General features: G+C 51.1%; 165 protein-coding genes, 6 tRNA genes and 1 pseudogene (2 of these 172 only partly in view). 42 read left to right on the top strand and 130 right to left on the bottom strand.

All coding sequences use genetic code 11. From position 1 onward, the window contains the following. Positions 1-258: the 5' end (the start) of a 5'/3'-nucleotidase SurE gene (surE, locus tag ACAW87_RS01055; RefSeq protein ID WP_370721288.1), read on the bottom strand. 531 nt of this gene lie to the left of the window's left edge; 258 of the gene's 789 nt are visible here — the first part of the coding sequence; it begins with the start codon at positions 256-258; its stop codon lies beyond the left edge, outside the window. A 307-nt stretch (positions 259-565) separates the two neighbouring features. Here surE and ACAW87_RS01050 point away from each other — a divergent pair, with 307 nt between their 5' ends. Continuing rightward, positions 566-1,273, top strand: coding sequence for a sulfite oxidase-like oxidoreductase (locus ACAW87_RS01050; RefSeq protein ID WP_370721287.1), 708 nt, complete (start codon positions 566-568; stop codon positions 1,271-1,273). 51 nt (positions 1,274-1,324) lie between these two features. On the opposite strand, the gene ACAW87_RS01045 is transcribed toward ACAW87_RS01050, so the two are convergent. The 4 genes from ACAW87_RS01045 to ACAW87_RS01030 all read right to left on the bottom strand — a co-directional run bounded on the left by ACAW87_RS01045 (position 1,325) and on the right by ACAW87_RS01030 (position 3,314). Continuing rightward, a complete protein-coding gene (locus ACAW87_RS01045; protein ID WP_370721286.1) occupies positions 1,325-1,729 on the bottom strand; it encodes a hypothetical protein in 405 nt (134 codons plus the stop codon). A 374-nt stretch (positions 1,730-2,103) separates the two neighbouring features. After that, positions 2,104-2,607 carry a DUF6169 family protein gene (locus tag ACAW87_RS01040; RefSeq protein ID WP_370721285.1) on the bottom strand — a complete coding sequence of 168 codons (504 nt, stop codon included), beginning with the start codon at positions 2,605-2,607 and terminating at the stop codon, positions 2,104-2,106. Continuing rightward, complete coding sequence (locus tag ACAW87_RS01035; RefSeq protein ID WP_370721284.1) at positions 2,594-2,764, bottom strand: hypothetical protein; 171 nt, start codon at positions 2,762-2,764, stop codon at positions 2,594-2,596. The genes ACAW87_RS01040 and ACAW87_RS01035 overlap by 14 nt, the downstream gene beginning before the upstream one ends. 67 nt (positions 2,765-2,831) lie before the next feature. Beyond that, positions 2,832-3,314 (bottom strand): GAF domain-containing protein, encoded by a 483-nt coding sequence (locus ACAW87_RS01030; protein ID WP_370721283.1) that lies wholly within the window; start codon positions 3,312-3,314, stop codon positions 2,832-2,834. Positions 3,315-3,573: 259 nt separating this feature from the next. On the opposite strand from ACAW87_RS01030, the gene ACAW87_RS01025 reads away from it, so the two are divergent. Genes ACAW87_RS01025 through ACAW87_RS01015 form a run of 3 tightly spaced genes read left to right on the top strand, consistent with a single transcriptional unit; the run spans position 3,574 to position 6,407 of the window. Then, positions 3,574-5,736: a polysaccharide lyase family 8 super-sandwich domain-containing protein gene (locus ACAW87_RS01025; RefSeq protein ID WP_370721282.1), complete on the top strand. Its 2,163-nt coding sequence runs from the start codon at positions 3,574-3,576 to the stop codon at positions 5,734-5,736. Positions 5,737-5,769: 33 nt separating this feature from the next. Continuing rightward, positions 5,770-6,003, top strand: a complete 234-nt coding sequence (locus ACAW87_RS01020) for a DUF8507 family protein (RefSeq protein WP_370721281.1) — start codon at positions 5,770-5,772, stop codon at positions 6,001-6,003. Then, on the top strand, positions 6,000-6,407 hold the full coding sequence (locus ACAW87_RS01015) for a putative toxin-antitoxin system toxin component, PIN family (RefSeq protein ID WP_370721280.1): 408 nt from the start codon (positions 6,000-6,002) through the stop codon (positions 6,405-6,407). The genes ACAW87_RS01020 and ACAW87_RS01015 overlap by 4 nt, the downstream gene beginning before the upstream one ends. A 78-nt stretch (positions 6,408-6,485) precedes the next feature. Here ACAW87_RS01015 and ACAW87_RS01010 read toward each other — a convergent pair whose 3' ends face one another. The 13 genes from ACAW87_RS01010 to ACAW87_RS00950 all read right to left on the bottom strand — a co-directional run bounded on the left by ACAW87_RS01010 (position 6,486) and on the right by ACAW87_RS00950 (position 32,991). Continuing rightward, a complete protein-coding gene (locus ACAW87_RS01010) occupies positions 6,486-7,985 on the bottom strand; it encodes a DUF1501 domain-containing protein (RefSeq protein ID WP_370721279.1) in 1,500 nt (499 codons plus the stop codon). Between the two features lies 1 nt (position 7,986). Continuing rightward, positions 7,987-11,292 (bottom strand): DUF1553 domain-containing protein, encoded by a 3,306-nt coding sequence (locus tag ACAW87_RS01005; RefSeq protein WP_370721278.1) that lies wholly within the window; start codon positions 11,290-11,292, stop codon positions 7,987-7,989. Between the two features lie 16 nt (positions 11,293-11,308). After that, on the bottom strand, positions 11,309-12,784 hold the full coding sequence (locus ACAW87_RS01000) for a c-type cytochrome domain-containing protein (protein WP_370721277.1): 1,476 nt from the start codon (positions 12,782-12,784) through the stop codon (positions 11,309-11,311). Between the two features lie 30 nt (positions 12,785-12,814). Next, entirely contained in the window at positions 12,815-14,758 is a 1,944-nt protein-coding gene (locus ACAW87_RS00995) for a cellulase N-terminal Ig-like domain-containing protein (protein ID WP_370721276.1), read from the bottom strand. Beyond that, a complete protein-coding gene (locus ACAW87_RS00990; protein WP_370721275.1) occupies positions 14,755-15,864 on the bottom strand; it encodes a glycoside hydrolase family protein in 1,110 nt (369 codons plus the stop codon). The genes ACAW87_RS00995 and ACAW87_RS00990 overlap by 4 nt, the downstream gene beginning before the upstream one ends. Before the next feature lie 2 nt (positions 15,865-15,866). Then, on the bottom strand, positions 15,867-18,863 hold the full coding sequence (locus ACAW87_RS00985) for a glycosyl hydrolase (RefSeq protein ID WP_370721274.1): 2,997 nt from the start codon (positions 18,861-18,863) through the stop codon (positions 15,867-15,869). Positions 18,864-18,874: 11 nt separating this feature from the next. Then, positions 18,875-21,130, bottom strand: a complete 2,256-nt coding sequence (locus ACAW87_RS00980) for a glycoside hydrolase family 95 protein (protein WP_370721273.1) — start codon at positions 21,128-21,130, stop codon at positions 18,875-18,877. Then, positions 21,123-23,411, bottom strand: a complete 2,289-nt coding sequence (locus tag ACAW87_RS00975; protein ID WP_370721272.1) for an FAD-dependent oxidoreductase — start codon at positions 23,409-23,411, stop codon at positions 21,123-21,125. Before ACAW87_RS00975 ends, ACAW87_RS00980 begins: the two co-directional genes overlap by 8 nt. After that, complete coding sequence (locus ACAW87_RS00970) at positions 23,389-25,431, bottom strand: glycoside hydrolase family 2 protein (protein WP_370721271.1); 2,043 nt, start codon at positions 25,429-25,431, stop codon at positions 23,389-23,391. Before ACAW87_RS00970 ends, ACAW87_RS00975 begins: the two co-directional genes overlap by 23 nt. Before the next feature lie 35 nt (positions 25,432-25,466). Next, the gene (locus tag ACAW87_RS00965) at positions 25,467-27,188 is read right to left on the bottom strand and encodes a sodium:solute symporter family protein (RefSeq protein ID WP_370721270.1); all 1,722 of its coding nucleotides are present in this window, start codon (positions 27,186-27,188) and stop codon (positions 25,467-25,469) included. Then, positions 27,185-28,324: a glycoside hydrolase family protein gene (locus ACAW87_RS00960; RefSeq protein ID WP_370721269.1), complete on the bottom strand. Its 1,140-nt coding sequence runs from the start codon at positions 28,322-28,324 to the stop codon at positions 27,185-27,187. Before ACAW87_RS00960 ends, ACAW87_RS00965 begins: the two co-directional genes overlap by 4 nt. Before the next feature lie 127 nt (positions 28,325-28,451). Beyond that, entirely contained in the window at positions 28,452-29,891 is a 1,440-nt protein-coding gene (locus ACAW87_RS00955; RefSeq protein ID WP_370721268.1) for a RagB/SusD family nutrient uptake outer membrane protein, read from the bottom strand. Between the two features lie 13 nt (positions 29,892-29,904). After that, positions 29,905-32,991 carry a SusC/RagA family TonB-linked outer membrane protein gene (locus ACAW87_RS00950; protein ID WP_370721267.1) on the bottom strand — a complete coding sequence of 1,029 codons (3,087 nt, stop codon included), beginning with the start codon at positions 32,989-32,991 and terminating at the stop codon, positions 29,905-29,907. Positions 32,992-33,311: 320 nt separating this feature from the next. On the opposite strand from ACAW87_RS00950, the gene ACAW87_RS00945 reads away from it, so the two are divergent. Beyond that, a complete protein-coding gene (locus ACAW87_RS00945) occupies positions 33,312-34,334 on the top strand; it encodes a LacI family DNA-binding transcriptional regulator (protein WP_370721266.1) in 1,023 nt (340 codons plus the stop codon). A 68-nt stretch (positions 34,335-34,402) separates the two neighbouring features. On the opposite strand, the gene ACAW87_RS00940 is transcribed toward ACAW87_RS00945, so the two are convergent. The 45 genes from ACAW87_RS00940 to ACAW87_RS00725 all read right to left on the bottom strand — a co-directional run bounded on the left by ACAW87_RS00940 (position 34,403) and on the right by ACAW87_RS00725 (position 85,342). Beyond that, positions 34,403-36,877 carry a hypothetical protein gene (locus tag ACAW87_RS00940; protein WP_370721265.1) on the bottom strand — a complete coding sequence of 825 codons (2,475 nt, stop codon included), beginning with the start codon at positions 36,875-36,877 and terminating at the stop codon, positions 34,403-34,405. A gap of 97 nt (positions 36,878-36,974) precedes the next feature. Further along, on the bottom strand, positions 36,975-38,693 hold the full coding sequence (locus tag ACAW87_RS00935) for a RagB/SusD family nutrient uptake outer membrane protein (protein WP_370721264.1): 1,719 nt from the start codon (positions 38,691-38,693) through the stop codon (positions 36,975-36,977). Positions 38,694-38,718: 25 nt separating this feature from the next. After that, positions 38,719-41,802 (bottom strand): SusC/RagA family TonB-linked outer membrane protein, encoded by a 3,084-nt coding sequence (locus ACAW87_RS00930; protein ID WP_370721263.1) that lies wholly within the window; start codon positions 41,800-41,802, stop codon positions 38,719-38,721. 437 nt (positions 41,803-42,239) lie between these two features. Continuing rightward, positions 42,240-46,586: a DNA-directed RNA polymerase subunit beta' gene (gene rpoC, locus ACAW87_RS00925; protein WP_370721262.1), complete on the bottom strand. Its 4,347-nt coding sequence runs from the start codon at positions 46,584-46,586 to the stop codon at positions 42,240-42,242. A gap of 110 nt (positions 46,587-46,696) precedes the next feature. Continuing rightward, positions 46,697-50,566 (bottom strand): DNA-directed RNA polymerase subunit beta, encoded by a 3,870-nt coding sequence (gene rpoB, locus ACAW87_RS00920; RefSeq protein ID WP_370721261.1) that lies wholly within the window; start codon positions 50,564-50,566, stop codon positions 46,697-46,699. Between the two features lie 221 nt (positions 50,567-50,787). Next, a complete protein-coding gene (gene rplL / locus ACAW87_RS00915; protein ID WP_370721260.1) occupies positions 50,788-51,168 on the bottom strand; it encodes a 50S ribosomal protein L7/L12 in 381 nt (126 codons plus the stop codon). 54 nt (positions 51,169-51,222) lie between these two features. Beyond that, positions 51,223-51,753 carry a 50S ribosomal protein L10 gene (rplJ, locus tag ACAW87_RS00910; protein ID WP_085410812.1) on the bottom strand — a complete coding sequence of 177 codons (531 nt, stop codon included), beginning with the start codon at positions 51,751-51,753 and terminating at the stop codon, positions 51,223-51,225. A 3-nt stretch (positions 51,754-51,756) separates the two neighbouring features. Beyond that, positions 51,757-52,455: a 50S ribosomal protein L1 gene (gene rplA / locus ACAW87_RS00905; RefSeq protein WP_370721259.1), complete on the bottom strand. Its 699-nt coding sequence runs from the start codon at positions 52,453-52,455 to the stop codon at positions 51,757-51,759. Positions 52,456-52,485: 30 nt separating this feature from the next. Beyond that, a complete protein-coding gene (gene rplK, locus ACAW87_RS00900) occupies positions 52,486-52,929 on the bottom strand; it encodes a 50S ribosomal protein L11 (RefSeq protein WP_370721258.1) in 444 nt (147 codons plus the stop codon). Positions 52,930-53,083: 154 nt separating this feature from the next. Beyond that, positions 53,084-53,644 (bottom strand): transcription termination/antitermination protein NusG, encoded by a 561-nt coding sequence (gene nusG / locus ACAW87_RS00895; RefSeq protein ID WP_370721257.1) that lies wholly within the window; start codon positions 53,642-53,644, stop codon positions 53,084-53,086. A gap of 71 nt (positions 53,645-53,715) precedes the next feature. Further along, positions 53,716-53,907 (bottom strand): preprotein translocase subunit SecE, encoded by a 192-nt coding sequence (gene secE, locus ACAW87_RS00890; RefSeq protein WP_370721256.1) that lies wholly within the window; start codon positions 53,905-53,907, stop codon positions 53,716-53,718. Positions 53,908-53,920: 13 nt separating this feature from the next. Continuing rightward, positions 53,921-53,994: transfer RNA gene (locus ACAW87_RS00885), tRNA-Trp, on the bottom strand. Between the two features lie 190 nt (positions 53,995-54,184). Beyond that, the gene (gene tuf, locus ACAW87_RS00880; protein WP_085410817.1) at positions 54,185-55,372 is read right to left on the bottom strand and encodes an elongation factor Tu; all 1,188 of its coding nucleotides are present in this window, start codon (positions 55,370-55,372) and stop codon (positions 54,185-54,187) included. 119 nt (positions 55,373-55,491) lie between these two features. Continuing rightward, a tRNA-Thr gene (locus ACAW87_RS00875) sits at positions 55,492-55,563 on the bottom strand. An 84-nt stretch (positions 55,564-55,647) separates the two neighbouring features. Continuing rightward, a tRNA-Gly gene (locus ACAW87_RS00870) sits at positions 55,648-55,720 on the bottom strand. Between the two features lie 94 nt (positions 55,721-55,814). Further along, positions 55,815-55,900, bottom strand: a tRNA-Tyr gene (locus tag ACAW87_RS00865). A 169-nt stretch (positions 55,901-56,069) separates the two neighbouring features. Continuing rightward, on the bottom strand, positions 56,070-57,062 hold the full coding sequence (locus ACAW87_RS00860; RefSeq protein ID WP_370721255.1) for an outer membrane beta-barrel protein: 993 nt from the start codon (positions 57,060-57,062) through the stop codon (positions 56,070-56,072). After that, positions 57,062-57,889 carry a hypothetical protein gene (locus ACAW87_RS00855; RefSeq protein ID WP_370721254.1) on the bottom strand — a complete coding sequence of 276 codons (828 nt, stop codon included), beginning with the start codon at positions 57,887-57,889 and terminating at the stop codon, positions 57,062-57,064. The genes ACAW87_RS00860 and ACAW87_RS00855 overlap by 1 nt, the downstream gene beginning before the upstream one ends. Beyond that, positions 57,870-58,460, bottom strand: coding sequence for an RNA polymerase sigma factor (locus ACAW87_RS00850; protein ID WP_370721253.1), 591 nt, complete (start codon positions 58,458-58,460; stop codon positions 57,870-57,872). Before ACAW87_RS00850 ends, ACAW87_RS00855 begins: the two co-directional genes overlap by 20 nt. 104 nt (positions 58,461-58,564) lie before the next feature. Beyond that, on the bottom strand, positions 58,565-58,834 hold the full coding sequence (locus tag ACAW87_RS00845; RefSeq protein ID WP_370721852.1) for a DUF983 domain-containing protein: 270 nt from the start codon (positions 58,832-58,834) through the stop codon (positions 58,565-58,567). Positions 58,835-58,892: 58 nt separating this feature from the next. After that, positions 58,893-59,168, bottom strand: coding sequence for a CAMCR motif-containing small membrane protein (locus ACAW87_RS25775; RefSeq protein WP_502918374.1), 276 nt, complete (start codon positions 59,166-59,168; stop codon positions 58,893-58,895). 16 nt (positions 59,169-59,184) lie between these two features. Then, positions 59,185-59,730 carry a DUF420 domain-containing protein gene (locus tag ACAW87_RS00840; protein WP_370721252.1) on the bottom strand — a complete coding sequence of 182 codons (546 nt, stop codon included), beginning with the start codon at positions 59,728-59,730 and terminating at the stop codon, positions 59,185-59,187. Positions 59,731-59,733: 3 nt separating this feature from the next. Next, the gene (locus ACAW87_RS00835) at positions 59,734-60,294 is read right to left on the bottom strand and encodes an SCO family protein (protein WP_370721251.1); all 561 of its coding nucleotides are present in this window, start codon (positions 60,292-60,294) and stop codon (positions 59,734-59,736) included. A 156-nt stretch (positions 60,295-60,450) separates the two neighbouring features. Further along, positions 60,451-60,783, bottom strand: a complete 333-nt coding sequence (locus ACAW87_RS00830) for a cytochrome C oxidase subunit IV family protein (protein WP_370721250.1) — start codon at positions 60,781-60,783, stop codon at positions 60,451-60,453. Between the two features lie 20 nt (positions 60,784-60,803). Next, positions 60,804-61,586, bottom strand: coding sequence for a cytochrome c oxidase subunit 3 (locus ACAW87_RS00825; RefSeq protein ID WP_370721249.1), 783 nt, complete (start codon positions 61,584-61,586; stop codon positions 60,804-60,806). Between the two features lie 15 nt (positions 61,587-61,601). Then, on the bottom strand, positions 61,602-62,195 hold the full coding sequence (locus ACAW87_RS00820) for a cytochrome c oxidase subunit 3 (RefSeq protein WP_370721248.1): 594 nt from the start codon (positions 62,193-62,195) through the stop codon (positions 61,602-61,604). Position 62,196: 1 nt separating this feature from the next. Beyond that, positions 62,197-63,102, bottom strand: coding sequence for a heme o synthase (gene cyoE, locus ACAW87_RS00815; RefSeq protein ID WP_370721247.1), 906 nt, complete (start codon positions 63,100-63,102; stop codon positions 62,197-62,199). Continuing rightward, entirely contained in the window at positions 63,099-64,136 is a 1,038-nt protein-coding gene (locus ACAW87_RS00810; RefSeq protein WP_370721246.1) for a COX15/CtaA family protein, read from the bottom strand. Before ACAW87_RS00810 ends, cyoE begins: the two co-directional genes overlap by 4 nt. Beyond that, on the bottom strand, positions 64,111-65,997 hold the full coding sequence (locus tag ACAW87_RS00805; RefSeq protein WP_370721245.1) for a cytochrome c oxidase subunit I: 1,887 nt from the start codon (positions 65,995-65,997) through the stop codon (positions 64,111-64,113). The genes ACAW87_RS00810 and ACAW87_RS00805 overlap by 26 nt, the downstream gene beginning before the upstream one ends. Before the next feature lie 26 nt (positions 65,998-66,023). Beyond that, positions 66,024-67,136 (bottom strand): cytochrome c oxidase subunit II, encoded by a 1,113-nt coding sequence (locus tag ACAW87_RS00800; protein WP_370721244.1) that lies wholly within the window; start codon positions 67,134-67,136, stop codon positions 66,024-66,026. A gap of 22 nt (positions 67,137-67,158) precedes the next feature. Further along, complete coding sequence (locus ACAW87_RS00795; RefSeq protein ID WP_370721243.1) at positions 67,159-68,466, bottom strand: quinol:cytochrome C oxidoreductase; 1,308 nt, start codon at positions 68,464-68,466, stop codon at positions 67,159-67,161. A gap of 67 nt (positions 68,467-68,533) precedes the next feature. Continuing rightward, a complete protein-coding gene (locus ACAW87_RS00790; RefSeq protein WP_370721242.1) occupies positions 68,534-69,136 on the bottom strand; it encodes a c-type cytochrome in 603 nt (200 codons plus the stop codon). Positions 69,137-69,147: 11 nt separating this feature from the next. After that, the gene (locus ACAW87_RS00785; protein WP_370721241.1) at positions 69,148-69,678 is read right to left on the bottom strand and encodes a DUF3341 domain-containing protein; all 531 of its coding nucleotides are present in this window, start codon (positions 69,676-69,678) and stop codon (positions 69,148-69,150) included. 21 nt (positions 69,679-69,699) lie between these two features. Next, positions 69,700-71,127 (bottom strand): NrfD/PsrC family molybdoenzyme membrane anchor subunit, encoded by a 1,428-nt coding sequence (gene nrfD / locus ACAW87_RS00780; protein WP_370721240.1) that lies wholly within the window; start codon positions 71,125-71,127, stop codon positions 69,700-69,702. Between the two features lie 29 nt (positions 71,128-71,156). Then, positions 71,157-74,270, bottom strand: a complete 3,114-nt coding sequence (locus ACAW87_RS00775) for a TAT-variant-translocated molybdopterin oxidoreductase (protein WP_370721239.1) — start codon at positions 74,268-74,270, stop codon at positions 71,157-71,159. A gap of 45 nt (positions 74,271-74,315) precedes the next feature. Further along, positions 74,316-75,662 (bottom strand): c-type cytochrome, encoded by a 1,347-nt coding sequence (locus tag ACAW87_RS00770; RefSeq protein ID WP_370721238.1) that lies wholly within the window; start codon positions 75,660-75,662, stop codon positions 74,316-74,318. A 220-nt stretch (positions 75,663-75,882) separates the two neighbouring features. Beyond that, positions 75,883-75,953 (bottom strand) — tRNA-Cys (locus ACAW87_RS00765). A gap of 114 nt (positions 75,954-76,067) precedes the next feature. Continuing rightward, positions 76,068-77,852 carry a 30S ribosomal protein S1 gene (gene rpsA, locus ACAW87_RS00760; RefSeq protein WP_370721237.1) on the bottom strand — a complete coding sequence of 595 codons (1,785 nt, stop codon included), beginning with the start codon at positions 77,850-77,852 and terminating at the stop codon, positions 76,068-76,070. Positions 77,853-78,080: 228 nt separating this feature from the next. Then, the gene (locus ACAW87_RS00755; protein WP_370721236.1) at positions 78,081-78,599 is read right to left on the bottom strand and encodes an HNH endonuclease; all 519 of its coding nucleotides are present in this window, start codon (positions 78,597-78,599) and stop codon (positions 78,081-78,083) included. Positions 78,600-78,697: 98 nt separating this feature from the next. Continuing rightward, positions 78,698-79,165 (bottom strand): SsrA-binding protein SmpB, encoded by a 468-nt coding sequence (gene smpB, locus ACAW87_RS00750; RefSeq protein WP_370721235.1) that lies wholly within the window; start codon positions 79,163-79,165, stop codon positions 78,698-78,700. A gap of 488 nt (positions 79,166-79,653) precedes the next feature. After that, positions 79,654-80,256, bottom strand: a complete 603-nt coding sequence (locus ACAW87_RS00745; protein WP_370721234.1) for an OmpH/Skp family outer membrane protein — start codon at positions 80,254-80,256, stop codon at positions 79,654-79,656. Positions 80,257-80,292: 36 nt separating this feature from the next. Then, on the bottom strand, positions 80,293-80,652 hold the full coding sequence (locus ACAW87_RS00740) for a hypothetical protein (RefSeq protein WP_370721233.1): 360 nt from the start codon (positions 80,650-80,652) through the stop codon (positions 80,293-80,295). Positions 80,653-80,739: 87 nt separating this feature from the next. Beyond that, entirely contained in the window at positions 80,740-83,163 is a 2,424-nt protein-coding gene (locus ACAW87_RS00735; protein ID WP_370721232.1) for a penicillin acylase family protein, read from the bottom strand. 169 nt (positions 83,164-83,332) lie between these two features. Beyond that, entirely contained in the window at positions 83,333-84,466 is a 1,134-nt protein-coding gene (locus tag ACAW87_RS00730) for a glycosyltransferase family protein (RefSeq protein WP_370721231.1), read from the bottom strand. Positions 84,467-84,472: 6 nt separating this feature from the next. Beyond that, positions 84,473-85,342, bottom strand: a complete 870-nt coding sequence (locus tag ACAW87_RS00725; protein ID WP_370721230.1) for a UDP-2,3-diacylglucosamine diphosphatase — start codon at positions 85,340-85,342, stop codon at positions 84,473-84,475. A gap of 93 nt (positions 85,343-85,435) precedes the next feature. Here ACAW87_RS00725 and ACAW87_RS00720 point away from each other — a divergent pair, with 93 nt between their 5' ends. Further along, positions 85,436-86,068: an acetyltransferase gene (locus ACAW87_RS00720; RefSeq protein ID WP_370721229.1), complete on the top strand. Its 633-nt coding sequence runs from the start codon at positions 85,436-85,438 to the stop codon at positions 86,066-86,068. Positions 86,069-86,182: 114 nt separating this feature from the next. Here ACAW87_RS00720 and fcl read toward each other — a convergent pair whose 3' ends face one another. Beyond that, complete coding sequence (fcl, locus tag ACAW87_RS00715) at positions 86,183-87,124, bottom strand: GDP-L-fucose synthase (protein ID WP_370721228.1); 942 nt, start codon at positions 87,122-87,124, stop codon at positions 86,183-86,185. A gap of 171 nt (positions 87,125-87,295) precedes the next feature. Between fcl and ACAW87_RS00710 the strand changes: the two genes are divergently transcribed. Continuing rightward, positions 87,296-88,327, top strand: coding sequence for a toxin-antitoxin system YwqK family antitoxin (locus ACAW87_RS00710; RefSeq protein WP_370721227.1), 1,032 nt, complete (start codon positions 87,296-87,298; stop codon positions 88,325-88,327). Between the two features lie 176 nt (positions 88,328-88,503). Here the strand turns inward: ACAW87_RS00710 and ACAW87_RS00705 are convergent, their stop codons facing one another. The 3 genes from ACAW87_RS00705 to ACAW87_RS00695 form a co-directional block, all read right to left on the bottom strand. Beyond that, positions 88,504-89,397: a tetratricopeptide repeat protein gene (locus tag ACAW87_RS00705; RefSeq protein WP_370721226.1), complete on the bottom strand. Its 894-nt coding sequence runs from the start codon at positions 89,395-89,397 to the stop codon at positions 88,504-88,506. Between the two features lie 47 nt (positions 89,398-89,444). After that, positions 89,445-90,899, bottom strand: coding sequence for a DEAD/DEAH box helicase (locus ACAW87_RS00700; RefSeq protein WP_370721225.1), 1,455 nt, complete (start codon positions 90,897-90,899; stop codon positions 89,445-89,447). A 127-nt stretch (positions 90,900-91,026) separates the two neighbouring features. Next, on the bottom strand, positions 91,027-91,845 hold the full coding sequence (locus tag ACAW87_RS00695; protein ID WP_370721224.1) for a porin family protein: 819 nt from the start codon (positions 91,843-91,845) through the stop codon (positions 91,027-91,029). A 41-nt stretch (positions 91,846-91,886) separates the two neighbouring features. On the opposite strand from ACAW87_RS00695, the gene ACAW87_RS00690 reads away from it, so the two are divergent. The 4 genes from ACAW87_RS00690 (at position 91,887) to ACAW87_RS00675 (ending at position 97,170) form a co-directional block, all read left to right on the top strand. Continuing rightward, complete coding sequence (locus ACAW87_RS00690) at positions 91,887-92,894, top strand: gliding motility protein GldB-related protein (RefSeq protein WP_441656223.1); 1,008 nt, start codon at positions 91,887-91,889, stop codon at positions 92,892-92,894. 116 nt (positions 92,895-93,010) lie between these two features. After that, positions 93,011-94,828, top strand: coding sequence for an ABC transporter ATP-binding protein (locus ACAW87_RS00685; protein WP_370721222.1), 1,818 nt, complete (start codon positions 93,011-93,013; stop codon positions 94,826-94,828). A gap of 96 nt (positions 94,829-94,924) precedes the next feature. Next, positions 94,925-95,335: a Fur family transcriptional regulator gene (locus ACAW87_RS00680; RefSeq protein WP_370721221.1), complete on the top strand. Its 411-nt coding sequence runs from the start codon at positions 94,925-94,927 to the stop codon at positions 95,333-95,335. A gap of 17 nt (positions 95,336-95,352) precedes the next feature. After that, positions 95,353-97,170 (top strand): MutS family DNA mismatch repair protein, encoded by a 1,818-nt coding sequence (locus ACAW87_RS00675; protein WP_370721220.1) that lies wholly within the window; start codon positions 95,353-95,355, stop codon positions 97,168-97,170. Positions 97,171-97,261: 91 nt separating this feature from the next. On the opposite strand, the gene ACAW87_RS00670 is transcribed toward ACAW87_RS00675, so the two are convergent. Beyond that, positions 97,262-98,431, bottom strand: a complete 1,170-nt coding sequence (locus ACAW87_RS00670; RefSeq protein WP_370721219.1) for a hypothetical protein — start codon at positions 98,429-98,431, stop codon at positions 97,262-97,264. A 216-nt stretch (positions 98,432-98,647) separates the two neighbouring features. Further along, positions 98,648-100,045, bottom strand: a complete 1,398-nt coding sequence (gene lpdA / locus ACAW87_RS00665; protein ID WP_370721218.1) for a dihydrolipoyl dehydrogenase — start codon at positions 100,043-100,045, stop codon at positions 98,648-98,650. Positions 100,046-100,401: 356 nt separating this feature from the next. Here lpdA (ACAW87_RS00665) and prfB point away from each other — a divergent pair, with 356 nt between their 5' ends. Further along, on the top strand, positions 100,402-101,475 hold the full coding sequence (gene prfB / locus ACAW87_RS00660; RefSeq protein WP_370721217.1) for a peptide chain release factor 2: 1,074 nt from the start codon (positions 100,402-100,404) through the stop codon (positions 101,473-101,475). Between the two features lie 74 nt (positions 101,476-101,549). On the opposite strand, the gene ACAW87_RS00655 is transcribed toward prfB, so the two are convergent. The 4 genes from ACAW87_RS00655 to ACAW87_RS00640 all read right to left on the bottom strand — a co-directional run bounded on the left by ACAW87_RS00655 (position 101,550) and on the right by ACAW87_RS00640 (position 105,990). Next, positions 101,550-102,539: an NADPH:quinone oxidoreductase family protein gene (locus tag ACAW87_RS00655; RefSeq protein WP_370721216.1), complete on the bottom strand. Its 990-nt coding sequence runs from the start codon at positions 102,537-102,539 to the stop codon at positions 101,550-101,552. Positions 102,540-102,731: 192 nt separating this feature from the next. After that, entirely contained in the window at positions 102,732-103,883 is a 1,152-nt protein-coding gene (locus ACAW87_RS00650) for a sigma-54-dependent transcriptional regulator (RefSeq protein WP_370721215.1), read from the bottom strand. Between the two features lie 228 nt (positions 103,884-104,111). Beyond that, positions 104,112-104,759, bottom strand: a complete 648-nt coding sequence (locus ACAW87_RS00645) for a DUF4142 domain-containing protein (RefSeq protein WP_370721214.1) — start codon at positions 104,757-104,759, stop codon at positions 104,112-104,114. Positions 104,760-104,913: 154 nt separating this feature from the next. Beyond that, complete coding sequence (locus ACAW87_RS00640; protein ID WP_370721213.1) at positions 104,914-105,990, bottom strand: LuxE/PaaK family acyltransferase; 1,077 nt, start codon at positions 105,988-105,990, stop codon at positions 104,914-104,916. A gap of 20 nt (positions 105,991-106,010) precedes the next feature. Here ACAW87_RS00640 and ACAW87_RS00635 point away from each other — a divergent pair, with 20 nt between their 5' ends. Next, positions 106,011-106,556 carry a hypothetical protein gene (locus tag ACAW87_RS00635; protein WP_370721212.1) on the top strand — a complete coding sequence of 182 codons (546 nt, stop codon included), beginning with the start codon at positions 106,011-106,013 and terminating at the stop codon, positions 106,554-106,556. A gap of 119 nt (positions 106,557-106,675) precedes the next feature. Here the strand turns inward: ACAW87_RS00635 and ACAW87_RS00630 are convergent, their stop codons facing one another. Next, positions 106,676-107,950 carry a sensor histidine kinase gene (locus tag ACAW87_RS00630; protein ID WP_370721211.1) on the bottom strand — a complete coding sequence of 425 codons (1,275 nt, stop codon included), beginning with the start codon at positions 107,948-107,950 and terminating at the stop codon, positions 106,676-106,678. A 217-nt stretch (positions 107,951-108,167) separates the two neighbouring features. Between ACAW87_RS00630 and hemA the strand changes: the two genes are divergently transcribed. After that, positions 108,168-109,457 (top strand): glutamyl-tRNA reductase, encoded by a 1,290-nt coding sequence (gene hemA / locus ACAW87_RS00625; RefSeq protein ID WP_370721210.1) that lies wholly within the window; start codon positions 108,168-108,170, stop codon positions 109,455-109,457. Between the two features lie 157 nt (positions 109,458-109,614). Further along, positions 109,615-110,382: a 3-keto-disaccharide hydrolase gene (locus ACAW87_RS00620; protein WP_370721209.1), complete on the top strand. Its 768-nt coding sequence runs from the start codon at positions 109,615-109,617 to the stop codon at positions 110,380-110,382. Between the two features lie 28 nt (positions 110,383-110,410). Here the strand turns inward: ACAW87_RS00620 and ACAW87_RS00615 are convergent, their stop codons facing one another. The 3 genes from ACAW87_RS00615 to ACAW87_RS00605 form a co-directional block, all read right to left on the bottom strand. Beyond that, complete coding sequence (locus ACAW87_RS00615) at positions 110,411-111,967, bottom strand: PAS domain-containing sensor histidine kinase (protein WP_370721208.1); 1,557 nt, start codon at positions 111,965-111,967, stop codon at positions 110,411-110,413. A gap of 84 nt (positions 111,968-112,051) precedes the next feature. Then, complete coding sequence (locus tag ACAW87_RS00610; RefSeq protein WP_370721207.1) at positions 112,052-112,429, bottom strand: DUF2237 family protein; 378 nt, start codon at positions 112,427-112,429, stop codon at positions 112,052-112,054. A gap of 118 nt (positions 112,430-112,547) precedes the next feature. Beyond that, the gene (locus ACAW87_RS00605; RefSeq protein ID WP_370721206.1) at positions 112,548-115,019 is read right to left on the bottom strand and encodes an ABC transporter permease; all 2,472 of its coding nucleotides are present in this window, start codon (positions 115,017-115,019) and stop codon (positions 112,548-112,550) included. Positions 115,020-115,254: 235 nt separating this feature from the next. On the opposite strand from ACAW87_RS00605, the gene ACAW87_RS00600 reads away from it, so the two are divergent. After that, on the top strand, positions 115,255-116,001 hold the full coding sequence (locus ACAW87_RS00600; protein WP_370721205.1) for an SDR family oxidoreductase: 747 nt from the start codon (positions 115,255-115,257) through the stop codon (positions 115,999-116,001). A 92-nt stretch (positions 116,002-116,093) separates the two neighbouring features. After that, positions 116,094-116,546 (top strand): hypothetical protein, encoded by a 453-nt coding sequence (locus ACAW87_RS00595; RefSeq protein WP_370721204.1) that lies wholly within the window; start codon positions 116,094-116,096, stop codon positions 116,544-116,546. Positions 116,547-116,575: 29 nt separating this feature from the next. On the opposite strand, the gene ACAW87_RS00590 is transcribed toward ACAW87_RS00595, so the two are convergent. Next, complete coding sequence (locus ACAW87_RS00590) at positions 116,576-118,957, bottom strand: FtsX-like permease family protein (RefSeq protein WP_370721203.1); 2,382 nt, start codon at positions 118,955-118,957, stop codon at positions 116,576-116,578. Positions 118,958-119,042: 85 nt separating this feature from the next. After that, the gene (locus tag ACAW87_RS00585) at positions 119,043-121,505 is read right to left on the bottom strand and encodes an ABC transporter permease (RefSeq protein WP_370721202.1); all 2,463 of its coding nucleotides are present in this window, start codon (positions 121,503-121,505) and stop codon (positions 119,043-119,045) included. A 296-nt stretch (positions 121,506-121,801) separates the two neighbouring features. On the opposite strand from ACAW87_RS00585, the gene ACAW87_RS00580 reads away from it, so the two are divergent. From ACAW87_RS00580 to ACAW87_RS00565, 4 genes and pseudogenes are all read left to right on the top strand, one after another. Next, the gene (locus ACAW87_RS00580; RefSeq protein WP_370721201.1) at positions 121,802-122,614 is read left to right on the top strand and encodes an OstA-like protein; all 813 of its coding nucleotides are present in this window, start codon (positions 121,802-121,804) and stop codon (positions 122,612-122,614) included. A 19-nt stretch (positions 122,615-122,633) separates the two neighbouring features. Beyond that, the gene (locus ACAW87_RS00575) at positions 122,634-124,034 is read left to right on the top strand and encodes a tetratricopeptide repeat protein (RefSeq protein WP_370721200.1); all 1,401 of its coding nucleotides are present in this window, start codon (positions 122,634-122,636) and stop codon (positions 124,032-124,034) included. Positions 124,035-124,126: 92 nt separating this feature from the next. Beyond that, entirely contained in the window at positions 124,127-124,330 is a 204-nt protein-coding gene (locus ACAW87_RS00570) for a hypothetical protein (protein ID WP_370721199.1), read from the top strand. Further along, a pseudogene (locus tag ACAW87_RS00565) lies at positions 124,294-124,761 on the top strand (PIN domain-containing protein). The gene ACAW87_RS00570 and the pseudogene ACAW87_RS00565 overlap by 37 nt, the downstream one beginning before the upstream one ends. A gap of 74 nt (positions 124,762-124,835) precedes the next feature. Here ACAW87_RS00565 and ACAW87_RS00560 read toward each other — a convergent pair. The 7 genes from ACAW87_RS00560 to ACAW87_RS00530 form a co-directional block, all read right to left on the bottom strand. Then, positions 124,836-125,129, bottom strand: coding sequence for a hypothetical protein (locus tag ACAW87_RS00560; RefSeq protein WP_370721198.1), 294 nt, complete (start codon positions 125,127-125,129; stop codon positions 124,836-124,838). Positions 125,130-125,141: 12 nt separating this feature from the next. After that, positions 125,142-127,520: an ABC transporter permease gene (locus tag ACAW87_RS00555; protein WP_370721197.1), complete on the bottom strand. Its 2,379-nt coding sequence runs from the start codon at positions 127,518-127,520 to the stop codon at positions 125,142-125,144. Positions 127,521-127,600: 80 nt separating this feature from the next. After that, positions 127,601-127,966, bottom strand: coding sequence for a hypothetical protein (locus ACAW87_RS00550; RefSeq protein WP_370721196.1), 366 nt, complete (start codon positions 127,964-127,966; stop codon positions 127,601-127,603). 14 nt (positions 127,967-127,980) lie between these two features. Then, positions 127,981-130,365, bottom strand: coding sequence for an ABC transporter permease (locus tag ACAW87_RS00545; protein WP_370721195.1), 2,385 nt, complete (start codon positions 130,363-130,365; stop codon positions 127,981-127,983). Between the two features lie 77 nt (positions 130,366-130,442). Then, entirely contained in the window at positions 130,443-132,845 is a 2,403-nt protein-coding gene (locus tag ACAW87_RS00540) for an ABC transporter permease (protein ID WP_370721194.1), read from the bottom strand. Between the two features lie 78 nt (positions 132,846-132,923). Further along, positions 132,924-135,374, bottom strand: a complete 2,451-nt coding sequence (locus ACAW87_RS00535; RefSeq protein WP_370721193.1) for an ABC transporter permease — start codon at positions 135,372-135,374, stop codon at positions 132,924-132,926. Positions 135,375-135,456: 82 nt separating this feature from the next. Next, positions 135,457-137,886 (bottom strand): ABC transporter permease, encoded by a 2,430-nt coding sequence (locus tag ACAW87_RS00530; protein ID WP_370721192.1) that lies wholly within the window; start codon positions 137,884-137,886, stop codon positions 135,457-135,459. A gap of 300 nt (positions 137,887-138,186) precedes the next feature. Between ACAW87_RS00530 and ACAW87_RS00525 the strand changes: the two genes are divergently transcribed. The 3 genes from ACAW87_RS00525 to ACAW87_RS00515 all read left to right on the top strand — a co-directional run bounded on the left by ACAW87_RS00525 (position 138,187) and on the right by ACAW87_RS00515 (position 141,203). Next, complete coding sequence (locus ACAW87_RS00525; protein WP_370721191.1) at positions 138,187-139,035, top strand: alpha/beta hydrolase; 849 nt, start codon at positions 138,187-138,189, stop codon at positions 139,033-139,035. A gap of 80 nt (positions 139,036-139,115) precedes the next feature. Next, complete coding sequence (locus tag ACAW87_RS00520; protein WP_370721190.1) at positions 139,116-139,832, top strand: DUF8737 domain-containing protein; 717 nt, start codon at positions 139,116-139,118, stop codon at positions 139,830-139,832. A gap of 147 nt (positions 139,833-139,979) precedes the next feature. After that, on the top strand, positions 139,980-141,203 hold the full coding sequence (locus tag ACAW87_RS00515; RefSeq protein WP_370721189.1) for an ABC transporter permease: 1,224 nt from the start codon (positions 139,980-139,982) through the stop codon (positions 141,201-141,203). Between the two features lie 129 nt (positions 141,204-141,332). Here the strand turns inward: ACAW87_RS00515 and ACAW87_RS00510 are convergent, their stop codons facing one another. The 3 genes from ACAW87_RS00510 to ACAW87_RS00500 form a co-directional block, all read right to left on the bottom strand. Then, positions 141,333-143,714, bottom strand: a complete 2,382-nt coding sequence (locus tag ACAW87_RS00510; protein ID WP_370721188.1) for an ABC transporter permease — start codon at positions 143,712-143,714, stop codon at positions 141,333-141,335. Positions 143,715-143,795: 81 nt separating this feature from the next. Further along, positions 143,796-146,180: an ABC transporter permease gene (locus ACAW87_RS00505; RefSeq protein ID WP_370721187.1), complete on the bottom strand. Its 2,385-nt coding sequence runs from the start codon at positions 146,178-146,180 to the stop codon at positions 143,796-143,798. A gap of 77 nt (positions 146,181-146,257) precedes the next feature. Beyond that, on the bottom strand, positions 146,258-148,666 hold the full coding sequence (locus tag ACAW87_RS00500) for an FtsX-like permease family protein (protein WP_370721186.1): 2,409 nt from the start codon (positions 148,664-148,666) through the stop codon (positions 146,258-146,260). 324 nt (positions 148,667-148,990) lie between these two features. Here ACAW87_RS00500 and ypfJ point away from each other — a divergent pair, with 324 nt between their 5' ends. Beyond that, on the top strand, positions 148,991-149,851 hold the full coding sequence (gene ypfJ / locus ACAW87_RS00495; protein ID WP_370721185.1) for a KPN_02809 family neutral zinc metallopeptidase: 861 nt from the start codon (positions 148,991-148,993) through the stop codon (positions 149,849-149,851). Between the two features lie 117 nt (positions 149,852-149,968). Here ypfJ and lpdA (ACAW87_RS00490) read toward each other — a convergent pair whose 3' ends face one another. The 5 genes from lpdA (ACAW87_RS00490) to ACAW87_RS00470 form a co-directional block, all read right to left on the bottom strand. Next, positions 149,969-151,372: a dihydrolipoyl dehydrogenase gene (gene lpdA, locus ACAW87_RS00490; protein ID WP_370721184.1), complete on the bottom strand. Its 1,404-nt coding sequence runs from the start codon at positions 151,370-151,372 to the stop codon at positions 149,969-149,971. Positions 151,373-151,456: 84 nt separating this feature from the next. Continuing rightward, a complete protein-coding gene (locus tag ACAW87_RS00485) occupies positions 151,457-151,684 on the bottom strand; it encodes a DUF4177 domain-containing protein (RefSeq protein WP_370721183.1) in 228 nt (75 codons plus the stop codon). Continuing rightward, positions 151,677-151,907, bottom strand: coding sequence for a DUF4177 domain-containing protein (locus ACAW87_RS00480; protein ID WP_370721182.1), 231 nt, complete (start codon positions 151,905-151,907; stop codon positions 151,677-151,679). Before ACAW87_RS00480 ends, ACAW87_RS00485 begins: the two co-directional genes overlap by 8 nt. A gap of 120 nt (positions 151,908-152,027) precedes the next feature. Further along, positions 152,028-153,674, bottom strand: a complete 1,647-nt coding sequence (odhB, locus tag ACAW87_RS00475) for a 2-oxoglutarate dehydrogenase complex dihydrolipoyllysine-residue succinyltransferase (protein WP_370721181.1) — start codon at positions 153,672-153,674, stop codon at positions 152,028-152,030. An 8-nt stretch (positions 153,675-153,682) separates the two neighbouring features. Next, positions 153,683-156,460: a 2-oxoglutarate dehydrogenase E1 component gene (locus tag ACAW87_RS00470; protein ID WP_370721180.1), complete on the bottom strand. Its 2,778-nt coding sequence runs from the start codon at positions 156,458-156,460 to the stop codon at positions 153,683-153,685. A gap of 329 nt (positions 156,461-156,789) precedes the next feature. Between ACAW87_RS00470 and ACAW87_RS00465 the strand changes: the two genes are divergently transcribed. Genes ACAW87_RS00465 through ACAW87_RS00455 form a run of 3 tightly spaced genes read left to right on the top strand, consistent with a single transcriptional unit; the run spans position 156,790 to position 158,875 of the window. Then, positions 156,790-157,122 (top strand): PKD domain-containing protein, encoded by a 333-nt coding sequence (locus ACAW87_RS00465; protein WP_370721179.1) that lies wholly within the window; start codon positions 156,790-156,792, stop codon positions 157,120-157,122. Positions 157,123-157,145: 23 nt separating this feature from the next. Next, positions 157,146-157,985: a hypothetical protein gene (locus ACAW87_RS00460; RefSeq protein ID WP_370721178.1), complete on the top strand. Its 840-nt coding sequence runs from the start codon at positions 157,146-157,148 to the stop codon at positions 157,983-157,985. Positions 157,986-157,993: 8 nt separating this feature from the next. Next, a complete protein-coding gene (locus ACAW87_RS00455; RefSeq protein WP_370721177.1) occupies positions 157,994-158,875 on the top strand; it encodes a hypothetical protein in 882 nt (293 codons plus the stop codon). Between the two features lie 75 nt (positions 158,876-158,950). Here ACAW87_RS00455 and ACAW87_RS00450 read toward each other — a convergent pair whose 3' ends face one another. The 11 genes from ACAW87_RS00450 to ACAW87_RS00400 form a co-directional block, all read right to left on the bottom strand. Then, on the bottom strand, positions 158,951-160,267 hold the full coding sequence (locus ACAW87_RS00450) for a WG repeat-containing protein (RefSeq protein ID WP_370721176.1): 1,317 nt from the start codon (positions 160,265-160,267) through the stop codon (positions 158,951-158,953). A gap of 68 nt (positions 160,268-160,335) precedes the next feature. After that, positions 160,336-161,424 (bottom strand): glycoside hydrolase family 130 protein, encoded by a 1,089-nt coding sequence (locus ACAW87_RS00445; protein ID WP_370721175.1) that lies wholly within the window; start codon positions 161,422-161,424, stop codon positions 160,336-160,338. A gap of 119 nt (positions 161,425-161,543) precedes the next feature. Continuing rightward, positions 161,544-163,025 carry a hypothetical protein gene (locus ACAW87_RS00440; protein ID WP_370721174.1) on the bottom strand — a complete coding sequence of 494 codons (1,482 nt, stop codon included), beginning with the start codon at positions 163,023-163,025 and terminating at the stop codon, positions 161,544-161,546. A gap of 115 nt (positions 163,026-163,140) precedes the next feature. Further along, positions 163,141-166,848, bottom strand: a complete 3,708-nt coding sequence (locus ACAW87_RS00435) for a hypothetical protein (protein ID WP_370721173.1) — start codon at positions 166,846-166,848, stop codon at positions 163,141-163,143. Positions 166,849-167,016: 168 nt separating this feature from the next. Next, the gene (locus ACAW87_RS00430) at positions 167,017-167,559 is read right to left on the bottom strand and encodes an REP-associated tyrosine transposase (RefSeq protein WP_370721172.1); all 543 of its coding nucleotides are present in this window, start codon (positions 167,557-167,559) and stop codon (positions 167,017-167,019) included. 173 nt (positions 167,560-167,732) lie between these two features. Further along, on the bottom strand, positions 167,733-169,211 hold the full coding sequence (locus ACAW87_RS00425) for an FtsZ/tubulin family protein (protein ID WP_370721171.1): 1,479 nt from the start codon (positions 169,209-169,211) through the stop codon (positions 167,733-167,735). Positions 169,212-169,321: 110 nt separating this feature from the next. Continuing rightward, complete coding sequence (locus ACAW87_RS00420) at positions 169,322-169,696, bottom strand: hypothetical protein (protein ID WP_370721170.1); 375 nt, start codon at positions 169,694-169,696, stop codon at positions 169,322-169,324. Positions 169,697-169,804: 108 nt separating this feature from the next. Then, on the bottom strand, positions 169,805-171,079 hold the full coding sequence (locus ACAW87_RS00415) for a hypothetical protein (protein WP_370721169.1): 1,275 nt from the start codon (positions 171,077-171,079) through the stop codon (positions 169,805-169,807). A gap of 104 nt (positions 171,080-171,183) precedes the next feature. After that, positions 171,184-171,783 carry a hypothetical protein gene (locus ACAW87_RS00410; RefSeq protein ID WP_370721168.1) on the bottom strand — a complete coding sequence of 200 codons (600 nt, stop codon included), beginning with the start codon at positions 171,781-171,783 and terminating at the stop codon, positions 171,184-171,186. Positions 171,784-171,897: 114 nt separating this feature from the next. Beyond that, positions 171,898-173,295: an efflux RND transporter periplasmic adaptor subunit gene (locus ACAW87_RS00405; RefSeq protein ID WP_370721167.1), complete on the bottom strand. Its 1,398-nt coding sequence runs from the start codon at positions 173,293-173,295 to the stop codon at positions 171,898-171,900. Positions 173,296-173,405: 110 nt separating this feature from the next. Then, positions 173,406-174,956, bottom strand: a complete 1,551-nt coding sequence (locus ACAW87_RS00400) for a TolC family protein (RefSeq protein ID WP_370721166.1) — start codon at positions 174,954-174,956, stop codon at positions 173,406-173,408. Positions 174,957-174,997: 41 nt separating this feature from the next. Between ACAW87_RS00400 and ACAW87_RS00395 the strand changes: the two genes are divergently transcribed. Further along, positions 174,998-175,837: an aminotransferase class IV gene (locus ACAW87_RS00395; RefSeq protein ID WP_370721165.1), complete on the top strand. Its 840-nt coding sequence runs from the start codon at positions 174,998-175,000 to the stop codon at positions 175,835-175,837. Positions 175,838-175,971: 134 nt separating this feature from the next. On the opposite strand, the gene ACAW87_RS00390 is transcribed toward ACAW87_RS00395, so the two are convergent. Further along, on the bottom strand, positions 175,972-176,652 hold the full coding sequence (locus ACAW87_RS00390) for an ABC transporter ATP-binding protein (protein ID WP_370721164.1): 681 nt from the start codon (positions 176,650-176,652) through the stop codon (positions 175,972-175,974). Positions 176,653-176,743: 91 nt separating this feature from the next. Here ACAW87_RS00390 and ACAW87_RS00385 point away from each other — a divergent pair, with 91 nt between their 5' ends. Next, complete coding sequence (locus ACAW87_RS00385) at positions 176,744-177,163, top strand: hypothetical protein (RefSeq protein ID WP_370721163.1); 420 nt, start codon at positions 176,744-176,746, stop codon at positions 177,161-177,163. A gap of 135 nt (positions 177,164-177,298) precedes the next feature. Here ACAW87_RS00385 and ACAW87_RS00380 read toward each other — a convergent pair whose 3' ends face one another. Next, complete coding sequence (locus tag ACAW87_RS00380) at positions 177,299-178,363, bottom strand: DUF4097 family beta strand repeat-containing protein (protein ID WP_370721162.1); 1,065 nt, start codon at positions 178,361-178,363, stop codon at positions 177,299-177,301. A gap of 276 nt (positions 178,364-178,639) precedes the next feature. Here ACAW87_RS00380 and ACAW87_RS00375 point away from each other — a divergent pair, with 276 nt between their 5' ends. From ACAW87_RS00375 to ACAW87_RS00365, 3 genes are all read left to right on the top strand, one after another. Further along, positions 178,640-179,395, top strand: a complete 756-nt coding sequence (locus ACAW87_RS00375; RefSeq protein WP_370721161.1) for a hypothetical protein — start codon at positions 178,640-178,642, stop codon at positions 179,393-179,395. A 193-nt stretch (positions 179,396-179,588) separates the two neighbouring features. Continuing rightward, positions 179,589-179,664 (top strand) — tRNA-Gly (locus ACAW87_RS00370). 646 nt (positions 179,665-180,310) lie between these two features. Beyond that, entirely contained in the window at positions 180,311-182,821 is a 2,511-nt protein-coding gene (locus ACAW87_RS00365) for a phosphocholine-specific phospholipase C (protein WP_370721160.1), read from the top strand. A gap of 153 nt (positions 182,822-182,974) precedes the next feature. On the opposite strand, the gene ACAW87_RS00360 is transcribed toward ACAW87_RS00365, so the two are convergent. From ACAW87_RS00360 to ACAW87_RS00315, 10 genes are all read right to left on the bottom strand, one after another. Then, the gene (locus ACAW87_RS00360) at positions 182,975-185,488 is read right to left on the bottom strand and encodes a phosphocholine-specific phospholipase C (RefSeq protein ID WP_370721159.1); all 2,514 of its coding nucleotides are present in this window, start codon (positions 185,486-185,488) and stop codon (positions 182,975-182,977) included. 134 nt (positions 185,489-185,622) lie between these two features. Further along, on the bottom strand, positions 185,623-188,868 hold the full coding sequence (locus ACAW87_RS00355) for a TonB-dependent receptor (protein WP_370721158.1): 3,246 nt from the start codon (positions 188,866-188,868) through the stop codon (positions 185,623-185,625). A 153-nt stretch (positions 188,869-189,021) separates the two neighbouring features. Next, positions 189,022-189,612 (bottom strand): Crp/Fnr family transcriptional regulator, encoded by a 591-nt coding sequence (locus ACAW87_RS00350; protein ID WP_370721157.1) that lies wholly within the window; start codon positions 189,610-189,612, stop codon positions 189,022-189,024. Between the two features lie 157 nt (positions 189,613-189,769). Next, positions 189,770-190,351, bottom strand: coding sequence for a GNAT family N-acetyltransferase (locus ACAW87_RS00345; protein ID WP_370721156.1), 582 nt, complete (start codon positions 190,349-190,351; stop codon positions 189,770-189,772). A 314-nt stretch (positions 190,352-190,665) separates the two neighbouring features. Further along, positions 190,666-191,067: a ketosteroid isomerase-related protein gene (locus ACAW87_RS00340; protein WP_370721155.1), complete on the bottom strand. Its 402-nt coding sequence runs from the start codon at positions 191,065-191,067 to the stop codon at positions 190,666-190,668. A 106-nt stretch (positions 191,068-191,173) separates the two neighbouring features. After that, positions 191,174-191,476: a Dabb family protein gene (locus tag ACAW87_RS00335; RefSeq protein WP_370721154.1), complete on the bottom strand. Its 303-nt coding sequence runs from the start codon at positions 191,474-191,476 to the stop codon at positions 191,174-191,176. Between the two features lie 132 nt (positions 191,477-191,608). Next, positions 191,609-192,331 (bottom strand): RluA family pseudouridine synthase, encoded by a 723-nt coding sequence (locus ACAW87_RS00330; protein ID WP_370721153.1) that lies wholly within the window; start codon positions 192,329-192,331, stop codon positions 191,609-191,611. Positions 192,332-192,452: 121 nt separating this feature from the next. Then, complete coding sequence (locus ACAW87_RS00325) at positions 192,453-193,490, bottom strand: sensor histidine kinase (protein ID WP_370721152.1); 1,038 nt, start codon at positions 193,488-193,490, stop codon at positions 192,453-192,455. Between the two features lie 140 nt (positions 193,491-193,630). Further along, positions 193,631-194,320 (bottom strand): response regulator transcription factor, encoded by a 690-nt coding sequence (locus tag ACAW87_RS00320; RefSeq protein ID WP_370721151.1) that lies wholly within the window; start codon positions 194,318-194,320, stop codon positions 193,631-193,633. 118 nt (positions 194,321-194,438) lie between these two features. Further along, positions 194,439-195,302 carry a hypothetical protein gene (locus ACAW87_RS00315; protein ID WP_370721150.1) on the bottom strand — a complete coding sequence of 288 codons (864 nt, stop codon included), beginning with the start codon at positions 195,300-195,302 and terminating at the stop codon, positions 194,439-194,441. A 120-nt stretch (positions 195,303-195,422) separates the two neighbouring features. On the opposite strand from ACAW87_RS00315, the gene ACAW87_RS00310 reads away from it, so the two are divergent. Beyond that, positions 195,423-196,574, top strand: coding sequence for an AI-2E family transporter (locus ACAW87_RS00310; RefSeq protein WP_370721149.1), 1,152 nt, complete (start codon positions 195,423-195,425; stop codon positions 196,572-196,574). Positions 196,575-196,632: 58 nt separating this feature from the next. Here ACAW87_RS00310 and ACAW87_RS00305 read toward each other — a convergent pair whose 3' ends face one another. Both ACAW87_RS00305 and ACAW87_RS00300 read right to left on the bottom strand, forming a co-directional pair. After that, a complete protein-coding gene (locus tag ACAW87_RS00305; RefSeq protein WP_370721148.1) occupies positions 196,633-197,274 on the bottom strand; it encodes an LON peptidase substrate-binding domain-containing protein in 642 nt (213 codons plus the stop codon). A gap of 65 nt (positions 197,275-197,339) precedes the next feature. Beyond that, positions 197,340-197,816 carry a gliding motility lipoprotein GldH gene (locus ACAW87_RS00300; RefSeq protein ID WP_370721147.1) on the bottom strand — a complete coding sequence of 159 codons (477 nt, stop codon included), beginning with the start codon at positions 197,814-197,816 and terminating at the stop codon, positions 197,340-197,342. 94 nt (positions 197,817-197,910) lie between these two features. On the opposite strand from ACAW87_RS00300, the gene ACAW87_RS00295 reads away from it, so the two are divergent. The 4 genes from ACAW87_RS00295 to ACAW87_RS00280 all read left to right on the top strand — a co-directional run bounded on the left by ACAW87_RS00295 (position 197,911) and on the right by ACAW87_RS00280 (position 205,419). Further along, complete coding sequence (locus ACAW87_RS00295) at positions 197,911-198,561, top strand: DUF1345 domain-containing protein (protein WP_370721146.1); 651 nt, start codon at positions 197,911-197,913, stop codon at positions 198,559-198,561. 123 nt (positions 198,562-198,684) lie between these two features. Next, a complete protein-coding gene (locus tag ACAW87_RS00290; RefSeq protein ID WP_370721145.1) occupies positions 198,685-202,413 on the top strand; it encodes a T9SS type A sorting domain-containing protein in 3,729 nt (1,242 codons plus the stop codon). Between the two features lie 111 nt (positions 202,414-202,524). Then, positions 202,525-204,045 (top strand): DUF4301 family protein, encoded by a 1,521-nt coding sequence (locus ACAW87_RS00285; RefSeq protein WP_370721144.1) that lies wholly within the window; start codon positions 202,525-202,527, stop codon positions 204,043-204,045. A 234-nt stretch (positions 204,046-204,279) separates the two neighbouring features. Further along, positions 204,280-205,419, top strand: coding sequence for a redoxin domain-containing protein (locus ACAW87_RS00280; RefSeq protein ID WP_370721143.1), 1,140 nt, complete (start codon positions 204,280-204,282; stop codon positions 205,417-205,419). Between the two features lie 412 nt (positions 205,420-205,831). On the opposite strand, the gene ACAW87_RS00275 is transcribed toward ACAW87_RS00280, so the two are convergent. Both ACAW87_RS00275 and ACAW87_RS00270 read right to left on the bottom strand, forming a co-directional pair. Further along, positions 205,832-206,671 (bottom strand): ion transporter, encoded by an 840-nt coding sequence (locus ACAW87_RS00275; RefSeq protein ID WP_370721142.1) that lies wholly within the window; start codon positions 206,669-206,671, stop codon positions 205,832-205,834. Positions 206,672-206,755: 84 nt separating this feature from the next. Next, a complete protein-coding gene (locus ACAW87_RS00270; protein WP_370721141.1) occupies positions 206,756-207,628 on the bottom strand; it encodes a TolB-like translocation protein in 873 nt (290 codons plus the stop codon). Between the two features lie 100 nt (positions 207,629-207,728). Here ACAW87_RS00270 and ACAW87_RS00265 point away from each other — a divergent pair, with 100 nt between their 5' ends. Further along, entirely contained in the window at positions 207,729-208,760 is a 1,032-nt protein-coding gene (locus ACAW87_RS00265; RefSeq protein ID WP_370721140.1) for a WD40/YVTN/BNR-like repeat-containing protein, read from the top strand. A 136-nt stretch (positions 208,761-208,896) separates the two neighbouring features. Beyond that, positions 208,897-209,715: an RpnC/YadD family protein gene (locus ACAW87_RS00260; RefSeq protein WP_370721139.1), complete on the top strand. Its 819-nt coding sequence runs from the start codon at positions 208,897-208,899 to the stop codon at positions 209,713-209,715. Positions 209,716-210,235: 520 nt separating this feature from the next. Here the strand turns inward: ACAW87_RS00260 and ACAW87_RS00255 are convergent. The 9 genes from ACAW87_RS00255 to ACAW87_RS00215 all read right to left on the bottom strand — a co-directional run bounded on the left by ACAW87_RS00255 (position 210,236) and on the right by ACAW87_RS00215 (position 226,746). Beyond that, positions 210,236-212,740 (bottom strand): glutaminase family protein, encoded by a 2,505-nt coding sequence (locus tag ACAW87_RS00255; protein ID WP_370721138.1) that lies wholly within the window; start codon positions 212,738-212,740, stop codon positions 210,236-210,238. A gap of 263 nt (positions 212,741-213,003) precedes the next feature. Next, positions 213,004-214,527: a TolB family protein gene (locus ACAW87_RS00250; RefSeq protein WP_370721137.1), complete on the bottom strand. Its 1,524-nt coding sequence runs from the start codon at positions 214,525-214,527 to the stop codon at positions 213,004-213,006. 50 nt (positions 214,528-214,577) lie between these two features. Beyond that, on the bottom strand, positions 214,578-216,296 hold the full coding sequence (locus ACAW87_RS00245; RefSeq protein ID WP_370721136.1) for a glycosyl hydrolase: 1,719 nt from the start codon (positions 216,294-216,296) through the stop codon (positions 214,578-214,580). Positions 216,297-216,490: 194 nt separating this feature from the next. After that, a complete protein-coding gene (locus tag ACAW87_RS00240) occupies positions 216,491-217,579 on the bottom strand; it encodes an IPT/TIG domain-containing protein (protein ID WP_370721135.1) in 1,089 nt (362 codons plus the stop codon). 123 nt (positions 217,580-217,702) lie between these two features. After that, positions 217,703-219,274: a RagB/SusD family nutrient uptake outer membrane protein gene (locus ACAW87_RS00235; protein ID WP_370721134.1), complete on the bottom strand. Its 1,572-nt coding sequence runs from the start codon at positions 219,272-219,274 to the stop codon at positions 217,703-217,705. A gap of 127 nt (positions 219,275-219,401) precedes the next feature. Next, the gene (locus ACAW87_RS00230; protein WP_370721133.1) at positions 219,402-222,629 is read right to left on the bottom strand and encodes a SusC/RagA family TonB-linked outer membrane protein; all 3,228 of its coding nucleotides are present in this window, start codon (positions 222,627-222,629) and stop codon (positions 219,402-219,404) included. A gap of 91 nt (positions 222,630-222,720) precedes the next feature. After that, positions 222,721-224,478, bottom strand: a complete 1,758-nt coding sequence (locus ACAW87_RS00225; protein ID WP_370721132.1) for an ATP-binding protein — start codon at positions 224,476-224,478, stop codon at positions 222,721-222,723. A gap of 159 nt (positions 224,479-224,637) precedes the next feature. Beyond that, positions 224,638-225,285: a response regulator gene (locus ACAW87_RS00220; RefSeq protein WP_370721131.1), complete on the bottom strand. Its 648-nt coding sequence runs from the start codon at positions 225,283-225,285 to the stop codon at positions 224,638-224,640. 435 nt (positions 225,286-225,720) lie between these two features. Beyond that, on the bottom strand, positions 225,721-226,746 hold the full coding sequence (locus tag ACAW87_RS00215; RefSeq protein WP_370721130.1) for a LacI family DNA-binding transcriptional regulator: 1,026 nt from the start codon (positions 226,744-226,746) through the stop codon (positions 225,721-225,723). Positions 226,747-227,130: 384 nt separating this feature from the next. Between ACAW87_RS00215 and ACAW87_RS00210 the strand changes: the two genes are divergently transcribed. Beyond that, a complete protein-coding gene (locus ACAW87_RS00210; RefSeq protein WP_370721129.1) occupies positions 227,131-230,259 on the top strand; it encodes a SusC/RagA family TonB-linked outer membrane protein in 3,129 nt (1,042 codons plus the stop codon). Positions 230,260-230,286: 27 nt separating this feature from the next. Further along, positions 230,287-230,686: the beginning of a RagB/SusD family nutrient uptake outer membrane protein gene (locus tag ACAW87_RS00205; RefSeq protein WP_370721128.1), read on the top strand. Its footprint extends 1,346 nt past the window's final position; 400 of the gene's 1,746 nt are visible here — the first part of the coding sequence; it begins with the start codon at positions 230,287-230,289; the stop codon falls past the right edge of the window.

Here is a 230,686-nt window from a genome sequence, read left to right as displayed (position 1 = left end):
TTTCACACAGTCGGCGGGCGTACCGGAGCATTCGTAGGCGGGCAGCTCAGGAAATATAGTAGTTGGATACAGGCGCAGTGGATTGGCAATGGTGATAGCGTGTCCCATTCCCGATTGGGGGCTGTTGGGAGCTACCACTACTACATTACCCAACTCCTGCATGCACTCGACTAAAAAGGCAATTCCCGGTGCGGTGATGCCATCATCATTGGTTACCAGAATCAGCGGTACGCCACCCGGCGGTTTTTTCTCGCTCATAAGTTGTATTGTTTCGTGGGCCAAAGGTACAATGTCAGATGGCAGAACGGGCACCATACAAACAGACGCGCCTATTTCTTAACATCAGCTTGCTTTAGCTGGCGTGTAAACCTCCTGTAGGACCGAAGCTTCAGCTTCGGTAGTCTAAGTCCGTCAGTCACTACCGAAGCTGGAGCTTCGGCCTTACTGGTTTACACGCTATCTACATAGTACGACTTGCTTTTTTGACACCAACGGCTATCTAGATTAACTTGTTAAGGCGAACAAGCAACGAGCCTTATTCGTTAGAAAAGAAAGAAATTCACCCATGGAATCGAACGATAAGCTCGACCGCATTGTGGAGGCTCGCATGAAGCTGAAACGCCGGTTTGACGAAAAAATGGCCAATACCCCGTCTGTAGCGGATAGTGAAAGCGGCGCCTTTAAACCACGGGGTAAAGGGCCAACCAACCGCCACGGCATGCCACAGGTACCTATTGGGCAAACGGTTACCGCCAAATGGCCCGTGCTCGACCTCGGCTATCAACCCGTTATTCCGCTCGATAAATGGCAGTTGAACATCGATGGCGAGGTCAACCACCCCGTTCGGTTGAAGTGGGACGACCTGATGGCCTTGCCGCAGGTAGAAGATACCAGCGATTTCCACTGCGTTACTACCTGGTCGCGTCTCGACGTACCCTGGGTGGGTGTCCGTTTTATGGACCTGGCTGCTTTGGTTGACCCGAAAGGCTCGGCTACGCATGTGATGTGCTACGGCTATGATGGCTACTCGACCAATATTTCGCTGGAAGAAGCCCTGAAGCCTGATGTCTTGCTGGTACATACCGCTGACGGTCAGCCACTGACGGTCGAACACGGCGGTCCGCTCCGCATGATTACGCCGCAGCTCTATGCCTGGAAAGGCTCGAAGTGGATTAAGCGGATTGAGTTTATGAACAGCAACCGCCTCGGATTCTGGGAAGAGCGCGGCTATTCCGATACCGCCTATCCCTGGCGCAATGACCGGTATAGTTGATCAGAAGGTGAATCGACCAACTGACTAGATTTATTTGGGGAACTAGACCTACTATATCCGTTTGAGCGAGAAGGTGAAAGAGCCAAACTTCATCGTCAGAGAGTTTGCCGATAAGTCTTCGACGGTTGCAAATTCGGGTGGCGGAGGTTCAGCTATAAAAGTGACACAGTTGATGGGGCCGTAGTTGAAATACAATCTACTCTGTTTGTAAACGTACCTATTAGCCTGACTACAATATGGTCCCCAGATCACGTTATTCTGGCTGATGGAGCCGTCTGGTTTAAATTCGATCTGACTTACGTAATCAGGTGTTGCATTTGCTTTATGAACAACGTTATCGTACGATGAACGATATTCAACCAGTTCCCAACGACCCACTAACAAACGAGCTTGTGGGTCGTCGGTTTTACACCCGATTAATAGGCAAAGGGTAGAAAGGAGTAACAGGTATTTCATATTTTTTGTCTCGTCTGAAAGCTACGATCCCGTAACAATCAAAAGCGTTGGAAGTGCGTGTAATTATACGCACTTCCAACGCTTTTTTTGCTGAAGTAAATAGCAACCGCTTTGGCTTCTTGAAAGGTAACTGTTCAGGTAATGTGTTGTCAGGTCCCCGACCCAGCTAAAATAAAACTCAAACACCACAGGCGCATCACTTCTTGCTTGCTCTTCGAGCCTTGAGTAGCCTTTGATCGGGTCGGGGACCAAAAAAAACGTCAGGTCGGGGACCTGATCACACACCCACACACCCTACCTAAACAGTTACCTTGAAAGAACGTCTCGACTTCGACACCGCCTACCCCTGGCGCAACAACCAGTGTAATGAGGGGTTATTTCTCGTCTGTCCCCATCGAGAAGAACGCATCCACAGCCGCACCCAGTTGCGGGTGTCGTCGGTGGATAAACATCGACAGCAAGATAATGTCGCCGTTCTCCTCTGGGATACTTCTATCCAATTTGGCTAAATCCGTGCTCGTTTGTTTGAATGCCTTGTAATACCAAGCTGTGAACTTACGAGCACGGGCCAAATGACGTTTATCAAATGAATCGAAAACAAAAATGATCACCTTCTCGTGGTTATCGAAGAAGTGATTGAAGATAGCCATTACGGTGTAGTAGATATTAACGTCGGCAGGTATCCTGCCCATACTATTAGTTCCGGTAACGGCAATGATCATCTCGTAAGCCCGAATATTTAGCTCAGAAACATGCTCAAATAGATAGTCGGAAGGGACAAATTTGACAACATAACCGATACCTAGATTGGTTTTGAAGGAATACGCATTGCTGTCTCCACCACTAAACTCATAGAAATAGCTGTTACTTGCCTCCACTCTTAGTTGTATTTAATTCACCCAATCGATCAAACATAGCCCTGTAAGCTGGGTCATTCTTATACCGTTCGAGTACCTCACGCTGCACTTGCTCCTTCACTTCCAGCAATCGACGGAGCTTTTCTTTACCGGTCATCGGCTTTATCTGCGTTTCCATAGTCTAACTGATTTACTGGTAAATATACGCACTTCCGGGAAACTTCGTTCCGACGCAGATTAGCCGTTCACTCCGCAACAAACGCCTGAATAGGAGCTACTAAGCCTGCTAACTGGCGTTCGATATAAGCCCGTTCGTTGGGCGACCATTGGCGGGGCTGTCCGAAAACACAGGGCTGTAAAATACCCCACAGTTGCCCGTCGGCCTGTACGTGCGCGTGGATTAGGGCGCGGTGGCCAAAGGTTCGTTGCTCAAAATCGCGGTTCACTACGTCGGGAGATGCCCTGTCAACGTCTTCTACATATACCGTAGGCTGCATATCAAGCCCAGCTCTGATGAGCGGGTCTTCTTTAGGCAAGTTCGTTGTATCGGGTTGCCAATCGGGTTGAATGGTGTCGGGAATGGTTTCGTTTCTACGCCACTGAAAAGCGGTTCGCCCCCGCTGCTGATCGGGCTGACGAACGTATAGGAAACAACGGTCGACGCCCAGATAGCGACCAATTTTTTCAACAGCTTTCTGCAATGTAATCTCCGCTGTTGTCTTTGACATGGGTGTATTCATATCCTGTTAACGCTATAGATGTATTAGAGTTGTGTGCAGTACCTGCCTGATCAGGCAACGGCTTTCCGCTACGCCTTTTTCGCCTTTCCAATCAGCACAGTATCAGCCTATCCGGGACTATATTTTTTTTAGGCGATTCTGTTGAGTCCACGGAATAGTATTTCGTGTCACTTTTTCATTCAGGCAATAGAAACCAGCGCCAAGTAGCTTTCCACATAGCTAAGCCTACTCGCCTGCCATACTCTCTATGAACTCACTCTATCAGCGCCTGTCGATTCTACCGATGCTTCTGCTGCTCGCCTCTATTTGTCTGGCCCAAAATGACGTTCTGGTGATTAAAGAGCGCATTGTAGCCGATCTGATGAGCACCAAAATCAGCGACTCTGCCGTGGAAGCGATCATGGCCAGGATGAACGATGATGGCAGTTTTAAAGGAATAAACTACGAAGACCTGAGCCGAACAGCGAGCTTCCCCCACGGTGGGCATACGCGCGATCTGGTCTATATGGCCAAAGCGTATAAAAACAAGACGTCGCGGTTTTACCAGAGCAAACCCTTGAAAGAACTTATCGTTAAAGGGCTGACCTACTGGGTAAAAAACGATTTTGTAGGCGACAACTGGCACGATAACCAAATCACTACGCCCACCAACTTGGGCGATCTAATGCTGGTGATTGGCGACGAACTCCCCAAGGACCTGGTCACCGGGGCGCAACCCATGATTGGCCGGGCCAATATGGATGCATCGGGTGCGCGCCCAAGCGGCGATCGAATTGTGATTGCGGGCATCCTGGCTCAAAATCTGCTCTTCCAAAACGACTATCAGGCGTTTGACAAAATCATCAAAATTATCGAGGGGGAGCTGAAATTCTCGACCGGTGAACGGGGGTTGCAACACGACTACAGCTTTCACCACCGCGTAGACCGGGTCAACAACACCTCATCATACGGGTACGGAAAATACGCCAATGCTTATGGCGACTGGTCGTTTTACGTGGCGGGCACCAGATACGCTTTTTCTAAAGAGAAGATAAACCAGTTGGTTGATTACTACCTCGACGGCATCTACAAACAAATGGTCTACGGCATCTACGAAGACATCAGTGTGAAGAACCGAAGCATTTCGGGCAAGGCCACGTTCCACCCGCAAAGCACCCTTGAAATAGAACGGTTGCTGATCAGTACCGATTACCGGAAAGCCGAGCTGGAAGAGATTATCCGCCTCCGCAAAGGAGAAGCGAAACCCTTGGCCTCGTTCGCTAAGTTCTTCTGGCAAACCGAACATTTCGTATTCCAGCGCCCTCGCTTTTACACCACCGTTCGTATGTTTTCGACCCGAAACCGAAACATGGAAGAGCCTTATAACGGCCCCGGGAAAACGACCCACCACCGCGCCGACGGCACTAATTACCTCATGCTGAAAGGCGACGAATACCACAATATCTGGCCGGTATATGACTGGCAAAAAATAGCGGGCACTACCATTCTTCAGAAGAAACAACTCCCCAGCCCCGACCAAATTCAAAAAGAGGGATTGACCGATTTTGTGGGGGCTGTCACCGACGGCCTATACGGCGCGGTAGCTTTCGACTTCAAAAGCCCGCACGACGGCGTTAAGGCGAAGAAAGCGTGGTTTTTCTTCGATGAAGAGTACGTTTGCCTCGGCACCGGCATTGAATCGAAGCCTGATATGCCGGTGGTCACCACCATCAATCAGGTACTGATGCGGAGCGATGTACGGATGATGCAGGATGGTGAGGTAAAGAACGTACCCACGGGCAGTCAGCGCTTCGATAAGGTGAAATGGGTGCATCAGGATAAGGTCGGCTATATTTTCCCCGAGGCGACGACGGTTAACCTGTCTAATCGACCCGAAACAGGCCGTTGGTCAGATATTACCGATCAGAAAAACATCAGTAAAGAAGTGGTGACTGAGCCTGTTTTCGCATTGTGGTTCAATCACGGCAACAAGCCTGCAAACGCCTCGTATCAATACATTGTGGTGCCCGATGTATCTGAACAGCAACTGGCCGAAACCGGGAAAACGAATCGCTCGATCGAGATTTTGGCCAATACGTCTGATTTACAAGGTGTATCTCACCGGCAATCAGGACTTACGCAACTGGCTTTCTACAAGTCGGGGGCTATCGACATTGCCAAAGGCGTGAACGTACGTATGGACAGTCAGGGCATGGCTATGCTCAGGATGAAAAACGGTAAGCTGACCGCGCTGACGCTGGCCGATCCGTCCCGAAAATTGAGCCGGATTACCCTTTCACTAACAGGCAGTTACCCGTTGAAAGGCGATAACTACCAGACGCTGATCGACAAGAAGCAGAACCGAACGCTATTCATCGTAGATATGCCTCAGGGCGTCTACACCGGTAAAAGTGTCGAACTGAAGTTGTAATTTTGAGTATATACGGCTATTATAACCTACGATATGACACAGACAACAGCGACCAAACTCAACCCAGTCCAGTTGCATCTACTTCAATTGTTTTCACACGAACTGGGGCAGAACGAATTAGCTGAGATCAAATCTTTGTTAGCCGACTACTTTGTTCGGAAAGCTGATGAAGAAATGAAGCATTTACAGCAACAGAAGCCTACTGCGCAGGCCGACTTAGACGCTCTCCTTACGTCGCATCTACGCACCCCTTATCAAAAATCATGAGGGTTTTACTCGACACCAATATTTCGTTGGTAATTACCCCTTACTTCTCTATCTACCGCTGGGTTTACGACGCACTCCGTGATGGCCAATTTGAGTTGGTTGTCTCAACCGAGATTCTTGACGAATACGCCGAATTACTCGAACGGCAGTATTCAGCTGACTTCGCCGAGCGCACGTTGCTTGCGCTTGATAACTTCCCAACAGTTATCCGTGCTGAGCCAGCCTACAGATTTCGTCTGATTGAAGCTGACCCAGATGACGATAAGTTTACGGACGCAGCAATAGTCGGAAATGCCGATTTTATAGTGATCAATGATCGCCATTTTAATTGTCTGGAAACTATTCCATTTCCAAAAGTTGAGCTACTTGATTTTGCAGCTTTCTGTGACCGACTCAAGGAGTAGTCACTATATAAATTTGCCTATCAAGTAGCCATTAATCTAAAGCACATCGGGCGTATTGGTCAGAAAACAGCCCTGTAATCAACTCAGAATGCCCTTCACGATTTTGCCTTCTACGTCCGTCAGGCGGTAACGTCGGCCCTGAAATTTGTAGGTCAGTTGCTCATGATCTACGCCCATCAGGTGCAGCAACGTAGCCTGAAAATCATGAACGTGGACCGGGTCTTTCACAATGTTGTAGCTGAAATCGTCGGTCTGTCCGTAGGAAAAACCGGCTTTCACGCCCGCGCCCGCCATCCACATGGTAAAGCAGCGTGGGTGATGGTCGCGGCCGTAGTTGGTGGCGGTCAGTTTCCCCTGCGAATACACGGTACGGCCAAACTCACCGCCCCACACCACCAGCGTATCTTCCAGTAAGCCCCGGCGTTTCAGGTCCACGATGAGCCCGGCCGTGGCCTGATCGATCTGCTTACACTGGTGCGATATGGATTTGGGCAACGAGCCGTGATGGTCCCAGCCCTGATGGTATAGCTGCACAAACCGCACGTCTTTTTCCAGCAGTTTCCGGGCCAGCAGGCAATTGGCCGCATAAGAACCTTTATCGCGGCTGTCGGGTCCGTAGAGGTCGAAAACCTCGTCGGGTTCGTTGCTGGTATCCATCACCTCGGGCACCGATGTCTGCATCCGAAAGGCCATTTCGTACTGGGCAATGCGCGCGTTTACTTCAGGGTCGCCCCAGCTTTCGTTCTGGATTTGGTTAAGCTGGGTCAGGTAATCGAGCATCTGTTTCCGGTCGGCACCGTCGTAGCCTTCGGGGTTGTTCAGGAACAGCACCGGGTCTTTGCCCGAACGGAATTGCACGCCCTGGTATTCAGACGGCAGAAACCCATTGCCCCATAACCGAGCGTATAACGGCTGATCTTTAGACGCGTTTTTCGACACCAAGACAATGAAGGCAGGCAGATTCTGGTTTTCAGACCCCAAACCGTAGTTCACCCACGAGCCAATGGACGGGCGACCGGGTAACTGATGCCCCGTCTGGAAAAACGTAATGGCCGGGTCGTGGTTGATCTGCTCGGTGTACAGCGATTTGATGATGCACAACTCATCGACCACTTGCGCCGTGTAGGGCAGCAGTTCGCTCACCCAGGTCCTGGATTTGCCATGCTGCCCGAATGCATACGGCGAGGGCGCAATGGGCAGGGCCGCCTGATTGGCGCTCATGCCCGTCAGCCGCTGCCCCCTCCGAACCGAATCGGGGAGCGATTGGCCCAGCATTGTGGTCAGTTTTGGTTTATAGTCGAAGGTTTCAAACTGCGACGGGCCGCCCGCCATGAACAGGTAAACAACCCGTTTGGCTTTCGGAGCTACTCGCTGCCGGATGCCTTCGAGGGCGTCTTCGTTGAGGGGGGTACCAACGGCCCGGTTACCCAGCAGACTGCCTAGCGCCAGTGTACCAATACTCGAGGCCGTTTGGCGCAGAAAATTCCGGCGGTCGAGGTTCCGGTTCAGCTCGGTCAGGTCGGGAATGTTCAGCTTAAAAGCGGCAGGGTGCCCGTGTTCGTCGTGATGTGCTGTCATGTTACCGTTTGAATACCGTGGCATCTGAGTTGAGAATGGTGCTGGCAACTACCGCATGGGCTGCAATCAGCGCCGGATCGAGCGTTGCCTTAGGGCGGTGAAGCCCCGCCTTGAGCCAGCCTTTTACTTTAACCGGATCTGCCTTGAATTTCTCGTATTCAGCCTGTTGAAGCTTTGTTAACAAGGCAATTTCCCGCGATTGAGGCATCCGGCCGGTCAGTCGCCGGTAGGTTTGGGTAATGGCCTGCTGCACAGTAGCCTCCTGCGCCATTTGCTCGCCGAGTACGGTAGCGGCCTCTACAAACGTCGGGTCGTTGAGCGTCACCAGCGCTTGTAAGGGCGTGTTGGTTCGTTGCCGACGCACCAGGCAACTACTCCGCGCCGGAGCATCGAACGTACCCAGCGTTGGGTTCGGCACCGACCGTTTCACAATCACGTAGAGGCTTCGGCGGTAAACGGCATCGGTGGTGTCGGCTTTGTAGGTCATGCTGTTGATTTCCCAGAGGCCATCGGGTTGGTACGGCTTCACGCTTTTACCACCGATTTTTGGGTTTAGCAAGCCACTGGCCATGAGAGCATTGTCGCGGATCATTTCGGCCGAAAGTCGCGTGGCGGGTCCGCGTGCCAGCAACCGATTCTCCGGATCGCGCTCGCGAAGCTCAGGCGACGTATATGAATGCTGCCGGTAGGTGGCCGACATCACCATCAGCTTCATCAGCCGCTTCACATCCCAATTATAGTCAGTTTGAAACGTAACGGCCAGCCAGTCGAGCAGGTCGGGGTGGCTGGGCATCTCGCCCTGATTGCCGAAGTCTTCGACAGTTTTGACCAGACCCGTACCGAACAGCGTCTGCCAGTAGCGGTTCACCGCCACCCGGGCCGTCAGGGGATGATTGGCGTCGGTCAGCCATTCGGCCAGACCGAGCCGGTTTTTGGGACGGTTCGCGCCAAACGGTAAAATGGCGGTTGGAGTAGCGGGAAACACTTCTGGCCCCGGCATGTCATATTGGCCGCGTTGCAACAGAAACGTCTTTTTGGGCGTGGCCATTTCCTGCATCACCATAATTTCGGGAATAGACCGCATGGAGTCGCTGAGTACGGTCCGGCGTCGGCGTAGTTCGTCCCTGGCGGCGCTTACGGCCGCGTTTTCGGCCGACAGGTAATAGGCGTGCAGGGCGGCTCTGTCATTGGCGGTCAACTCGGCGGGGGATTTAGCGGCTACGGTTGCCCAGCTTGTTTTTCGGGAAAGTACGCCGATCTCAAACGGAGTGAGCGTACGATCATACACCACCACGTCATTGGCCTTTCCACCTTTAAAGCCCAGCCCCCGCCACCAGCCGCCGATTTGCAGAGGCGGTTCATTTTTCTGGAAGAAAATAATGTCTTTGTACAGCTGGTCGATGATCGTTTCCATGGGTAGTTCATCACCGTCGAGATAAAGTTTAAAACCGGCTGCTTTCGATGAACCGTCGTAGGTCATGGTTAGCTGCACCCAGGTTTCGCGCGGCACCGGTCGCAGGCTTTGCCGCGTGATGGCGTTAGACGGGGCCGTATGCGCCATACTGATTTCCAGCCGGTTGTTTTTCATCAACAGGTGATACCCTTTGAAATTATAAAGCCGCTCGGCATTACTCTTGTGAAAAATCACACCTTCCTTAAAGTTCTTAGAAAACCAGACCCACAGCCCTACCGAAAACGGCTCTGACTTACGGAACACGCCTACATCGGTCAGGTGCGCGTAGGCATCGCCGTTCAACAAAAGCACTTTCCCGCGCGATTTGCTGCCGACTGGTGCCGCTTCAAAAACGGGTTTATCGGGCTCGCCCGCGTCGCGCTTCATGGTTCCTTTCTGCTTCGGGTTCACCTGATTCGTCAGAGAATCTTCGAAGGTATAATAGCCCTGTAACCCCGCCTTAGGCACCGGCTGATCGGCCAGTTTCTGATACGCCTTCGAGGCTATCCACCCATCGGCCGCTGACTTCGTCCCCGATTCAACCTGGGCAAGTACCGTCTCCTGCTCCGCAATGTTCGCCTTTAGAAACCGGAGTAGTTCGTCCTGTTTTCTGGTAGGCAGCGGCAGGGCGGGCGTAGGTATGTCGTCGTTCCAGGAAATCTGCCCGGCTTCGCGTACGTTGTTGAAAAAGCCGTACAACTCGTAATAATTCTTCTGCGAAATGGGGTCGTACTTATGATCGTGGCAGCGGGCGCACCCCACCGATATGGCCATAAACGCATCGCCCAGCGTGTTAGTACGGTCCATGACGTACTCGGTCTGGAACTCCTCTTCCACAATACCGCCCTCCATGTTCTGTTGATGAAGCCGGTTGAAGGCCGTGGCAATCAGCCTGTCGCGGGTGGGTGACTCACCGTTGGGCCGGAGTACCGTATCACCTTTCATGAGGTCACCGGCCAGTTGCTGATGAATAAACGTGCTATACGGCATGTTCTGGTTGAACGCCCGGATGACCCAATCGCGATAGGGCGACATATCGCGGAGCCGGTCAACGGTGTAGCCGTGGGAGTCGGCGAAACGGGCCAGATCCAGCCAATCGGTAGCCATCTTTTCACCGTAATGGGGCGATGCCAGGAGCCTATCTACCTGTTTTTCATACGCATCGGGGCTACGGTCGGCCGCAAACGCGTCGAGTTCGGCCAGGGTTGGAGGCAGGCCGGTGAGGTCAAGCGATAACCGGCGCAGGAGTAAATCTTTGGGCGCTTCAGCCGACGGTTTCAGCCCTTCTCGTTCCAGCCTACTCACCACGAACAGATCGATTGCATTGACGGGCGAAAAAGCCGTTGGCTGACTAAGCATCGGCGGGGCTTTTCGGTCGGGTTTTACAAAGGCCCAGTGCGGCTTATACACAGCCCCGTCTTTAATCCACTTCAATAGCGTAGCTTTCTCCTGCGCCGACAGCGACAGGTGCGATTGGGGCGTAGGCATCCGATATTCAGGATCGTCGGACAGTATACGCAGGGCGGCCTCACTTTTTTGCCAGTTTCCGGGCTTAATGGCCACTTTCCCCGGATTTTCGGGCAGCGGACCATAGGCCGTCTGCGCCATATCGAGACGCAAACCGGCTTTCTGCTTGGCCTTGTCGGGACCGTGACAGGCAAAGCATTTATCCGACAAAATGGGTTTTACGTGCTGATTGTAGTCGAGCTGAGCGGGCAGCTTGTCGAAGGCCGCGGCTACATCGGTCGGCAGTTTTACCCCATCGCCGGGAGCCTTTGCAGCCTCGTTTGGCGACCACAGCCAGCCGAAAGGCAGACTGACACTGGTCAGAAAGAAAAGTACGTATCGTAGCATACCTATTCCGTTCAGTTTACAGGGTTTTGTTAGAATCGGGCCGGGTTTTGGCCAGCTGCAACGCTCCGGTTTCTATTCTCAGGTTGGGCCGGGCCTGTTGCAGCCGCCGAATCCCTTCCGGGCTCGTTTGGGTTTGCCACAGATACACGACTTTCAGATTCGGGTAGCGGGTAAGCACGTCCAGCCCTTTATCGGTCACCACCGTACCGTAGAGGTTCAACTGCTCCAGGTTCGGCAGCGACGCCAACGTGCCCAGACCCTCGTCGGTCAGGCGGGTTTGATCGAGGTTGAGCCGCGTCAGGTTTTTCAGCGAGGTCAGGTACGTTAGATCCGCATTGCTCACCGGCTGACCACTCAGACGCAGATGCACCACCTGTTGACTAATGCCTCCCAACTCGGCCAGTAGTTTTGGATCAAACGTACGTACGTTGACGAAGTTGGCCGACAGGTAGTTACCCCCTGCTGTTAGTGTCGACAGCGTTACCTGCTGCTGCTTTAGCAATGCCAGCGTGATTGGGTTGGGTACGTCAACAGGCCGGGCCAACACCGTCGATTCCAGGCTGACGGGTCGACTTTCGGTATCGACCGCTGTCAGTTGGCTCGAATCAATTCGGGGCAAAACGGGCAATGGCGGCATGAGTTCGGGGGTGATTGCCAGTTGAGCCGCTGAATTTGGCTGAATGACCTCTACCTGTTCGATGAAAGAAGCCCCCTTCTGAATCCAGTGGTAAATGGCTATGATTTGCTGGGTAGTGAGTTGCAGCTTGCCTTTGGGGGGCATATGCATATCGTCGCCTTCGGGCAGCAGCAGGTATGTAAAGAGCTTGCTTTTCTGCGCATTACCAGCCAGTAGAATCTGCCCGTTTTTGCCGCCCTGCCGGATAAATGCCTCGGTGTCGAGCCGGAGCCCTCCTTTTTTCTTAGTGGCCGAATGACAGCTGTAGCACTTGGCTTTCAGGATGGGCACCACCTGATCGCGGTATAAAAACGTGCGTCTGACAATCGGCTGACCGCTATTGTTGACCGAATCGGCTGGTTGTGAATTTGCCTGACTAGCCACAAACGACAGACTGGCCGGTGCCGTATCAGCCATTTGCTTTGTGTTGGCAAACAGATAATCGTCGCCATGGGTAAGCACCCCACCAAAATGCCCGGCAACACTGAGAAACCCAACCGTGAGCAGTGCGACCGGCCAGCGGTACCGTTTCAGCAAAAACGTGATGGTGGCCAGACCGGTGGTAGCCAGACCCGTCCACTGATGCCTGGCTACCAGATCGGCATCGTACTCGCCCGACTGAGCCAGCAGCCAACCCGCCCCACAAGCCAGCCCGGCCGACAAAGCGCCCAATCCCCAGGCTAATGATACCGCAGCGTCGACGTCAATCTTTTTCAGCCGACCGTAGCCCATCAGCCCCACCGCAAACAGCAGGATTCCGATGGGCAGATGCACCAACAGCGGATGAAAACGACCCACCAGTTCGGAGATAGGCATAACGCAGTAAAGGAACTGATTCAGCGATAGTTATGACCCTAAAAGTAAGCAAATCGTCTTACTACCCATTCCCCAATATCCGTATGATACTGTAACCTGCTTCGACCCGGCAGAGGGCAGTGTGTATTTCGCTGTAAATAGTCCCGAATCGGGTGCGGTTTCCTGCACGACCACCTTTACGGGTTCTTTGCCGTCCAGGCTTACCAGCACCCAACCCGATTCAGACTTGGTGGGGTCCAGATTCAGGGTTGCTGTCAGTTCAAGCGTAACGGTTTGACCTGCTTTCACCGTTGTCAAGGGCTTTTTACCGCTTGCATTCAGCACCTGAATTTTCTGGGTACCCAGCGGGGAAAAGGTGAGCGTAGCCATCCAGCCACGGTTAGAGATGGCCCAGCCTTCGGTGGCGTATGCGTTCTGACCAATGTGATCGCCCTGCCCCTCGGCCGATTTCTCGGCTACCGACAACGTACCTGGCCGCGGAAACTGCGCGTCGAGCGGAGTACCGTCTAGGGTACCACGAACCTTGCCGAGCATACCATATCCGTTGGGGTGGCTGCGGGGCCAACCGTGTTCTACCCCGTCCCAATAGCCGTTGATGGCCAGCCGATCGGCGCTTTTGTTGCTCAGGTGCGCGCCAACGGGGTTTATCCCAAACACGAAATTGACCTGCGACCAGCCAATATCGCGTAACTCACGGTCATCCAACAGATGCGCCACCACAAACATAGACCCGCCAAGCGCCGGGGCACCTCCCAATTCTTTGGTGCGGGGGTGTGCCCATTCGGTATCGCTGTGAACCCTGTACTGCCAGAAATTAGCGGTTTTCTGCTTCATGTGATCGCGCCAGGCCATGAGTTTCTCGCGAGTGCCTTTGGGTGCTTTGTCGGGTGCAACGAGCAGGAAAAAAGCCAGCGCCTGCGGGGTGATATGCTCGGCGTTGCGAATCCACCACATATGCCGGGGGTTATTGAAATCCCAGTTTTTGATGATGTCTTCGGCTCCTTCCTGCGCCCAGCGAAGGTACTTGTCGGGTTCGCCGTCAGCTTCCTCTTTTTCAGAGAGATACATAAACAGATTACTGAACACCGACTGCCCAAAGGCATTACCCATCTCGTTAAATTCCTGAAAGCCTTCATCGACCCACTTATTGCTCTGTGTCCAGTACCGCACCACTTTGTGCCGGTCATACGCCTGCCAACGCTTGCGGCATTCATCGCGGTATTTCAGGTACGTTGCACGGGGCAGGTGGGGCTTCAGAAAACTGTGATACCCAGCACATACCGCAGCCAGTTGGTCGAGGGTGTTCCAGTAGTCGTAATTCATGCGGGGTTGCCCTTCGTAGCCCAGCGTACCATGTCGATTAGCAACCGGGCCGTTGTAGTCGACGTGGTGGTAGGCAAACTCGCCATGCCAGAGGATGAGGTCGATCAGATCAGCCGTTTTTTTGTCGCCCAGCTCCGTCGTCCAGCGGTCGAATAAGGCGGGGTTTGAGGCATAGAATAAAGTTTCAAAGGTTGTTTCCAGACCATAGGAGCCCTGATCGCGGGAGGGGCCACCGCCATATACTTTTGCTTCATTGGAATGGACGGGATCTTCGGAACCACGCACATCCACAAAAAAATCATAGGCCAGTTTCGACGAAATGCTTTCAATCAGGTGGTCGGCAATGCGAAACGGCACCGAGGGTTCACGACCCTTGACCGAAATGACATACTCAGCCAGCCCATTTTTGGGGTTGAACGTGGAGAAGTCGCCCGCCCGATTTTTGATCGTTCCCTTGTAGACAACCGCTTTATCCGCTTGCCGGATAACCTGAAAGGGTGTACCATCAACCGCTTCGTAGCAGACAAAGCGTTTGGCTTCACCCCGGTTGTAACCAGCCTGATTAACCAGGGGTATGGCCAGCGGCTTAGCAGGTTGTGCCAGCCCTGAAACGGTCAGAAAAAGAAGCAGTAATACAGAAAAATGTTTCATTTTGAGCGTGTTAAGGGTACGAAAACATTCATTGAGTGGGTACGTTTATGGATACCCATAGCACCAAACAGCAGTTTAGGAACGCCCTTTTCGGTGTACAGGCAGGGACGTTCCAGCTTATCATCGAAAGGCTGGCCATTTTCCTTGAAAATTACTTTGTTCAATACCTTGGGGTAACGGGCCGGTTGCCAGTCGAAGCCGTTAGCAGACGTCATTAAGGCCAGTCCTCCGCTTTCACCGGTGAATTTGCCAACAACGTCGCGCACGATGGCGTAGCTTTTACCTCTGTAATGCCAGAGGTAGGGGTCTTCTGCCACCATCCACTCACTGCCCCGGTCTTTGGCCTCAAAGATGGGCGACGGATGTTTCACAAATGGACCGGTTAGCGACGGGGCAAAGGCAACGCCAAACCGGACCTTTCCGCCTTTCATCGTCCCATTTTTCTCGACCTGCTTATAGACCAGAATCACCCGCCCGGCCGCATCGACCGTAACCGCCGGGTTCGATACCATCAGTGCGTCATGCGCGGTGCTATCTGACCCAACATCGAGTACCGGCTTGTCGAATCGTTTCCACTCACCTTCAGGATCATCGGCCACGGCCACCCCAATTCGCTGGTTGTTACGGTACTCCCACCAGCCCGCATCACCCGATGAAGCGGGCTGCTTAACGGTCGCTTTACCGGTGGTGCCCATGTAAAACAGGTAAAACTTACCCTTATGCACCATCGCGGCAGGGTTATGGGTACATACGCCATCCCAGTACTGTGCCCCCCGAGCGGGCAAAATAACCTTCAGGTGCTGATATGGCCCTTCGGGTTTGTCGGCGCGGGCCAGGGCAATCTCCGAATGCGTTACCCACGCTTCATGGCCATTCGCTTTGGGCCAGCGGGCATACAGCAGGTAGTACTTGCCGTTATTACCCTTCACCATCGACCCGCACCAGATGTTGTAGTCGGGCAAGATGAAGCGATTGGCTTCCGGAACCGGTTGCACCATGGCACTAATGTCAACGCTATCCATCGATGCCAGCCACCCTTTTTTGTCCAGTGTCGGCTGCTGAGCAAAAGCCAGCTGACTGATCAGCCAAAGAAATAGGATTCGCATGGCTATAACCCTGTTTGTTGAACAGCTACCAAACGCACCGGCCCAACAAGTCCGGCAGGTTGGAGCGGGCTATCTTTCCGGTGGTAGTACCAGACCGAAAACGTTTTTCGACCCGCCGATGGCCGGGGCTTTTGCTGGATAAACCAGTCGGGGTAGGCTTTTATAGCTCGCCCCTTATCATCTCGGTCTGGCCCCCAGTCGAAATCGGCCGGGTATTGCTCATCGCCTATTAGCCGGTTAGCCCAGTTATTGGTCACCTTGATCTCCAGTTGATTTTGACCAACTGTCAACGCATCAGTAATGTCTAGCTCATAGGGTGGATACCAGAGAACGCCGAGTTTTTTTCCGTTGACACTGACCTCAGCCAGGTCGTTGAGCTCACCCAGAGCAAGAAACAGGCGCTGATTTCGAGACAGATCCGTCGACTTCACCAGCATGGTTTTCTGATAAGCCGCCGTGCCGGCGAAGTAGCGTACGGCCGTATCGGGGTGCTGGCTAAAATCGACCAGTCGGGTGAATGACCGTTGAAACGGTGTGCCTAGCTTCGGCGTAAAGGCCACCCGCCACTCCCCTTTCAGTTCCTGAGCTGGCTGACCGCCCAGGGTAATCCGGCGCGTTTTGCCCGACGAATACGTCACGTTTGCCTGGAGCGACTCTTGGCTTTGCAACATAGGGATGCCGGTTGCCGTGGCATTGACAATCCAGTGAACAGCCGTATCGGCAACCGCAACGCGAATGGGGTGATCGACGTTGGAAACGGGTTTGCGAAACACGACAAACACCGACTGCAACCCCTTCAGATAAAGCTGTACGCTGGTCCGGCCATTTTTCTGTTGCCAGACCGGCGCGTTTCGAATGCTACCATCTTCGGCTTGCCATAACTCCGGCTGTTTTCCAGCGATGCGAAACGACAGGGTTACCCGCTGGGGTACGTCTGCCTGATTGGCAACGAAATAGAGATCACTGCCTTGCTCGCGCCGATGAGCGGCATGCACCTTACTGGCATCATTGGCCGATTCAACGACAAAATCGGGTTGGATACCAAACCGGCGAATGGCTTCGGCGACTGTAGGCAGTATTGCTCCTTTCTGATCTGTGTGGGCCGGTTTATTGGCGCCCCACAACTGCTCGCCAAGGACACGTAGCGTGTCGTCGCAGGCGGGGTAATTGACCAGACTCGGTGACGTTGTGGGCCGGGCCGACACGACCGTAGCCCCCGCCATTACGAGCCGTTTTATTTTTCGGGCCACTTCGGGTAGCATTTGCCCGGTCTTCGGAAAAGCGATGAACGGATAGGTACGTCCCGAAGCCAGTACGATGTTGCCTTTTTCTACCCGAATGCTGTCGCGCAGGAAGTCGGGGATAGACAACACATCGGCAAACCCCTCCAGTTTACCCACACACAGGTAATCGGCTACCTGCTGACCTGACTGCAATAGCGCCTGACAGCGGCCTAGATACGCAAAAAACGCTTTTCCGGGTTCGGCCCAGGTTTGATGACGGCTAAAGTGCGTGCCCCACCACCCCATGCCCATACCGGGCTGGTACCGATCATCGAAAGGCTGATGGACCCAGTGATGCAGAATGAGCCGGTTGATACCGCCCACAAAGGCACCATCTGCCGACTGTTTCAGAAAGGCCGGATCTTCTGTCCACTGGCTGGTTTCCGGCCGGCCTGTAAACGCTTCGGCACCCACAAGTTGTTTACCTGTGGCATGGGCCACGGCCGGAATCGGGTTTGTGGCCTCCCAGGTTCGGTGCGTCCAGAACTCGCCCATTGGCAAATCGGCCAGGGCGGCACCTTCCAGCATATCGAACGGACCCGAATAAGGTTCAAACTGGAGGGTCAACCCCGTTTCGTTCAGCTTCTTTTTAGCAATGGCCCAGCCCTTTTCGTAAAATAACTGACTGATCACATCGCGGTAATCCCATAAAAACCGGGTGGTCTGCTCCTTGTTTTCCAGAATCTGCCGCTCGCCTTTGTCAGCTGTGCCGGTTAGCGACGGGGTGAAACAGAGCAGCCACGGAAGCGGATCATAGCCTTTTCGTCGGCGGAATTCGTCCTGCAAACCAACCGTCCAGTCCTGATGATCCGCCTCATAGCTATCGATCAGCATATGCCGGAAGGACTTGCCCAGATAAGGCCCCAGGTGATTTTTGAGTGGCTCCAGTACCTGATCCCAGTGAAAGTTCGTCTGGTCGGCATTCATTTTATCGACCTCTAGTGAATGGCCAATAAGCTCGTCAGGTACGGGGTGTGGGTTAGCCATGGTGGGTGAGTGGCCAATTCGGTAAACGGTCCATTTGCCAGCGGGGGCGCTCCACGTTAATTGCCCGTTTGCCGTCATGTTGCCCGTCAGATCAACCACATCCCGAATACCGGCATTGGCCTTTTCGGGTAGCGCCAACACCACCATATCCCGGTAATAGGTGGCCGGGGTCCGGGTGCTGCCCCAGCCGGTGAAGATGGGTTTCGGCGGCTCAGCGAGGACTACGCTTAGCTGTTGACCTCCCTCAACATTGGTTTTGCTCCAAACGAGTTTTTGCATGGCTCGCTCCTGCGTAACCCAGGGGCCACCGGTTGTTGAGTACCCAACGGTATTATGAAGGCCAATTTCCAGCCCTAGCCGACTGGCTTCTGCGGCTGCGTGTTTCAAGGCCTCCCAATAGGCCGGGCTGCGATAGGTCTGATGAGGCCACGGATTATTTTGAGTGGGCACATGCGTCTCCTGAACCGCCGACGAGAGATTAAAAATAGTTGCCCCGCCTATGCCAGCCTCTTTCATGGCTTCGAGGTCTTTGGTAATACCTACCTTCGAAAAATTTGACCCCATCCAGTGCCACCAGACATAAGGCTTTGCGGTTACGGGCGGATTCCGAAATCGGTTCTCCAGCGTTGATGGCGATTGGGCAATCGCTACGGGTAATCCGGCACAGACCAGTATGAACCGGAGCAAAACGTGAAAATGATGTTGGTTAACCTGACAGGATGATTTCATCGGTGAAAGAGTTAGTTCGTAATCACTGACAGTAGATGATTTAGGCGACTCTTTTCTTTCGCCACAAGCTGCACTTGTTTTACCAGCGTACCATACCGTACCGTATACGTACCTGTCGTGCCGGCAGTGAGCGTCGTCTGTATCAACTTCCCGGCTTTCCAGCGCATATCGACCGTGACGCCACCCCGCGCACGTAAGCCGGTTACTGAGCCGTCTTGCCAGGCAGCGGGTAAGGCCGGCAATAGATCGATTTCGCCCGTATGGCTTTGCAACAGCATTTCGGTTACACCCGCTGTATAGCCAAAATTACTGTCGATCTGAAAGGGCGGCCCCACGCCAAAAAGATTTGGGTATGAGCCACCATCGAATGAGTAATTTGTTTTTTGCAGATCACGGGCGGTTACCAACCGCTGAACGAGGGCATGGGCGCGAGTGGCATCCCGAAGTCGTGCATACAGGTTGATCTTCCAGGCGGAACTCCAGCCAACGCTTTTTTCGCCCCGCGCATTTAAGGACACCAGAGCAGCCTTAGCCCAGTCGGGTGTTGATTGAGGATGAATTTGTCGACCTGGATACACGGCAAAAAGGTGTGAAATATGCCGGTGGTGATCCTCTGGGTCATCTACATCGTTCATCCATTCCTGCAACTGGCCCCATTTGCCGATTTGGGGACCCAGCAACCGATTTCGAAGACTATCAATCAGAAGCTGGTGTTTCTTGTCCAGATTCAGTATCCGGGCCGCTTCCAGATAGTTGGTAAACAGGTCATAGACAATCTGCTGATCGTACGAAGCTCCGGGGTATTCAGCCACATCCTTTTCATTCCGACCCGGTCCGTGTTCGGGCGACCATCCATCGGGAGTGATCAGCTTTCCAGTAGGCCCAACAACCAAATGCCCCGCCCAATACTCGGTGACTTCTTTAAGTAGGGGATATGCTTTATTTTTCAGGAACGTCTTATCGCCACTAAACGCGTAGTGCTCCCAAAAATGCTGACTTAGCCAGGCACTACCCGGCCGGTGAATATGCCAGGACGATGTGCCCCCCATGCTGTTGTTGGTACTGTAGATGATCCATCCCTTATCCGTCTTCAGCATAGGATCAGTTGATTTTTTCTGAACTGCGGCCAGGTTATCGACCCAGTCGAAGAGCGGCATATGGCATTCAGGCAAATTCGTTTGTTCGGCCAGCCAGTAATTCATCTCCACGTTGATGTTGGTCGTGTACTGCGAATACCAGGGCGGTTTTACTTTGTTGTTCCACAAACCCTGCAAGTTGGCAGGTAACCCACCGGGGCGCGACGAACTGATCAGCAAATACCGCCCATACTGAAACAGCAGAGCTTCGAGGGCTGGATCTGCTTTTCCCTGCGAGTAAGCAAACAGTCGGTCTGGGGTCGGTGACTGGCTCCCTCCAGCCACCGACCCCAGTTGCAGGCTGACCCGACCAAACAACGCCTGATAATCTCGCACATGAGCCATCTTTAGCTGTTCCACCGATTTACCTGCTGCGCTGGCTAATCGGCTATTGAGCAGTTGATGAGGATGCGCGCCGACGAAGTTTTGGGCTTCATTGTTGACGAACGATGTACCGGCGACCAGTAGCACCGTAACGGCAGTAGCCTTATCGACGTTAATACCGGCGGTAGTGGCAGTAACAGTTCCTCCAGTGGCTACCACACGTACCTGCGATTCGTAGGCCATGCCATTTTCGAGTGTTCCGGTAGCGATCAGTTTACCATCCTCTACCCGGATCGGAGCCTGGTGTGCATCGGTAAGGCGAATAAGTCCGGAAAGCTGACCTGCCTTGCTGGCCGTAAAACGAAGTACCTGCACCTGATCGGGGAAACTGGCGAAAGCCGTTCGGTGGAAACGTACCCCGTTTGCTTCGTAGTCAACCGTATGTACGCCGTTTTGCAGATTCAATTCACGCCGGTAGTTACGCACACGGCCAACTGAGTCGAGGTCAACGAATAGATCGCCAAAGGGCTGATAGAAGCCGACTTTCCGGGTGGTGCCGGTTACCAGTGACTGTTCGTTGAATTGAAGGCGCTCTGACCGGATACCGCCAAACACCATCCCGCCCATTCGGCCGTTACCGATTGGCAGGGCTTCGAGCCATTGCACGGCCGGTTTCGTGTACCAGAGCGCCGTTGCTGCAGCATCTGTTCGGGTGGGTTGGCCTGTTACAGCGTGCCAGCCGGTCAGCAGGACAACCCACCACAGGCTTGCGGTTAGTTGCAATAGAATTCCGGTTCGTTTATTCATAACAGCGAATCTCCATCAGCGAAGCGGGGGCGGCTCCGTTCATGGCATTGAGGTGAAAACTCAGGCTGGTTGTGCTGACTGGCTGATCAAATTGAATTAGATGGCGGGTTTGGTGATTGTTGGCCTGTTCGTACACCCGCTGTTGCCTGTCGTTGCACACCACAAAATCACGGACACAAAATGGAATCGTTGTTTCGGGGTGGGTCATCAGCACCGATTCGAGTGGGTGATCGAAATCCGTATCGAAGCTCAGGACCACTTCACGAACTTGCTTTGGTTCGGGCCAGGTCAGCGTAAGCGTCGGCTGCGGGTCAGTGGGTTTTGCCACCCAGGCGTTGGGTACGTTGGTGGGACGCTGAAGGCCGTTTCGCACGTTCTCCGATCCAAAAACCCGAAGGCCCGGCTCGATCTGAACGGCCAGATTATGCCCTTTGGGTCGACGGTCGGGCGTCCAGAACTCAAACGCTTCTACGCCAATGTCGTCGGTAGGTTCCTGTTTGCCCCAGTTCGACACGGCCGGATTCGTCTTGTTGAATACCGACACGATACCCGACACCCGCATTTGACTACACTGAACCGATACGTGTTCATTTTTCAGGAAACAGATAAAGGCATACCCATCGTAAGGCATGGTTTCGGAGAAGGTTAGCCTGATGGGCTGTTTGCCTTTGCTCAGGCTGATTTCGCGCCGGTTAAGCGTTTGGTCAGGCGTGTGGTTTTGGGGTTTGCTGCTTACCCGCAACTCAACGGTCAGCGTCGTGTTTTGGGCGGCAACCACCCAAAACGTCAGTTGCGGAACCCGCCCCGCCGTAAGTGGCAGCATCTGCGCGGCCGAATGCCGTAGCGCAAACATAGGGCCATCGGGCGGCAGCTCAGTCAGCACCAACTCGCTTGATACTGAGAGCGTGGCCTGATGGGTCAGGTCCCGCTCGTCGTGCAGCCTGAAACCGGGAATATGCTGACCCGTTTTGAGCAAGGCTTGTTGCAGCGCCTTGAGCAGCCGTGGCTCGGCCGTAATGTCGCGGGGAAGCGATCCTTGTTGGCGGCAAAGGGCAGCGGCCATTCCCACTGCCTGACCGCCATGTGCGCTCGTGCCCATCACCCGCGACGAGCCAAAGGCCACGTGCGAAGCCGAAATAATGCGCCCGACCAAAAACAGGTTCGATACCGTCCGGCTGTAGAAACTCCGAAACGGCAGAGGGTAAATGCCTTTACTATGCCACTGATTACAGCCGGGTTTTTCCGAGAAAACACCATCAGCCGGGTGCAGGTCGATGCTCCAGCCGCCAAAGGCCACGGCATCGTGTTGGGTACGTTGCTCCACCACGTCCTGCTGAGTAAGCATATAGTCGCCCTCAAATCGGCGACTTTCGCGTTTTCCGGGAATTTGCCCCACCCATTCCAGCGTCAGATTGGCCGCTTCGGGAAAATTCCCCGAGTTTTTGATGTAGTTCCAGGCGCCATACACCACCTTCCACAGTTCCCATTTAATGTCTTCGGTGTGGTGAACAGTATCAAGCCGACCGCCATATTCCAGCCACCATAACCGACAGCCGTAGTCGCTGGTATTGAACGAACGGAAGCGCGGAATCTGAGTTATATCGCTCAGCGCATAGGCGGGCGGCACAAAGCGTACGGGCTTGCCGGTGTCTTTGGTATAGAAATACAGGGAGTGACCTAGTAACTCGCCATAATCGGCCGATGGGGCAAACTTTTCGCCAAACTCGTCGGCGGATTCGGCACCCATCCGAAAGGCTGCCCCGGCCTGAAACGCAACAATACCGTCGCCCGATGCATCGCAAAACAGCGGTGCCTCCAGCTCGTAGGTCGTGCTGTTCTGCGCGCAAAACGCCTGTACCGACTCAATACGCCCGGTAGCTTCACCGGCCATGTTTACGCTGTACACCGCCGTGTTGAGCAGCAAGGTAATGTTGGGTTCAGTAACTACTTTTTCGAGCAGGATGGTATCAAAAATTAGCGGGTTGCCTTCCGGGTTTCGGTACAGATTTTCGAGCAGGAGTTCATCGATAACGCCCCCCTCGCGCGCCCAGCGGTTGTTATTGCCCATGTGCGACGTAGCCCCCAGCACCCAGAGCCGCACTTCGCTCGATGAGTTTCCGCCCAGCACGGGCCGGTCCTGCACCAGCACCACCCGAATACCAGCCCTGGCGGCTGTGATGGCGCAGCAAACGCCCGAAAGCCCTCCGCCTATTACCAGTAAATCGGCGTCGTGCCGTACCGCCCGAAGGGGACGTTTATCAGTTGCCTGTTCGCGTATCATTCGTTAAATCAATCGTTTGAGTAAATACCGTAAAGCCCGTTGGTTTACTAATGTCAACGGGCATTGCCTTGTCGAAACCACGTACCTGAAATGTGAGATTGGCGCTCTGCCCCGGTAATAAATCGGGAATTGTCAGCATGGTCTTATCGGCTTTGAGCTGGTATTTTTTAAGCGCGTAGGACGGAAAGTCATTGCGGGCCGTAACGCGCAGGGTAATCGTATGCATGCCCGCACTACCCGTAACCAGGCTCACTTTTTCTACCGTTACGGGGGCCATACCGGTCTGATGCGCCTTGTAGAGCGGGCGTTTCGAGCGATCGCCCCGGACAAGGCCCCACGGACGTGTGCCATCGGGGTTGGTGCCGTCGTGCCTACTCAGGTAATCGTTGAACGACCACCACGACGCCCCCACCACGTAGGGCAATTGCCGGATATCTGTCAGGAATTTATCAAGGTGCGTCACCTGTCCGGCTTCACCGTCCTTCCCATCGGCCCGCGTACCATATTCGCTGATAAAAATCGGCTTATCGGGATACAGCGAATGAATGTGTTTCAGCACGTTGGCGTGATTGCCGTAGGTGTTGGTCGAGATAAAATCACAATACTGGCTGGCCTCGTCTTCCGGTTTTTTAGGCAAAATATTGAGCCGCATCGACGCGAAGGTGTAGAGCCGCGTTGGGTCGAGTTCACGGGCGTAGGCGATCATGTCTTTCGTCCACCGCTGCCCTGCCGGTTGTTCGGAGAGGTACTCGTTACCCACGCTGTAGGCTATCACACTGGGGTGATTCCAGTCGCGTTCGGCCATTTCGCGAAACTGCTGCCTGAATTTGGTGCGTATGGTGTCGTTGTCCATCTGCCGGGGCGTAAGCTGCCAGTTACCCGCTTCGCTGATGATCAGCATACCGTTACGGTCGGCCCAGTCATACACGGTTTCAGAAGGGGTGTAATGGGTAAGTCGGTGCAGTTCCATACCCGCTTCTTTCATCAGCCGCATGTCTTTTTCCACTACCCAATCGGGCTCCAGCGAACCCAGACCGGTATAATCGACCACTCGGTTTCCCCCGGCGACCTTAATCGGTTGCCCATTTAACAACAGTTGGGCGTTGCGAACCTCCACTTTCCGAATGCCGAAATGCGTTTGAACGGTGTCAGTTGCAGCCACTACCTGCACATCATACAGGATCGGCTGGTCAATACTCCAGAGTTTCACGTCAGCGGCTTTCAGCGTGGTTTCAGCTTCGAGCAAGGCTGTTTGCCCAGCGGCTACCGAACCCGGCTGTTGCTTCCAGGTTAGTACGACGGGTTTACCGTTCTGCTCGACTCGAAAGGCCAGTTTTGGCGTAACGGTCTGCCTCCCTGCGTTCCGAATCCGGGTTTTGATGCTGAGCCATGCCGTACCTTTCGCCAAATCCGGCGTGGCTTCGACTTTTACATTGTCTACGTACACCTCCGGCTCAACGGTCAGGTAAACAGGCCGGATAAGGCCGCCGTAATTGAGCCAACCGGGAAACGATTCGGGCAGGTTGTTGTCTTTCGCACCGGGTATGGTCGTCGTTTTCCAGGTGTTGTTATTCACCGAAATGGCAATGGCATTCACCGCCCCGTTGCCAGTTTTCAAGTAATCGGTAATATCGAATTGAAAGGGCGTGTAGCCGCCTTCGTGGGTGCCGACTTTCCGGTTGTTTAGCCAAACTGTGGTTTCGTAGTAGGCCGCGTCGAAGTGAAGAATAACGCGTTTACCCGCCGTTGGTTGAAACGGAAAAGTCCGGCGATACCAGGCGGTACCGGTATAAAACTGAAAACGGGGATCGACGGAGAAGCAGTGGGGCACGGTTACCTTTTCCCACCGATTCAGCGAAGCATCTTCCCGGTACCAGTTGCCTCGTTCGCCCGCATCGACGGGATCGAGGGCAAAGCGCCATTCACCATGCAGCGGAATAGCATTTGGGTCGCGAATCGTGTATTGAGCTGCCAGTGAAAGAGGGATCAGCCAGAAGAAAATAAAGAGACGATTAATCATGAGTATGGTAGTAGGTTGAGCAAACGCAGGTACGTTCAAGGAAAGGGTAGTTCAGCTTCTTTCACGGGCTTGTCTACTGGCTTTAGTTTGGTTGCGGCCCGCCACGGAATTAAGGCGGTGAGTAGTACAATTCCCGCCAACAGGGCTGTTACACCGGCTCCCTGCGTAGTCAGTAGACTCAATCCGCCCAAAATCAGGGCTGTAACGACCAGCGAGACGGCAATGACCCGCAGACCGAACTGGTTTTGACGGCTCACTTCAGCGGCTTCATCGGCCTGCTCCTCCATGGTGCTCGTGGGTTGTTCGGCGCGTTGTCTTTCGTAGGCGAGGTAGTCGGGGCTATCAGTCCGCTTGCGCGACGCCAACCACTCGGTTAGGGCAAGCAGCACGACGGGTACGCCCACGCCAATGACAATTTCTTCGGCCCGGCTAAGTTTTATGCCCGTAGCCAGCGGCAAAATGATCTTGCCCACCAGATTCAGCGAGAGCGTGATCAGAGTGATTCGCAAGGTGGTGCGACCGGTTAGCCGTTTGGAGAAAAGTGCCCAGATGGGCGGGGCCAGCAGTGGACCGCCCGTTACGGCCCCAATGGTAAGCACCACTTCGACGATACCGCCGATATACGGAACCAGTAAGGCAATGACAATCATACCGATGCCGAAGCCCCAGGAAGACAGGCGAGCAACCCGAATCAACTGTTTGTCAGTGGCATTTGGGTTCAGCAGACCCTTGTAGATATCATTGGTAAACACCGCCGAAACGACGTTCAATGTAGTATTAGCACTGGCCGAGGTCGAGAAATACATACCCGTCAGCATCAGACCGAGCAGACCCGGTGGCAACACCAGCCGACAGATTTCGAGGTAGGCGTTTTCGGTATCAAGCCCTGTCAGCGACGGGTTGATCGTTTTGTAGATCATGGGCGGCAGCATCCAGATGATGGGGCTGACCAGGTAAAGACCTGCGAACAGGAACGCCACTTTGCGAGCAGATTTGGGGCTATCGACGCTGGTGTAGCGTTGCACGAACGTCCAGTTGCCGCCGATATAGGCCACCTGATACACAAAAAAGGCGAGGATGAACCCGATCGTGTATTCGCCGTTGAGCAGGTTAAAAAAGTCGTCGGGCGCTTTGGCCGTAAACCCCGCTACGCCCCCTACCTGATCGAAAGCCAGCGGAAGCAGGATACAAACGGCGGCCGACAGCACCACAAACTGAAGAATATCGGTGACCATCACGGCCCAGAGCCCGCCCACAGACGTGTAGGCGATCATGAAAATGCCGAGTCCGATGGTGGTAGGCACCAGTGGAAGGCCCAGCGAAACGCTCACCAGCTTACCCACCGGATAGAGCACTGAGCCTTTGATGAAGACACTGACAAGGGTAAAAATGAAGATGTACGTTTTCTGTACCGTGAGCCCCAGCCGTTGCCGGATGTACTCGGCCGCAGTCAGCACGCCGGTTTTCTTCCAGCGCGGGGCCAGCCATAAACCCGTCACCAATGCCCCGGCGCACATCATCCACTGAATGGTAATGGCCACCCAGCCGTGTTTGTAGGCAATGCTGCCCCAGGCGACAAACGTACTGGCCGAGAAAAAACTCATAAACAGCGAGAGCCCCCCAATGAACCAGGGCACAGCCTCGCCACCCGCAAAAAATGATTTCAGGTTGCGGCCCGTGCGGGCAAACAGTAGCCCGATACCCAGCACAAAGGCCGAAAAAATGACGATTACCGCCGTGTCGATGGTCGTATTCACGCGTTGAGCTTAAGTTGAATGTTGTAGGATAGGTCGGAATCATCCGCGTCGTCTTTTGCCTTCACAGCCAGAAAAAGCACCGAAGGCTTCCCGTTTTCGAGCCATACCTGAGGTTGATCCAGGCGGTGCAGCCGGTCACTGACCCGCCCGTTGGCCCAACGAATATGGAAGTCGGCAACAAATGGATGAGCCGCCAGGCGCCAGTCGAGGCCATCTTCGGAGGTAAACAAAACAAGCGATTCTTTCTCCGTCGAGCCGGGACGGGCCTGTTGACTGTACACCCCCCGGTAATCTTTCACAATGGCATAGAGCCTACCGCTTTGGCTCCAGATATAGTTATCGTCGGTCGGAAACTGCATCGTTTCGTGGCCAAACACGGTGTTGGGCTGCTTCACGAACGGACCAACCGGGCTATCACCAAGGGCTACGTGCATCCTGACCTTACCGCCAAACGGCATTGGCCCGTCGGATACACCTTTGTATATCACGACGTACCTGCCATCGTTTCGGCGGGCTACGGTGGGTGAATTCGTAAGCAGGTGATCGGTGCCACCGGGAGTTGGTTCAATCAGTGGCTTGTCAAATCGTTTCCAGGGGCCCGCCGGATGATCGGCCACGGCGACTCCTGCCCGTTGATTGTTCCGGTGAATCCACCAGCCTTCTTTCGTTCCGTTACGAGGACCGTAGTTACCCGAATAGTAGAGGTAGTACTTGCCATCAAACGCCTGAATGAGCGGATTGTGCAGATTGTCGGCATCCCAGAATCCGGCCCGGCGATCAAATACCGGCCCAACCATCGTCCAGGGACCGAGCGGATCGGAACTGGTAGCCCGCACAATCTCCGAATGCGTTACCCAGGCGTTGAACCCTTCTTTACGAGGCCAGCGGGCAAAAAACCCGTGACAGACTCCATCGGCGGTGCGTACCATACCACCACCCCAGATAAACCAGTCTGGGTCGCTAAGCACCGACTGGGCTTGTACGGGTTGCATCATGGCGTTAAGGTTCAGCGTATCGGGGGAGATGGCTAAACCCATGCCCGTTTTACTTGAGCCAATTGCCCGGATGCGACCAGAACAGGCCGTTGCTGACAATAGGGCTGCTGCTGATATGAGAAAGTTGCGCCGGTCAGTCATGTTCTTAATAAGTAGCAAATCGGATAATCCTTCCTTGCTTTGAGAGAAGTCAATCTGTTGACAATGACAATGAAACGGCTCTGCACTCGGCAGAGCCGTTTACATGAATTTTAACCTATAATGAATGCTATTTCCAGGCGGGGTTCTGCTCCAGTTGTGAGTTGGTCAGAATCTCCACGTTGGGTATCGGAAAGTAGCGATGCTTATCCAGTACCGGGCGTGTTGGGTAATACGAATTCAGGACGTTAGCCACCAGCTTGAACTTGCCCGTGCGCGTGAGATCATACCAGCGGTCGGCTTCGTAACAAAGCTCCCACGACCGTTCCTGCAAAACAGCTTCGATAAACGCATCTTTACTCAGGCCGGGGGTCAAATCAGGAATGCCGGCTCGTCGACGAACAGTGTTGATGGCGGCATAGGCAACGGCTGTCGGGCCGGTTTGGCGTGCTTCGGCCTCGGCGGCAATCAGGTACACATCCGCCAAACGCAGAATAGGAAAGTTGTTTTCACCGTTTGCCCCGTTGGAGTTGGGGTCCAGAAACTTCTTCACCAGAATGCGATCTCTCAGCGATGCGTCGGACTGACCGATTAGTTTACCGGCCGAGTTGACGTAGGCAGTATCCAGCAGTTGACGGCGTTTATCAATAGGATTGAACGATCTGTAGAACGACAAGTACCCGAAAGCCGATCCGAAAGCTGTTTTCGAGAAAACCGGGGGTGAGTTGGCTGGCGCGTAAAATCCAACCAGGTCGTAGCCGATCAATCCGCTCAGGGCCGAAAACTCGGCAGCGAAAATCATTTCCGCCCGGGCCGCATCTTCCCGTAACGGGTTGTACATATCCAGCACATTGGGCATCAGGCTGTAGCGGTTCGACTGAATCAGAGACTGGGCATTTTCGGCCGCTTTGGCGTTGTTGCCTGCGTACAGATACGCTTTGGCAAGTAAACCCTGAGCGGCCCCGCTCGCGGCCCGCCCACGATCTTTGGGCATGGCCGGAAGGTCTTTTACGGCCTGTTCCAGGTCTTTGATCAGAAACGCATATACATCGGCTGCCGGACTTTTAGCACCCTCTGTACTGGCAATGTCCTTCGTACTGGTTTGCTTAATGGGTACGTCGCCATAGGTTTTGACGAGGTGGAAGTAATACAGCCCCCTCAAAAACAGGGCCTCGGCCAGAATCTGCTTTTTACGGGTTTCGTCCATCGTAACCCTGGGTACGTTCTCCAGCACCTGATTGGCGCGATTAATACCGTTGAAACAGTGCTGCCAGTATTGGCCAATCAGGTCGTTGGTAGCATCATAGGAGAAGACTGTTAACTGCTCGCGCCCAACAACGGCCCGCGGAAAACACTGGTCGGCCGAGTAGTCGGGCACCTGCGTACCTACCCGGCTATACAGATCGGTCACGGGTGTATAAGCAGCCGTCAGGGCGGCTTCGGCATCAGAGGCCGTATTGTAAAACTGATTGGGCGTAATGAATGAATAGGGCTGTTCGGCCAGCTCACAACCACTTAAAGCAGTCACCAGAGCAACCAAAAGCAGGGAAAATAAGGAGATCCGTTTCATGGTTCAGGAAGACTTAAAACGTTAGTTGAAGACCAGCGATAAACGATTTGGCAACCGGGTAGCCAATGTTATCCACGCCCAGATTCAGGTTGTTCTGCCCGGCCGTATTTACTTCAGGGTCATAGCCAGAATACTTCGTTATGGTCACGAAATTATTGGCACTCACATAGATACGACTGTTTCTAAGCCAGCTTGCCTTGCCTATTGCCGGTAGTGTGTAGCCCAGCGTTGCATTCTTGAACCGTACAAACGAACCATCTTCAATGTGAATGTCCGACTGATTGATTCGCTGCCCCTGTGAGGCTCTTTGATAGCGGTTCGATGGGTTGGTTGTTGTCCACCGATCAGCCATCGTTACGTATTGGTTGTAGCCGCCGGCACCGCCTTCCATTCGGGGTTTCGACACGTTGTATATATCGTTACCCTGTACGCCCTGAATGAACAGACTAAAATCGAATCCGTTGAACTTCAGGTTGTTGGTCAGTCCGAAATAGTAATTCGGGTTCGGGTCGCCAATAATATTCTGGTCGGCGGCAGAAATAACTCCGTCGCCATTCAAATCACGGTAGCGCACATTACCCGCTACTCTGCCGGTCGGAATATTCTCGCCGGTTTGGTAAATGCCATCGAAGAAATATCCATAGAACGAACCGAGCGGCTCACCAATCCGAAGTACACTGTTGTTGGTAAATGGCCCCACCGAGCCGCCCCCGTCACCGGGAATAATTTCGGTTCGTTTACCGTCGATCAGCGATAGCTTATTCCGGTTGGCCGACACGTTGCCGTTGATATCCCACTTGAGCGGGCCATTCAACACCGCCACGTTGAGCGACAACTCGATGCCCCGGTTTTCAACACCTCCGAAGTTGCCAAATACCGAGCCAAAGCCCGACGATAGCGGAATGGCCCGTGACAGCAACAGATCGGTTGTGTTTTTGTAGTACACATCGGCCGTGAGTTGTACCCGGTTGTTAAACAGGCCGACGTCGATACCAATATCGGTCTGCGCGCTCTTTTCCCAGCGCAGGTCGGGGTTGGCAATGTTGGCGGCCAGAATGCCGATGGTGCGGGTATTGTTGAAATTGTAGTTACCCACCGAATTCAGGCGCGACAATGAGTTGTAGAGTGGAATGTCGGCGTTACCGGTGATGCCGAAACTACCCCGCACTTTCAGGTCGCTCACTACCTGCTGCCCCTGCATGAAAGGTTCTTCGGAAACGCGCCATGCCCCCGCTACTGACGGGAAAAAGCCATATTTGTTGTTGGCCCCAAACCGGCTCGACCCATCGACCCGCCCGGTCAGCGTGAGCAGGTATTTGCTTTTGTAATTGTAGTTGATGCGCCCGGTGTACGAGTCTAATCGCCATGACTGCTTATTACTGCTGATCGAGACAATAGACGCCTGCCCCAGGTTATCATTCAGCACCAGATCGTTGGGAAACGTCTGCGCCGACGAGGCATCACTGGATAACAACTGGGTCTGTGTCGAGAACACGCCCGTTAGAGCCAGGGTATGTGCACCCAATGTTTTCTGGTAATTCAACAAACTCTCATGCAGAAATGTATTGCTGTAGGTGTTACCCTTACCGCCAATGCCCCCAACCTGCGAACCGGCCCGCACCATCCGGGTAATGTAGGAGTCGCGGTTGTCGTTGACCAGGTCGCCACCGAACGAAGCACGGTAAGTTAACCCGTTCAGAATAGTCCAGTCGGCAAAAATATTGCCCAGAAACCGGCGGGTGGTGTTTCGGTTCAATACGTTCGATGCAATGGCTATCGGGTTGTTCAGGTCCAGATACCGACCACTGAAAATGGTTGGATTACCCAATGCATCATAGGGCGCAACAGTTGGTGGTGCCATTAAGGCTGATAGCACAATACCTCCGCCAGCCCCGTCGGCCAGGGTCGACGTTACCGCCCCGTTGTTCTCCGAATAAGTATAAGTCAGGCTGGTACCAATCTTGAAATTTTTGCTGATCGAATTATCCAGATTAACCCGTACCGACCCGCGCCTGAAATTTGAACTTATGATGATACCATCCTGATCGAAGTAGTTCATCGAAATGTTGAAGAGCGATTTCTCCGTTCCGCCCGACACCGACAATTGATGGCTCTGCATGGCCCCTTTCTGAAAAATATAGGACTGCCAGTCGGTGCCGGCCCCCAACTGATCAGGATTCGGAAAAAGTGGCTGCCCGCTCACCTCGTTTTCATACTGCGCAAATTGAGTAGCACTCATCAACGGCGACGTCCGGCGAATTTGCTGCTGTCCGTAATACCCCTCGTAATTTACCCGTGTTTGGCCCGTCTTTCCACGTTTGGTGGTTATCAGCACCACTCCATTCGCTCCCCGAGTACCATAAATGGCCGTTGCCGACGCATCTTTTAGTACTTCCATCGACTCAATGTCATTGGGGTTGAGGGTCGACAGAACCGACAGCCGGTTACCATTGTCGTTGCCAAAACTGCTGCCCCCGCCAGCCAGGGGGTTGTCGCTGCCAGAAATTGGAAAACCGTCGACAACGTACAGCGGCTCACTGCTTCCGCTTATGGAACTGTTACCCCGAATACGCACGCTGATGCTGCCGCCGGGTGCTCCCGAATTTTGGGTCACCTGAACGCCGGAAGCCCGAGCCTGTAAACCCTGAACAAAGTTGGCAATGGGTGTTTGTTTGAGTTCAGCCGCCTTCACCGATGAGACGGCACCCGTCAGGTCGCTTTTCTTTACGGTGCCGTAGCCTACCACAACAATCTCGTTAAGCGACCGGTCATCAGATTTCAGGGTGATAGACAGCGTTGTCTGCGCGTTTACCGTTACCTCCTGCGACTGATAACCGATGTAGGAAATAAGCAGCACACTCGGCCGCTCAGGTACGTTCAGGGTAAATGTACCGTCGGCTTTGGTCGTGGTTCCCTGTTTCGAGTTCCTGATTATAACGTTTACCCCCGGAATACCTTCGTTGGTTTCGGCAGCAACCACTGTACCCCTGATCAGCATATCCCGATTGGCCTGAGCCTGAGCAGTTCGGTTTAGCAGCATGAATAATGGCACCAAACAAAGGCAGGCATACTGACTTAGCTTATGCGTAAAAGTGTACATACAATTTCATGGCGGTTTAGTGTATTTATACGAATAGTGCAATAATCGATTTAACGACTTCCTCGGCCTCAACTTGACCTATTTGTCAGACAACATGCGTTCAATGTTGCCAGCGAGTTAGTCAGGAGCAGATCACTTTGTTATCTGCCTAAATCCGTACAAATCTTAATCTATATAATACAATTTCATTGAGGTTATGAGTAATATACTTCGTGGGAGCGCTCCCATTTTTTGGGAACGTTCCCATTTTTTTATTCGTACCATTTGTTGGAGCGAGTTGCTATTCTTGGTTAATTACAATTCCTAAATCGACACCTTTTATGAAACGTCATCAGGTTACCATTATCGACATTGCCGAGAAACTGAGCATTTCAAAATCTACCGTATCGAGGGCACTTACCGGTCATCCAAGCGTGCGGACAGAGACGCGGCAAGCCGTGCTGGAACTAGCTCAGCAGATGGACTACCAGCGGAACATGCTGGCCATTAACCTATCGTCGAGTCAGAGCAAGACCATCGGTATCATTGTGCCGGAGTTCGTTACGTCGTTCTTTCCCATCGTGATCATGGGCGCGCAGGAGATTGCCGCTCAGGCGGGCTACTCAGTGCTGATCAGCCAGTCGAACGAAACCTACGAAACTGAAGTAGCTAACGCGAAGGTGATGTTGGCCAACCGGGTCGATGGCGTGCTGATCTCGATGACGCGCGAGACAAAGAACTTCGATCACTTTGCGGTGTTCAAGCGCAAGGGTATCCCGATGGTATTCTTCAACCGGGTCTGCCATGAAATTGAAGCACCTAAAGTAGTCGTCGATGACTATGAAGGCGCTTTCAAAGCCACCGAACACCTGATTCTGTCGGGCAAGCAGCGCATCGCTCATTTGGCCGGGCCACCGTCGCTCTACATTAGCCGCAAGCGACTGGAAGGCTATAAAGATGCCCACCGCAAACACAAACGACCGCTCATCGATGAGCTGATTATCAGCTACGATCTGAATCTGGAGAAGGTTAAGATTTACGTCAAGTACCTGCTCGACCTGCCCGAGCCGCCCGACGCGCTCTTTGCCGTTAACGACCCAACCGCTTTGGAAGCGCTGAAGGTGATCAAAGAGCAAGGGCTGACCATTCCTGAACAAATGGCTGTGGTGGGCTTCAGCAATGATTACGGGTCTGCCCTGATCGAGCCCGGCCTGACAACAGTCTCCCAGCCTACGCGGGAGATTGGGCAGGTGTCGGCCCAACTCCTGCTCGATCAGATCAACACCGATTCGTCGGTCTGGAAGCCCATCACCCGTGTCTTGAAAACGGAACTAATCATTCGGGGGTCGAGTCAACGTCTGTAAACAAAGCTGTGTCTTTCCGATCAGCAGCTAGCGCACGATCGAAAAGACACAGCTCAACCTCAGTCTATTTATTTATACTCCAGCAATGTTGTAGCCGTGCAGGCTTTATCGGTGCGGAAGCGTACCCACCGAGCCTGAAAATCGGTCGGGAAGGTATGCGTTACTGGTTTGCCAGGGGCTACGGTAATGGTTTTATAAGTCATCCACTGACCGGTACCAACGGGGTCAGCCTCTACCGTGAACGTTACGGGCGACGTAGCCTTATGCGAAAGAGTCAGGGTTCGTTTGTCATAAAAACCGATCAGATACGGGTCTGAGGGCGCATTTGCCTGTACCGGCGTGCTGAACCAGGGACCACCCCGACCCGTGGGTTTACCCAGCTTCCAAAGATCATCAATGGCACCAGCCCAGATGGCCGCCTTCTTGTCGTCGGAGACAATAATATGCTCTTTACCAACTGCCGACGCCAGATCAATACCCGTCATGACCAACAGCCCCCGATACGAGGCATAATCGTTGATTCGAAACTGGTGCGAGGCAATGGGCCTGATTTTGGCAAACCCATCGGCGTTTTCGGCAGGTAGTTCATAGAACGTACCGTGACAATTGAACAGGTCTCGTTCGGTTGCCACTTCCCGGCAAATCCGCAGAGCGCCGTCACTGGTGAGCGCTGTAAATCGCTCATTGCCTAGCGGAAAGCGCCAGCGTCGACCTTTTTCGTCAACAACCAGTAACGAAGAAGGGTCAATGGTAACTACCTGTTTGGGAATGGCAAATTTAGCCTTGATAAACGCCTGCGTCGAATCGTTGGTTTTGCGAACGAGTTTCATGGCGGCATCCAGTTCGTAATAACCCACAGTCGAAGATTGGCCGCTAGTATGCTGTTGGGCCAAAAGACCGAGTGCCCGCCGGTTGTTGCCCAGGCCATACAGCAACCCGCCTGTTGTGGCTGCCGCCTGCACCGAACTCAACCCTGCAAACATTGGGTTGGCGGTTGTGGTCCGGGTATCGTTGGCAGCATAGGCGAAGTGAGCCGAGAGCCGAGCCGCTTTGTCCGTTCTGATCCGAATCCATTCGCCAGGTACGTTAGCTGCAAACGGAATACGTACAGCCTGATTACCAGCCAGCGATGCCGTTTGCAGGGTTGTCCAGTTGCCAGTGCCGGTTTGGTCAACCTCGAACGTAAGTGTAACCGCCCCATCGCTATGGTTCTGCACCCAAGCCGACCGGTTGGCCCAGCCAGCGAACAGAAAGGGTTCCGACTGCCCACCGGCCTCAACGGCTTCATTCAGCCAAACGGCTCCCTCTGCCGTATTCGGGCCAAGCTGATCGGGAGTACTGGGCGTAGTGAACCACAGATTGGAGTTCGACTGTCCCGGTCCTTCGATTCCCCCTTTCTCTTTCCGACGGTTCAAAAATTCTTTTTGGGCCGAATCATCACAGCCAAATACCAGCCAATCGTTCCAGCGCGTGAAGTCGCCAATCACTTTCAGATAAGCCGACCGGGGCCTGATGCCAGCCGTGTTGGTCGTGGAGAACGTACCTGGAAACCGCCAGAACAAGCCGTGCATGGTCATGAGGTAATCGGGTTTGCCCGTTTCGCCCACATCCCGAATCCGGGGCCATTCGGTATTCCAGCCGTGGGCACCATCGTACGTGTGACTGGCTTTGGGAAGCCGAAAAAACGACCACTTATTCTGCCCCCGTACTGCCAGCAACACTGATTTATGATCCCATCCGGTGGCCCAGATCGGGTCGGTGGCCGGGTTTGGATTGCCATAAATGCCACCGGGGCCGGTCACTTCCACAAACTGGTTCCGGCGAACTACCGTCCAGTCCTTGCCATTCCATTCAGCCAGCACACCCGCCTCAATATCGAACTGCTTGAGCGCCAGATCGCCCGACTCCCCGTTGTTGGAATAGACCATCACGCCCTGCCCCGAATACACCCCCTTACCATGGGCACCGGGCAATAACGTACCTGCGTGGTTGTTGGCTACATCATCTTTCTTTTTTTGCTTCACGTTACCGTCCTGATACAACAGGGTTGTTTTCAGGCTTGCGGTATTTAGTCGATAAAAGCCTTCCTCCATCGTGGCCAGCAGCAGGTCTTTTTTGGGGTCGGTTAAATCACGGGCCAGTCCGGTGTAGCGGCCAGGCGCTTCAGTGTACGGAATGGTCCGTATCTGCCGCTGTGCGTCAATGGCATAGGGGCCAATAAACAACTGATTACTTTCCCGGTGAATCATCCGGTTGGCGGGTGTTCCGCCCGTACTTTCTGGCCTGATGGTCAGGTTCAGGTCCGGCGTTATTTCGTACAACTTATCCGACGACCCAAACGGCAGGTGGGGGCCGTAGGTGATCACCCAAAGCCGGTTAGCCCAGGGCACAACCGCCCCGGTACCGCACTCGCCCTCGTTGTTGTAATACGCCAGGTGCGGATAAATACCACTAAACTGAGGACGGACAGGTTGCTGCTGAGCCTTGGCCACAACAGCAACACAAAGCAAACCAAGGGTTATTCGGAGCGTTGTACTGAGCATGTTGGATTGAAAAGAAAGTTCGGGTGTTTTTTTACGTGCCTTAGTCAGTTAGAGGGGACCACTGACTGACTAAGGCACTCATTGATAGCCTGTTCAATTAATACCCATCATTTTGCTTCATGTTCGTATTAATCTGAATCTCAGCCGCCGGAATAGGCCACAGGTATTGCTGATTGGTCCAGGCCGTTGGTACAATCAGTTTAATCAGACCCGCATCGAACATGGGTTTAAAATCGGCCAAACCATCTTCGTCGATAGTCGGTGTGCTGGGAAAAAACCAGAGATTCTTATCTACTATTTTGGCTTTTAGCTCGTTGGGATCCAGCATACCATAGATGGGTCGGCTCAACACTTTTTCGGCTAACCGCCACCGTACCAGATCCATGTAGCGCAGTCCTTCGTTGACAAACTCCATACGCCGTTCAATTCGGATGGCTTTTCGCAAATCCCGCTGATTGGTCGTTGTAACGGCCGGATAGGCAGTGGTGGCTGTTGGCGCTACGGCGTACGCCCTGGCCCGAACGGCGTTGACAGCATCTAGTACCGACTTGTCAATCTCGCTCAGTTCCACTTTCGCCTCGGCATACATCAGCAGCACATCGGCGTAACGCACAATAATCTGATCGGGCTCAATCCGGTTGCCGTTTTGCAGCCACGTATCGTCGATGCCTTTCTTCCAGACCAACCCCGTAAAGGAGGCAAACTGTGCATTGGCCCGGTTGTCGTTGTTGGTCACCTGCGAATTATTGCTCAGCCTGGCTACCCGCAACGCGGTTGGATTAGGATCATAGGTAAAGCCCAGGTGCGGCGTACCAAACTCAACCAGGGTGGCCGTACAGCGGGGGTCTCTGTTTTTGAACGGATTCCGGGGGTCGAACAAGGGCGATTTGTCGATGGGCAGTCCGTCGGTACAGAGGTAGCTACACAGTAAATCCCAGGTGGGAGCAACGGCGGCAAACCCTCCGGCATTGCGCGTCAGGCGATCCAGCGCATTAGAAGACCCAATACTGACGTTCAGCGCAATGGAACGGGGTAACCCAAAAACAACTTCCCGCGAGTTTTTGGTATTCTGCAAAAACAGGCTGGCATAGGTAGGGTGCAGACTATACTCGGCCAGATCCATGCAGGCTTTGGCCGCATCAGCCGCAATCTTGAAGTCACCCATATACAGCGCCAGGCGTGCTTTCATGGCCAAAGCGGCTCCTTTGGTTGCCCGCTTCACGGCCGAAGCCGCGTAGTTTTTGGGCAGATCAGCCGCTGCTGCATCATAATCGCTATAAACGTTGGCCAGCACCGTTTTCCGGTCGGTGCGTCCTTTGGTATAGGCTTCTTCAATGGAGATAACCCCGTCGCTATACACAACATCACCAAAATAAGTGATGAGTCGGGCGTATTGAGATGCCCGGTGAAACTTCAGTTCGGCCACATAGATCGCCAGCTTGGCCGCAGGTACGTTGGCCTTGGTTACGGGGTTATCCAGGGCCAGTAAGGCACGATTGGCGCGGGCAATGGCTTTGTAACTGTTCCGCCAAAGTAATGTGGACGTACCCCATTGGCTGTTGGTAGTGCCGGCTTTAATGGGCGAGAGCGTGGTGCGGTAGAAATTATCGTCCGACAAAACTTCGTTGCCGATGCCTTCGTCCGGATTCCACCAGTCGGGTCGGTACAGATCGTTGAGGGCCAACGCGATTTCGGCTTCGGTAGAGTACCATTTTTCGGCCGAAGGCTGTGCCAGCGGATACAGGTCGAGGCTATTTTGACAGCCAGCTACAATCAGCAGGACTGAGGTCAGGGCTATATATAGATACGATTTCATACGTGTTCAGCTACGTTTGTTGAGATTAGAAATTAACCGATACGCCACCAATCAGCGTCGTGACAATACCCAGCCCCTCGGGGTCCCAACCCTTAGGGTAGTTGCTTAGGCTCCACAAGTCGGTGCCGCTCACATAAACCCGGCAGCTTTTCATCAGGGCTTTCCGGGCTAAGCGTTCCGGGATATTGTAGCCAACGGTGATGTTTTTTAAGCGCATGTAGCCGCCGTTGAATAGCCAGAAATCAGATAAAGCCCGGTTGATTCCCTTGTTGGTTTCGGTATATCGTGGATAGAGAGCGGCTGCGTTTTGCTCGGGCGTGTTATAGTTACTCCAGGTCTGACCGTCTAGTAGGTTAGGGAACCGGCCCCAGTTTCCCGCATTATAGTCGGTGAAGCCCAACATAGAGCTGTTCTGTTTGCCTACCCCCTGAATAGACATACCGAGATCCAGCCCTTTATACGCCAGACGGATAGTGCCGCCGTAGGTCCACTGTGGTAGCGATCCTCCAAGGTAAACCCGGTCATATTCGGGCGATATTCGTCCATCGGGGACACCGGCAGGCCCGCTGATATCCTGGTATTTCATGTCGCCCACTTTTACGTTGGTGCTTTGTTTGGGCGAGTTATTCACATCCTCCTGCGTTCTGAAAAGACCCAGCGACCGATAGCCGTACCATTCGTTGAACTCGCTACCCTGCCGCCTGACCTGATCACCCAGAAACTCAGTACCTCCCAGATCGCCCATCACCGATTTAAATTGAGAAACGTTACCGGCGATCGAATACCTAAAATCACCCACGCGGTCGGTCCACGACAAGTCGAGATCAATCCCTTTCGTGTTCATTTTTCCCGTGTTCTGATTCGGATTTTCAAAGCCTACGAAGATGGGAATTTGCAGCGCCAGCAACATATCGGATGTTTCTTTCTGATACACGTCGCCCACCAGCCGAAGACGATCTTTGAAGAAATTAGCGTCGAGGCCAAGGTTGACCGACGTGGTTGTTTCCCACGAAATATCTTCAATAGCGTACTGAACCTGAGCCGCCGTTTGTTGCGACGTGGCCGCCCCTGCCTGATAGAATAGCGCGTTGCCAAAGCTGATAATGCCCAGATAAGGGTAATTACCAATTCGTTCGTTACCTAACGTACCCCACGAGGCCCGCAGCTTCAGGAACGACAGCGCATCCTGGTTTTTCAGGAATTGCTCTTCGCTGATCACCCAACCTGCCGAAAACGACGGAAATACCCCCCATCGGTAGTTGGCGTTGAAGCGCGACGAACCATCTCGCCTAACGTTCGCCTGCAACAAATACTTATCGGCATATGCATAGGTCAATCGGCCAAAGTAAGAGCGGTAGGCCGTTTCGTTTGCCCCTCCACTGTTGTCCCGAAACGTGATGGGTCCCTGATCCAGGTAAGGATAGCCATCGAAGAGGTACTGATCACGGGAGGCCGACAGGCTCTCGAACTTGTTGTAGAAGTTTTCGTAGCCAGCCAAAGCCGTGATGTCGTGTTTGCCGAAGGTTCGGGCGTAATTGGCCAGCAATTGGGTGGTAAGCGATAGGTTTGTATTTCGTCCTTCTGAGAGCCGTGTGGTGGCGTTGGCTCCGTTTTCAGAAAGTGTCACCACAAACTGTGTGGGGTCAGTAGCCGAGAATGCATCTACCCGCTTGTTGAAGAACTTCTGGTTGTTGAAATCGAAAATAGGCGCGAGAATACCCGTGATTTTCAGTCCGTCAATGGGTTTTATATCAATACCAACCCGACCGCTGATCTGGTTGAAGGTGTTTTGATTTGTGCCCCCATTTTTTAGTCGGGCCCACACGTTAGCCCCTGCTTTGCCGTCGGCAATACGCCCATCGGTCCACATAGCCGGGTAAACTGGCGAAGCGATTCGGATTTCTCCCAACGGGTCGCCGTGGGTAGGGTCGGTGGTGAGCGTACGTTTGAAGTTAAAGTCAAACGTGGCACCAATGTATTTGTTGATCGTAAAGTCGTTGTTCAGGCGGGCAAAAATTCGCCTGTAGTCTTTGTTATCATAGAACCCGCCTACCTTTTCGTACCGAATCGAGGCGTTTGACTTGATGAACTTCGAGCCGGTCATCATGCTCAGGCTATGTGTTTCTCGGGGTGCACTTTGGCGCAGTGTAAGGGCCACCCAGTCGGTGTCGGGAAATCTATTCGGGTCAGCCAGATTTTTTTCGGCGTATCCATCAATCAAATCCTTTGTGAAGGTGGGGTATTGGTTGGTTCCGTTACCGGCATCGTTCCAGCGTAACTCATTCACCAGTTCCATGTACCGCACAACGCCCATCTTTTCGGGTAGCCGGGTGGGCTTATCCACTCCATTTTCATACGAATATTGAATGGAAACCTGATCGGCCTTTGCCCGTTTGGTGGTAATCAGAATCACGCCCGAAGCCGCCCGTGAACCATAAATAGAGGCAGCAGCTGCATCTTTAAGCACCGTAATATTCTCAATATCAGCCGAGTTCACCTGATTTACATCGGCAACCGGAATACCGTCGACCATCACAAGGGGGTCGGAGTTACCAATGGTCGTTACGCCCCGAATCCGGATCGTAGCTCCGCCCATGGCACCACTGCCCCCGCTACGGGTAACCACTACCCCCGACATAGCGCCCTGAAGTGTTTGAGCAACCTGCGTTTCCCGGCGTTCTTTAAACAGTTCGGGACCAAGCGATGATACGGCGCCAGTCACATCCCTTTTCTTTTGAGTACCATAGCCCACCACCACGACCTCATTCAATGAACGAGTATCAGCCTGCAAACTGACCGTAAGCTCTGTTTGTGCGTTTACTGTCACCTCCTGCGTCTGATAACCGATGTAGGAAATGAGTAGTACACTCGGTCGTTCAGGTACGTTAAGCGAAAAGCTGCCATCGGCCTGTGTTGTGGCTCCCTGCTTGGAATTTTTGATGATGACGTTCACCCCCGGAATACCTTCGTTGGTTTCCTGAGCTACTACCTTCCCTTTGATCAGCATGTTGCGGACAGACTGAGCCTCGACCGGCCTAGTTAGCAGCAGGAACAATGGCACCAACCACAGACAGGCATATGTACTTAACTTACAAGTAGATGTGTGCATACGATATTAGTTTATAATACTTGTTCGAATCGCGCAGTTCTCGATCCGCCAGCCACTGCAACTGCTTGTTGTGTTACAAACCATTGATTGGCTTTCAGACCATTTGGAAGATGCACTTTCACGCATCAACCCTAATTCTGTACAAATATTAAAGAGTATAATACCATATATTAGAATACCTAAGCTAATCATTCGATGGGAACGTTCCCATTTTTCGGGAACGTTCCCATCGAATGATTGCTATACAGCTTGTGAGTAGTTTGTCAGTAAACGGCACACGCATGGTTCCGTACCTCAGTTTCGGCTTTATGCCACTGATAGAGGGGAGGGTACCGGTAGATCTAGAAGAGGGTCGCAGCAAACCCGAACCCAACAAACGCAAAAAGGCCAACCCGTTTCCGAGTTGGCCTTTTCTATTCGCTAATAACGTACCTGAACTAGGCCGTTACTTTCTTCTTACTTCGAGAGAACTGCTCGCGCGATTCGGTGATCGTATCGAGTTCTTCCTGCGAACCAACGATCTGATTCAGGTACTTGCGAGTACCCGTACCAGCCGGAATCAGGTGACCAACGATTACGTTCTCTTTCAGGCCTTCCAGGTTGTCCTGCTTACCCCGAATCGAGGCTTCGCTCAACACCTTGGTCGTTTCCTGGAACGAAGCCGCCGAGATGAAGCTGTCAGTACCCAACGACGCCTGCGTAATACCTTGCAGGATTGGTTGAGATACGGCAGTCATGGCATCACGAACAGTTACGATCTTCATGTCACGACGTTTCAGGCTCGAATTCTCATCGCGCAAACGACGGGCCGAAATGATCTGACCAGGCTTGAGATTCTCTGAATCACCCGCGTCGGTTACCACTTTAGCGTCCATCATCTTGTCGTTTTCCTGACGGAACAACCACTTATCGACAACCTGATTTTCGAGGAAGTTGGTATCGCCTGAGTCAGTGATTTCAACTTTCTGCATCATCTGCCGAACAATCGACTCGATGTGCTTATCGTTGATTTTCACACCCTGCAAGCGGTATACTTCCTGAATCTCGTTCACGAGGTACTCCTGAACAGCCGTTGGGCCTTTGATTGATAGAATATCACTTGGCGTAATGGCTCCATCAGACAGCGGCGAACCAGCTTTCACGAAGTCATTGTCCTGTACCAGAATAAACTTGGCCAGAGGTACCATGTACTTCTTGCGAGTACCGTCTTTCGACTCGATGAAAATTTCGCGGTTACCACGTTTGATCGCACCGTAAGTAACAACGCCATCGATTTCCGATACAACCGCCGGGTTCGACGGGTTACGGGCTTCGAACAGTTCAGTTACCCGTGGCAGACCACCCGTAATATCGCGGGTTTTGCCCACGTTACGCGGAATCTTCGCCAGCGGCTGACCAGCCACAATCGACTGACCTGACTTCACAACCAGACGTGAGCCAACGGGCAGGTTGTAGCCTTTCTCGGTGGTATCGTCAAGCAGCGTTGTTGTGCCCGTTACGATGATCGACGGGTTTTTCGCCTTATCGCGCGTCTCGATGATAACCATCTCCTGGAAGCCGGTTTGCTCATCGAATTCTTCGCGGTAGGTAATAGCCTCTTCAATAGCATCGAAGGATACTTTACCAGTCAGTTCCGACAGAATGACGGCGTTGTAAGGATCCCAGACGCATAACTCGGCACCCTTCTTCACTACATCGCCCTCTTTCACCCGCAGGAAGGCACCGTATGGTACGTTGTTGCTGATGAAGACAATGTTTGGGTTAGTTGGATCTACGATCTTCACTTCACCTGAACGTCCCATCACCACCGTCTGCGGATTGCCTTCGTTATCCTGTGATGCTACCGTCCGCATTTCCTCGAACTGAACAACACCATCAAACTTAGCCCGCAACGACGCGTCTACTGCGATGTTCGAAGCCGTACCACCTACGTGGAACGTACGAAGCGTAAGCTGCGTACCCGGCTCACCAATCGACTGAGAGGCAATAACACCTACTGCTTCACCAATATCGACCATACGACCTGTTGCCAGGTTACGGCCGTAGCACTTGGCGCAAACGCCCTGCTTAGCCTCACAAGTCAATACCGAACGAATTTCTACAGCTTCAATACTCGTTTCATCAATGATGGCGGCAATTTCTTCTGTAATCAGTTCACCGTTTGCAATAAGCAACAGTGGCTCACCGTTTTCGTCTTTCTTCAGCGGATCGTAAATATCGTGTACCGAGGTACGTCCCAGGATACGCTCCGACAATGGCTCAACGATGTCCTCATTATCTTTCAACGCCGAGGTTTGAATACCGCGCAGTGTACCACAGTCAACTTCACTGATGATAACATCCTGTGCAACGTCGTGCAAACGACGAGTCAGGTAACCAGCATCAGCCGTTTTTAGGGCTGTATCGGCAAGGCCTTTACGAGCACCGTGCGTTGAGATAAAGTACTCCAATACGTCGAGGCCCTCTTTGAAGTTCGACAGAATCGGGTTTTCAATGATCTCACCGACTGAACCCTGCAGGTTTTTCTGTGGCTTAGCCATCAGACCCCGCATACCACCTAGCTGACGAATTTGCTCGCGAGAACCACGGGCTCCCGAGTGCATCATCATGTAGATAGAGTTGAAGCCCTGCTGATCCGCTTCCAGTTGCTTCATCAGCGTCTCGGTCACGCGTGAGTTCACACGTGTCCAAATGTCGATGACCTGGTTATAACGCTCGTTTTCCGTGATCAGACCCATCAGGTAGTTATCCCAAACAGCCTGTACGTCTTTCTTGGCGTCGTCAACAAGCGCCTGCTTTTCGTCAGGAATCTTGATATCGCTCAAACCGATCGACAGACCACCTTTGAAGGCTTGCTGGAAACCGAGTTCTTTGATGTTATCGAGGAATTCTGCGGTTTTGGCAACACCCGAGATCTTGAAGATAAGGGCGATGATTTGCTGCAGTTTTTTCTTGGTCAGCAGTTCGTTGATGAACCCAACTTCAGTTGGTACAAACTGGTTGAAAATTACACGACCCGCTACCGTTTCGATAATCTTCGACTCCAACTCGCCATCTTCAGTCCGTACGTTAACCCGGCACTTCACGTTAGCGTGCTTCGAGAGCTTGCCTTCGTTCACCGCGATAACCACTTCCTCTGCACCGTAGAAGGTCATGCCTTCGCCAGCAATTGGATACTCTTCGGTTGTCTTCCGACCTTTTGTTACATAATATAGGCCCAACACCATGTCTTGCGACGGTACCGTGATCGGTGCTCCGTTGGCAGGGTTCAGAATGTTGTGCGAAGCCAGCATCAGCAACGAGGCTTCCAGAACGGCTTCCTGTCCCAGAGGAACGTGAACAGCCATTTGGTCACCGTCAAAGTCAGCGTTGAAGGCCGTTGTTACCAGCGGGTGCAGCTGAATGGCTTTACCTTCGATCAACTTCGGCTGGAACGCCTGAATACCCAGACGGTGCAACGTTGGAGCCCGGTTCAGCAGTACAGGGTGACCTTTCAGTACGTTCTCCAAAATGTCCCAGATAACAGGATCTTTCCGGTCAACGATCTTCTTGGCCGACTTCACTGTTTTCACTATGCCGCGCTCGATGAGCTTACGAATAATGAACGGTTTGAACAGTTCGGCGGCCATGTCTTTTGGCAGACCACATTCGTGCATCTTCAGTTCAGGACCTACCACAATAACCGAACGACCAGAGTAGTCGACACGCTTACCAAGTAAGTTCTGACGGAAACGTCCCTGCTTACCTTTCAGCATATCAGAGAGTGATTTCAGCGCCCGGTTACCTTCTGAACGGACTGCGTTTACTTTACGCGAGTTATCGAACAGCGAGTCAACGGCTTCCTGAAGCATCCGCTTCTCGTTACGCAAAATTACCTCTGGTGCTTTGATCTCGATCAGACGCTTCAGACGGTTGTTCCGAATGATTACGCGACGATACAGATCATTAAGGTCAGACGTAGCGAAACGGCCACCATCAAGGGGTACAAGCGGACGAAGTTCGGGTGGAATCACCGGCACCATGCGAATCACCATCCACTCGGGACGGTTCTCTACACGACCATTTGCCTCACGGAACGCTTCAACCACTTTCAACCGCTTCAGGGCTTCAGCTTTACGCTGCTGCGATGTATCGGTTGCGGCTGAGTGACGCAGGCTGAACGAAAGTTCATCCAACTGCACGCGTGACAGCAACATCTCCAGCGCGTCAGCCCCCATCTTCGCGATGAATTTATTCGGGTCTTTATCGTCGAGATGCTGGTTCGTTGCAGGCAATTTGTCGATGATATCGAGGTACTCGTCTTCCGTCAAGAAATCGAGTTCGTTAATACCATCAGCAGCTTTTACGCCAGATTGAACAACAACGTACCGTTCGTAATAGATAATTTGATCCAGCTTCTTGGTCGACAGGCCAAGCAGGTAACCGATTTTGTTTGGAAGGCTACGGAAGTACCAGATGTGCGCTACAGGAACCACCAGTTCGATGTGTCCCATACGCTCACGACGTACTTTTTTCTCCGTTACTTCTACACCGCAACGATCGCAGATAATGCCTTTGTAGCGAATCCGCTTGTATTTGCCGCAGTGGCACTCCCAGTCTTTCACCGGACCGAAGATCCGCTCACAGAACAACCCGCCCATTTCAGGCTTATAGGTCCGGTAGTTGATCGTTTCGGGTTGGGTGACCTCACCGTATGAACTCTCCAGAATTGACTCGGGCGACGCCAGGCTGATCGTTACGCTCTGGAAGTCGCTGTTGAGTTTCTTGTTCTTCTTAAAAGACATCTGTTGGAGATTATATAGTTGAAATTCGTTCGAGGTTTGTCGTTTGAGGTTTGTGGTTGCTTCGCTGATTAGCAGAGCAACCACAAACCTCAAACGACAAACTTCAAACTTTACTCAAGTGTAATTTCAAGTGCCAGACCGCGTAGCTCGTGGACGAGTACGTTGAATGATTCCGGAATATTTGGCTTCGGCATGTTTTCGCCTTTCACAATAGCCTCGTATGCCTTAGCACGGCCTACCACGTCATCCGATTTAACGGTCAGGATCTCTTGCAAAATGTTTGATGCTCCGAAAGCTTCCAACGCCCACACTTCCATCTCGCCAAACCGCTGACCACCAAACTGTGCTTTACCACCCAGTGGCTGCTGCGTAATAAGCGAGTAAGGTCCGATCGAACGGGCGTGCATCTTATCGTCGACAAGGTGACCGAGTTTCAGCATGTAGATGATACCCACTGTCACTTTCTGATCAAAACGCTCGCCTGACAAACCGTTGTACAGGTACGTCCGGCCAAACTCGGGCAACCCTGCCTCCGTCAATTCATCAGACACCTGCTGCTCTGTAGCACCGTCGAAAATCGGCGTTGCGTACTTGCGGTTCAGTTTCTGACCAGCCCAGGCCAATACCGTTTCATAGATCTGACCGATGTTCATCCGGGATGGTACACCCAGTGGGTTCAGAACGATATCAACCGGCGTACCATCTTCAAGGAACGGCATGTCTTCATCACGAACGATCCGGGCTACAACCCCCTTGTTTCCGTGACGACCAGCCATTTTATCGCCTACTTTCAGCTTACGCTTTTTGGCGATATACACTTTGGCTAGTTTAACAATACCTGCCGGCAGTTCATCACCTACTTCGAGGGTGAAACGCTCCCGCTTGAAACGGCCCGAAATTTCGTTCCGACGTGCATTGTAGTTCTTGACCAGTTTCACCAGCAGCGCATTGGTTGCCTCGTCTTCTGTCCAGTTCTCCAACACCATATCGGCCATCAGGTTAACCTCTTCCGGTACCGAATAGCCACTTTCGTCGCGATACGGGTTTTTGTCCGGGAACAGGTTCTCCATAATATTCTTACGGCTGAACTTCGTGCCTTTGCTGATGATTTCATCGCCAAACCGGTGCTTTACACCCTGACTGGTTTTGCCATCGAGCAGTTCGACTAATTTGTCGATACCCCGGTTACGGAACGTAACCAGATCACGGCCGTATTTCTTCATCAGCACCTTCAACTCCTCCTTGTGCTTGCCGCGATCTTCTTTAGAAGGACGTGAGAACAATTTGGTATCGATAACAACGCCTTTCAATGAAGGTGGTGCCTTTTTAGAGGCATCCTTCACATCACCAGCCTTATCACCAAAGATGGCACGAAGCAACTTTTCTTCAGGTGTCGGATCGCTTTCTCCTTTCGGTGTAATCTTACCGATCAGGATATCGCCTTCTTTCACCTCAGTACCAACACGAACGATACCGTTCTCATCAAGGTTACGAACGGTTTCTTCTGATACGTTCGGAATCTCAGAGGTCAATTCTTCTTCACCCCGTTTTGTATCCCGTACTTCCAGTTCAAACTCTTCAATGTGGATCGATGTGAAAATATCTTCGCGCACAACACGCTCAGAGATCACGATAGCATCCTCGAAGTTATAACCCTGCCATGGCATGAAGGCAACCTTCATGTTGCGACCCAGCGCCAGTTCACCTTTCTGCGTGGCGTAGCCTTCACAAAGCACATCACCTTTCTTTACCTTCTGGTTTTTCAACACAACAGGCTTCAAGTTGATGCAGGTATCCTGGTTAGTCCGGCGGAACTTAATCAGTTTGTACGTTTTGATATCTTCATCGAACGTAACCAGACCAGTGTCCTTATCCAAGTTGTAGCGAACCACAATCTTGGTTGAGTCGACAAAATCGATTACCCCGTCCGTTTCAGCAATAACCAACGCACGTGAGTCAACGGCTACACGACCCTCTAAACCTGTACCCACAATTGGGGCCTCTGGACGCAGGAGTGGTACAGCCTGACGTTGCATGTTCGATCCCATCAGGGCCCGGTTGGCATCATCATGCTCCAGGAACGGAATCATCGACGCAGCTACCGATACAATCTGGTTAGGCGCAATATCCATGAACGACACGCTCGAGGGCTCCGAAATGGGGAAGTCACCCTCAAAACGAGCTTTCAGACGATCTACTTTGAAGTTACCTTTTGGATCAAGCGCTGAACTAGCCTGCGCGATATAGTGGGTATCTTCTTCTTCGGCTGTCAAATACATCACTGGCTTATCGGGTACCTTACCGTTTTCAACAATCCGGTATGGCGTTTCGATGAAGCCCATGCTGTTTACTTTCGCAAATACGCAAAGCGACGAGATCAGACCGATGTTTGGTCCTTCAGGCGTCTCAATAGTACATAACCGACCGTAGTGGGTATAGTGAACGTCACGTACCTCGAAACCTGCCCGTTCCCGCGACAGACCACCTGGCCCGAGTGCCGACATGCGACGCTTGTGCGTCACTTCGGCCAGCGGGTTTGTCTGGTCCATGAACTGCGATAACTGGTTTGTACCAAAGAACGAGTTAATTACTGAAGACAGCGTACGGGCGTTGATCAGATCAACAGGCTTGAAGTCTTCGTTGTCACGTACGTTCATCCGCTCTTTGATGGTCCGGGCCATACGGGCCAGGCCAACGCCAAACTGGGCATATAACTGTTCACCTACGGTACGTACCCGACGGTTACTCAAGTGGTCAATATCATCGACAACCGCTTTCGCATTGATCAAACCGATCAGGTATTTCACGATCGATACGATATCCTGAGTGGTCAGTACCTTCGTGTCTAAGGCTACGTCAAGACCCAGCTTCTTGTTTATGCGGTACCGGCCTACGTCGCCGAGATCATACCGTTTATCAGAGAAGAAAAGGCTTTGAATAACTTCACGGGCCGACTGCTCATCAGGTGCCTCAGTGTTACGAAGCTGACGATAGATTTGCTCTACGGCTTCTTTCTCTGAGTTAGAACTGTCTTTCTGAAGTGTATTGTAAATGATATTGTAATCAGCCACGTTCATGTCTTCCTTGTGCAGGATGACCGATTTCTGACCTGATTCTGTAATGGTGTCAATATCGTCAGCGCCGATCACCGAATCCCGCTCCAGCAACACTTCATTACGGCTGATAGAAACTACCTCACCGGTATCTTCATCAACGAAGTCTTCTGTCCAGGTACGTAGCACGCGTGCTGCCAACCGACGACCAATTGCTTTTTTCAAGCTGGCCGGCGTTGCATTTATCTCTTCTGATAAACCGAACAGGTCGAGAATATCTTTGTCAGAGCCAAAGCCAATTGCCCGTAACAGTGTAGTAACCGGGAATTTCTTTTTCCGGTCAATATACGCGTACATGACGTTGTTAACGTCCGTCGAGAACTCAATCCATGAGCCCTTGAACGGAATGATCCGGGCAGAATACAACTTCGTACCATTGGTATGCTTACTCATCGAGAAGAACACACCCGGCGACCGGTGTAACTGCGAAACAATGACGCGTTCGGCTCCGTTTATCACAAACGATGCTTTTGCTGTCATGTAAGGGATGTTACCCAAAAATACCTCCTGCTCAATAGTCTCGAAATCCTCGTTATCGGGATCGCTGTTCGACAAACGCAGTTTAGCTTTGAGGGGCACTGAATAGGTTAAACCCCGGTCGATACATTCATCAACCGAATATTTTGGGGGATCAACCGAATAATCGATAAATTCCAGCTTAAAATTCTCGCGGGAGTCAGAAATCGGAAAATTTTCCTGAAACACCTTGTACAGTCCTTCCTGCGAACGACTGTCTGAAGGAGTATCCAACTGGAAAAAGTCGCGGAAAGATTTCAGCTGAATATCCAGAAAATCAGGATAGTCAAGTACGGGCTGAATCGTCGCAAAGTTCTTGCGTGTGTTGGTGTTTTTAGCGTTTGTAGCCAAGGCTCTTCTGCGTTTAGTTGAGCGACTGATTCTATACTAAAACACCCTTTTACCTTACGAAATGTGGTAACGTAAATAAAAGGGCGTAAAAAAGCAACACCGTCCGGTAAAAAATAGTTTTTCCGGTACGATGTATATAGATAAAAAGTCTCCAAGCGGAAAAAGACCTGACATGCAGCCAGGCCTCTTTCCGCTTGGAGTATCGTAGAACGACAGTATCCTTACTTAACTTCTACTTCAGCACCAGCTTCTTCCAGCTGCTTACGCAGGGCTTCAGCTTCGTCTTTAGCTACACCTTCTTTAACAGGCTTAGGAGCACCGTCTACCAGTTCTTTGGCTTCTTTCAGACCCAGACCCGTCAGGTCTTTAACCAGTTTCACAACGGCCAGCTTGCTAGCACCTGCTGCTTTCAAAATAACGTCGAAAGACGTTTTCTCTACAGGAGCTGCAGCAGTTTCACCACCACCGCCACCAGCTACCATTACTGGAGCTGCAGCTGCAGGTTCGATGCCGTACTCATCTTTCAGGATAGCAGCCAGCTCGTTTACTTCTTTAACCGTCAGGTTTACAAGCTGCTCAGCGAACGCTTTCAAATCTGCCATTTTTGTATTGGAAATTAAGTTGTTACAAGATTGATTAAAAAATGATTGTCGGGCTTAGTTTTCTTCGCGCTCCGACAGCGTTTTCAAGATACCAGCCAGTTTGCCACCACCGCTTGTGAGCGCAGATACCACGTTCTTGGCAGGTGATTGCAGTAAGCCAATAATATCGCCGATAAGTTCGGTACGGCTCTTCAGGTTGATGAGCGTATCCAGTTGATCAGCACCAACAAACAAACTATAGTCAACTGAAGCACCCTTCAATTGCAGTTTCTTATTGGTTTTACGGAAATCTTTGATCAGTTGAGCAGCTGCTTTACCATTCTCTGGGTGAAACATCACGCCTGAAAATCCTTTAAGCACTTCATCAAATGATGAATAATCCGTATTCTCTACCGTTTCGAGCGCCTTCTTGATCAAGGTGTTCTTCACTACTACGTATTCGATTCCCCGTTCGAAGCAGAGACGACGTAAATCGTTTGTCTCAGCTACTGACATGCCACTGGCATCGGTAATATAGAAATACGGAATAGACTGGAACTTCTGACTCAGGTCGTCAATGATCGCGCCTTTTTCTTCTCTTGTCATTGTTTACAGTCCGGCAACGGTTGCTTTATCAATGTTAACACTAGGACTCATTGTGCTTGACATATAAATTGTCTGCACATAGGTTCCTTTCGATGAAGAAGGCTTCAGACGTACCAGCGTAGAAATTACTTCCTGTGCGTTTTCAGCCAACTTTTCAGGGCTGAATGATACTTTGCCAATGCTGGTATGAATGATACCGGTTTTGTCGACTTTAAAGTCGATTTTACCAGCTTTCACTTCCTTCACTGCTTTACCTACTTCCAGCGTAACCGTACCCGACTTAGGGTTCGGCATCAGACCACGAGGTCCTAGAACGCGACCTAGACGACCAACTTTGGCCATAACTGTCGGCATCGTGATAATCACGTCTACGTCAGTCCAGCCACCTTCGATCTTCTTGATATAATCGTCTAATCCTACATAATCTGCTCCAGCTTCTGTTGCTTCTGCTTCCTTGTCGGGAGAGCAAAGTACCAGAACCCGTACCGTTTTGCCTGTGCCGTGGGGCAGTGTTGCCACACCCCGAACCATTTGATCTGCTTTACGCGGATCAACGCCCAGACGAACGTCGATGTCTACAGAAGCGTCGAATTTAGTATATGAGATCTCTTTCAAGATTTCAGCTGCTTTCTCAAGTGAATACACTTGTGTAGCATCATACTTCGCTTGCGCTTCTTTTTGTTTCTTTGTCAACTTTGCCATGATGTCGTTAAGATGCCTAAGGCAAGTTTGCTAATTATCCCAAGGGGCTACACCTGAAACTGTGATACCCATGCTACGAGCCGTACCGGCAATCATTTTCATGGCTGATTCAACCGTGAAACAATTCAAATCCGGCATTTTCGTCTCAGCAATAGTTTTCACCTGATCCCAGCTTACCGAACCTACTTTATTCCGGTTTGGCTGTGCTGATCCACCTTTCAGTTTAGCAGCTTCCATCAGCATAATTGGTGCAGGAGGGGTCTTGATGACAAAGTCAAACGACTTGTCTTTGTAGTACGTAATCAGTACCGGCAAGACCATGCCCATCTTTTCCTGCGTACGGCCATTAAACTGCTTGCAGAATTCCATGATATTCAAACCCTTGGAACCCAGCGCAGGACCGATCGGAGGTGATGGGTTGGCTTGGCCACCCTTTACCTGCAACTTAACGTAGCCAGCTACTTCTTTTGCCATTGTTAATACTTATTTTACAAGTCATTTGCAGCAAACTCATCTTTAGATCAGTGTCATACCTGACTTAACCTTTGTTTGCTACCAGCGGACTGGTTGGGTTGCCCGGTGTCTCGATGGGAAGCATCGACCCATGGGCGTGAGCGCTAACGATTTGTTAGTTCTCTTTATCTACTTGTGCGTAACTCAGTTCAACAGGTGTACTCCGACCGAAGATCTTAACAACTACGTTAAGCTTTTTCCGATCATCGAATACTTCCTCCACTGTGCCAATGAACCCACTAAATGGACCATCAACTACTTTCACTGACTCGCCTTTCAGGTACGCTATAGTTGGCGTTGCGGCTTCCTGCGTTTCTTCTTCTACTTTACCTAAAATACGATTTACTTCAGCTTCCCGCAGCGGAACGGGAATCTTCGAATTTCCAGAACCTGTATTACCCAGGAAACCGATCACACCCGGCATTGTAGTAATAAGTGCCAAGGCGCGGGCATTAGACAAATCAGCCGATATCAGGATATAACCCGGGAAAAACGATTTCTCACGAATTCGCTTCTTACCGTTCCGCATCTCATACACCTTCTCAGACGGAATTAGTACCTGGGGAATGACCTCCATCAGTTGTTGCCGATGAATCTCGTTATCCAGATACGACTTTATTTTTTTTTCCTGCCCTGAAACGGCCCGGATAACGTACCAATTGATACCGTTGACCATACGTAATAGTTGTTTGTCTGTTTGCTTATTTGTTTGTTCAACCTGTAACAAACAAACGGCCAAACAACGAGTTAGAATGACTGGTAGAACAAATTCAGGCCGTTTTCGAACACATAGTCGATCAAGCCGACCAAAAGCGCAAAAATCAGCGAAGCGATCAGTACCAGTGATGAACTCGCCTGTAAGTCGCTAAACTTAGGCCAAGTCACATTGTGCTGAACTTCTTCCCAGGAATGCTTGAGGAAGGTGGTTACCTTTTCCATCGTTTGTTAAGATTGGCACGGGTGGAGAGATTCGAACTCCCATCAACGGTTTTGGAGACCGCTATTCTACCCTTGAACTACACCCGTGTATGTTGTCAGAAATAAGAAATTAAATTTAAGAGCCGAGACACGCATTAATAAGATTCGGAATTCTTATAGTGGATGTCTCTTGCCTAAATCTAGCCTTCCTGATTTCGGACTGCAAAGATCGCAAAAAGATCGCAAAAAACAAGTGCATCCCTACATTAGAGATGCACTTGCCTTCAAAACCAATCAATTAGTCGAGGATTTCAGTCACCTGACCGGCACCTACCGTACGACCACCTTCGCGAATAGCGAAACGGAGACCTTTCTCCATAGCGATCTTGCTGATCAGGGTTACCTCGATAGTGATGTTATCACCAGGCATTACCATCTCAACACCAGCTGGCAGAACGATTTCACCCGTTACGTCAGTGGTACGGAAGTAGAACTGAGGACGGTACTTGTTGAAGAATGGCGTGTGACGGCCACCTTCTTCTTTCGACAGTACGTATACCTCGGCTTTGAATTTAGCGTGTGGAGTTACTGAACCTGGCTTGCAAATAACCATACCACGACGGATATCAGTTTTTTCAATACCACGGAGCAGCAGACCTACGTTGTCACCAGCTTCACCACGGTCCAGAATTTTCCGGAACATTTCAACACCAGTTACAACTGATTTCAGGTTCTCAGCACCCATACCCAGGATCTCAACAGGCTCGCCTGAGTTGATCACGCCACGCTCGATACGACCGGTAGCAACTGTACCACGACCTGTAATCGAGAAAACGTCTTCCACTGGCATCAGGAACGGAAGATCCGTCATACGTGGAGGCAGGGGAATGAATGAGTCAACGGCATCCATCAATTCTTCGATGGTACCAACCCACTTGGCATCACCATTCAGACCACCCAGAGCAGAACCCTGAATAACTGGAATGTTGTCGCCATCAAATTGGTAGAAGCTCAACAGCTCGCGGATTTCCATCTCAACAAGCTCAAGCAGTTCTGGGTCATCCACCATGTCGACTTTGTTCATAAAGACAACAAGTTGGGGAACACCTACCTGACGAGCCAGCAGGATGTGCTCGCGAGTCTGTGGCATTGGGCCATCAGTTGCAGCAACTACCAGAATAGCACCGTCCATCTGAGCGGCACCCGTTACCATGTTCTTCACATAGTCGGCGTGACCTGGGCAGTCAACGTGTGCATAGTGACGGTTAGCCGTCGCGTACTCTACGTGTGAGGTGTTGATCGTGATACCACGCTCTTTTTCCTCGGGGGCATTGTCAATCGACGAGAAGTCCCGCATTGCCGCCAGACCTTTACCGGCGAGTACTTTTGTAATTGCTGCCGTCAGCGTCGTCTTGCCGTGGTCAACGTGACCAATCGTACCGATGTTGACGTGCGGTTTCGAGCGGTCAAAATTCTCCTTTGCCATGTCTAAAAACGCTTTAGTTAACTATAGTTAGTGTAAGTTGATTTGCCCTTACGCAAAAAGTGCTCTTTGCAGAGCACCTTATCAAAGCCGCCTCAACAGAGCAACATCTGGCAGCTTAGAGCCTTCTATCGGATTTGAACCGACGACCTCTTCCTTACCAAGGAAGTGCTCTACCACTGAGCTAAGAAGGCAAGTACAGTGTAAAAAAATATGAAAAAAAGTTGAGTTTGATTGTCAATGATCAAACGCAACATCTCTTTTCAGGTACGTCGTTGAGCGGGAGACGAGGTTCGAACTCGCGACCTATAGCTTGGAAGGCTATCGCTCTACCAGCTGAGCTACTCCCGCAGAAACGGTTTACCGCTTACTGTATCCGATTAATCAATGAGCTGCCGATTGGCAACTCATTGATTAATCGGATACAGTAAGCCGACAACTGTTTTGGTGGGGAGTGGAGGATTCGAACCTCCGAAGGCGTACGCCAGCAGATTTACAGTCTGATCCATTTGGCCACTCTGGAAACTCCCCAAGTCAATCTAAAAAGAACAATTTCCGCCCTGCTTCTCAGTTTGGAGTTGCAAAATTACAAGGTTTTCCCGCGTTGTCAACAGGAGAGCTAAAAATCTTTTTTCTTTCTTACAAATATGCCCTCGCAGAGTGCTCTACGAGGGCGTACTGTAATTGTGACTTTCAAAGGCTAAATCGTTATGCCAAAGCTAAGTGGATGTATCGAAGGCCCTCTTCCAGTCTGGAATGTGTTGTTGAGATTATATTTTACAAACAAATTTAATCTGGCTAAACCAACGTTACCGATAACACCATACTGAAAATTATTGAGGTAAAAACCTGCGTGGTTACGCAGCTTGTCTCCATTATCTTGCTTAATCTTAGTGTAACTATCGACCCGATAGCCTACAAATCCACCCATCCCGATGTTGAAAGCTCGCTTACGACTGCTGTTGTAAAAGGAGAATTGGGGCACCAAAGGAACTTCCACATTACAGACAGTGAGTTTACTCTTCTGTAATGGTGTAGAATATGGAGTGAACTGTATTGCCTCTGCCCCGCGCTCTGCTATTACATCTTCCTGAAACATGAAGTTATTCCAGGCGAGTTGTAAACCATAACGAACACTCAGTCTAAAACGACTTGTTCTAACTATGGCAGGGTTTTGGGTTGTGCTGATGGCAAAATAGCGCGACCCTAGTGGCCTCAATTCATACGAGTTGCCATCAAATACTTGTCCGTCAGGGCTCCCTATCCAGGTATTAAGGCCAATATGAAAATCGGTGCTGACCTTCCAGTTGTTCCGGTTAGATACAGCACGTTGGCGGGTACGTTCACGACTATATCCTGTAGTATCATCCCCATCTTTGCCCTTACCTATATTTATGGTAATGCTACTCCCGGATTTTTTCACCACAGAAATAGAGTCCCGGCGATATTCTTTTCCATTTTCTTCGTGAATAATATATACTTGACCCTCTGGTATAGAATCGAGCTTACCAACCATATCCTTTACAATTCGGTTGAGATCATATTCTGTAACTCTCTTTAATTGATCCTTAGTAGGAGCATACACGGCAATACGCCCTTTTGCGCCAAATCGAATAATTAGTGAATCAGCGGGTGAGCACGCAGCATACAGTGAGCTCAGAATAAGGCAGGTGGACAGGATCAGCGTTTTCATTATTCCAATGTGGTTTCGTTTTTAAGACTCTCTTTCACTCCGTTGAGTACCCGACCAAAACGGTTTTTCGGGTCATTTTGATAAGTAGCAGGGGCAGCTTTAGCCAATGAAACATCTCCCCTTTTCAACTGCTTCAGCTTTCCAAACAGGCTAGACAAACCATTTTGAGCATGTTCTGATCCTGAAACAAGAGCATTGGGGTCACTGTGGGCTACTTTATCTACAAACTGCGCTTCATCGATAGTCAAAATAACTGTGCGTTCAGCTCTCACTGGCTGCTTTGTCGCCACTCGATCAGCCTGAGGTACATTTGGTTGAGTTATTGATGTAGCAACAGTTTGACTATCTGCTCGTTGATACACTGGTTCATCGATCTTGTAAGCCGGCTCGTTTGTCTTTGCGATCTGCGCTATTGGCTGATGGTCTTTCTGTTGGGGTATGGCGTGAACCTCCCTGGAAGCTGAGTACGCCTTCTGCTCAATGGGTTTATTTTCTGCTTTAAATCGTGCCAACTGAGCTATGGGCTCAGGCGTTTTTTGAACTGAGTCAATAACCGATTGAGCAGGCGTTTTTCTGGAGACATCGGTCTTTTTAACAAATTTCTCCCCTTCCGGTTTCAGAGTATCGCTACTTCTGTATAAGTACCCCAACGCGATTGCTATACATGCGGCACAAGCGACCTTCCACCAAACGAATGCAGACCGCTGGACAGGCAATGGTTTTGGGGCCATTCTTTTCTGCAACTGACCAAAAACATCAGGGTTGACCGGAGTTTCTGCCTCACGTAATTTGCGGGCAAATAGGTCATCAACTGGCTGCTTTTCCATATATAGCTGCCGACTTTACGTCGGATTCAAGAGTCCTTATTTTTTGTTGCAATAATGCTCGGGCTCGCGATAGTTGCGACTTCGATGTGCCTTCGCTGATGCCGGTCAGAGTAGAGATTTCGGCGTGAGAATACCCTTCGATTGCATATAAATTAAAAACTGTGCGATACCCGTCTGGTAGTTGAGCTACCAATTTTAACAAATCATTGGCTTCTAAGTGGCCATCTGCCCATTGGTAGTCTGCCTCTTCCGGTATATTATCAAGTGGTATTTCTTGACGTAACGACTTGTTCTTCCGAAGAAACATCAATGATTCTGTAACCATTATTCGACGTATCCAACCTTCAAAACTTCCCTCATTACGGAATTGGTTAACGCGTTCAAACACGCGCATAAATGACTCTATCAGCACATCCTCTGCATCGGCCTGATTGGCAACATACCTTAAGCATACGGTCATCATACGAGTCGCATACCGTTCGTAAGTAATCTTCTGCGCACGCGCTTCTCCCTGTTGCAGAGCAACTACCAACCGGCTTTCTGACAGATAGTATGGGATAGAAAGAGTCATTTCCTACTTCATTTACAAACAAGATGCAGTCTGATCCGACCTGGTTGCATGCAAACTAAAAATCCCGGCCTTAACAGGTCGGGATTTTTAGTTTGCATGCAATGCTACAGTGTCGGATTATACTTTACACCAGCTACATAATGCAGCCATATTACCCTAGACAACCGAAAGTTTATGGATGCTATCAATATAACAGCGATCGAGATCACGAGAGAGTAGACCCAACCAGGTGGGTTATTTCCGAGATAGAATAGAGCAAACCCTAATACCAAGGCCATACCTCCCGAAAATGCATAACTCACATACATAGCACCAATAAAATAACCAGGCTCTACTTCAAAGCGCATGCCACAGTGCGGACAATATTCGTTCATTTTGCCAAACCCTACAGGAGCATACAGGGGAGTTTGGAAAATCTTGCCCTGTCTACATTTAGGACATAGCCCCGCGAACACGGCTTGAGACTTTGATACGTTGGGCATGTTCTTTTTTACTAGTGCGATACCACAAATAGCTGATTGTTACTACAATCAGGTAAGGTGCGGCTAGCAGATATAAAATTCCAAAATTCAAATCAGAGGCAACTACGCTACGACCGTTGCTAACGGTACTTTCAACGCTTGCCCGACACATAGCACACTGAGCCAGCACATCAGGCCCAAAGCACAGAAAAAGTGCTGTTATGAGTACCCATCCCCACGTCTTCATAGTACTGTTACGTTGATTAATGTGTGTAATACGGCTTGATCATCAAATAAACAATTACTCCGGTAGTACTTACATATAGCCAAATAGGTAATGCCCATCGCGTCATTTTTTTGTGTAACGCAAACTGCTTGGTCAATGCGAAATAAACGGCTCTCAACACAAACCATAACACAACTACCGACAGGGCAATATGTGAAATAAGCAAAAAGTAATATACCGGTCTAATCAAACCCTCTCCTCCAAACGAGGTTGATTCGTTCGAGATATGATAGAGAACATACCCGACCAGAAAGCAGGCACCCAGTGTAAACGCAGCCATCATTATTATTCTGTGCGCCGTGACGTTTTTCTGCCGAATGAAGTAGTAGCCTACAATTAACAACACCGATGTTAGCGAATTAATTACCCCATTTATATGCGGTAAATAAGTCGTCCACGTACCCAGATCAAATTTCTGCCGAACACCTAAAATCAATGCTACCACAACTGGAATAGCAATTGAGACAATGTTTATCAGTCTATTGGCATTCTTCTCTTTAGTGACAAGTGTAGTGGCTTCCATCAGTTATGCTTGTTTGCTGTAGATATCTAGTAACACCCGGATTTCAACAATCAGGCGTTCTACGTCTTTCTTGTCCGTTCCGTCGTAAAATCCCCGGATGATACCTTCCTTATCTACTAAAACCAACTTTTCACTATGTATAAAAGTTTCGTCAGGTTTCCCATAACTAACTCCATGGTCTACAACGGGTAAGAAGTATCCTCTTTGCGCAAGATTATAAATCTGAGCCTTATCTCCGGTTAGAAAATACCACACTCCGGCTTTTGCTCCCATTTTATCGGCATATGCTTTCAGTTGAGTAGGCTTGTCATTTTCAGGGTCAACTGAATATGACAGCAATACCACATCAGACCGCTCCTTGAATATTTCCTGAACCCGACTCAGACTTAGTTGGATTTTGGGACAAATGGTGCCGCACCGGGTAAAGAAGAAATCAGCAACGTGAATTTTGCCTTTCGTGATTTCTTGAGTGGCGACTTTACCATTTTGATCTATCAACGAAAAGCCGGGTACGTGTCTGAACAGAGTGTCTTCACGCTTATTCCCGTCTTTGTCAGTGATCATCTGCATAACCGGTTCCCCTCGGGTCGAATCAATAACCGGAATGTATCGCGGTAACGTGTAATGATTTTGCGTACATGCTCTGAGCATTATATACGCAAAAGCCGGGACCATCAATGTTATGACGAGAGTCCCGGCTTTACGGTATGAGTTCATATATTATCTCACCTGGAATATCGAGCCACCCTCGTACATTAATGCGATAAGCAGCCAGATAATAAATATGATCGGAAGCATGATTGCCCAGATAAGGCTCTTCACTTCGTGCTTTAAGTGCATGAATTCAGCCACAATGTAGAACGCCTTAACGATAGTCATTCCCACAAAGATTGCCACGCGAAGACCGTTGGCAGGCATCGTAAAAGCAATCAAAAATTCGAAAGCTGTAATGACACACAGGATGATGAACGTGCGCCATATGATTTTTGTATTGGCCGGCGGTGGAGCAACGTCAGTTCCTCCATGATTATCGGTGTATGGTGTATTTGCCATTATCGTAAAAGAGAAAGCGGTTAAACGAGATAGAAGAACGTAAATACGAAGACCCAGACTAGATCGACAAAGTGCCAGTATAAACCAACTTTTTCAACCATCTCGTAGTGTCCACGACGCTCATAAAGCCCTGTCGATGTCCGGTAAAAAATCAGGATATTCAAGATAACTCCTGAAAGAACGTGGGTACCGTGGAAGCCAGTAATAAAAAAGAACAGATCAGCAAAGGCAGGAGGTCCATACTGGTTTTCTGTCAGGTTCGCACCAAAAATAGTACGCTCGACCCACTGCCCTCCAACGAGCTCGCGAATAGTATTGCCTTCCTCAGTACCATGAATAAAGTGTGACCATTCCCACGCCTGACTGCTAAGGAAAGCAATTCCCCCCAATATTGTCCATAACATATACTTCTCTACATCCCGACGATCACGACGATGTCCTGCTTCTACCGCTAGAACCATCGTTACCGAAGAAAAGATGAGGATGAACGTCATTAAGCCAACAAAAACCAGCGGTAGTGTTGCACCATGGAAAAATGGGAAGGCATTGAACACCTGATCTGGAATAGGCCAGTAGATATTCGAGAAGTGGAAAGGAACGCCGTGTATAGCAGGGTCATAAGCTGGATAACTATAGCGAATTAAGCCATACGTAACCAGCAATGCCGAAAAGGTGAACGTATCTGATATGAGGAAGAACCACATCATCAGTTTACCATAACTGGCACTCATGGGTTCTACCCCACCCATCCAGGCTTTCTTATCAAATAGTACTGACTCGTCAGTTGTTGCTGTAGCCGCCATGCGTCCGTGAGCTGATTAATGGAAATAAAGTAAAAAGAAATACAGGTAGATCCAGAGAATATCCAGAAAATGCCAGTATGTGGTAGCCACCTGAACCTGCTCAAGTGACTTGGCATGTATACGCAATCGAAATGCTGCCAAAAGGGCAAATACCAGCACAATTAAACCTGAAATCAGGTGGAAAGCGTGCATTCCTGTAAACACATAAATGAACGAACCTGCCGGATTGCCAACAAAGTAAACGTTGTTTTGTACCAATTCGACCCATCCCTGGAATTGCATGTACAGAAATACCATTCCAAGTGCAAAAGTAATAGATATAGCTATCCTTAGCGCGTTGAAATTGTCTTTTTTAGCAGCTAAGTAGGCCCAATGCATAGTGAGACTACTCACAACTAATACAATAGTGCTATATCCAAAAATTGCGGGAACCGTAAACTCAAGCCAATTACCTTCTGCACGCCGTACCAGATAGGCACTTGTGAATGAGGCAAAAAGCATCAGGATACTAACAATAAACAACCAGAGAATGAACTTCCGTGGGTTCACGGAGAGGGTCTCTTCAGGCTCTTCTTCGAGCCATTTTATTTCTTCCGTTTCTTCTTTCATGTTAAACACGATCTAAAACAAACGCGATTTGAACAACTGGTAGGTAGGCAAACGCGGCAAACATGAGACGTTTCGCCGTGGCAATCTCAGGTTTATTTACTAAACCAATATTGAGCCACAATAACAGAAGCGCTGATACTACTGAGATACTAGCTGATACAACTCCTATATAACCCCAATAATAGGGCAATATTCCGGCAGGTATCAACCACACTGTAAAGCTCAAAATCACTAGTGCAGTTTGAGCAGAAGCAGGACGCCTCAAAGGCAGCAGTTTAAATCCTGCTTTCGCATAATCTTCGTCGAGAACCCAGGCAACTGCCCAGAAGTGCGTAAACTGCCAGATAAATTGAACAGCAAACAGCCATAATGCTTCGGCGTTGATAGTTCCCGAGTAAGCCACCCATCCAATTAAAGGAGGTAACCCACCTGGTATTGCACCTACATACACGGCTATTGACCCTACTCGTTTCAAGGGAGTGTATACAAATCCATACAGCAGAAATGAAACAAATGATATGCCCGCCGTAAGAGGGTTGAACCACAACGTTTGTATGAACAGCCCTACAAAAAGCAAAACCGCAACAAAGATGATAGCCCTTTCACGACTAATACGCCCGGTAGGTAGTGGCCTACTACCTGTCCGCTTCATAAGCCGATCAAACTGGACTTCTAACACCTGATTGACTGCGTTGGCAGCACCTGTGATCAACAAGCCACTTACAGTAAATAAAGCGATCTGAACTAACGAATACGGCTGTGAAGCTGCCATTAGATAGCCAAGTACTGCCGAAAATCCGACCAAGAGCGACAATCTCGCCTTGGTCAATGCAATATAGTCTTGCCATGAAGCCTTGTGAGGACTATTGGCAGGCTGCATTATTGGGTGCTCAACAGATGAATTCATAACGTAGTTACTGAGCCAGATCTGTTCTTCTGAATTGATGACGAATCTGGTATGCTTTTCATGAGCACACTTCTGTATGAAAACAGAATGACAACGAATTGAATTCCTAACGCAACCACAGCGAGTGTGAGATGAACAGGTTGAGCCCAGGCTGGGATAGCAAAGTAAGCCATAATCACACCTGTTAGAATTTCTAACACGAGTAGCCCTCCAGTACTGATAGCTAACTGCCTGATGAGTATGCTATTTTCGGAGCGCTTTGCAATAGGCACAATCCAAAAGAGTTGACTCACTAATACTATCAATGAGAAACTCCTGTGAACGTAGAATCGAATATCAAGTTCATCAATCCATCTGAATCGTTGCATTGCTCCGAACCGGCTAGCTACTTCGTCAACGGTTTCACGAACCTGTGTTCCCACTAAAATCTGAAGCAGCAACAGAACAGAACTTATCAACAGCCACCGGCTCGATGCTTTTGATAGTTTGAATTCCTGAAACGATAGCGATGTAACCTGTGTGCGTGCAACTACGTAAAGTAGAACACCTACAATGACTATTGCTAATAGCATGTGTAGTGTAATTAGCCATGCAGCCAGTACACTTGCTACAACCTTTGCACCAAGCCAACCTTGAAACCCAACTAAAAAAAGGGCTAAAAAACTATAGCCTACAATGGCGCGGTCACGCTGCCAGTAGGCTATAGCTGAGGCTACAAAAGTTGACAGTATGAACACCCCTATTAAAGCGCCCAGAAGTCTATTAAGATACTCAATCCACGTTTTTACAACATTGAATTCAGTATTCGCGTACCCACGATGACTGTAGATTTCCTGGTAATTAGAGGGTAATTCGGATACATCAGTGGGTGGAACCCATTGGCCAAAGCACTTTGGCCAATCTGGGCAACCCATTCCGGCGCCAGTGCTTCTAACAATGCCACCAACCAATATTAGTAGTATGACTGCACTAACTGTTAGAAGCGCCAGGCGCCGAAACGAACGCTCATTAATGAGGTTGTTTGAACTGATCATTGAAGTTTTGAGCTTCGATCGCTTGCTCCAAGGAAATCAATTCTTTCTCATGAGGAAGATTTGATTCAGTGGTTTGCGAGTAAGGTACATTCTGAGGGATAAAGTCTTCCTTCGCGCCCGGTTTGCTGTAGTCATATGGCCAGCGATATACGGCTGGAATTTCGCCCGGCCAGTTACCATGACCTGGTACAACAGGTGTTGTCCACTCAAGTGTATTCGACTTCCAAGGGTTCAATGGTGCACGCTTTCCTTTTATTAAACTGTATATAAAGTTGTAGAGGAAAATAAGCTGTGCTGAGAATGTAACGATAGCCGCAATGCTAATGAAAGCATTCATATCCTGGAATATGTTGCTGGTGAAATCATTGCTCGTAAAGCTGTAATAACGACGGGGGAAACCAGCAATACCAATATAATGCATTGGGAAAAACACACTATAGATACCGATAAACGTCAACCAGAAGTGAACGTACCCAAGTTTGTCGTTCATCATACGTCCAAACATCTTGGGGAACCAGTGGTATACACCAGCTAATAAACCAAATGCAGACGAAGCACCCATTACAAGGTGGAAGTGAGCAACAACAAAATAGGTATCGTGCAATTGAATATCAAGTGCGGCATTACCTAAAATCAGACCTGTTACACCTCCTGATATGAAGAACGATACCAGACCTATAGAGAAGAGCATAGCCGGTGTAAACCGGATATTACCGCGCCACAAGGTTGTGATGTAGTTAAACGCTTTTACCGCTGAAGGCACAGCAATAATCAACGTTAAGAACATGAAAACCGATCCTAGGAACGGGTTCATCCCTGTTACGAACATATGGTGAGCCCAAACAATGAACGCAAGGAAGGCGATACCCATCATCGAAGCAATCATGGCGCGATAACCAAAGATTGGCTTACGCGAATTGGTAGCGATGATTTCCGACGTTATACCCAAGGCAGGCAACATCACGATATACACTTCCGGGTGACCCAGGAACCAAAACAAGTGCTGGAACAGAATTGGGCTACCACCTACGTTTGGTAAAGCTTCACCGGCAACATAAATGTCAGACAAGAAGAAACTCGTACCGAAACTACGATCAAAAATCAGCAACAAAGCGGCTGACAAAAGCACCGGGAACGAAATAAGACCCAATACAGCAGTCAGGAAGAACGCCCAAATCGTCAGTGGCAATTTACTAAAGGACATACCACGAGTCCTGAGGTTGATAACTGTTGTGATATAGTTAATGCCACCCAGTAGTTGCGACACAATGAAAAGCGCCATACTACTTAACCACAAAGTCATACCAAGCTCTGAACCTTTGTGAGCTTGTGGCAACGCACTGAGTGGCGGATAAACAACCCACCCGCCGGCAGCAGGACCCGTTTCCAGGAAGATAGACACGAACATCAGCAAACTGGCCAGAAAAAAGAACCAGTAGGACAGCATATTCATAAAGCCTGATGCCATATCCCGGGCACCTACCTGAAGAGGGATGAGGAAGTTACTAAACGTACCACTCAATCCAGCGGTGAGTACAAAGAATACCATGATGGTACCATGCATGGTAACTAAAGCCAAATAAAAATCTGGGCTTAGTTTACCACTTTCCTCAATCCAGTTTCCGATCAGTGGTCGCAACCACTCAAGCTTCATATTGGGGAATCCCAGTTGAAGACGGAAGATGATTGAAAAACTGATTCCAATAATTGCCCAAAAAATACCCGTAATCAGATACTGCTTGGCAATCGTTTTGTGATCTTCAGCGAAAACGTATTTGCGCCAAAAGTTCAGTTCGTGCTCATGGTGCTCATGTTCTTCAACATGTACATGAGGAGTTGAAAGTGCGTCTGTAGTTGCCATTATTAGCGATTTGTTGATCTAAAGGATTAACGTAATGAAGCACTACCTAAGCCAGCGCCTCCACCAACTGATGCCGTTGCTGTGCTATCTGACTCAGCGCCGGCAGCAGGCAAATATTTGGCCGCTTTAGCTTTCAGATTTGCTGGAATTCGAGATGCATATTCTGGGAAAGAAGACAATAACGGCTTTTGCTCCGCACACCACTTTTTCCACGAATCTTCGTCTTCAACGACTAAATTCATTTTCATCGAAAAATGTCCCCGTCCGCAGATTTCAGTACAGGCAATTTCGTACTTGAAACTCTGGTTGCCCGTTTCGTTCCGCATTTGCTCTGTCGTCTTGTCTGGGTGGAACCAGAACCGTGTTGGCATACCAGGCACAGCATCCATTTTCACACGCATATGGGGAATGAATACGCTGTGAAGCACATCACGTGCCCGAATTTTTATCAGCACAGGCTTTCCAACAGGTATGTGCAGTTCCGGGGCTGTAAAGTCATCAAATGCTGACTCATCAGAAAAATCGATACCTACTTCGTTGTTGTTATCAATTAATTTATAATTGAAAGCACCCAACTTGTTGTTGTCCACTCCAGGGTAACGGGCAATCCAGTTGAACTGCTTACCTACCAGTTCTACTTCCTGTGCACCTTCTGGTGCTTCCGCCATAATATCACGCCATGCCTGCCATCCTGTGAATACCATTATGGCCATCACAATAGCAGGAACAACGGTCCACAACAACTCGAGCTTGTGATTTTCAGGGTAGTATGAAGCCCGCTTACCGTCTCTATACTGATAGCGATAAGCAAAGTAAAACAACAGAATATTCGTAAGTAGCGCAGAAGCTGTTACGATTGCCATAGATCCCCAGAATAACCCGTCTGTACGACGACCGTGTATAGACGAAGCTTCTGGAAGAAAGTACTGGGTTGAGTGAATAAACGACCAGGTAGCAGCAATAGTCCCACCAATGAGAAACACCATGAACATGGCTCCATTGATTTTATTGCTTGTTCCTCCGTACGTTTCTTCAGTTCCTGCTGTACCCACACTCTTCATCACGTTGGTCAACCGACCGAACACCATGAAGGCGAGCGCAAGAAAAACGAGCGACAATAATCCTACGATGTAAACCATACTTGTTTGATTTAGATAAAGTCTAAATGTCGTGATGCAATGATTCTTCTAATAACGGGTGATTCTTGGCAATCAAATTGGCCTTTGTTAGCTGAGTTGATACAGACCAGATAAACGCACAAACGAAGATTAGAATCATACCAAATTCGATTGGACCGAATCCACCATGTGAGCCAACTGTACCCGGCATGATATTCATGTAGAAGTCGAAGTAATGCCCAACTAATACACCCCAGCAAGCAACCTTCAATAAAATAGTCGTACGCTTTGCATCTCTTGTCATAAGAACGAGAAATGGGAAGACAAAGTTTAGTACAACGTTCACCCAAAATGGAGCAAAATAAATACCACCATGCCCACTAAATCGCTCACGGTAATAAATAGTCTCTTCCGGTAAGTTTGCGTAATAAATCAGCATAAACTGAGCGAACCAAACGTAAGTCCAGAAGATACTGAATGCAAAAACGAATTTACCAAGATCGTGGATGTGGTTCTGATTGACAGCTTTTAGATAACCCTGCTCCTTCAGCATAACAACCGTGAGAGTCATTGTTGCTAATCCGGCTACGTGCCAGCTTGCCAATGTATACCAACCAAACATGGTACTGAACCAGTGCGTGTCAATTGACATAATCAAGTCCCAAGCAGCGGTTGATGAGGTGACAGCAAACACAACTAGAAAGATTGTGCCATACTTCATACTCTTGTAGTAGTACTCCGTTCCGCCATACAAGTCTTCTTGAAGTGACAGATTACGCAATACGCGCCAAAGCATGTACCAGGATACGAAGTAAAAAACCATGCGTCCCAAGAAGAACGGTGTATTCAAGAAGCCTTTCTTACCGGCAATGATTGGATCATATTCAGCACTTGCTTTATCGTATAAACCCTCATGCGTCCAGTGAAAAAGATCATGTCCGGCAAATAAGAAGACGCCAAGCATGATGATGCCTGTAACAGGCAGAAAAGCAGGCATTGCTTCTGGAACGCGTTTGATCACCGATGACCAACCTGCCTGTGCCAAATAATTGTATGACATGAAGAACATGCCGGCCACAGCAATACCAGTGAAATAGATACTGTTGACCCAAATATTAGCCCATAGCCGGGTAGTCCATTTGTAGTGCTCATGAGCACCCTCATGTCCTTCGGCCAGGCCATGTCCCTGAACTGCTTCTTGTGCGTGTTCGCCTCCACCCGCTGATAGCAGAACGGCGCCGAGAACAACTAACGCTACGCCAACGGCTCCGCCGATTAGCAAACGCCGTTTTGAATCCGCAGTGAATTCAAACTGCTCATCCAGGGAAGGTATTGCGTGTACTGATGCCATTATTAACTCTATTGATGGTATGACAACTATGCTTGGTTTGAGTAAAGTTGTCTAGCTGATTCAGAAATTATCCTTGCTGAAGTTTGTGAACGTACATGACAATTTTCCAGCGTTCTTCTGGTGTCATTTGTGAGCCGTGTGGCCACATTCGCCCTTTACCGTGCGTGATGACATGGAATATATGTCCATCATTCATTGTCTGGTAGGCGCCCGATGAATAGCTTGGTACACCTTTGTATTCTTTGCCAACCAAACCATCGCCTTTACCACCTTCTCCGTGACAGTGAGTACAGTAACGGCCGTATAGAATCTCTCCTTCTTTCAGAGATGCTTCTGTATTAGGAATTGGATTGGTTAACGTGCGCTCAGCGATTGCGATGCTGTCTTTGGGTATGTTATATACCATCAGATCGGTCACAGCACTATCGCCCTTGCCAAATGTAGTATGGTAATTGGCACGGGAAACTGTTCCTCTTGCCGGGTCGCGCATGTTTAGACCGTTTGCAGTAAACGGATTCGCTTTTGTTTGCTTGTAAGGCTCATAGCCAACCGGATCATACATCTGAGGCGCAAACTGGGTACCTGTATCATTCCGGCTATCGCCACAGGCACTCAATAAAAACACAGATGCCAGTCCAATTGATGAAAGCACTATATGCTTAAATTTCATAATCGGTCTATCTAGAACTGCTTAACGTTTACTTCAGCTGCTCCTGACTGCTTCAGGATTTTCTCAATTTCTGATTCCTGAAGTTTGTTGTTTTCCATATCAATGGCCATAGCAAACTTGTTATCAGTTGTCCGCAAATCGAACATGAGAGGTTTTACAGTTGGTCCGAGTCCATTAGAGATAATGAACGTACCTACCATACCAAGAGCTGTAAAAAGTACAGTCAACTCAAAGGCTATGGGAATGTAGATCGGATAAGAAAAAGAGTCTTTACCGCCTACAATCATTGGCCAGTCAAATTTCTCAGTATACGACATAAGCGAAGCAGCCGTAAGCAGACCGGTCAGGCCAAACATAAAAGCTACTATCCCTAATCGTGATCGTGGATGTCCCAATGCAACGTCAAGGCCATGCACCGGAAAGGGTGTGTATACCTCGTGGATGCGTACACCCGACTCACGAACTTCTCTGACGGCTTTCAGCACGACATCATCGTCGTCAAAAATGCCTACTAAAAATCTACTGTTAACTGGCGAAGCCATACAGATACTTATAAAGGTGAATTAGTCAGCGTTTTTGTTAAAAGTAGGCGCAGTAACACGCTCACCCTTTGCAACGCCCGAAACTGATTTTGGTAATTGAGCCGACGACGACTTGATGATTGCTTTTACTTCAGCCATGTTAACTACCGGCAAGAATTTAGCAAACAACAGGAACAGCGTAAAGAACAAACCAAATGAGAAAAGATAGTCGCTGATGTCAAATAGAGTTGGGTGGAACATAGCCCAGCTCGATGGCAGATAATCGCGGTGTAGCGAAGTAACGATAATTACAAACCGCTCGAACCACATACCAATGTTCACAATTACTGACAACACAAATGTCCAAACTACAGATGTACGGATCGTTTTAGACCAGAACAATTGGGGAGACACTACGTTACAGGTCATCATGGCCAGATAAGCCCACCAGTATGGTCCCGTAGCGCGGTTGATGAAAGCATAGCTCTCATATTCTACACCTGAGTACCAGGCAATGAAGAACTCAGTGATATACGCTACACCTACAATAGAACCGGTAAGTGTGATGATCTTATTCATCGACTCAATATGCTCTACCGTAATGTAATCTTCCAGCTTGAAAACCACTCGGATAATCAGCATCAGGTTTTGCACCATCGCGAAACCTGAGAAGATTGCACCCGCTACGAAGTAAGGCGGGAAGATGGTTGTGTGCCAACCCGGAATAACCGAAGTAGCAAAGTCCATACTTACAATGGTGTGTACAGAAAGTACCAGCGGCGTCGAGATACCAGCCAGAATAAGGCTGATGTATTCGTAACGGGCCCAGGTTTTAGCCGAACCATTCCAACCAAGCGAAAAAGCACCGTATACATAGCGGCTTACTTTACTACGGGCCCGGTCACGGATTGTCGCCAGATCAGGTACTAAACCCATGTACCAGAACACTAAAGACACAGTGAAATACGTGCTAATAGCAAATACGTCCCACACCAGAGGCGATTTGAAGTTTACCCACAATGAGCCAAACGTGTTTGGCAATGGTAAAGCCCAGTAAGCCAGCCATGGACGGCCCATGTGCATAAAGATGAACGTGGCGGCACAGATAACGGCGAAAATGGTCATCGCTTCTGCTGCCCGGTTAATCGAGGTCCGCCACTTCTGACGGAATAACAACAGGATAGCCGAAATCAACGTACCTGCGTGACCGATACCAACCCACCATACGAAGTTGGTGATATCCCATGCCCAGCCTACGGTCTTATTTAGACCCCATACGCCAAGACCTTCCCACCATGTGTAGAGTACACACGCTGTTCCATATACAAGTACTAGGGCAGAGATTGTAAATGCAATCGTCCATTCTCTGGTGGGACGACCTTCTACCTGCCTGCAAACATCTTCTGTGACATCTGCGTAGGTTTTTCCATTAGATACTAATGGCGTGCGTACGGCTGAAGTGATGTGCATCGTTTTTTATATTCAATTAGTACGTTGACCTACGCGTGTGATTCTTGTGTAGTTTCCTGCTTTGGACCTTCATCTTTGTTACGGATTTTAGTCAGGTAAGCAATTTGCGGGCGAACGTTAATTTCTTCCAGAACGTGGAAAGCGCGTTCGTTCAATTCAGTTGACAGCACTTTCGAGATTGTGCTCTCAGGATTGTTCATATCGCCAAAGATGATGGCATCTGTTGGGCAAGCTTGTGCACAGGCTGACTGAATTTCGTCAGGCAAGGGACGACGGCGTTCTTTCTTAGCGGTCAGCTTACCCTCCTGGATACGCTGCACACAGAATGAACACTTTTCAATTACACCACGAGCACGTACAGTGACATCAGGGTTAATGACCATTTTGCCAAGGTCATTATTGAACTGATAGTCAAACTTGTCTTCATCGTGGTACTTGAACCAGTTGAAACGACGAACTTTATAAGGACAGTTGTTTGCACAATAACGTGTACCGATACAGCGGTTGTACGTCATCTGGTTTAACCCCTCTGTGCTGTGTGTTGTAGCCAGTACTGGGCATACCGTTTCGCAAGGAGCGTTACTGCAGTGCTGACAAAGCATCGGCTGGAAAGTTACTTCAGGATTTGCTGAAGCTACTTCAAGTGCCTGATAGCCTTCGATAACACCCATGCTCTCCATATCGGCATCACTGCTGTAATAGCGGTCGATACGCATCCAGTGCATTTCACGGCGGGCAAGTACCTCTTCACGTCCTACAGTTGGCGTGTTGTTTTCAGAGATACAGCCTACTACACAAGCCCCACAACCAATACACGAGTTCAGGTCAATAACCATACCCCATGAGTGGTTTGGCTTACCGTAACCGTGCCACAGCGTGATATCAGTTGGCTCTACGGCCCCTTCCGAGGTTTGAACCTTAGGCTCATAACGTCCCTCTTTCGGATTCTTTTTGTAGCGAGCCAGAATACCTTCCTGCAGTACAGCCCGACGGCCCATTACCGTTTCATGCGTTTGCGTTTGTGCAATCTCATGACGACCTCCCGCTTTTGATACGGTAGCCGATACAGCAGCCATGGTAATCGTGCCACCAGTAACTGATGCAAACGGATAAGCGTTTTGCCCTACACCATTGGCACACTTACCAGACTTAGACCGGCCGTAACCAATGGCAATAGCAACTGTCTGATCTGCCTGACCCGGTTGAATCAATACTGGCAACTCCACTGATTTGCCAGCTACTTCAATCGTAAGCGTTTCGTTTTGCTCAACGCCGAGATCAGTTGCTGTTTTCTGCGATACAGCCGCGTAGTTGTCCCAACACGCTTTAGAGACGGGATCAGGAAACTCTTGAATCCAGGGATTATTGGCTTGCGAACCAGTACCCATACCCACTTTCTCGTAGAGAGCAACTTCAATACCGGTTGTTGGCTTATACCGCTGAACGATACCAGCTCCCGCGGCCGCTACATTGCCTGCAAAAGCAACTCCTGAAGCAGCAACTGCCGATGTAGTAGGCTCAAATACGCCATCATGGAGAGATTTTATCCAGAATTCGTCGAATGTGGTAAAACCGGTGGCCTTTGGAAATATATTGGTACGCCAATAACTGCGGACATACTCCTGGAAATCATTGCTTCTTCCAGCCCATGTCAGCAAACTCGATTGCATTTGCCGAGTCTTGAATATGTGCGTAATAGCCGGCTGAGTAAGGCTGTAATAGCCAGCTTTAGGCTCGGTGTCGTTCCAGCACTCCAGGAAATGCGGAGCGGGAGTCACATATTTTGTCAGTGAACCAGTTTCATCGGCACGGTCACCGAAAGATAGAGACAGAGCTACTTTAGGAAGCGCTTCTGCAATCTCGGCACCACGTGGGTGATCGTAAACAGGGTTTGCCATGTAGAACATAGCCGCCTGCACCCGACCTCCTTTCAGCTCATCGATGAAAGCATTCATCTGCTGATCATTCCCCTGCCGATAATTTACCGGAACATTCAGATTGATCGTTGACGCATAACTGCCTAACAAGCTGTTCAATGCATTAACCAGAATTTGAACGTTCGGGTCGTTTGAACCCGCTACTACCACCGCGGCACCTCTTGAAGCAATCAGATCAGCAGCAGCTTTATCCAGATACTGAACCGTGACGGGAGAAGCGTTCACCGCAGTACCACCTAACTTGGCAGCAACCTTGTTGTATAGATTAGCAACAACGAGACCTTCTTGTGAAGGCTTATATGTACCCCGATAATCGGCGTTGGCGCCGGTCATTGAAAGAATAGTCTCGAACTGATAATGACGAGACATCTCTTTATTACCACCGCCTACAGCACCAATCTTACGCGTTTTGGCGTATGGCTTAGCATGATCCAGAGGGGCAATCCACGTACCCAGAAAATCAGCACCAATACTAACGATAGTTTTGGCTCTACTGAAATCATAAGATGGAACAACTGCCTTACCAAATGATGCCTGGTTTGCCTGAATGATACCTGAGGCCGAATTAGCATCATATACAATATGACGGGCAGTTGGGTATTTGGCAACAAAGTCAGCAATAACAGCCTTAGTTGAAGGACTGGCGATAGTTGACGATACTATCCGAATAGCTCCACCACGTGCAGCGATAGTTGACAACTGACTGATAATCTCTTTATCGGCAGTAGCCCAATCGATATCAGTTTCACCACGTTTTGGACCCTTTAGCTTTTCATTATCATACAATGAAAGAAGCGAAGCCTGAACACGGGCGGTTGTACCTCCCTTAGAGATACTCGATAATGGGTTACCCTCGATCTTGATGGGTCGACCTTCCCGAGTCTCTACAATAATACTGGCATAGTCACCCCCATCTGTAAACGTTGACGCATAGTAGTCAGAAATGGTAGGGAACGTATTCTCAGGCTTATTTAAATACGGAATAGCTTTCCGTACGGGGGCTTCGCAGGCGGCAAGCGATACTGCTGCCATGCCAAAACCCAATGTTTTCAAAAAATCCCGGCGGGGAGCGTTGGTGCCTTCAATCAGACTTTCCAGATCGCTCCCAGAGGGCTCTGGAAATTCAGATTGTGCGTTTTTAACGAATTTCGCGTCATTACGCAACTCCTCAACACCCTTCCAATACCGTTTGGTTACTTGTTCCATATACTTAATCCAGTCAGAGAGACTCCGTTTGGCTGAGTTGAGAAATTAATAGTGACACTTTGAACATTCCAGACCACCAATGTTGGCAACCTTCAGCGGCTCTTTGGTCTCTTTCCGGTGCAGAGCAACAAGCTTATCGTAGTAAGCGTTGTCTTTTGTGTTCACCTCCGTTTTACGGTGGCAATCGATACACCATCCCATGGTAAGAGAAGACCGTTGTTCTACCACTTCCATCTTCTGGATTTCACCATGACAGGTCTGGCATTCAACGTTACCAACATTTACGTGCTGAGAGTGATTGAAGTAAGCCAAATCTGGAAGGTTGTGCACCCGAATCCACTCAATAGGCTTGTTTTGCTCGATAGCAGCGTAAATTTTCTGAATTTCAGGCGATTCCTTTTTAATCACACCGTGACAGTTCATACAAATGTTGGCCGAAGGAATATGCGCAGATTTCCCTTTGTTCACACCGGTGTGACAGTAATTACAATCAATCTTGTACTGACCTGCGTGAAGCTTGTGTGAGTAAGCAATAGGCTGCTTGGGCGCGTACCCTTGCTGAATACCGATCGAATAAAGACCATCAATCGACATTTTGGTAGCAACGAACAAAAACAACCAGATTGCTACTGAACGAACTGTTGAGTTGTTTACGGTGCTGAACAGGCCGTCACGAATACGTTGTACAAGCGGGGTTGTTTGTGTTCCAACTACGCTACCATCGCCTTGAGGAGCAACTGCCTTAGATAAGATAGTCACGATTACTAACAGTACACCTAGTACCAGTAACATCACAACCAAGAGCGCCACCAATACAAACGTGAACAGTTCAGAAGGACCTGATGACGCTGTAGCTGTACCACCACCTCCGCCTCCAGCGGCAGGAGCGCCATCAGGAGCGGCTACGGCTGCTTTGGGCGCACTTTCAGAATCAATATAATCCAGAATGCTTGTGATATCACCATCAGACAGATTGGTGAATGAAGTCATCTGAATTTTATTATACTGATTGAAGATCTTGACAGCATAGGCATCGCCCGATGCGATCATGGCAGACGGATTTTTGATCCATTTTTTCAACCAGTCTTCGCCGGGGGTACGTTGGCGAACACCAGCCAGGCCAGGTCCTACAAGCGCTTCGGCATTTGCATTGTGGCAAGTCTTACAGTTGTTTTCAAACAACTCCTTACCCTTGGCTACATCTCCACCTCCACCAGCAGCAGCAGGCGCTGGGGTTGCAGTCGCAGGGCCACCGCCCCCTTGAGCTGCTGAAGAATCCTGCGCGTTCATCTGCTCACCGTGAAATAGCAGAAAAGCTGCCAGAGTCAACGCTCCGCAAAACTTAGATAAACGGCTCATAACGACTAATTTATAATCAAATTTCACCTTCATAATTGACCTATGTATATCATCGGCCCACAAAAGTAAGCCACGATTGCCAGAATACAAAAAGCCGTTCCAAGCTATTTAAGGCCACTTTTTTTACTTAGATTCAATCCATATTGTTTTTGAGCAAGCTCTACCACGTTCATATTATTAGCTACGCAACAGGTAATGCCACAAAAAAAAATTAGCCGCTAAGTATTAGCTACTTAGCGGCTACATCCTATTGAGGTTCCGAGCGGATTCGAACCGCTGTACGAGGTTTTGCAGACCTCTGCCTAGCCACTCGGCCACGGAACCTTGTCGGTTTGGGATTGCAAACGTACGGGTTTCGCCTTAAATAACAAAAGGCGTCTTTCAACATTTCTGTGAAAGACGCCTTTTTGTAATTAATCTGACCAGATTATAAAGCAATTAGTTTTTGCCTTCCATCTGTTCTTTCAAAGCGGCAAGTGAGCTGAGGTCACCTAAAGTAGCACCGCGCTCTGGCTGAGCCGACGTAGACTGTGTAGTCTTGGCTGCTTTTGGCTTGGCTTCTTTAGCTGGCTCGCTTTTCTCCTGCCACGTACGTGTGTGCGACAGCATGATGCGCTTATCTTCTTTCGAGAACTCAGTTACCCGGAAGTCTAGCGACTCGCCAACTTCAGCAACGGTACCATCTTCTTTTGCAAGATTACGGAGTGTGCAGAAGCCTTCGATGCCGTAAGGCAGTTCCAGTGTCGCCATCTTATCATTCTTCGACAAGATAGTGCAACGGTGAACCGAACCAAGGGTAAACGTATCTTCGAACGTATCCCATGGGTTCTCTTCAAGTTGCTTGTGACCTAGTGCCAGACGACGGTTATCAACATCAAGTTCCAGAACAACTACATCGAGGTTCTCACCAGCTTTAGTGAAGTCTGATGGATGTTTGATTTTCTTAGTCCAAGATAGATCTGATACGTGTACCAGTCCGTCGATGCCTTCTTCCAGTTCAAGGAACAAGCCGAAGTTGGTCAGGTTACGAACAATGCCCGTGTGGCGGGTGCCAACAGAATATTTCGATGTCAGGTCTGGACGAGTCCATGGGTCAGCCGAAAGTTGCTTGATGCCCAATGACATCTTACGATCCTGACGGTCGAGTGTCAGCACAACGGCTTCAACTTCGTCATTCACTTTCAGGAATTCCTGTGGGTTGCGCAGATGCTGAGACCATGACATTTCTGACACGTGAATCAGGCCTTCTACGCCCGGCATGATTTCGAGGAAAGCACCGTAATCGGCAACATTCACGATCCGGCCTTTTACTTTCGAACCAACCTGAATGTCTTCGGTCAACGCATCCCAAGGGTGAGCCTGGAGTTGCTTCATACCGAGCGAAATGCGTTTCTTCTCTTCGTCGAAATCGAGAACTACAACGTTTACACGCTGATCAAGCGTAAGCACCTCTGATGGGTGGCTGATACGGCCCCACGAAATATCAGTGATGTGCAACAGACCATCAACACCACCCAAATCGATGAAGACACCGAAGTTGGTCATGTTTTTGATCACGCCTTCCAGTACCTGACCTTTCTCAAGGTTGTTCAGGATTTGAGCGCGTTGTGCTTCCAGATCTTTTTCGATCAGGACTTTGTGCGAAACGACTACGTTATCATTGGCGTAGTTGATTTTCACCACTTTCACTTCCATCTTCTTGCCAACATAAATGTCGAAGTCACGAATCGGCTTAACGTCGATTTGTGAACCTGGCAAAAAGGCTTCGATGCCGTAAATATCTACGATCAAACCACCTTTAGTACGGCGCTTTACGAAACCATCGATGATGAGGTCTTCGTCGAGTGCTTTCTGGATGTTTTTCCAGGCGGTGATTACTTTGGCTTTCTTGCGCGACAATACCAGTTGACCGTTGGTGTCTTCCTGGTTTTCGATGTACACGTCAATCTGATCGCCAACTTTCAGGTCAGGCAGATCCCGGAATTCGGATGATGGCACAAGACCGTCCGATTTAAAGCCGATGTTCAACAGAATTTCACGGTCAGTAATCCCTACGACCGTACCTGTTACTACATCCTTTTCGTTTACTTCGGTGAGTGTACCTCCGTACATCTCTTCCATACGTGACCGCTCGTCGGCTGAATAGCCGCTACCGAATCCTTTGTTGTCTGCCCGATCCCAATCAAATTCGGGCAAGTTTGCAGTTTGCTGCGATTTGCTCATACTACTAGTTAACGCGACCCGATGTTACGTCAGTTTGCAGGGTCAGAGCAAACTGAATTTTGATTAAACATGACTCAACGATCAACACATCTGTTGATGCGCCAAACATTCCTTTTTTTGAAAAGGACTGCAAAGATAGCAAGTGCAAAGGAGAAAAGGTTCGACAACTCAAATTTGTTAACTAAGTAAGTATCAACAAAAAACCCGGCTTTTGACCGGGTTTATAAGCTAATCGTACATTCGTTCTCGTTTATTACTTAAAAAGGGCATCCAACTATCATCCAGAACGCCGGAGAATTCACGAAGAAAAACAATGAATGAGGGTTTGAAAGGCTTATGACGCATACGCATGTTTGCTTCTTCCGGAGTGAAATCCCCTTTCCGGGAATTGCAGCGCTTACAGGCAGTCAGCAAATTATCCCAATTCGTTTTTCCCCCTCTCGATTTGGGTACTACATGATCGAGCGTCAGATCGTCTGTAGTGCCACAGTACTGACAGAGATGACCGTCGCGCCTGAAAATATTTTGCCGGGTTAACATCACTCCCTTGTAAGGCAGATGCACATACCGGTGCAGTCGGATAACAGTAGGCATTGGAAACTCCTTGTCGATAGTACGGAGAAACAATGCCTCCGACTGCGCAACGAGTTCGGCTTTGCTCAGATAAACAAGCAAAAACGCTTTAGGAACGGAACAGATGCTAAGCGCACTGTAATCTTGATTTAAGACTAAAACTTTCCTGCCCATGTGTTGGTTGTAAGTCCTCTGTTAGGTAGCAATTTACATACTTATCCACATTTACCCAAGTCCGGTGTACCCTAAATTTCCGTTTGTGCGCCGGATTGCTATTCGTCATACTGACCACGTTGCATGGTACGGGAAACATCGCGTTCCTTGATGCTATCACGCTTGTCGAATAACTTCTTGCCTTTCGCTAGGGCAATATCAAGTTTGGCAAAGCCTCTTGGATTGGTATACAAGCGTACAGGCACAATTGTTAATCCCTGATCCTTCAATTTTTCAGACAACTTCCTCAGTTCACGCTTTGTCAATAGCAGTTTTCGGTCACGAAGTGGTTCATGATTGTTGTATGTACCTTCCGTATATGCTGAAACGCTCATCTGCCGTACATACAGTTCATCATTCAAAAACAGACAGTAAGCGTCTTGTAAATTCACCTTCCCTTGCCGTATAGATTTAATCTCTGTTCCGCTCAGGACTAAACCAGCCGAATAAGTCTCTAGAAAAGAATACTCGAAGGAGGCTCTCCGATTTCGGATATCAACTTGCTTAACAATCGCTGTACTGGCCATTTAAAAAGAGCATTAAAGAAGATGTGTGTAGTGAGTCCATATGTCTGCCAAGACAACAACGTACCTGACTACGAACTAAACAAAGAAAACCCCGGTCGTGGGACCGGGGTTCGGAAAATTTACCTAATACTTGCTAAACCGGTAGAAAGTCGCCCGGCTGGCCAACGTTTCATATATAAATTTTCATCTATATATGGCATTGAAGCCACAGCCTCAGGACCCAATACGGCATCGACCAGCCAGAGCGATGTAAACGTCGTATCTGAAACAGATACCGACGTGAGGCACTTACTTTAAGGCAAAAACGATGCCGAAACGGTCAAAAAACCGCTCATGAGTTGTAATTGATCAGATTATCTGCTCTTCTTTTCTCAAATGGAAGTAGAGTTATATGTTTTACAAATAACAGTAACATATAACAAAATGTATGCCACAAAAAAAGATAGCTCGCGATTGAGCTATCTTTTTTTGTGGCACGTGACAACAAACTACTTTTTAGGGGCAGCAGCTTGCTTGTCTTTATACTCTTTGTTCAAACCATCAATGATTCGCTTAGTAGCGTCACTACCTCCATCAGCAAACAGAATATTTCCTCCTTTCTGATAGCCAAGAACCATCTCGTATTTGTTTTGGGTATTTACCTTCTTCAGATAATCGAAGATTTGATTATACAGCTCTTCGTCTTTTTTTGCTTTCTCAATGGCTAACCCTTGAGCAGCCTGTTCACGGTAGGCCATTAAGTCCTGATTCTTCTTTTGCAAAGAGGCTTCAGCGGCCCGTCCTTGCTCCTGTGTCATGGTTTGCGCCCGTTGCTGGAAGAAAGCCACTTCGTTCTGTAATGACCGACCCCGGGTTTGCAGGTCATTCTCCAATTGATACTGTTTGCTTTCGAGCACCTTACGGGTGTCTTTGAAATACTCGTAATTGGCAGCCAGTGAATCAATGTTTACATAGACCAGTTTGCGCCCTTCAACCAGCTTAGGCGTTTCTTTTGTTTCAGCACCTGACTTATGTTCCTTGAAATGGAGATAGTACAGTACGGCTACGGCGATGGCGAGCACTACATTGATCGCCAGAGATGCATTCTTCACAAGCTAAATGATTATAAATTGATTTATAGGACAAAGCTACGATTTTACAGCTACGGTCGGTAATACGGTTTGACGAACCCAATAACCTGCCAACCCGGCAAATCCAGCCACAAGGCCTCCCAACAACGGGGTCAGCACCAATAGATAAACCGGAGTAGACGGCAAGTTCATAACTTCGCTCATTCGGCTGGTTAAAATTCCGCCCGACTGAATATGCTGCATGAGGGCATAGATGAACCATACCAAACCTACGCCCACAAAACTGTGCAGGAAAGCCCGGCCTCCACTGGAAGGTCTACCAAAACAAAAAGCAAACGTGACTAGAGCAATGCTCCACCAGGGTAGCACAAGTTGAGACAGTAAGCTCAGCAGGGCAATCAAGAGAATAGGAATCATAGTTATATATGTAGCACCGAAGCTCCAGCTTCGGGAGTGTGCAAATATTTGTTAAACTCCCGAAGCTGGAGCTTCGGCGCTACATGCTTATTTCAATGTCCAGCGTACGGACGTACCTGAAGCGTTGGCCGTTGACATAAACTGAAGGGGTGTGAGCTCTCCGCGACGCCAGGGCTCCAGCATATTCAGGTAATAATGACTACCTGGATTACCCGACTGCCCACCCGGAACAGCGGCATAGCCTTGGGGGGTTGGCCCAAGCGCCACTACCAGTCGCCACGATGGACCGGTTCGGGTTGTAGTCGCGTTCACGACAGTTGCACCGCCACCCACTTGCACGTTCATGGCGCTAAGCGCATCGAGGCGAGCCAAATGAGCGATACGGGTCGCCTTGACAGTAGCCCATTGCCATTTAACTCCCTGAGGACCGTGTCGTTTCGTGAGCGTATCAACCGTAGCCCGAAAACTTTGAGTGACAATATCCGCCAGAGTCTCACGGGCGGGAGTCCGAATATCATCGACCCAACGCGCCGTCGGATTTTCATCGATCATCCGCATGGTCCGATCGGCCGAAGGCATTTTCATGGGTAGCGTGTCAGCGTCGGGCATGTCATCGGCCCAAAGCGCATCCATAAACCGCTTTTCCCATTCCGAAAAAATCGTGGCACCTACTTCTGTAATATCGTTATTGAATCGCCACTGTTGAACGGTCTTCAATGCCTGTTGCTGCGATGCCGATAACGTACCTGAACGTACCTGAACCAGCAACTTAGGCAATAGGTTTGCCGCCCGCAGGTTGTGGTTATCGTATTGCAATTTCGCCATGCTGTCTACGGTCGCCTTGCCCATTACCGTTAGTCGCTGGTTAATGCGCGTTCCCCGCTCGGGTGGGGCAAACTGCCAGTTTAGGTAATAAGGATACGTTGGATCGGTTGACGATTGGTTGGCCGACGACACAAACCCACGCGGTGGATTTTTCACGTGTGGGTTATGAACGGCCGGTATATAGGCCATCCAGTCGTGGGCGGGGTTAGTACCATCGAGCAGAAATTTGCCCTGCTCCTTTGTTTTCAACGGAAACCGACCATTGGGCGAAATAGCAATGTCTTTGTTCACATCAGCATACACGAAATTTTGCGCGGGTGAACCATAAGAAAGCATTGCCTCCCGGTAATCATCATGGTTCTGTGCCCGATTCAGCAGGTAAAAACAAAGCAGTTCATTGGCTGCATCGTGTGCCACCCAGCGCACCGCATACCCAACAGGAAAATTTTTGGCGTATGACTTCTGCCCTTGCGTGTACATCACAGGACCGTGGTGTGTATACAAAACGGTATCTACCACGTCGGGCTTCCCCTTAACCTTCACCGTTTCAATACGGCGGGTTACGCGTTTCCACTTGTTATCGTGCCAGTACTCCTGGCGGTTATTGTCTTTGAATTTGATCTGATAGAAATCCAGTACGTCTGAGCCAACATTGGTTTCTCCCCAGGCAATCTTCTCATTGAATCCTCCGATAATACCGGGCGAACCAGGCATCGACGCGCCCATTACGTTCATAGTGGGCGTGTGCAATTGAATCAGGTACCAGATAGAAGGCAAACTTAATGATAAGTGCGGGTCGTTGGCCAATAACGGGTAACCCGTAGCCGATTTTTCGGCGGCAACAGCCCAGTTGTTAGAGCCAATGGCGGGGTCATGCCTCGGCCAATTCATGGCAAAATCGCCTTTCCCCGGTTTGGGATTCATGGGCGACTTCAGATAGTAAACAGGCAAAAAATCCCATTTGGTCCCAACGGGGATGATCGGATCTTCTTTATGCGGATAATTAGGAAATAGATCGCGGGTAATGTCGGGGCCGTACTTGGCCAGAATATTGGTCATCGCCACATCATCGGCTCCTAACGCCAATACCCCCGACATGTATTTGAGAAAATACGCGCACTTGATAGGTGCCCAGGGTTCGGGTGCGTAGCCCAATAGTTTATATTCGAGCGGGTAATTAGCCGGTTTTAACTGAGCGATGTAGGCGTTAATCCCAGCCGTATAGGCATCAACCGATTCTTTCGTGCGCGGATCATCCATCATGAAAGCGACCGACTTCTCGGCCGCAAAGCCCATACCTAGGCGACGGTTATACCGGTCGAGTTCAATCGCCCGATCTCCCACAATTTCGCTCAATCGACCAGCCGCAGCATGTGTTTGAAACTCCATCTGCCAAAGCCGATCATGGGCCGTCAGATAGCCTTGCACGAAGTAGGCATCGTAATCATTTTTCGCGAATACGTGCGGGATATGCAAACTGTCGAATACAACTTCTACAGGTTCACGAGTACCGTCAAGATCGATTTCCTGAGCCTGAAGCTGATCTGACTTTTCGGCATTTTGCCAAAAGCCAGTGAACGGACTGAGTAATGGCCCGACTGCCGGCACAGCGCCCCAGCTTCGATCAAGGGCATAAACAAGGGAAATAGCAAGGGCTAAGGATAGAATCGCTTTAAGAATGCGCATAAGGGTTTGACCGATTTCAGCCAAAATTGCGCAATCCATATCAATTATCAATGAACAGTTATCAGTTATCAGTTATCAGTGGCTCCGCTCAGGAACCTCCTCTATGAAACAGCCTGCATCGACGCAGAGCTGATAACTTTTTACTGGTAACTGATAACTGATAACTGACTCAGGCTGTCTGGATGCGGCCTGTCTGTTGAGACTGACCTGTTTTTTGTGGGGTAGCTGCTCTGTTCAAACCGGCAAGGAACAAACCACTGACCCGGCTTTGCCATTGTCTGAAGCGTTTTGTTGCTTTGGCATCATGTGCAGGCAAGTAGCCAATCAGCCGAGTAAGATCGAATGTATCCGAAGCTACTCCGGCCCCGGCACGTTGCCCGTCCAGTGCGTTACAAGCCTGTTCGTAGTGATTGGGCTGCGGCATCATCAGCACCGGCTTCCCTAGGTACATAGCTTCGCAAACCGATTCAAATCCTGCCGTGGTAATGACAGCCTCACAGCGTGCCATATCCTGTAAGTAGCGTTGTCCATCCAGCTTACACTCGGTCAGCGTATCATCAACCTGTTCCTCTACATGGTCAACGGCAGCGTGATAGTAACGTAACGCCTGACCCGGTTGCTGATGATGGGCGCCGTAGACTACTGACCGTAATCCTGGTTGCGTGGTGTAGGCTAGAAAAAACGATTCGTTGCTAACCTTAAGCATAGCCAACTCGGCCCGTAGTAGTGGCGGCATTACCCGTAAACGGCGTTCAGGTGCGTCGGGTTGCTGATCGAACGAAAGGCCGAATAATTCGGTGGATCCAATCGCGTTTAGCCGCACCAAAGCCAGAAACGACGCTTTATCGAGCCAGCGTTTAGCCGGAAACGTAAAATTCGGGTGCAGCGCCATGAACTGATGCGCCACACTGACTACCGGGACCGACGGTTTATGAAACGCATAAGTCAGTCCACAAAGCAGCTCGAAAAAATTGACGACGATATCTGGCTTTTCAAGCTCAATGTTTTCGTGCAATTGCCGCATACTGCTTCTGAACGTACCCAACTGCCCAATAGCCTTGCTTACCGTGGCTCCCACGTTCAGGCAATTCGTCTGCGCACAATAGATCAACTCAGGGGTGATGAGTGGGGTGTGGGGGGCCGGAAACTGTTCGGCAAAAAAAGCAGGTATGGGTCTACGTTCCGCTAGCCCAACCATGGCCCGGACTACCTCATGGCCCGCCGCCTGAAGAATTTGGGCCAACGAAATGGCCTGGGTCAGATGTCCGCGGCCTTCACCCTGAATAACAAACAAGAAGCGCATAGTTGGTTAGCTTTTTGTGAATACCTCACTCAAAATCACGTGCTGGATAGACTCGCTCTCAGCTATAGGAATCGATTCCTCGGCATCGACCAGGTCGGTAGTAGAGGGAGTAGCTGCCATGTCTGATGAATAGTAGAGCAAATTCCAGTTGCCCTCATGATCTTCGACCAGTGCACTGAGCGACTCCACCCAATCGCCTGAATTCATGTAGGTGAGGCCGTTGATTTGCCGAATGGCGGGCTGATGAATATGGCCGCAGATGATGCCGTCGCAATGGCGGGCGCGGGCCAACTCGGTCAATTTTTCTTCAAAATCGGAGATGTAGCTGACCGCCGATTTGATGCGTTGCTTCACCGTTTGTGACAAGGAATAGTAAGCAAGTCCCCGCCAGGCACGATACTGGTTATATAGCTTGTTAACCCAAAGCAGGAACGTGTAGCCCATGTCGCCCAGATAAGCCAGCCATTTCATGTGCGACGTAATAGAATCGAACACATCACCGTGGGTGACGTAAAAACTACGCTCCCCAGTTGGCCCCTGCGACTTCAGCAGATAATCGCGCTGAATGCGAAAATTTCGGCCAACGTGTAGCGGTAATACCTGATCCAGAAAATCGTCGTGATTTCCTCGCAGGTAGATCACTTTCGTGTCGTGATGAACGATTTGCTTTAAAACGACCTTAAAAAAGGCGGTGTGCTTCTTCTTCCAGACACCTTGCTGGCGTAGCTGCCAACCGTCGATGATGTCGCCGTTGAGGATAAGCTTCTGACACGAATGATATTTCAGAAAATCGGTAGCTTCCCTGGCCTTTGATCCGGCTGTACCCAGATGAAGATCGGATAACACAATGGTTCTGAACAGCGTTGCCTGTTTCATGACCCAAACTTACCCGTTACATATGACCTGGTTTTTATCTACTGATTATCAAATCAAGATGATACTAGCCCCAATATTGTCTACTTATTACGAATGGAAAATCCCGTATTGATTTTTGGCGCCGGTAACCTCGGCCTCACCGCTTTAGATATATTTCAGCGCAACGCGGTGGTTGTTTATGGCCTACTCGATGATGACAAAGCGTTGCATGGGCAGGAGTTTGGCGTAGTACCTATTTTAGGCGATACCGACGATGATGGTTTCCTGAAACTTATTGGCCCAAAATGCGAAGCTTTCGTAGCTATCGGCGACGGACGGGTACGTCAGAAACTGGTGAAGCTGTTGAATGAACGGCGCAAAACGCAACCCGTCAACGCTATTCATGACACAGCAATAGTATCAGCTATGGCAACAATTGGCCACGGCAATTTGATTGCCGCCCGGGCAGTAGTCAATTCAATGGCCAACGTGGGCCAGCATTGTCTGATTTTAAGCGGCGCTATCATTGAAACCCGCGCTACATTGGGCGATTTTGTACATGTAGGCGCAGGCGCGGTAATCAACAGCGGTGTTACGCTGGAAGAAGGGGCCTACATTGGCACAGGATCAGTGCTTGTTTCAGGCATTACCGTTGGAAAAGGAGCTCGCGTTGGTGCAGGATCAGTCGTTGTAGAGAACGTACCTGCCAACGCAACGGTATTCGGCAACCCGGCAAAGGGATTGTAGAAAGAGTTTAACGTTCAACGTCTAAGGTCCAATGTTGCGCTGCTAATCCACCCTTGTGGACTTTAGCAGCGCAACATTGGACCTTAGACGTTGAACGTTAAACTCTTTTATGGTCTAGACCGCGTACATTTCCTGATTTTTGAGGAAATCCTGATACGTTGATTCTAAACCTGATTTAAGGTCAATTTTGTGTTTGTAGCCCATATTGTGCAGACGAGACACGTCCATCAGCTTACGAGGAGTACCGTCAGGCTTATCGGTGTTCCAGCGGAGTTCACCTTCAAAACCGACAACTTCCATCACCATTTCGGCCAGATTGCGGATGGTCAATTCTTCGCCGGTGCCTACGTTTACAAATTGCTCGCCGTCATAATTATTCATCAGATAAACACAGGCCTCGGCCAGATCATCGGCGTGCATAAACTCACGGAACGGTGATCCCGTACCCCATACTTCAACAAACGGCTGGTTATTGACCTTTGCTTCGTGAAACTTACGAATCAAAGCCGGCAGTACGTGCGAACCCTGTAGATTGTAGTTATCGTTGGGGCCGTACAGATTTGTTGGCATTGCCGAAATAAAGTTGGCCCCGTACTGAATACGATATGATTCGCATAGTTTGATGCCTGCAATTTTGGCAATCGCATAAGGCTCATTGGTTGGTTCCAGAAAACCGCTCAACAACGCCTCTTCTTTCAAGGGTTGCGGTGCCATCTTTGGGTAAATGCACGAAGAACCCAGAAACAACAGCTTATTCACACCATGCTGATAAGCACTGTGGATAATATTGGCCTCGATCATCAGGTTCTCGTACAGAAAATCGGCCCGATAAATGTTGTTGGCTAGAATACCGCCTACTTTCGCCGCTGCCAGGAAAACGTATTCGGGTTTCTCTGCGGCGAAAAAGTCAGCAACAGCCGCCTGATTGCGCAGATCCAGCTCCGACGAAGTACGGGCGATGATGTTTGTATAACCGCTGGCGGTCAGATGACGAACAAGAGCCGAGCCCACCATACCCCGGTGACCAGCCACATAAATTTTAGCCTGTTTTTCCACTGTGAATCAATCCTTGGCCCGTTCTGTGTAGTTCGGCCCTTTTTTGTGAAATAATCGTTACGATAGCACGTTGCAACCGTAGCAGTGCAAAGTTAACAGCTTCATGCACCCAACGATTCCCGTCTGCTCATAAACCAGGCATTCGGGGCTTAAACCAGATTAAAAACATCCATGTATCGTTGCTTCTCCCTCTTTCTGACTGCGTTACTGGCCACTTCGTGTGTATTGGCCCAAACGGCGCCCTCTGCCCTGACCACGGCAGGCGGGCCACCGGTAGCCATTCCAAAAAAACAGAAAGGTAGTTTCCTGAAAAAAGTGGCTGAACAGGCTGGCATTCCTTCATCTGTCGTGAGCGATCCTTTATCAACGACGGCCTACGGACTACCCGGTATTCCTAAAAAAGATTCGACTGGCAGTATGCTGAGCGATATGCTCGGCAGCAGCATTCCAGACTTGGGACTGAAACTGAATTCGTTCAAAAAGAGCAAAGGCGAGAAACGCGAGAAAAAGAAAGCCTCTAAAACCGATTACGAAGGCTTCCCCATGATTCGACAGTTTATTAAGACCGGCTCCGGCGACCGAACCATTGTGCAGGAATTTCACGTGCTGAAAACATGGCAGGACCCTAGCTCGTATGTACGCGAAACGTTTGGCTACAGCCCAAAAGAAGCCCGCATCAAGGCTATAACTAAAGAGGCAACGGGTGTTTACCTCATGCACGGCCCATATAAACGATTTCAAAACGGCGACCTGGTCGAAGAGGGCTTCTATTACCTGGGAGCCAAAGACGGACGATGGGAAAGGTACGACGCCAAATTTGCGCTGATCGACAAAGTACGTTATCATCACGGTTTTCCGGCCGATGCGCACATCACTTATTACGACTCAGCCCATACGAAGGTGAAAGAGGTGTTGCCCTACGAATACGGCAAGCTGAAAGGAACGTACCTGGCCTACCACCCCAACGGACAGCTAGCCGAAGAAGGTAAATACGACAATGGCGTGAAAGTGGGGCGCTGGACAGAATATCACCCAGGTGGCACCCGCCGGTTCCGTCGCCGGGTTACCCAATACGCCCGCGATTGCTGGGAAAGCAACGTAGAACCCGTTGTTCTGTCGGAATGGGACGAGAAAGGCAAAATCACTTACGAGCGCCCCAAAGAGAAAGCAGTGAGCAGTGAAGAGGAAGAAGAAGCGCAGTAGTGTTCAGGTACGTTGATGGCTGGAGCCAGTTGCTTCGTGCAAATAGTCAACGACTTGAAAGTGCCTTTGCATTTACTTCACCTCAAACGTGAATACCGTTCAAACGTACTGTATATAAACAGGAAGCCCCGCCGAGTCTAAATCTGGCGGGGCTTCCTGTTTATATACAGTACGTTTTATTTGAAAACACCTAGCGGATCGGGCTGTTTGGCCAGCAACTCCTGTAGGTACGTTAAATCAAGACTTGATATTTCGATCTTATACGCTTTGTGCAGATACATCCAGGCAGATCGGTAATCGGCCTGCAGGTAGCTGGCTATCGACAGTTTAGAGTAGGCAGTAGCATGGTCGGGGCGAAGGAAGAGCGCTTTTTGCAAATGATCGCGCGCATCTTCCAGACTGGCCGTATCTGATTTAGCCTGATACAATTCCATTTCAACTGTAGCCAGATCTGTCATCATGATCGCGTTGGTATCAGACAAAGAGACACCGCGCTTCAACATCCGAACCGCTTCTGTAAGCTGACTACGCTGATACGAAACAACACCCAAACCCCAGTATACATCCGGGTTTTTGTCATTCAGCAGATAAGCCAGATTGAACCGATACGCGGCGGTGTCTAATTGAGCCTCGCCAATGTACTCCCAGCCACGAGAAGCAAAAAACTGACTGGCCTCTTCGCGCGAGGCGAAATTCTGATCGCAGTCGTTCAGAAAAATGATTTCCTCTTCAATCTGACTGGGCGACTTCGAGCGTTCGCCAAAGAGCGGAACAATTCTAGCATCAACAACGCGCTCACCAACAACAGGCCTTATCTCTCTCTCCAAGGTGCCCGAAGCTACCGTTCGCGACGCTGACAAATCGGCCGTTTGTGTATCTGACTTCTGTACTTCCGCCACTTTTACTGATGCCTGCTTCGTTGCTTTTACTATTACCGGCGTTTGAGCCTGACTAAAAGCAAGACCAGGGAGTAACAACAACAACAGAGCGGTTGCCTCCCAAGCCCCCAACAACGTACCTGACGTGTGGGGCTGATAAACGAATCCTGACTGCGTACGATGAGTTTGCATAGCTACCGTAGAACGACGGGGCATTGAAGTTAGTACATAGTCTTGAATTAGCGGCGTCCTGTCCGTGGTTTTTTTGATCCGTTAGGTGCTGACCCTGAACGTCCTGGCGGTCGACCACCCGGCCGCGAAGGCGTTTTTTTTAATCCACCACTTGGTCTTCCAACGCCTGGAGTTTTACTTTTCGATGCCCCGCCAGCCTTCGGCTTGCGGTCTCGTCCGGGATGTTCTTTTTTCTCGTGGAAAGCTCCCTTGAACGTAGGATCCTCTTTTTTGCGTTGTTCGTCTACCTCTCGGAGCATATCCTGCTGTTCCTCAAAGGGCGTTTCTACCTGCATCACCGCCTCTGGTATTGGCCGCCGGGGTACCTTCATTTTGATGATCTTCTCAATCTTCTCCACGTGGTACATCTCGGCCATGGTCACAAACGTAATGGCTTCCCCGGTATGATTGGCACGACCGGTACGACCAATCCGGTGCACGTAATCTTCGTAAATGATAGGTACGTCGAAGTTAATCACGTGTGATACTTCGGCAACGTCGATCCCCCGAGCCGCTACGTCGGTGGCAACCAACACCCGCACATTACCCTCCTTAAACGCTTCCATTGAGTTGATGCGCGTATTCTGCCCTTTGTTGGCATGAATCACCCGCACCTCACCAGCTTCAAACACTTTTCGGGCCAAAAACTTATAGATATTTTCTACGTTGGTTTTGGTCCGGGCAAATACAATCACACGCTGAAATGTATCCTGCGTAATCAGAAAGTTCAGCAAGTTGATCTTGGTACGGAAGTTAGGCACTTCGTACATCACCTGATCCACCATCTTCGCCGTCATTGTTTCAGGCGTTACCTCCAGCCGTACGGGCGCTTCCAGAAATTCTGACGATAGCCGTTCAACCCGATCGGGAAACGTAGCCGAGAACAGCAGGTTTTGTCGTTTACGGGGAATCACCTCCAAAATGGCCCGAATCTGCGGCATAAACCCCATATCCATCATTTTGTCGGCCTCGTCGAGCACCATCGTTTTCAGGTCTTTCGTCACGATCTCGCCCGACCGATACAGGTCGTTGAAACGCCCCGGAGTGGCCACAATAATATCGACCCCAGCTTTTAGCTGCTCAATCTGCCGCTTGGGCCCCAAACCACCGTATAAGGCTACATGGCGTATGTCGGTGTGTTTGGCCAGTTCTGTTATTGCCTGATCGATCTGCATGGCCAACTCCCGCGTGGGTGCCAGAATAAGTACACGCGGCGTTATGCCTTGCGCGTACTTTACCCGCATCAGTACGGGTAACAGATAGGCAGCGGTTTTACCCGTCCCGGTTTGCGCAATACCCAACACATCATGGTTGGCCAGAATTGTGGGAATTGCTTTTTGCTGTATGGGCGTAGGTTCAGTATAGCCCGCTTCGGCTACGGCGTTGAGTAACTGACGGTTGAGCGCAAAGTCATCAAACGATACCGTTTTCTCTGGCGTTGGCTCAGGTGTTGTAGAATTCATACTGCAAAGATAGTTCTAAGTCAGCGAGTAGGTGGTTAGAAGTCGGTAGTCAATAGTCAGTAGTCGCACTGCTTATCTTAGGCAGCTAACTACAACAGCGCGACTACTGACCATCGACTACCGACTACTAAAACTTAAATCCCATCTCCAGCGCAACGGTGTTGCTACGCGATTCGAGCGCGTTATTGCGGAATACATTAACCAACCCGCGTTGGTAGCTAAGCCCCATATTCAGGGCATTGGTGTTGTTTATCTTGTATTGAACGCCCGCGCCAAGCAGTACGCCTACATCACCAAAACCGTATTGTCGCCGATACGTACCCCCAGCTATGGCCTCTTTATAAAGTGGGTTATTAGTCTGATTGAGCGCTTTTTCGGCCAGCTTGATATCCACTAACCCGCCACACTGAATATAACCCCGCAAGCTGGGACCAATTTCATTGGCATACATTTTCACCGTTAAGGGAATTTGCAGGTATTGCAGATTGTAAACCGACTCACCGGGCGATTGCCCGGGACGAAACACATCTTGCCCAAAGGAAGCGGGAATGACAAATGACGATCGTTTAATGGTGTACCACAAGCCTGAGCTAAACGCGTATCGGTCTTTGAAGAAAAAATAGTCGAGCGTAGGGCCAACGCTCATTCGAACCCCTACCCCATTTTCCTGAAACAGACGGTAATCGCCTGCTCCTACCGCCGTATTGGAAGAGAAACCCGGCGCAAACCGGAAACTCATCTCAATTAAACGAGGGAGGCGCAAAAAACCTGGGGCCAAAATCCCATCGCGTTCATCACGTTCTGCCTGATACTCACGCGAAATCACTGTTGTTGGGCGTTTTGCAGGTAACGTACCTGTCCGCCGCAACTGAGCAGAGGCAGGGGATACCAGCAGCAGAGTCGCCAATACGCCAAGAAGCAGGCCGGGGGCTGCAACTTTTTCCATAATTTTGCACGTTTCAAAGACAGCTAAAAATGCCATCTTATATGGGAGTTAGGGTCAGCTCACGCTGGTTTGCCAATTCATTGACAACCGGCCTGAGCCTTCTTGTTTGTATATTACTCAATTCTTGTACCAAACCCGAGTCGGTCTCTATCGAACGGCTCGATCAGGCCCTGTTTTCGAGCCAGTCGCCCGCCGATGTAAAAGCATTTCTGGCAAAACATCAGCAAGTCGCTCAATTGTACTTTAACGCGACAGACCCCGATTCTGATACAGCACTCATTAATGAACTTACTGCACGGGTCAAAAATCCGGAGTTACAGGTTCTTTATGAACAAACGCAAACTGAATTTGGCGACGCTAGTCGGCTTGCCAACGAACTGTCTGAAGCGTTTACCAACATTAAACGCGACTACCCCGATTTCAAATCACCCCGCGTAGCCACGTTTATCACCGGCTTTATGGGCCCTGATCTGATTGTTACCGATAGCCTTATCCTTATTGGACTTGACTATTTTGCCGGCCCAACCGCCAAATACCGACCCCGTGGCGATGAGTTTCCGCAGTACGTCCTTCGCCGTTATGCCCAACCTTACATCGTTCCCACCATTGTTCGTCTGCTCTCTGACCAGTTCAATCAGCAAGACCGCGACGATCAATCGCTTCTGGCCGATATGGTATATAACGGAAAAGGCCTTGTTTTCACGCGGATCATGCTGCCCGAAGTGCCCGACAGTGTGATCATCGGATATACAGACCGCCAACTGACCGAAACGTTTAATGCGCAGGACCAGGTTTGGGCACATTTTATCGATAATCAGTTGCTTTACCAGACTAATCCCGACATTAAGAAGCGCTACATGGGCGAACGGCCATTCACGGCCGAAATTGGAAATAGATGCCCCGGCCGCATTGGCGACTGGCTTGGCTGGCGCATTGCCAGCCGCTATTACGATGTGCAGAAAAGCTCTGTTCCCGACCTTATGAAGTATGCAGATGCCCGACGACTTTTTCAGGAATCAGGCTATAAAGGACAAAAAGAAGACTTATAAAATGTCATTACGCTACGCTGTCACTCGGTAGTCATTGATTGTCATTAGTCGTTTTAGGCAACTAATGACAATCAATGACTACCGAGTGACAGCGTAGCGTAATGACAGTTATTAAAATGGCAAAACGAGGTAAAAATTTCGGGGAAGAAGCCCCGGAGGAAGATAAAAAGAAAGTAAACGGCGAAGCTCTTCGTCGCGCCGCGCGGCTGTTTTCGTTCGTTCGGCCCTACCGCACTCAATACCTGATTGGCTTTGTTTTTCTGTTGCTTTCCACTGCAACTACACTGAGCTTCAGCCTTATTATTCGGGAAGTAACCAATGTACTTGACAGCAAATCGGCTTTTACGCTCAATCAGATCATCCTGTTTTTTGTGGCGGTGCTGGTTGGTCAGGCTATTTTTTCGTTCTTCCGAATCTACTTCTTCGCGCAGGTTAGCGAACGATCGATGGCCGATATTCGGCGGGCAGTGTACAACCGAATGGTTACGTTGCCAATTCCTTTCTTCGAGCAACGTCGCGTTGGTGAACTAACGAGTCGTTTATCGTCCGACGTATCGCAGTTGCAGGATGTGTTGTCGCTCACGCTGGCTGAGTTCTTTCGCCAGATTGCCACCCTTATTTTCGGTACTGTTGCTATTCTGTACCTCTCCTGGAAATTAACCCTGTTCATGCTGGCTACTTTTCCCTTGCTGATTGTAGCGGCCATGTTTTTTGGGCGTTTTATCCGCAAACTATCGAAACAGGCGCAGGATGAGCTGGCCAACGCCAGTGTCATTGTCGAAGAAACACTTCAGGCTATTAATGTGGTAAAGGCCTTCACCAACGAACGCTACGAAGCACAGCGGTATGGCTCAGCTCTCGGTCGGGTAGTCGGTATTGCGCTACGGTCGGCCAAGTATCGGGGCATGTTCGTGTCGTTTGTCATCACGGCGCTTTTCGGTAGCATCGTTGGGGTGCTGTGGTATGGCGGTAACCTGGTCATCAGCGGTGAAATGGTACTGGCCGATCTGATTACGTTCCTGTTTTTAATGGCCTTCATCGGTGGGTCTGTGGCCGGTATGGGCGACCTCTACGCCCAGATTCAGCGCACCATTGGCGCCTCAGAACGCATCATGGATCTGCTCAACGAAGCACCAGAAGTCGACATTGTATCGAACCCGACCACACTTGCGGCACCCATTGCAGGTGCGGTGTCGTTCAATAATGTTCGATTCTCATACCCGTCACGTACCGACATCGAAGTGCTGAAAGGTATTTCGTTACAGGTCGAGGCGGGCCAGAAAATCGCCCTGGTTGGGCAGAGCGGCGCGGGTAAATCAACCATTGCGCAGTTGCTGATGCGGTATTACCCGCTGGCCAGTGGCGACATTACCGTTGATGGCCTGTCGATTAATGACTACGACGTTACTAACCTCCGGCAACACATTGCGATTGTTCCGCAGGAAGTGATGCTTTTTGGGGGCACCATCGAAGAGAATATTCGGTACGGCAAACCAGACGCAACGGCTTTTGAGATCGCCGAAGCAGCACGACGCGCCAACGCACTCGGGTTTATCGAATCGTTTCCCGAAGGCCTGAAAACCCTCGTTGGCGAACGGGGCGTGAAACTATCGGGTGGACAGCGGCAGCGCATTGCCATTGCCCGCGCCATTCTGAAAGATCCGGCCATTCTGATTCTCGACGAAGCCACTTCTTCGCTCGATGCGGAGTCGGAACGGCTGGTGCAGGAAGCGCTGGATGAACTGATGAAAGACCGGACCACGTTGATTATTGCTCACCGGTTAGCTACCATTCGTAAGGTCGATCAGATTTATGTGCTTCGCGATGGATTGATTGCCGAGCAGGGCACCCACGATGAACTAGCGGCGCTGGACGAAGGCCTGTACGCAAATCTGGTTAAATTACAGTTTGAAACTACTGAGAATGCATTATAAGTTACGATTCACAATAAACGGATTAAGATTTAGTTTGCCTCTAGTGTGAGCAACAGATCGTAATTCGTCCATCGTAAATCGTAAATCAATATCGCCATGAACCCCGCACAAACCCTAAAAGATCACGATCTGCGGCATACCAGCAACCGGCTGGAAATGCTCGATTTGTTTCTCCAAAGCGACCACGCACTGGCTCACGGCGATATTGAATCACGACTTGGCCCTAATCACGACCGGGTTACGATTTACCGAACACTGCGCACCTTCCTTGAAAAAGGCATTGTGCACAAAGTGCTCGATGATGCGGGAGATCCTAAGTATGCTCTTTGCCGAACCACCTGTGGCAAAGGCGATCATCATCACGACCACGTCCATTTCAAATGTCAGCAATGTGGTCAGACCACTTGTTTGGATGATGTTCAAATTCCAGCCATCGCCCTACCCGGAGGTTACAGCCGTCGGGAGACGAATTTGCTCATTCAGGGTACCTGCCCCGACTGCGTTTAGCCTCGTATATCCACTTCATGACCTCTTTCCCCGACCGCGAACGCGGTTTTCAGCAACAAGCCGAAGCTGATCAGCAGCGGCACAACCAATTAGCGATCTGGCGTTTAGCCTGGTTTGCTTTCTCAGTAGCGGTTGTCTGGCTTCTGATTGCTGGTAAACAAACCACCTGGGCCGCTCTGGCTGCTCTGATTGGCGTAGTTGTTTTTACCCGAATGATGACCTGGCATCAGGCCGTCCGCCGCAAACGTGACCTGAACCGACATCTGGCTGCCCTTAACACCGATGAACAACTCCGTCTGGACCGGCAATTTACCCGCCCTGAAACAGGAGTCGCCTTTGCCCCTATTGATCATGCCTATGCCCACGACCTCGACGTATTTGGTAAACACTCACTATTCCGACTCATCAACCGAACACGTACCTACGATGGCACTGCCCGGCTGGCCCAATATCTGTTACAACCGGCTCAACCGCATGTCATTTTCCTGCGTCAACAGGCTGTAGCCGCCCTGAAACCGCACATCAATTGGCGACAGGATTTTGAAGCCACGGCGATGCTGAACGAAAAAATCAGCCTCTCCACGGCGGGCTTACGTGCCTGGGCCATCGGCAACACCACGCCTTTACCCGGTTGGCTCAACATAGCCCGGTTCGTGCTACCCGTACTGACCATTGGCGTATTTGCCAGTTGGGTAATGGGATACGTACCCGGCTTAAGCGTATTCGCTGCGCTGGGCGTTCATGGGCTTCTACTGAGTTCCATGAAGGAAACTACGAAGCAGGTTAGCGAACAAACACACGAAATAGCCCAGTCGCTCTCCGATTTTGCTGACCTTTTCCGCTTTGTCGAATGTGCTCCCGGCGACTCTATTCTCCTGACTGATTTACGCAAACGACTAGAATCAAGTCAGGTAACCGCCTCAGTAGCCGTTCGGCAACTGGCGCGGCTCGTCGAAAATTTCAATTTCCGGCGCAACCCTTATTTCTACCTGTTTGTAGGCCTCCCCTCCCTTTGGGATGCCCATTATCTGGCCGCGCTGAACCGTTGGCAGGCACAGCATGGCCCGGTACTGGCCGATTGGTTTTCTGCTTTGGCCGAAACCGAAGCCCTGAATAGTCTGGCCGGTTTTGCCCACGCACACCCTGACTACGTACAGCCTGAGTTATTCGAAAACGAAGCCGTACATATCGACGCACAGAACGTGGCTCATCCGTTGATTCCACCAACAAGGGCGGTGGCTAACTCACTGGCTTTTGACGGATCAGGCAAAACTATTCTGATTACCGGCTCTAATATGTCGGGGAAAAGCACCTTTCTACGTACGGTAGGGCTCAATGTGGTGCTGGCGCAGGCAGGAGCCGTTGTTGCCGCCAGCCGATTCATTTGCTCACCAGTGCAAGTATTCACCAGCATGCGTACGCAGGATTCGCTCGAAGAAAATACGTCTTCATTCTACGCCGAATTAAAGCGACTACGTACTCTGATTCAGCAAACGCAGAACGTACCTGGCGCAGAGATCAAATCCGGACTACCAGTTGATCTGCCAATTCTGTATTTCCTGGATGAGATTCTGAAGGGGACAAATTCAGCGGATCGGCACAAAGGAGCCGAAGCATTGATTCGGCAGTTGCACCGCACAAAAGCATCTGGTTTTGTATCGACCCACGATTTAGAACTGGGTCAACTCGGTGAATCAGTCGACTTTGTGCAGAACTACCACTTCCGTTCCGACATTCATGAGGGCAAGGTCACCTTCGATTATCACCTCCGCCCCGGCATATGCCAGAGTTTCAACGCCAGTGAGTTGATGAAGGCGATTGGGATAGAAATGTGAAGTGGAAGTCCAAAGGTTCAAGGTCTAAAAGTCCAAAGTCATGCTGCCGGTGAGCAGGGCAACTTTGTACTTTTAGAACTTGAACTTTAGACTAACTTTTTTTAAACTCCCCCTTATACGTATCGAAAACGAGGGCGTTGATCCAGTAGGCGTCGCGGGTGAAGTAAAAGGTCTTGGTGTTCAGATTGCCTATCTCGCGAAAGATCTGTTGGGCCAGCAACGTACCTGCCAAACAGCCTTCCCGGTTATAAACACGCCGGGTTGCTTTGGCGTGATCACGTTCAATCAACTCGCGCAGTTTAGGGTCTTCGATCATCGAGAACGAACGACTCTGCCAATCAATCCAGCCGGTTGGTGAATACAACATCTCTACAAACTGCCCGAAGTCATCGAGCGTAAACTCAACAATTTCGTCCTGTACTTTTTCGGGAAAACGCCAGGTAATGAACTGATAAGCAGCTCCACCCGTCAGGTAGATCATCGACCTGTTTATGTCTTTGATGCCGGGGTTATCATTGAGCGACATCCTAACCAAAGGAGCAATGGAGTCTTCTACCATAGCTTTCAGCAGATTGGCGTAATCGGCAGGGTTTGGGTTCCGAAGCATAATCCGCTCAGACAGGCGGCGGGCCCCCAACTCGATAGTGTACGATTTGAAGGTATACCGCGTTGTACCCGACGCACTTACGTAAGGTTGCAAAATGCCACCTTTCAGGTTTCCACCACCCACATCGACCAGTATAGCCCGGTCAAAATCTTCGCGTGCCAACCCTGCCCGAACGCTATAGGTTGCCTCAATCTTGGTAGGCATGTCTACCACCGTGGTCATGCCCAGCAGCTTCTGCGTCTGTGTATTCACCTCGCCAACGTTAGTGGCCATGTTCACGCCCGATGAGGTGTATATGATAAAATCGCGGTTCGTCATGCCGAACGCTTCGCTGGCATCCCGCATCATCTCCTGAACCGTTGCCACGGCCTCCTGAATATCAGCTGACCGAAGTTTGCCGTTATTCAGTTCCATACCTTTCACCAGACCAACCGTTTCCTGACGGTCATACACCAGCCGGTATTTCAATTTACCGTTCTGTTTGTAAAAGCCAATCACAGACAGCTTAACACCCTGAGAACCAATATCAAATCCAGCTCTATACCCATCAAATGTGATCGGTGCAGGTATTTCCTGCGCTAACGTACAACTGACGATCAGGCTGTAAAATGACAGAAAAAGGCCAAATAGACGGCGAAAATAGGGGGACTTCATTTAGAGGCTAATTGTGTTTTTTTGACGATAGATCAGGGTATCGCGCAGGCAACGAAACATATGGTCACTCAATCGTATGAACAAAGTGACAAAGGCTGTGCCAACTTAAGCATTACATCCCGACATCTACCATCTAAATTACTTGCAAAGACACAAAAAACGGTTCTGAAACATATCCAGAACCGTTTTTTTAATCTACCTCATTAGAGGCCAATACTATAGGTGAATGGCTTCTCCGTAAGCAGCCTCTGTTGCATCTTTAATAGCCTCCGACATGGTCGGATGCGGATGCACAGCTTTCAGAATTTCATGCCCCGTTGTTTCCAAACGGCGGGCAGTTACCACTTCGGCAATCATCTCGGTTACGTTGTTGCCAATGAAGTGAGCGCCCAGGAATTCGCCGTATTTAGCGTCGAAAATAACCTTCACAAAGCCCTCGGGTGTACCCGACGCTTTGGCTTTGCCCGACGCCGAGAAGGGGAACTTACCCACCTTCAATTCGTAACCAGCCTCGCGAGCGGCTTTTTCGGTATACCCTACCGAAGCAATTTCAGGCGTACAATATGTACAACCCGGAATGTTGTTGTAGTTCAGGGGCTCAACATGAGGCAGACCCGCGATTTTCTCGACGCAGATAATAGCCTCTGCCGACGCTACGTGCGCTAGTGCCTGTCCTTTCGTTACGTCGCCGATAGCGTAGTAGCCCTCAACGTTCGTCTTGTAATAATCGTCGGTCGCAATTTTACCACGGTCGGTTTTGATACCTGTCTCTTCCAGACCAATGTTTTCGATGTTAGCCACAATACCTGCTGCCGACAGAACGACATCGGCCTCGAATGTTTTTTCACCCTCCGGGGTCTTCACCGACACTTTACAGCCTTTTCCGCTTGTGTCTACTTTAGTAACCTCCGAATTGGTGTATACATCGACGCCCATTTTCTTGTACTGGCGAAGCAGTTCTTTCGAGATATCTTCGTCTTCAACCGGTACAATGTTGGGCAGAAACTCAATGATCGTCACCTTGGTACCCATGCTGGCATACACGTAGGCAAACTCAACACCAATCGCTCCAGAACCAATGACAAGCATTGAATCGGGGCGTTTTTCCAGGGTCATGGCCTTGCGATACTCAATCACTTTGCTGCCATCGAGCGGAACAGCGGGCAACTGACGTGCGCGGCTTCCAGTGGCAATAATGATGCTTTTGGCTTCATATTCGGTGGTTTTGCCGTCTTGAGCGGTTACCTCCACTTTCTTGCCTGGTTTTACTTTACCATTGCCGCTAAGAATGTCGATTTTGTTTTTCTTCATCAAAAACGCCACCCCTTTGCTCATGCTATCGGCTACGCCCCGGCTGCGTTTGATCACAGCGCTAAAATCGGCCGACGAGTCGCCCACGGTGATACCATAGTCTTTGGCGTGCTTGATATATTCAAAAACCTGCGCACTCTTCAGCAGGGCTTTGGTGGGGATACACCCCCAGTTCAGGCAGATCCCGCCCAGGCTTTCGCGTTCAACAACGGCTGTTTTCAAGCCCAATTGCGAAGCCCGGATCGCTGCTACATAGCCGCCGGGTCCGCTTCCTACCACGATTACATCGTACTGTGAAGCCATTGTATGAAAAATAGAAATAAGTGGTCATGAGTGGTCATTGGTAGTCATTCGCAGTCATTTTCAGAATCAGTCAATTGCCTGTGCAATGAATGACTACAAATGACTACCAATGACTATAAATGACCCTTTTTAAGAACGCAAAGGTAGGTCTAAAAGTTGACGGCTCACGACAACTCAGCAAAACCAAACCCACCCACTGCTTTGTTGTATCTTTGCCGAACCACATGGAACAACGATCAGGTAGAATCAACTGATTGGGTCGGCCGCTTGCAGCGAGGCAGTGATCTTTCAGGATCAGTCTATCCACGAAATCTGCGTTCCGCTTCTTTTACCCGTAAGCACGGGCTTTTGCCGATATGACTACTGAACAAGTACAGGAACTCCGAAGCCGGGTCGAGGCGCTGCGGGGTTATTTGGATTACGACAACAAAAAGCAACAGCTTGCCGAGCTGGAACAACAAACGTTTCAGCCCGAGTTTTGGACCGATGCAGCCCGCGCCGAAGGCGTGATGAAGCAGGTGCGTGGCTTGAAAGGCTGGATAACAAGTTACGAAAAACTGACCGGCGAATTTGGCGATCTTGAAACGCTCTACGAATTCTACGAAGCAGGCGACGTACCTGAAGAAGAAGTGGACGTTGAAGGTCGTAAGCTTCAGATTACGCTCGATGAGCTGGAGCTTAAAAAGATGCTCAGCAACGAAGAAGATCAACTATCGGCAGTGCTGGAGATTAACTCGGGAGCGGGTGGTACCGAAAGTCAGGACTGGGCCGATATGCTGTATCGAATGTATATGCGCTGGGCCGAGAAACATGGCTACGGCGTAAAACAGGTTGATTATCAGGACGGTGATACAGCCGGCATTAAATCGGCAACGATTGAGATCGATGGCCCGCTAGCCTACGGCTACTTAAAATCCGAGAATGGCGTTCATCGCCTGGTGCGTATTTCCCCCTTCGATTCAAACGCCCGCCGACATACGTCATTTGCCTCGGTATATGCGTATCCGCTAGTCGACGATACGATTGAGATTGACGTAAACCCGGCTGATATTACGTGGGATACGTTCCGGTCGGGCGGAGCCGGGGGGCAAAACGTGAACAAAGTAGAAACCGCCGTTCGCCTTAAACACAAACCATCCGGCCTTATAATCGAATGTCAGCAGGAACGCAGCCAGTTGATGAACAAGGAAGTAGCTATTCGTTTGCTGAAATCAAAGCTGTATCAGATCGAGGTCGAAAAGCGTAATGCCGCCCGTGCCGAAATTGAAGCCAGCAAGCAGAAGATCGAATGGGGTTCACAGATACGCTCCTACGTACTCGACGACCGCCGCGTGAAAGATCATCGTACGGGTTACCAGACGTCCAACACCGAAGCCGTTCTTGACGGCGATATCGACGGGTTTATTAAGGCCTATTTGCTGGAACAGTAATCCAGACCTGAATTTTCAGGAGATTTTGTTACACTCCTGAAAATCCAGTAAGTCTCTACGGTCCGTTGCGCGGTTCAGACAACGATCAGCACTTTGCCCATTACCCGGCGGCCCAGCATGTCGTTCAGCGCGTCGGCGGCCTGTTCGAGTGGGTACGTGGCGTGAATGTGCGGAACAAGCTTTCCCTGCTGCCAGAACTGAAGTAGCTCCTGCACGTTCTGCCGGTTTTCGGCTGGCTGACGTTCGGCAAAAGCGCCCCAGAAAACACCCACCACCGAACAACCTTTCAGCAAGGGCAGGTTGAAAGGCAAACTCGGAATGGGTCCGGCAGCAAAGCCAACCACCAAGTAACGTCCACCCCAGGCCATCGAACGAAGAGCAGGCTCTGCTAAATCGCCGCCAACCGGATCATAAACTACATCGACGCCTTTTTTGCCAACCAGTTCGGTAAGGCGTCCACGTAAGGGTTGGGTGGTGTAATTAATGGTTTCGTCGGCACCGTACTGGCGGCACAGGGATAGTTTCTCGTCGGTCGATGCAGCGGCGATAACACGGGCACCCATCAGTTTACCGAGTGTAACCGCCGCTAGTCCTACACCACCAGCCGCGCCCAGCACCAGTAACGTTTCCGGATCGCCGGACCGTTCGGAACGTACCTGCGCCCGCTGCTTCAAGGCGTGGTACGACGTGCCATAGGTATACATCAGCGAAGCAGCCGTGTTGAAGTCCATACCATCGGGCATCAGAAACGTTTTGGCGGCATCGGCAAGCACTCCTTCAGCGAAACCACCCCAGCCGGTTAGGGAAAATACCCGATCGCCCACTTTAAGGTGAGTAACGCCCGCCCCTACTTCACGCACAACGCCCGCCACTTCGCCACCGGGCGAAAAAGAAAAATCGGGCTTGAACTGATATTTGCCTTCAATAATGAGCGTATCAGGGAAGTTTACCCCGCAAGCTTTTACTTCGACAACAACTTTTCCCGGCACTGCCTCGGGCCAGGCAATCTCGTCAACGACCAAGGATTCGGGCGGGCCAAACTGGCGGCAGAGAACAGCTTTCATAGGCTTGTAAGTCGAAAAAAAGTGCTGAGTCGCTTTAAGTCTGGAGAGTCGGTTGGTGTGGCTTATGCGAGAGCACTCTGCCAATTTACTTGTTTTGATTATCGTAAAATAGCAGCGCTTTCATCATCCATACTAACGTCGGGACGACAAAAGCGCTGCACTCAAAACGACTCATCACTTTTCAGACTTTATTTACGCATACATCTTTACGTCTTCCAGTGTAATAGAATCGCCACACATGATCACCAGTCGTTCGATGACATTGCGGAGTTCGCGGACGTTACCCGTCCAGGGCATTGATTGGAGATATACCATAGCCGGCGGCTCAATTTCTTTTACCGGTGCGTTGTATTCGCCACTGATATCCTGCAAAAATTTATCGGCCAGTAGCGGAATATCTTCTTTCCGATCAGCCAGTGCAGGTACGTGAATCACAATTACGCTTAACCGGTGGAATAAATCTTCGCGGAAATTCCCTTCGGCAATCTCTTTACGCAAGTCTTTATTCGTGGCCGCAATCACGCGCACGTTGACCTTGATTTCTTTATCGCCACCCACCCGGGTGATTTTGCTTTCCTGCAAAGCCCGCAACACTTTTGCCTGGGCCGATAGGCTCATATCACCGATTTCGTCGAGAAACAACGTACCTCCGTCGGCCTGTTCGAATTTGCCGATGCGCTTTGAAGCTGCACCCGTAAAGGCACCCCGCTCATGGCCAAATAGTTCGCTCTCGATCAGTTCGCCCGGAATAGCGGCGCAGTTAACCTCAACAAGCGACATACCGGCCCGGTTTCCTTTCTCGTGAATGCCTTTGGCCACCATCTCTTTACCAGACCCGTTAGGCCCGGTAACCAGTACCCGGGCTTCGGTAGCGGCCACGCGGTTAATGGTTTCTTTCACCTTCCGAATCGGATCTGACTCACCAACGATCTCGTTGATTTTGTAGATTCGTTTCTTCAGCGTCTTGGTCTCAGCTACCAGCTTCGACTTTTCGATGGCGTTGCGAACCGTTACCAAGAGACGGTTCAGGTCGGGTGGTTTCGTAATGAAATCAAAGGCGCCCCGTTTGGTGGCCTCCACCGCATTTTCGACGTTACCAAAAGCCGAAATCATAATGAACTGAGTGCCACGTTCAGCATCATTTGCTTTTAGTAACATCTCTAATCCATCCATTTTAGGCATTTTGATGTCGCACAGCGCCACATCGTACCGCGATTTCAAGACCATTTCCAGGCCCTCTTCGCCGTCTTTGGCCTCGTCGACCTCGTAGCCCTCATATTCTAAAATATCGCGCAGGGCTGCCCGGATGCTCTTTTCGTCATCAATGATGATGATCTTGGCCATAAGGTGTGTAAAAAAACGTAGTCAATATATTCATATGTTTTGGACTTGATCAATTTTGATCAGCATAAACACATCGGTTGCTTTAACAAATCGAAGTAAGGTCATTACGCACAAGGAAACAACATCCGGCTACAATTTATAGCCTGTCAATACTCAAAGACAACTGCATGAGCGCAAAAAAGGCTGATCAGATCATGATCAGCCATTACATCAATCTATTTTCAGCAATTAACGACCACTGGTCGACGTGTTACCGCTCCGCAGTTTAGCATTCAATTCCCGAGCAACTTTCAGATGTGTTTTCACCAGTGGGTGAGCCGCTTTAGCCACAGCCATCAGGTCAGTATCTTTTCCTTTGCTCTCTACTTTCGACATAACCTTGTCGAGCGTCTCGTGGCCTTTTACAGCATGCTCCTGCACATAGTGGCGCTCCAGCGCGGCGGGCTCCATACCCTGCATTTTTGATACCATCTCCTGTGTTTTCGTATCAGGAGCAGCCGGTAGCGTGATGCCTTTGGCCGATGCAATTTCTTTCAACTTAGCCGCCAAACCTGTCTGCTCTTCTATTTCCGCCTGAGCCATTTCCCGAACCTCGGGATTAGTTGATTTCTGAACAGCCACCTGACTCGTTTCCAGTTGCATCATCCCGCCCATCGCCACTTCCATCATCAATCCTTCATCTTGCTTCGACAGTTTAGCACTAGTGGGTGTGATCAATGCCACCGTTTCGGCCCCCTCTTTGTTCATCCGGTCGAACTCCACTTTGCTGGTTCGCCCTACTAGGTCACTATCCATCCGGCTGGTTTGGGCCATAGCCAATCCTGTAGTAAGTAACGTGGCTATCAGCCCTGCACCTGCAATCAATGAATTTTTCATATACGTTGTGATTTGTTGTTGTTGAAAACACAGACGTAACTACTCTTTATATGAAGTGTTTTGTATCTATAAATTAAATTTCATAAATCTATAGATTAACTAGGAAAATCATTTTTTACTAGGTGGTAGACTGCCAATTACCTCTCTATTTTGCCTAGAGCGCAACCAACAAATTGCAGCCACGTACATCGGCGTTGTCAAAGCGCCCCATGATGCGGAACGTACCTGAGTGGCCCTCATATTGGCCTAAATCCTGGGTTTCAATGAACGCGCAGGAGTCCAGATTGGCCAGATCGATGACATTAACGCCACCCGTTTGCTTGCCCAATGTTTGGCCGGGCTCATAGCTGTAGAACGGATCATTGAGGTCGCGTAGACGTACCTGAATAGTAGCTCCCGGCCGAAACACGCCCGCCCCCGTTGAATAGGCCTGAGACAGCAGTTCGGTCATTCCATATTCGGAGTGAACGGCAGGTATACCCAATTTTTGGATTAGTTCGGCGTGTACTTCTTCACGCAGCAACTCACGCCGACGCCCTTTCATGCCACCCGTCTCCATGACCACCAAGCCGGGATGTTCTCCAGCCCACTCCAGCGATTCGCCCGCTTCATCGACCCAATCGAGTAACCCAAACGTAACGCCGATTAGCAATACTTTTTGGGCTGATTGGCCGGGTCGCAACGCTTCTTGGGTCAGGTGGCGCAGGCGGTTGGTTAGTTCAGGGTAGTTGTTTAAATAAAAACCCGACTGATCGGAGCCCGATAGCGCCATAAATCGCTGAACCATATATACTAGCGACGAGTTATTTCGTTCCAGATACGACGGTAGCAAGCCCAGAATATGAAACTGGCTAAGCGGCCCGTAGGTCTCTTCAAACAGTCGCTGGCAAACAGCATCGTAGAGAGAAAGATCGGGAACAAAGTGCCGACTTGTTGTGGCGCCGGTGGTTCCACTACTGGCGAATTCGGTAGCGTCGGATACATCGGGAATCAGAACGCGGTGCGTTTTGAAAAAGCTGATGGGCAGAAACGGTATAGCTGCCACTGATTGCACTGCCTCGGGCCTACAGCGAAGGTGACGCAGATACTCGGCATATACGGCGTTATACCTGGCCTGATAGTGAAACAGATCAAGGGCAAGCGCATCGAATTGGGTAGCCGTTACGCTAAGAATACGTTGCCGCAGCGATGAACGCCAGTCGGATTGGGATAAAAACACAGTAGCTTGCAAAAATTCAGTACGTTAACAGCATGCGCAGACAACTAATTCATCGGGGAATGGTGGCGGTAGCCCTTGCAACTGCCCTTACAGCTTGTTTCACGGAACCAAACTACAGCGATACGCCTGAAATTCGGCTTGTTGGCCCCCCCGTGAAAGTCACACTTGAACCAGGAACAGGCGTTGGACAAGCACGGCGTGATTCTGTAATTATGACGATCCGGTTACAGGACGGCACCGGCGATATTGGCGAAGATACCCGCGATACAACCCGGCTTCGGCAGGTATTCGGCGCTGATACCTGGGGAAACTACGAGATCAAAACGTTTGAGTTCGTTAATGGCGGCTACCGAGAGTTACCGTCAAGCGACAACAGCAAACTATTCTTTCCGCGTTCACCACTTGGCGAGCAGAAAGGTGCTATTGAAGGAGACATCGATTTCAGTCAGGTTTTCTTCTACCAACGCCCCTTCCGCATGGCCACTGTCCGGTTTCAGGTACGTATCCGCGACCGCGCCCTGAACGTCAGCAATACAATCGTGACCGATACCATCTCCGTCCCGCTCAATGGGCGGTAAATAATAATAAGTTTAGTGTTTTGGGTTTGATATTTGACGGGCTTCGCTGATTACCCGAATAGGTTGATGAGCGAAGCCCGTCAAACATCAAACCCAAAACACTAAACTTGCAACAGTTATCACACCTTCTTTGGCCCCCGCAGCGTTAGCAGTGAGGGCCTTTTTTTGCGGGCTACGGTCACGTTGGGCAGGGAACCGGGTTCGCGGTTGAGCACAATACGGAAGGTAGTGCCCTTCCCTACTTCAGACGATTTCACGAACAAACGTCCGTTGTGATACTCTTCAACAATTCGTTTGGCCAAGGTTAGCCCCAGTCCCCAACCTCGCTTTTTCGTGCTATAACCCGGCGAAAACACCTTCGCCATGGTCAGTTTGGTCATGCCTTTGCCCGTGTCGGTAATATCGATCGCTATTTCGTCGTTGGGTAACGGCAATAATCGAATGCGTAATTCACCAACTCCTGCCATGGCATCTACCGCATTTTTGCAGATATTTTCAATCACCCACTCGAACAGCAGTCTATTGATTCGTACCATTAGCGTAGTGGGTAGATTGCTTTCTACCGTCATTTTTACCTTGGTAGAAATGCGGCGGGCTAAATAACTGGTAAACTGCGTCACTACCTCATCCAGGTTTTCGTCTTTCAGCGTAGGAACTGAGCCAATGCTGGAGAAACGGGCCGTAATTGTTTCCAGTCGCTGCACATCTTTCTCGATTTCGTCGGTTACCTCGGCTTCGTAATGCTCGGGGTCTGTGCGCATATAGTCGACCCACGCCAGCAACGATGAAAGCGGTGTACCCAGCTGATGCGCAGTTTCTTTGGCCAGGCCCACCCAAACCCGGTTTTGCTCGGCCCGCCGCGAAGAACTAAACGACAGATAAGCCAGCATAGCCAGCGCAGCTAATACAATCAGCAGGGCAATCGGAAAATAACTCAAATATTTGAGCAATAACGAGTTATTGTAGTAGATAAGCCCTTTTTCGCCGTCTTTCAAATCCACCACAATCGGTGGATGATTCGCCCGCATTTCGTGCATCTGTTGCTTCAGAAACGCATTCTTTTCATCACCAGTCAGGTTGTTGGGTATATCAATGTTCTGATACTGAGATGGCTCTAAATGACCATCTGCGTAAATGGCAGGTATCGCATTATTTTCATCTGTCTCGATAATTGCCGTAACAATGAAATTCAAATCTTCCTGCTCATTAGCCGTTTGAATAGCATACGCCAGCGCTCTGGCGTATAATCGCATGTACTGCTCCTCCCGCGCTTCAAGTCTGTTTATAATGCTCTGCGTAAATAGCAATGACCCAGTACCCACCAGAAGCAGGTTCAAGGCCACAATAATTTTCATTACATTATTCTGACTGTATATGTCAAATGACTTAAGCATCTACCTACTGATTTATCCCAACAAGGTAACGAATCATAGAACTTGAACGTACATTAGGGTGTTTCCATTTAAAGCAACTGAGTAGGATTTTAGAAAGAAGAAGTCCATATTATTTATATCTTTTCTAAATAATCAGCATACTCACTTCATCGTCTATGCAGACGGTTTTGTACCGTAATTTTGTACCCCGTTTAGCTGTTGACTAAGCGTAATCGCTATGTTTGACGTTTTCAAATCAATCAGTCTCTCTCACAAAACGGCCCCTTTGGCCATACGTGAGTTAATTGCACTCAACGAAGACGAAGCCAAACGGCTAATGCTCCGTTTACGTGACATTTTGGGCCTTTCTGAGTTGCTGGTTGTCTCGACCTGTAACCGGACAGAGGTATACTATACCGCTTCAGAAGACCATAACAACACCATTGCGCGGTTGTTACTGATCGAAAAAGGGCTTACCGACACCGACGCTTATCTCCCCTATTTCCAACAAATACCCGATCATACGCTGGCAGTCCGGCATTTGTTCGAAGTATGCGTTGGCCTGCACTCACAGGTAATCGGGGATATGCAGATACCCAATCAGGTAAAGCAATCGTATCAGTGGTCGGCAGACCTCGACATGGCCGGGCCATTTCTGCACCGGTTGATGCACACGATCTTTTTCACCAACAAGCGTGTAGCGCAGGAAACATCGTTCCGCGATGGTGCCGCGTCTGTATCCTACGCCGCTGTTGAGCTTATCGACGAACTGCTGGGCGAGCGCGGAAATCCAAAGGTGCTGGTGGTCGGGTTGGGCGAAATTGGCGCCGATGTCTGCCGCAACCTCGCCAACCGCGATGTCAGTAACATCACAATCTGTAACCGCACCCGTTCGAAAGCCGAAGAATTAGCCCACGAACTGAATGTCCGCTTTGCCGATTTTGATCAGCTGGCTACGGAGATTCAGCAAGCTGACGTAATTATTTCGGCCGTACAACGCGACGAGCCCTTGTTTACGCCCGCTCTGTTGCGCGATGTGACCGTCCTGACATACAAATACTTCATCGACCTGTCGGTGCCCCGTAGCGTTGACGCGGCCGTTGAGCAGATTCCAGGCGTTCTGGTCTATAACATCGATCACATACGTACCCGGACCGACGAAGCACTAAATCGCCGCCTGGCCTCTATTCCGCAAGTGGAAGCCATTATTTCACAGGCTACTGCCGAATTCGGCGACTGGTCGAAAGAGATGATGGTATCGCCGACGATCAACAAGCTGAAGAACGCACTGGAGCAAATTCGGAAAGAAGAGATTGCCCGTCATCTGAAACACCTGAGCCCTGATGAATCGGAGCGGATGGACAAAATCACGAAGGGTATTATGCAAAAAGTGCTGAAACTACCCGTTTTGCAACTTAAAGCCGCCTGCAAACGCGGCGAAGCCGAAACGCTGATCGATGTGTTGAATGACCTGTTCAATCTCGATAATCAGCCCGCCGATACCGGCAACTCGACACTACATTACTGACCTTTGCCCTAGTTCATTAAAAGCCCCGATCTCTCAAGGTCGGGGCTTTTTGCAGACAGGCCAATCAGGTGATCACTTAGTATAAACGGAGGTTTAGTTGCTTCCATAATGAATAAACGTTTAGTCAATCATCTGATAAACGCTAACTTCTGGTCTTGTGAACTTCAATACACTCCTGCTTCCGGTAGCCCTGTTTGTCAGTCTGCCTTTTACTTGCAGCGCACAGGTAGGCGTTGGTGCAAAAGCACCCAAAGGTGCCACTATTTACTTCGATGGTACCCAAAAAATGCGCGATGCTAAATGGACCTACTGGGATGGGCCGGGCCGCACAGCTACATTGCCCATTAAGTGGCCCATGACAACCGACCCGGTAGATGGTGGCCCGGTGATGAGTACCAACGATCCGGCGTCGGCGGGTGGTAAATATGGGTCGTCAGATCTGGTCACCAAAGACACATTCAAAGATGCCCGCATTCACGTTGAATTTCTGATTCCTACGGCGGGTGGCAACAGTGGCGTGTATCTGCAAAATCGCTACGAAATTCAGGTGCTCGATGGTGATTCCACCACGCATGGCATGGCGGCCGTCATCAACGAAGCAGCGGCTCCCTACAGCGCTTACAATGGTCTGGGCAAATGGAACGCGTATGATATGAATTTCAGAGCAGCCCGCTTTGTGAACGGCAAGCTGACCGAAAAAGCCCGGGTGACCATCTATTTCAACGGCAAAAAAATTCATACCGATCACCCAATCAATCAGGTGTGGGGTGGCCCTAAGTCGGGTATTGATGGCGGAAACGACGACGGTAAAGGTATTACCGATACAGCCGGAGGTTTGAAACTACAGGCCGAAGGGCATAATGTGCTCTATCGCAACATCTGGATCAAACCGCTTGACTTGAAGAAGGCATCGACAGATTTTTAATACAGCCGGATTTCATCCGGTGTACCCATCATTTAGGCAGATAAACCGAGAAAGTAGCGCCTTCATCTAACCGGCTAACAGCACCAATGCTGCCGCCATGCGTTTGGGCAACACGACGACAAACAGCCAACCCTACGCCAGTACCCGCATATTTATTCTTACCGTGAAGCCGCTGAAACACGTCGAAAATACGGTCGGTATATTGCTGATTGAACCCAATACCATTATCGCGAACATCTATTTGCCAGTAGGCCCGTTTAGCCGATAAATCAGGGGGAAGAGTAGCGGCATCTGCCAACTGACACGTTACGGCAATCATAGGCTTCTGACCGGGCGGCTGAAATTTCAGCGCATTACCGAGCAGGTTATGAAACAACTGCCGCAGTTGCACGGCCCGCCCCTGCACAGTTGGCAACGAATCGACCTGAATAGTAGGTTGCGTTTCCTGGATACGTACCTCAAGATCAGTAAATGCTTCGCTGATTATGTCATTTAAATCAACTGAGACAAACGGCTCTTTTTCGGTTGTCAGACGGGAGTAATTGAGCAAATCACGGATCAGATCAGACATTCGCCGGGCCGATGATTGTACCCGGGTGAGCATATCCAGTCCGGTGCCTTCCAACTGATCGGCGTATTGTTCGCCAAGCATTTTACTGAATGACTGCACTTTACGCAACGGTTCCTGCAAATCATGGCTGGCAATGTAGGCAAATTGCTGAAGGCCTTCGTTGGACTGCAACAATTCACGGTTCATCTGCGTCAGTTGCTGCTGCTGCTCAGACAGGCGGGTTATATTCACGAACGTAAACAATACCCCGTCACCCTGCTTAACGTAATACCCCTCGAACGTGCCCTGCACGCCATATTGATCGTAGGTAAACGAATTTTCAACCGATTCCCCCTGCTCGGTCACATAAACCAGTGTTTCGAATAGATCGAGCGCTTGGTAGTCTGGAAATAACGCCGATATAAGCTGACCAGTCATCTGCTCAACTGTATATCCAGTCATTTTCGCGTTCAGTTCATTGGTAAGCAGGTATTTAAAATCAACAATCGTATTCGTTTCGTTACGAACGGCTTGTAACAGCATCATACCCGATGGCGAGTGATCGACTACCCGTTGCAGCAGTGCGGCCTGTTCCTGCAAACGAATAGTGGCCTCGTGGCGCTCATGAATATCATAAAAAGACATCAGTAGCACATCGCCCACCCGCGATACGGATATATCTAGCCAACGATGCAGGGATGGATGCAGCATTTCCTGCCGGATTGCATTTCCTGAAGTATATACGTTGGCAAACAGATTGGCATGCCCCGATTCGTGAAATGACTTATTGATCTCACTTACCAATTTACCGGTTAACTCCCCGTTAGTATAGCCTAAGTAGCGGGCGGCGGCCGGATTCACGTATAAGTATCGAAAATCAACCAAAGCTCCCTCTTTGTTCCAGACAGGGGCCCACAACGAATTGGCACAGGCAGTGTGCTCAACGATGGCACGCAATAAATCAGCCTGGTAGTCAGTAGCTGACGCAGAAAGCACCGGAAACGCCGGGGGAGGCGCGTGGAGCAGGGAATCCATGATAATGCTAGTTGGTTACGGAGGTTAATAAGTAAAGATACGTCATTTATCCGCACACCGATTCCTTATTTACTGGACGCTTTCTTATTCTGTGGCTGGCTTTTCGGTAAGCGCCATACTCCAGAGCATATCTTCTTCAACATACTGTAAAGCCCGTTCGTGGGTGCTAGCCAATACAACTGGCGGGGCAACCTGCGCCTCATACGCCTCGCGCCAGCGAAGCGCACACAAGCACCATCGATCTCCTGCTTTCAAGCCGGGAAACTGAAATTCGGGCCGGGGCGTAACGAGGTCATTTCCCCGCGATAGCGTAAAGGCTAGAAAAGCATCGGTCATGATGGCACATACCACATGGCGGCCCGTATCCTGATCGTCGGTTCGGCAGAATCCGTCGCGGTAATAGCCGGTCATTGGTTTCTTACAACAGCAGGTCAGGGGCCCACCCAATATATTTTTTGGCATCGTTTTCAGGGAAAAGACAGTCGGATCTTAAACGCTGGACATCGGATAGTGGATTAGAATGCTCTTTGCTCATCATCCAGCAACCAGCGTCCACTAAGATACGCGATATCTACTTCCCCTATTCGCTCCGCAGACTTGCTACCGGATTGGCCACAGCAGCACGAATGCTTTGGTACGAAACGGTTAGTAGCGCAATAAGGGCTACCAACGTACCTGCCCCCGCAAAAAGCCACCAATGCAAAGGTGTTTTCTCAGCAAAATTCTGCAGCCATCTATCCATTGCCCACCAGGCCACGGGGGCGGAAACCATAAAGGCAATGCCAACCAACTGTAGAAAGTCTTTCGACAAGAGCGACACTACACTTAATACACTCGCTCCTAACACCTTGCGAACACCAATCTCTTTCGTGCGACGTTGTGCCGTGAACGCCGCCAGACCAAACAAGCCAAGACAGGCGATAAAAATGGCCAGACCCGCCGCCGCACTGAACAGTTGACCATACTGCTTCTCGGTCTGGTATTGCTCGTTGTAGGTCTCTTCGACGAAGAAATAATCGAACGGATTGCCGGGATAGCTTGCTTTGTACAGTTGCCCCAGCTCGGCTATCTGATCAGAAACAGCCTCCCTCCCCCGGGCGGTGTTGCCGGGTGCCAGCCGAATAGTCAGGTAACCATTGTTGGCACGAGGAATCAGCATGACGGCTTCCGTTGGTTGCTTCGGCGACTGATGCCGGTAATTACCAACCACACCCACTACCTCAAAACTACTTCCCCATAGCACCGTTTTCCCGATGGCATCTGCCGCCGACGCAAAGCCCATATCCAGCGCCGCTTTTTCGTTCAGAATAATGGCCCCGCCTTTTTCGTAATCAGCCTCTGCCTGCGCCCTGGTAAAATTCTGACCAGCCAGCAGTTTTATACCAAACGTGGGCAGAAACTTCTCGTCGGCAAAAATCATGTTATACGTCCGCTTCTCTTCACCGGACCGAGGATTCTGACGCGTAATACCCGCCGAACTGAAATTGTAAAAATTACCGGGTACACTGCCCGTATTGCACCATTCCTGTACGGAGGCCAATTGGCTAATCTGCTGTTGAAAAACCGTCCGACGCGTCTTAAAATCAGGCGATTGTGTACCTACCTCTGGTCTTTTTATGGCTACCAACCGGTCCATATTCAGACCAAGCGGGCGATTACGCAAAAATTGCACTTGCTGAAACATAACCATGGTGGCTACAATCAGCACCAGTGCAATACCAAACTGAACCACCACCAGCGACTGCCGTAGCCAGATGGCCCGGCCGTGACTCCCCACGCCGCCACGCATCATATCGACAGAGCGGGTTCGGGTAAGGGCGTAGGCTACATAAGACCCCGATAGGAGGGCGCCTGCCAGCAGGGCAAGAAGTCCCCAAACCCAAAGGCCTGGCTCGCCGGGGCGGCCAGCCAGCAACGTACCTATGCTAAGTTGTTTGCCCACAAACTGATTGAAGACGGGTTGCACCAGCCCGATCAACAGCAAACCCATCAGAAGACCCAACGCGTTGATCAACAACGACTCACTCAATAACTGCCCAACCAATTGGCCCTGAGTGGCCCCCACAACCTTCCGAACACCCACTTCTTTGGCGCGGGTCAGGGCAGTAGCGGTGCTTAGGTTGATGTAATTGAGCCACGCAATAAGCACAATTAGCAGGGCCAACCCGCTCAGCAGATAGACAAACGACAAACTGCCCACTGTCACGAACGGATCGCTCAGGGACTCGCCAAGGTGCGCGTACTTCGATGATTGCAACTGCACTGATGTCGTTTCTTCGTCCGTTTTTTTAGACCGATAAAACGCTGTCATTTTCCGCGCCAGCGCAACGGCATCGGTGCCGGGTTTGAGTTGCAGACAAGCTTGCAGAAAATTACTGTTGTAGCTGGTCAGGCTAGCCCAGTCATTTCCATTCAGGTTGGCCGGATTAGCCAGTGTTTGCAGGGAGTAGACCAGATCGAAGCGGGTATCCGAGTTTTCGGGCATATCGGTATATACGCCCCCCACCGTATATAGATGCTGGCCAAACTGACCGTTAACGGTGATCGTTTTGCCAAGCGCTGGTTGTTTGTCAAAATACCGACGGGCCGTTGATGCTGATAAAAAGACGATGTTGGGTTGTTTGAGATTGGCCGGAGTGCCGCTCACTAATGAGAACGTAAACATGGAAAAGAAACTGCCATCGGCCAGCGCCACGTTAGCCTCGCGGAAAGTTTTGGCTTCTCCTTTTGCAGGTTGTACACGTACAATTCCTTGTGCTGCGCCCGTTACAAGTCGACAAACGTTTTCTATTTCCGGAAAAGCAGCCTGCGCATCCGGAGCCAGCGCCGACGGACCGAACTCCCAGTTCTGCCCCGATTTATCCTGCAACAGAACCCGGTAAAGGGTCGGCAATTTCTGATGGAATTGATTGACGCTCCGTTCAAAAGCGATGTATTCCCAGATAAGCCCAAATGCTGCAATGCCAAGACCCAACCCGACTACGTTGATGGTGGTGAATACCTGATTTTTACGCAGGTTACGGAAGGCAATGGTGAGGTAGTGGCGGCACATAGCAATAGGCTCAGTTATAGGTCGTACACAAGAAGATCAACAGCCGTGCCAACATCCGAAAAACGCCATTTCGGGTTAATGAAGCCATTTCTTACCAGATTCTTGTCCGAAAGCGGACGGTAGTTGTCCGGGATTTTACACCTACAAGGTCTCAGAGACCTTATAGGTTTGGCAACGTACCTGGCCGGTTACTAATTTGCACTGCTCCCCACGCGTACTACAGCGTTTATCCGTTATGAAAACCGTTATCATCACCGGCGCAGGGCAGGGCATTGGCCGCTTTGCCGCCGAGTTTCTGCTCAATCACAATTATGCCGTTTCACTTTGGGAAGCCGACCCCGAAGCGCTTGCCGAAGCAGAGGAGGGACTAGGCACTTCGCACCCTCACGCCCAGTTTATTCAGTGCGATGTGTCGGACGAAAAGTCAGTTCAGCAAGCGATCAAGCAGACAGTAAAGCAGTTTGGCCGAATCGATGCGCTTATCAACAATGCGGCGATCATGCAAGAGAAATCCATCGATGAACTGACGTTTGACGAGTGGAACCAAGCGATCGGTGTGAACCTGTCGGGTGTGTTTCTTTGCGCCAAATACGCGGCACCGCATCTACGCGAGCAACGGGGCACGATAATCAGTCTCTGCTCAACGCGGGCGTTTCAGTCAGAGCCTGACACATTTGGCTATTCGGCCAGTAAAGGAGGTATTTTCGCGCTGACGCATTCATTGGCCATGAGTCTCGGCCCGCAGGTACGTGCCAACTGCATCAGCCCCGGCTGGATCGACGTATCGGGCCTCAAGAAAGGCCATCAGGATCCCGACAAGCTACGCCCCGCCGATCACAGTCAGCACCCCGCCGGTCGCGTTGGTCGCCCCGACGATATTGCCCGGATGATCCTGTTCCTGCTAGACGAAGCCAATGATTTCATTACCGGCCAGAATTTTGTCGTGGACGGCGGCATGACCCGCAAGATGATCTATAAATAATGGCAAAAAGTGGCCATTATTTGCTGACTATCAATACGTTAATCAAGACTAAGAGATTCACTATATTTGAGGAGTAAACCAGTACTTGATTTATGACCGCATACCCAAACAGCTCCACTCCAGCTTCATTAGTGAATGACGACGGCGCGAATGAGCCTATGCGGCATCAGCAAATCATTTCCCGGTTGCATGTAGGTTTGGGCATCTTGTATTACAAAGATCGCACACTCACTTACGAACCGCTCGCCGAGACCATGCTTGCTGAGGGCTATGGCAACCCGGTACCAGACGTGTTGCTCTTTGACCATACAACTGAGCAGACTCGCCTGATCGTTGAAGTATGCCAGACTAATGGTCAAAGAAACGATCTCAAAAAAATAATTCGACTCATCGAAGATGACGACTACGGCATCCTGGAAGGCTTCGTCTACAACTACCGAACCAACGAATGGCTCCGGTATTGCAAAGGCGATGGTGGCGTGGCAACCGCTACCTCGTTTTCGGAATTGATCGGTCTGGATTTGGTACAGTTTTTAAACCCATAAGGTCTCCGAAGACCTTACAGGTTTGAACATCACTCGCTTCGCAAACTAGTTACCGGGTTGGCCAGAGCGGCGCGGATGCTTTGGACGCTGATGGTTAGTAGCGCAACGAGCATAGACCCGGCACCAGCCATCGCGAATATCCACCATTCGATGGTGATATGGTAGGCAAAGTCGGCCAGCCACTTGTTCATAGCCCACCACGCCAACGGACTGGCAATCAGGACGGCCACGGCAACTAATGCCACTAGCTCGCGACTGAGCATACCGACAATACCGGCAACACTGGCTCCCAGCACTTTACGGATACCAATCTCTTTGGTGCGGGCTTCAACCGTAAACGTCATCAGGCCCAATAGGCCGAGACAGGCAACCAACAGGGTCAGGATAGTGAAGCCATTGACCAGCGTAGCCAGTTGCTGCTCTTGTTCGTAAAGCTTGTTGTAAGCATCATCGAGGAAGTAATAATCGAAAGGGGCGGGTGGGTTAGCTTGTTCGTACAGGAGTTTGAGTTGCCCCAGCGCCACAGGTACGTCCTGATTCGGGTTCAGTTTCACCAGCAAATAACCGCCATTCTCTACCACAGCCCGGCTGGTATCACTCACGACCGAGAGCATCACCGGCGACTGTTCCTGTTTCAATCCGAAAAGCTTAAAATCTGCCGTAATGCCTTGCAAGCCCTGATTATTAAAACCGTATGGGTCAGGATGCGGTACGACACGAACTGTTTCGCCCGCCTCTTTCATCGCCTGTTGATTATACACCTGCAGCTCCTTCGTAATGGCTTTGTCGTTCCAACCAACCGGCGGTACACTCCAGCCAATGCCGAGTGTCTTGAAAAACGATTTATCAACCGTCAGCACGTTGACCATCGATTGCTTTTGGGTCTTTTTTGCGGTCAAAAAATAAATAGCTACGAATGGAGTAAACAGGCGCGTATTGGTAGCGGCCACCTGATCGGCACCGTTCCACTGACGAACGGCATCGCGCAACGCCGCGTACTGGGGGGCCATCTCTTTGTCAATGGCAACAGACACAACTTGCGCCCGGTCGAGACCAATATTTTTTGTCCGCAGGAAGCGCATCTGTGCAAAGAAGATCAAGCTACACATGAGCAAACCAGCCGACGCGGCAAACTGACCCGTCGTGAGAATGCGACGCATACCCGCACCCTGCCGCCCGCCCGACACCGTACTTTTAAGGGCATCCTGCGGCCGGAAACCGGACAACAGAAAAGCGGGATAACTACCAGCCAGTAATGAACAGCCAAGCCACAGGCCAGCGAGTAACAGCCAGTAACTGGCGTCATCGAAAACGCGCCCATCCATATTAATACCCAGCAGCTGATTTATCCACGGAAATGACATCGCCAGCAGGCCAAGGCCCAGACTAACGGCTAGCGTAGTGGTCAGAAACGACTCCGTATAGAATTGCGCAACCAGCTCGCGCCGTTGCCCGCCGATGGCTTTCCGAACGCCCACTTCACGGGCCCGTTGCGTGGCGCGGGCGGTGGTCAGGCTGACGTAGTTGGTGGTGGCCAGAGCCAGAATCAGCAGGGCGATTCCCAGGAAAATATACAGATTCTGGCGTGTATCGGCCGTAACGGAATGACTGTGCAGGTGAAGATCAGGTAGGGCTTCGAGCAGGAACGACGCTTTGGCATCCATAAACTTGACGCCCTTATTCACCGATTTCAGCTTTTCGGCGGTTTTAGCTACGTCTGTTCCGGGTCGTAGCACCAGGTACGTGTCTAGGAAACCAGCATGCTCCCAGCTCTGCTTCTTGCGCTCGCCCAGCGTAGGCATGGAGGCTAGCGACACCAGCGCATCGAACCGGAAAATAGTGTTGGTGGGTAAATCAGAAAATACACCGCTGACTGTTAGCGGATAGTTTTTGTCGTAGGTGATCGTCTTCCCAACCGGGTTCTGATTACCGAATAGCTTCTCAGCCAGCGGCTTCGTCAGCACGATCTTTCCCGGCTCAGTCAGTGCCGTTCGTGGGTCACCCTCAGCCAGGCCGAAGCCCATGACCGTCAGCAACGATGGATCGGCAAAGCCTACGTTGGCTGGTTTTTGCTGGTGGTCAGCATCCGCCTGCACCCAGACGGGACCCATTCCTGCCGAAAAACGCACGATTTGTTCTACCTCAGGCAATTGCCGTTTCGCTTCCCGGCCAAACGACTCGTGCATGTTGGTCATGGTCATTTCCTGCCCGTCGTATTTCGACACAGACAGCGCCCGATAGGTACGTTCGGCAAACGGGTGAAACCGGTCGTAGTGGAATTCGTGCCAGACGTATAGCCCAATATAGGCGCTCACGGCGAGCCCAACGGCCAGTCCGCCAATGTTCAGGGCTGAATACAACCGGTTACGCCCCAATTGGCGCAACGCAAGAAGGATGTAGGTACGTAGCATAACGCTGTGAACTGTAGCACCGAAGCTCCAGCTTCGGTAGTGTGAAGACGTCTCTTACTACCGGAGCTGGAGCTCCGGTGCTACTTTACTCGCTCCGCAAACTATCGACCGGGTTGGCGATGGCGGCGCGGATGCTTTGAAAGGCGACGGTGGCAAGCGCGATAATCAGCGCCAGGGCGGCGGCACCGGCGAAGAGCCACCACGACAGATTGATCTGGTAGGCGTAGTTGCTAAGCCATTGGTGCATGCCCCAGCCTGCTAGCGGCGTGGCAATGACGATAGCAATGCCCACCAGCACCACAAACTCCCGACTTAGCAGCGCCACTACACTCGCTACGGAGGCGCCCAGCACTTTGCGTACGCCAATTTCTTTGGTGCGCTGGAAGGCCGTTAGCGTTGCCAGCCCGAACAGGCCGAGGCACGAGATCAGGATAGCGACTGCCGTGGCCAGGTTGACAATGCGCGACAAGGTTTGCTCTTCCCGGTAGAGGTGCTGCATCGAATCGTCGTAAAACTCGTACTTGAACGCATCATCCGGATAGGCTTTTTTCCAAGCCTGTTCCAACGCTGCCAACGTACCTGACCAGTCGGCGGGGTTGGTCGAGGCCATTTTGATGTTGAGCGTATTGTTGGTGCGCGTTTCGGTCATCAGGGCCACCGAGTTGATCTTCCGCGAGATACCCAGTGTATTGAAATCCTTCACCACGCCCACCACCGGATACGCCTTTTTACCTTCGTACAACATCTTGCCGATGGCTTGTTGCGGGGTGCCGAGGTCAAAAGTTTCCAGGGCCGTTTCGTTCACGATCCATTCGCGGGCGGTGTCGGATGGGTAGAGGTTTCGGCCCGCCAGCATCGTTATGCCGTAGAGGTTCAGCCAGGTTGTGTCGATGTGTTTCCGCTGAATGGACGCCAGAATCTCCTGTCCTTTTCGGCCTTTGATTCGCGCCTCGCCGGTGGAATAAGAACCGGTCAATGGCGCGTCGCCGAGGCTTACCGTGGCCACGCCGGGAAGCTGGCGGTAGGTCTCGCGAAGGGTCAGGTGCCGGGTACGTAACGGCGATTTTTCGTTCCAGACGTACTTCATGGGCGCTTTTACCAGCACCACGGCCTGTCGGGTAAAGCCCAACTCTTTGGTAAAAGCAAACCGCAATTGCTGCCCGATAATGATCGCCCCAACAATAAACACCTGAGCAATGATGAACTGAAAAACGATCAGGCTTTTCCGTAACGTGATTCGCCCCGAACGTCCCGACAGCATCACGTTCTTTCCCGATCGCAGCACCTTCACGGCCTGTAACCGGGTGATGAGCCAGGCTGGGTACGTTCCGGCAAACACGCTGACTAGCAGGAGCAAGACGACTAAAAATGCCGTCAGCAGCCACACATTCAGGTAGTCGGTGGTGCCTTCAGGAATCAGGTCATGGAATGATTGCATGAACAGGCCCGAGAGTGGCCAGGCAACCAGCAAGGCCAGCGCCGTAACCAATGCGGTTTCGCCCAGAAACTGCGTCATCAACGCCATCCGGCTGCTACCGAGCGCCTTACGTACCCCAATTTCGCGGGCCCGCTGCGGCACCTGCGCCGTACTCAGGTTCACGTAGTTGACCACCGCCAGCGTTAGCACAAACAGGGCCAGACCAACCAGACTAAGCAACCTCTTCTTATCGGCTCGCCCTGCATAATCGGGGTTGAAATGAATGTCGGAAAGGGGCTGAAAGACTACCTGCTGGTTCATGTCGCTGGTGCCCCACTTCCGAAACAACGGAGCCGCGTTCGCCCTTGTCAGTCGGGTGACCTGCTCGCTGAGCCGCGAGACGTTGACATTTGGTTGCAATAGCACATACAGCCAGTTGTCGGAGTTGATGCTGCCCCATTCATCCGGGTCATTGTAGGTTTTGTCGCCCACCAGCGAGATAAATTCCTTGCCGTCGAAATCGGTTGGGTACGTCAGGTCGGCAATGACGCCCGCCACGACCGTGCGAGTAGTATCATTGAATCCATAGTAAGTAAGCTGTTGGCCAATGGCCTGTTGCGGTGTCAGTCGGGGAAAATACTGTTGCACGCGACTTTGGGTCAGCACCACTTTTCCTGGTTCGGCAAGGGCATTGGTCGGGTCGCCAGCCAGCCAGGTGTAGGGAACAAGTTTGAAATAATCGGTGGTAGTGCGGCAAACATAGCCAATGGCGTCGATACGAACTGGCTTTGTATTGGGCACGGCAGCGGCCACATCGATCGATGGTTCGTATATTTTCTGAAACGGCACGGTCAGATCGACCCCGGCTACTTTTGTCTGAATAGCACCCGCCAATGGCTTGGGCACACCCGCGTGTCCCATTTCTTTTCCATCAATCTCAAGGCGGCTCACCACACGGTGTACCCGGTCGCCATTGGCATGATTTCGGTCGAAACTAAACTCGAAACTAACGATCTGGAAAATGACCCAGCAGGCACTAATTCCGATGGCTAATCCCAGCACGTTAAGACTTGTATACAGCCGGTTTCGCCAGAGTTGACGCAGGGCAAGGGTAAGGTACGAACGCAGCATAACGAAGGGGTTTGGCTACCACTCGTCAAGGGTCATGCCACGACTTGAAAAGTGCGTTTTCAGGTGATAGAAGGCGATTTTCCTCTGGTACGTTGTCCGAAACTGGACAGCATTCCGTCCGAATGAGTACGGGTGGCCAGCCGTTACGCTGCTATTTTTTTACGGTATCGCTGTAGAATGACTGTAGCATTATTCATCAATTCTGTCAGTCTCAGGCATCCAGATCACCTACATTGGAGTATGTAGCTTTTCAACCCATTCATGAATCGCCGCTCTGTAGGGAGCTTTTTATTGCCATGAGTAAACTGTATGTAATCCCACTACTTACGTGTTTTCATTTTACAGCACTGGCACAACGCCAACCAATCTCACCCTCAGCCAGTAAAGACCCTGTTAAGCTGGAAGTTCTACCCGGGAAAGCCATTCGTATCACTCAGGAGGAAGACGTTCGTCGGTATGTCGGCCATGTCCGGTTAAGGCATCAAGAGGTTGTTCTATTCTGCGACAGGGCCGCGCATCAGCAGAAAACCAGCCGTGTGTATGCGGGCGGACATGTGCTTCTGGTCCAGAGCGATTCCATTACCGTAAAAAGCGATTCCCTGATTTACGACGGGCTTACCCGGCAGGCAACATTACTTGGCCATGTACTTTTTCAGCACCACAAAACGGTACTGACCGCTACCCGGATCGAGTATGATTTATCAGCGGGATTGGTCAGGTACAGCGGCAAGAGTCGTTTCGTAGACGGTCGAACCATTCTCAACAGTACCGAAGGTTGGTACAGCACCCAAACCGGGCAAGTGGCAGCCACTTCTCTGGCTGGTTCACGCTCTTCGGATCGCACCCGCAAAAGGGGAGCCCGACACGCTCGCCTTCCGCAGAGCACGCCCCCGGAGAGCCCGTATGAACCCGATTACCCGCTTCGGCTGGCGTTGACCATGACAGACCCGTCGGCCAACATCGCACCGGAGCCAGAATCCGTACGTACAACCAAAAAGAACATTCGTGTTTCGCCGCGTTTGACAGAAACCACGCGTGCAGAGGCTGAGCCTACGCCCGATGAAAGTGCTCTTGAGCGTGTTCTCAACCGAAAAAAACGGACTTTTTAGCGTTAACAACCCATTAATTATGAAACGTTTACTCTTCTCTCTCCTCTTTGTCGGCTTTACGCTGACCAGCTTTGCCCAACAAGCTAAATCGCTTACGCAGGCCATTCAATACATTAAATTAGCGATTACGCTGCGTGAAGTCGACAAATCCGACGAGTCGATTGCCTTACTGAAGCGTGCTTTTCCCGCCACCAAAGGCAGTTTATACTGGCAGGCTATTGCCAACGAAGTGATGGGACTCTCGTATAAAGATTTGCAGGATTTCGATACGTCGGTGCGTTATCTGGAAAAAGCACGTACCCAGTATGCACAACTTAAATACGTAGCGAGCGCGTGGGGCGTCAACGAAATCATCCGCGATGTGTCGGGCAAGAACTTATACGCCGGCATTCAGATTGGCGCATCGGACATCAAGCTGGCCATTTTCAAGACGCAGTACGAAAGCGATTTCTACGAAAAAGACATCCGGTCGGTGATCGATATTCCAGATGTGACACTGGTGGCCGACGCCTCTAATTCACCTCAGAAAGGCCGCGTTGCCCTGAAAGAATGCCTGGACTCGATTCGGCGGTATAACATTCCCAACGAGCGGGTATTTATTGTGTTCAGCAGCGATGTTCGGAACGGCAAACCGATCGACAAAAACCGTCTTTATGACCAACTGGCAGCGATTTTACCTAACGGCACCAACCTGCGCATCGACACCACGATCAGCGCCGCTCGTGAAGCCGAACTGTTCACAATTGGGGCTATTCCGCGCAAAGTATGGCCATCTACCTCAGCCCTTAATATCGGCGGCGGCAGCGTAATGGGCGGCTATTTCGATGATACCAAGAAGTTTCATTCAGTGAATTTCCCGATTGGGATCAACACACTGGTTGAGCAGATTGACCCGAAACGGTCGATGAATATTGATGCGTTCAAGCGGGAAGCGCAACGGGCAACTACCGGACTGGCCGAAAAGAGCCTGACGCCCGACCTACCCGGTATTCAGCAACGCCAAACGGTGGGCGTAGGTGGGGCCATTACCCAGGCGCTGGTCACGTACCTGCATCCCGAGAAAGCCATGACCACGGCCGTTCCGATTAGTCAGGCCGACATCACGCAATTTAAAAACCTGGTTCTGAACGATTTTTCGACCCTAACAAAACCTAACTTGACCGAGATTACCGATCAAGCCACCCGCGACAAAGCCGCTCGTGACATCGGCCAGATTCAGAATCAACTGAATCAGAAGCAGTTGATTGCGGGCATTTTGTTACTGGAAGCCACAATGAATGGCTACAATAGCAAAGGCGGGCCAAAACGCTTCGTTTTCATCCGCGACGCCGACATTGGTTGGGTAACGGGCAAATTCCTGGAAACGATCAACTACGAATACGAGTCGACCATCGCCAAAGGATCGCTCTATACGCGGTAGGTACGTGTTAACTCAAACTGCCAATTCGAATTAAAATCTGGATCTGGCAGTTTGAGTTAAGATATAGTACATTTGATAAAAGGGTAGACACCATGGTTATCACACAACAAGACCGAAATATCTTGATTGAAACGAGCGGCTCTATCAATATGCAGGCCGTTCAGAAGCTGATCGACTACATCAATGTATTGGAGATTACGGCTAGCAATCAGGGAGCAGAAGAACAGGCGACCGAACTAGCTCAACAGATCGACAAGTCATGGTGGTCGGAGAACAAGTCACGGTTTCTCCCATGATTGTCGTTGTCGATACAAATATTCTATTGAGTGCCTGCATCTCACCCAACAACAAAATCACAGAGATTCTGCTCAGCCCTTTGCCAACGATTGAGCGAGTCAGTTGCCATTACGCCTTTGCTGAATTATTCAAACATCAGGCTAAGATTGTTGAATTAGCCAAGCAGCCGGTCAATGACGTTAGTATAGTACTCTACACGATCTTAAAGCAAATCGATTTCATCAACTAAACGATGATCGAGAAAGATAATTGGCTTGAAGCCGACCGTTTAACCGCTGGAGTTGATGCCAATGATATCAGTTTTGTTGCCTTGACTCTACAAAAAAAGGCTTGGTTATGGACGGGAGACAAAAAGCTGATTAAGCATTTGAGAGGACTCGGTTTTGATAACATACTAACTACCGCCGAACTTTACGAAATTCTTCTGTAAGCTTTTATTCCGGTCTTAACCCTAGCCAAGCCCACCCTGAACGAGATTGCAGATCAAGCCCCCTAGCCCCCGCTCTAAGCCAGTTGTCGCAGGCGGCGCTGTTTGATCAGATCTTCTTTCCTTACAAACGTGACTGGCACGAACTCGTCAGTAGGGGCACCAATGTAGTACAACGTCCAATCCTGATCGTAGCTGGCCAGCAATTGCTGAATACACTCGACCCGATCGAACGTCGGCACGGTGCAGTCGCTCCAGTAGAAGAGTTCGACACGATAATGCAAGGCCTGTTTCTGCCCGTTGATAGTCACGTCAATTTCGATGTCCTGTTTGCCAGGTACGTTCGGAATAGGAATAGCGATGTGCGCCATGATCGTAGAAGTTTATTCAGTTCGTAAGGATTTTACAGGATTTGCCTGGGCAGCGAGGTACGTTCGCCATCCGATTGTAAGGCCACCCACCACCATTAGGAGCAGCAGGCAGGTGCCCAATGTTTCAAAGCCAACCTCGACATGGTAAGCGAAATTGGCGAGTACAAGTCTGCTATACAGGTAGCCAATCGGAAGTGCGATCATAGCGGCAACGAGCAGCAGGTTAACGAAGTCTCGGGCAAGCAGGGCCACAATCTGCGTAGCCGATGCGCCCAGCACTTTACGAACGCCTACCTCTCTGGTTCGAATCTCGGTCTGATAAGTAACCATTCCGAATAGCCCAAGACAAGCTATGCACAGAGCCAAACCAATGAGCACGAGCAAGACGTTTGTATCATTACTGCGGGCATGGCGCTCTTCCAGATAACTGGTATACCACTGCCCCGCAAAGGATTGCTGCGGATCGATCTGCCGAAAAATCGCTTCTGTTTTTGCCTGCATAGCTGTTTCTTGGCCAGGCATAACGGCTATGCAGAGGTAACGAAAAGCAGCAGGTTGATAGCGCAGTATTAGCGGTTCAAGCCTTTGGGCAAGGCTTGAGTGGTTAAAGTCTTTTATCACACCTATAATGGTCAGTTCCTGGCGGTCATCTAACCAGAACCGTTGCCCCACCGCTATTCGGGCGTCTACAAATCCAAGTTGATGCGCCGCTTTCTCGTTGATGACAACAAATTGTCCTACTGAATCAACTACCGACTCAGGAAGATTCTGTCCCGCCAGCAACGTAAGGTTCATCGTAGGCAAAAAACCGGCATCAACACTCATCAAAGACATTCGCACTGAATCGGAAGCAGATTTCCGCAAACGCACTGATGTGTATATGAAGCCACCGGTACCTCCTAGCCGGTGCGACACATTGGCGACGGATTGCACCCCGGCCTGCCGCGATAGGTTAGCTGATAGCCGTTGGCCCTTTCCTTCGCTTACAGGAACAAGCAACACCCCTTCGCGCCGAAAACCATAGTCTGCTCTGGCCATGAATTGTTGCTGGCGAAGCATGGTCATAATAAAAATAACAGCAATAAGAGTCAGCGTAAACTGTGAGACAATCAGCGCTTTACGCATGGATACTCCCCGAATGATTTTGAGGCCGGTAGCTGAACGTAGCACTGTCACAACGTCGACGCCTGATAATATGCGCGCTGGAATAAGGCCGGCGATAAACCCAACTGTCAGGCTGAACAGTATGAATATAAGCCACAGGGTAACATCCTGCCTGACACCACCAATAAAGTACTGCTGAATAGAAGGCATTGGACTGATTACCAGCATCATCAGATAGGCTATACCCAACGCACTTAGCGATAGAATCATTGCCTCGATAGTGAGTTGCCCTATCAACTGCCATCGCCGGGCACCGGCCACCTTTCGGATTCCTACCTCACGGGCTCGATTGGTGGCACGCGCAAGTGTAAGGTTGATGTAATTGAAGCCAGCCAACAGCAACGTAAGCAGCCCAACCCCCAGCTCAATAAGTAACTCCAGGCGGCCCGGCTCATCAGTTCCGTTTCTCAGCCCTTCTTTGGCGGGCGAGATCGAGTTTAGCGGTTGAATCCGGAATGTATATCCTGCTTCGGTAGCGGCTGTGCGCGCCCACTTCGAACTGTGCCGGTGAGCTAATTGCGTAAGCGCTGTTTTTAACGTTTGAAGGTGTGTCTCCGGCTTCAACAGCACATAGGTATACCCTGCTTCATACTGCTGCCAGTTAGTGAGTTGTTGCTGGAAGAGTGGCGTTTCAAATGACGTCGATACCAACACATCGAAAAACAAGTGGGTATGAGGTGCGTGCTCAGTCAATACACCTGTCACAGTCAGATTGCCAAGCTGATTATGGCGAATGGTTTTCCCCAGCGGATTACCATGTCCAAAAAGTTTGATGGCGGTTTCATGAGTCAGCACGGCCGTATTGGGTGCAGCAGCAGGATATCCCTGCGCTAACGAGTAGCCAAAGACCTGAAAGAAAGATGGGTCTACGGCTAACGTCACTACATTGTCAAACCAGCTTCGCTGAGCGTAGCAATCGCCGTAAACTCGCACCACACGCGTTGTTTTTTCTATAAATCCATAGTCATAACTTAATGCGTCGGCAAGAGGTAAAGGGGTAGTAGCAAAAGCCATTCGATTCCCGCCTCGGTCGGTCACATCCGTCAGAATACGGCTAATCCGATTTCGATGAGGGTGAAAGTCATCGTACTCGAACGAGCCTTTGAGATGAGTAATCATGACCATACACACCATTAACCCCGACGCCAACCCGAAGATATTGATGAACGAGAACAGCTTATGTTTCCACAAGTTGCGAAGGGCGATTTTGATGTAGTTATGAAGCATAGGGCATTGGGCACGAGGCTTGGGGCGGGTTTGGGGCAGTACATGGTAACTGTCCCAAACCACATTCATTTCACGGTAAGTTAAAATCCCTTTACGGCGCTCATCTGTGAGGCACGTTGTGTCTGGTAAATGATAATAAGCAACGTACCCAGCAACGAGGCGATACCAAGCGTCAATAGAATCAGCCACGGAATTTCGCTAACCGATACAGGTACGTGTTGCGACTGAAACGCCCGGAAGGTCAACCATTCTTTTTGCAGCTGATTCATCCCCGACACATCGAATGACTGATCGAAATGCACGAACTGTCCGTTCTGAACGCCATCGATTTTTATCGAGAGCGTTTTTTCATCGTCGGAAATCCGTTTCCGAAGCGAAGTAGGCGCGTGTTGGGCCATCGTGGCTGCGCTGAGGCAGAGCAACAGGCCAATGAGAAAATACTTCATAAATGAGCTTAGTTTTATTCCGATCGTAATGACGTGACCGGGTTGGCTAACGCTGCTTTAATTGACTGAAAAACAACGGAAACTAAGGCAATACCAACAGCCAGTAAACCCGCCACTGCGATGTACCACCACTGTATGTCGGTGTGATAGGCGAAGTAGTTCAGCATCTTCTTGCCGAGCCACCAGCCAATTGGCGACGCGATCAGGATAGCCAGCACTACGAGTTTCAGGAAGTCAGCCGAGAGCAGGGTCGTGATACTCAGCACCGACGCGCCCAGCACTTTCCGTACGCCGATCTCCTTGGTGCGCCGTTTGGCCACGAGCGAGATAAGTCCGAAAATACCGGCGCAGGCAATCAGAATGGCTACGAGCGTGACAAAGCCAATCATGCGCCAAATGTTATCGATGGCCTGGTAGTTTCTGGCCAATTCGTCGCTGATGTAGACATACGACAGACTCCGACGGGCGGGTATTTTCTGAAAAGCGGTCTCCAATTCACGGATCAGGGCGGGGGCTTTGGCCTGATCGGTCAGACGCACCGTCAGGAAGTTGTTTAGGCGTTGCCGACCGGAATACCATTGTACCAGCGGTTCTACCTTGTCTTTCAGGCTTAGGTAGTGGTAATCTTTCGTGACGCCAATGACCGTAAATACCTGTTCGTTGTTCAGCTGCCGGAGCCGTTTCCCGACCGCCGTTTTCCAGCCAAACGCCCGCATGGCCGACTCATTGATGACCACCGCGTTATTGGCCGAATCGGCGGGCGAGGCATCGGAGAAATTGCGGCCTTCGATCATCGGAATCCGATAGGTTTCGGTGTAGCCCACCGCGCCCGATCCGTGTCGAATATGCACTTTTCTAACCTCTTCACCTTCGGGGTAATAGCTGTTGAAATTATTCTGGTAGCCAACCGGCGTTACGTCTGAACTGGTAAACGACACCACGTTCGGGTTCTGGCGCAGCTTATCCAGAATGACCTGTCCCTGCGAGATGGCGGCGGCTTCGTTCCGGTAAGCCAGATCCGTTTTGAACACGAGCAGATTGGCCGTATCGTACCCCAGATCGGCCTGTTTCATGTACTGAATCTGTTCACGCATACCGATAGTCCCGAGCATGAAAATGATGGCCAGCGTGAACTGTAGCACGATCAACCCATTCTGCCGCAGGCGACCCTTCTGCGGACTGGCCGAGATTTTTCCCTTCACCGATTCGGTCACGTTCAGCCCCATCAGGTACAGGGCTGGGTACGTTCCGGCCACTATGGCTACCACCAGCGCCACGCCAAGCACCGTCAGAATGGTCGGGTAATCATCGACCAGCGAAATGTCGAGTTGCATCCGCCCGTCGCGCATCTGGTTGAAGCCGGGGATTAGGTAGTAATTGGCAAACAGCCACGACAACACCAGCGATACCAGCACGACCAGCCCCGACTCGACCCAGAACTGGTTCAGCACGAGTTGGCGGGTAGCTCCCACCACCTGCCGAACGGCCACCTCCTTAGCACGGGGCAGCGCCGATGCCGTATTCAGATTGACCATGTTGATACCAATGATCAGCAACAGAAAAGCTGCAATGATCAGCGCACCGTTGATCAGGCCCGAAAACGACGGGTTTTCAACGTGAATAAAGTCTTTGTAGGCACCCAATTTCAGGTGCTGATTCTGGGCCTCAGCGCTGAAATGGTGCTTTACCAGTTGCGGTAATTTGGCTTCCAGACGGGCTTTGTCGGTACCCGGCTTCAGGATGATGAACACCGATGCAAACGTGTTGTACCAGTCAGCGTTTGCGCGAAAACCCGGATCGTCCATCAGGTTGGCAGCAGGAAGCAGCACTTCAAACTGCTGCGATGAGTTCGACGGTATTTTATCGAGCACGCCCGTGACTGTATACGCGAGGGTATCATCCAGCATCACGGTTTTCCCGACGGGATCAACGCCGCCGAATAGATTCTGAGCCACACCTTCGCTCAACACAACAGACCGTTTGTTGTGCAGTGCCGTGGCCGGATTCCCCGACTTGAGCGCGAAGCTGAACACATCGAAAAAGGTGGAATCGACGTACGCCGTCCGGTGCTGTACGCTCTTTTCGCCGTACTGAATCCAGGGGCTGTTCCAACCCTGAATGTGCGTTCCCGTCTCAATTTCGGGATAATCGCGCAGCATCTGGTCCAGAATGGGGTACACCGTCTGGTTATACGTTTGCCCGTCGGGATTGGCTGTCTGCACATAGTACAGCCGGTCTAGCTTCGTATGAAACTGGTCCCAGGTCAGGCATTTCTGCGCAAACAGCACCAGCACCACTACACAGGCCAGCCCCACCGACAGGCCCAGCACGTTGATACCCGACAGCAGCCGATTCTGCCACAAATTCCGAAGCGCGATGTTGATGTAGTTACGTAGCATAACTGTAGCGCCGAAGCTCCAGCTTCGGTAGTGATTGATTGATTTTAACTACCGAAGCTGGAGCTTCGGTGCTACCTCTACTCCGTTTTTAAACTTTTCACTGGATTCATCAGCGCGGCTTTGATGGCCTGGAAACTGACCGTTAGCAGCGCAATGGCCACCGACAACGTACCGGCAACGGCGAAGACCCACCAACTTACATCGACCTTGTAGGTAAAGTCGTTTAGCCAGGTATTCATGGCCCACCAGGCTAGCGGCGAAGCAATCACAATGGCGATCGCTACCAGCTTGACGAAGTCTTTGGAAAGCAGCGCCACGATGCTGTACACACTGGCTCCCAGCACTTTGCGAACACCAATCTCTTTTGTGCGCTGCGCCGTAGTGTAGGCCGATAGCCCGAACAACCCCAGACAACCCAGAAAAATGGACAGGAAAGCAAAGACGCTAAAGACCCGCCCCGTCCGCATTTCGCTAGCGTAGAGGGTATTGAACTGCTCGTCCATAAACTCATATTCGAACGGCTGATCGGGCAGCAGTGATTTCCAGGTACGTTCCAGTGCAGGCAGGGTATTGGCGACCTCACCCTGACCCAGTTTAACCAGCAGCACATTTCCGTAGTTTTCGGGAAATAGCACGATAGGTCCGACCTTTTGTTTCAGCGACGAGAAATGAAAGTCGGCCACGACTGCCTTTACCTTGCCCGCCCGGCCATTGACGTTCATCTTCTGCCCAATGGCCTGTTGCGGCGTCCAGCCTAGCTCCTTCGCGCCCGACTCGTTGAGCAGAAACCGGTAGCGGTCCAGGCTATCTACGCCGGGCTGAGCGGTCCGTTCTACATCGGCGGTCGTCAGGTCTTCACCCGATACGATGCGCAGGCCAGTTGCCTTCACGAACTCATCGTCGATGGGCAGGCCCGTTACCATTTTCTGCTGGTTTTCGCTCATATCCGGCCGCCCCATACTATAGCTGCCTCCCACAAACACCGGCGATTCGTAGGCCATTGACACCTGCTGCACGTTACCATTGCGCTTGAACTCGCGTTTCAGCGTCTGCAACTTATCGATTACCTGCTGACTGGTCGGTAACATCAGCACACGATCGCGGTTGTAGCCCAGCTTTTTGTGTTGAATGAAATCGAGTTGATTGCGAACGACCAGTGTGCTCACGATCAGGAAAGCGGTGATGGCGAACTGGCCCACGATCAACCCCCGTCGAAGGCTGCCACTGCCCGCCATCATCCGCCCCTGAAGCGCTCGCATCGGCTGGAAACGGGCCAGTATCCAGGCTGGATACCCGCCCGCAATCAGGGCTACCAGCAGGCCAATACCCAGTACACCCAGCATCCAGGAAGGTGTAGCCCAGTCAGCCGCGCTGAAGTTCCGGTCAGACAATTCGTTGAACAACGGCAGTAACAGCCACGCCAGGCCGAGGCCCAGTAAGAGCGCCATGCCCGTGACCAGCAATGACTCACCCATAAACTGCCCGAAGAGTTGCCCCCGCTCAGCACCCAGAACCTTCCGGACGCCTACTTCCTGCGACCGCTCTACCGCCCGCGCCGTAGCCAGGTTTATGTAATTGACACAAGCAATAAGTAGGATAAGCACCGAAATGATGCCGAAAATGTACACGTAGGTCAGGTCGCCGTTCGGTTCAAACATCCCTTCGACCGATGAGCGGAGGTGAACCTCCCGGATGGGTTCGAGTTTGTAGGTCAGGTAATCGCCCCCCATCATACCCGTTTCGCCTGACTGCGATTTCATGAATGCCGGAATCTTGTCCTGCAAGGCCGCCACGGCTTCGGGCGACCGCAACAGCAGGTACGTGCCATAATTGGCCGACCACCACTCTTCGGTTTTCGATGCCCGCAGCGTAGTAAAGGAGGCGATCAGGTCATATTTTATCTGCGAATTGGCTGGGCTATTAGCCACCACACCCGTCACGGTCAGGTACTTGTCGGCAGGCCCGCCTGTTTTTACCTGAAGCACCTTCCCAATCGGATTAGTCGTACCGAAATATTTCGCCGCCGTCGCTTCCGACAATACCACAAGGTTGGGACCTGCTAGTGCCGTTTGCGGGTTCCCTTTCAGCAATGGAAACGAGAACATTGAAAACAAGGCCGAATCGGCGTAGAGCAGGCGTTTTTCGTTGTAAACTTGCTCACCCAGCCGTATTACACCCTGCCCGTTGATGAGCCGTACGCCCGCTTCGATCTCGGAGAATCGACGGCCCAGCTCAGGCGCCACTTTGGTGCCTGTTTGAGGGGCCTGCCCCACTTTCCCCTGACTGCTGTATTCCATCGTTACCCGAACAAGACGGTCGGCGTTAACATGAAAGGTATCATAGCTCAGCTCATTGCGCAGGTACGTAAACAGCAGCAGGCAGGAAGCCAATCCCATGGCCAGCCCCACTACATTGATGAGCGTATTGACCCGGTTACGAGCCAAATTACGGAAGGCGATTTTGATGTAGTTGCGTAGCATAGCGGTAGCACCGAAGCTCCAGCTTCGGTAGTTAAAATCAATCAATCACTACCGAAGCTGGAGCTTCGGCGCTACAGGCTACTCCGTTCTTAAACTTTTCACCGGGTTCATCAACGCGGCTTTGATACTTTGAAAACTAACCGTTACCAGGGCAATGGCGATAGCCGACGTACCTGCGAGGGCGAACATCCACCACTCTATGTCGATCTTGTAGGCGAAATCCTGCAACCATCGGTGCATAGCGTACCAGGCAATCGGGCTGGCCAGAAGAATGGCGATCAGAACGAGTTTAAGTAAGTCCTGAGAGAGCAGCGTCACAATACTGGCCACACTCGCGCCCAGCACTTTACGAATACCAATCTCTTTGGTGCGCTGAATCGTGGTTAGAAAAGCAAGGCCAAACAGACCCAACGAGGCCACGACAATGGCCAGCAGGGCAAAAAGCCCCGATAACTGAGCCAGGGTCCAGTCTAGCTGATACTGCTGGTTGAAAAAATCATCGAGGAAAAAATACGAGAACGGGCTGTCAGGGAACACCTTCTGCCAAACCTGCTTAACGGCCGCCATGGTTTCGGGCAGCTTCTCCGGGCTGACACTGACCGTGAAATACCCGTCGGGAGACTCGCCCAGCTCAAAAATGATCGGGTCAATCGTTTTCCTGAGCGACAGTTGATGGTAGTCTTTCAGCACGCCGATAATGGTGGGCGTGCTCTGCATCCGGTAGTTTATCCGCTGACCAATGGCGGCAGCCGGACTGGCATAACCCAGCAAGCGGGCAGCCGTTTCGTTGATGACCACCGATTGCCCGGACACCGCATCAGCGCCATATTTCACTGAAAACCAGCGACCTGCTACCAGTCGAGCCCCGAACGTTTGCTGAAACTCATAGTCGACCTGCGAGAACGAATAGCGCCCCCCTGATTCGTCTTCCCGCTGATTCAGCCGCCTGACCAGCCCCGCCTTCGACAAACCAGTGATGGGTTTTCCCGGAATGAGGTTAGAGGCCGTAACCCGTTTAATAGCCGGATTATTCAGCAGCCCGGCTTTGATTTCCTGTAGCTTAGCCTGGTAGGTCGAATCGGTAGTGGCGGGGCCATTGAGCACTAGCAACTGATTCAGCGAAACGCCCACATCAGCGCGTTGCATAAACGTTAACTGCCGATACATCACCAGTGAACCGGCAATCAGGATCATCGACAGCATAAACTGAAATACCACCAGCCCTTTTCGGAGCGAAAGCCCCCGCCCGATTGTTGCCCCATGCACGCGCAATACAGCGGCTGGCTGAAAAGTTAGATTAATAAAAAGGGGATACAGGCTGGACAACAAAATACCTCCGGCAAAAAACCCGGCGTATATCAGTATCCATGAGGTATTGGCCAGCATCTGAAGCGATAACAATTTACCAATCAAGGCATTGAAGCCCGGCTGAGCAACAGCTACCAGACCAACGGCCAGGCACAGGCTTAACCCGTTCAGCAGGATGGCTTCCACCAGAAACTGCCAAAGCAGATCACCGCCCGAAGCACCGGTGACTTTCCGAACGCCCACTTCTTTGGCCCGTTCGGTGGCTCTCGCCGTGGCCAAGTTGACGTAGTTGATCCAGGCGATGAGCGACGTGAACAGCGCCACCAGCAGCAGCACCGACACCATAATCCAGCTTCCGTTGGTCTGTAATTCACCCAGTAGAGGCGCGTCTAAATGAATATTGGTCAGCGGCTGAAGCTGTAGGCCATCGCTGGTCGTTTCGCCAAAGAGCTCTTTGGCGAAAGCCGGCAATTTGGTAGTCAGCGCCTGAGACAATGAACCGGGTTGCAGCGATACGTAGGTGTAAAAATTATCGCCCCAGTTCGATAGCTCAGCCTCGCCGCGCGAAAACAGATTAAACGACACCAAGGCATTGAGCTGTATATGTGAATTACCAGGAATGTCAGCTAGTACACCCGTTACGGTATAATAGCTCACATCCTGGTAGTTATTGCCGGTCCAGTCGCCGTAACCGCCAGTCATTTTGATGGTTTTCCCAATCGGCTCGTCGGTGCCGAAATACTTGCGGGCCAGCGTCTGCGTAATAACAATCGACTTCGGGTTCTGTAGAGCAGTTGCCGCATTTCCCTTCTGCAAGGGAAATGAGAAGAACGTCAGGAAAGCCGGATCGGCAGCCAGAATATTCTCTTCGCGAAACATGTTGACCTGTTTCGGCTGCTCATAACTCAACAGCGCACTGGACCGGTGAAACCGAACCACCGATGCTATTTCCGGAAAGGCAGTCCGCAGTTTCTGGCCCACCGATGCAAACGTGGTGGCTTTAGCCGTAACGGCCCCCTCGCTGTTGACCTGATTATACTGAATCCGGTAGGTATCGTTCGCCTGCTGATGAAAGGTGTCGTAGCTACGTTCAAAGCTGACGTACTCCAGAATCAACAGACTGGTAGCCATGCCAATAGCCAAGCCAGCCACGTTAACAGCCGAAAACGTCCTGTGCTTCCACAGATTCCTGAATGCGATTTTGAGGTAGTTGGTGAACATAATTGTATGTAAGGCCAAAGCGCCAGCTTCGGTAGTTAAAATCAATCAATCACTACCGAAACTGGAGCTTCGGCGCTACAGGCTACTCCGTTCTTAAACTTTTCACCGGGTTCATCAACGCGGCTTTTACTGACTGGAAACTGACCGTCAGCAGGGCTACCGCAACAGCCAACGTACCTGACAGCGCGAAAACCCACCAGTGGATGTCGATTTTGTAGGCAAAGTCGGCGAGCCAGCGATTCATGGCCCACCAGGCAATGGGGCTAGCCAGAGTAATGGCAATCAGTACGGGTTTCAGGAAATCTTTAGACAGCAGACCCACCACACTGGCAACGGTAGCGCCCAGCACCTTACGCACGCCGATCTCCTTGCGGCGTTGCTCGGCGGTGAACATGGCCAGGCCAAAAAGACCCAGACAGGCCACGAAGATGGTTAGTCCCGAAAACAGGCCCAGCACGCGGCCCGTTTGTTGCTCGGCCAGGTACGTCTGCATCAGACTTTCGTCCAGAAACGAATAGCTGAACGGTACCTCAGGTTTGAACGCATCCCACTGCTTGTTCAGGCTGGCCAGCAATCCGCTGATGTCTTTTGTTTTGGCTTTGATGATGATCGATCCCTCGCCTTTTCCAAGTACCATCAGCAAAGGAGAAATGCGTTCGTGAAACGATTTGAAATGGAAGTCTTTCACCACGCCAATGACCCGATAGGTTATTCGGCTACCATCATTATCAGAATGGGTAATGGTGTGGCCCAGCGCGCTTTCTGCCCAACCGTACGTTCGGGCGGCGGTTTCGTTCAGGATTACGCCCGTTGAATCGGTTGGGAAATTGGGAGAGAAATTGCGACCCGCCACCAGTTCCATACCCATTGTGGGAATGTACTGACCATCAACATCGTAGCGCAACGTGGTGATTAGCTGCGACGAATTGTTATCGGCATAGGTATTGAAATTGTTGTTGTATGAAGGCCCGGCGGGTAAATAGCCCGACACGCTCACATTGGCCACGCGTGAATCCTGTTCCACTTGCTGGCGGAAGACCGACTCGTTTTTGCCCAGTCGCCACGCGTCGCGCAACACCAGCACCTGGTCTTTATCGTAGCCTAGCTTGGTGTGTTGAATAAAGTTGAGTTGCTGATACACTACCATAGTGCCCACCATCAGTAGCATAGCAATGAAGAATTGAAACACGACCAGCCCAGACCGAACGCCAACACCCGACTTGCCTGCCCGACTAAACGGCGTGCCTCCTTTCAGCACCGCAATGGGTTTGAACGACGACAGGAAAAAGGCCGGGTAACTCCCCGCCAAAAGCCCTACCAACGTACCCAGCAGCAAAATAGCGGGTACCAGCCAGGGTGTTTTCAGCAGGTTCAGACTCAATTCCTTCCCCGTCAGATCGTCGAAAAAAGGCAGGGCTACGGCAACCAATACAAAAGCCAAAACCAGTGACACAGCCGTGAGCAACAGGGATTCAGTCAGGAACTGGGTCGTCAGGCTGGAACGTAGCGAACCCAGCACTTTCCGAACACCGACCTCTTTTCCACGTTTCGACGCGCCGGCTGTGGATAAGTTCATAAAGTTGATGCAGGCGATCAGCAGCATGAACACGGCGATGGCTCCGAAGATGTAGACGTACTGGATATTGCCTCCCGGCTCCAGATCCTGCGTCGAGTCTGAGTGGAGGTGTATACTGGTCAACGGGTTCAGGAACAAGCCGATCTGATTGCCTTTCTGCAGAAATTCGCTCAGGCTCATGCCAAACGCTTTCTGTAACTGCGGGCCCATGTACGTGGCCACGGTCTTCGGCAGTTTCGCTTCCAGTTGTTTGTAGTCGTAGCCCTTCGGCAACACCAGGTACGTATGGTATTCCGAGGTCATCATCGACGTAGAGTTGGCATCGGGCAAACCAACCATCGATGCAAAAAAGTCCCCGTGGAAATGCGAGTTGGCAGGTACATCGTTCATCACGCCCGTCACGGTGAAGGTCGCGTTCCAGCTTTTCACGGTCAGTACTTTACCGACCGGGTTTTCAGTACCGAAGTATCTAGCCGCCGCCGACTGTGAGATAACCACCGTATTAGGTGTTGCCAGTACCGTTTTGGCATTGCCAGAGAGGAGTGGTAAAGTAAATACCTGGAAGAAGTCGGCGTCGACGTAGGCAAAGCGTTCGTTCGGAAACGATTTTTCGCCGTAGCTCATCAGCGGCGGCCAGGCGGAGCGCAACCGGGTAGACGCCTCTACCTCGGGGTAATTCGCTTTCAGGATTTGCGCCACAGGCGGCATCACATGCGCCTCCCGAATCTTCTGCCCGTTGATCGACGCCCGGAACACGACCCGCACCATGCGGTCGGCTTTCTCATTGTAGCGGTCGTAGCTCAGTTCGTCGAGGATAAACAGACCGATGAGCAGGCACGTACCCAGCCCAATAGCCAGCCCAACGATGTTGATAGCAGAGAAGGCTTTATTGCGAATCAGATTCCGCCAGGCGATTTTGAGATGGTTCTGGAACATAAGATACAGGCGCGTGCCGTTAGCTGACTATACGCTACCCAAATCCGATACCGTAAATTTTAGATATTGATAATCAATTAGTTATAATAAGTATTTTACTCAAACCTGTCCGCATTCGGACGTTTTCATCTGGAAGCGGACAGCCGTACAAGCACTTAAGTCCAATCCACAATCCACGTTGACGACAGTATTCAGAGGCAACGCACGTATTAACAATTCTTAAAAAGAGACGGATCATTAAAACGGTTGGTGCTGATCGGCACTCATCATCGCATCTACTCCTTATTCGTTCCATCTCATATGACCGCACAACTCGCCAAACTACTGGCCATTAGCAGCCTGCTTTTCTCTTTTGGATGCCACTCTACCAAACAACCCAAGCCTCCAGTTGCGCAAGAGAATGACCGCTTTACTCTTTTTTCCACAGCGGTAAACGACTCCTTTTACATCCAGACCCAAATGCCCATCGAATACAAAGACAGTACAGCCAAGCGGTATCCTGTTGTGGTTGTGTTAGACGCTAATTTTCATTTTCCCATGTTGGCCGCCAGTGTACGACAATATGAAAAAGGAGGTCTGTTGCCGCCGCTGATTTTGGTGGGCGTTGGCTATAAATCATTCGAGGCTATGGATTCACTGCGCACCAGAGATTATCTCTACCCGGCGGCTCTACCATCCGATGAACTAACAACGATCGGTGGCGGCGAGCGATTTAGACAGTTTATTATCAGTGAGTTATTGCCATCGATAGATTCAACATTCAGAACTACCCAACAAAATAGATCGCTTCTTGGCCATTCGTTCGGCGGGTACTTCACCTTGTATTCACTATTGGCCCAGACAACAAACAGAACCGGAGAATTCAAGAACTTTGTCGCGGCCAGTCCTTCGCTTTGGTACCACGATTTTTATTTAAATCAACTTCCATCGAAGCTAACATCGCTTGGTCGACATGATTCAACGCACATTTTTATGGCTGTAGGCGGCGCTGAAAACCCGATTTGGGATCTAAAACCAGTAAACGACCTGACCAAGAAGCTGAAAGCGAATAACATACTGGTGGTGAAAGGAGGTGTGTACAGCCAACTTGAGCACATGGACACTGGCCAGTTAAGTTTTCTGAAAGGTCTCCAGGAATTTTACCGCTAGCCATTCATCATCAATAGCCTATAATCGGTAGGTTGTTTTTTGGCAGGATTTACGAGATTTACAGGATCCAGCCAATCCCTATGCTACCAACGCTACCCGCCTATATTCCAGCCACTTTCATACTGACGACCCTGGCTACGCTGCTGCTTTTTTACCGGGTCATAATTCAGTCACGCGCCGAACCTGTCCGTCGGCGATCCTTGCTCATTTTGCTGGCACTGACGGGCTGGTTGCTGATTCAGGCAATTCTGACGTGGAGCGGCATCTACGTCCCAACAGCTACACCCGAACCACCCAAACTTGTCTTATTCGGTATTTTACCAACGGTACTGCTCATCGCTTTCCTGTTCGCCACCGCTGCCGGCCGCCGCTTTGTGGATAGCCTGCCACTGACTGGCCTAACGTACCTGAATGTCGTCCGCATCCCGGTTGAACTAGTGTTATTCTGGCTGTTCGTGCACAAAACCATACCGGAACTGATGACGTTTGAAGGACGCAACTTTGATATTATCTCTGGCATCACGGCCCCGTTTGTCGCTTACGGTCTCGCCAAAGGATGGCTAAGCCGGTCGCTTCTCTTGTTCTGGAATGTTCTCTGTTTGGGCCTGCTGTTTACCATTGTCCGGTACGCGCTCCTGTCGGCCCCTACACCCTTGCAACAATATGCATTCGATCAGCCGAACATCGCCATCGCTTACTTTCCGTTTAGCTGGTTACCCACGTTTATCGTGCCTATCGTGCTGTTCGGGCACCTCGTGTCGATTCGGCAACTGCTGTTTAAGCCATCGGCAGAGTAATGTGAGTATTATCGCTTCGAGTTAAGTCTACATTGGTCAAACACAGAGCCACAGAGGCAGTCGGCCGCTTATCACATACACATTGTCTCTACGTCAGGAAGTATGCTATTTCGTGACGCCTGTTACAAGCTCAGGCATCACGCTCCGATGAAGAAAATACTAGTTTCGTTCGCGACCGCCCTGCAAAACATTCGCACGCGGTTTTTTCATACGGTGCTGTCTATCCTGGGCATTGTGATTGGCGTAGCGGCGCTGGTCGCCATTCTGTCGCTGATCGACGGTATGGAGCAATATGCGCAGGAGCAGATTACCAAAACAACCTCATTGAAGGCGATCATGGTGCAGTCGAACCCGTACAAAACGGTGAACGATGTGCAGGTACGTAAAGCCGATTTTGCCCATTTCAATTATGGTTCGTTCGAAAAAATGCGCTCGTCGCTCAGCAAACCGGCTATCGGCTATCTATACTGTCGGCAGAATGGCGAGCTGACGATACAGACACCCACGCGCAAAACGGGCGCCATCATCACCGGCCTGAGCCTGCCCCTGCACCCCGATTTGTCGATTGTTAATGGCCAGGCATTTTCAGAAGCCGATTTGACTACAAAACGTCCGGTGGCCATTATTAACCAGAAATTGGCGAAGCAACTGGTGGGAAAGCAACCTGAAAAAACGGCAATTGGCCAACAGATAATCTATAACGGAAAAGCGCTCACGGTCATTGGTATTTCAGCCGATAAAGATGCCAAAGTGGGGCAACTGCTAATGCCCATCACGCTCCTATCAGACAGCACGCTGAACGCTACGCCGCCTATGTGCGTGATCGAAGCGGGCAGCGTGGAAGACGTACCTGCGCTGAAAACGGAGATTAACGGCTGGCTAAAAACGAATACGAAAAACAGTAAAGACGATTTTACGATTATCACCAACGAGCAACGCGTCGATCAGGCGGCGAAGGGGTTTCTGCTGTTCCGGCTCATCATGGGCCTGATCGTCGGCATTTCGGTGCTGGTGGGCGGCATAGGCGTCATGAACGTACTGCTGATCTCTGTCACCGAACGCACCGTTGAAATTGGGGTGCGGAAAGCGCTCGGTGCTAAACGGCGCGATATTCTCTGGCAATTTCTCTCCGAATCGATCACCATTTCCACGCTGGGCAGTCTGCTGGGATTAACCCTGGGCATTCTAAGCACCCTGGCCTTCATTCCCATCATCAAAGCCATCACTGATGTGCCCTTCCAGGCCGCTTATACCTGGAATACCTTTGGCCTCATCATCGCCATCGCCATGCTGATCGGTATTCTGTTCGGCACGTACCCAGCCATGCGCGCCGCCCGCCTCGATCCCGTCGAAGCCATTCGTCGCGAGTAGAGACGCAAGATTTTGCGTCTCCCTCGCGTCAGCATTTTTTAAATTCTCTAACTTCCAGGCAACGTTAACCATTGATAATATGGCTGACGCGAGAGAGGCGCAAAATCTTGCGCCTCTACATGCCCCACGCTATTCACTCCGTAAACTCTTCACCGGGTTCACCAGTGCGGCTTTCAGGCTTTGGAAGCTGACCGTGAGTAGCGCAATAACTATAGCTAACGTACCTGAAAGCGCAAACACCCACCATTCGATGTCGATTTTGTAGGCAAAATCGGCTAGCCATTGGGTCATGGCATACCAGGCAATCGGGCTGGCAATGACGATGGCGATGATGACTAGTTTCAGAAAGTCTTTCGAGAGCAAAGTAACAATACTGGCAACCGACGCGCCCAGTACTTTCCGTACGCCAACCTCTTTGGTGCGCTGCTCAGCGGTGAAGGCCGCCAACCCGAACAGACCAAGGCAGGAAATCAGGATAGCCAGCACCGAAAAGTATCCCATCACCTGGCCCGTACGTTCTTCGCGGCGGTACTGATTGTCCAACTCCTGATCGACGAAGCCATATTCTAGGGGAGTTTCTTTCTCGTACTGTTTATACAGTTCACCGATACGTTGAATAGCCAGTTGCGCCTGCCCCGGCCGAATTTTAACCAGCATGTTGAAATACGGGTTGCTGGGCTCGTATCGTAGAATCATGGGCGCAATGGGTACGTTGAGCGGGCGGAAGTGAAAATCCTGCACTACGCCCGAAATCAGGCCTTTCTTGCCCCAAAACTCAACCTGCTTATTCAGGGCAGTTTGAGCCGTGTAGCCCATGCGCCGCGCGGCTGTTTCGTTTACCAGAAATGTTGTAGTCGTGTCCGCTTTTGCTTTAGGCCGGAAGTTGCTGCCCGAGGCGAGTTTCATACCCACCGTTGCCAAAAAGTCGGCGTCGACGTTGATGTTCGTGATCAAAAAATCATCGTTCGGCTGTTTTCCAGGCCAGCTGATATTCGATTCATTGGCAATATCGATCATGCGGGCGGTAGTGGTGGTGGCCAGCTCAACGCTGGGTTGCCGCAGAAGATCCTGCTTCAGTTCGCCCGCTTTCTGCCGCAGATCGCCACCCATTCGTACGTACATCAACTGCGCCTTATCGAACCCAAGATTTTTGGTCTGCATAAACCGCAACTGATTGTAAACGAACACGGTACTAATAATCAGCACCAGCGACATTACAAACTGCCCAACTACCAGCGACTGCCTGAAACCACGCCCAGACAGGTTATTGATACCCACTCCCGTAAGCACCTTAGCGGGTTGAAACCCCGATAGCAAAACAGCCGGATAAAGACCCGCCAGTAGCCCAACACCCAGCGTTAACGTACCTAGTGCCAGCCAGATGGGTAACGACCCATAATTGAGGCTTACCTGCTTACCCGACAGTTGGTTGAACAACGGCATCAACATACCTGCCAGCAACATAGCCACCAGCACCGCCACTATCGTTAGCAGAAATGATTCGCCCAGAAACTGAAAAACAAGGTGCTGCCGACGCGCGCCCACCGTTTTACGCACCCCCACCTCACGCGACCGACGCGCCGACCGCGCCGTTGCCAGGTTGATAAAATTCATACAGGCAATCAGCAACACGATCAGCCCAACAAGCGTGAACAGGTTTACGTGAAAAATGCTGCCCCGCACGCCCCAATCGGTGTTGAATGCAAAATCAGAATAGAGATAAATGGCCGTCAGCGGTTGTAGCTGAAGTGTATTTTCGGTGTTGGGATTGTAGCGAATACACTGATTCTTAATCTTGCCGGCAAACGCCGCTACGTCAGTACCATCGCGCAGTTGCAGGTACGTGTGGAAGCTGTTCCCGCTCCACTTTATACTCCACTCATCAAACAATTCCAACGATTTAAACGACAGCAACACGCCAAACTGCAGATGTGAGTTGCCAGGTGCGTCTTTAGCCACACCCACCACCGTGTAGTCTTTGTCGTTGTTGAGCCGTAGTCGTGCCCCCAATACGGCTGGATTCGCTAGCCAGTTGGCACCAAAATACTTCCGGGCGGTTGTCTCGGTCAAAACCACTTCATAGGGTTTGGTCAGCGCCGTGCGCCAGTCTCCCTTGACCAGTGGAAAGTCGAACAGCTTAAACAGCCCATTATCGGTAAAGAACATCTGTTTTTCCTCGTAAACCTGCTTGCCAACCTTTAGCTGCCCGTTCCACTGGCCTATCCGGGCTGTTTCAACTACTTCCGGGAAGTCTTTTTTTAGCGAAGCCGCCAGCGGGCCGGGCGTGACAGCCACATCGAATACACCTTCGGGTTGCTTCTGTTTTTCCGTAATCCGGTAGATAGTAGCCGCGTTAGGATGAAACCGGTCGTAGCTCCGTTCGTCGTAAACGTAAAGCGCAATGAGCAGGCAACAGGCAATACCCAGGGACAGTCCGCCAATAGTTAGAACACTATACAATGGAGACCGCCACAGGTTGCGGAAAGCGATTTTGATGTAGTTCTGTAGCATGATCGTGGAGTAGCACCGAAGCTCCAGCTTCGGTAGTTAAAGCAATCAATGACTACCGAAGCTGGAGCTTCGGCGCTACAGTTACTCGCTCCGTAAACTCTTCACCGGGTTCATCAGCGCGGCTTTTACGCTTTGGAAACTGACCGTTATCAGGGCGATCGTTACGGCCAACGTACCTGACAGGGCAAACACCCACCACTCGATATCAATCTTATAGGCGAAACTTTCCAGCCATTTATTCATAGCGTACCAGGCCAACGGTGCGGCAATGATGATAGCAATCAAGACTAGTTTCAGGAAGTCTTTTGAGAGCAGCGTAACGATACTGGCCACACTGGCACCCAATACCTTCCGAACGCCAATCTCTTTCGTCCGCACCTCGGCAGCGTAAGCCGCCAGTCCGAAAAGGCCGAGGCAGGAAATTAGGATGGCGAGAACCGTGAAGGTGAGCAGAACCTGTCCCTGCTTTTGTTCGGCTTTGTACTGCTGCGAGAAGTTTTCGTCCAGAAAATGAAAAGTAACCTCGGCCGAAGGGTCGAACGTGCGGTAGACCGCTTTGATATACGCCAGCGCCTCGGCCGTTTTGGCGGGCTGGATGCGAACGTACAAATTATCTCTTTCCCAGGGAGCGGGCATTTGCAACACCATCGGTTCAATCTTGTGCTGGAGCGAGTAGGTGTGGAAGTCGCTCACAACGCCCACCACCTGTGCTTCAGCGGTTTGGTCTTTCCCCAGATAGTATTTAACGCGCCTGCCAATGGGTTCTTTCCAGCCCATTTGCTTCACCAGCGATTCGTTCACCAGCACGGCGCCCATTCGATCGCTGACGGCATCAGTAAAATTGCGACCCTTCACCAATTTAACCTGCAACGTACCCAGGTAGTCAGCGTCGACCGAAAAGGTCTGCACAAGCTGCGTAGATGCAGACATGACTCCGTTCTGCTCGAAAAACATACCGTTGGTGCCGATGTTATTGTTGCCAATGGGGTTACTGGCGGCCGCTACGTCTTCGATCAGTGGGCTTTTTCGCAGCTCATTTTTCAGGGCCTGAATCTGGGTACGTACCGAGTCACCATCCAGGTGAAACGTGAGTACCTGCTCTTTGTTGAAACCCAGGTTTTTGGTGGTCACGTAGCCCATCTGCCGATAGATTACCCACGAGCAACTGATCAGTGCCACAGCCGCTACAAACTGAAACACAACCAGTGCCTGCTGAAATTGCCCACCGGTTGAGTAAGCCGCCAGCCGCCCTTTCAGCGCCATTACCGGCCGAAAATCGGATAAGAGCAGAGCCGGATACAAGCCACTCGCCAGCCCAAGCAACACCGTAAACCCAGCCAGGGTCGTAGCCGTTGTGAGCAGACCGTATTCACTAATAAGGAGGTTTTTACCCGCCAACTCGTTGAATAGCGGCAGAAAAAGGGTGGCCAGTACCATGCCCACACTGCCAGCCAGAAAAGCCATCAGCATCGATTCGGTCAGGAACTGGCTGATGAGCTGCCCACGGCGCGACCCAATGGCTTTCCTGACGCCCACCTCCCGGGTACGGGCAATGGCCCGAACGGTATACAGATTGACGTAGTTGATACCAGCAATCAGCAGGATCAGGAAGGCAACGACGGCGAACGTGTAAATGGTGCTGAGCGTACCATTCGGACTAATTTCATAATCCAGATGCGACTGTAGGTGAATCGACGTCAGCGGCTGAAGCTCCATCCGGTAGGTTACATCACCCATCTCTTTTTTGATGTACTTCTCGAAAAAACCGGGTAGTTTGGCTTCCAGTGCTTTAGGGTTCGTGCCCTTGGTCAACAGCAGGTACGTGTATAGCTCGAAGTTCTGCCAGCCATTGGTGTAATTGGCCGGCAGCGACCGGAGCGCGCTGAATTGCAGATGAGAGGTAGTAGGTACGTTGTCAATAACGCCCGTCACCCTGTTGGGAAAGTGATTCGAGAACTCAACCGTTTGCCCAACGGCGTTGGCCGCACTGCCAAACAGCTTTTCGGCCAGGTTTTTCGTGATAACGATACACTGAGGCTGCGCCAGCGCCGTTGCCGGATCGCCGTACAGAAATGGGAACGAAAACACGTCGAACACAGACTGGTCGGCGAACATAATATCGTCGACGGTCAGCTTCTCGTCTTTGTAGGTGATCTGTCCCCCACCCTCGGGTTGAATCCTGACCGTTTTTTCAACGTCCGGATAGTCGTTCTTCAAGGCGGCTGCGTAAGGGGCTGAGGTAGGTGCCAATTGCAGGTTTCCACCTGGCCAGTTGGCGTAATGTACCACGCGCACGATACGGTCGGCATTGGCATGAAACCGGTCGTAGCTCAGTTCATGGATGATATATAGGCTCATCAGCCCAACAGCGGCCATGCCAACGCCCATGCCAACAATGTTTAACGCACTGAACAGGCGATTTTTCCACAATTTGCGGAAAGCTATTTTGATGTAAGACTGGAGCATAACCGTAGCACCGAAGCTCCAGCTTCGGTAGTTAAAGCAACTAATGACTACCGAAGCTGGAGCTTCGGCGCTACACATTATTCACTTCGTAAACTCTTCACCGGATTGACCAGCGCGGCTTTCACGCTCTGATAACTAACCGTCAGCAGCGCGACCAGTACGGTGACAACCAGGGCGATTATAAAAATGGAGGGGCCCAGATCGATGCGGTATTCGAATGAGGTCAGCCACTGGTTCATTACCCACCAGGCAGCCGGTGCTGCCAGCAGGAACGCAACAGCGATCAGGCGGGCAAACTCCCGGTTAAACAGCCACAGAATACTGCCCACACTGGCACCCAACACTTTCCGCACACCAATCTCTTTATTACGTTGTGTTACCATGAACAGCACCAGCCCGTAAAGGCCCATACAGCCAATCAGCAAGGCGACGCCCGCAAAGAAATTGACCAGTTTGCCCATCGTCTGCTCTTCCTGGTAACGCTCCTGAATCTGATCATCCACAAACTGATGCTCGAAATAACTGTCGGGATACACCTGATTATAAGCCGCCTCCAGTTGACTGATCACCCGTTGGTAATTGGCCGTAGTCAGTTGCAGGTTTGCACCGAAATACCCCTTTGCGTACGTGCTAAAAAACGAAGGGCCAATGGCAGTGGTCAGGTCATTCTGATTAAAGTCCTTCAACACGCCTACAATTTCCATCGGTGCAGATCCGCCCTTGTGAATCTGCTTGCCCAGCACCTGCGCCGGGTCACGGAAGCCCAACTTACGCACCATGGCTTCGTTGACCAGCGCCTCACGCATCGTATCAGAAGGGTTCAGGTTACGACCGGCAACCAGTTTCAGGCCAAAAAGCGGCACGTATTTATCGTCGATCCAGGCTTGTTGCGGGCCGAATTTTTCCGATTCGGGCCGTGTGTCGAACCGAATGGTTGTCTGACTCACCCAGCCCGATTGGGGCGCTCCGCTCATCGAGTAGCTAAAGCCAGCTACGTCGGGTATGGCGGTTGCCAGATTACGGAACGTAGTCATTTTACTCAGATCCTGTTCGGGCACAAACGGCAACCGCACCGTCAGTAACGCCTCTTTTTTGAACCCCAGGTCTTTGGTTTGGATGAAATGCAACTGACTAGCCACCACTACAAGCCCAATAATCAGTATTTGCGAAATGGCAAACTGAGCAACCACTAATCCCCTGCGAACGGTAAACCCGCCCGCCTGCCGGGTTGTGATCTTCCCCGCCAGCGCCACCACCGGCCGGAAACCCGCCAGCACCATAGCCGGATAAGCGCCCGCCAGCACAATGACACCAATGATCAGCAACGCCAGCCACCCCAGCACCGACGGCGAGAAGTAGAACGTAAACTTGAACGCACCATTCAGGTACGTTTGTGCCAGTTGTAGTCCGTAGGTGAAGATACTAAGTGCCACGACCATCGCCAGCAAAACGATCAGTGCTGTTTCGCCCATGAACTGGCCAAGCAGTTGATTCTGCGTGCTGCCCAGCACTTTCCGTACGCCAACTTCCCGCGAGCGGTTCATGGCTTGCGCCGTGGCCAGGTTTACAAAGTTGATGCTGGCCGTAATGACCAGAAACAGGCCAATGATGAACAGCGACAGAATCAGGTTTTTGCTGATGCCGTTATAGTCGGTGGCAAAGTGGAGATCGCTTAGCGGTGTAATGGGGTAACGCGTGGTCTTAACGTTGTCGGGGTTGTGCTTTTTCAGGAACGCGGGCAGGTCACGGTTCCAGTTAGCCACCGTGTACCGGTCGTTCAGGGCCACAAAGCAGTGGGTGCTGCTGTTGGTGTTGGTGAAACTCTCGTTGAATGACCGCCCGTAGAAATCTTTCAGCGAAGCCCGCGACCCAATAAGCTCATAGGCATAATCGGTATTATCATCGTAGTCGGAAAATACGCCAACAACCCGGGCTCGGGTACGTCCGTCCAGCTTCACTTGTTTGCCCAGCGCGTTCGTGGTGCCAAAATACTTAATGGCTAGCCTGGCACTCAGGGTCAACGTACCTGGCTGATTTAAGTCGGCAGGGCCACCCGCCAGCCAGTTGTAATCGAAGATCTGAAAATACGATGGGTCCGTAAAGGCCGCTTTGGATGAACTCTCCTTGAATTTCTTGTCGATCGTCGACGTACCTGAACCCGTTGGAACAATCACCATCGGTTCTTCCCACTCTTCGATCATCGCCAGATGCTCAATCTCCGGGTGGTCGGTTTTCACGGCCTGCCCAAACGTTTCGGGAACGCCGGGCGTGAAGAAGTCACCATCGGGTGTTTTGAAAGCCGAGGTGAACTGGTAAATCCGGTCGTACTTACTATGGTGGGTGTCGGTCCGGTAATGGTAGCGCACCAGCGCAAAGAGCAACAGGGCGCAACCAATGCCCAGGCCCAGGCCCGCCACATTAATAAACGCATAGAGTCGGTTACGACGGAGGGTACGAAAGGCGATGGTCAGGTAAGATCGAAGCATAAGAGGGATTTGTTGAGCGTCAGGCTGAATCGTGGTTCAACACCTGTGTTAAGTCAACTGCCGTGCCACGCCGCAAAAAGGCTATTTTCGAGCTAAAAACAGACTTTTCACCCACAATCTATGTCCGAAAATGGACAAGTCGCTGTCCGGTTCTGTTGGGGTTAGTCCTCTCTGCCAATTTACTTTTCAGACGTTGCTAAGCAGCTCTTCAGAACAGCTAGCCGCAACTTTTCGCCGATTCGTTAAACATTTTACCGGTAGAAACGGTAAGCTTGCAGTGTTAAACAGAATCAAACACAGTACCTTTTTTCAAAACTCAATACTATGCGCTGGTTAGGTGGACGCGAAAGCGATAACGTTGAAGATCGTCGGGGTGGCGGCGGAGGTGGCATGGTCGTTGGCGGCGGCATTGGCACCGTTGTCATCGCCATCGTGATTTATCTGCTCGGCGGCGACCCGTCACAGGTTCTCAATAGCGGCGGCGAAGGACAGGCCGTTTCGCAACAAGCCCCGGCCGGCCCACAAGCCGATGACGAGGCAGCCAAATTCACCCGCGTTGTGCTGGGCTACACCGAGGATGTCTGGACGAAAGTAATGGCCGATGAAGGACAACAGTACACCCAACCCGTGCTTGTTTTGTTCCGTGGTCAGACCCAGTCAGGCTGCGGAGCAGCCTCGGCAGCGTCTGGCCCGTTTTACTGCCCCGGCGACAAAAAACTCTACATCGATCTGTCGTTCTACGACGAATTACAGCAACGGTTCAACGCCCCCGGCGATTTTGCTATGGCCTATGTAGTCGCTCACGAAATCGGGCATCATATTCAGGATCAGTGGGGTATTTTGAACAAGGTGCATCAGGTACAGGCTCGGATGAGTGAAACCGAGGGAAATCGCCTGTCTGTCCGGCTTGAGTTGCAAGCCGATTTTCTGGCTGGTGTATGGGCGCACCACGCACAGAAGCAGTTTAAAATTTTGCAGGAAGGAGACATCGAAGAAGCTCTGAACGCAGCCAGTGCTATTGGCGACGATAACATCCAAAAGTCAACACAAGGCTACGTCACGCCCGAAGGATTCACCCACGGAACGGCCGCCCAACGTGCCTACTGGTTCAAAAAAGGCTTCGAAACCGGCGACATCAACCAGGGCGATACGTTTAATAGCCGCGAAGACGCGAGGTTGCAATGAAAGGGAAAAAAGGAGGAAGGGGAGAACGGAGGAGAGGGATTGCTGACGCAAGAGCAACTACGCTGGCGTCAGCAATCCCTTTCCTCCGTTCTCCCCTTCCTCCTTTCCTCCCTTCTTTTACATATTAATCGCCCGGTTATCTGTGGCGACCAGACAGGCTTCTTTCAGGGCTTCGGTATAGGTCGGGTGCGCGTGTGACATCCGGCTCACGTCTTCGGCAGAGGCGCGGAACTCCATCGCTACCACTGCTTCGGCAATGATATCGGCAGCGCGGGGGCCAATGATGTGTACGCCCAGAATCTCGTCGGTCTCTTTGTGGGCCAACACTTTCACCAGCCCGTCAACGTCCATCGACGCCCGGGCACGGCCGAGCGCTTTGAACGGGAACGTACCCAGCTTATACGGAATCCCTTTCTCTTTTACTTCTTCTTCGGTGAAACCAACGGCCGCTACTTCAGGCCACGTATACACTACGTTTGGAATGAGGCGGTAGTTGATGTGCGGCTTCTGACCGGCAATGGTTTCGGCAATAAATACGCCTTCTTCCTCTGCCTTGTGCGCCAGCATAGCACCCCGAATCACATCGCCCAACGCGAAAATGTGTGATACGTTCGTGCGCAGGTGATCATCGACATTGATCTTTCCGCGGTCATCGGCGGCAAGTCCGGCCGCTTCCAGATTCAGTCCGTCGGTATAGGGTTTACGACCTACACACACCAGACAATAGTCGCCGGTCAGGGTCATCTGTTCTCCTTTCGGGGTATCGATGCTGACCACGACCTCATCGCCGGTGTTCTCTACTTTGGTTACTTTATGCTTGAAGTAGAAATCGGCACCCAGCTTTTTCACGGCTTTCTGCAACTCCTTCCCCATTGTCTTATCCATGGTCGGAATCATCGAATCGGCAAACTCGATGAACGACACTTTGGCTCCCAGACGGGCGTAAACGGATCCCAGTTCGGCACCAATCACACCGGCACCGATGATGATCATATGCTTGGGGATTTCGGTCAGTTTCAGGGCTTCGGTACTAGTAATCACCCGCTTTTTGTCGAGTGGCATCGACGGGAACGACATAGGTTTAGAGCCTGTCGCAATCACGATGTTTTTACCCGTAATGGTTTCGTCGCCGCTACCATCGGTCTTAGCAATCTTCACCGTGTTGGCATCCACAAACGAGCCGACACCATAAAACGTGTCGATCTTGTTCTTCTTCATCAGGTACACAATACCCTTTGTCGTCTGATCAACTACGTCCTGTTTACGGGCAATCATCTGCGGCAGGTCTACCGCGAGGTGGTCCAGTTTAATGCCGTGCTCGGCGAAGGTATGGCTGGCATTGAAATAATGCTCCGACGAGTCGAGCAATGCTTTTGAGGGAATACAGCCTACGTTGAGGCAGGTTCCGCCCAGGGTAGCGTATTTCTCGATGATGGCTGTTTTCAGCCCTAATTGCGCGCACCGGATAGCGCCCGTATAGCCGCCCGGCCCCGAGCCGATGACGATAACGTCGTATTGCATAGTATAAGTTTTATTAACTCGTCAACAGTTGTCATAAGCAGAAGGACAACTTCTGCTTTGCTACTAGTGTAACAGTAAGGAATCTTAATTGGTGGCAAAATCACCACTGGACTGATCCTCCTTCGGCCGCTTGAACACAACGACAATACTTGAGGTAGACGCGCCGCTATCGAAAATACCAATACTCTTCGCTTCGATCGACTCCATACCGACCAGTTCCCAGCCGTGGTCACCAAGTTCGTTCAGCTTATCATGAAATTCGCTCAACTCACTGACGCGAAGATCAAAGGAGAGATATTCCCACTTAATCATTGCTGTAGAATCGTTTGAAGAAGTAAAGCAATTCGATACCGACCGAGCTATTGCCCAACTGCACACAGCTGACCAGTTCCCAGTCCTGCTCGCCCTGTTCGTTCAGAATATCTTCCACCACTTCGGAAGGAATCATCGGACTTTCGGCAGCATCGTCGTTGCGAAACATCGACTGTGACTGCGCCATCACCTTCGTTTTCAGTGTTTTATATTCCCAGGGCATGATATGAAAAGAGTTAAGAATTAAGAATTAAGAGTTAAGAGTTGCTACGCCAGATTACCGTATGAAGCTTCAGCAGAGCAACTCTTAATTCTTAATTCCTAATTCTTAACTCCCTTAAGTTTAGACTTCCAGTAAAATACGTGTTGGGTCTTCGAGGAGCTGCTTTACGCGCACCAGGAAGCTTACTGATTCTTTGCCGTCGATGATGCGGTGATCGTAGCTGAGGGCCACGTACATGATCGGACGGATAACAATTTCACCGTTCACCACCACCGGCCGCTCAACGATGTTGTGCATACCCAGAATGGCAGACTGCGGTGCGTTAATGATCGGTGTCGACAGCATAGAGCCGAACGTACCGCCGTTGGTGATCGTGAACGTACCGCCCTGCATCTGCTCGATGGTCAGTTTGTTGTCACGCGCCAAACCAGCCAGCCGAACGATTTCTTTCTCGATCTGCGAGAAGCTCATCTGCTCGGCGTTCCGGATAACAGGCACTACCAGACCGCGATCCGACGAAACGGCGATCGAAATATCGCAGTAATCGTTGAATACCATCTGATCACCGTCGATCATGGCGTTCACCGCCGGGAACTCACGCAGGGCCATGCAGATGGCTTTGGTGAAGAACGACATGAAGCCAAGGCCAACCGCGTGCTTGTCTTTGAACTTGTCTTTGTATTTGCCGCGCAGATCCATGATTGGCTTCATGTCTACCTCGTTGAAGGTAGTCAGCATGGCCGTTTCATTTTTCACCGCTACCAGACGACGGGCAATCGTTTTCCGCAACGACGTCATTTTCTCACGACGCTGTGTACGAGCGCCAGGGGCAGCAGCCTGAGGCGCGGGGCTTGGGGCAGCCGCTGGCTTTGCAGCAGCGGGGGCTGGTGCTGGGGTAACAGGAGCTGGAGCCGCTTGCGGAGCCGGAGCAGACGCTTTCACAGCATCTTCTTTCGTGATCCGGCCTTCTACGCCCGTACCCTGAACCTGTGAAGCCTCGACGCCTTTTTCAGCCAGAATCTTGGCCGCGGCTGGCGATGGATGATTAGCCGCGTAACTAGCCGATCCGTTGGTACTTCCGTTTTGAGCAGCGGCGGGCTGGGCTGGTGCAGCGGGAGCGGCCGGGGCAGGTGCCGACGCACCGGCACCAACTTCAATTCGGGCGATGGTAGCACCAATGGCCAGCGTATCGCCTGCCTGAGCTACAATGCGCAACGTACCTGCGGCTTCAGCGGGCAGTTCAAACGTAGCTTTATCTGATTCTAGTTCGCAAAGCGTTTCGTCCATCGCCACGGTGTCGCCATCCTGCTTGTTCCAGGCGGCAATGGTCACCTCGGTGATCGATTCGCCAACTGACGGAATCTTCACCTCAATGGTGCTGGCAGAAGCGGGCGCTGACGGAGCGGCAGCGGGTTCTGCTACTGGCTGTACGGCTGGTGTTGGCTCAGGAGCTGGCGCTTCAGCTTTAGGTGCTTCGGCAGGTTGTGCTGCCGGAGCAGGCGCTGCCGGTGCAGCGTCAGCCGACGAACCTACGCCTTCGATGGTGCAGATAGTTGCCCCGATAGGCAACACATCGCCGGCCTGCGCCATAATGTGCAACGTACCTTCTGCCTCGGCGGGCAATTCAAAAGAGGCTTTGTCTGAATCGAGGGTACACAGCACCTCATCGAGTTTCACCACATCGCCTTCTTTCTTCAACCATTCTCCCACCGTTACTTCGGTGATGGATTCACCCACAGCGGGGACTTTAATTTCGATAGCAGTCATTTTCGGGTCTATTCAAATGCTTTTTGAACTAATGCGGCCTGCTCTTGGGTGTGAAGTTTGGCAAAACCGGTAGCGGGTGATGAAGCCGATTCGCGACCAACGTACCTGAGCGACTGTGCCCCGGTAAACCGTTCGCGGAACCGACGCAGCATGAACGAGAAACAACCCATGTTCTCAGGTTCTTCCTGTACCCACACAATCTCCGGCTTCTTGTACTTCGCCAGTTCAGCATCGAGCTGTTTCATTGGCAACGGATACAACTGCTCCATACGAATAATGGCCACGTCGTCCCGTTTGTCAGCCTGTTGCTTGTCAAGCAGGTCGTAATACACTTTACCGGTGCAAAGTAACACACGCTTAACCTTTTTCGGGTCGGCAAACGAATCGCCAATTACTTCTAGGAACGTACCTGAGGCCAACTCATCGATCGACGAGATTGCCTGTGGATGACGCAACAGCGATTTTGGCGACATGATCACCATCGGCTTGCGGAATTCCCAGGCCAACTGCCGACGCATGGCGTGGAAAATATTGGCCGGTGTAGTGATGTTAGCCACCACAATGTTATTCTCTGCACACAATTGCAGGAAGCGTTCCGGACGGGCATTCGAGTGCTCAGGGCCTTGTCCTTCGTAACCATGTGGTAACAGCATAACCAGGCTGTTCTGAATGCCCCATTTCGATTCGCCCGCCGTCACAAACTGGTCGATGATGACCTGTGCACCGTTGGCGAAATCACCGAACTGCGCTTCCCAGATAACCAGGGCGTGCGGCGCAGCCATGGCGTAGCCATATTCAAAACCCAATACACCAAACTCAGAAAGGTGCGAGTTGTAGATCTGAATCGGAAGCTGATCTTTCTCGATGTTATTGATAGGCGTATACAGCGCGTTGTTGGTCGAGTCGTGCAACACAGCATGACGGTGCGAGAACGTACCCCGCTGCACATCCTGCCCACTCAAACGCACCACTTTGTTTTCGAGCAGAATTGACCCATAAGCCATTTGCTCAGCTACCGACCAGTTCACCATCCGGGTGTCGAACACCATCTTCTTGCGATCGGCCAGTAATTTGTCGATCTGCTTCAACGGCTTGAACCCTTCAGGAATGGTCGACAGCGCCGTGCCAATCTTCTCCAGTGTTTCAATGGCCACGCCCGTTTGCGGCGACTGATCGAAATCAACAGGTTCGGCATAGCGCAGTTCGGCCCACTGCTGATCGAGACGAAGCGGCTTGTAGGGTAAACCCGGCTTTTGCTTCACCTGATCCAAACGATCCTGCAATACCTTCTTAAACTCAGCATCCATGCTCGCGGCAAGAGCAGCATCCAGATCACCCCGCTCGATCAGCAACTTGCTGTACATCTCGCGCGGATTGATATGCTTCTCGATCGCCGAATACATGGTCGGCTGCGTAAACTTCGGCTCATCTGACTCGTTATGGCCGTAACGACGGTAGCAGACCATGTCGATAAACACGTCACGCTTAAACATCTCGCGGAACTCCACGGCCAGTTTAGCGCAAAAAATCACCGCCTCCGGATCATCGCCGTTGACGTGAAAAATCGGCGCGTCGATGATCTTAGCTACGTCTGAACAATAGATCGACGAACGGGCATCGTCGAAATCGGTGGTGAAGCCAACCTGGTTATTAATCACAAAGTGCAACGTACCCCCGGTTTTATAACCGGCGAGTTTGGCCATTTGTGTTACTTCATACACAACTCCCTGACCGGCCACGGCGGCATCGCCATGAATCAGGATCGGCATAATTTTGGTAAAATCACCTTTATACTCTTCGTCGGCCTGTGCCCGCACAAAGCCTTCAACCACGGGGTTTACGGCTTCGAGGTGCGACGGGTTGGGAGCCAGCTTCACACTGATCTCTTTGCCGTTTGGCGTTTTGGTCAGGCTGGTGTAGCCCAGGTGATATTTTACGTCACCATCGCCATGAACCTGCGTGGGTACGCTTCCTTCAAACCCGTCGAAAATTGACTCGTAGGACTTACCCAGAATGTTGGTCAGCACGTTCAGGCGACCGCGGTGGGCCATACCGATCATCACTTCCTCAACACCCACATCGGCCGCGCGGCTGATAATGGCGTCAAGAGCGGCAATCGTTGTTTCGCCCCCTTCGAGCGAGAAGCGCTTTTGGCCTAAGTATTTTGTGTGCAGGAAATTCTCGAAGATCGATGCTTCGTTGAGTTTTTCCAGAATACGCTTTTTCTCATCGGGTGTTGGGCTGAATGTCAGCGCCTCTTTCTCGATTTTGTTGCGCAACCAGTTCTTCACATCGATTTCGCGAATGTACATGTACTCGAAGCCAATGCGGCCCGCGTAGATGGTTTCCAGCGATTCCATGATTTTGCGAAGCGTAGCCGCACCGATACCGAGCAGGTTACCCGACTCAAAAACCGTATCCAGATCGGCTTCCGACAAGGCATAATCGGCCAGGCCGAGGCGTGGATTACGGTCTTTACGCGGACCAATCGGGTTGGTTTTAGCCAGTAAATGGCCCCGTGACCGATATGCCTTGATGAGACTGGCTACCGATACCTCTTTTTCGCTGTGTTTAGCATCAACGGGTGCCTTTTTGGCTTCTCCGTTCGTAGTGGCTCCATTTCCTTTGGCCGACTCTGTTTGCTCACCGTAGGCAAGCGAAAAGTCAAATCCTTTAAAAAACTGCTGCCAACTGGAATCTACCGACGCGGGGTCTTGCTTATACGACTGGTAAAGTTGGTCGATATAAGCCGCATCGGAATTGGCTACATATGAATACTGATCCATGATTGGTTTCAACGCACTGTTTGGCCGACAAAGGTAAGGTAAACCCTATGAACGGGGGTGAAAACTTCCTGATTTTATCCTATTTAGCGATCTAACGACCAACTATACATACAACTGACTTTCAGGTTATCCGGTTACTGACAATAATCCCGCCATGTCGGGTAGTTCCAGAGCCTTACCTCTTCTTCTACCGACAAACAATCATGGCGTAATAGTTGCAGTCACTACAGCAATCACCGTCTATAAAAAGACACCCCCGCCCGAAGATGATGTACTGACTAGGGGGTTTCTGCGTTATTGCTGTACTTTGCTGCGTATCTTTTGTTTATATGAAAACAGCCTTTATACTCCTGTTATCGGCCATTTTGCTTAGTTGCGAACCGTTTAATCTGGAACGAATCGATTTTAGTAACTGTGTAACACCAACGGCAACCGTAGGAGCAACCGTTGCAAAGCTGCAGGTTAACCTCTTTGTCGACAAGCCGATTGGCGACGTAAATACTGTTACATGGACGTTTGGCGACGGGCGGGGACTACCGCAAACCGGTAATACCGTTACCTACTTATACGACCGGCCGGGTAGCTATACGGTGTCGATGTCGCTGACCAACCGATGTAACCAGACATTCACCGCTACCCGAACTATCACAGTAGCCAATTAACAAATCGCTTTGCTGTCATTCGTATGACCTTTTCTATACAATCCTTTTTGCTGTTTCTGTGTTTGGCTGGTTCAACAGGCAGCCTGCTTGCCCAGGGTCGAGTAAGTAACGTACGCATGCGGGCTATTGATCAACAATCGGTCGAAGTCTTTTATGACCTTCGCAATAGCACGCCTACCGACTCTATTTATGTGCGTCTTCAACGCCGGAATGGCTCGTTCATAGCACCCGAACTGGGAAGCGTCAGCGGCGATCTGGGTACAAACCGTATTGATGGTCGTGAGCAGCGCATTGTCTGGAATTTGCGGCGCAACGGGTTGCTGCTTCGCGAAGAGGTTCGGGCGGTCGTGTTGATCAAACCGGGTGTTTTTCAGGAAACTGCCGCACAGACACCTGTAGAAATAGCCCCATCTATACCCGACGCAACAACTACCGAAATCGACAAGCCCTACCGCGGGCCAGCGTGGGCATTGTTGTCGTTACTGGCACCGGGGGTAGGCAACATCTTTGTTCAGACGCCTAAACCACGGGTTGGTCTTCGGCCTTTGGCCACGGTAGCCGCCTACGGATTACTGATCTACGGGGCCGGGCAACAGGGGGAATCGGCTCAGGCTTACAGAAACTACGAAACGGCAGGCAACGAAGAGGCTGCCGAGCCATTTTACCAAAAAGCCAATGCCGCCAATCAGCGTTACTACGTAGCAACGCGGGCCGCCGCCGCCATTTGGGTTACCGATATTACACTGACGCTTATTCGTGGTTTTCGCAATCAGCGAGATGAAAAACAGGGTGTTCAACCGCTTTCCTACCACCTCAATTACCAGGCCAACACGCCCGTAGCCGTGTTGCGGTACACTTTCTAATCAGCCTTATGCGTTATTTTTTCTTCTCCATCAGTTTGCTGCTTCCTGCTTTGGGCCTTGGCCAAACCCAGTCACCAGCCGTCACTTCGTCGGCCAGCGAATGGGTAACGCTTACGATCACGGCTAAAGACACAATGGCTACGGTAGCCAAAGCCAAATCAACCGCCAAACCAGTGAAGCCGAAGCCTGGTGCAACGTCGGCAACAGCCAGTAAAACCACGGTAGCCACTTCCACAATGGCCACTACCGATACAAAACCAGCGGCTAAAAACGCCGCGACTACATCCCCTTCACGGGCGGCACTGGCTCCAGCCAAACCGGTGACCCGCACGTTTCTGGAACCCTTCACCGATAATCGGAATGGCTGGCTCACGGGTAAACGAAATGGCTTCGATCTGGAAATTGCCAAAGACAGTTATTACATCCGCAAACAGAGTGACGCTATCAGCCGTCCCGGCCGCAGCTACATCAAGCTCCCCGACGACGTGAACCTGAACAAGGCCGACACCTTCACGGTGAGTGTTGAAATGGTGATTCCGCCCACGATCGAAGCTGACGGTGGGTTACTCATTGGCGTGAAAGACACGAGTAATTACTGCCAATTCCGGGTGATCGGCACATCTAAAGTAGCCCTCTACACGCGGGTCAACGGTGTGGCCCAGGCCAACTACATGATGGGTAAACCAACGGCAGCGAAGGTGGCCATTTCGCCTACCCGCAACACGCTAACAATTCGTCGAACGGGCGATCAACTCCATTTTTACGTTAATGGCAAAGAAGTGGAAGATAGCCCCCACCCCTATCGTCCCTTCAAAGGCAACGGTGTTGGCTTCGTCAGTTTCGCCGAAGCCGTCAAGTTCCAGTACCTGACGGTTCAGTTGGGGAAGTGAAGAATTAAGAATGGCTCCGCTGGATATAACGTACCTAAGCGGAGCCATTCTTAATTCTTAATTCTCAATTCTTAACTACCTTATCCGGTCGCCGTTTCGGTCGAGGTCGTAGCTATTGCCGTTGATGGTTACGCGGGCGCGGCCTTCTTTGTAGACCTCGATGTCGTCGTAAACGGGTAGGATCATCCATTTTCCTTTTCGCCATAAGCCCCACTGTCCGTCTTTCCGGGCGGGGCGTTCACCGTACTGGCCCACATCACCAAGTAATTCGTCGTAGGGTTCCTCCCGAGGCGATACGGGGGCTGTTGCCGTTGCTTCGGTGTCGCTGTTTCTGTCGACTTCCGGCTTCTTTTTTGACCGCTTCTTCCGTTTGGGCTGGGTACGTTCGCGTTCACGGGCTTCCTCATCAGCCCGGGTGGCTTCTGCCTGTTCAATCCGGGTACGTTCCAGTTCGTCTTTTTCCGACGAGCCATTACTCTTTATCAGCACCATCACAAAGCCAATCAGACCACCGGCTATCAGCAGAGCTACTAGAAAATCGCGCCAGCCGGTCGCCGCTTTTTTGGCTGTCGGAGCCGCCGGATTTGGCGACAGTGGCGGGTTTACTGTTCCCACCGGGGCCGAACCAGGTCGGGGCTGACCAGCCGGCACGGGATCAACGGTTGGCGTACGATCCCACCAGGCCAAGTGCCGCCAGTCGGTTGAAATGAGCTTTTCGCGAAGGGTACTCCCCTGTGGTTCTTTTTCGGACGCGTAGAAATTGGCGGTCAGGTACGTCAGTACGGCGTCGGCAATGGCTTTCTCGTCGTAATTGATAGCCCGAAACAACGCCCGAATGGCCGGAGCCGGAATATGCTCCTTGTAATCGTCCAGAATATCGCGGACTTTCTGCTTCATCGTCTCCGCCGTTTCCAGGAACGTACCTGACGGTGCATCAGCGGCACCAGCAGATGACATACCTGCGCCCATTACATCGGCCATTGTCGCCGCAGCCGACGTACCTGATGCAGATGAGGTGCCGGATTTGGCCGCTTCGGGAGCAGCCGTGTCGGGAATCTGAGCCAGTATACGCGGCACCCATTGATCAACCACGAACGTGCGCGACAGACCAAGGCGCTCAGCATCCAGGGCAAAACCGCCAATCTGCACATCCGACAACTTTTTCCGGTTATCAATCGCCACTGTCCGAATCAGCACCTGCAAATCGAGAATCTTGCCGAACTGCGGATTTAATGGCCGGGTCACATCTTCAACCAGCCGAAGGAAGTCAGTGATACCAAGCTCGGTAGCCTCGGCAGGTAACCCAGTGCGGGCCCATTGCCAGTCGGCAACGTTGCCCTCGTGGAGTACCAGTTCATTCTTGATCCGTTCGCGGAGTTCCTCGAGAGACATGTAATAGTATTTCGGATTGTGAATTTTGGATGTTAGATGTATTGATTCGTTGAAAAGATAGTTGCCACTTATCGCGGGGCCGTTGCTACGCCGATTTTGGAGTCGGCGGTACCGTAATACAAAAACCAGCGACCTTTAAACGCGACCATCCCTTCCAGAAACACAACCTGATTTACCTGCCCCTGCGTTTCATAAGGCTGGTCGGGTTTAATAAAATAAGACGCTGTCCGGTCAAGTAATTTCGCCGGGTTACGTTTATCGAACAGGAGTTGCCCGCCGGTGTATGCATTCTCAGACAAATCAGGATCGCCCTGCTTGTTGTTCATACCGTTGTAAATCAAGACAATGCCCGCCGACGTCAGCAATGCAAACGGACCGGGTTCGATCAGCCGGGCGTCGTGCTTACCGGGTCTAGATTGAGCCACCGGCTGGAACGTACCTGACGTAGTGCCTGCCAGCGGTGTCCAGTGCAACAGGTCGGGCGAGGTAGCAATGCGCAGGTCGGGTTGATCGCCCCAATACATCCAATAGGAACCGTTTATTTTCTGGGCCACCATCCGGCTTCCTTCTTTACGGCACACAATCGCGCCCGACTTCGACCAGCTATTCCGATATTGTTCCTGCCCAAAGGCCAGCCCCTGTTTTTGCCAGGTGAGCAGGTCTTTCGAGGTGGCCACGCACAGCCGCGCCTTATCACCATCGTAGGTGGTGTAGGTCATGACATACACGCCATTGACACTTTCTACCACGCGTGGATCTTCGCAGCCGCCCTCCCACTCGTAGGGTTTCATGGCATCATTGTCGGGGTAAAATACTGGCGTTGGTCTACGGGTGAAATGAACACCGTCTGTGCTTTCTGCCAAACCCAACCGCGACGTACCGTTGAATTTACCCACAGTATCTTCGGCCCGATACAGCATATACACCTTCCCGTTCCGAACCACCGCCGCTGGGTTAAACACGTCTTTCTCTTCCCAGCGCACCGTATCCTGCCGAACCGGACAGAAGAACGTCGTGCTCGCTTTCGCATCTAAAATCGGATTGACAGCATTCTGCTTCTGAAATGGACCAATCATCCACGGTTTTTCAGGCGTTGGCTGAGCCAGTAACGACAGCGGCGCAACGAGCAGGAGGAGAATAAATAAGTGTCTTTTCATAAAGGTGTCCAACGTTGGCAGAAAGGGTTTATTACCGTAAAGAAGCAAAGGCCCGAAGTTGCATAAAGGTTTTGAACCCTCAACATCTTCGAGCCTTTGGAGCAAATCACTAAAAAAATCTACACGAAGCCGATTCGGGCTTTATCGGTGATTTGCCATTTATCGCCCTGCAAGGTTAGCTGACCGGGCACTACAGTCTGAATGCGGCTGTTTGGCCCGCCCGGCTGATTTTCGTACAGACAGGCATCGCTCAGATACGAGTACGGATCGCTCATGGCCAGTTGCTGCGAGTCGGGCGACTGACTCACGCTGAACGTTGCCGTATTGGGGCTGGTGAGGTTGATTTCGTACACGGTACCTCGTTCAGCTGCTTCCAGCAAACCGGCCATACTGAATCCATTTCCGAGGTCGGCCGTACGCGCAAAGAATTTCGTTGGCTTCGCGGCGGGAGCTGGTGGCGGCGTTGGTGCAGTGGGCTCAGCCGGTGTCTCTCCACCAAACGTACCTGGTGCTGATGGTGGCGGTGATACAACCGGTGTTGTCCGCAACGGTACCCCCTGCGATTGACCAGGGAACGTACCTGCCGGATTAGTCGGCGGCGTATTCGACGGAACATTTTGTGCTGGAATTACCGGATTGGCTGGATTTCCGTATCCGGGCCGTGGCTGGTTACCAACGGGGGCTGACGACGGTATGCCCCCCCGGTCGGCAGGTACGTCGGCGCGGCGGGGTGGTTCGGCCTGAGGCATCATTCCTCGCTCGGCAGGGCCACGATCGGCCGTTGGTTGGGGTATTTGGGGACGATCGAGTGGGCGATTAGCCGAGGTTGACTGGGCCGAAGCCGCCAGTTTTTTCTCCGCGATTGTGAGGCGATTGGCCAGTTCGGCGACAGTACTGCTCAGTCGGTTGTTTTCGTCCTGCAAACCAGCCAGCCGGGCATCTTCTTTATCTGACACAATCGTGCCTGTACCCCGCTGACGCTGGCTCATAAATAGCAAATAACCAAGTCCGGCCAGGTTAACAAGTGCCAGCCAGAACGCCCACGTACCCAGCGACGTGCCGGTACCGGTCGAGGCCGTTTCAGCACCGTCAACAGACGATTCCCCTTCTTGCAAGGCAGCCAATTGTTCGCTCACAGCTTTGTCGGGATCAGACCCACCCGCGAGCGCCGTCATTTTGGTCTGGTAACTGGCAAATGAAGCCAGTTGAGTTCGGTGCGCCCGTTCTGCTCCGTTTGTCACGCGTTTCATCACGTAGCGGCGCAGGCTATCGAGCACGGCCCCTTCACTGCTAAACGCATCGGCGGCAAACTCATCGTTCAGCATCATACTGTGCTTTTTGATGTCGTTAACCAGCCCATCCGCCTTTTTCAGATTATTCGCTTTGATAAAATCAGCCAGATCGCCGTAGGTGGCGCATTCATCACAAGCTGGTTTTTTAGCAGCCCCGAACGTTTTCTGATCAGTTGCCAAAAACTCCAGCGTCGCTTTCGCCATGCCGAACGTGCTGGTTTCAATACCCGTTGGCTCGGTGGCTGGTGCCGTTTGCGCCAGCGCTTTCACCGCCAGCAAACAAAAGAGAAGAGTTGAGGTGAGTTTCATAGAGGTCAAGAGAAAGGGTTTAGCGGGTGTTTTTTGACAGGATTTACAGGATTTTTCGCTTGCTCTTTATGAAGGAGAAAATCCTGTAAATCTTGTCAAAAAATAACTATCAAGACTACCCGGCAATGTGCTTCGACAATTCGTAGAGCGCGTGTTTCAGGGGAAGGAAGAAATACGTCTCCGACACCGCCTGATTGGGTTCCTGCTCCAGACCCGTACGCGCCAGCATATAGCTATCATACAGTGCACCACTACGCGTCACGTCTGAACCAACCAGGAACGTCAGGTATTGCTCGGGCGTCTGAATGTTGTGTTCGCTCAGGAAGTAGGCCACATCACGGTCATTCAGCGTTTTCTCCAGGAACGTTTTCACGTTGGTCAGCACCGAGTCGTGGAAAGTCCGGTCGCCGCTTACCTCACCAATCCGAGTACGACGGTACTCGAATGGCGCGTTGACCACTTTCGACGTCGACGGGGCGGGCGTTGATCCGTAGGCGGGCTGGCCTGGGTACGTTGTCCCCCAACTGCTGACAGGTGCGCCGAAACCAGTGGGTTCTGATGTGGGAGTAGATTCGGCCGGCGATGGCAGCGATTTCTGTTCGATCGGCGCATTGCCCCAATAACAGGTTGTTTGCCGGCTGTTGTACTTGCCTTTTTCCGTAAGACTAGCGTTCTCAAACAGCACTGCCCCGTTGGCCGTCGTCTCCTTCGGATTTTCGCTCAGCACCACCTCAAAATCGGGTGGTACAGGCAGGGTGGTATACGCCCTGAACAGCATCTTGGTAAACTCGATCAATCGGCGCGATGAGCCCAGCATTTTCAGGTACTGACTGCCTCGACCGGTGAATGTCAGGTAACGCGGCAGGCCCATTTCGTTGGCCTCGATTACCTGCACCAGATGGTACACAATGGCCGAATAGTGCAGGAAGAGCACGATCCGCAACGCAGGACGGCCGTCTACAATCGACTGGGTGAACTTGTAATGGCTATCGTTACGGAACAGCAGGCTGACAATATCCTCGGCGCTCAGATCATTGTTGGCCAGGAACGTATCCAGAATCTGATCTTCCTGAGCGGGGGCCTGTGTCAGCGTCCGGCGGTATTGCAGGTAGTTCAGAATGAAGCCGTTGTCTTTCTGGTGCGATGGATACCCCTGTTGATTTAGACCTCCTCCCCAGATATCGTACCCCGCAAACCGGAACGAGGTGTTCAGGTACTTGTTCTGCTGCTTCATAAACAGCATGATATCGGCCGTACCACCTCCGATATCCACGTTTACGGCGTCGGCAAACGATTTCACGCCTTTTGTGACGAGGAAAAAGTGCGGAGCCAACGATTCGGGAATAGGGTCTGGCCGGAAAAACTGCGTGGTTTTGAACACGCGCTGGAACGCATTTCGCCACTCGGCCACCAGTTTATCTTCCGTATCGGCCTGCATACTAGTTGGGGCCAGCCACGTGATTTTAGTGTCGGTCAGATTCCCCTGATTGAGCAGAATTTTATTCCGCATCAGCAACAACAGCGTCTCAAAAAATGCCCGTACTCGCGGCCGGTTCATGGGGTCGCCGGGTTGATTCTCAAACAGCCATTTCAGGTTGGTAACGTACCTGTTCACGCCTGTGGCGCCATCTTCCAGGTCGATATTGAAACCAAGATTGATCTTGCTGAAGAGGTTGTCGCCCGAATCGGCAGAACCCGTCTTTTCATAAACCGTCGTCCGCAACGGAAAGGCGAAGGGCGAGCCGTACGTCGACCCCACAATAGAAGGTACGAATTCACGCCGGATGAACTGGTCCATTTCCGGAAACTGACCCTGTTTTACGCCTAGCCGATACCGGTCGTAAGGTGTCTGCGCTTCGTAGCCTTCATACGGTTTACTGAGCGTCACCATCTGCAACTCGTCGGCATCCAGATTCACCTTATCGTCACTGATAGTCAGCGTTTTCGGATCGGCGTTACCCAGGTTTGTATCGGTATACGCCACGTGTGTGTTCGACGTACCGAAGTCGATAGCGAATGTAAACGGCTTATAACCTCGCTCACTGATGATCGTGAATTTAGGCACGATCACGCCCCGATACGGAACACCGTTCCGCTGAAGCTGCACTTCGATCAGATCAAACGCCTGCGGCACCTTATAGTAATACGAAGCCGCCTGTGTTGGCCCCGATTTAGGGGTGCGATGATCAGGCGCGGGCACAACCAGCGGCTGATTATTCACTACCTGCGGAAACTGGAAGAACCGCACCGACCGTGCCGCGTGGAAATTCACGTCGTCTTTGCTGGCATCCAGCAGCATCACATTGTACTCGTTCAGCGCCTGTAGCTGTGCGTCGGGTACCGTGATTTTGTAGAATGGGAAACAGGCCAGCCCCGCCCGGAACTCGATCATCGTGTCGGGGTTACCGAGGTTGTATTCCTTGCGGAAGGTTACCGTCCGGTTGTTTTTGACCGGAATGCTCAACGACGCAATGATGACTCGGTCCATGCCCCGGTCTTCGGTGCGCAGAGTAAGCTGTCTGGCCAGATCTTCCATGCGGAAGAAGCTGAAATACTCTTTCCGAACCGGTAGCAGAAACTCCATATCGCCCGGAGTACCGGTAAAAAAACGGCCGCTGTTAAGCTTGAACGGCATCCTGATCAGGAAATCTTCCAGAAAATCATCGGTCGTCACGAACGGGTATTTCACATTGTCGACGCCCGGCAGGAAGCGCTCCGACAGCAGGAAACCACCGCCCAGATCGCGTTGCCGCATAATGACCGTGTTGCTGTTCCAGTTGGTATTCTTCACGTACCGGCCCGCTACGTCCATGCGCGAGGCCAGCGCCAGCGGTTTGCGTACGCCCGTTGCGGCACCATTGCTGGTTTCACGGGTGTAGAAATCAACGGTCGGCATCATCAGAAAATCGGAGTTCTCTTCGATGTCGTTCAGCACGTCGTCTTCGCGAACACGGTAGAGCGGCATACCGGGTAGCACCTGCAGCACCGACGTACTTTCGCCACGTACCTGAATAGGCTCGAAATTGCTGAGTGTCATGCCTGCCGTAACCGGTGGCGTAACAGCACTATCGAAGAATACTCGGTACAGGTATTCCTTAAACCCTCCCGGTGGCATCAGGTTATTATACTGCTCATACCAGCGGCGCAGGTACGTGGTAAAGCCTTCGTCGCGAGCGTTCAGCGGCACGTAATCATTCTGAAACAGCGTACGTCCGGTGCTACTCTTTGGCGGATCGATGAACTTATTCTGGCGCTCCTGTTCCCAATTGGGAGTGGTAAATACCAGCGTCAACGGCGAGGTACCACCGAGCAAAGCGCCTTTGTAGTAGATTAAGGTTGTGGTTTGAACAGCCGCCAGCTCATTCCGGAAATCGAGTTCCAGCGCCTTGGCCAGCACCTGATGCGGATGCCGTGCCAGACCGGATGCACCGCCCCCGCCCGTAGCAGAGGCCAGTTTACCTAACCGTTCCCCCCGATTCCAGAGCTTGTAGGTCAGGTCGTCGGAATTGCCCGCCTGAAACAGCAGTTCAAGCAGGTCCAGCGTGTGCGACACCAGCACGTGATACATGCTGAGTTCGGCGGGCTGGAGGTTGTTCTTCACCATCCGGAACGCCGTATCGAACAAATACAGCCGCGCAAAGGGCGACGGAATAGACGTACCTGCCTTGGCCGCCGACCCAGCCGCACCACCAGCGGCGGCGGTCAGCGTATCGGGAATATGTTCAATGCGGTTGCCCGTCAGGCCTGCCGGACTACCCGTCCAGCCGTTATGATTCTGCTGACTAACGTTCGGGTCGGTATCTATGCGAAGGATGTGAGGCATCAAAAAATGGTTTAATGTTGCTGGTCAGGATTTGCAATCTTGACCTCTATAACCGCGCGTTTGTAACGCGCATCTAGCGTAAGCAATTTTAATCTGTGTAAAGGCGCGTTACAAACGCGCGGTTACATAAGTCAGGATTGCAAATCCTGACCAGCGAGCTTCAACCAGCTACAAAACAATGACGTCGAGCAAGCCTTTATTCCCAACATACGTACGGGCCGAGCTATGCAGATATTGTTCTGGATACTCCACAACGCCTGCCCGAACAGGGTTATCATGAATGTAGTGTAGTTTCTGAAACATAAACTCATTGGTGTGAATCTCTTTAGGCTCATTACCATCCTGCCAGAACTTAAAATTGGTAATGCGGGTATCGTGACGTCCAGCAAATTCAAACTGATTCAACATCCATTTACGTCGACTTTCAGGCTCCATCAGTATGCGATTTGTAATCTTTTTGCTCGTAAACTTCTTAAAATCACGCAAAATATCTGACAAACTAAATCCCTCTGCGGCACTTGCCAGAAGGTGAAGATGATTAGTCATCAATACCCAGGCATACAGTTCAAGCCCCTTATTGGCCTGGCAAAAAGCCAGCGAATCAACAATATCCTGTTTGTATGTAGGCCTTGTAAACACGTCAACCCAATCCACTACAGTCAGCGTCAGAAAATACATATATCCTTCACTAATCGGGTTTCGCAGGGCCATTGTTGCTACAAGTTCTAAAGTTGATGCTGGTCAAGATTTACAATCTTGACCCTTCTAACCGCGCGTTTGTAACGCGCTTTTGCTTTTATACAAGTTAAAAAATTGCTTACGCTTCATGCGCGTTACAAACGCGCGGTTAAGTAGGTCAAGATTGTAAATCTTGACCAGCCACGCTACGCATCTGCCAGCTGGCGATTCAGCGGGCCTAGTTTTTCGATACTCTTGTCGGCTACTTCCATCAGAAGCTGCATAAAGCGGGCTTCGTTGGTTGGGTACGCCGCTTTGAGGTTGTTTTGCGCTTTACCCGCCGCTTCCTGCAAAAAGCCTTCGCTGATGCCTTTGCTGAAGAAACTCGTTTCAATCCGCTTCGACCGAATAAGACCGTTGAAATCACTGTCCAGATCGAAGGGAACAAAACTGCGATCGTTGACCGACAATTCGCGAAGCCACGTTTTGTAGGCGTTGATGAAGTTATCGAGCGAGGTGTAGAACGTACCTGAACGAAGCGTTTGCGGCAGATTCAACTCTTTGGCAAAAGCTTCACTAAGGTTATTCGGCAAGAAATCGGTGTAGAATTTAGCGGCGTAAGTAAACCGAACCATCGGCTCCAGCAAGTTCTGATACGTCACATCACCGAAATGCGCCAGGTCGAGGCTACGGTCGTTACGCCGTAGACCGTATTCGAGGTAGCGTTTGTCTGAACTGAACTCACCGGGTCCGCGACGGGCGAAGTCGAGCACGGCCTCGGCGGCAAGCATCTCTACTACGTGCGCGTTGTTGGCCTGCTTGGCTCCACCTTCCACGTTCGGGTACAGCTTCGCGCCGGGCCGGTCGCCGATGTAATACAGCGCATCAAGGTCGATCTGACTCTGGTAGTACGACAGGGCCGCTTTTGTTTTCGACAAAAAGCGATTCTGATCGATGGCGCTTTGGCTATTTTCTTCCAGCGCGAAATACGGCATCACCGTCACCGCGCCTTTTTTGGCGTTGCGGATCGGCATTTTCTGGCTGGGATGTTGCAGCAGTTTCACCAACTGCGGAAAGCCCGCCGACCCCGTTCCTCCGAAGATCGAACTGATCACGAAAATCCGGTCGGTCTGATCGTTGAACGCGCTGATGAAATACTTGTAAACCGGCGAGTCTTCCAGCGCATTGAATACTACACTGCCAATGTTCGGGTTGCCCTTGAAGCCCACCGACAGATTAAGCTTCAGTTCCGCGTTGGTCGGCTTGGCCGAATTATCGTATAGCAGTTTCAAAAATTCACGGTCGATTTCCTCCATGCTGCTGACGTTCAGAAATTCCTCGAACGTGCCCTGATGGTCGGTCAGTTTCGGCAACACCGAATCACCGATCTGCTGTTGGGCGTTCTCCGCCTGCAACGTACCCAGCGGTTGCAACGACGTCCCAAAAAACGGCCGCTTTCCGTTCCGGTCCTGGGGTCCGTTCGGATAAGCCCCCGACCGTAGACTCCGGTACAGTTCAACCAGCCGCAACGCACGCTCGGTGTCGCCGTTCTGCATATCCATATCCAGCAGAATCGGGATAATCGTCAGATCATTAGGTACGTTGGCACCCGAGGCCAGCAACATCGTCAGTGACCGCAACACACGGGCACCCGTACCACCAATACCGAATAGGAAGAGTTTCATAGAAAGGGAGTTCAATGTTTAACGTTCAATGTCTAAAGTTGCGCCGCTAGTCAACCGATCGTCAGTAAGCAGCGCAACTTTAGACATTGAACGTTAAACATTGAACCAATTTAAAATGGCGTTCTCTTAGCGAAGATGGATGCATTCTTCAACGCCAGGGAGAACAGAAAAAACAAAATGGCAGCTAGTAGTACGTTGACACCACCGAAGCCGGTCATGTACGAGTCGGCATCGTCGGCACCGGTGCGGTCTTTAGCATACCAAACAGCATAGGCATAGGCGAAGATCAACGTACCCACCAGCGTGATGGCCCAGTGTAGTGTTCGGTGAAAAACGGGTTTCCACCGGCCCAGCGCCACATAAAAAACGGCAGCCACACCCAACGCTACCAGTAACGTCATGGTGCCCACCGGCGTAAAGATTTCGTCAACGTAAATCGGGTCGTTATTCTGCCCGAGGAAGAGCTCGTAAATGGATGTGAACATGGGGGTGAATTAAGAATTAAGAATGGAGAATTAAGAATTAGCTTCGCTGGACTGCAATACGGCTCAAAAGCGAAGCTAATTCTTAATTCTCCATTCTTAATTCTTAATTTATTTAGACAGTTTAATACTCATCGAAGCGAATTCATTGCCGTTGGTTTGGTAGGCTTCGCGAACGCCGGTCATCAGGTGTTCGAGGGCGAAGGTCTTGTTCCGCCGACCGTCTGCCGACCGATCGTCCATCGTTGACCAGTCTGCGTACCACGAATCGAAGCGAACGGGCAGCTTTAGGGCCATTGTGGCTTCGTCGGCAAACAAACTAGAAACGCGGAAGGTGAGCACATGCGTATTTTGGCTCAGGAGTTTTTGTTCCCGATCGCTCATACGGCCCGTTTCTACAGCGCCTTTACGCTGCACTTTCACCAGCTTAATCTCGCCATTGTCGACCGTAGTGGCCAGATTCTTCTGTAGGTACGTCTCGGCCTGTGCGTAGTCGGGCAGGCCAGCCAGGTTCAGGCCAATGGCAAATTCAATGGGCTTGGCTTTACGGCCCATTTCAATGTTGGTGAGGTTGTTACGCTCGGCACGCCATTCACCGCTTTTGTTCAGGCCGAAGAAGAGATCGTATTGTTTCAAGGCACCCGCCGCCCCAAAATCGAGGCGTTTAGCCGGGGCCGTCGACAAGCTTTCGAGCAGTTGCTTCGTGAACGGGGCAATCAGGCTTTGCTTACCAATAATCCAGACATAAAAAGGGCGGGCTTCTCCTTTCAGCGCCTGTTTCTGATTCTGATAGGTGTAATACGTGCCGTTGAACGGCGAGGTATAAGCCAGCACCGTTGCGCCAATCCCCTGCTTGTTAAACGTAGCAAACTGGTCGTAGATACTGTTTTTCAACGTGCTCGATGCATCATTGCGGTTCACCTCCGGATTGCGTTTGATGTCGGCATCGGGGAACGATAGAATACAGTCAGACACTAAAATAGCGACGTTATTGCCTTTGGCTTTTTCGCCCACCTGCCTGAAAATCTGGTGTAGCTCCGAGCTTTTGCCTGTTGCCAGCGGCGTAGTAGCCATTTGGGCCACAAACGTGTTCACGTCGCTGCTAACGGGCTGTGGTTTTCCCGAAATGGTGTAGAGCGAAACGGGTTTGATCTGGTTGGCTTTCGTGACTACATCGGCCACCACATCTTTAAACGTTGTACCACCTTTAAGATAACCGCCCATACTGGCCGAGGTTTCCAGAAAGAAATGGACCGTACCAACCGTCTCCGCTTTGGCAGGTGCCGTAGCCTCACCTTTAGGCGTGCGTTTTTTACTGTCGCCGCAAGAAGCAACCGTCAGCGAGATGAGCAGAAGAAACAGAAAATTGCGTGTGTGTAGGGGCATGGTTTCTAGTTTAAAGTCCAAAGTCCAATGTCTAACGTTGCGCCGCTATTTAACCGATTGTCAGTAAGCAACGCACATTAGACATTGAACTTTGAACATTGAACTTATTTAGACCGATAAGGTAAGATGTAAACGGCAAAACCTAGGCTAAGTAGTGCATAAGCATACCAACCGGTAGCATCATCGGCTTCAAATCCGTCGAAAATAGCGCCTACGTAGGCAAACAGAGAGGCCCAGACAACAAGCCAGTACATCCAGCGAATACGGCCACGACTTCCGGTTGCGTTGATGAAGAAAAAGACAGCTTCAATAACGAGCAGAGTCGCCGCAACCGCACCAAACAGCGACTCGATCAATTTCGGGTTTGGGCTGGAATACCCGTTGGACTGCCCTCCCGATAGTAGAAGCAAGACCAACGCGCCGAGTGATAACAGGCTGCCCAGCCAACCCATACCCCGCCCGGAACGTACCTGAACAGGAATCGAAACAGGCTGTGGAGCCAGTGGTCGAGCGGGCGGATTGATGTCGAACTGACTCCCTCCTGTGTCGACCAATACGCCGTGGCGCAGGGCTACGGGCTGACCAGCGGCAACGAGGCCTTCACTCACAACCTCATCGAGCCGGAAATACTGTACCTGCCCCGCCTTGGTCCTGAGCAGTCCACAATGAGTAAGCGGATCGTAGTGAATAATGATGCCGTGCATGCATAAAAAGAGTTTGTGGTTTGTAGTTTGAGGTTTGTCGTTGCGCTGCTAACTCGGGAAACGACTCCTCAGCAGCGCAACGACAAACCTCAAACTACAAACCACAAACTCCGTTTATTCCTCCTCCTTCTTGGCTTTTTGCTTATTCGGGTCGCGTTTGATGATCAGATCGCCCGGTTTGAGCTTTTTCGACACGGCTAAGAACGGACCGGCAATGACCTGATCGCCGGGCTTTAGGCCCGACAGAATTTCGATATTTTCGAAATCACTGATGCCAGTTTTCACTTCACGTTGGGCCGCTTTTCCGTTTTCAGCCACAAACACGATCTCTTTTATAGCCGCTTTCTTGGCCGTATTTTTCGTATCCTCAACGGCATTGTTGTCGGTGGGTTTGGCTGCGGCCATGAGTTGGGTACTATCGGCACGGGTGGTTACGGCGGCAATCGGTACGGCCAGTACACCCAGTTTACGATCGGTGATGACCTCTACCGAAGCCGTCATGCCCGGCTTAAAGGGAAAACCTTTACCTCCCAATTTCTGCGACAGGTCGGCATACGAATTATTCAGGATCTTAATCTTTACTTCAAACTCAGTTACGGCGTCGGTCGACATGGCTGATGCAGCACCTGAGCTACCAGCCAGGCCATTGGCCGTATTGGCAACTTCGGTTACGATACCTTTGAACTTACGCCCAGCCGTGGTGTATGAATCGACCTCGATATCGGCGGTGTCCCCCAGGGTCACCCGAACAATATCGTTTTCATTCACATTAACGCGCACCTCCATGTTGTTGAGGTTGGCCAAGCGCATTATCTCAGTACCTGCCATTTGCGACGTACCCACTACGCGTTCACCCTGCTCCACGTTCAACTTCGATACGGTGCCGTTGACGGGTGAATAAATCGTTGTCTTACGCAGGTTTTCTTTGGCATCGCGCAAACTAGCCTGTGCGCTTTGAATGCTGAACTGGGCCGCCCGTACGTTGGCTTTCTGCGATTCAATATCCTGCCGGGCCACGTTATAGTTGGCCTCGATGGTTTCAAAATCAGCCTGCGAAATCACTTTTTCGGCCAGGAGTTTCCGGCTCCGCTCATAGTCGGCTTTGGCGCGAATAAGGCGGGCCTCGGCCTGCATTACACCTGCTTTCGACTGTTCGAGTTGCGCCTTACTCTGGTTTACCGTTGCCTCTGCCCGCGCCGAAAACGATTCGTAGTTATCTGGACGAATGCGGCACAGCAGCTGACCAGCCTTAACCGGGTCGCCCTCCTTTACATACATGGCAATAATTTCTCCCGACACGTCCGGGCTGATTTTTACCTCGATTTCAGGCTGAACCCGGCCCGATGCACTAACCCGTTCAATAATGTCGGTTCGTTGCGCGGTAGCAAAATCAACATCGGTGGTGGGGGGCTTTCCGATAATGCCTGCCTGTTTGGCAGCCACAAGGCCACCTACTAACAATACGGCTACGATGCCCAATATCCACCAAAGGCGGTTCGATTTCTTTTTCATGTGAAGAGGGAAGTAATGAGTGGATTAGTGAATGAGTGGATGAGCGAATGCTTGGTATCGTTTATAGTATCAAATCCAGACGTTCGCCCATCCACTCATTCACCAATTCACTAATCAAAAGTGAGTGGCTTATTCTGGTAAAAATCTAAAATCTTGACTCGGAAAACGTAATCGTATTTAGCCTGTACCAGACTGGCGCGGGCACGGTCGAGGTTGCTTTTGGCTACGTTATAATCGGTTGAGTTCAGTGCCCCGGCATTAAACCGACTTTCTGACGCCTGAAAAGCGCGTTCTAATTGCGATACCTGCGCGGATGTTGCGCGGTATCGGTTCGAAGAAGCTTTCAAGTTCGTGTAAGCCGTTTCAATAGTTTGCCGGAGCTGTAGGCGGGTGTTGGCGGCCGCAATTTCGGAATTTTGCTGTTGCAACGTCGCCGTCAGAATACGCGTCCGGGCCTGTGTGCGGTTGAAGATCGGAATCTGCAATTGCAGGTTTATAGACCGGTTCAGGTTGTTACCCAACTGCTCGGTGAACGAATAGTTTTGCCCCCGAAATCTTTCCTGAACGAAGGTCACCGTCTGAGGAATACCATTAAACAAAACGGTTTGATCTACCTGAGTGGTGCCATCGGCGATCATTCTTTGCCGACCCACGTTGGAGTACAGCGTACTCAGGTTACCGTTCATTGTCAGGGAGGGCAGCAAATTGGCCCGGGCTACCTGAACGCCCACGGCATCGCTACGTACCTGAAGATCGGCCGCCTTAATGTCGGGCACGAACTGCTGAGCCGTCTCAAATACCTGTTGTGCGGTGGCGTTATAGGGGTCAAGAGTCGGGTCGGGAACAGCAATCGGCTCTACCTCGAAGCCGTTGATACCGGGACCACCTGCCGGTACGTTCATGGCCTGCAGCAACGCCAGTTTAGCCAGATCAATCGTATTCTGCGCGTTAACAATAGCCAATTCATCATTGGCAATCTGAGCACGAATGTCAAACAGGTTGGCTTCTGGCAACGAACCGGCATTGACCAGCCGCTGTGTGCGGTCGAGCTGGGCCTGTGATACTTCGATCTGACGCTGCGCTACAACCAATTGCTCCTGACCAGTCAGCACATTCAGGTAGTTTTGCACCACCGTCAGGCTCACGTTGTTCTCAGTAGCCTTCACTGTCGCTTCGTTCGACTGTTTCAGCAGTTGATTTTGGCGAATGGTGTTCTGTAGTAAACCGCCGTTATACAGCGTGACCTGCGCTGAACCCTGAAAATTATTTGATAATACGCCCTGATCGACGAAGTTGTTGGTGGCGGGGTTAATATTCCGGCCCGAGTTGTAGCCCTGGCTTACAAAAGCACCCACGTTAGGGAGGCGATTCAGTCGGGCCTGCCGCAACTGAGCCTCCGAATTCTGCAACTGTATCTGACTCTGGCGAATGGTCAGGTTATTGGCCAGTGCTATATCAATACACTGCTGTAACCCCAGCCGTTGTGGAACAGCTTGCCCCGTGCCGGGGGCTGCCGTTGAGGCAACCGGAGAAGTTGTTACAGCGGAAGGTGGTCCACCCGCTGTTGTCTGGGCCAAACCAGTTGTTGGCAGGTTACCTGACAGGATGAAAGCGGCCACCCCGCTGGCCAGGCCCATTCGTATGACGGGCAATCGAAACATAATCATGAGCAGTTAGATAGGTCAATGTTACACGCTTACTTTTGGCACGACCAACGTTTTGGGATAAACGGTGGAAAATCGCCATGAATCTGGTTTATAACTCGGATATACTTTCTGAGGCTGAATTCAGCCTCTTACCCACCGACCGGGCTTTTCAGTACGGCGATGGTCTGTTTGAGACAATTCGGTACGAAAACGGTAAGGTCTGGTTCTGGCCTGATCACTACGATCGGCTGATAAATGGGATGGCCGCGCTCTACATCGACGTACCTGAACAATTCAACCCCGACACCTTAAAACACGTGGTGCTCGATCTGATTCGGCAAAACGGGCTTAGCAACGGTGTTGCACGCATCAAACTACAGGTTTGGCGACAATCGGGTGGTCTTTATACGCCCACCACAAACGCGGCCAACTGGCTACTCACGGCCAAAGCAGGTCAGCCGTTTGCCCTGACAGATAAGCCCCGCCTCGGCATCTTCCGCGACATAAGGTTATCACCTTCCCGCCTCTCACCGTTTAAGACGCTCAACGCCCTGCCCTACGTCATGGCAGGGCTATATCGACAACAACACGCCTTCGACGAAGTAATCTTGCTAGACACATACGGACATTTAGCCGAGTGTGTAGCCTCGAATCTATTCTGGCTAAAAGATGGTCAACTGTACACCCCTTCACTCGAATCAGGCTGCATTAATGGCATCATGCGTCGGCAACTGCTCCGCAACCAGCTTGTTCACGAAGGTCTTTTCCTACCAGACGTATTGGAATCGGCCGACGCGGTTTTCTGCGTGAATGTAGGCGGTATCCAAACCCTGCTAGGTACGCCGGAGAGGATGGTACGCGAACTTTTACTGGGTACGCGGATTGAAGGGATTTAAAAGGATTCGCGCGGATTTTTGGATTTAAACTGATTTGCTCTGCCTCTGTCTGAAAATTCGCTTCAATCAAAAATCCATGTAAATCCGTCTACTCCCTTAAATCCGCGTACCCATATAAAATCCGCGTACTATTATCAAACCGCAGCGGTTGCGGTTTCCAGCCAGCCATCTTTCAGGCGTAAGACCCGGTTGCCATATTCGGCGTTGGCTTCGGAGTGGGTTACCTGCACAATCGTGACGCCGTCTTTCTGATTCAGTTCGCGGAATAACTCCATAATTTCCGATGCCTGGGCAGAGTGCAGATTGCCGGTTGGTTCATCGGCGAAAATCACTTTAGGCTGCGCCACAATGGCCCGTGCAATGCCAACCAACTGCTGTTGCCCACCCGAAAGCTGACTGGGGAACAGGTCTTTCTTGGCCACGATATTAAAGCGGTCGAGCACATCGGCGACGCGGCTTTTTCGTTCGTTGCCCGGTACGCCTTTGTAGAGCAAGGGCGTTTCAATGTTTTCGTAAACGGTTAGTTCATCAATGAGGTGGTAGGCCTGGAACACGAAGCCAATGTGACTTCGGTGCAGTTCGGTACGCCGCTTCTCCGATAATTTCTGCACGGGCTCATCCAGAAAGCGGTATTCACCTTCCGATGGCTCCTCCAGCATACCCAGAATATGGAGCAGTGTACTCTTCCCCGAGCCACTGGGTCCCATGATCGAAACAAACTCACCCGCTTCGATCGACAGGTTGATAGAGCGGAGTACATAGGTACGTCCGAACCCAGCCGGATAGTACTTTGAGACGTTCGAGAGCTGAATCATAATTACTTATATTTGACAAGGTTAAACGCTAAAAAAGTATGTAAGTATGTACCATCCTCACTTCGATGGCCCGCTGCCTCTGCACGATGATATGGGTACGTACGACCGGGTGCGATCCCATCCTCGAATCCATCAGCGCATCATTTCCAAACTTAATTTCGGCCTAAGGATACTTTACCAACAGGAAAAACGCATCAAACTTGAGCCATTACCCGAAACGATGGTTAATGAGGATCAGGCAAGCCCCACGCCGGATCTTATTCTGGTTGATCCCGCCACTGGATTTATTCATGTAATTATCGAGGTTTGCAAGACGCCAGGATTGAAGAGTGACGTGCAAAAGGTTGTTAAACTCCTTGATGATGCTGCATACGATATTAAGGAAGGATTTATTCATGACTACAAGACTGGCAAATGGTATCGTTACAAAGCCAACACTGGCGGACTGGTTGAAGAGTCATCTTGGTCTGACGTGCTTGAGTTAGACCTAAGTGCGTTTCTCCTTCCCTAACGTACCTACAATACCAAAGGTCAATCGCCGTGCCATAGCACAGAAAAGGCCCAAATCGCTTGATTTGGGCCTTTTCTGTTTTTTATATCGTCCGCATTCGGACAGCCAGCGGACAGAAAGATATCTAATATCCTTTTAGTTCTGATTTACGTACACACTACCCGCGTTGGCGGTCAGTCGAACGGGAATACCGCCGCCGTTCATTTTTCCCACGATACGGTCTTTTTCAGCCGATCCGTTGAAGTTGGTCAAGGGTGCCGTAACCCGGTTGCCGCTCAGGTCCAGATCCATGCCTTTGTTCATAGGCATCTGCACCCGTACACTGCCCGCTGTGGTCTCCAGCTTCACGAACTTATCAACACGACTCATGGCTACTTCTACGCTGCCCGCACTGGTTTCGGCGTCGATACTCCCCGCCATGTTCCGAATACGAATGCTACCACCCGATGTGCTCGTCACCAGTTCACCATCGATGCCGTCGCCCGATATGCTTCCGCCCGACGTTTGGGCTTTGATCACACCATTCAGTCCTGACAGGCGGATGCTACCCCCCGATGTATTCAGCCGGATTGTACCGTCGGAGTTACCCGCTTCAATGCTACCACCCGACGTTGCGAGATCTATCTGATTGTGGCATTCATTTAGTTTAATGCTGCCGCCTGAAGTCCGGCCCTGAATGTCACCCTTCATATCGGCCAGTTGAATACTGCCTCCCGATGTTTTGAACTGATGCTGCCCCGTCAGATGACTCATTTTAATGCTGCCACCCGATGTGCTGATGTTGGTTGTCAGGGTGCGGGGCGTGTAAAATTTAAAGCTAATGCTCAGCCCCTTCTTCCAATTCCAGTTATTGTTCTTCTGCCGGGCGGTAGCTATCAATGTGCTACCCTCCTGCCGAATCTCAATGTCGTAGTTTTCCAGTCGCTCTTCGATTTCTTCCTTGCTCAACTCGTCTTTACCATTCCAGTTGTTGGCGTGCACATACATTTCCATCCGGGCTTCAGACCCGTTGCCGCCTTCAACCAGCAGACTCCCGCCCGATGTTTGTGCCCGCAACGCGCTGATGCCCCTGAAGGTCTGTGTTTTGTAAGGTCTATCGTCCTGACTAGTGAGTTGGCTATCAACAAGCCCTGTTGATGAAGCTAGCGTGGAACCCATGACTAGAGCTGACGCGAGCAGGGTGGCGAATATGAAGTTCATGGTTAATGCTGGTTATACTGAGTTTCCTGAAAGATGCTGTTTGTGTCAAGTACGTTGCATTGACTGCACCATACCTGATGCACCAGCATTTTCATACCAAACAATTAATTCATTCATTATCAATTACTTGATAGAAACAGAAAGTCCGAATTCGGACAATTACTTTTTAAACCGGACAGCGTCTATACAATTCAACTGTTTTGTTTTATCCCATCTTGTATCTTGAACATGAACCATTCGAGTCTTTTCCGTGCGTTTTTGATAGTCCCGTTTGCAGTGGCTTATACCACTATCACTACAGCCCAGGTCGCTGATACCACAGCCCGCCTCGCTACCTCGCATCCTGGTTTCACTATTGGCATCAATGCAGGTATCAATCAGTTATACGGTGACCTGTCCAGCCCGGTTGTCCGACCTGCCTTTGGGCTGTCTATCGCGTATCCACTAAGTCGAGTGGTGGGCCTAACCCTCCTGGGCGACCTGGGTACGTTACGTGCTCAGCAAGCACCATTTTATAACTCCGTGGCGAAAGCATCGTATACGCAGGCAGCTTTAGGAGGTTCCGTGAATTTGACCAGGCTTTTTCAGTCTGACGAAAAGCGCAAACAAATTTTTTCCACCAATGCACTTTCCTTCTACCTTGCCTTGGGGCTTATCTTCTTCGATGCAACCGCATACTCGCTGACAAACGGTCAGATACAACGCTATACAAACGGAGCGGGCAGCCATCGTACGAAGGCAGATGATATTACGGCTACCGGAAAGTCAGGCATTGCCTCTACCCACGAGTTGGTCATTCCGGTTGGCCTTCGCTATTCTAAATGGCTGACTACCAACCTGAGCCTGTACGGCGATTTACGGTATAATGTGTTCAACACCGATAAACTAGACGCTACCATCGACAATGACAATACCACGGTAAGTACGCCTGGTGGAGGCGATATATATGGTAGGCCAGCCAGCAGAAACAGCCGTGATGCCTGGGCCTCTCTGTCAATTGGCATAGCCTATCGGTTCTACCGGAGCCATTAACGGGCATAAAGTATTGGCTTGTCTGATGAATTAACGATCTTTTTTGGCTGCGCTAACTCATTAGTAGTGAATCTTTTCAAGGAGACAGCCAATCTTTTCGTGCTTTTTTTTCTTCCCAACCCTTGACAACATTCGCTTAATAGACTACTTTTGCATCATCAAATCACAGATAGTTATCTGGATACGATACAATGCGAAAGTAGCTCAGCTGGTAGAGCGCGACCTTGCCAAGGTCGAGGTCGCGGGTTCGAACCCCGTCTTTCGCTCCACGAAAAAGCACCTTAAGCGGTGCTTTTTTCGTAATTGCCGGGATGGTGGAATTGGTAGACACGCCGGACTTAAAAAGTTGAGTGCGCGGCTGGAAACAGCCGATGTAGAACCGCTTAAATTCGGGGAAACCTTATCAAGCCTTGCTTGACTGGCAATCCCGAGCCAAGCCCGTCAGCAGATGTTGACGTGGAAGGTGTAGAGACTTAATAGGCGGTGCCCTAACGTTTAGTCGAGGGTGAAGAGAAAGTCCAGACCACAAATCGTTGCAAAGGGCAACGAGCAGCGAAAGCTGTAGTTGGTATGAAAATCCTGTGGGCCACAAGCCCGTGCGGGTTCGACTCCCGCTCCTGGTATCTAAAGCAAAAACCGCTGACCTTCAGCGGTTTTTTTGTTTTACCCTATTCCCATCTTTCCTTATCCAGCCATTAACTGGCGCTGTTTCATCCAGTTGCACTGATTCTGTGTGTGGGAAGATTCTTCGCTGCTTCATTGAGCGATTCCTGGTAGCACCGATCACCATTCGGTTATACCAACGGGTTTGTAAGGCAACTAGTGGTGAGGTAACGTAATCATAATACGATCACCTGTCTGCCTGTAGAGAGCACTATGTACTTTTAGGGTACTATCTCTATATTAGACGCCATCATGATAGATTCAAGACGGGAGTTTCTAAAAAAAGCGGCGTTACTGGCTTCGAGTGGGTTAAGCAACTGGCCTGATTCAATTCAAAAGGCATTTGCTATTGACCCTCAGCCCGGTACAACGTACCTGGATGCCGAGCACGTGGTGATCCTGATGCAGGAGAACCGTTCTTTCGATCACCTTTATGGAGCGCTTCAGGGTGTGCGTGGTTTCAATGATCCCCGCGCTTTTACACTGCCTAACGATCATCCGGTTTGGTTACAGACCAACGCAAAAGGCGAAACCTACGCGCCATTCCGGCTGAATATGCATGATACGAAAGCCACTTGGATGAGTTCGCTGCCCCACTCGTGGGAAAATCAGGTCGATGCGTTAAACGGGGGCCAGTACAATAGGTGGCTCGATGCCAAGCAGTCGGGCCGAAAAGAATATGCCAAAATGCCCCTGACAATGGGGTATTACAACCGTCAGGATTTGCCGTTCTACTACGCCCTGGCCGACGCCTTTACCGTTTGCGATCAAAGTTTTTGTTCATCGCTCACCGGCACAACCCCCAACCGACTGTATTTCTGGACGGGCACGGTCCGCGACCCACGAAACCCGGCCGCTATGGCCAACGTGCGGAACGAAAACGTTGATTATGAAGACGAAGTAAGCTGGATGACTTTCCCGGAACGCCTACAGGATGCCGGTGTTTCCTGGAAAATTTATCAGAATGAAATTAGCTTGTCTACGGGTTTGTCTGGAGAAGAAGACGGGTGGCTCAGCAACTTTACCGATAACCCCATTGAGTGGTTTACGCAGTATAGAGTACGGTTTCATCCGGCCTATTACCGGCATCTGCAACAGGAAGAAAAAGCCTTGCCCGACCGCTTGAAGGCACTGGAAGCTAAACTGAGCCAACTATCAACAACGGACGCGACCTATGTGTCTGTTCAGAAGAATCTGCAAAAGCAACGCGCCTGGCAACAGACCGTTCAGCACGATCTGGTAGCCTACTCGCCCGACAAATTCAGCCAGCTTCCCGAACGGGAACAGCAACTCTGCCGGCGGGCTTTTACCACCAACACGGGTGACCCTGATTACCGCAGTCTGGCAACGCTGACTTACCAGGATGGAGACGTCACGCACACGGTAGACGTACCCAAGGGCGACGTATTACACCAGTTTCGGCAAGACGTTAAGCTGGGTACGTTGCCAACGGTATCGTGGGTGGTGGCTCCCGAAAACTTCTCAGATCATCCATCAGCGCCCTGGTATGGTGCCTGGTACCTTTCTGAAATGCTCGACATACTGACCCAGAAACCGGAGGTGTGGCAAAAGACAATTTTCATTCTGGCCTACGACGAGAACGACGGCTATTTTGATCACATTCCTCCGTTTGTTCCCGCTCATCCCGATCGCCCCCATACTGGCCAGAGCAGCAAAGGGATCGACACGCGGCTGGAATTTGTAACCCCCGACCAGGAAGCGAACCGCAAGGGCGGTGGCCGAACCGGGCCCATTGGCCTAGGATACCGGGTACCGCTGGTTATTGTGTCGCCCTGGAGCCGGGGTGGCTACGTCAACTCCGAAGTATTCGACCACACCTCTACGCTCCAACTACTCGAAAAACTGATCAGTCATAAGACGGGTCGTCAGGTGCAGGAATCGAACATAAGCACCTGGCGGCGTACCGTTTGTGGTGATCTATCGTCGGCGTTCCGGCCCTATAAGGGTGAGTCGATCAAATGGCCTGCTTTTGTTGCCAGAGAGCCGTTTATCGAAGGAATTCATAAGGCGCAGTTTAAGGCAGTGCCAGCTAATTTTCAGCAACTTACCCAGATTGATATTCAACAATGCCTGACCAATCCGAAGGCGTCGCCGCTACTTCCTAAACAGGAATCAGGCATACGTCCAGCCTGCGCATTACCTTATGAATTATACGTGGATGGACACACCCACAAAGGCCAGTTTGTACTCACCCTGTCGGCGGGTAATAAACAGTTCGGGAAACGATCGGCCGGAGCTCCATTTCAGGTTAGCCGACGTGGCGGCAACGACATGCAGTTTCGCTCTTATACGGTGGCACCCGGCGACACGCTAACCGATAATTGGCCGCTGGACACCCCGCTTCAGCTGTGTGTGCAGGGGCCAAACGGTTTCTACCGGGAGTTTAAAGGCAACCGAACTAATCCACCGATCAAAGTGGGGGTTCTCTATGAACGGGACGCTAAAAACAGGTTTACCGGCCATATTATCATTAACCTCACCAACACAGACTCTGTATCGGGTTACGCTATTCAGATAACCGACAATTCGTACGGAACTGGCTTACAGACGATTCAACTTGATAAGACAGCTCAGCGGTCGATTACGCTCAATCTGTCGGAGAGTCATAACTGGTATGACTTCAGCATACATGCGGTCGGTTTCAGTGCTTTTGAGCAACGGTATGCCGGGCGTGTTGAAACGGGAAAAGTCGGCTTCACCGACCCACTGATAGGCCAGATCGACACAGTAGCTAGCCGATAGCGGGTATTGCTGTTTACAAAGGCAGTGCGGTCAACTATCGATAGTGTCAGGTTTGAACCGGATGCTACCATTTCTGTGGTGGCCACTGCCAGTGACGGCCAGGCATTCCCGATACATTGATAAACAGGTGACGCAGAAAGCTTCTTTTCTGCCTTAAACCAGCCCGCCCATGAGTGGGTCTGTCTTCGATACATTGCCTGTTTCGACATGACCAGCAAAGCGCTCTTCAAACTTATCGTATCCACTGATCTTAACACTTAGGTCGTACCACTGAAACGACGTACCCAGGTTCATGACCAAGCTGATCGTCTCGTTAGCTGCCACCGTTTGGCGTTTGGGTGTCGCCTTGTAACTGTTGTCGACCAGCGTGATGGTATGTGCTTTGGCATCGTGGTTCGTGATGTCAACCAGCACGTTGCCAGTCAACTTCGATTTATTGAAGCGGCTCTGCTCATACCGGCAGGCTACCTGTACATGCGGGTTTTCAGCGTTGCCCATAAACTCCCGATAAAAGCCATTCGGGCCGTATACGCGCAGGTGATACTGGTTGTTTTTAAACTGGCTGAGTAACCACTGATCCTGTAGCGTATCACCTGCCGCCGCGCTGTAGTCCCAGGCCCGTAACTCGTCGTTCTTATACGCATTAACGGCATAGACACGGAAAGGCGACCCCGCTGCCCGCTTGCCAAACACAGCGTTACCAGCCTTAAAATCAATCGCGTAATTGCCATTTTTCTCATCAAACCGACCATTTGCATACAATTCGTAAGGAAGTGAACACGCTCCCCGAATACCTTTCTCCTGTTGCGGAAAATGAGGCGATTGAGCAGGCTGACTGTTGATCTGCGTTCGCTCGGCCTCATCCAATTTCTGGTAATTGGCGGGCATCTGCTTGAACTGGGCCTGATGAATGCCCTCTATAAATGTCCCGCGCTCAAGGAACGTAGGCTGGGTGATAGACTCACCCGTTTCGCGCCGAAACACTGATGTCAAATCCCCGCAAATAGTCCTGCGCCAGGCCGTGATATTCTCTTCGCGGATGATCTTACCAGTCTTCTTTTCCAGGAAATGCTCCAGAAATTGCAACGACGAGGTATGGTCGAACACTTCAGAATTGACGTATCCACCCCGCGACCAGGGCGAGGCAATGATCATGGGTACGCGATAGCCCAGGCCAATCGGACCTTCGCGCAACCCGGTTGTTTGCGCCGACGGATTCGTTTGTTGTTCCTTCGTTACGAAGTCGAGTCGGGGGTCAATGCCTTTCGATACCTTACCGGTGTGCTCTTTGTAGGGGTTAGGCACCACATAGGGCGGCACATGGTCGAAATATCCGTCGTTTTCATCGTAAGTGATGATGAAGATGGTTTTCTTCCACGTCTCCGGGTTTTGCAGCAGAATCTCCATCGCTTCACTGACGTACCAGGGGCCAAACCAGGGCTGACCAGGGTGGTCGGAAAAGTGAGCCGGAGGCATCAGCCACGACACGGTGGGCAGCGTACCGTTCTGCACGTCTTGCCGAAACTGGTGAAACACATCACCTTTGGGTACGTTCAGCGTGCGTTCGGTGTCGCCGTTGGTGTAAGCCATCGCCGTCAGTTCATGGAACATGGGGTCTTGCCGATTGGTCACAAACGCGTTTTCGTGCAACTGCCGGGCCTCGGGCGACAACTTCGCGTAACCATCAGCCGTGTACCGTTGCTGAGCTATGCCAATGTTGTTCAGCAGTTTACGGGCGGCGGCTAATTTCTGAGCGGTTTTATCGTCGGCAGGCTCTTTTTCCAGGTCAGCGATCAATTGCTGCACCGACTCCCGTTTGGCTCGCAGGTTGGCAATGCCCCCTTCGTGCAGGCGGACGTTGTATTGCTGGTAGTATTCCAGCACGTTGGTGCCAAAGTTGCTGAGCCACGAACTCTGCTCCCCCTTCAGTCCGTAGCCCATCGTGATCTCGTTCTGGTACACTTTCCACGGAATGCCCGCTTCCTGTAACCGTTCCGGGTACGTTGTCCAGTTCAGGGTCGGGTACTCGTAGTTACTGACGTTCCAAAGGTGCGCCAGGGCTTCGGGTTCGTTCTTTTCGCGCACCGTACCGGTCATCCAGTAGTGGCGGTTGGGGTGCGTGCCCGTGATGCTGGAGCAGAAATTATGGTCGCAAACCGTGAAGGCATCGGCCAGCGAATAATAGAACGGGAAGTCAGACCGGTCGCAGTAGCCCATCGTCAGCGGCATATCGCCAAAAGCCTTGTTACGCGCTTTTTTGGTGTCGAGCCACCTGTCGTACTGGCCGTTGTTCATGGCGTCTGTCTGGTCGGTCCAGCCGTGGGGCAGCGATCCCATCCAGGCCACCTTGGTATCTTTTACGTCGAGGTGAAACGGCCCGTAGGTGTCGCCCTTTTCGTTGGTTTGCAGCCAGACCGTATTCTTGTTCGGAAGTTGAATAGCGCGCGGGTCGTTGAACCCACGTACGCCCTGCAACATGCCCAGCTGGTGATCGAACGATCGGTTTTCCTGCATCAAAAACACAATATGCTCGGCGTCGTAGAAAGTGCTGCCCGGCTCGGGGGCAATGGCCAGTGCTTTTTCAATGACAGGCGGGAGCGTATTCCCCAGCAAGCCACTGCTCGACAGCAAGGCCGCTTTTTTAAGAAAATCGCGACGGTTGTTCATGGTTTTGAGGTCATTTACTTCGTGCCATTATACTTCACATCATTATATGGTCATTTATAGCTTTTGCAATGAATGACAGCGAAGCGTAACGACCACTTAATGACATGAAGTAAATGACAGCGAAGAGTACTAGTTTAAAACGAGTAGCGGGCACCTATCTGTACTGAATAGGGCGTACCCTGTTTTTGGGTCGTGCCTACGTTTTCGTTCACGCGGTAGCTGTACTGCCGGGTGGTAGGATTAAAGCCGTTAGGCGTCAATAGCGTTTGGTTGCCCAGGTTGAAGTTACCGCCCCAGTTGCGCCGCGACGTGGCTTCGGCACCCCGCGTTGTCACACCGTCGAGGGTCTGACCAAGCAGATTGGCGAAATTGAACACGTCGATGCTGAGGGCTAGCTGCTGTTGTTTGGTAAATGTGCGGAACGACTTGGCCAGCCGAACGTCGAACGTGCCGAAGAAGCCGTTTTCGCCCCCGTTCCGGTCGAAGATTTTGCCTATGCTGTTGCGAATGGCACCGGCAGCCCGGTTATCAGGGTTGTCCAACACGCGTTGCATCGAGGTACGTATGCTTTGCGGAACCTCAGGGTTGTTAGGATCGAAGATGAAGGCCAGGTCATTATCGTTGCCGGGGCCACCCACGAAATCGCCATTGATGTCGCCATCGACAACCAGCGAGTAGCGCGAACCACCCGTACCCGTGAAGCGGGCGCTCAGCACGAAACCGGCCACCGACGGTGATGAACCAAACGCCACCAGTTTATGCCGGAACTGGTTATCAGAATAATTGATCTCCGACAAATCGCGCGGGTCGCTCTTGATGGGGCGGAAGGTAGATGTGTTGGCGACGTTACCGTTGTACGATGTGTTGTCGCGGGCGTCGTTCCAGGTGTAGCTGAACGACAGCGAACCATTGCGCGGCAACCGAATTTCGCCGTCGACCACGAACGTCAGCGTTTGCAGTTTGGCTCCGTTGGTCAGCATCAGCGTCCGGCCCACGTTCTGCGTCTTACGGCCCAGCACGTTGTTCGTTTGGCCGCTGTTGGTCGCAATTGTGTTGGCAGGGACAAAAACGCCCCGGTTTGCTTCGTTGGCCAGTGTGAAGACTGGCTGGTCAACAATGTTTTGATCGAGATAGACGTAGTTGTTCACCGTTCTGCCATAGAGCAGATTGGCCCCCAGCCGCACGTTGTCGCCGAAGAAGTGGCTGTATGATACGTTGGCTTTGTAAATCGTGGGTACCTGGAAATTCGGGTCGTTCAGGTTGATCGTCGACACATAGCTAGCTCCGGCCGGCACGCCCGGCGCGGTGCTCGGGTCGTTGCGATAGGCCACAAAATCAGGGCGGGGCACCAGGTTCGGTAACGCACTGTTGGCCGGGCGGGTCACGTCGATAGAGGCTACTTTGGTACCGCTGTTCTGGATGTTGTTCACCTGCGCATAGTTGATCACGTAGGCCGAAAACGCCCCGGCACCTACCCGAATGATGTCGCGGCTTTTGTTGCCGGGATTCCAGGTCAACTGCACACGCGGCTGAATGTTGTTCCAGTCGGTTGGGTTCGCATCGGTACGCAGACCTAGTTCACGCTCTACCACCGGGTTATAGTCGCCTTTGGTCAGGTAACTTGTCAGGTCCCAGCGCAAACCGGCCATCAGATCCATATCAAAGCGGGGTTTCACCTGCACCTGCCCGAACAGGGACGCATTCAGCACGTATTGCTGTACCGATGGCACACCGTTGATAGGCACTTCACGGGCATAACGTGAGGGATTCAGGTTGTTGAACTCGCGCAGGTTGTTGAAGATGAACCGGCCATTCTGCTCGTTTGAAATGTACGTATCCAGGTACGTTAGCGTGTTGTCGGTACCGACGGTGAAATTGTAGCGGCCTTTGTTGAGATAGAGCGTATTCACCAGTTGAAGCTGGTTCTCCAGGTTGCGCTCCGGCGTAAACCGCTGGCCACCCAACTGCACCGACGTATTACTGCTGCGACCATTGGGCAATATTGAATTCACCGTCACGATGGCGCGGGGAATGTTATCTGAGGGCAGGAGACTGTTGGCTTCGTAGTTCCGGGTGGCATGCTGGTACTGCACCTTCAGTTCGTTGACCACCGTTGGTTTAAACGTAGAACGCAACGAAAGCAGGGTACTGTTTTCCAACGATCGGAAGTCACTGTATACCTCGAACAGGTTGATGGCTGAGTTGTCGTTATTACTATTGGGGTTGTTCCAGTTGCTGAAATTATTGCGTAGCGTCAACGTGTGTTTGGCGTTGAGCTGCCAGTCGAGGCGGGTGAAGAGGGTGTTGGCTACCGTTTGACGGTTGAACTCGCCGACCTGTTGGGTGTTGCTTAGACCATACTTTTCGCGCCCGATCGTAATGACGCTATCCAGCACGGCTTTGCTGATGCCCAGGGCATTGGCATCGGCATCGGAACGAATATCGGCGATGTAAAACGGAGCTGATTCCGTTTGCCGGTCAAGGGCTACGAAGTAATGCAGCTTGTCTTTAATGATCGGGCCACCCAGCGAAAAACCGTATTGAAAGCGGGTAAAGTCAGAGGCGCGGACGTTACCCCGAATATCGCGCGGACTGGCCAGACCGTTGGCATTGTAATAAGTAAAGGCCGTGCCCGTTACGGTGTTAGTACCCGATTTGGTCACTGCGCTCACCGTACCACCGCCCTGACGGCCTTTAGTGACGTCATATTCGTTGGCCACAATCTCAAACTCGCGAATAGCTTCGAGCGAGAGCGAAAAGGGTCCGCTGCCCAATGCCCCGCTTGTTAAGTTATTACGCGCACTGGCTCCGTCGATCATAAAGTTGGTTGAGGAAGCCAACTGACCGCCAATACTAGTGCCGTTGCTTAAGGGCGATAGGGCTAGCAGGTTGGTGAAACTGCGATTAAAAACGGGCAGCTTGGCGATATTATCTGCGGTGATGGCTGTGGAAGCCCCCAGCCGGTCGGTCCGGCTTTTCAAGCCGTTGCCCGTCACCACAATTTCCTGCAACTGCTGGTCACTTTCGGCCATAGTTGCGTTGATGGTAATACGGTCGGCCTGGTTTAGTTTGTAACCCGTTTGGCTTTGCGCCGCATAACCCACGTAAGAGAACGTAATGGTATACGGCCCACCCAGGGGCAATTGCTGCATGGTAAACCGCCCATCTACGGTAGTGGCCGTACCCGTTTTAAATCCTGTTGCCTCGTTACGAAGCTGAACGGTAACACCCGGTAGCGTTTGGCCCGCCTTGTCGCGGATAGTGCCCGTGATGGTGGCGTCAGTTGCCTGTCCTTGCGCAGTCAACGTGACTAGCAGCAGACAAAGCAAGGCGGTAATGTACCTGATGGAGGTATAAAGAAGCGTAGAACGTGCATTCATGATTGGGCAGTTGACATGGAGAAGCCACAAAACTCCTTCTGCCCATCCCGCCCTCTATGTTACAAGTTAACATTCGGGCCATTCTTAACACAGTCTTAAAAAAACGCGGCGGTTAGTCATTGAATGATAACAAACTCCCCTCGGCAAACCAGTCTAATTTGCACATAGCGCCAGCGTGGGACGGGGCTTCACTTTACGCGAGACGGTCTGCCGCGTGGCGCCAACCAGATCGCCGATCTCCTGCAATGACAGTTGATCGAAGGGACGGAACAAGCGATTGTGGGCATCGGCGATAGAGCTCGAATACTGCTGTTCCAGGTGCCGGATCCGACATTCGACTGGCTCGCTGCTCCGCTGAAACAGTTTTACCTCGGCGCGGTGCCAGCGCCGAACGAGGGTCTGCTGAAACCAATCGGCCAGTACCGGATCAATCCGAACGGCCTGCCGGAATGCCCTGCGGTCGATAGCCAGTACCGATAAACTGGTAGCTGCCTGCGCAAATTCAAAGAATTCGGCCTCATCCAGGTAATTCAGGTCACCGAACAACTCACCGGGCTGGAGCAGGTCGTAGAGCACTCGTTCGCCCAACGTACCCAGACTACCAATCTTCACCAGCCCTTTTTCAATCAGGTATATGTTCGCGTCGACGTCGGCGGGTTGGTACACATACTCCCCCACTTCGAGATACTGCCGGGTCCAGGAATGGGCGCAATGGTCGAGCAGTTGGTCGATAAGCATCATCATACATTCACGTTGAGAACATCGACTGAGCCGGCACACCACAGTTGTTACCAGTCGACTTAGTCAGTGACCAAAGTTCGTTGCGTTAAGCCAACCGGGCAATGCCTTTTCTGTTAACAAATCATGAATCCGCCTTCGTGAAACGAGCCAATCCGTAGGGTCAACCTCTTTTCCAGAACTGCATCACTTTTTCTGAATCAGCAACCTCTCCTAAATCGGGCCAGTTGAACGTTGTTTGCAGGGTTGGCTCAAGTTGGTAGCCGCGCTGTTGCCAGAAAGCGTTGAGGGGTCGGTACTTTGCGGGGCGCAGGGGGTGATTAGCGGGGCGTTGTACGGCGCAGAAGGTTGTGATCGGGTACGTACCAAACGAGCGGACGTGCGCCTCCCGCTCGTCGAAAAAACGGTGACCTAATCCATGGCCCCGGTAGTCGGGGAGCAGTAGGCTTTCGCCAAAATAAAAAACGGTATCGAGGTCATACCCTTCCCGGATAAAGGGCGCCTGTACCTCGGCGGTTTCATCAAGCAGCGGGAGGCAGGTGGTGCCGCCAACCATCCGGTCGCCATCATATACAGCAAACAGCATAGCCCGCTCCGATTCGGCGTAAGTATTCAGGTACGTCTTTTCGTACTCGACCGAGCCCTCGTACAGGTAAGGAAACTCACGAAAAACGGCAATCCGCAACTGGGCCAATCCGTCGAAGGCAGATCGAATGTCAGAACCGATATAGTGCCGGAATGTCATGGTACGCGGATTATTGATGGAACACGGATTAAGGGGATTAGGCGGATGCTGATGGGCACGCGGATTTAAAGGGATTTAAAACGATTGGCGCGGATTATTGATGGGTACGCGGATGACGCGGATTTAATGGGTGTTTGCTCGGCTTTGGATTTAAGCGGATTTGCTCTTGCGTCAGCCAGCATCTGCTTCAATCAAAATCCGTGTAAATCCCTCTAATCCGCGTACCTATTAAAAATCCCCGTCAATCCGTCTAATCCCTTTAAATCCGCGTACCCATCAGCGTCCACGTGCCCATTATCTCATCCGTGTACCATTCATCTCAGTACTAACGATTCCCAGAGAGGGAGGTTATAGTAGGTAGTGACGCGGGTGATTTGGCCGTTGGCAACCTCAAGGAATGAACCGGCTGGTAACATATAGGCTTGTCCCTTTGCTTCGGGTAGGTCACCGTCGGTTTTCTTGTAGGTTCCGTTCACCACAAACTCACAGGCTACGCGCGTGCCGGTTGGCTCGGTCATGATCACCATGTCGGTAAGCACTTCGTCGTAGCAATCGTCCATGTGGGCCAGGAACTGCGTAAACGCCTCTTTACCAACCCGGGTGTCGCCCTGGTTACTATCGTGGCGAATCGTTTCGCTCAATAGCGAAAGCATTTTTGTCCAGTCTTTCGCATTAAAAGCACTGTAGTACGTTGAGACAATGTCGTGGGAGGTCATGGCTTTTTGAGTTTGATGTTTTGAGTTTGATGTTCGATGCTAATCGTCAGAGTGGTGAATAGGCAGCGCGACGTCAAACATCAAACTCAAAACATCAAACGCTCTTTTATTTCGTTTCTACATCATAAATCTGAACCCGCGACCAGAGGTGTTTGCAGTTATCTACAAAAGCCAGGTGGATCGGATGCGTTTGATACACGTCGTGAGCGGCTTCGTCGGTGAAGGTCAGCATCAGAGCGAAGTCGTACGTGTGATCGATGACGGGGCGGCGTGTTGGCGCAGGTGTGCCTATCGACACGGCATGAACGGCTTCAACACCACCTAATGTGTCCAGACCAACCTTCAGCGCAGCACGGTCAGTATCCGATTCGGGGCTCGCAAGCCAGAAATAAACAGAGTGAATAAACATGTTTTTTTAGTTAACAGTAATCAGTTATCAGTTATCGATGATCAGTTAACAGTTATCAATTATCAGTGCAACCAGCAATATGAGGACTTAGCATAGCCATTGATAACTGATCACTGATCATTGTTATCTGATTTAAAGGTTCTTTTCCAGTTGTTTCACCAGGGCACCGAAGTCTTTGGGGTACGGGGCTTCAACAGTGAGCGGTTCGCCATTAAGCTGGTTGAAGGTTAGCGAATGCGCGTGCAGGGCTACGCGCTGAATCAGCGGTTGCTCATCGGTATCCATTTTCAGGTTGAAATCGCGTTTGATCTGTGAGAGATACACCGGTTTACCGCCGTATGTAGCATCGCTGACGATGGGTGCTTTCAGGCATTGCAGGTGTACCCGAATCTGGTGCATTCGGCCGGTGATAGGCATACACTCAACCAGCGTCGTATTGCGGTAAGCGCGTAGCGTGTTGAAAATCGTTTCAGCCACTTTGCCTTTTTCCCGGTCAATCTTCACGTACGTTCCGTCGCGGCTGGGTGCAATGGGCAGGAACACCGAAATGCCTTCGAGGTTATGTACGCCATTGGTCACGGCATGGTAGCGCTTGGTCACCTCACGGTGCTCAAACTGCATGGCCAAATGCCGATACGCTTCCGGGTTTTTGGCAATGGCCAGTGCGCCCGACGTTTCTTTATCGAGCCGGTGACCCAGTTGTGCATCGTCGCTGTAGGCTTTCGCCAGGCGCAGAATGCTCTGCCCCGACCGGTCGGGGGTACGTTCATCCAACGCGGCCACGTAAGGTGGCTTGTTGATGACTATATAATCGTTGTCCTCAAACAGGATGAGGTCTGAGAAATTCAGTTTCATGCTGCAAAGATAGGCGCTGGGGAGTCGATAGTCGTCAGTCAATAGTCGATAGTCGCGCTGCAAGACCACGACACAGATAATCAGCAACGCATCTATCGACTATTGACTGACGACTATCGACTTACCCCTCCTTATCCAGCTTGAAGCGAAACTCGGTGCCTTTCTCTAATCGGCTGGTAACGGTAATTTTTGTTTTGTGGGCGTTCAGAATGTGCTTCACAATGGCCAAACCCAGTCCCGTACCGCCTTGCTCTTTTGATCGGCTTTTCTCGACCCGGTAGAATCGTTCGAAAATGCGGTTGAGGTGTTCGGGCGGAATGCCGGGGCCATCATCTTTCACCGTGATCTGAATGTGTTTTTTACCGTCTTCTTCCAGCATCACCACCACCTTTCCGTTATCGTTACCGTATTTCACGGCATTCTGAATCAGGTTGGTCATTACCTGTGTAATGCGCTGACGGTCAGCTTTTACCCAAACAGAACCCAGGTACGTTGTCTTGATTTTCAAGGTCGTTTGCCGCGCATTGGCCAAGCTCTCCAGTTGCTCGAAGATATCGTCGATAATCTGCCGGATATCCACCCGGTCGAAGTGCATCTTCAGTTCGCCGGTTTCCAGTTGCGAGAGGGCTACCAGATCCTGCACCAGCAGGTCGAGCCCATCGAGGGAGCGGGCAGCTTTAGCCAGAAATTTATCCCGCACAAACTCATCGTCTACCGCCCCGTCGATCAGGGTGTGGATAAATCCCTGCGCGGCGAAAATAGGGGTTTTCAACTCATGCGATACATCGGCCAGAAACTCGCGGCGAAACTGCTCCATTTTCTTCAGTTCATCGATCTCTTTCTGCTTCCGGGCTACGTAGACGAAGATCTCGTCATTCAGCTTTTTGAATGGATTGCCCGTTTTGAGAATCGATTTTCGCGAAATGGAAAAATCACGAACCTTCAGTTTACGAATAGCCTCATACAGCTTGGTGATTTCGCGATACACCAGTATATCGATGGTGTAGAGTACCAGAAAAAACGACAGCACAAACGACGACGTACCTGCCACAAACAGTATATTACTATTAGTACCAGGCACAAATGCCAGGAAAGCCATCGTCAGCCCTGCAATGAGCAGAGCCAGAATCAGGGCAATAAACCGGGGGGAGAGAGACATGGGAAGAGGGGAAGAAAGGGTAATATAGGGAGGAAAGGGAGGAAGGAGGAAAGGGAGCTTCGCCAGGTCAGAATCGCTACCTAGCGAAGCTCCCTTTCCTCCCTTTCCTCCTTCCTCCCTTTCCTCCCCCTCTTTCCTTTTTAAGCTACCTCAAACATATATCCTACGCCCTTCAGGGTGCGGATGTAGCCTTCGCCAATTTTTTCGCGGAGTTTACGAATATGGACGTCAACCGTGCGTTCAAGGACGTAAATATCGGCACCCCAAATTTTCTGGAGCAATTCTTCCCGGCTAAAAACCTTGTTGGGTGTCTGGGCCAGATGGAAGAACAGTTCGAATTCTTTTTTAGGTAAAATGATGCTCTGATCGCCCCGGTTCACCGAATAGTTTTTCCGGTTGATGCTCAGGTCAGAAATCTGAATCAGATCCCCGGTCTCAGCTTTCTGCGCCTCGCGACGAAAGAGCGCGTTAATTCGGCTCATCAGGGCACGGGGCTTAATGGGTTTTGTGATGTAATCATCGGCCCCCACATCAAAAGCCGCCACTTCTGAATATTCTTCAGAGCGGGCGGTGAGGTAGAGGATATACGTTTGCCGCAGGTCGGGCAGGGCACGTAATTGTCGGCCCGCTTCAATGCCATCGAGGTGCGGCATCATAATATCGAGCAAGACCAATTCGGGGTGAAAGGTGCGGGCAATGTCAACGGCTTTACGGCCATCAGGGGCGGTACGTACCTCGTATCCCTCTTTCTGGAGGTTGTATTCCAGTAGCTCAACAATATCTGGATCGTCATCAACTACCAGGATCCGATGGGCTTTTTCTGTACTCATGTGTGTAGCAACAAAATTCGTTGGCCTGAAAGTTACTGGGCATTGTCAGCAAGTTATGCGCAATATCGAACTGTTAACACAAATATAACGTACCAACGACCGGTTGACGGGGTATTTCCTACCGTGGAATTACTCGGTATACCCGCCCCCGCTCATTAGTAATAATCAGCTCATTATCAGTCATAAAAGTAATCGCTTCGGATTGTCCGCGGGGTAGTCGTAAACAGCCGGCGAACCGGTTAAGGCGTATGCTATTTCGATTCGACAAATCGAAGAATAATACCTTGCCATAAGTGATCACCGCCAGCTTATTGCCGTTGGGGCTTACGGCCGCCCCGGTCACCATCGACTTAATAAACACCGAATCCAGGGGCATCAGCGTATGGGTACCAGGCCGGGCTGGCAATCCGTATAAACGCACGATGTGGCCCGACCGATTTTTCGACAATAAAAACAGGCTGTCACTGCGGTAGAAAACGGCCTCGCAGTCGAAATTGCGTTTCTTGGGCGGGAACGCAGTCTGGTCGGCGTAAGAAATAGTATAGGTACTAACCGTTTTTTGGGGCAGACCAACTTCATGAATCATCAGGTCGCGCCGGGCGTTTCCGTTGTTGCCCAGATCGGCAATAAACAGCCGTGTAGAATCCTGCTGAGCCAGATCTTCCCAATCGATATTCCGAAGTTGAGGCAGCGCGATCGAATCCAGCAACGTACCCAGCTTGCCCGGACCGGCTGGTTCAACGCCATACAAGGTAGCTCGTCCGCCACCGTCATTATGCGTCCAGACCGTAGTAGCCGTTCGGCGGGCCAATCCCGAGCTTTCGTTGACAACCAGTGGTAACCGGCCTATCCGCTCAACGCGGTATTGTGAGCGCAGGCGTAATGGCTGTTCCTGATGTTTACCCAGGCGCCGCACTTCGGGCGTACAGGAACAAAGCCCGACCTTTATACCAATCAATACGTTAAGTAGCCAGTGAATCATTATTTCAGTTGTCAATCAATAAAGACCAGTTATCAGAAATCAAACCGAAATAAATTCGGAAGTAAAATAGCTCATCGGCTTATACCGATACACCGATAAATACTCGTTGCTTCATCACTTATGACCAATCGCGCTACCGAAGTACAGCAATCATACCCCGTCCGTTTAGCCGCCACACTCACCTCCCTGCTAATTCTGGTGTATGGCCTTCACGAGTTACAGGAGTTATTGGTTCCGCTGGTGTTCGCCATCCTTTTCTCCGTATTGCTATTCCCACTCTGCTCACGCCTCGAAAAATGGGGAGTGCCACGCATTCTGGCCATCCTGCTTTGTCTCATTCTCACACTTGCCGTCATTGTGGGGCTACTCTACGCCATTACAACGCAAATCAGCAGCTTTGCCGAGGTGTTGCCCCAACTCATCGAGAAAGGCAATAAGTTGTTCAATAACCTCCAGATTTATGCCGATGAACATTTTAACATCGACAGAAAACGGCAGGTGACCGAGGCGCGTAAGTACCTCAACACAGCGCTGGAAACAGGGGGCACGCTATTGACCACTACCCTACTGGCAACAACCAGCACGCTGACCGACGTTTTCATTGTCTTGCTGTTTATCTTTTTCTTTCTGCTTTACCGCGATTTCTTCCGGTCCTTTTTCTACAAGGTTTTTGGCCACACGCGCCGTACCAAAGTGGATACCACACTGGCCAAAATTTACGATGTGGTTAAAGATTACCTGGCCGGGCTGCTGTTGGTCATTCTGATTACAGGTACGTTGATGACGGTTGGCCTCATGATTTTAGGCGTCGACTATGCCGTGTTTTTCGGTTTCTTCGGCGCCAGTCTGGTGCTTATTCCCTATTTCGGCATTTCGCTGGGGTCATTGCTACCGGCGGCCTACACCCTTGTTACGCAAGATAACCCCCTGAAAGCACTGGGCGTAATTGGCGTATTTCTGTTCGTTCAGGCATTAGAAGGCAATTTTGTTACGCCTTACATTGTGGGGTCGAAGGTGAGCATCAATCCACTAGCGGCCATTGTGGCGCTGTTGCTGTGGGAATCGCTCTGGGGCTTACCCGGCCTGATTCTGGCCCTGCCCTTAACCGCCATTCTGAAAGTCATTTTCGATACCACCGATGGGCTAACTCCGTATGGATTTCTGATCGGTGAAGCCGAGAAACCACGCCCACCGATTAAAAATTTGCAACAACTGGCCGAACAGTTGCCCAAACGAGTCAAAAAAGTAGGGAAGGTGGAAGAGAAGGGGTGAAGATTAGACGTACCGCAGACTTTAGTCGGGGACGCCTAGTCCGCGGTACGTTCACCCTCTAAAACGTTAACGGATCCAGGTTCTTGAAATGACCGTTCATTTTGATGCGGTCTTTAGTACGTTCCATATCGGCCACCACGGGAATGACCTTATCGAGGTGTTCAATCAGGAATTGCTGCCGCTCGGCTTCGGTTTTCAGCAACAGCATTTCATATTCCTGCTCAACAGACAAGCCTACCTTATGCGCAATGCGGTACGAAAACAGGGGAGATTTGTCCGGGTCATAATCGGTTTCAATCTGAAGCAGGTCGTAGAGCCGTTGCAGTCGACTGAGCAGTGGAATCAGGTACGTGGTCGTTACGGTAGCAACCTCTTCAGGATCAAGAAATTCTACGCTACCGCCGGCATAGAGTTTACCGGGTACCGGGTTTAGAAAATCAACGATTTTGAACAGACGCAGCCCTTTGGTCTTCACATCCATGCGCCCGTCTTCATAGCGTTTATGCAAGGTTGTTACGTGAACTTCGGTACCATAACCCGGCAGTTTATTGTCAATGAACACCGGCACACCAAACGTCTTTTCTTCGTCGATACACTCGTTGACCAATTGACGGTAACGCGGTTCGAAAATGTGCAGGTTCAAATCTTCGCCGGGATATACGACCAGGCTAAGCGGAAAGAGAGGTATCAGGTTGTTCATAAACGGTTGTCAGGCTACTGAAGATTGACTACAAACGTCAGGACCAACGGTCCCGCATCAGGTTCTCACTGTTGGTTTTTCTCTACACTAATGCCAACGCTAACCACGTCGGGGAGTGGGTCTTGCCGCATATATTGCTTAATCCGCAACGTGTACGTACCTGGCTCGGCAAACCGGTAAGCGCGTTTCATCAGCACTTTGTTATCATACAAATCGCCGAGGCCCTTACCGCGTGGCTGCCCCGTTTTAGGATCCATCAGGATCAGCTCATCGAGGCGCGATTCAATTTCACGGCCCCGTTCGTCGGTTAGATAGCGCGTCAGGTATAGGTTATAATACGGATAGCTCAGATTGTGGCGCAACGTATAATACAAATCGTAGGGGATGCTGGTGTCGGTGATGGTAAACCGGAAAGAGGGCGTATTTTTCACAAACCACTTTCCATCGTCGATGTCGGTGTTTTCTTTATACACCACGTTGGGATCCTGTTCACAGGCTGCAAAAAGGACTAACAGCCCCATAATCAGGCAAAAACGTTTCATAGTTTATTGTATCAGGGCGGGCCATACCGCCTGGTTAAGCCAGTACATTACATTTCCAGCAAAGCTACTCAACGATGCAGTAGCCCCCTACAGTATGCTCAAGCAGATTGCCCGATTAGACGCCCACCATCGCCTCGCCATTAGCCTGGCCGTCATGTGTGTAACGTACCTGAGTAGTCGATCCCTGGTGATCTGGCCAACGCTGATTCTGATGATGTATGTCAGCTATGCCCTGACTATAACCATACTAGCCTGGCTATCAATGGCCTATCTTCGACCTCATGAAGCCTTGAAGACGTATAGCTTACAGGATTCGAACCGAGTCATTATTCTGGTCTTCGCTATAGCGGCAGCTACCGCCAGCCTGTTTGCCGTTGTTTTCCTACTCGATACGGTCAAAAAAATAGACCCTAACCAAACCCATTTACGGGCCTACGTAAGCCTATCCATTCTGACAGTGGTGAGCTCATGGACACTGTTGCACACGGTGTTTACGCTCCGGTATGCGCACCTCTATTATCAGCAAACGCCCGCCGGTGGCCTTAATTTCCCCGATACCCAACAACCCGGTTACGCCGATTTTGCCTACGTGGCCTTCGGCATCGGCATGACTAGTCAGGTAGCCGATATTGGCCCCACCAACGCCCAATTTCGACGACTTATTCTGACCCATAGCCTGCTTTCGTTTGGCTTTAATACCCTCATTGTAGCGCTAAGCATTAATGTGGTGGCCAGCTTATTATAATTGTTTAGCCACTATTTCCTACCAAGCATTTATTCTGGTTTTTACCGCTTTATAAATTTTGGGTACATATAAGCAGAAAGCTGTGGCTAATCTGCTAGTTTGCCTGCCTAAAATCCTTACGTTATGAAACACCTTTCTACCTGTTTATTCCTTCTAAACTGGCTTCTTCTCTCCCCTCTTGTCAAGGCGCAAGACCCAGTTAGTCCCAGTCGCATACGCTGGACGGCTCCCCTCTCTGCCAGCATTGTTAAAACGGTCGTCGACGCCTGGGGGAATACCTGGGCTCTGAGTGCTCCCAACACCTTTCAGGTTTTTGACCCGCTGGGAAACACTCGCTGGACAAAAGCCGTATCTACCCTCAGCGTGGCCGATTTCACGATCGATGCGCAGGGGCAGTTGTTGCTGGTAGGGTTGCCCACCACCGGAGCGCCCGTTCTGGAAAAGTACGACGCCACCCAAACCCTGGCCTGGCGCAACGGACTCGATAGCCTCTCGAACGTACCTGGACAAGCAGCTAATCTGAGCGTAACCGTCAACCCGTTGGGCAGTGGGCTGGTGCTGGGCCTGAATGCCCGTTCTGACCAAAAGTTGAGTTACTACTTCTTTACGGCGGGAGGGCAAGTGAGTATGCCCGTTTCGGTGACTGGTACCAAGCCAGCCCCTGTCAGTGCCATACGGCCGGTGCTGGTGAACACCAACGACATGATGTTTGGCATACATCAGCCTCAGCTGGCCGATGCGTCTCCCCTCTACTTCCGGGTGCAAGCTGGGCCAACTCAGGCAACCCTCGTACCACTTGAGCCCCTCAGCAGCCCATCCAGGTATGCACTTACGTTAAAAAATGCCCCCTTCCCCCCTGCCATGCAGCGAAGCCTGCCACTGCTCTCGGATGGGAAAGATGCCTGGGCCATCATCCGCGCTACCCTCGACACCACAGGCAGCCCAACCGCAGCCAGTGGTTATGTACTATATCCTTTTCGACAAAATACCTTTTCGCCGTCGTTATACGCTACTGAAGATATTAAATCAGTGGGCGAGGCTGCCAGTCAATTTCTCGATTCGAAGGGGCGGTTTTTCACCACTCAAATCCTTAGTAACACAGCGACAAGCACTGCCAGCGCCGACCTGTTGCTCAATCAGTATACATTCGATGAAACCGGTATTAAACCGTTATTATTGATCAGCTCGCTGAAAGTAGGTACGGTAGTTCAGCCAACGTCAACTAGTTCACTCAGCCAGATTAATCGACTGACCATGCTGAATCGTAACAGCGATGGATCTGTAGTGTTGACGGGTACCACCAGCGGAACAATGACCATTGGCTCGGCCAGATTTACAGGCAGTGCGGCCGCCCCGGTTCAGTTTCTGGTGAGCGTGGCCCCCGAAACAACGGCCCAAACGCTGACAGCCGAGCAAATTGGCTGGACAAGTACACTGCCAACCACTGTTCGCCGGGTGATTACCAATGGCCGTAAACAGACATGGGTGCAGTTGCCTGATAGTATGTACCGGCATTATGACCCGGCGGGCAGGCTGGTTTGGGAGAAAAAACTGGTCACTCAGGGCATCTTCGACATGGGCGCCGACCTGAAAGGCAACCTGTATATCATGAGCAACGACTCGGTAAATACGTTCGATAGCACCGGCGCCTTTCGTTGGAAACTGTTCTACAAGCAGGGGGTAGGCGGCTATAACCGAAAAATGTTTATTAAACCTACCGGGGGCGGTGTGGTCACCCTTATCACCGACTATTTCAATGGAAAACAACGTACAACTGAGTTCACGGATGATGGAAAAGAAGTTGGTCAGATTGCTACCTGGGACTGGGCCGGTCACACACGCGTCAGTTATACCCTGGTCAATCTGGTTCCGCTCTCGTCGAAACAGATGGCCTGGTTCTTTGTCGCCGACAGATCGCCCGGTTTGTCGTACACCCAATTTCCTTTTGTATTCAACAACGGCACAACACAACCATTCGTTGACGGCGTACTCAAGTGGAAATCGTATTCTATCCCTAATATCGACCCGAACTACACCTACGATAACCGGCCACTTGCCGTAGCTGGCTATCACCGGTGGTCTAAAGCAGCCATCAATGCCGTTTATTTGTTTCAATCGCAGAACGCCTATCTGCCAGCTACACAGCAGACGGTTACATACGGATATAGCCTGACCAAGTTCGACTCTACGGGAAATACAGTATTCGACGAAGTCAACACGATTCGGGTGAACCGGTTGGTTATGGCTAAAAGCGTGGCGCTTAGCCCTGCCAGTACATTGTTTACCCTGACTACCAGCAGTCGTCTCGAAACCGCGGCTACCACCAGCTACAACCTGGTGCTCAATCAGCATGACCCTGATCTGAACCTGCGTAACACCACTCAGCTAGGTACGTTCACCCTCGTGAACGGCCAGACCGATAAAACCAGTTGGGCGCTTGTAGACGCTTACGCCGACGGTTCGGTACTGCTGTCGGGTATTACCAGCGGCACGCTCACTATTGGTGCCAACACGTTTACCGGAAGTCCAAGCACCCCGGCGCGCTTTCTCACGTTGATTCAGTCGACGGTTGGGTTGGCTATTGCCCCCTCCACGCCAGTATGTGCTCGGGAAAACGCTACACTCAACGGCATACGGGTTCGCTATAAAGGGTATATATCTGAGGTTCCGGTAGTTGATCTGTATGCGCTCAACAACACATTGGTTACCTCGGCGTCATTACCCCTGCGCGTTGGCACCGTAGTCGACACGACCGTTACTGTTGCCCTGCCAATTAGCACCACCCTCGGACCGGGCGTTCATCAGCTACGTACCCGAATGGGAACTATTGTCAGCGATTGGGTCAGTATGTCGATTGCGATTAGCCCAAGTCCGCTTGAAGCCAGCTTACAACGAGGCGAACTTGTAGCCGAAGGCTACGCAGCTACGTATCAGTGGTACGATGCGCAACAAAACCCTGTTCAAACCGCCACATCAGCCCGATTCCGGCCCATGAAAGCGGGGGGCTATTACGTAACCGGCTTCGCCGATGGCTGTACATCAAACCCATCGAACACAGTCAACTACGTCATTCCCAACACGGCCCGACTGGTTGCCTCGGCAACATCGGCTTGTGCAGGTACCACAGTTGTCATATCGGGTCGTTACCAGGGTTATTTTGAGCAACCGCCTGTGGTTCAGCTAACCGATGCTGTCGGCGCGTCGGTCATTCCTCAAACCAGCGTAACTGTACCGCTCGCCCTGTCATCCACAACGTCAGACACGGTCACCATTACAACGCCGATAGTCATTCCTGCTAACCTGACAACGGGTACGTATGGCGTACGGATTCTGTCAACGGCACCGGAAATCACAACGGCACCGATAGCCCTGTCGGTTAATGCCGCGCTTGCCAAACCAGTTGTTACTCAGGAAGGCGACGAATTGGTTGGCGCGGGCAGTGCAGGTAGCTACCAGTGGTACAATACCCAGAATAACCCCGTAGCCGGAGCCATCGATCCACGTTTCAAACCCCAGTCATCGGGTAGTTATTACGTGATCAATACATTGAATGGCTGCGTATCACCGGCTTCTACACCTATCGTATTTGTCATTACAGCCACAGAGCCAGCGTTTACGGTAGATGTTTATCCAAACCCAACTACTGATAAACTGCTTGTGCGATGGCCCCAGGCTGGTGCTAATGCCCGCATCTCGTTGCTTACCGTAGAGGGGCGTATGCTCATGAACGTACCCAGACAGGGCGAACTGAGCACCCTGCCTACCAACGATCTGGCCGATGGATTACTACTCGTTCAACTACAGGCCGAAGGGCAACCCACCGTGGTACGCAGGGTACTGATTCGGAAGTAGTTGTTTTGACGTTTAAACCACGCCAGTCAATCCTTCACTAAGTTTTCAGACTTACCCTTGCGATACTTGGTTGAAAGGAGCAATTTGCTCACCTAAAACTCTTAGTTCCGCATGTTTACCTCAACCGATCTCGACCAGATTGCCGCACAAGGCACATCCACACAAACGGTCGACCAGCAAATCAAGCATTTTATTGATGGCTTTCCTTTCCTGCATGTTATTCGGGCTGCCACCGTGGGTGATGGTATCATTCGCGTACCCGAAGACCAGCTAACCCGTTATATCCGGCAGTTCGACGAACAGGCTCCCGATCTGGCTCTGATGAAGTTTGTGCCAGCTTCGGGTGCTGCCACGCGGATGTTTAAATCGCTGTTTTCGGCGCTGGAAGGAAAACCGGATAAAGCGACCGATGGCTTTTTCGCTCAGATAACTGATTTCGCTTTCTATGAAGACCTGAAAGCAGCCATGAGCCACGACGGAATGGACCTGGACAAGGCTGTGTCCGACAACGATCAGAAAACGGTGCTAACGTACCTGCTGACCGCTAAAGGCCTCGATTACGGAAGCTTGCCCAAAGGCCTGTTGAAATTTCATAACTACGCTGATGGTGCGCGGACACCTGTTGAAGAGCACCTGGTAGAGGGCGCGGCCTATGCCAATAGCGGTGGCCGGGTACGTCTTCACTTCACGGTATCGCCCGAACACCGGAGCCGTTTTGAAGCGCTGATTCAGCAGGAACTGGCCGACTATGAATCGTGGCTCGGTGTTGACTTCGACGTTACCTTCTCGGAACAGAAAAAAGCCACCGATACTATCTCGGTCAACCTCGATAATACCCCTTTCCGCAATGCCGATGGCAGCTTGCTGTTCCGCCCGGCGGGGCACGGGGCGCTGATCGAAAACCTGAACGACATCGACGCCGATCTGGTCTTCATCAAAAACATTGATAATGTGGTGCCCGACGAGTTGAGAGAAATGACAGTGACCTACAAAAAGGTACTGGCTACCGTGTTACTTGACGCACAGAAGCAACTCTTCCGTCTTCAGGAACTGCTCGACACCGACGACGTTAGCGAAGGGTACCTCACCGAAGCCGATGCGTTTTTGCAAACAACCCTCTGCGTAACACCACCCGCCAACTTCGTTGACCTAAGTGCGTCAGAAAAGCTGGCGTACTATCGTCAGAAACTCGATCGGCCCATTCGCGCTTGCGGCATGGTGAAAAATGTAGGCGAGCCTGGCGGCGGACCTTTTTGGGCCAAAAACGCCGACGGATCATTGTCATTACAAGTCGTGGAGTCGGCACAGGTAGATATGGACGATACCGGTCAGAAAACGTTATTCGAGCAGGCCACCCACTTCAACCCCGTTGATCTGGTATGCAGCCTGAAAAACCGGCAGGGACAGAAGTATAACCTGCCCGATTTCCGCGACCCACTGACGGGCTTTATCACGGCTAAATCGAAAGACGGCAAAGACCTGAAAGCGCAGGAACTTCCCGGCCTATGGAATGGTGCCATGGCCAACTGGAATACGCTGTTTGTCGAGGTACCGCTCATTACGTTCAACCCGGTTAAAACCGTAAACGACCTGCTCCGGGCCGAGCATCAGCCCGTTGAAATTACAGATTAATCCATTTTTCTATCGCAATACATTTCAACCAGTTACAGCACAAAAGCTCGTCCAACCGGCGGGCTTTTGTGCTGTAATAGCACCGCCATACCCGTGTTGTCCACACTGGATACCCAACACCTTAACGTACCTACACAAACCGGGCGCAAAATCCATCGTGGAACTATGCCGCAAAAAATTGGCTCCCTGACGCTGAATCGTTATTATTACATGGAAACAACTACGATAACTTCTGTGAAAAACTTAGGACTCTCACTCGCCTGTGCCCTACTCCCGCTCGCTGGCTTCGCGCAAAGCGGATCATATACCCTGACCGGTAAAGTGGGCCCATCGACCGCAACGGCAAAGGCTTACCTACGAACTGTTGCCGCCGGGGCTGTCAAACTCGACTCGGCCGACATTAAAGATGGAGCGTTTACGTTCACTGGCACCGTTGCCGACCCAGCCAAAGCAATGCTCCTCATCGATCAGCGGGGCGTTGGCATGCGCAAGCTGGGTGCGGCACAGGGCGTTACCTTCTACCTGGAGCCTGGCACTATTTCGATTGCCAGTCCCGATTCGGCCCTGCATGCCGTTGTGAGTGGTACCAAGCTAAACGCCGATAATGAAAAGCTGAAAATGGCCATGAAACCAGCTACCGACAACATGGCAGCGCTGATGGCCGAATACCAGAAAGCCTCCGTTGAGCAGCGAAAATCGCCGGAGTTTGGTCAGGCAATTGAAAAGCGGTACAATGAGATCGAGAGTGAGCAACGACAAATTCTCTCCCAGTTCATCAAGGCAACGCCCGCCAGTTTGGTTAGCCTGGATGCGATTAAATCGGTGGGCGGTAGTGTGCCCGAGTATACCGACATAGCACCACTGTTTGCCAGCCTGTCACCGGAGGTAAAAGCCACCAAAGCAGGTGTTGAATACGCCGCTTCCCTCGCCAAGTTGAAAGCCACGGCCATCGGCGAAATCGCCCCCGCCTTCACCCAGGCCGATACGTTGGGTAACCCCGTAGCGCTGAGCGATTTCAAAGGCAAATACGTGCTGGTCGATTTCTGGGCTAGCTGGTGCGGTCCCTGCCGGCAGGAGAACCCCAATGTGGTGAAGAATTTTCAGCAGTTCAAAGACAAAAACTTCACGGTATTGGGCGTATCGCTCGACCGGCCAAATGCCAAAGAAGCCTGGATGAAAGCCATTCATAAAGATGAGTTAACCTGGACACAGGTGTCGGACCTGAAATTCTGGGATAACGATGTGGCGAAACTATACGGCGTTCGAGCCATTCCGCAGAACTTCCTGATCGGTCCCGACGGCCGGATTCTGGCTAAAAACATTCGGGGCGAAGAGTTGGGCAAAAAACTCGGCGAACTGCTTCAGTCAAAATAACATCAGGTACGTTCCCCTGAGTTGATTGAAAACGACCTTAGTGAAGCCATCCTAATTGGGTGACCGTGCTAAGGTCGTTTCGCTTTTAAAGTGGGCCGCTCGGTAGTTTGAAGTCTGGGTTGAAAGTAGGGTTTGTTGATTGACAAACACATGCTACGCCCCGCTGGGGCTCTATACTGTGGACGCGTTGCCAGTCTACCGACGCTACGGCCCGCTGGGCCTACAGACGGCATAGGATTGCCGCGTGTTCGTACAAAGTCGATGGGCAGGCCACCGTGCAGAGCAGGCCCAGCGGGCCGTGACATCGGTAGCATCAATGAAAAACACCAGCTAACACAGCCCCAGCGGGGCGTAGCATGCGTTTATATGTCTATCAATATCTACTTAACCAAAGCGAGCACTTTATTCACCCTCACAAACGGCTGCCGCAATATTTGCAAAACGTGGCGTCGGCGTCGTGGCCGTACTGACTGCAGTTGGGGCATGCCTGCGACGTCACCTGCTTAAACTTCATGGTCGCCTGCGAAATCTCGGCCGTGACAATACCGGTCGGCACCGCAATGATGCCGTAGCCCATAATCATCACCAGCGAAGCCAGCGCCTTCCCCAGCGGCGTTTGGGGCGACAAATCACCGTAACCAACGGTAGTTAGTGTGACAATGGCCCAATAAATGCTCGTCGGAATGCTGTCGAAGCCATGCTCTTCCCCTTCCACGATGTACATCATGGAGCCGATAATTACGACCAGTAGCATCACCGTCAGGATAAACACGCTGATTTTTCGGCGGCTGGCGTGCAGGGCTCCCATCAGCGTACTGGCTTCAGACAGGTATTCCGATAATTTCAGAATCCTGAAAACGCGGAGTAGTCGCAGAATACGAATGGTGAACAGGTATTGGGTACCGGGCAGCAACAAACTCAGGTACGTTGGCAGCAGCGATAAAATATCGACGAATCCGAAGAAACTGGTGGTGTAGCGAAACGGCTGTTTCACGCTCAGTAAACGCAACAGGTACTCGATGGTGAACAGGATCGTGAAAAACCATTCTATCCGGGTCAACAAATCACCATAGCTAGCCCGAATGCTGGCCACGCTTTCGAGCATCACAGTGACTACACTGAGCAGAATACTGGCAATCAGCGCAATATCAAACGCTTTCCCGGCAGCGGTGTCGGCCTCGAAAATAATTTCGTGTAAACGCGCCCGCCAGCCTGTTAGCGGCTGTTCGGGTTTTTCAGGTGAAGCAGGCATAGTCAGTAATGGTTGTCACGTAGTTAGAATGAGGTGCGTCAGCAAAACCATACACACACTAACCTGAAATACCGGCCCGTGGGTTTATTCATCCAGCACCAGCGCCATGTGTTTGCCCTGTACCGCCAGGCGCGAGAGCTTTTTGCGGGGCAGGTCGGACGGGAGCGTGACGGCGGTCCACTGCTTTGTTTTCGGTGAAAAAGCCCAAAGCGCTGTTCCGCGACTTTCGAGTAGCGTACCGTCGGCCAGCCAGGCGTTGTAATGATCGGATGCCGGGTCGCTCACGGCAAGGTCGGTCACCCGATTACGCGCCGGGTCATACGACCGGATGAGCCACGACTCGCCTACCTGCTCCACGAAACTGAACGTCTGTTGCCCCGGAATCCGATGCAGTGAACGCCCAATCAGCCCCGCAATTGTGGTGTCGCGACCCGTTTTCCGGTTCAGGTAGTGCATCGTATTAGGCGTACCCAGCACAAATACCACCGCTTCGTCGGCGTTGAGCCACGCCTGATAACCAATCTTACCCGTCTTCTTCGATTCCAGCAAAAGCTCGGTCTTTTCCGGGTCGGCCAGATCGTAGCTGACCAGATCCTGATCGCCGTTGGCTTTGCGCTGCACAATGCACGACAACTGCGTTTGGCCCGGCAACACCGTTGGCGAATATTCCGAATCGGGGGTGAGCGTAACGGGCGTTCTGACCGATTTCCGGATGTTATACGACCAGATATCGGTTTGCCCCTCCGGCATCATGGCTGTGTAATAGAGCAGCGGCAGCGTAGGGTGGAAAAACGGTTGATTATCGTACCCCGGCTTGTTCGACACGTTTTGCGGATTCGACAATGTGACTTTCCCGCCCTTGACTGCAAGGTCGAGCAGATAGACTTCCGTGCCATTCTGGGCGTACAACGCCGTTACGGATAGCCACAGCAAAAGCGATAGGCAGGTTGTTTTCATGTGCGTGATGATGCGTTTGCCTAAAGTAACGGCTAATACAGGTACGTTGGGTTAGCTTTCCTGTTTGTAAATTGGCATTTTGCAACTTACCCTATTAGCCATGACCCAATTTCTTTTCCGCAGTCTGTTTGTTCTGTGCAGTACAATACCTGCCCTGGCGCAGTGGCAACCGCAGTCGGTCAATACCACCGCCAGTTTCCGAAGCGTCAGCGTGGCCGGTCCCGATGTGGTCTGGATTGGCGGTACCAAAGGAACCTTCGTGCGCACCGCCGATGGGGGACGTACCTGGCAGACCGGCAACGTACCTGATGCCCAGACCTGCGACTTCCGCGATGTGAAAGCCGTTGATGCCAACACGGCTTACTTCATGAGCGCCGGCCTAGCCGAGCAGGGGCAGGCCCGCATCTACAAAACCACTAACGGCGGCCAATCCTGGACGCTGCTCTACCAGACGCAACAACCGGGTGTGTTCCTCGACGGCATCGATTTCTGGGACAAACAGCACGGCATAGTCTTCGGCGACCCCATCGACGGCAAGTGGTTTATTCTGACCACCGACGATGGCGGCCAAACCTGGCAACCCGTTCCGCCCGATCGGCTACCGCCCATGCAGCCGAACGAAGCGGCCTTTGCGGCGAGCGGCACCAGCCTCGCCCTACAGGGCAAGCGAAATGTCTGGATCGCCTCGGGTGGCGCTACCAGCGGGCGCGTGTTCCATTCCGGCGATCAGGGCCGGACTTGGACGGTAGCCACCACGCCTTTACCCGCCGGAGAAGCCACGGGCCTGTTCGGTATGCAGTTCTTCAGCGAAAAAACGGGTATGGTGGTTGGCGGCAACTACAAACAGGAGAGCCTGCCCGGCGCCAACGCCGCCATCACCCGCGACGGTGGACAGACATGGCAGCTCGTCACCCCAACCAACCCGCCCGGCCTGAAAGAAGCCATCGCCCTGCTTCCCGGCGACTACCTGCTCACGGTTGGTCCCTCAGGCACCAGCTTATCCGCCGATCAGGGCCAGAACTGGACCAAGCTCGACACCGAAGGATTCCACTCCGTCGCCTGCGCCAAAAACACCTGCTACGCCGTAGGTGCCAAAGGAAAAGTCAGCAAGCGGGTATTTACATTTAAATAGCGGACGTGAGATAGATCGACGATATGATAGATCACTTGTTAAGAAATCGGGACTGACTGTGCGGAGCATACGGCAAAGACGAGTTAATAAACTAATTAGTTTGAGTATTAATACTTTAAACATTTAGTTTTGCTAGATGGGCAAACAAGCCAGTCAGTACGACAAAATTTTCAAAGAGAATATTGAGGCTGTCATTCCAGGTTTGATGCAGACTGTGCTTGGCATTATGGCTATTGCGTCTGAGGAACTACCCGACGATATTCAGCATACAAAAGAGCGTAAGCCTGACGTATTAAAGAGAATAACTGATAGTCAAGGCAATACGTATGTTTTGCAGATCGAGTTTCAAGTGGCCGACGAACCACAGATGGTTTATCGGATGGCTGAGTATTACGTCATGCTGGCGCGTAAATATGAACTTCCTGTTGAGCAGTACGTCATTTATCTGGGAGCATCAATTCCGCAGATGCCGACGTTCCTTGATAGAAAGCATATGAAGTTCGACTTTTTGCTCATTTCCTTTGTTGATCTAGACTATCATCTGTTTCTATCATCAACCCGGCCCGAAGAAGTCGTTCTAGGCGTCTTGGCTGACTTTAAAGGTGATAGTCCAGAAAAGGCTTTAGTACAGATTGTCAGACGTATAGAGGAAACGACTACCGGTGATTTTCCGTTAAGAAGGTATTTCAAGCAGTTGCAGGTGTTGGCGCAACTGCGTAAATTGGAGAATAAATTAAAGGAAGTAATTATGGACAGTATCAGCAAGTTTGTGAGCCTCGAGCGAGATGTAGCCTATATGATTGGCCAAGATATTGCTAAAGAAAAGGAGCAGACTAGGTTTGTCAGTTACCTGTTGACTGAAGCGAGCCATTCCATTGAGCGAGTTGCCGCTATAGCCGGTGTTTCTATTGAGTTTGTAAAAAAGATTCAGCAAAAGCTTTCTTTAGGCAACTAGTAGTCAGGCATCTGTGATAAAACGTATATCCACAAAGCAAGTTGCTCATACAAGGCAAGCTGGATGTCGACGATATTGCTGAAGACCACAGAGTTTTAGTAGAGTTTGCGCTTGCTATTCAGCGTGGTCTTCCCATGTTATAACTAATCCCACACATATATCAAAAAGCCGCGCTCAGTATCGACTGGCGCGGCTTTTTGATGGAGGAACGTACCTTGGGTTGTTGCGGAAGGGAAGATGCCGGAGCAAAAAGCCGTAGGCTTGACCGATGTTCTAGCCCCCGATTTTAATCGGGGGTAGATAGGGTATCTCAAAGTACAAAGTTCCGTAGGAACGGACCATCTTTCCGGCTAAAGAATCGGCCGTTCCTACGGAACTCGTTTTGAATCGACTCATAATCTTACCCCCGATTGAAATCGGGGGCTACAAGATCGGTCAAGCCTACGGCTTTTTGTTAGTCGGTTTCCTTGTTTCAAAAGTGTTCAGACAACTCCGAAGCAACGTACCTGACTCATCTCGTTTATTTCTTCTGCTTAAGGCGTTCGTCGAGCATTTTGATGAAGTAGCCGCCTACCACGGAGCGGGCCTGGAAACCGACTTGCTTGGCGTTGGTGGTTTCGTGCCAGTCAGACAGCGGCACGCGCGACGGGGTTTCGTTGGCATACTTCCAGATGGGCTCTACAAACGCCTTAAAATCCCGGTCGGAGTCGGCCATGGTGGCGGTCCAGATAATCCAGTCCGATTTGGTGTAGGTCTTGCGGCTGTCGAGCGGCAGGCCGTAGGGTTTCTGGTTTTTCAGATAAAAGTCGATCTCGTCTTTCGCCACCTCTTTCGGAAACACGTTGAGGTCGAGTAGCTTATCCCACACGATGTTGTATTTCTGGCTCCAGCTACCGGGCGTCTTGTCGAACGTCAGGGCGTAGTGCGTTCCGTTGCCGTCTTGTTTGGCCATCTCCATCCAGCGGCGGGCCATGTCGCGGGCCAACGTCAGGTGTTCGTCGGCCACTTTCTGGTCGCCGAGTTGCTGCGCCATTTGTCCATAGGCGGCAATGCCCATAATGGCCTTGGCCGACAGGTTGGCGTTGCGGGCCAGGTGACCGGCAAAATCATCGGTACACAGCTGATTACCGGGGTCGAAGCCGTCGCGTTTCAGGAAGCCTACCCATTTGGTGAGCGTGGGCCAGTGCTCGCGGGCGAAGTTGGGATTGCCGTCCATCTTCACCGAAGCCGCCGTCAGAATGATCATGTTACCGGCTTCTTCCACTGGCATATCTTCGCCGTAGGTCTGTCCGTTGGCGAGTGGGTACGTGCCGATGTCGTGCGCCGGGAAGTCTTTTTTCCACCGCCCCGATTCACTGTAATCGAAGATAAACCGGAGCAAGCCCTTGGCTAACTCATTGTTATACAGTAAGAACATCGGAGCCGATGGGTACGTTACGTCAACAGTACCGATGGACCCGTTCGAGAAATTCTCTTTTGATAGGAAGAATACTTCGCCCTTTGGTCCCGCCACGATCTTGTGCGCAGAAATGGCCTGCCGATAGGCTAACTGGCAAAGGTCGGCGTACTCTTTTCCACCGGCTTTGCGGGCTTCATCATAGAGTTGCTTGTCGAAATCGGTGCTTTTCTGCCGGATGCGGGTGTAATCGGTTTCGGCGGCCTGCAGCGTTTTCTCCATCGTCATGTTGGGGTCGCGATGCCACCAGCCGCGCAGGTTCTTGCCGAAATACTGCACCGAATACACATCGTCGTAACCGAGCAACAGGTGTTTGGTTGCTCCTTCTTTAGAGACGTTGCCCAGATTAAGCACCGTAGCCAGGGTTACGTCATTGGCGGTACCGGCTACGGCTTTGCTGTTGGCCGCCAGCGCGCCTTTACTCGAGAAAGCCTGTTTCAACGCCGCTGATGAGCCAGCCACCACCCGGCTACCCACGCCCTGCGGCACGGCCAGATAGGCATAGCCCCAGTCGATGCGGACGTTATCGCCTTTTTTGCCCAGCACCGGTTGCGCTTTCGTGCCTACCGACGCATAAGTCAAGCCAGCGCCTTGCCCGGCTTTAGTCACCACATCTTGCCCAACAGTGTTGGTGGCTACTGTGGCCGCTTCGCCGAAATAAACCTGCACCGCGTGCGATTTGCCATCGGTAGACCGAGCGTCGAACGTCACGTAGCTCACGGGACGGGCGGCAATCTCCAGCTCATCGAGCAGAAGCGGCGACAGAAACGTAACGTGCAGGTCGACCGGGCCAGCCGTGAAGGTGTAATCGGTTTGGGTAGCGGTTACGTTGACGTTTGTTTGAATAGCCTGTGAGACTGTAGGCACGGCAGCAAGGCTCACCAGCCCCATATCAATAAAAGCACCACCCACGGGACTAACGCAATGAGCGGCCAGCACATTACGCCCTTTGCGTAAGGCTTGCTGTGCTTCGGGCGGCAAGGCGAGGTAGATGTATTCACCAGCGCAACATGGTTTTTTCACCACCGGAACGCCGTTGAGGTACACCTCTACATCGTCGTCGTGACTCAGGGCTAATAACAGTTGTGAGGGGTCTAGTTTACCGTCGTAGGTAAACTCACGCCGGATATGAATTCCGTTTTTGTCGCTTCGGCTACTGAGCCAGGGAGTCCGTGATTCGGGTGTGTCACCAAATGGGCCGGGACCTGTTTTCCAGCCTTGCGCGTTGAAATCGGGCTTTTCCCAGCCTTCACCGGGGTCGCCGAGGGTGTATTGCGCCGTATATGGCTTGGCTTCACCCGTGGGTAACAGCGAATTATAAAGGGTTGGCGATCCACCCAGGAACTGGTACGTTCGGCCATCGACCCGCACAATGCCTTCGAGCGGTTGCGGCTTGCCGGTCCAGTGGCGCGTGGGGCTGTCGGTGAGTCGGTCGGTGTTGCTCCAGATGCTGAAGTACGGGTCGTGGGTGATAAGTGGATAAGCAGGTGGACGTAGTGTTTGCGCCATCGCTGAGGTGAGCGACAGGGCAGCGGCCAACAGGAGTACGCTGAGGGATGGTTTTCTCATAAAGAGTGCAGTTTAGGAGCGGGTTGCGGCAGGAATAGCTCCCACCAACCCGCTTCCCAGAACAAAGCAATGAGGGCGGGTAATTATCCTATACTGACTCAAATATTGATTGATTGGGAAAATGGGTTTGTGGTTTGTAGTTGCTTCGCTAGGTGACGGTCAGGTACGTTGCTACTGCGGAACTGGCGCGAGCATGTGCTGGGGACGTACCTGACTGTCACTTAGCAGCGCAACTACAAACCACACACAACAAGACACGAAACCTACTTTGTTGCTGAGTTACTGATGAACGCTACTTTCTTACTGTCGGGCGACCACGATGGGGTGTTGATCGTGCCTTGTCCGCCGTAGAGATAGGCTATCGTTTTAGGCTTGGTTTTGACCGGATTACCGTTCTCAATAGCGATATGACGGAGGTACACGCGTTTGTAGAACGGATGATCGTCGGGCTTTACATCCTGACCAAACGACAAGAACACCATCTGCTTCCCATCCGGCGAGATGTGCGGAAACCAGTTATTGAACTCGTCGTTGGTGATTTGCTCCTGTTCACTCCCGTCGGTCTTCATGCGCCAGAGTTGCATCAGGCCGCTCCGGGTCGAGTTGAAATAGATATACTGGCCATCGGGCGAATATTCGGGGCCGTCGTCGAGACCTTTGGCTGTGGTTAGCTGCACCTCGGGGCCACCATTGGCAGGCACTTTATAGATGTTGTAATCGCCGTTTCGCTCGGCGGTGAAGACCAGCCATTTACCATCGGGCGACCAGCCGTGCAGGTACGAATGGCCCGTGGGCGTAATGCGCGTGGGCGTGCCACCGGTGATGGGTACGGTGTAAATGATCGACTTTTTACCGTCGGGTGTAGGTGTGTTGCTGTTACTAAGCCCAAGCATTTTGCCATCAAATGAGATGACATGGTCGTTGTTGTTGTTGGTTACCTCACCGGTGTTAAGCAAGGTCGGCGTTTTCTTCTTCAGGTCGAAGCGGTAGATTTTGCCGTTACTGTTGTAAATCAGGGCTTTATTGTCGAGCGTCCAGTTGGGGGCTTGCAGCGATTCGGGTGAGTAGTAGAGGATATCGCGTTTGCCGGTAGCCACGTCCATCACTTCCAGGTTACTGCCGAGGTATTCTTTGTACGGAACCAGCGTAGCGGGCGCAGGTACGTACATCCGAACATCCTGAAAAACGCCCTGTTCAACCACGTCCTTGTTGTGCGAACCAATAAACAGCCCTACGTATACCTCGTCGCCCAGATCCAGATCGGTCACTTCTTCGGTCACGAAGGTGTCGCCGAATTTAGCCACCGACATAATGTATTTGTTGCCCTGCCGTTCAAGCTGAATCACGTCGGCCCCCGTCATTTTAGACCGCATTTCTTCGGTTTTTGCGCCTTTGGTGCGGCGGAATTGCAGCGACGTCAACCCGTCGCCATGCTCGGCGGCGTTGATGTGCGCTGAATTACTATCCAGGCTGCTACGGACCATCCAGCCCACCTTCCGATGCGGATCAACACCTTTGCCGATGAGCGAGGCGCGAGTAGTCAGGATAAAGTCACCTTTCATACGTTTCCACATGAAGTGAAATTCGTCGTGATCGAACCAGATGTTGTAACCCGCACCACTCATGGTGTACTGATTTGTTTTCGCATCGAACCGGGCCGAGCCGGTTTTCTTCACGGCGCCAATGTCAGTATGTCCGTCGAAGAGGCCAAGCTTCTGGGCATGGGCAAATGGGGTTGTAAGGGCCAGCAGAAGGCTGCCGAAGATGGTAAGGTTTCTGATTTTCATGTAGTTTAGGAATGTTTGGTTACACCGGACTGTGTCCGGTGTAACCAAAATCAATACGTCAAAAGTCTGAAAGTCTTTACACCGACCCGGCTACTGACTTGTAGAAGATAGACGCCGGGCTGTCCGGTCAAAGGGAGTTGATACCGAGAGGGCGCTGAGGTGGGAGTCACGGTTTGTTTGTGTAATTGACGGCCCTGCACGTCAGTTAATCGAAGGGTGAGCGGCATTGACTGGGCACCGGTAATGTCAAGGTTAAGCAAATCGCCCTGCACCGGATTACCTAGAACAACGAGTTGAAACGGCGGCTCAGTGGCGGTGATTACGGCTACGCCTGCGCGCCAGTCGGGCAATTCGTCGCGGGTAATGACGTCGTTATCCAGAAATACGCTTCGGAGTTGATCGATGGGCTGCTTTTTGATGTAATCATTGCCCGTCCATACAGCGAACCACGACCACCAGGTGCCAAAACCGCGAATTTTATCGGCGTTGGGCAAATTGCCGGTTTCCGATAGCGTCACCAGTTTTTTACCGTTCAGTGCGGTGAGAGCACTACCCCAACTGCCGCTCATGTTCGAACTGGCATCAGCATAAATATCCAGACCTACCACGTCGACATACTGATCGCCGGGATACCAGTCGGCGTTGAACGTATCGGTGGCGGTATAGACCCAGATCAGGTTGTGCAGGTTGTGGAAATTGGTCAGCCGGTCGTAAGTCAGCGCCCATAATTCTTTAAAGGGACCTGCCCCTTTGGCTCCCCACCAGAACCAACCGCCGGGCGCTTCGTGCAGGGGGCGCCAGAGTACAGGTACGTCGGCCGCCTGGAATTTTTTAAGCTGAACGGCAATAGCGTCAATGTCGCTGAGCAGGAGTTTATAGCGGCTGCCGTTCTTGTCGGCGAGGGCCGCCGCCAGATCAAAGGTGGTGGCATCGGTGTAGAAGCCGCGCCACCATAGTTTGTCGGGAGCCAGGTTGATCAGGTCGGTGGGCGCGTTCCAGTGCCACATCAAGCTGACGATGCCCCGGCCCTCCCCTTTCTTCGCCCAATCGATGATGGCTTCACTGGTTCGGATGGGCCGGGCGTTGTTTTGGACGCGGGTTGGTGAATAGTCGATCAAATCGAAGGCACCAATGGCGGGTTCTTTGCCGGTTTTTTCCAGAATGTACTCTATATCGTCTTGCTGCGCCGAGATCACTTTGCTGCCGTATTGATCCACGATGTACGAAAACAACCCTTTCGTTGAAGCCGTTGCCTGCGCGTCGACCAGCGTTTTGGGTGGTTTTGTGGGAATTACGGCCGTAGCGGGCGTAAGCAACAGGTAATCAACATCGAAATAGCCCCAACCTCTGAAAATGGCAATCGTATTCTGACCCTCTTTCAGCATAAACTTACCCAGGTTGGCCACCCGGAAACCCGCCGACGTACCCGCAAGCGTACCGCTGCTCTTCTCGTCATTGACCTGAAAATCGATGCCTTTATCTCCAAAGGGCGACGAGTAGCCAATGACCAGATCGTATAACCCCGCCTTCGCCGTAATGGTCATCGTGATCTTGTCGGTCTCGGCGTCGAGGCCGGTAACGTACCCAGCGCCTGAGTAACCCGCTGTAGTCGTGGCAACGGTAACCCCGGTCAGCACGCCGGTTTCAGCCTCAACCCGGATAGGGTCGGCCGCGAAAGTGGCGATGGGCAACAGTAAGAGGAGAAGAAGTAGGGTGATCCGGCTGTCAGCCTGTACCCGCTGATGTGTATTGGATAAAGTATACTTCATAAAAGGTTTTTCAGAGGCGTTGGTTGATGGAAAGAGCGTACTCGGTACGTTTTTTAGGCATTGATTGCTCCAGGCTTCACGTGCGGGCCTGGAGCAATCAATGCCAAAGCAGCGTTCAAAAAAAAGAGCACCGAATTGCTCCGGTGCTCTTTGGGCTCATAGTCAGGTCGCCAGTGGCAACGTACCTAAAGCCGTTACTTCACCAGCATGATGTTGTCGAAGTAGAACGTTTCGTCCTGCTTATCCGGGCCTTTGATGCGGAAACCAAGCTGTTGCATGGTTTTTCCGGGTGCCCAGAAATCCATGTCCGAGATTTTGATTTTGAAGTAGTTCCAGACACCAGCTTTCACGTTTATCTGATTGGCATCCACGTAGTTTCCGAAACCGGCTTTGCTGGCGTCGGTCGTAACAAATAGCGCATAGTCGGCAGACGCGCCTTTGATCCAGCCTGTCAGGTACGTGTAGGATGCATCGTATTTTACGCCGCCCCAGTTGGCAAAACACATCAGGTGCCAGTTGCCTTTCTGGAACGTCTTGGTAGCCGAAGCAGTACCAAACACGGCCTCTTTGGTCGAAATAGTACCGGCATCGCCCCACGAGTTGTCCTGATAGCCGGTGGCATATGCATCGAGAACGACTGGCGTAGCTTTGTCAATGTTCACAAACTCCTCCTTGGTTCTGATGCGACCGGTGCTGTTGGTGATGGCCAGGGTAGCCCGGTTCAGCGACGAAGCAGGCATGGTGAGCACCAATTCCTTCTTCGACTTCGACACGATGGTGGCGGCGTCAGAAATACCTTTCAGCGAATCGGCAACGGCTACAGAGGTCACATCATCGAGGTTATTACCGGTGATCGTTACTCGGCTACCCTTGGTGAAATCGAGCATTGAGATCGCCGTCACGGTCGGGAACGCCAGTACCTTGAAGGGCACAGTAAGCGTTTGCCCGGCACTGTTAGTGAGCATGATGTTCTGCTTGCCACCCGCCGCTTCGGTAGGTACCCGGAACAGAATAGCGCCATCGGAGTTCAGCGTCGACTGGAAACCGGCAGGTACGTTCTGCTTCTCGAACATAATGGTGCGAATGTCGCCCAGACCAGTTCCGGTGAGGGTGACGAGTGTGCCACCTGCTGCCGAATCGGGCATAATCTTGGTTGCCACGGGGTTGCCCGGCCCAATTTGAGGGCTACCGTCGGTATCTTTTTGGCAAGAACTGATCACTATCCCGGTTGCCAGGGTCAGTAATGACAGACTTGCCAGACTATATGCTGTGTTGACTTTCATGTGTTTGATGTTTAAATGTCATTGGTAGTCATTAGTAGTCATTTGTTGTCATTAATAGCTTTTGATGAATAACTACTAATGACGATTAATGACAACAAATGACCACTTAATGACGCGCAGCACTTATTTATAATACGGAACTGGATCTTTACCTAACTCGGGGTCCTGAACAATCTCACCAGCCGGAATGGGCAGGTACATCTTGTCTTCAGAGAAGTTGGTAATGAAGTTTGAATATGCCGTTGTACCCCGATCCTGCTTGTCGATGATCGCTTTGGCAGCGGCGTAACCCTGACGCTGAAGATCGTACCAGTATTCACCTTCAAACGCAAACTCAACCCGGCGTTCGTGCAGAATATCTTTGTTGGTAATCACCGACCTGGCAGGCAGACCGGCCCGACTCCGAACTTTGTTCAGCGCATCCAGCGCTTTGGCATCCGATGTCGACGCCTGACCAGCCAGAATAGCCTCGGCGTAGATCAGCAAAATGTCGGCATAACGCAGCAGTACCACGTTGTTACCTGAGTTCTGACCCATTACCGGCTCACCACCAAACCCTTTACCGGGTCCGGCGAAATACTTCACAATATTAGAGCGGGTTGGGGCCTGGCTACCACCGTCGTTGGCCGGCTGTAATGTGTCATATTTGAAGCCGTTAGCCATAAACGCGTTGTAAGCGGGAGCATTGGCGCGTTGCGGTTTCCAGCTTGGGTTTGTCCAGCCGTGTTCCATGACCGACCATTTGCGGCGCAAATCACCAAACTCATACTCTTTCAGCATATCGACCGAGGGCACATACATCTCCCAGGCATCGGCCTCGGCAGTGCGCAGGGCACCCGCGCCCCGATCTGGATTTTTGATGTTGCCCGTTCCCCAGGGATCAGCCGCAAACTGATGCTGAATCGAGAAAAGCGACTCCGGGTTGTTGTTCATGCTCGCTTTGGTGAACATGCCCTGATAATCGCTCACCAGCATGTATTTGCCCGAATTGATTACCTCTTCGGCCTTTGCTTTGGCGTTGGCGTAGTCTTTATTATACAAATACAGTTTCGCCATCATGCCCTTGGCTACATATTTGGTCAGGCGGCCAGGTACGTCCGATTCGGGCAAGCCTTTTTCAGCCATCTGCAATTCTTCCAGCGCAAACCGAAGTACGTCTTTCTGAAGGTAGCGCGGAATGTTGAAGTTACCCGACAAAGCCGTTGCACCCGGATCGGTAATGATCGGCGCGGCACCCCAGGTGCGGGCAATGAAGAAATACAGCATACCCCGGATGTAGTGTGCTTCGGCAATGGCGGGGTCCAGATAAGCGGCTCCACCACCGGCGGCTTTCTTTTCTTCAAACGTTTTGATCATCACGTTGGCGTAGCCGATGATCTTGTAGAAGGCACCCCACGACGCACCAATCCGCTCAGAGGCCGACGAGATCGAGAAGTTCAGGAATTCGACGTCGGTGTAGGTAAACATATTACCGGCCATCACGTCGCCAATAGCATCTTGCGCCCGGCTTTCGTAGTTCCGCCAGGGTAGTCCGCTATACAGGGTACTGGTAGCGGCCCGTACTTCTTCGGCGTTGTTGTAGTAGTTACCAGTGGTAGTACCCGACAACGACGGCCGCTCAATGAAATCTTCTTTGCAACTGGCCAGGAACAAAGCCGGAGCCAGCATAGCTGCATATATGAGTTTGCGTTTCATTATGTTAACGTCATTTGTTGTCATTACGCTGCGCTGTCATTAAGTGGTCATTGGTTGTTATTGAATGCCATTTACGATTAATGACAACTAATGACCACTCAATGACAGCGCAGCGTAATGACGTTGATTAGAATTGAATGTTCGCGCCGATGGTGAATGTACGTGGGTTCGGATAGTGACCCACATCAACGTTCGTCAGCTTGATGCTGTTGTTGAACGAGCCAATCTCCGGATCATAGCCTGAGTACTTCGTGAAGGTTTTCAGGTTTTGAACGGTACCGTAGAAGCGCAGATTCGAGATTTTAACCCGGCTCAACAAAGCTTTCGGCAACCGGTAGCCAATCGAGATGTTTTGAATGCGCATGTATGAGGCGTCCTCCACATAGCGATCCGACATAGCCGTGTTGTTCTTGTTCGTGTTCGTGAAACGAGGAAGCGCACCATCGACATTGGTAGCCGAATACCGGTCGTTTACCGTGTTCATCTGGTTGGTGTAGGCGTTGTTCAGGCCCTCCAACTGCCAGCGCAGGAAGTTATAGGCTTTGGCACCCTGGCTTCCCTGCAAGAACACCGACATATCGAAATCACCGTAGTTGAAGCTGTTGGTGAAGCCCCAGGTGAACTTAGGCAGGGGGCTACCAATATACGTGTAATCCGATGCGTCGATCTTCTTGTCGCCGTTGATATCCTTGAAGCGAATATCACCTAACCACGTTTCTGTCTGGTTCACTTTGTAGCCAAACTGCGGCAGGCTGGCGTCGAGGTTAGCTTGTGTGCGATACAGACCATCAGTTACCAGACCCCAGAACGAACCTACCGGCCGGCCCGGCGTTGTGTGCGTGATCAGGTAGTTGTTGTAATACACTTTACCATCAAGGGCCGAGGCGGCACTGGCGGCTTTGTCGTACGTGTTGTTAAACTGCGTAAACACCACGTTGGTCTTCCAGCTAAAGTTACCTTTCTTGATGTTGGTCGTGGTTACACCGATATCTACACCCGTGTTGGTCATCTGACCCGCGTTGCCTAATGGCGCTTTCAAGTCGTCCCACTGGTCGCCTACACCGATCAGGTTCGGGCCGGTCAGGAAGATGATCATGTCTGACGTTACTTTCTTGTACACGTCGATCGTTGCGTCGATGCGGCCGCCGAGGAAGCCCAGGTCAACACCCACGTTGGCCGTTTTCACCGATTCCCACTTCAGGTTCGGGTTCGGAATACCATTGATCATGTTCGACGAGCCGAAACCAACCGGCCCCGAGAAGAACGTTACCGCACCTACGTAGGCTGGGTTTGGGGCACCGCCGGGGAAGTTCTGGTTACCCACGATACCGTAGCCCACACGCAGTTTGGTATAGCTCAGCACGTTGGATACCGAGCCTTTCATGAACTGCTCGTTGGAAACGGTCCAGCCAGCCGATACACCGGGGAATACACCCCACCGGTTGTTCGGGCCAAAGTTCGACGAGCCATCGGTACGGATACTGGCCGACAGCGAATACTTATCATCGAAAGTGTAGTTGGCCCGGGCGAAATACGATTCCATAGCCCACTGTCCTTTACCGCCGTTCAAACCCCAGGTTGTCTGGTCGGCACTACCCGTGCTGAGGTCAAAAATGTTGGCCTGTAGATCAACTTTTGTGCCTGATATGCCCTGATAGTACGAGTTCTGCGCCTGATGACCTACCGTTGCCTGCACGCCATGCTTGCCTTTATACAGGTTGTAGTTCAGGTAGTTCGTCAATGACCAGTAGTAGCTGTCAGACCGGCTGTCGATCAGTTTGCTGCGGAACGATGTGGTTCCTACGTTACCGGCTTTCTGATAGGCAATGTTATTGTCCTGACCCAATGAGTACGACAGTTCGTTGCGCAGTGATAAACCCTTGGCAAGCTGAAATTCAGCGTAGAGGCTACCAAAAATATTGTTGGTTGTTTTGGTATTTCCCCGGAATTGGCTGTTACCAACCAGGTTAGAGCCGTAATACTGCACACCACCAACCGTTTCGCCGCCACCCCAGGTGCCGTCAATGTTTTTCACCGGTGTCAGCGGGCTTGTCGACGCGCCCCACCAGATCGTTCCTTCGGCCGCATCGGCGAGCGATACGTTCTGAATGCTGCGCGATACGTTGGCACTCACACCCACCTTGGCCCAGCTTTTCAGTTGAGTATCAACACTAAACCGCGTTGAATACCGTTTAAAATCGGACCCTAGCAGAATACCCTTGTTATCGAAGTAATTGAGCGACAGGTAGTACGTTGTTTTATTCTGACCACCTGAGAAGCTCAACTGATGGTTGTTAATTTTTCCCTGCTGGAACATGGCTTCCTGCCAATCGGTACCCGTACCGAGCAGATCGGGGTTTTTGAACTCGTCGGCAACGGGGTTACCAATGATGGGCAGCACCTCGTTCTGATAGCGGGCAAATGAACGCAGATCCATCAGATCGAGCCGACGGGCCACTTCAGATACACCAGTATACATTTCGTAGCTGATCTTACCCTCGCCCTGTTTCCCTTTCTTGGTCGTAACCAGAATAACGCCGTTGGCCGCCTGCGACCCGTAGATCGCCTGCGCTGAGGCATCTTTCAACACATCGATCGACTCAATATCGTTCGGGTTCAGCATCGCCATCACCGAGTTACCCGTTTGGCCATCGCCACCGCCCAGGCCAGAATAGCCCGTACTCGATGACGTGTTTCCACCAACGAACGGAACGCCGTCGATCACAAACAAGGGGTCGTTACTGTTGATCGAGGTAACACCGCGCACCTTTACCGATACGCCACCGCCTGGTTGACCGCCGTTGCTGGTTACCGTGACCCCGGCCGCTTTACCCTGAAGAAGCTGATCGATACCCGCCGCCGGAATATCTTTCAGGTCCGCCGCTTTCACCGTAGTGATAGACGACGTAACGTCTGACCGTTTTTGCGTACCATAGCCGATAACCACCACTTCATCGAGCGACTGACCGGTATTTTGCAGGGTAATGTTCAGTGTGGTCCGGCTACCTACCTCTACCTCCTGCGTGGTCATACCAATAAAGGAAATAACCAGTGTTTTGCTGCCTTCCGGCATATTGATGGAAAAGCTACCGTTGGCATCGGTTGTTGTACCCAACTGCGTACCTTTTACCGATACCGTTGCCCCGGGAAGTCCATTTCCTTTTTCGTCAGAAACCGTCCCTTTGATCAGACCTTTTGTGTCTGACAGACTACCAATGTCACGTTTAGCGCCCTTGGTTGTTGCCAGCGCAACCGACTTTTTGTCGAACACTGGTCTTGCGGTCGTTCGCTCCTGAGCGTTGACGGGTAGCCAACTACTCAACAGTACGACCCCTGAAAGCACATGTTTAATCATAAGAAATAGAATTGATTGTTATAATAAGGGATTGAGCAAATACAGAATGATAAGGATTGATCAGGCCTGACCGCAAAGGAGCGCAGGTACGTTAGGCCATGACGGGCAACGGAGTAGACCGGGTTTTGGGCATTGGCAGGGAAATCATGACCGAGGTGCCTTTTCCGGCAGCACTCTGCCACATGACTTGCCCACCCAGGTAAGCGATCCGAGACTTTATATTGGCAATACCGTTACCCTTGGAGGGGCTGTCCGGAAAATCGCCGCCCTGCCCGTCATCATCCACGCTCACCAGCAACGACTCATCGTTGGCCATGATCTGAATGGTGATCGTGTGCGCGTGAGCATGTTTCAGGGCATTATTAAGCAGTTCCTGCACTACCCGGTACAGCATCACCGACGCTTCATCGGCCAAATCGGGAATAACGCCGTAGTGCTCCAGTATCAGTTTCGTTTCATTGACCAGGTTTAGCTTCTGAATCAAATCTTCGAGGGCCGGAATCAGACCAAACGTGGAGAGCGCATAGGGACGTAAATTGTTAGAAATAAGTCGAGTTTCCGTGCAGGCTTCATCCAAAAACTGGTTAAGCGGTTCTTTAACCGAATTGGGCAATAACTCCTGGTGAGCTTCAACAAATAGTTTAATGCGGGAAAGTTGAATACCCAGTCCATCGTGCAAATCGCGGGCAATTCGGCTGCGTTCACCTTCCTGCCCTTCAATCATAGATTGTAGTGATTTTAATTCCAGTTGTCGAATCTGCTGTTGCGCAATAACCGACTGTTGGTGCGCAATCAGTTTTTGTTGACGACGAAGAAATATAAGCGTTGTTACACCCAAAATACTAATGAGTAAAATAGCAATCAGGGCAGAATTAATAATACGTTGGTGCTGACTTTGTTCTTCTGCCAATTCTTTCTCTACAGCCAGGGTTTTAATCTGACCATCCAATTCCTGTAATCGTATACTCTTCGTTTGTTGGGAATAATAAAACTGATTTGTGTAATCGAGCGTTTTCAATGATGCCTTATACGCATTCTTGTAATCTTTCAGGTAAGAGTAGCTATCGGCCGTATGCTTGGATAATTCACGAAGCGTAGATATATTTTTCTCTGCTTCGGCAATAGCGTAACTCTTATTGTAGTAATCGATTGCCTTGGCGTGTTGGTTGTTGAACTGTTCAACAATGCCCAGATAAAAGTAGTTAAGCGATATAAGCCAATTGACTTTCAACTGCTTAGCCATAACCAGACTCCGACTGGCGAAGTAATGTGCCGAGTCGGGCTGTTTCAGGCGCAGGTACGTATCGGCCAATAAATTCAAAGCATATGTTTGAAAAAAAGGCTGTTTGTACTGAATGCACATTTGCTCAGTAGTTCTTAGCTCGGTAACCAGCGTTTTAGACACCGGCTCTATTTTTTCTTCAATATTGGCTAACGCAATCCGGCACTCAATCACTTTTGTTTTATCATTTATTCGCTCGAAAAACAGTTTTGCCCGGCTCAGGTATTGCTCGGCATACGTCTGCATGAAAAAATCCTGCGTGTAGTAGTTGCCAATACTGATGTGTACGTTGTAATAGCCCAATGAATCCCCGATGAGATTATAATATTTCATGCTATTGAAATAGGCATCCATCGTATGTTTATTGTAGCCGTATTGTACATGGTAAAGTCGGCCCAGTTCATCATATGCCCTGGCAACTTCTTGGTATTTTTTTTCGGCCTGCAATTGCTTTACTTCTTTCTTAATGCGGTCAATGGTGACGGTAAGGCTATCTGCTTTCGCGCTGGCTTGTTGGAACAAACCGCTACATCCAATAATTAGCAGGAAGAGCGCGAAAATTTTCATCTATAATTTGTTGTCATTAAGTGGTCATTGCGCTTCGCTGTCATTAGGTGGTCATTTGCCTTTGGCGTCATTAGGTGGTCATTTGTTGTCATTAATCGCAGATACAATGAATGACAACAAATGACCACCTAATGACAGCGAAGCGTAATGACATTTCCTTTAATCGATGCACTGCATTTCCATAGCGGTTTTGATCAGAAGGGCCGTGTTGGGAACGCCGAATTTCATGAGTAAGCTACTTCGATGAAATTCAACCGCTTTGGCGCTGACGAAAAGCTGATTCGCCATTTGTTGCGTAGTCAATCCGTGCGAAATCAGGGTGAGCACTTCTGATTCACGCGGGGTCAGATTTGGTTTAAGCCCTACCCCGACCATTGATTTGCGGGTACGTGGCTCGTCGTTCAGCAGAATATGCATGATCGACTCATTGAAATATTGCTTTTCACTGTGCACCGTCCGAATAGCCTGAAGCAACTCACTTTTAGTTGTGTTTTTCAGCAAGTACCCTTTAGCGCCTTTCTTGACCATACGCTTGATCAGGCTGGCATCATCGTGCATGGTGAGGGCAATCACTTTGGTTTCTGGATACGTTTTAGTGATCTGTTCACAGAGGCTGAGGCCATCATCGATCAGTGGGAAAGAAATGTCGAGTAGCACAACGTCGATGGCCGTTCGCTTCAGCGACTCCACCACAGAGGCAACCGTGTAGCAACGCTGCGTAACCGTAATCTCAGAAGAACCGGATATGAGCGATTCAATACCTTCGACGAAGACATTGTGATCATCTGCGATTAAGACTCGTATCATCTAGGTTGAGTGTTTTTGGAATAAAGAGGGAGTACTTCGCGCTAGTTGTACGCCTGGAAGAGATACGAAAAGTAGCTTGCTAACGAAATGATACGTATAAAGTTGGTGACACAGAGCAAGATCTGTTTTGCCTCATCAAGAGAAATACAAATTGAACTTTGTTTAGCAAAATTAGGACTTAACGTAACGCTTTTGGAATAGTGAAAACCCAATTGCCTCAAAATTTAGGGTAAACCCTATACCCATATCAAAGCGTCTGAAACCGTAAAAAATGAAAGAATGAGTAGCTAAATCAGGAAGCTCCGCCCACGGATTACCTCTCTCAACGAGTAATATAGTTATATATGCTTATATATAAATTGAAATCGGTTGCATTTTTGCTGTGTATAACTTCTCATAGGCTACGTGCCCTTGCCAAAATTGACCAACATATGCCTACTCAGCTTGTCTTTTCGACGAACCACGAATAATCAGTTCAGACCGTAATACAATCGTATTAGTGGACTGTATATCCATCAATCCGTTCAGGTGATTAATCAGGCTTTTGGCTGCAATTTCCCCCATTTCGCGACCCGGATAGTGAATTGTAGTCAAATTAGGCTCAATGACCTGGGCAACGGGATCATTATTGAAGCCAACAACGGCAATGTCCTGCGGTACAGAGAGCCCTGCTTTTTTAAGCGCACTTAAGCAACTGACTGCACATAAATCGTTGGTAACGAACAGGCCGTCGGGACGGGGCGACATAGCGCAAATCTGCTTAGCCGCATCGAAACCGGCTTCCTGACTCAGGTCAGTGACCAGCACGAATTGCTCCTTGAACGGAATACCCTGTTCAGCCAGTGCCAATTTGTAGCCTAGCAGACGGTCGGCATATACATTGCGTTTCAGGTTGCCCGTAACGTGCATCACCCGCTTACATCCCTGTTTCAGCAAATGAGCCGTTGCTTCATAGCCCGCTTTCTGGTTGTCGATGACAATACTCGTCGACTGATCGTTGGCAATCACCCGGTCGAAAAACAGGAGCGGTATACCCTTATTAATAAAGGAATTAAAGTGTGAAATATCTTCGGTATCGTAGGCTACCGATACGAGTAGCCCATCCACCCGGCTATTGAACATGGTTTGCGCGTTGGCTTTTTCTTTTGTCATCGATTCCAGCGACTGACTGATAATCAGGTTATAACCTGCTTCATTAGCCACCTTCTCCATACCTGCCAACACGCAGGACATAAAATTACTGTTCAATCTCGGCACAATTACCCCAATGGTATTGGTGCGCTGACGGCGGAGGTTACTGGCAAATGTGTTGGAGCGATATCCCATCTCGCGCGCCATCGAGGTGATGATTTCCTTGGTAAGAATCTTAATGGCCGGGTGATCATTCAGCGCCCGGCTAACTGTTGCCGGTGAATAATTCAATCGTTTCGCGATATCGTAGATGGTAACCTCTTTCTCCATTTTTCAACTACTGAACTCTTCGTTTTCTACAAATTACAAAATCCTGCGATTCTGCGTGGCTTGTTCTGAATTTACGCAATCCATTGCACAATTAGCCTCTCGACTAAAGCCATATTTCACCACCAGATATGACTCTTTTTGACAAAAGTAGATAAATAGTACATAAATGAGCTAATAAAAAACAATTGATGTGGGAGTTTTACTAGTGCTTTATCGCTAAGAGAGTGTTGATCAATAATTTAATGAAACAAGCAAGGTTAAAATTTATGCAATCGGTTGTTAATTTAATTTTTTCATAAAAACTTTGCACTTCGCCTTTAGACAGGCGCGGTATAGAGTACTATTTCATCTTCAAATTACCTTTTACGCAGTAACACTCCGTTTATGATGAGAACGTTTCTAATTCAAAAAATCCCCCATCAGGTTATAACTGGCATCCGTTGGGGAGCAGTAAAAGGGTTGTTTACCCTATTCCTGATCAGCAGTCTGTTGAGCGTACAAGCCCAGAACCAGACCATTCAGGTACGTGGCACATTGGTTGATGAGAATCAGCAACCGCTTCCCGGTGCTACGATCGTGATTAAAGGAACACAGCGGGGTACGTCTGTCGACGCTGATGGTCGGTTCACGCTAGCCGCCACTCCAGCGAGTACACTGGTGATATCGTTGGTTGGGTATACAACGCAGGAAGTATCAGCGGGCGATGGAAGTAGCGATTTACGCTTGCAACTAACACCCTCACTCAGTCAACTGAATGAAGTGGTGGTAGTGGGCTACGGTACACAGCGCCGCTCAGACCTGACTGGTTCGGTTGTTTCGCTGGACGCGGCAGCGCTGAAAGAAGTACCCGCGGCCAACGTGTTGCAGGCATTGGCAGGTCGCGCTGCCGGGGTGGATTTGGCCCGTACCGGTACAGCACCCGGTGCCGGTGCCCAACTGCGAATTCGCGGTAACCGCTCATTAAGCGGCTCTAATGATGCCCTGATTGTGGTAGACGGGGTGCCTTATGGGGGTAGCCTCAATGACCTGAATACTGATGACATAGCTACACTCGATATCCTGAAAGATGCCTCGGCAACCGCTATTTATGGTTCGCGGGGATCGAATGGGGTCTTGATTATCACCACCAAAAGAGGTCGTGTTGGTAAACCCGTAATCAGTTACAATGCGTATGCCGGTCAGAATACGATTCTGGGTCAGTACAACCTGCTGAATGGTGAAGAATTCAAGGCTGTGCGCGATTTGGCCCAGTACAGTGCGGGTTACTCGCCCGATGAACTGGCCGGTATTGCCGCCGGAACGTCGACCAACTGGCAGGATCTGCTTTTCAAAAAAGGCTTTGTAACCAGCAATGAACTGAGCGTGTCGGGCGGTACCGAGAATACGCAGTATGGTGTGTCGGGCGGTTACTTCAAAGAAACAGGCGTTATTACGGGTCAGTCGTTCGAGCGTTTTTCGCTGCGTACATCAATCGACACCAAGATCGGAGAACGGTTCAAAGTGGGCCTGACCAACCTGAGCAACCTGAACTACACGCGGGGCGAAGGTATCAACCCTATCTACAATACGCTGCGTCTGAGTCCGTTAACGTCACCCACGTTGCCAGACGGTTCGCCCAACCTGCGTCCGCTTCGCGGTACCATCGATGAATTGTCGTCGATGAACCCAATTACGCTGGAAGACGAAAACGCCATTGTGCAGCGTCGCCGCCGTATCACCACGTTCAACAGCCTGTATGGCGAAGCGCAGATCATCGACGGGTTGAAATATCGCCTGAACGTAGGTCTCGATTTCCGTCAGGAGAATTTTGGTCAATACATCGGGCCAAATACCATTATCAACCCCGGCTCTACCCTGCCCACGCAAAACAGCGCGGCCGTGCAGAACGGCGAATCGTATCGGTACACCATCGATAACATCATCACCTACGACAAGGTATTTGCCGAGCGTCATCACCTCACGTTTACGGGTTTGTACGGCGTACAGCAAGACCGGGGCTTTACTAACCGGGTCGAGGCCACGGGACTACCCGCCGATTACGTTCAATACTACAACCTGAACCTCGCCACCGGCACGCCGGTGGTGCCTGCGGGTGGTAATAACAGCTTTAACCGTAGCGGTCTGGTGTCTATCATGGCCCGGGTAAACTACGTGCTGTCTGACAAATACCTGTTCACGGCTACATTCCGTCGCGATGGCTCGTCGGTGTTTCCGCAGGGAACCTGGCTCAACTACCCGGCTTTTGCCGTGGGCTGGAACATCAGCAACGAGGAGTTCATGAAGAACAGCAAGGTGGTGTCGAACCTGAAACTGCGGGCTGGTTACGGCATCACGGGTAATCAGGGTATTCCGGCGGGTGCCACGCGGGGTAGTCTGGCCACTAACCGCTACAACTTTGGCCAGAACAACGTACTGGGCTACTTCGTTGGCTCGCTGGGCAACTCGAACCTGCAATGGGAATCGACCAGTAACGTGAACGTGGGGGTTGATTTTGGCTTGCTGAATAACCGCATCACGGGTTCGCTCGACCTGTATCAGCAAACAACCGACCGGCTGCTGGTGCAGAAAAACCTGCCACTAAGCAACGGAGCAAACAGCTATTGGACAAACGCCGCCAAGACGCAGGGGAAAGGCCTTGAATTCACCATTAGCAGCGTCAACGTCAATTCACCGAGCGGTTTCCGGTGGTCAACCGATTTTAACATCGCCATCAACCGCGAGAAGATTCTGGAACTGGAAGAACCGACCAAGACGCAGGACATCGGCAACGGCTGGTTTGTGGGACAACCGATCAACGTGATCTACGATTACAAGAAAATTGGCATCTGGCAAACCGACGAAGCCGACCGTGCGGCGCTGTTCAGCGCGGTTCCCGGCCAGATTAAACTCGAAGACCTGAACGGTGACAACCGGATTACAGATGCTGACCGCACAGTAATCGGCTCGTTCCAACCCAAATGGATTGGTGGTATGACTAACCGGTTCAGCTACAAAAACTGGGATCTGACCGCGACCATGAACGCGCGGATGGGCAACACACTGGTGGCCACTTATTTCCAATCAGACGGAACAGGCACAGGCTATGCATTCCTGAACAATGGCCGGGTAAATCAACCCAAGTTCGATTACTGGACGCCTACCAACCCAACCAATGCGTTCCCTCAACCTGCCCCCGGCGACCGTATTAACTACTCGTCGACGCTAGGATACCATGATGGCTCGTTTATTCGGATGCAGAGTATTAATCTGGGCTATACGGTACCAGCTGGTTTGCTGAAAAAAGCAGGCTTTGGCTCGGCCCGCGTATACGTCACCTCGCGCAACCCCTTCCTGCTCTACTCACCTTTTGTGAGCAACGGCCTGGGTATCGATCCTGAAGGTACCGGTACTGGTGGTGCCGTGCCTACGCAGGGAGCATCGGCCGGTTCGGGTGTAAACAACCGGGCCATTACGGTTGGGCTTACCACCCCCGCAACCCGTCAGTTGATGATTGGGGTTAACCTCAAGTTTTAATGACCTTATCTGACTACGTCAACAACCATGAAAATACATAAATTACTGAAAATAGGTGGCCTGAGTCTGGTGTTAACGACCATGCTGTCGACGGGTTGCCAGAATGTGCTCGATCAGGAGTTCCGTTCGGAATTAGGGCCTGAATTCTTCGCCACAGCTGGCGGTCTGGAAGGTGGTATCACCGCTTCGTACTCGATTGCCCGTTTCTTCTGGGGTTCGGAAGGGTTTACCTATACCGCCAACGCCGGCACCGACGAGTCTATTCTGGGCGCTAGTGACGGGAACCGGACCTACTTCGAGTACACCAACATTTTGCCCTCTGAAGGATCGGTTGGGTCGATTTGGAACAACAGTTATCAGGCCATCAACAACCTGAACGGGGTGTTGCGTTTTGGCCCCTCGGCTAATATCGATCCGGCCCGGCGCA

The organism is Fibrella aquatica, from assembly GCF_041321135.1.
In the GTDB taxonomy this organism is placed as follows: Bacteria; Bacteroidota; Bacteroidia; order Cytophagales; family Spirosomataceae; genus Fibrella; species Fibrella aquatica.
The sequence above is the reverse complement of the archived record's forward strand: the minus strand, read 5'-3'. Positions and strand labels throughout refer to the sequence as shown.

What these genes read in the sequence shown, in the direction of transcription:
- ACAW87_RS00570 (WP_370721199.1), top strand. Translation starts at nt 124,127, where the DNA reads ATGGTTATCACACAACAAGACCGAAATATCTTGATTGAAACGAGCGGC.
- ACAW87_RS00380 (WP_370721162.1), bottom strand. Translation starts at nt 178,363, where the DNA reads ATGAACTTCATATTCGCCACCCTGCTCGCGTCAGCTCTAGTCATGGGT.
- ACAW87_RS00545 (WP_370721195.1), bottom strand. Translation starts at nt 130,365, where the DNA reads ATGCTACGTAACTACATCAACATCGCGCTTCGGAATTTGTGGCAGAAT.
- ACAW87_RS00845 (WP_370721852.1), bottom strand. Translation starts at nt 58,834, where the DNA reads ATGAACGAATATTGTCCGCACTGTGGCATGCGCTTTGAAGTAGAGCCT.
- ACAW87_RS00650 (WP_370721215.1), bottom strand. Translation starts at nt 103,883, where the DNA reads ATGGCCAAGATCATCATCATTGATGACGAAAAGAGCATCCGGGCAGCC.
- ACAW87_RS01045 (WP_370721286.1), bottom strand. Translation starts at nt 1,729, where the DNA reads ATGAAATACCTGTTACTCCTTTCTACCCTTTGCCTATTAATCGGGTGT.
- ACAW87_RS00525 (WP_370721191.1), top strand. Translation starts at nt 138,187, where the DNA reads ATGACCGCACAACTCGCCAAACTACTGGCCATTAGCAGCCTGCTTTTC.
- ACAW87_RS01025 (WP_370721282.1), top strand. Translation starts at nt 3,574, where the DNA reads ATGAACTCACTCTATCAGCGCCTGTCGATTCTACCGATGCTTCTGCTG.
- ACAW87_RS00755 (WP_370721236.1), bottom strand. Translation starts at nt 78,599, where the DNA reads ATGGGCAGGAAAGTTTTAGTCTTAAATCAAGATTACAGTGCGCTTAGC.
- ACAW87_RS00530 (WP_370721192.1), bottom strand. Translation starts at nt 137,886, where the DNA reads ATGTTCCAGAACCATCTCAAAATCGCCTGGCGGAATCTGATTCGCAAT.
- ACAW87_RS00320 (WP_370721151.1), bottom strand. Translation starts at nt 194,320, where the DNA reads ATGAGTACAGAAAAAGCCCATCGGATCCTGGTAGTTGATGACGATCCA.
- ACAW87_RS00670 (WP_370721219.1), bottom strand. Translation starts at nt 98,431, where the DNA reads ATGAAGTCCCCCTATTTTCGCCGTCTATTTGGCCTTTTTCTGTCATTT.
- ACAW87_RS00440 (WP_370721174.1), bottom strand. Translation starts at nt 163,025, where the DNA reads ATGAAACTCACCTCAACTCTTCTCTTTTGTTTGCTGGCGGTGAAAGCG.
- ACAW87_RS00735 (WP_370721232.1), bottom strand. Translation starts at nt 83,163, where the DNA reads ATGCGCATTCTTAAAGCGATTCTATCCTTAGCCCTTGCTATTTCCCTT.
- ACAW87_RS00560 (WP_370721198.1), bottom strand. Translation starts at nt 125,129, where the DNA reads ATGGCGCACATCGCTATTCCTATTCCGAACGTACCTGGCAAACAGGAC.
- ACAW87_RS00520 (WP_370721190.1), top strand. Translation starts at nt 139,116, where the DNA reads ATGCTACCAACGCTACCCGCCTATATTCCAGCCACTTTCATACTGACG.
- ACAW87_RS00805 (WP_370721245.1), bottom strand. Translation starts at nt 65,997, where the DNA reads ATGGCAACTACAGACGCACTTTCAACTCCTCATGTACATGTTGAAGAA.
- ACAW87_RS00350 (WP_370721157.1), bottom strand. Translation starts at nt 189,612, where the DNA reads ATGATGATGCTTATCGACCAACTGCTCGACCATTGCGCCCATTCCTGG.
- lpdA (WP_370721218.1), bottom strand. Translation starts at nt 100,045, where the DNA reads ATGGCTTCACAGTACGATGTAATCGTGGTAGGAAGCGGACCCGGCGGC.
- ACAW87_RS00250 (WP_370721137.1), bottom strand. Translation starts at nt 214,527, where the DNA reads ATGAAAATCAGAAACCTTACCATCTTCGGCAGCCTTCTGCTGGCCCTT.
- ACAW87_RS00365 (WP_370721160.1), top strand. Translation starts at nt 180,311, where the DNA reads ATGATAGATTCAAGACGGGAGTTTCTAAAAAAAGCGGCGTTACTGGCT.
- nusG (WP_370721257.1), bottom strand. Translation starts at nt 53,644, where the DNA reads ATGGTCAACGGTATCAATTGGTACGTTATCCGGGCCGTTTCAGGGCAG.
- ACAW87_RS00795 (WP_370721243.1), bottom strand. Translation starts at nt 68,466, where the DNA reads ATGGCATCAGTACACGCAATACCTTCCCTGGATGAGCAGTTTGAATTC.
- ACAW87_RS00270 (WP_370721141.1), bottom strand. Translation starts at nt 207,628, where the DNA reads ATGAAAACAACCTGCCTATCGCTTTTGCTGTGGCTATCCGTAACGGCG.
- ACAW87_RS00410 (WP_370721168.1), bottom strand. Translation starts at nt 171,783, where the DNA reads ATGCACGGCATCATTATTCACTACGATCCGCTTACTCATTGTGGACTG.
- ACAW87_RS00315 (WP_370721150.1), bottom strand. Translation starts at nt 195,302, where the DNA reads ATGATTCACTGGCTACTTAACGTATTGATTGGTATAAAGGTCGGGCTT.
- ACAW87_RS00830 (WP_370721250.1), bottom strand. Translation starts at nt 60,783, where the DNA reads ATGGCAAATACACCATACACCGATAATCATGGAGGAACTGACGTTGCT.
- ACAW87_RS00860 (WP_370721255.1), bottom strand. Translation starts at nt 57,062, where the DNA reads ATGAAAACGCTGATCCTGTCCACCTGCCTTATTCTGAGCTCACTGTAT.
- ACAW87_RS00400 (WP_370721166.1), bottom strand. Translation starts at nt 174,956, where the DNA reads ATGTTTCGATTGCCCGTCATACGAATGGGCCTGGCCAGCGGGGTGGCC.
- ACAW87_RS00675 (WP_370721220.1), top strand. Translation starts at nt 95,353, where the DNA reads ATGACCTCTTTCCCCGACCGCGAACGCGGTTTTCAGCAACAAGCCGAA.
- ACAW87_RS00310 (WP_370721149.1), top strand. Translation starts at nt 195,423, where the DNA reads ATGACCAATCGCGCTACCGAAGTACAGCAATCATACCCCGTCCGTTTA.
- ACAW87_RS00945 (WP_370721266.1), top strand. Translation starts at nt 33,312, where the DNA reads ATGAAACGTCATCAGGTTACCATTATCGACATTGCCGAGAAACTGAGC.
- ACAW87_RS00775 (WP_370721239.1), bottom strand. Translation starts at nt 74,270, where the DNA reads ATGGAACAAGTAACCAAACGGTATTGGAAGGGTGTTGAGGAGTTGCGT.
- ACAW87_RS00325 (WP_370721152.1), bottom strand. Translation starts at nt 193,490, where the DNA reads ATGTCTCTCTCCCCCCGGTTTATTGCCCTGATTCTGGCTCTGCTCATT.
- rplL (WP_370721260.1), bottom strand. Translation starts at nt 51,168, where the DNA reads ATGGCAGATTTGAAAGCGTTCGCTGAGCAGCTTGTAAACCTGACGGTT.
- ACAW87_RS00535 (WP_370721193.1), bottom strand. Translation starts at nt 135,374, where the DNA reads ATGTTCACCAACTACCTCAAAATCGCATTCAGGAATCTGTGGAAGCAC.
- ACAW87_RS00615 (WP_370721208.1), bottom strand. Translation starts at nt 111,967, where the DNA reads ATGGATTCCCTGCTCCACGCGCCTCCCCCGGCGTTTCCGGTGCTTTCT.
- nrfD (WP_370721240.1), bottom strand. Translation starts at nt 71,127, where the DNA reads ATGCACATCACTTCAGCCGTACGCACGCCATTAGTATCTAATGGAAAA.
- ACAW87_RS00235 (WP_370721134.1), bottom strand. Translation starts at nt 219,274, where the DNA reads ATGAAACGCAAACTCATATATGCAGCTATGCTGGCTCCGGCTTTGTTC.
- ACAW87_RS00740 (WP_370721233.1), bottom strand. Translation starts at nt 80,652, where the DNA reads ATGATTCCTATTCTCTTGATTGCCCTGCTGAGCTTACTGTCTCAACTT.
- ACAW87_RS00510 (WP_370721188.1), bottom strand. Translation starts at nt 143,714, where the DNA reads ATGCTACAGAACTACATCAAAATCGCTTTCCGCAACCTGTGGCGGTCT.
- ACAW87_RS00290 (WP_370721145.1), top strand. Translation starts at nt 198,685, where the DNA reads ATGAAACACCTTTCTACCTGTTTATTCCTTCTAAACTGGCTTCTTCTC.
- ACAW87_RS25775 (WP_502918374.1), bottom strand. Translation starts at nt 59,168, where the DNA reads ATGAAGACGTGGGGATGGGTACTCATAACAGCACTTTTTCTGTGCTTT.
- ACAW87_RS00340 (WP_370721155.1), bottom strand. Translation starts at nt 191,067, where the DNA reads ATGACCTCCCACGACATTGTCTCAACGTACTACAGTGCTTTTAATGCG.
- ACAW87_RS00995 (WP_370721276.1), bottom strand. Translation starts at nt 14,758, where the DNA reads ATGAAACATTTTTCTGTATTACTGCTTCTTTTTCTGACCGTTTCAGGG.
- ACAW87_RS00770 (WP_370721238.1), bottom strand. Translation starts at nt 75,662, where the DNA reads ATGAAGGTGAAATTTGATTATAAATTAGTCGTTATGAGCCGTTTATCT.
- smpB (WP_370721235.1), bottom strand. Translation starts at nt 79,165, where the DNA reads ATGGCCAGTACAGCGATTGTTAAGCAAGTTGATATCCGAAATCGGAGA.
- ACAW87_RS00630 (WP_370721211.1), bottom strand. Translation starts at nt 107,950, where the DNA reads ATGCTTAAGTCATTTGACATATACAGTCAGAATAATGTAATGAAAATT.
- ACAW87_RS00710 (WP_370721227.1), top strand. Translation starts at nt 87,296, where the DNA reads ATGTATCGTTGCTTCTCCCTCTTTCTGACTGCGTTACTGGCCACTTCG.
- odhB (WP_370721181.1), bottom strand. Translation starts at nt 153,674, where the DNA reads ATGACTGCTATCGAAATTAAAGTCCCCGCTGTGGGTGAATCCATCACC.
- ACAW87_RS00690 (WP_441656223.1), top strand. Translation starts at nt 91,887, where the DNA reads ATGGGAGTTAGGGTCAGCTCACGCTGGTTTGCCAATTCATTGACAACC.
- ACAW87_RS00825 (WP_370721249.1), bottom strand. Translation starts at nt 61,586, where the DNA reads ATGGCGGCTACAGCAACAACTGACGAGTCAGTACTATTTGATAAGAAA.
- ACAW87_RS00430 (WP_370721172.1), bottom strand. Translation starts at nt 167,559, where the DNA reads ATGGCCCTGCGAAACCCGATTAGTGAAGGATATATGTATTTTCTGACG.
- ACAW87_RS00300 (WP_370721147.1), bottom strand. Translation starts at nt 197,816, where the DNA reads ATGAAACGTTTTTGCCTGATTATGGGGCTGTTAGTCCTTTTTGCAGCC.
- ACAW87_RS00210 (WP_370721129.1), top strand. Translation starts at nt 227,131, where the DNA reads ATGATGAGAACGTTTCTAATTCAAAAAATCCCCCATCAGGTTATAACT.
- ACAW87_RS00580 (WP_370721201.1), top strand. Translation starts at nt 121,802, where the DNA reads ATGAGTAAACTGTATGTAATCCCACTACTTACGTGTTTTCATTTTACA.
- ACAW87_RS00980 (WP_370721273.1), bottom strand. Translation starts at nt 21,130, where the DNA reads ATGAATAAACGAACCGGAATTCTATTGCAACTAACCGCAAGCCTGTGG.
- rplK (WP_370721258.1), bottom strand. Translation starts at nt 52,929, where the DNA reads ATGGCAAAAGAAGTAGCTGGCTACGTTAAGTTGCAGGTAAAGGGTGGC.
- ACAW87_RS01015 (WP_370721280.1), top strand. Translation starts at nt 6,000, where the DNA reads ATGAGGGTTTTACTCGACACCAATATTTCGTTGGTAATTACCCCTTAC.
- ACAW87_RS00275 (WP_370721142.1), bottom strand. Translation starts at nt 206,671, where the DNA reads ATGCCTGCTTCACCTGAAAAACCCGAACAGCCGCTAACAGGCTGGCGG.
- ACAW87_RS00855 (WP_370721254.1), bottom strand. Translation starts at nt 57,889, where the DNA reads ATGGAAAAGCAGCCAGTTGATGACCTATTTGCCCGCAAATTACGTGAG.
- ACAW87_RS00230 (WP_370721133.1), bottom strand. Translation starts at nt 222,629, where the DNA reads ATGATTAAACATGTGCTTTCAGGGGTCGTACTGTTGAGTAGTTGGCTA.
- ACAW87_RS00730 (WP_370721231.1), bottom strand. Translation starts at nt 84,466, where the DNA reads ATGCGCTTCTTGTTTGTTATTCAGGGTGAAGGCCGCGGACATCTGACC.
- ACAW87_RS00985 (WP_370721274.1), bottom strand. Translation starts at nt 18,863, where the DNA reads ATGAAATCATCCTGTCAGGTTAACCAACATCATTTTCACGTTTTGCTC.
- ACAW87_RS00345 (WP_370721156.1), bottom strand. Translation starts at nt 190,351, where the DNA reads ATGACATTCCGGCACTATATCGGTTCTGACATTCGATCTGCCTTCGAC.
- ACAW87_RS00500 (WP_370721186.1), bottom strand. Translation starts at nt 148,666, where the DNA reads ATGCTTCGATCTTACCTGACCATCGCCTTTCGTACCCTCCGTCGTAAC.
- ACAW87_RS00485 (WP_370721183.1), bottom strand. Translation starts at nt 151,684, where the DNA reads ATGATTAAGTGGGAATATCTCTCCTTTGATCTTCGCGTCAGTGAGTTG.
- ACAW87_RS00785 (WP_370721241.1), bottom strand. Translation starts at nt 69,678, where the DNA reads ATGGCTTCGCCAGTTAACAGTAGATTTTTAGTAGGCATTTTTGACGAC.
- ACAW87_RS00695 (WP_370721224.1), bottom strand. Translation starts at nt 91,845, where the DNA reads ATGGAAAAAGTTGCAGCCCCCGGCCTGCTTCTTGGCGTATTGGCGACT.
- ACAW87_RS00975 (WP_370721272.1), bottom strand. Translation starts at nt 23,411, where the DNA reads ATGATACGCGAACAGGCAACTGATAAACGTCCCCTTCGGGCGGTACGG.
- ACAW87_RS00240 (WP_370721135.1), bottom strand. Translation starts at nt 217,579, where the DNA reads ATGAAAGTCAACACAGCATATAGTCTGGCAAGTCTGTCATTACTGACC.
- ACAW87_RS01005 (WP_370721278.1), bottom strand. Translation starts at nt 11,292, where the DNA reads ATGCTACGATACGTACTTTTCTTTCTGACCAGTGTCAGTCTGCCTTTC.
- ACAW87_RS00810 (WP_370721246.1), bottom strand. Translation starts at nt 64,136, where the DNA reads ATGATCAGTTCAAACAACCTCATTAATGAGCGTTCGTTTCGGCGCCTG.
- ACAW87_RS00465 (WP_370721179.1), top strand. Translation starts at nt 156,790, where the DNA reads ATGAAAACAGCCTTTATACTCCTGTTATCGGCCATTTTGCTTAGTTGC.
- ACAW87_RS00680 (WP_370721221.1), top strand. Translation starts at nt 94,925, where the DNA reads ATGAACCCCGCACAAACCCTAAAAGATCACGATCTGCGGCATACCAGC.
- ACAW87_RS00970 (WP_370721271.1), bottom strand. Translation starts at nt 25,431, where the DNA reads ATGATTAATCGTCTCTTTATTTTCTTCTGGCTGATCCCTCTTTCACTG.
- ACAW87_RS00790 (WP_370721242.1), bottom strand. Translation starts at nt 69,136, where the DNA reads ATGAAATTTAAGCATATAGTGCTTTCATCAATTGGACTGGCATCTGTG.
- prfB (WP_370721217.1), top strand. Translation starts at nt 100,402, where the DNA reads ATGACTACTGAACAAGTACAGGAACTCCGAAGCCGGGTCGAGGCGCTG.
- ACAW87_RS01020 (WP_370721281.1), top strand. Translation starts at nt 5,770, where the DNA reads ATGACACAGACAACAGCGACCAAACTCAACCCAGTCCAGTTGCATCTA.
- ACAW87_RS00990 (WP_370721275.1), bottom strand. Translation starts at nt 15,864, where the DNA reads ATGCGAATCCTATTTCTTTGGCTGATCAGTCAGCTGGCTTTTGCTCAG.
- ACAW87_RS00360 (WP_370721159.1), bottom strand. Translation starts at nt 185,488, where the DNA reads ATGAACAACCGTCGCGATTTTCTTAAAAAAGCGGCCTTGCTGTCGAGC.
- ACAW87_RS00335 (WP_370721154.1), bottom strand. Translation starts at nt 191,476, where the DNA reads ATGTTTATTCACTCTGTTTATTTCTGGCTTGCGAGCCCCGAATCGGAT.
- hemA (WP_370721210.1), top strand. Translation starts at nt 108,168, where the DNA reads ATGTTTGACGTTTTCAAATCAATCAGTCTCTCTCACAAAACGGCCCCT.
- lpdA (WP_370721184.1), bottom strand. Translation starts at nt 151,372, where the DNA reads ATGCAATACGACGTTATCGTCATCGGCTCGGGGCCGGGCGGCTATACG.
- ACAW87_RS00295 (WP_370721146.1), top strand. Translation starts at nt 197,911, where the DNA reads ATGCTCAAGCAGATTGCCCGATTAGACGCCCACCATCGCCTCGCCATT.
- ACAW87_RS01000 (WP_370721277.1), bottom strand. Translation starts at nt 12,784, where the DNA reads ATGCCTATCTCCGAACTGGTGGGTCGTTTTCATCCGCTGTTGGTGCAT.
- ACAW87_RS00330 (WP_370721153.1), bottom strand. Translation starts at nt 192,331, where the DNA reads ATGAAACTGAATTTCTCAGACCTCATCCTGTTTGAGGACAACGATTAT.
- ACAW87_RS00505 (WP_370721187.1), bottom strand. Translation starts at nt 146,180, where the DNA reads ATGCTCCAGTCTTACATCAAAATAGCTTTCCGCAAATTGTGGAAAAAT.
- ACAW87_RS00515 (WP_370721189.1), top strand. Translation starts at nt 139,980, where the DNA reads ATGAAGAAAATACTAGTTTCGTTCGCGACCGCCCTGCAAAACATTCGC.
- ACAW87_RS00840 (WP_370721252.1), bottom strand. Translation starts at nt 59,730, where the DNA reads ATGGAAGCCACTACACTTGTCACTAAAGAGAAGAATGCCAATAGACTG.
- ACAW87_RS00420 (WP_370721170.1), bottom strand. Translation starts at nt 169,696, where the DNA reads ATGTTCACATCCATTTACGAGCTCTTCCTCGGGCAGAATAACGACCCG.
- ACAW87_RS00685 (WP_370721222.1), top strand. Translation starts at nt 93,011, where the DNA reads ATGGCAAAACGAGGTAAAAATTTCGGGGAAGAAGCCCCGGAGGAAGAT.
- ACAW87_RS00460 (WP_370721178.1), top strand. Translation starts at nt 157,146, where the DNA reads ATGACCTTTTCTATACAATCCTTTTTGCTGTTTCTGTGTTTGGCTGGT.
- ACAW87_RS00540 (WP_370721194.1), bottom strand. Translation starts at nt 132,845, where the DNA reads ATGCTACGCAACTACATCAAAATCGCCTTCCGTAATTTGGCTCGTAAC.
- ACAW87_RS00265 (WP_370721140.1), top strand. Translation starts at nt 207,729, where the DNA reads ATGACCCAATTTCTTTTCCGCAGTCTGTTTGTTCTGTGCAGTACAATA.
- ACAW87_RS00700 (WP_370721225.1), bottom strand. Translation starts at nt 90,899, where the DNA reads ATGAATTCTACAACACCTGAGCCAACGCCAGAGAAAACGGTATCGTTT.
- ACAW87_RS00385 (WP_370721163.1), top strand. Translation starts at nt 176,744, where the DNA reads ATGGGTACGTACGACCGGGTGCGATCCCATCCTCGAATCCATCAGCGC.
- ACAW87_RS00585 (WP_370721202.1), bottom strand. Translation starts at nt 121,505, where the DNA reads ATGCTGCGTTCGTACCTTACCCTTGCCCTGCGTCAACTCTGGCGAAAC.
- ACAW87_RS00215 (WP_370721130.1), bottom strand. Translation starts at nt 226,746, where the DNA reads ATGGAGAAAGAGGTTACCATCTACGATATCGCGAAACGATTGAATTAT.
- ACAW87_RS00605 (WP_370721206.1), bottom strand. Translation starts at nt 115,019, where the DNA reads ATGTGCCGCCACTACCTCACCATTGCCTTCCGTAACCTGCGTAAAAAT.
- ACAW87_RS00435 (WP_370721173.1), bottom strand. Translation starts at nt 166,848, where the DNA reads ATGCCTCACATCCTTCGCATAGATACCGACCCGAACGTTAGTCAGCAG.
- ACAW87_RS00960 (WP_370721269.1), bottom strand. Translation starts at nt 28,324, where the DNA reads ATGACTGACCGGCGCAACTTTCTCATATCAGCAGCAGCCCTATTGTCA.
- rpsA (WP_370721237.1), bottom strand. Translation starts at nt 77,852, where the DNA reads ATGAGCAAATCGCAGCAAACTGCAAACTTGCCCGAATTTGATTGGGAT.
- ACAW87_RS00590 (WP_370721203.1), bottom strand. Translation starts at nt 118,957, where the DNA reads ATGCTACGTACCTACATCCTTCTTGCGTTGCGCCAATTGGGGCGTAAC.
- rpoC (WP_370721262.1), bottom strand. Translation starts at nt 46,586, where the DNA reads ATGTCTTTTAAGAAGAACAAGAAACTCAACAGCGACTTCCAGAGCGTA.
- ACAW87_RS00800 (WP_370721244.1), bottom strand. Translation starts at nt 67,136, where the DNA reads ATGGTTTACATCGTAGGATTATTGTCGCTCGTTTTTCTTGCGCTCGCC.
- ACAW87_RS00600 (WP_370721205.1), top strand. Translation starts at nt 115,255, where the DNA reads ATGAAAACCGTTATCATCACCGGCGCAGGGCAGGGCATTGGCCGCTTT.
- ACAW87_RS00415 (WP_370721169.1), bottom strand. Translation starts at nt 171,079, where the DNA reads ATGCCCCTACACACACGCAATTTTCTGTTTCTTCTGCTCATCTCGCTG.
- ACAW87_RS01035 (WP_370721284.1), bottom strand. Translation starts at nt 2,764, where the DNA reads ATGGAAACGCAGATAAAGCCGATGACCGGTAAAGAAAAGCTCCGTCGA.
- secE (WP_370721256.1), bottom strand. Translation starts at nt 53,907, where the DNA reads ATGGAAAAGGTAACCACCTTCCTCAAGCATTCCTGGGAAGAAGTTCAG.
- ypfJ (WP_370721185.1), top strand. Translation starts at nt 148,991, where the DNA reads ATGCGCTGGTTAGGTGGACGCGAAAGCGATAACGTTGAAGATCGTCGG.
- ACAW87_RS00940 (WP_370721265.1), bottom strand. Translation starts at nt 36,877, where the DNA reads ATGCTCAGTACAACGCTCCGAATAACCCTTGGTTTGCTTTGTGTTGCT.
- ACAW87_RS00550 (WP_370721196.1), bottom strand. Translation starts at nt 127,966, where the DNA reads ATGAAGTATTTTCTCATTGGCCTGTTGCTCTGCCTCAGCGCAGCCACG.
- rplA (WP_370721259.1), bottom strand. Translation starts at nt 52,455, where the DNA reads ATGGCAAAGTTGACAAAGAAACAAAAAGAAGCGCAAGCGAAGTATGAT.
- ACAW87_RS00245 (WP_370721136.1), bottom strand. Translation starts at nt 216,296, where the DNA reads ATGAAGTATACTTTATCCAATACACATCAGCGGGTACAGGCTGACAGC.
- ACAW87_RS01030 (WP_370721283.1), bottom strand. Translation starts at nt 3,314, where the DNA reads ATGTCAAAGACAACAGCGGAGATTACATTGCAGAAAGCTGTTGAAAAA.
- ACAW87_RS00635 (WP_370721212.1), top strand. Translation starts at nt 106,011, where the DNA reads ATGCGCAGACAACTAATTCATCGGGGAATGGTGGCGGTAGCCCTTGCA.
- ACAW87_RS00955 (WP_370721268.1), bottom strand. Translation starts at nt 29,891, where the DNA reads ATGAAACGGATCTCCTTATTTTCCCTGCTTTTGGTTGCTCTGGTGACT.
- ACAW87_RS00935 (WP_370721264.1), bottom strand. Translation starts at nt 38,693, where the DNA reads ATGAAATCGTATCTATATATAGCCCTGACCTCAGTCCTGCTGATTGTA.
- cyoE (WP_370721247.1), bottom strand. Translation starts at nt 63,102, where the DNA reads ATGAATTCATCTGTTGAGCACCCAATAATGCAGCCTGCCAATAGTCCT.
- ACAW87_RS00225 (WP_370721132.1), bottom strand. Translation starts at nt 224,478, where the DNA reads ATGAAAATTTTCGCGCTCTTCCTGCTAATTATTGGATGTAGCGGTTTG.
- ACAW87_RS00850 (WP_370721253.1), bottom strand. Translation starts at nt 58,460, where the DNA reads ATGACTCTTTCTATCCCATACTATCTGTCAGAAAGCCGGTTGGTAGTT.
- ACAW87_RS00285 (WP_370721144.1), top strand. Translation starts at nt 202,525, where the DNA reads ATGTTTACCTCAACCGATCTCGACCAGATTGCCGCACAAGGCACATCC.
- ACAW87_RS00255 (WP_370721138.1), bottom strand. Translation starts at nt 212,740, where the DNA reads ATGAGAAAACCATCCCTCAGCGTACTCCTGTTGGCCGCTGCCCTGTCG.
- ACAW87_RS00595 (WP_370721204.1), top strand. Translation starts at nt 116,094, where the DNA reads ATGACCGCATACCCAAACAGCTCCACTCCAGCTTCATTAGTGAATGAC.
- ACAW87_RS00470 (WP_370721180.1), bottom strand. Translation starts at nt 156,460, where the DNA reads ATGGATCAGTATTCATATGTAGCCAATTCCGATGCGGCTTATATCGAC.
- ACAW87_RS00725 (WP_370721230.1), bottom strand. Translation starts at nt 85,342, where the DNA reads ATGAAACAGGCAACGCTGTTCAGAACCATTGTGTTATCCGATCTTCAT.
- ACAW87_RS01050 (WP_370721287.1), top strand. Translation starts at nt 566, where the DNA reads ATGGAATCGAACGATAAGCTCGACCGCATTGTGGAGGCTCGCATGAAG.
- ACAW87_RS00930 (WP_370721263.1), bottom strand. Translation starts at nt 41,802, where the DNA reads ATGCACACATCTACTTGTAAGTTAAGTACATATGCCTGTCTGTGGTTG.
- ACAW87_RS00705 (WP_370721226.1), bottom strand. Translation starts at nt 89,397, where the DNA reads ATGCAAACTCATCGTACGCAGTCAGGATTCGTTTATCAGCCCCACACG.
- ACAW87_RS01010 (WP_370721279.1), bottom strand. Translation starts at nt 7,985, where the DNA reads ATGACAGCACATCACGACGAACACGGGCACCCTGCCGCTTTTAAGCTG.
- ACAW87_RS00455 (WP_370721177.1), top strand. Translation starts at nt 157,994, where the DNA reads ATGCGTTATTTTTTCTTCTCCATCAGTTTGCTGCTTCCTGCTTTGGGC.
- ACAW87_RS00425 (WP_370721171.1), bottom strand. Translation starts at nt 169,211, where the DNA reads ATGAAACTCTTCCTATTCGGTATTGGTGGTACGGGTGCCCGTGTGTTG.
- ACAW87_RS00555 (WP_370721197.1), bottom strand. Translation starts at nt 127,520, where the DNA reads ATGCTTCATAACTACATCAAAATCGCCCTTCGCAACTTGTGGAAACAT.
- ACAW87_RS00390 (WP_370721164.1), bottom strand. Translation starts at nt 176,652, where the DNA reads ATGATTCAGCTCTCGAACGTCTCAAAGTACTATCCGGCTGGGTTCGGA.
- ACAW87_RS00480 (WP_370721182.1), bottom strand. Translation starts at nt 151,907, where the DNA reads ATGCCCTGGGAATATAAAACACTGAAAACGAAGGTGATGGCGCAGTCA.
- ACAW87_RS00820 (WP_370721248.1), bottom strand. Translation starts at nt 62,195, where the DNA reads ATGAAAGAAGAAACGGAAGAAATAAAATGGCTCGAAGAAGAGCCTGAA.
- ACAW87_RS00720 (WP_370721229.1), top strand. Translation starts at nt 85,436, where the DNA reads ATGGAAAATCCCGTATTGATTTTTGGCGCCGGTAACCTCGGCCTCACC.
- rplJ (WP_085410812.1), bottom strand. Translation starts at nt 51,753, where the DNA reads ATGACAAGAGAAGAAAAAGGCGCGATCATTGACGACCTGAGTCAGAAG.
- ACAW87_RS00610 (WP_370721207.1), bottom strand. Translation starts at nt 112,429, where the DNA reads ATGCCAAAAAATATATTGGGTGGGCCCCTGACCTGCTGTTGTAAGAAA.
- ACAW87_RS00260 (WP_370721139.1), top strand. Translation starts at nt 208,897, where the DNA reads ATGGGCAAACAAGCCAGTCAGTACGACAAAATTTTCAAAGAGAATATT.
- ACAW87_RS00575 (WP_370721200.1), top strand. Translation starts at nt 122,634, where the DNA reads ATGAAACGTTTACTCTTCTCTCTCCTCTTTGTCGGCTTTACGCTGACC.
- ACAW87_RS00405 (WP_370721167.1), bottom strand. Translation starts at nt 173,295, where the DNA reads ATGAAAAAGAAATCGAACCGCCTTTGGTGGATATTGGGCATCGTAGCC.
- ACAW87_RS00645 (WP_370721214.1), bottom strand. Translation starts at nt 104,759, where the DNA reads ATGAAAAATTCATTGATTGCAGGTGCAGGGCTGATAGCCACGTTACTT.
- ACAW87_RS00835 (WP_370721251.1), bottom strand. Translation starts at nt 60,294, where the DNA reads ATGATCACTGACAAAGACGGGAATAAGCGTGAAGACACTCTGTTCAGA.
- ACAW87_RS00355 (WP_370721158.1), bottom strand. Translation starts at nt 188,868, where the DNA reads ATGAATGCACGTTCTACGCTTCTTTATACCTCCATCAGGTACATTACC.
- ACAW87_RS00450 (WP_370721176.1), bottom strand. Translation starts at nt 160,267, where the DNA reads ATGTCTCTCGAGGAACTCCGCGAACGGATCAAGAATGAACTGGTACTC.
- tuf (WP_085410817.1), bottom strand. Translation starts at nt 55,372, where the DNA reads ATGGCAAAGGAGAATTTTGACCGCTCGAAACCGCACGTCAACATCGGT.
- ACAW87_RS00445 (WP_370721175.1), bottom strand. Translation starts at nt 161,424, where the DNA reads ATGAAAAGACACTTATTTATTCTCCTCCTGCTCGTTGCGCCGCTGTCG.
- ACAW87_RS00220 (WP_370721131.1), bottom strand. Translation starts at nt 225,285, where the DNA reads ATGATACGAGTCTTAATCGCAGATGATCACAATGTCTTCGTCGAAGGT.
- ACAW87_RS00305 (WP_370721148.1), bottom strand. Translation starts at nt 197,274, where the DNA reads ATGAACAACCTGATACCTCTCTTTCCGCTTAGCCTGGTCGTATATCCC.
- ACAW87_RS00950 (WP_370721267.1), bottom strand. Translation starts at nt 32,991, where the DNA reads ATGTACACTTTTACGCATAAGCTAAGTCAGTATGCCTGCCTTTGTTTG.
- ACAW87_RS00655 (WP_370721216.1), bottom strand. Translation starts at nt 102,539, where the DNA reads ATGAAAGCTGTTCTCTGCCGCCAGTTTGGCCCGCCCGAATCCTTGGTC.